At 40.5% G+C, this 230,686-nt stretch carries 139 protein-coding genes, 1 tRNA gene and 10 pseudogenes (2 of these 150 running past the window's edge); 31 read left to right on the top strand and 119 right to left on the bottom strand.

Features of this window, described 5'->3' with window-relative positions:
* The 17 genes and pseudogenes from NXV01_RS17055 to tsaD form a co-directional block, all read right to left on the bottom strand.
* Positions 1–706, bottom strand: the 5' portion of a protein-coding gene (locus NXV01_RS17055) for a tetratricopeptide repeat protein (protein WP_074559635.1). Its footprint begins 128 nt before the window's first position; 706 of the gene's 834 nt are visible here — the first part of the coding sequence; the start codon lies at positions 704–706; its stop codon lies off the left edge, out of view.
* 18 nt (positions 707–724) lie between these two features.
* Positions 725–2,554 carry a BatD family protein gene (locus tag NXV01_RS17050; protein WP_259022943.1) on the bottom strand — a complete coding sequence of 610 codons (1,830 nt, stop codon included), beginning with the start codon at positions 2,552–2,554 and terminating at the stop codon, positions 725–727.
* A gap of 31 nt (positions 2,555–2,585) precedes the next feature.
* The gene (locus NXV01_RS17045; protein WP_004295972.1) at positions 2,586–3,308 is read right to left on the bottom strand and encodes a tetratricopeptide repeat protein; all 723 of its coding nucleotides are present in this window, start codon (positions 3,306–3,308) and stop codon (positions 2,586–2,588) included.
* 8 nt (positions 3,309–3,316) lie between these two features.
* Positions 3,317–4,345 carry a VWA domain-containing protein gene (locus NXV01_RS17040; protein ID WP_195650131.1) on the bottom strand — a complete coding sequence of 343 codons (1,029 nt, stop codon included), beginning with the start codon at positions 4,343–4,345 and terminating at the stop codon, positions 3,317–3,319.
* A gap of 45 nt (positions 4,346–4,390) precedes the next feature.
* Positions 4,391–5,374, bottom strand: a complete 984-nt coding sequence (locus NXV01_RS17035; protein WP_148366691.1) for a VWA domain-containing protein — start codon at positions 5,372–5,374, stop codon at positions 4,391–4,393.
* Positions 5,375–5,423: 49 nt separating this feature from the next.
* Positions 5,424–6,512: a hypothetical protein gene (locus NXV01_RS17030; RefSeq protein WP_085930530.1), complete on the bottom strand. Its 1,089-nt coding sequence runs from the start codon at positions 6,510–6,512 to the stop codon at positions 5,424–5,426.
* Positions 6,512–7,380: pseudogene (locus NXV01_RS17025) on the bottom strand (DUF58 domain-containing protein). The gene NXV01_RS17030 and the pseudogene NXV01_RS17025 overlap by 1 nt, the downstream one beginning before the upstream one ends.
* 83 nt (positions 7,381–7,463) lie before the next feature.
* Positions 7,464–8,459: a MoxR family ATPase gene (locus tag NXV01_RS17020; protein WP_148366693.1), complete on the bottom strand. Its 996-nt coding sequence runs from the start codon at positions 8,457–8,459 to the stop codon at positions 7,464–7,466.
* Between the two features lie 237 nt (positions 8,460–8,696).
* Positions 8,697–10,103 carry an HU family DNA-binding protein gene (locus NXV01_RS17015; RefSeq protein ID WP_259022942.1) on the bottom strand — a complete coding sequence of 469 codons (1,407 nt, stop codon included), beginning with the start codon at positions 10,101–10,103 and terminating at the stop codon, positions 8,697–8,699.
* A 12-nt stretch (positions 10,104–10,115) separates the two neighbouring features.
* A complete protein-coding gene (locus NXV01_RS17010) occupies positions 10,116–10,388 on the bottom strand; it encodes an HU family DNA-binding protein (protein WP_004306073.1) in 273 nt (90 codons plus the stop codon).
* Positions 10,381–11,691 carry a 30S ribosomal protein S12 methylthiotransferase RimO gene (gene rimO, locus NXV01_RS17005; protein WP_148366695.1) on the bottom strand — a complete coding sequence of 437 codons (1,311 nt, stop codon included), beginning with the start codon at positions 11,689–11,691 and terminating at the stop codon, positions 10,381–10,383. Before rimO ends, NXV01_RS17010 begins: the two co-directional genes overlap by 8 nt.
* Positions 11,688–12,647, bottom strand: coding sequence for a signal recognition particle-docking protein FtsY (ftsY, locus tag NXV01_RS17000; protein WP_148366696.1), 960 nt, complete (start codon positions 12,645–12,647; stop codon positions 11,688–11,690). The genes rimO and ftsY overlap by 4 nt, the downstream gene beginning before the upstream one ends.
* A 138-nt stretch (positions 12,648–12,785) precedes the next feature.
* Positions 12,786–12,944, bottom strand: a complete 159-nt coding sequence (locus NXV01_RS16995; RefSeq protein ID WP_004295982.1) for a DUF4295 domain-containing protein — start codon at positions 12,942–12,944, stop codon at positions 12,786–12,788.
* Between the two features lie 16 nt (positions 12,945–12,960).
* Positions 12,961–13,149 (bottom strand): 50S ribosomal protein L33, encoded by a 189-nt coding sequence (gene rpmG, locus NXV01_RS16990; RefSeq protein ID WP_002560155.1) that lies wholly within the window; start codon positions 13,147–13,149, stop codon positions 12,961–12,963.
* 21 nt (positions 13,150–13,170) lie between these two features.
* Complete coding sequence (rpmB, locus tag NXV01_RS16985) at positions 13,171–13,431, bottom strand: 50S ribosomal protein L28 (protein WP_004295983.1); 261 nt, start codon at positions 13,429–13,431, stop codon at positions 13,171–13,173.
* A gap of 123 nt (positions 13,432–13,554) precedes the next feature.
* On the bottom strand, positions 13,555–14,787 hold the full coding sequence (locus tag NXV01_RS16980; protein ID WP_148366697.1) for a competence/damage-inducible protein A: 1,233 nt from the start codon (positions 14,785–14,787) through the stop codon (positions 13,555–13,557).
* 45 nt (positions 14,788–14,832) lie between these two features.
* Positions 14,833–15,852: a tRNA (adenosine(37)-N6)-threonylcarbamoyltransferase complex transferase subunit TsaD gene (gene tsaD, locus NXV01_RS16975; RefSeq protein WP_148366698.1), complete on the bottom strand. Its 1,020-nt coding sequence runs from the start codon at positions 15,850–15,852 to the stop codon at positions 14,833–14,835.
* A 200-nt stretch (positions 15,853–16,052) separates the two neighbouring features.
* On the opposite strand from tsaD, the gene NXV01_RS16970 reads away from it, so the two are divergent.
* Positions 16,053–20,507: a translocation/assembly module TamB gene (locus NXV01_RS16970; protein WP_195650129.1), complete on the top strand. Its 4,455-nt coding sequence runs from the start codon at positions 16,053–16,055 to the stop codon at positions 20,505–20,507.
* An 87-nt stretch (positions 20,508–20,594) separates the two neighbouring features.
* On the opposite strand, the gene NXV01_RS16965 is transcribed toward NXV01_RS16970, so the two are convergent.
* The gene (locus tag NXV01_RS16965) at positions 20,595–21,452 is read right to left on the bottom strand and encodes a PepSY-like domain-containing protein (protein WP_195650128.1); all 858 of its coding nucleotides are present in this window, start codon (positions 21,450–21,452) and stop codon (positions 20,595–20,597) included.
* 21 nt (positions 21,453–21,473) lie between these two features.
* Positions 21,474–21,911 (bottom strand): PepSY-like domain-containing protein, encoded by a 438-nt coding sequence (locus NXV01_RS16960; protein WP_148366701.1) that lies wholly within the window; start codon positions 21,909–21,911, stop codon positions 21,474–21,476.
* Positions 21,912–22,227: 316 nt separating this feature from the next.
* On the opposite strand from NXV01_RS16960, the gene NXV01_RS16955 reads away from it, so the two are divergent.
* The 3 genes from NXV01_RS16955 to NXV01_RS16945 are packed head-to-tail and all read left to right on the top strand — an operon-like array spanning position 22,228 to position 25,075.
* On the top strand, positions 22,228–23,379 hold the full coding sequence (locus NXV01_RS16955; RefSeq protein ID WP_148366702.1) for an NEW3 domain-containing protein: 1,152 nt from the start codon (positions 22,228–22,230) through the stop codon (positions 23,377–23,379).
* 3 nt (positions 23,380–23,382) lie between these two features.
* Positions 23,383–24,126, top strand: coding sequence for an ABC transporter ATP-binding protein (locus NXV01_RS16950; protein ID WP_195650127.1), 744 nt, complete (start codon positions 23,383–23,385; stop codon positions 24,124–24,126).
* Positions 24,119–25,075, top strand: a complete 957-nt coding sequence (locus NXV01_RS16945; RefSeq protein ID WP_004295992.1) for an ABC transporter permease — start codon at positions 24,119–24,121, stop codon at positions 25,073–25,075. The genes NXV01_RS16950 and NXV01_RS16945 overlap by 8 nt, the downstream gene beginning before the upstream one ends.
* A 130-nt stretch (positions 25,076–25,205) precedes the next feature.
* Here NXV01_RS16945 and NXV01_RS16940 read toward each other — a convergent pair whose 3' ends face one another.
* From NXV01_RS16940 to NXV01_RS16925, 4 genes are all read right to left on the bottom strand, one after another.
* The gene (locus tag NXV01_RS16940) at positions 25,206–26,477 is read right to left on the bottom strand and encodes a HAMP domain-containing sensor histidine kinase (RefSeq protein WP_259022941.1); all 1,272 of its coding nucleotides are present in this window, start codon (positions 26,475–26,477) and stop codon (positions 25,206–25,208) included.
* A gap of 22 nt (positions 26,478–26,499) precedes the next feature.
* Positions 26,500–27,177 carry a response regulator transcription factor gene (locus NXV01_RS16935; RefSeq protein ID WP_148366705.1) on the bottom strand — a complete coding sequence of 226 codons (678 nt, stop codon included), beginning with the start codon at positions 27,175–27,177 and terminating at the stop codon, positions 26,500–26,502.
* Positions 27,178–27,317: 140 nt separating this feature from the next.
* Positions 27,318–28,811 carry a proline--tRNA ligase gene (proS, locus tag NXV01_RS16930; protein ID WP_004306082.1) on the bottom strand — a complete coding sequence of 498 codons (1,494 nt, stop codon included), beginning with the start codon at positions 28,809–28,811 and terminating at the stop codon, positions 27,318–27,320.
* 170 nt (positions 28,812–28,981) lie between these two features.
* Complete coding sequence (locus NXV01_RS16925) at positions 28,982–29,410, bottom strand: DUF2867 domain-containing protein (protein WP_148366706.1); 429 nt, start codon at positions 29,408–29,410, stop codon at positions 28,982–28,984.
* A gap of 119 nt (positions 29,411–29,529) precedes the next feature.
* On the opposite strand from NXV01_RS16925, the gene NXV01_RS16920 reads away from it, so the two are divergent.
* Complete coding sequence (locus NXV01_RS16920; RefSeq protein WP_259021647.1) at positions 29,530–29,901, top strand: transposase; 372 nt, start codon at positions 29,530–29,532, stop codon at positions 29,899–29,901.
* A gap of 40 nt (positions 29,902–29,941) precedes the next feature.
* The gene (locus NXV01_RS16915; protein ID WP_259021648.1) at positions 29,942–30,877 is read left to right on the top strand and encodes a transposase; all 936 of its coding nucleotides are present in this window, start codon (positions 29,942–29,944) and stop codon (positions 30,875–30,877) included.
* Positions 30,878–31,001: 124 nt separating this feature from the next.
* Here the strand turns inward: NXV01_RS16915 and NXV01_RS16910 are convergent.
* A tRNA-Gly gene (locus tag NXV01_RS16910) sits at positions 31,002–31,074 on the bottom strand.
* Positions 31,075–31,851: 777 nt separating this feature from the next.
* Here NXV01_RS16910 and NXV01_RS16905 point away from each other — a divergent pair.
* From NXV01_RS16905 to NXV01_RS16885, 5 genes are all read left to right on the top strand, one after another.
* Positions 31,852–33,264 carry a TolC family protein gene (locus tag NXV01_RS16905; protein ID WP_148366707.1) on the top strand — a complete coding sequence of 471 codons (1,413 nt, stop codon included), beginning with the start codon at positions 31,852–31,854 and terminating at the stop codon, positions 33,262–33,264.
* A gap of 6 nt (positions 33,265–33,270) precedes the next feature.
* Positions 33,271–34,257 carry an HlyD family secretion protein gene (locus tag NXV01_RS16900; protein ID WP_148366708.1) on the top strand — a complete coding sequence of 329 codons (987 nt, stop codon included), beginning with the start codon at positions 33,271–33,273 and terminating at the stop codon, positions 34,255–34,257.
* Between the two features lie 22 nt (positions 34,258–34,279).
* The gene (locus NXV01_RS16895) at positions 34,280–35,464 is read left to right on the top strand and encodes an ABC transporter permease (protein ID WP_148366709.1); all 1,185 of its coding nucleotides are present in this window, start codon (positions 34,280–34,282) and stop codon (positions 35,462–35,464) included.
* Positions 35,448–36,632 (top strand): ABC transporter permease, encoded by a 1,185-nt coding sequence (locus tag NXV01_RS16890; RefSeq protein WP_259022940.1) that lies wholly within the window; start codon positions 35,448–35,450, stop codon positions 36,630–36,632. The genes NXV01_RS16895 and NXV01_RS16890 overlap by 17 nt, the downstream gene beginning before the upstream one ends.
* A gap of 229 nt (positions 36,633–36,861) precedes the next feature.
* Positions 36,862–40,854 (top strand): two-component regulator propeller domain-containing protein, encoded by a 3,993-nt coding sequence (locus NXV01_RS16885; protein ID WP_259022939.1) that lies wholly within the window; start codon positions 36,862–36,864, stop codon positions 40,852–40,854.
* Between the two features lie 131 nt (positions 40,855–40,985).
* On the opposite strand, the gene NXV01_RS16880 is transcribed toward NXV01_RS16885, so the two are convergent.
* From NXV01_RS16880 to NXV01_RS16815, 14 genes and pseudogenes are all read right to left on the bottom strand, one after another.
* On the bottom strand, positions 40,986–41,498 hold the full coding sequence (locus NXV01_RS16880; RefSeq protein ID WP_195650122.1) for an ECF transporter S component: 513 nt from the start codon (positions 41,496–41,498) through the stop codon (positions 40,986–40,988).
* A 13-nt stretch (positions 41,499–41,511) separates the two neighbouring features.
* On the bottom strand, positions 41,512–43,401 hold the full coding sequence (locus tag NXV01_RS16875; protein ID WP_259022938.1) for a TonB-dependent receptor: 1,890 nt from the start codon (positions 43,399–43,401) through the stop codon (positions 41,512–41,514).
* Between the two features lie 30 nt (positions 43,402–43,431).
* Entirely contained in the window at positions 43,432–43,851 is a 420-nt protein-coding gene (locus tag NXV01_RS16870) for a DUF1893 domain-containing protein (protein ID WP_148366713.1), read from the bottom strand.
* Positions 43,852–43,859: 8 nt separating this feature from the next.
* Positions 43,860–45,263: an aldo/keto reductase gene (locus NXV01_RS16865; protein ID WP_259022937.1), complete on the bottom strand. Its 1,404-nt coding sequence runs from the start codon at positions 45,261–45,263 to the stop codon at positions 43,860–43,862.
* Positions 45,264–45,282: 19 nt separating this feature from the next.
* Positions 45,283–46,791, bottom strand: coding sequence for a 4Fe-4S binding protein (locus tag NXV01_RS16860; protein WP_259022936.1), 1,509 nt, complete (start codon positions 46,789–46,791; stop codon positions 45,283–45,285).
* 259 nt (positions 46,792–47,050) lie between these two features.
* Positions 47,051–47,476 (bottom strand): hypothetical protein, encoded by a 426-nt coding sequence (locus tag NXV01_RS16855; protein ID WP_099147469.1) that lies wholly within the window; start codon positions 47,474–47,476, stop codon positions 47,051–47,053.
* The gene (locus tag NXV01_RS16850) at positions 47,476–48,210 is read right to left on the bottom strand and encodes a hypothetical protein (protein WP_259022935.1); all 735 of its coding nucleotides are present in this window, start codon (positions 48,208–48,210) and stop codon (positions 47,476–47,478) included. Before NXV01_RS16850 ends, NXV01_RS16855 begins: the two co-directional genes overlap by 1 nt.
* Positions 48,211–48,330: 120 nt before the next feature.
* Positions 48,331–49,431, bottom strand: coding sequence for an MBL fold metallo-hydrolase (locus NXV01_RS16845; RefSeq protein ID WP_258980650.1), 1,101 nt, complete (start codon positions 49,429–49,431; stop codon positions 48,331–48,333).
* Positions 49,432–49,579: 148 nt separating this feature from the next.
* Positions 49,580–52,200, bottom strand: a pseudogene (locus tag NXV01_RS16840) (carboxypeptidase-like regulatory domain-containing protein).
* Positions 52,201–52,324: 124 nt separating this feature from the next.
* Entirely contained in the window at positions 52,325–53,299 is a 975-nt protein-coding gene (locus NXV01_RS16835; protein WP_234133392.1) for a FecR family protein, read from the bottom strand.
* 97 nt (positions 53,300–53,396) lie between these two features.
* A complete protein-coding gene (locus tag NXV01_RS16830; protein WP_074559032.1) occupies positions 53,397–53,948 on the bottom strand; it encodes an RNA polymerase sigma-70 factor in 552 nt (183 codons plus the stop codon).
* 100 nt (positions 53,949–54,048) lie between these two features.
* Complete coding sequence (locus tag NXV01_RS16825; RefSeq protein ID WP_074559031.1) at positions 54,049–54,294, bottom strand: DUF3098 domain-containing protein; 246 nt, start codon at positions 54,292–54,294, stop codon at positions 54,049–54,051.
* 11 nt (positions 54,295–54,305) lie between these two features.
* Positions 54,306–57,443, bottom strand: a complete 3,138-nt coding sequence (locus NXV01_RS16820) for a DUF2723 domain-containing protein (protein ID WP_259022933.1) — start codon at positions 57,441–57,443, stop codon at positions 54,306–54,308.
* Between the two features lie 519 nt (positions 57,444–57,962).
* The gene (locus NXV01_RS16815) at positions 57,963–59,066 is read right to left on the bottom strand and encodes a tetratricopeptide repeat protein (RefSeq protein WP_234132134.1); all 1,104 of its coding nucleotides are present in this window, start codon (positions 59,064–59,066) and stop codon (positions 57,963–57,965) included.
* Positions 59,067–59,321: 255 nt separating this feature from the next.
* Between NXV01_RS16815 and NXV01_RS16810 the strand changes: the two genes are divergently transcribed.
* Positions 59,322–59,942 (top strand): HAD family phosphatase, encoded by a 621-nt coding sequence (locus tag NXV01_RS16810; RefSeq protein ID WP_195650115.1) that lies wholly within the window; start codon positions 59,322–59,324, stop codon positions 59,940–59,942.
* 62 nt (positions 59,943–60,004) lie between these two features.
* Positions 60,005–60,814, top strand: coding sequence for an SDR family oxidoreductase (locus tag NXV01_RS16805; protein WP_259022932.1), 810 nt, complete (start codon positions 60,005–60,007; stop codon positions 60,812–60,814).
* A gap of 83 nt (positions 60,815–60,897) precedes the next feature.
* Here NXV01_RS16805 and NXV01_RS16800 read toward each other — a convergent pair whose 3' ends face one another.
* Genes NXV01_RS16800 through NXV01_RS16790 form a run of 3 tightly spaced genes read right to left on the bottom strand, consistent with a single transcriptional unit; the run spans position 60,898 to position 62,892 of the window.
* Positions 60,898–61,626, bottom strand: a complete 729-nt coding sequence (locus NXV01_RS16800; protein WP_148366723.1) for a DUF6064 family protein — start codon at positions 61,624–61,626, stop codon at positions 60,898–60,900.
* 11 nt (positions 61,627–61,637) lie between these two features.
* A complete protein-coding gene (locus tag NXV01_RS16795) occupies positions 61,638–62,123 on the bottom strand; it encodes a threonine/serine exporter family protein (protein ID WP_004318282.1) in 486 nt (161 codons plus the stop codon).
* A gap of 1 nt (position 62,124) precedes the next feature.
* A complete protein-coding gene (locus NXV01_RS16790; protein WP_217723518.1) occupies positions 62,125–62,892 on the bottom strand; it encodes a threonine/serine exporter family protein in 768 nt (255 codons plus the stop codon).
* 77 nt (positions 62,893–62,969) lie between these two features.
* Here NXV01_RS16790 and NXV01_RS16785 point away from each other — a divergent pair, with 77 nt between their 5' ends.
* Positions 62,970–64,226 carry an MFS transporter gene (locus NXV01_RS16785; RefSeq protein ID WP_122137857.1) on the top strand — a complete coding sequence of 419 codons (1,257 nt, stop codon included), beginning with the start codon at positions 62,970–62,972 and terminating at the stop codon, positions 64,224–64,226.
* A gap of 106 nt (positions 64,227–64,332) precedes the next feature.
* Here NXV01_RS16785 and NXV01_RS16780 read toward each other — a convergent pair whose 3' ends face one another.
* The 9 genes and pseudogenes from NXV01_RS16780 to NXV01_RS16740 all read right to left on the bottom strand — a co-directional run bounded on the left by NXV01_RS16780 (position 64,333) and on the right by NXV01_RS16740 (position 84,973).
* Positions 64,333–64,584, bottom strand: coding sequence for a hypothetical protein (locus tag NXV01_RS16780; protein ID WP_148366726.1), 252 nt, complete (start codon positions 64,582–64,584; stop codon positions 64,333–64,335).
* Positions 64,585–64,666: 82 nt separating this feature from the next.
* Positions 64,667–65,218: an RNA polymerase sigma factor gene (locus tag NXV01_RS16775; protein WP_195650111.1), complete on the bottom strand. Its 552-nt coding sequence runs from the start codon at positions 65,216–65,218 to the stop codon at positions 64,667–64,669.
* A 176-nt stretch (positions 65,219–65,394) separates the two neighbouring features.
* Positions 65,395–68,511: a DUF6298 domain-containing protein gene (locus NXV01_RS16770; RefSeq protein WP_259023456.1), complete on the bottom strand. Its 3,117-nt coding sequence runs from the start codon at positions 68,509–68,511 to the stop codon at positions 65,395–65,397.
* A 30-nt stretch (positions 68,512–68,541) separates the two neighbouring features.
* Positions 68,542–70,225, bottom strand: a pseudogene (locus NXV01_RS16765) (polysaccharide lyase).
* A 57-nt stretch (positions 70,226–70,282) separates the two neighbouring features.
* Positions 70,283–74,713 carry a two-component regulator propeller domain-containing protein gene (locus NXV01_RS16760; RefSeq protein ID WP_347035070.1) on the bottom strand — a complete coding sequence of 1,477 codons (4,431 nt, stop codon included), beginning with the start codon at positions 74,711–74,713 and terminating at the stop codon, positions 70,283–70,285.
* A gap of 169 nt (positions 74,714–74,882) precedes the next feature.
* Positions 74,883–77,537 carry a glycoside hydrolase family 2 protein gene (locus NXV01_RS16755; RefSeq protein ID WP_259022931.1) on the bottom strand — a complete coding sequence of 885 codons (2,655 nt, stop codon included), beginning with the start codon at positions 77,535–77,537 and terminating at the stop codon, positions 74,883–74,885.
* Between the two features lie 180 nt (positions 77,538–77,717).
* Complete coding sequence (locus NXV01_RS16750; protein ID WP_409012934.1) at positions 77,718–80,078, bottom strand: DUF5703 domain-containing protein; 2,361 nt, start codon at positions 80,076–80,078, stop codon at positions 77,718–77,720.
* Between the two features lie 22 nt (positions 80,079–80,100).
* The gene (locus NXV01_RS16745) at positions 80,101–81,537 is read right to left on the bottom strand and encodes a sialate O-acetylesterase (RefSeq protein ID WP_234132139.1); all 1,437 of its coding nucleotides are present in this window, start codon (positions 81,535–81,537) and stop codon (positions 80,101–80,103) included.
* Between the two features lie 123 nt (positions 81,538–81,660).
* Positions 81,661–84,973, bottom strand: a pseudogene (locus tag NXV01_RS16740) (glycosyl hydrolase).
* Between the two features lie 551 nt (positions 84,974–85,524).
* On the opposite strand from NXV01_RS16740, the gene NXV01_RS16735 reads away from it, so the two are divergent.
* The 4 genes from NXV01_RS16735 (at position 85,525) to NXV01_RS16720 (ending at position 89,836) form a co-directional block, all read left to right on the top strand.
* Positions 85,525–86,226: a tyrosine-type recombinase/integrase gene (locus NXV01_RS16735; RefSeq protein ID WP_259022929.1), complete on the top strand. Its 702-nt coding sequence runs from the start codon at positions 85,525–85,527 to the stop codon at positions 86,224–86,226.
* Positions 86,223–87,371 (top strand): IS91 family transposase, encoded by a 1,149-nt coding sequence (locus NXV01_RS16730; protein ID WP_259022928.1) that lies wholly within the window; start codon positions 86,223–86,225, stop codon positions 87,369–87,371. Before NXV01_RS16735 ends, NXV01_RS16730 begins: the two co-directional genes overlap by 4 nt.
* A gap of 417 nt (positions 87,372–87,788) precedes the next feature.
* Positions 87,789–88,691, top strand: coding sequence for a tyrosine-type recombinase/integrase (locus NXV01_RS16725; RefSeq protein WP_195650756.1), 903 nt, complete (start codon positions 87,789–87,791; stop codon positions 88,689–88,691).
* Positions 88,688–89,836 (top strand): IS91 family transposase, encoded by a 1,149-nt coding sequence (locus NXV01_RS16720; RefSeq protein WP_259022927.1) that lies wholly within the window; start codon positions 88,688–88,690, stop codon positions 89,834–89,836. The genes NXV01_RS16725 and NXV01_RS16720 overlap by 4 nt, the downstream gene beginning before the upstream one ends.
* A gap of 552 nt (positions 89,837–90,388) precedes the next feature.
* Here the strand turns inward: NXV01_RS16720 and NXV01_RS16715 are convergent.
* From NXV01_RS16715 to NXV01_RS16690, 6 genes are all read right to left on the bottom strand, one after another.
* Positions 90,389–91,912 (bottom strand): TlpA disulfide reductase family protein, encoded by a 1,524-nt coding sequence (locus tag NXV01_RS16715; protein WP_259022926.1) that lies wholly within the window; start codon positions 91,910–91,912, stop codon positions 90,389–90,391.
* Between the two features lie 105 nt (positions 91,913–92,017).
* Positions 92,018–94,669, bottom strand: coding sequence for a magnesium-translocating P-type ATPase (mgtA, locus tag NXV01_RS16710; RefSeq protein ID WP_259022925.1), 2,652 nt, complete (start codon positions 94,667–94,669; stop codon positions 92,018–92,020).
* Between the two features lie 120 nt (positions 94,670–94,789).
* On the bottom strand, positions 94,790–96,157 hold the full coding sequence (locus tag NXV01_RS16705) for a HAMP domain-containing sensor histidine kinase (protein WP_259022924.1): 1,368 nt from the start codon (positions 96,155–96,157) through the stop codon (positions 94,790–94,792).
* Positions 96,154–96,840: a response regulator transcription factor gene (locus NXV01_RS16700; RefSeq protein WP_195650330.1), complete on the bottom strand. Its 687-nt coding sequence runs from the start codon at positions 96,838–96,840 to the stop codon at positions 96,154–96,156. The genes NXV01_RS16705 and NXV01_RS16700 overlap by 4 nt, the downstream gene beginning before the upstream one ends.
* A 94-nt stretch (positions 96,841–96,934) precedes the next feature.
* Positions 96,935–99,784 (bottom strand): glycoside hydrolase family 2 TIM barrel-domain containing protein, encoded by a 2,850-nt coding sequence (locus tag NXV01_RS16695; protein WP_259022923.1) that lies wholly within the window; start codon positions 99,782–99,784, stop codon positions 96,935–96,937.
* A gap of 36 nt (positions 99,785–99,820) precedes the next feature.
* Complete coding sequence (locus tag NXV01_RS16690) at positions 99,821–103,099, bottom strand: glycoside hydrolase family 2 TIM barrel-domain containing protein (RefSeq protein ID WP_259022922.1); 3,279 nt, start codon at positions 103,097–103,099, stop codon at positions 99,821–99,823.
* Between the two features lie 153 nt (positions 103,100–103,252).
* On the opposite strand from NXV01_RS16690, the gene NXV01_RS16685 reads away from it, so the two are divergent.
* Both NXV01_RS16685 and NXV01_RS16680 read left to right on the top strand, forming a co-directional pair.
* The gene (locus NXV01_RS16685; protein WP_259022921.1) at positions 103,253–104,776 is read left to right on the top strand and encodes a TlpA disulfide reductase family protein; all 1,524 of its coding nucleotides are present in this window, start codon (positions 103,253–103,255) and stop codon (positions 104,774–104,776) included.
* Positions 104,777–105,337: 561 nt separating this feature from the next.
* Positions 105,338–106,840 carry a PAS domain-containing sensor histidine kinase gene (locus tag NXV01_RS16680; protein ID WP_259022920.1) on the top strand — a complete coding sequence of 501 codons (1,503 nt, stop codon included), beginning with the start codon at positions 105,338–105,340 and terminating at the stop codon, positions 106,838–106,840.
* Here the strand turns inward: NXV01_RS16680 and NXV01_RS16675 are convergent.
* The 3 genes and pseudogenes from NXV01_RS16675 to NXV01_RS16665 all read right to left on the bottom strand — a co-directional run bounded on the left by NXV01_RS16675 (position 106,837) and on the right by NXV01_RS16665 (position 114,988).
* Positions 106,837–107,681: pseudogene (locus NXV01_RS16675) on the bottom strand (AraC family transcriptional regulator). The gene NXV01_RS16680 and the pseudogene NXV01_RS16675 sit on opposite strands and share 4 nt — an antisense overlap.
* Positions 107,682–107,913: 232 nt before the next feature.
* Positions 107,914–112,114, bottom strand: a pseudogene (locus tag NXV01_RS16670) (malectin domain-containing carbohydrate-binding protein).
* 174 nt (positions 112,115–112,288) lie between these two features.
* Positions 112,289–114,988, bottom strand: coding sequence for a glycoside hydrolase family 20 zincin-like fold domain-containing protein (locus NXV01_RS16665; protein ID WP_259022919.1), 2,700 nt, complete (start codon positions 114,986–114,988; stop codon positions 112,289–112,291).
* Between the two features lie 220 nt (positions 114,989–115,208).
* Between NXV01_RS16665 and NXV01_RS16660 the strand changes: the two genes are divergently transcribed.
* On the top strand, positions 115,209–117,641 hold the full coding sequence (locus NXV01_RS16660) for an ATP-binding protein (protein WP_259022918.1): 2,433 nt from the start codon (positions 115,209–115,211) through the stop codon (positions 117,639–117,641).
* Positions 117,642–118,042: 401 nt separating this feature from the next.
* On the opposite strand, the gene NXV01_RS16655 is transcribed toward NXV01_RS16660, so the two are convergent.
* The 35 genes from NXV01_RS16655 to NXV01_RS16480 all read right to left on the bottom strand — a co-directional run bounded on the left by NXV01_RS16655 (position 118,043) and on the right by NXV01_RS16480 (position 173,674).
* On the bottom strand, positions 118,043–119,278 hold the full coding sequence (locus tag NXV01_RS16655) for an MFS transporter (protein ID WP_217722603.1): 1,236 nt from the start codon (positions 119,276–119,278) through the stop codon (positions 118,043–118,045).
* A gap of 36 nt (positions 119,279–119,314) precedes the next feature.
* A complete protein-coding gene (locus tag NXV01_RS16650) occupies positions 119,315–119,761 on the bottom strand; it encodes a YhcH/YjgK/YiaL family protein (protein WP_007760210.1) in 447 nt (148 codons plus the stop codon).
* Entirely contained in the window at positions 119,758–120,960 is a 1,203-nt protein-coding gene (locus tag NXV01_RS16645) for an AGE family epimerase/isomerase (RefSeq protein WP_259022917.1), read from the bottom strand. The genes NXV01_RS16650 and NXV01_RS16645 overlap by 4 nt, the downstream gene beginning before the upstream one ends.
* A 12-nt stretch (positions 120,961–120,972) precedes the next feature.
* Entirely contained in the window at positions 120,973–121,890 is a 918-nt protein-coding gene (locus tag NXV01_RS16640) for a dihydrodipicolinate synthase family protein (RefSeq protein WP_259022916.1), read from the bottom strand.
* A 42-nt stretch (positions 121,891–121,932) separates the two neighbouring features.
* Entirely contained in the window at positions 121,933–123,471 is a 1,539-nt protein-coding gene (locus NXV01_RS16635; protein WP_259022915.1) for a hypothetical protein, read from the bottom strand.
* A gap of 22 nt (positions 123,472–123,493) precedes the next feature.
* On the bottom strand, positions 123,494–125,056 hold the full coding sequence (locus NXV01_RS16630) for a PQQ-binding-like beta-propeller repeat protein (protein WP_259022914.1): 1,563 nt from the start codon (positions 125,054–125,056) through the stop codon (positions 123,494–123,496).
* A 12-nt stretch (positions 125,057–125,068) separates the two neighbouring features.
* Positions 125,069–126,781, bottom strand: coding sequence for a hypothetical protein (locus NXV01_RS16625; RefSeq protein WP_259022913.1), 1,713 nt, complete (start codon positions 126,779–126,781; stop codon positions 125,069–125,071).
* A 13-nt stretch (positions 126,782–126,794) separates the two neighbouring features.
* Complete coding sequence (locus tag NXV01_RS16620; RefSeq protein ID WP_259022912.1) at positions 126,795–128,459, bottom strand: hypothetical protein; 1,665 nt, start codon at positions 128,457–128,459, stop codon at positions 126,795–126,797.
* Positions 128,460–128,493: 34 nt separating this feature from the next.
* Positions 128,494–130,242 (bottom strand): RagB/SusD family nutrient uptake outer membrane protein, encoded by a 1,749-nt coding sequence (locus tag NXV01_RS16615; RefSeq protein WP_259022911.1) that lies wholly within the window; start codon positions 130,240–130,242, stop codon positions 128,494–128,496.
* Positions 130,243–130,262: 20 nt separating this feature from the next.
* Entirely contained in the window at positions 130,263–133,511 is a 3,249-nt protein-coding gene (locus NXV01_RS16610) for a TonB-dependent receptor (RefSeq protein WP_259022910.1), read from the bottom strand.
* Between the two features lie 355 nt (positions 133,512–133,866).
* Positions 133,867–134,622 carry a creatininase family protein gene (locus NXV01_RS16605; protein WP_259022909.1) on the bottom strand — a complete coding sequence of 252 codons (756 nt, stop codon included), beginning with the start codon at positions 134,620–134,622 and terminating at the stop codon, positions 133,867–133,869.
* A 27-nt stretch (positions 134,623–134,649) separates the two neighbouring features.
* Positions 134,650–135,642, bottom strand: coding sequence for a FecR family protein (locus tag NXV01_RS16600; RefSeq protein WP_195650315.1), 993 nt, complete (start codon positions 135,640–135,642; stop codon positions 134,650–134,652).
* Positions 135,643–135,647: 5 nt separating this feature from the next.
* Entirely contained in the window at positions 135,648–136,268 is a 621-nt protein-coding gene (locus NXV01_RS16595; protein WP_195650314.1) for an RNA polymerase sigma factor, read from the bottom strand.
* A gap of 193 nt (positions 136,269–136,461) precedes the next feature.
* Positions 136,462–138,666, bottom strand: coding sequence for an alpha-L-rhamnosidase C-terminal domain-containing protein (locus NXV01_RS16590; RefSeq protein ID WP_259022908.1), 2,205 nt, complete (start codon positions 138,664–138,666; stop codon positions 136,462–136,464).
* A 162-nt stretch (positions 138,667–138,828) separates the two neighbouring features.
* A complete protein-coding gene (locus tag NXV01_RS16585; RefSeq protein ID WP_259022907.1) occupies positions 138,829–140,688 on the bottom strand; it encodes a right-handed parallel beta-helix repeat-containing protein in 1,860 nt (619 codons plus the stop codon).
* Between the two features lie 28 nt (positions 140,689–140,716).
* On the bottom strand, positions 140,717–142,813 hold the full coding sequence (locus tag NXV01_RS16580) for a glycoside hydrolase family 127 protein (protein WP_259022906.1): 2,097 nt from the start codon (positions 142,811–142,813) through the stop codon (positions 140,717–140,719).
* Between the two features lie 128 nt (positions 142,814–142,941).
* Complete coding sequence (locus tag NXV01_RS16575; RefSeq protein WP_259022905.1) at positions 142,942–143,691, bottom strand: phage Gp37/Gp68 family protein; 750 nt, start codon at positions 143,689–143,691, stop codon at positions 142,942–142,944.
* A gap of 728 nt (positions 143,692–144,419) precedes the next feature.
* Positions 144,420–145,358 (bottom strand): N-acetylmuramoyl-L-alanine amidase, encoded by a 939-nt coding sequence (locus NXV01_RS16565; RefSeq protein WP_259022904.1) that lies wholly within the window; start codon positions 145,356–145,358, stop codon positions 144,420–144,422.
* Positions 145,359–145,386: 28 nt separating this feature from the next.
* The gene (locus NXV01_RS16560; protein ID WP_195650309.1) at positions 145,387–145,737 is read right to left on the bottom strand and encodes a hypothetical protein; all 351 of its coding nucleotides are present in this window, start codon (positions 145,735–145,737) and stop codon (positions 145,387–145,389) included.
* 83 nt (positions 145,738–145,820) lie between these two features.
* The gene (locus tag NXV01_RS16555) at positions 145,821–146,339 is read right to left on the bottom strand and encodes an HU family DNA-binding protein (protein WP_258980584.1); all 519 of its coding nucleotides are present in this window, start codon (positions 146,337–146,339) and stop codon (positions 145,821–145,823) included.
* 311 nt (positions 146,340–146,650) lie between these two features.
* Complete coding sequence (locus NXV01_RS16550; RefSeq protein ID WP_234132188.1) at positions 146,651–148,600, bottom strand: cytochrome c biogenesis protein CcdA; 1,950 nt, start codon at positions 148,598–148,600, stop codon at positions 146,651–146,653.
* Between the two features lie 58 nt (positions 148,601–148,658).
* On the bottom strand, positions 148,659–149,150 hold the full coding sequence (locus tag NXV01_RS16545; protein ID WP_032848910.1) for a hypothetical protein: 492 nt from the start codon (positions 149,148–149,150) through the stop codon (positions 148,659–148,661).
* 2 nt (positions 149,151–149,152) lie between these two features.
* A complete protein-coding gene (locus NXV01_RS16540; RefSeq protein WP_259022903.1) occupies positions 149,153–155,182 on the bottom strand; it encodes an FG-GAP-like repeat-containing protein in 6,030 nt (2,009 codons plus the stop codon).
* Positions 155,183–155,284: 102 nt separating this feature from the next.
* Positions 155,285–155,818: a hypothetical protein gene (locus NXV01_RS16535; RefSeq protein ID WP_234132190.1), complete on the bottom strand. Its 534-nt coding sequence runs from the start codon at positions 155,816–155,818 to the stop codon at positions 155,285–155,287.
* A 122-nt stretch (positions 155,819–155,940) separates the two neighbouring features.
* On the bottom strand, positions 155,941–157,785 hold the full coding sequence (locus tag NXV01_RS16530) for a S41 family peptidase (RefSeq protein WP_259022902.1): 1,845 nt from the start codon (positions 157,783–157,785) through the stop codon (positions 155,941–155,943).
* Positions 157,786–157,817: 32 nt separating this feature from the next.
* On the bottom strand, positions 157,818–160,361 hold the full coding sequence (locus NXV01_RS16525) for a DUF4988 domain-containing protein (protein ID WP_259022901.1): 2,544 nt from the start codon (positions 160,359–160,361) through the stop codon (positions 157,818–157,820).
* Positions 160,362–160,439: 78 nt separating this feature from the next.
* Positions 160,440–162,656 (bottom strand): hypothetical protein, encoded by a 2,217-nt coding sequence (locus NXV01_RS16520; protein ID WP_259022900.1) that lies wholly within the window; start codon positions 162,654–162,656, stop codon positions 160,440–160,442.
* A 21-nt stretch (positions 162,657–162,677) separates the two neighbouring features.
* Complete coding sequence (locus NXV01_RS16515) at positions 162,678–163,742, bottom strand: Omp28-related outer membrane protein (RefSeq protein WP_234132194.1); 1,065 nt, start codon at positions 163,740–163,742, stop codon at positions 162,678–162,680.
* 9 nt (positions 163,743–163,751) lie between these two features.
* Positions 163,752–164,870 carry an Omp28-related outer membrane protein gene (locus NXV01_RS16510; RefSeq protein WP_234132195.1) on the bottom strand — a complete coding sequence of 373 codons (1,119 nt, stop codon included), beginning with the start codon at positions 164,868–164,870 and terminating at the stop codon, positions 163,752–163,754.
* Positions 164,871–164,875: 5 nt separating this feature from the next.
* Complete coding sequence (locus NXV01_RS16505) at positions 164,876–165,970, bottom strand: Omp28-related outer membrane protein (protein ID WP_234132196.1); 1,095 nt, start codon at positions 165,968–165,970, stop codon at positions 164,876–164,878.
* Positions 165,971–166,005: 35 nt separating this feature from the next.
* Positions 166,006–167,610: a DUF6029 family protein gene (locus NXV01_RS16500; RefSeq protein WP_234132197.1), complete on the bottom strand. Its 1,605-nt coding sequence runs from the start codon at positions 167,608–167,610 to the stop codon at positions 166,006–166,008.
* A gap of 32 nt (positions 167,611–167,642) precedes the next feature.
* Positions 167,643–168,131: a TlpA disulfide reductase family protein gene (locus NXV01_RS16495; RefSeq protein ID WP_143260131.1), complete on the bottom strand. Its 489-nt coding sequence runs from the start codon at positions 168,129–168,131 to the stop codon at positions 167,643–167,645.
* Positions 168,132–168,168: 37 nt separating this feature from the next.
* The gene (locus NXV01_RS16490; RefSeq protein WP_234132198.1) at positions 168,169–169,062 is read right to left on the bottom strand and encodes a Calx-beta domain-containing protein; all 894 of its coding nucleotides are present in this window, start codon (positions 169,060–169,062) and stop codon (positions 168,169–168,171) included.
* A gap of 38 nt (positions 169,063–169,100) precedes the next feature.
* Entirely contained in the window at positions 169,101–170,684 is a 1,584-nt protein-coding gene (locus NXV01_RS16485) for a RagB/SusD family nutrient uptake outer membrane protein (RefSeq protein ID WP_259022899.1), read from the bottom strand.
* 20 nt (positions 170,685–170,704) lie between these two features.
* The gene (locus NXV01_RS16480) at positions 170,705–173,674 is read right to left on the bottom strand and encodes a TonB-dependent receptor (protein WP_234132200.1); all 2,970 of its coding nucleotides are present in this window, start codon (positions 173,672–173,674) and stop codon (positions 170,705–170,707) included.
* 939 nt (positions 173,675–174,613) lie between these two features.
* Here NXV01_RS16480 and NXV01_RS16475 point away from each other — a divergent pair.
* From NXV01_RS16475 to NXV01_RS16460, 4 genes are all read left to right on the top strand, one after another.
* Positions 174,614–175,102: a hypothetical protein gene (locus NXV01_RS16475; RefSeq protein ID WP_234132201.1), complete on the top strand. Its 489-nt coding sequence runs from the start codon at positions 174,614–174,616 to the stop codon at positions 175,100–175,102.
* A 68-nt stretch (positions 175,103–175,170) separates the two neighbouring features.
* The gene (locus NXV01_RS16470; protein WP_259022898.1) at positions 175,171–176,169 is read left to right on the top strand and encodes a PD-(D/E)XK nuclease family protein; all 999 of its coding nucleotides are present in this window, start codon (positions 175,171–175,173) and stop codon (positions 176,167–176,169) included.
* A 92-nt stretch (positions 176,170–176,261) separates the two neighbouring features.
* Positions 176,262–177,884 carry a phospholipase D family protein gene (locus tag NXV01_RS16465; RefSeq protein WP_259022897.1) on the top strand — a complete coding sequence of 541 codons (1,623 nt, stop codon included), beginning with the start codon at positions 176,262–176,264 and terminating at the stop codon, positions 177,882–177,884.
* 7 nt (positions 177,885–177,891) lie between these two features.
* Positions 177,892–179,331, top strand: coding sequence for a hypothetical protein (locus tag NXV01_RS16460; RefSeq protein WP_234132203.1), 1,440 nt, complete (start codon positions 177,892–177,894; stop codon positions 179,329–179,331).
* A 121-nt stretch (positions 179,332–179,452) separates the two neighbouring features.
* Here the strand turns inward: NXV01_RS16460 and NXV01_RS16455 are convergent, their stop codons facing one another.
* From NXV01_RS16455 to NXV01_RS16435, 5 genes and pseudogenes are all read right to left on the bottom strand, one after another.
* Positions 179,453–180,667, bottom strand: a complete 1,215-nt coding sequence (locus tag NXV01_RS16455; RefSeq protein WP_259022896.1) for an IS256 family transposase — start codon at positions 180,665–180,667, stop codon at positions 179,453–179,455.
* A 112-nt stretch (positions 180,668–180,779) separates the two neighbouring features.
* Positions 180,780–181,574 (bottom strand): annotated as a pseudogene (locus NXV01_RS16450) (AAA family ATPase); the annotation flags it as partial.
* Between the two features lie 212 nt (positions 181,575–181,786).
* Positions 181,787–183,550 carry a helix-turn-helix domain-containing protein gene (locus NXV01_RS16445; protein WP_195650387.1) on the bottom strand — a complete coding sequence of 588 codons (1,764 nt, stop codon included), beginning with the start codon at positions 183,548–183,550 and terminating at the stop codon, positions 181,787–181,789.
* Positions 183,551–183,937: 387 nt separating this feature from the next.
* A complete protein-coding gene (locus tag NXV01_RS16440; protein ID WP_195650386.1) occupies positions 183,938–184,552 on the bottom strand; it encodes a DNA polymerase ligase N-terminal domain-containing protein in 615 nt (204 codons plus the stop codon).
* Between the two features lie 186 nt (positions 184,553–184,738).
* Positions 184,739–185,530 (bottom strand): head GIN domain-containing protein, encoded by a 792-nt coding sequence (locus NXV01_RS16435; protein ID WP_195650385.1) that lies wholly within the window; start codon positions 185,528–185,530, stop codon positions 184,739–184,741.
* Positions 185,531–185,695: 165 nt separating this feature from the next.
* On the opposite strand from NXV01_RS16435, the gene NXV01_RS16430 reads away from it, so the two are divergent.
* The 5 genes from NXV01_RS16430 (at position 185,696) to NXV01_RS16410 (ending at position 195,947) form a co-directional block, all read left to right on the top strand.
* The gene (locus tag NXV01_RS16430; protein WP_195650390.1) at positions 185,696–188,164 is read left to right on the top strand and encodes a glycosyl hydrolase family 95 catalytic domain-containing protein; all 2,469 of its coding nucleotides are present in this window, start codon (positions 185,696–185,698) and stop codon (positions 188,162–188,164) included.
* Between the two features lie 13 nt (positions 188,165–188,177).
* Positions 188,178–189,383: a glycoside hydrolase family 105 protein gene (locus NXV01_RS16425; RefSeq protein WP_259022895.1), complete on the top strand. Its 1,206-nt coding sequence runs from the start codon at positions 188,178–188,180 to the stop codon at positions 189,381–189,383.
* Positions 189,384–189,499: 116 nt separating this feature from the next.
* A complete protein-coding gene (locus tag NXV01_RS16420) occupies positions 189,500–190,966 on the top strand; it encodes a glycoside hydrolase family 140 protein (RefSeq protein WP_195650383.1) in 1,467 nt (488 codons plus the stop codon).
* 114 nt (positions 190,967–191,080) lie between these two features.
* Positions 191,081–194,947, top strand: coding sequence for a family 78 glycoside hydrolase catalytic domain (locus tag NXV01_RS16415; protein WP_259022894.1), 3,867 nt, complete (start codon positions 191,081–191,083; stop codon positions 194,945–194,947).
* Positions 194,948–195,059: 112 nt separating this feature from the next.
* A complete protein-coding gene (locus tag NXV01_RS16410; protein ID WP_259022893.1) occupies positions 195,060–195,947 on the top strand; it encodes an SDR family NAD(P)-dependent oxidoreductase in 888 nt (295 codons plus the stop codon).
* 98 nt (positions 195,948–196,045) lie between these two features.
* On the opposite strand, the gene NXV01_RS16405 is transcribed toward NXV01_RS16410, so the two are convergent.
* The 12 genes and pseudogenes from NXV01_RS16405 to NXV01_RS16350 all read right to left on the bottom strand — a co-directional run bounded on the left by NXV01_RS16405 (position 196,046) and on the right by NXV01_RS16350 (position 218,833).
* On the bottom strand, positions 196,046–196,825 hold the full coding sequence (locus NXV01_RS16405) for a patatin-like phospholipase family protein (protein WP_148366775.1): 780 nt from the start codon (positions 196,823–196,825) through the stop codon (positions 196,046–196,048).
* A gap of 233 nt (positions 196,826–197,058) precedes the next feature.
* Positions 197,059–199,020 (bottom strand): annotated as a pseudogene (locus tag NXV01_RS16400) (DUF3826 domain-containing protein); the annotation flags it as partial.
* Between the two features lie 56 nt (positions 199,021–199,076).
* A complete protein-coding gene (locus tag NXV01_RS16395; RefSeq protein WP_148366777.1) occupies positions 199,077–200,411 on the bottom strand; it encodes a glycoside hydrolase family 28 protein in 1,335 nt (444 codons plus the stop codon).
* A 94-nt stretch (positions 200,412–200,505) separates the two neighbouring features.
* Positions 200,506–203,327: pseudogene (locus tag NXV01_RS16390) on the bottom strand (glycoside hydrolase family 78 protein).
* A gap of 122 nt (positions 203,328–203,449) precedes the next feature.
* Positions 203,450–206,770 carry an MGH1-like glycoside hydrolase domain-containing protein gene (locus tag NXV01_RS16385; protein ID WP_259022892.1) on the bottom strand — a complete coding sequence of 1,107 codons (3,321 nt, stop codon included), beginning with the start codon at positions 206,768–206,770 and terminating at the stop codon, positions 203,450–203,452.
* 32 nt (positions 206,771–206,802) lie between these two features.
* Positions 206,803–207,726 carry a glycoside hydrolase family 43 protein gene (locus tag NXV01_RS16380; protein ID WP_167511862.1) on the bottom strand — a complete coding sequence of 308 codons (924 nt, stop codon included), beginning with the start codon at positions 207,724–207,726 and terminating at the stop codon, positions 206,803–206,805.
* A gap of 205 nt (positions 207,727–207,931) precedes the next feature.
* Positions 207,932–208,600, bottom strand: a complete 669-nt coding sequence (locus NXV01_RS16375; RefSeq protein WP_148366779.1) for a DUF3826 domain-containing protein — start codon at positions 208,598–208,600, stop codon at positions 207,932–207,934.
* Between the two features lie 60 nt (positions 208,601–208,660).
* Positions 208,661–210,400 carry a thrombospondin type 3 repeat-containing protein gene (locus tag NXV01_RS16370; protein ID WP_148366780.1) on the bottom strand — a complete coding sequence of 580 codons (1,740 nt, stop codon included), beginning with the start codon at positions 210,398–210,400 and terminating at the stop codon, positions 208,661–208,663.
* Positions 210,401–210,602: 202 nt separating this feature from the next.
* Positions 210,603–212,815 (bottom strand): annotated as a pseudogene (locus NXV01_RS16365) (RagB/SusD family nutrient uptake outer membrane protein).
* A 12-nt stretch (positions 212,816–212,827) separates the two neighbouring features.
* Complete coding sequence (locus NXV01_RS16360; RefSeq protein ID WP_195650373.1) at positions 212,828–216,214, bottom strand: TonB-dependent receptor; 3,387 nt, start codon at positions 216,212–216,214, stop codon at positions 212,828–212,830.
* 30 nt (positions 216,215–216,244) lie between these two features.
* Positions 216,245–217,768 (bottom strand): DUF4992 family lipoprotein, encoded by a 1,524-nt coding sequence (locus NXV01_RS16355; RefSeq protein ID WP_195650372.1) that lies wholly within the window; start codon positions 217,766–217,768, stop codon positions 216,245–216,247.
* A 177-nt stretch (positions 217,769–217,945) separates the two neighbouring features.
* Positions 217,946–218,833: a sugar phosphate isomerase/epimerase family protein gene (locus NXV01_RS16350; RefSeq protein ID WP_167511867.1), complete on the bottom strand. Its 888-nt coding sequence runs from the start codon at positions 218,831–218,833 to the stop codon at positions 217,946–217,948.
* Positions 218,834–218,869: 36 nt separating this feature from the next.
* On the opposite strand from NXV01_RS16350, the gene NXV01_RS16345 reads away from it, so the two are divergent.
* Positions 218,870–219,040 (top strand): hypothetical protein, encoded by a 171-nt coding sequence (locus NXV01_RS16345; protein WP_165860938.1) that lies wholly within the window; start codon positions 218,870–218,872, stop codon positions 219,038–219,040.
* 93 nt (positions 219,041–219,133) lie between these two features.
* Here the strand turns inward: NXV01_RS16345 and NXV01_RS16340 are convergent, their stop codons facing one another.
* The 8 genes from NXV01_RS16340 to NXV01_RS16305 all read right to left on the bottom strand — a co-directional run.
* Positions 219,134–221,407 carry a GH92 family glycosyl hydrolase gene (locus NXV01_RS16340; protein WP_148366784.1) on the bottom strand — a complete coding sequence of 758 codons (2,274 nt, stop codon included), beginning with the start codon at positions 221,405–221,407 and terminating at the stop codon, positions 219,134–219,136.
* Positions 221,408–221,414: 7 nt separating this feature from the next.
* Positions 221,415–222,383 (bottom strand): 1,4-beta-mannosyl-N-acetylglucosamine phosphorylase, encoded by a 969-nt coding sequence (locus tag NXV01_RS16335; RefSeq protein WP_117933585.1) that lies wholly within the window; start codon positions 222,381–222,383, stop codon positions 221,415–221,417.
* A 20-nt stretch (positions 222,384–222,403) separates the two neighbouring features.
* On the bottom strand, positions 222,404–223,729 hold the full coding sequence (locus tag NXV01_RS16330) for an MFS transporter (RefSeq protein WP_195650371.1): 1,326 nt from the start codon (positions 223,727–223,729) through the stop codon (positions 222,404–222,406).
* Positions 223,730–223,827: 98 nt separating this feature from the next.
* Complete coding sequence (locus tag NXV01_RS16325) at positions 223,828–226,011, bottom strand: DUF4838 domain-containing protein (protein WP_148366786.1); 2,184 nt, start codon at positions 226,009–226,011, stop codon at positions 223,828–223,830.
* A 158-nt stretch (positions 226,012–226,169) separates the two neighbouring features.
* Positions 226,170–227,303 (bottom strand): DUF1735 and LamG domain-containing protein, encoded by a 1,134-nt coding sequence (locus tag NXV01_RS16320; RefSeq protein WP_258980524.1) that lies wholly within the window; start codon positions 227,301–227,303, stop codon positions 226,170–226,172.
* 31 nt (positions 227,304–227,334) lie between these two features.
* Entirely contained in the window at positions 227,335–228,471 is a 1,137-nt protein-coding gene (locus NXV01_RS16315; protein ID WP_148366788.1) for a glycoside hydrolase family 18, read from the bottom strand.
* A gap of 25 nt (positions 228,472–228,496) precedes the next feature.
* Positions 228,497–230,068 carry a SusD/RagB family nutrient-binding outer membrane lipoprotein gene (locus tag NXV01_RS16310; protein ID WP_259022888.1) on the bottom strand — a complete coding sequence of 524 codons (1,572 nt, stop codon included), beginning with the start codon at positions 230,066–230,068 and terminating at the stop codon, positions 228,497–228,499.
* Positions 230,069–230,082: 14 nt separating this feature from the next.
* A protein-coding gene (locus tag NXV01_RS16305; RefSeq protein ID WP_217724532.1) for a TonB-dependent receptor crosses the window boundary here: on the bottom strand, positions 230,083–230,686 show its final stretch. Its footprint extends 2,708 nt past the window's final position; 604 of the gene's 3,312 nt are visible here — the last part of the coding sequence; its start codon lies beyond the right edge, outside the window; the stop codon is at positions 230,083–230,085.

Raw genomic sequence — 230,686 nt, 5'->3', positions numbered from 1 at the left:
TAGTCCCACTTTCGCTTGGAGTACTCCGTACTGTTACACTCGGATTCATTACTATCGCCTCACTTCGATTAACCAAATGTTCTTTTTGTTGCGAAGCAAAAAGATTAGAGCAAATGGTGACAATCAGCAAAATGAGTCCTGATATGAATCCTATTTTCTTTAACATAATCTGTTTGGAGAATATAAAGAAATAGAGAGCGATAATCAATAGAATAAAGGAGACAATCCCCCATGTGGCCCATGCATCTACACTCATACTATTTGTCAGAGACTTGATCCATGATACAAAGAACACTTCAGGAACAGGTTCAACCTTGTCTATTGTTTTTGCACGTGCCACTTCAAGATTAGCACGGATGTCACCATTTCCTGGTTGTAATAGCAGAGCACGCTCATAATTTAAAACAGCTTTCGCTATCTCCCCTATTTTATAATAACTATTTCCCAGATTGTAATAGACATCGGCAGCTTCTCCATTTTTCAGTAATGCTTCATATATCTGAATAGCTGCTGCATAATCTTCTTTTATATATGCGGAATCTCCTTCAGCTTTTGTTGCATCTTCCAGTGTATTACTGGAAAATGTGGTATGCGAAGCGTGGATAGAATCAACTCCATTCGTTTGTCTAGTATCAATGCTTAACGAATCTTGTCCGAAACAAGTAAGCGACATTGATAATAATATAAAAAATAATATCTTTTTCATGACATAATCTCTTCTGGGTTAATGTTTTATTGAATTCTCCATTTTGCTTATTACTTCTATTGAAGAAGAATAAACTTTATCCATAGCTTGATTCTCATCACCTGGAGCAAACCGGGCAAATTCACAATCATTCAATGCGTTCAGGAATTCTTTGATCAGTTCCTCATTTACTCCGTGATTTCTTAGTTTTTCTTCAATATTATCTTTAGATAAACGAGATACCGGAATATTCAGTTTGTCACTTATATATCCCCACAATGCCTTTAATACCTCATCGTAGAAAGCATCTTTTTTATTTTCGGAGAGTAATTTTCCTGCAAGCTTCATTCGCTTCGTTGCCACTTTATTTGCTTTTTTCGTACGCATTTTAGCAACATTTGCATTTTCAGCAGCTTGTTTACGATAAATAATGAAGAAAATAATAAAGGCAAGAGCCGGAATGATATAGAACAACCAATATGTCATTGAACCATAGAAGAAACTTCCTTTAGGTTGGAGAGTAACTTCATTCTGTTTGATATAACGGATGTCTTCACCTAATACTTTCAAGTCCTCTTTATTCGTGAAGTTAGCAATTACTTGATCCGCATTACCTGCACCTTTCTCAACATTTACTACATAATCTTCTGTTTTCAGTGTTTTGTAAGACTTGGAGCGAATATCAAAATAGCTGAAAGATACTCCCGGAATCTTATATGTTCCGGCATGTCTTGGAATTGCCAAATATTCAATAATTTTATTGCCTGTGAGTCCTTCCCGGGTTAATCTGACTTGATTGTCTACTTTGGGATCATATACTTCAAAATCATCCGGGAATTTAATTTCCGGATTAGAAATCAACTTCAGGTTACCTGTACCGGATATTACCAGTTTAATAGTAATAGCATCATTGGTTTTCAGTTCCTTACTGTTGATAGAAGAAGATATATTGAACTCTCCCACTCCACCTGAAAAATCTGCAGGTTTACCCGTAGGAAGCGGATTGACATTTATTGCTATCTTAGGAGTGGAAATATTTTTTTTAATTTCAATGACATTACTTCCTCCATTGAAGAAGGCATCAAAAGGATCATCTGATTGCACAGGTTTTCCGATAGTCATCTGGAACTGTGCCGGATCAATATATAGCTTTCCTGATTGTTGTGGGAAGAGAACAAACTGGCGATAAACCGTTGTATAGTAATTACGTCCCTGATAATGCTCCGGAGTCCATCTTGCATTAGTTGTCATTTCTATTTCTTGAGAATGGAAACCTTTAAAGTCGGGCAATTTCGCATTATTAAGTTGTAAGTTGGATTCTCTGGTGTATATTTTATAGGTCAGGACAAAAGCCTCCTGTTCATACACATTTGTTTTACTGGCACTTGCCATAATAAAAAGGTCCTGATTAGAGACACTTGTACTAGATGAGGAATGTATAGAACCACTACTACTATTATTTTGCCCGTTATTGCCACCTTGATCTTGTGGCAATACTTTAATCTTTACTGAGTTTGACACCATTTGGTCACCATCGGCAACAATGGAGGCACCGGGTATTGTGTATTCTCCGGCATTATTAGCCATTAATATGTATGTAAATGTAATACTACTAGTAGATGTAACATTACCATTCACTATTTGAGTACTACTTTGTTGTGAACGGCTTGGACCCATCAATACATCAAAACCTTTGATTGATGGTGCCCGAAAATCTTTCACTTTTTGTGTAGTTACAATATACGACAGCCTGAATTGTTCGCCTACTACCACTGCATCAGGAGCAGAAGCAGTAAAAGACACCTTATCAGCAAACGCATGAGTGCTATATGCTATCAATGCCATCAATATAATAATCAGTTTTTTCATTGCTTATGAAATTTATATCATCAACTTTATATTACCAATCTTTTTCCAAGCGACCGCCTTGCATAACTTTTTGTTGTTTCTTCACTTTATCCTGCACATCTTTCTCGTCCTGCATGACAGAATTCAGTAATTGTTCAGCATTCTCCTTCGACATCTGATTGTCTTGTTTCTTTTCAGATTTCGGTGGTTGCTGCTGATCTTTCTTTTCATCTTGTTTCTGATCCTTCTGTTTGTCTTTATTCTGGTCTTGTTTCTGATCTTGCTTTTGCTGATCTTTGTTTTGGTCCTGATTTTGATCTTGATTCTGCTGATTTTGTTGGTCTTTCAGCATTTTCTGTGCGAGAGCCAAATTGTACCGGGTTTCATGATCGGTAGGATTATTACGCAGTGACATTTTATATGCATCTACAGCTTTGGCATAGTCTTTACCAGCCTGGAAAATTACTCCCATATTGTGGTAAATATGGGCGAGTTTCATTTTATCTTTTTCTATTTTGCTGGCCGATACATATTGTTCCATGGCATCCTGAAACTTTTGCTGTTGCGAAAGGGTATTTCCTAGATTATACATGGATACCGTAGACTTGGGATTAGCTTCCAAGGCCTTTCGGTAGTTCACCTCTGCATCAACAAATACGCTATCATTAAACAGACGGTTTCCCTTACGGATATAGTCGCGTTCTGCTTTCTGAGCCGATACACCAGCTGCCGCTAACAGAAATACAGCGAATAGAATATATTTACTTTTTAACATACGTATAACTATTTCTTATTAGAAAACAGGTGAATGTTCTTAAATAAAGGATTTTTGCGATCCAGAATTAAGATTTCTGCCAATAACAATAGTAGAATAACCCATGCAATAGCCTGGAATTGTTCGTTAAACTCCGTATATACTTTCGACTCTACATCAGACTTCGCCATTTTATTTACTTCTTGATTGATGGCCTTTTGGGCTGAATTAGAATTATCTACTCGTACATATATACCTTTTCCTTCTTTTGCAATTTCCTGACACATAGCTTCATTCAAACGGGTAACGATCACATTACCTTCCCGGTCGCGGCGGTAATCATTCGTTCCTTCCACCGGTATTGGAGCGCCATCAGGCATACCTACTCCCAATACACTTACCTGAATACCCTTTTCTGCCGCAGCTTTGGCAGCTTCCACTGCACCACCTTCATGATTTTCACCATCAGTAATGACAATAATGGCGCGACCTACCCCTTCTTGCGGGGTGAAACTACGGGCTGCCAGATTGATTGCTTCCCCAATAGCTGTACCCTGTTTAGAAATCAACGAAGGACTAATGGATTCTAAGAACATCTTAGCAGAAATATAGTCACTTGTAATTGGCAGCTGTGTAAAAGCGTCACCGGCAAATACAATCATACCTACCTTATCATTATCAAGCTCATCTACTAATCTGGATATTAATCTTTTTGCTTTTTCTAAACGGCTAGGCTGTACATCCTGCGCTAACATGGAGTTTGAAATGTCCAAAGCAATAATTACCTCTACTCCCTTACGTTTAACCGTTTCCAGTTTTGAACCGAATTGAGGGCGTGCCAGTAATACGGAGAACAAACCAATAGCAACAAAAATAATCCAGAATTTTACATCCGGACGATATTTGGATACGTCAGGCATTAACTGAGCCAACAAAGTCGGATCTCCGAAACGTCGGATATTCTTTCTCCTCTTGTAATTGGAATACAAGTAGAAAGCTGCTAAAATAGGTAATAGCAGCAATAAATATAAATATGTAGGTTCTCCAAATCGAAACATCTTCTTACTATTTTATGATTGGCAAATAACGATTGACAAACATCCTTATGGAATTTTCTTGAGTACCGAATTACGTAATAGTACTTCCAACAAGACACAGAGGAAAGCTGCTAAAGCAAACCAATGATATTCTTCGTCCCGCTTACTATACTCTTTTACATTCAGTTTAGTCTTTTCCAGTTTATCAATTTCTTCATATACTTCTTTAAGCTTCGAGTTGCTCGTAGCCCGGAAATAGTTACCATCTGTCGTTCCGGCGATCTCTGTCAATGTCTTTTCATCAATTTCTACCGGCATACTTACATATTGCACCGTATTTCCGACTGGATAAGGATAAGGAGCCATTCCATTGGTACCTACTCCGATGGTATATACACGAATACCAAAGCTTTTTGCTATTTCTGCCGCTGTCATTGGCGAAATATCTCCCTTATTATTAGTACCATCCGTCAATAGGATAATAACTTTGGATTTTGCTTTGCTATCTTTTAAGCGGGTTACAGCATTTGCAATACCCATACCGACAGCAGTACCGTCAGTGATAAGACCACATTTGATATTATGTATCATATCCAACAATACAGCATGGTCTACAGTCAACGGACATTGGGTAAAAGTTTCTCCTGCAAATAATGTAATACCGATATTATCATTGGGACGTCCATTGATAAACTCTGCAGCTACGTCTTTAGCAGCTTCCAGTCTGTTTGGCTTCAAGTCTTCAGCCAGCATACTGGTAGAAACGTCGATAGCCAGCATAATATCAATTCCTTCTATCTCACTGTTCTGCCACTTATTAGTAGTTTGCGGGCGTGCAAGAACCAAAATAACCAGTACTAAAGCAAGGCAGCGTAATAGAAATGGAACATGCAACAAATAATTCTTATAACTTTTAGGTGTATGTGCATATACCCGGGCATCCGAAATTTGAAGAGTTGCTTCACTTTTCTTTCGCTTCAGGATATACCATACAATATACGGTATAAGCAATAATAGCAAAAACAGATATTCAATATTGGCAAAAACCATTTTATTTATGATTTAACAGTTTACTATTTAGTATTAAGCTATACATCCTTTATACAAAAAGATTGTATAACTGTAGACCTATATATATAAAGGTACCGATCAATGCTGCTGATAACAATGCAATTCCACAAATCAGCATAGCTTTAACACGTAAAGAACGTTTCTCAATAATAGTGATTTCCGTTGGTTGCGGTTTCTGATTTTCCTCTTCCGGTTGTTTGGTCTCATTGATAAAATCAATGGCATTGATCAAATTAGCATCGTTTTCATTCATCTGAGGATTATGCTTCGCGAACTTCACTAAATCAGCAGTCTGGAACAATAGTTTTAGGTCTGATATGGCTTCTTTATCATTCATTTCCAATAACTGATCGATTATTTCAGAAGAAGTCATTTCCAATGCATTAAATCCGAAACGGTCCTTAATATATGTACGAATAGCATCGGTTAGTTCGGTATAGTACTCCTTCGATTGCCCTTTCTGCCATACCTTCTCTGTCTTGATACGTTCTATCTCTTTCATTGCAGCCTGATGTGGCGGCAATTTGGGTTCAACTTTAATTTTACGGATAATCGGCTTATTATCACGTATACGAACAATCAGATAAATCAGTAAACCAAGCAAAGGTAAAGCCAGGAATGAGCAAGCGATCAATCCATACCAGTCTTCCCATGCGAAAGGCGCTTTCATCACAGGTTTTTGTCCGAAGAACTGGTCAGGATGTAAGGTGTCAACCGGCATTGAATATACTTTTAATGCCAAAGCTTTGGAGTTGTACACTTTCCCATCTACGGTAACCGGCATTGGCGGCAGATAATATAGAGCAGAGTCAAAAGAAGTGATAATGTACTCCTGCGTAATCACCATCCGCTGGCGATCGTTCAGGAATTGGGTATCGGGTTTGACTGTTTCTATAATTTCCACACCTCTTACCAACGTATCAGTGTAAGCAGGAAAAATAGCACGCTGTTTGGCATCCATGGCTACTTGCAATTGCACTTTCGCCTGTTCGCCGATCAGTATCTGCAATGAATCAATTTTTGCTTCTACTGTAACAGACTGTGCTACTGCTTTACTGACAAACAATAGACCTAATAATGCTATCAGAATAATATTTCTATTCATCTTTGATTCCATTAATTTCGTTTGGCAAATAAATTCAACAATGCCTTTACGTAATCCTGATCGGTTCTGACGGATACAGCATCTACGTTGCTTTTGGTAAAAGTATCGTTCAGTTCAGTCTGCTTTTGTATCCACCAGTCGCGATGTGCCCGGCGTACAGCTTTGGAAGAGGTGTCAATCCATTGTTCATGCCCAGTTTCTGCATCTTTGATTCGCATCAGTCCTACTGGAGGAAGATCACTAAGTCTCCTGTCGTATACTTGCAATGCTACTACATCATGTTTCCTGTTAGCAATGGTCAGCGCATTCTTAAAGCTTTCCTGGTCAATAAAATCTGATAAGATAAATGCAGTGCAACGTCTTTTCATTACGTTTGTCAAATATTCCAAGGCAAGACGAATATTTGTGCGACGGCTTTCCGGTTGGAAATCAATCAATTCTCGGATAATATATAAGATATGTTTACGTCCTTTCTTGGGAGGAATAAACTTCTCTATCCGGTCTGAAAAGAAAATCACACCTATTTTATCATTATTCTGGATGGCAGAGAAAGCAAGAGTAGCAGCGATTTCCGTCACCATATCTTTCTTTAGCTGCTTGATCGTACCAAATTCCAAACTTCCGGAAACATCAACCATTAACATAACTGTCAGTTCACGTTCTTCTTCAAACACTTTCACATAAGGTTTATTGAAGCGCGCAGTCACATTCCAGTCTATGTCACGTATATCATCACCGAATTGATATTCACGGACTTCCGAAAATGACATACCCCTACCCTTGAAAGCCGAATGATACTGGCCTGCAAAGATATTGTTAGACAATCCTCGTGTCTTTATTTCAATTTGGCGAACTTTTTTAGTATTTCACTTGTTTCCATTTATACAGTAGTTAATTAGTAGGTAGTTAAGTAGTCATGCATAGATACTTATGACTACTTATTGACTGTATTATAACTACAAATTAGGGCACTTCAACCTTATTCAGAATCTTACTGATAATTTCGTCCGAAGTCATGTTGTTAGCTTCAGCTTCGTAGGTCAATCCGATACGGTGGCGAAGAACATCATGTGCTACAGCACGTACATCTTCCGGAATAACGTAGCCGCGACGTTTGATGAATGCATACGTACGAGCAGCTAATGCCAGATTGATAGACGCACGAGGTGAACCTCCGAATCCGATCATATCTTTCAGTTCCTTGAGGTCATATTTATCAGGGAAACGAGTTGCAAATACAATATCTACAATATAACGCTCGATCTTCTCATCCAGATAAACTTGACGAACAACTTTACGTGCTTCAATAATTTCATCCGCTCTTAGAATAGGCTTCACATTAAACTTCTCACCATTGATATTCTGACGAATAATCAATTTTTCTTCTTCCAACTTCGGATAATCAATGACTACTTTCAGCATGAAACGGTCAACCTGTGCTTCAGGAAGCGGATAAGTACCTTCCTGTTCGATAGGATTCTGAGTTGCCAATACAAGGAAAGGTTCCGGTAACATGAATGTTTCTTTACCAATAGTAACCTGACGTTCCTGCATTGCTTCCAGCAAAGCACTTTGTACTTTTGCAGGAGCACGGTTAATTTCATCAGCTAATACAAAGTTTGCGAAAATAGGTCCGCGCTGCACTTTAAAAGATTCATCTTTCTGACTGTAAACCATTGTACCGATAACGTCTGCAGGCAATAAGTCCGGCGTAAACTGGATACGGCTATATTTCGCATCAATCAGAGAAGCGAGTGTCTTAATAGCCAAAGTTTTCGCCAAACCAGGCACACCTTCCAAGAGGACATGGCCATCGGAAAGTAATCCGATAAGCAGTGATTCAACCAAATGTTTCTGACCAACAATGATTTGGTCCATACCTGTCGTAAGATTGGTAACGAAAGCACTTTGTCTTTCAATCCGCTCATTTAGCTCGCGGATATCAATTGATTCAGCCATAAATACTTAATATTTTATTATTTAAATCCCATTAATTTTATGTAAGCCTTGCCTGTGTCATAAGGCTTTTTATTTTGCCCCAAAAGTACGCCATATAATTAACGATTGCAACTAATTTTTATTAAAAAACAATGCGAAATCTTTAGATTAAGGTACTTTCATACGCTTTTGTACATCCATAACACTTCACCCGACCAATACAGGATTTGCATGGTCGGGTGAATGGATTATAACTACTTATTCTTTTGTAAGTTCCGGTATTTCAATAGTTGTGCCATACGGTACATTGTTGGGGTTCTTAATAACCTTCGGATTGTGTTTCACAATGTATGGCCACATTGCCTTTGTACCATAAAAACGTAAGGAAACCCTAGTCAAAGTTTCTCCTTCTTTGATTGTATATTTCGTCTTAGTTCCTGTAATCTTATAAGATGCTGAATCCAGATAGACAGGAGTAGCAGGTTGTTGTGTGACCGTTTGAGGTTCTGCTTTAACAGGAACAGCTTCTTCTTTTTTTGGGGTAACCGGTTGTGTCGTGGTAGCGACTTTGGATACATCAGGCGTTATTGCCTTTGCAGTATCCTTATGTGCAATCGTATCAGAAAGCTGCGCTTCCGGTTGAACGGGTTGGGTGGTTACAGGCGGCATATCCATTGCATTCTTGTCAGATGAAGAAGAAAATAAATCTGGATAATAAATAAAAAGAATGACACCTCCGCATAATAGCAAAACGACTACAATAACAGCTATTAAATAAGGTACAGGAGATTTTTCCTTCACTGGGGCTGTCTTTTTAGAAACCGGTTGGGATACTTGTTCCGGTTGGACAGGTTTTATCATTTCTTTTTCAGCAGGAGGCACTATGGGAGTCACAGGTTGCAGATTTGCTTTTAGAAGCTCTTGCTCTATAATCTTTTCGGCAGTGATCTCTTCTTTTTCTTCTTCTATAGATGCTGCTTGCTGCTCATCGATTATCACTTCCTTTTCCGGAACCTCTTCATCTTCCAGCTGTTCTATCTTTTCTTCGATATCAGTCTCTGTAGACTCTTTAGGAGAGGTCTGTTCTGTCGATTCCTGTGCTATTGCAGATTCCTCAGTAATAGCAGGTTTTTCAATAGACTCTTCCACAGGTGGCTGACTGGCTATTTGCTCTTCCTGAATCGGCTCTTTTTCCGAAAGACCATCATCAGTACCTTCATTTTCTTCTATTATAGTAGTTTTAGAATCACCACCCACCTCATTCAAGACTGCCTGTGCTGATGCTTCCTCTCCTGTTTCTTCTTCCTCAGTCTCTTCTATCGGAGTATCTTCCAGAATTGTATTTTCATTCAACACAACAGTCTCAAAGTGTGCAAAAGGTTTATTTATCGTATCCCTTAGATTTGCATCCGGAGAAAATGAGACTTTTGTATGTCCTTTTATCTGGAAACGCTCTCCTGTGTTGACATTGACACTTTCCCGGCTATCTACATCAATAAGTTTGAAAGTTCCCAATCCTTTGATTTTTACAGTCTTTTCGTTTTCCAAGGCTTGCTCTATCAAGAGAAAAAACTCTTTAACAAACGCTTCGGCGTCTTTCTTGGTCATGCTATGTTTGGCTGCCAATAAGTCAGTAAGGTCTTGAATTGTTAGTCTTTCATTCATAACGGGAAATATTTATTTAAACTTATCTTTCAATGTATTGCTAGGTCTATACGATAATACCAATTTAGGTGGAACCAGCATGCGTTGTTTGCTTGCCGGGTTGATTGAGATCCGTTCCGCTTTCTTTTTCACTTCAAAAGAACCGAATCCTTGAATTGCAATCACATTACCTTCTTCCAATTCTTGTGTCATACTGGACAGCAAAGAATTCATCAATTCGGAAGTATCTTTGATTGTATATCCCAATCTTTCCGCTAGTTCGGATGTAAATTCCTTATTATTCATAGTCATTTATAATCTTTGCATATAAATCAAAATCGTCCGCATTCACCACTTCTACCTGATAAAACTGTCCGATCTTAAGCTCTCTCTCTGAACGATCAATCAATACTTCCGGATCTACTTCCGGTGAATCAAACTCTGTCCGTCCGATATAATAATCTCCTTCCAGACGATCGATTATAACTTTCATCTGTTTACCGATCTTTTCTGCACTTAACTCTGCCGAAATACCTTGTTGGATATCCATCAATTCATCAAGTCGGGCTTGTTTAACCTCTTGTGGGATAGAATCTTCGTATGTTTCTGCAGCATAAGTCCCTTCTTCTTCGGAATATGCGAAAGCGCCCATCCGATCAAAACGTACTTTACGTACAAATTCTTTGAGATCTTCGAAGTCCTCCTCTGTTTCTCCGGGATGTCCTACCATCAAAGTCGTCCTCAGGTGAATGCCCGGCACTTCTTTACGGAATTGTTCGATCAATTGGTAAGTATCCTCTTTGCTCACTTGTCGGCGCATTAACCTCAACATATTGTCACTGATGTGCTGAAGGGCAATGTCCATGTATTTGCATACATTGTCACGTTCGCGCATAACCCGGAATAAATCTGTTGGAAAATGTGCTGGATAGGCATAATGCAAGCGAATCCATTCCACCCCGGGTATATCAGAAATACGTTCAATCAATTCCGGAAGCATTTGTTTCTTATACCGGTCGATGCCATAATAAGTCAATTCCTGTGCGATCACTTGAAATTCTTTCACGCCTTGCGATACCAAGTATCGTACTTCGTCCAGAATTTCTTCCATTGGTTTGGAAATATGATGTCCTGTAATAATGGGGATAGCACAATAAGAACATTTACGGTCACATCCTTCTGAAATTTTCAGGTAAGCATAATGCTGGGGAGTTGTCAATGTCCGTTCGATATATAATTCATCGTGATAGACCTTTCCCAAGTCCTGTAAAAGCTCCTTCCAATTAAACTTCCCATAAAATTTATCTACCTGTGGTATCTCAACAGCTAGTTCCTTGAGATAGCGTTCGGAAAGACAACCCATCACGAAAAGTTTCTTTAAATCCCCTTCTTCCTTTCTTTCAGCGAACTCTAGAATCATATTTATGGATTCTTCTTTGGCATCACCAATGAACCCGCATGTATTGATTACCGCAATTTCCCCTTGCGGATTTTCAGTGTCATGAGTTACGCTGTATCCGACTTCCTCCAATTGACGCATCAGCTGCTCGGAGTCAACCAGATTTTTAGAACATCCTAAAGTAATAATATCTATCGTCTTTCTTTTCATGCATTTTCTCCAAACAAGGAATCAACGAATTCATTTTTACGGAATACCTGCAGGTCTTCCATGCCTTCGCCTAGTCCGATATACTTAACAGGAATCTTGAATTGATCGGAAATACCAATCACAACACCACCTTTGGCGGTTCCATCAAGCTTAGTGATGGCCATAGCGGTAACTTCCGTCGCCAAAGTAAATTGTTTGGCTTGCTCAAATGCATTTTGTCCGGTGGAACCGTCCAATACCAATAAAACTTCATCCGGTGCATCAGGCACCACCTTTTTCATTACATTCTTAATTTTGGTCAGCTCGTTCATTAAGCCTACCTTATTATGCAGACGACCTGCTGTATCAATAATAACCACGTCTGCGTTATTGGCAACGGCCGAACTAAGAGTGTCATAAGCCACAGATGCGGGATCCGCTCCCATTTTCTGTTTGACTACGGGAACTCCTACCCGTTCTCCCCAAATCATTAGCTGTTCCACAGCTGCAGCGCGGAAAGTGTCGGCGGCTCCCAGATAAACGGATTTACCTGCTTTCTTGAATTGATAAGCTAGTTTGCCAATAGTCGTAGTTTTACCTACCCCATTTACTCCCACAACCATAATGACATAAGGCTTTCTTGCGATGGGTATGTCGAAATCAGCTACATCATCCGAATTATTTTCAGTAAGCAGAGCTGCTATTTCGTCACGTAATATAAGATTCAGTTCCTGAGTGTTTACATACTTATCTGCAGCAGCACGTTTTTCGATGCGCTTGATAATATTTAAAGTTGTTTCTACACCGACGTCAGATGTAATCAGCACTTCTTCCAGATTATCTAATACTTCATCGTCTACTTTTGACTTGCCAGCCACAGCACGAGCTATTTTACTGAATACGCTCTCTTTGGTTTTAGATAATCCTTTATCTAAAGTTTCCTTCTTCTCCTTTGAAAAAAAACTAAAAAATCCCATATTTACACTTGTTTGTATAATACATTTGCTACAAAGATATAACAAAGGATTGGAAAAGTAAAAAAAGAAGCAATAAAAAATCCCCTCATTGTTTGCCAATGAGAGGATTTTGCAGTTATAGCGTATATGCTATTTCGATTATTTTTTGAAAAAGTCTTGTACTTTTTCGTTCGGAACCATTTGTTCATCAAAAACGTATGCTCCAGTTTTTGGAGATTTTACCATTTTGATAACCTTGGTATAAGCACGACCTTCTTTAGAACCTTCGTGCAAACTTGCTACTGTTTTCTTTGCCATGAGTTATACGACTTTATTATTTAATTTCCTTGTGTACTGTTACTCTCTTCAGAATCGGGTTGTATTTTTTCAACTCAAGTCTTTCTGTAGTATTCTTTCTGTTCTTAGTTGTGATATAACGAGATGTTCCCGGCATTCCACTGTCTTTGTGTTCTGTACATTCCAGAATCACTTGCACTCTGTTACCTTTTGCTTTCTTTGCCATTGTAAGTTTTCTCCTCTACGTTTAGCCGATTACTTTAATGCTTTTCCAATCACAATAACCTTTAGCCACTGCTTCAGTCAGCGCAGCATCCAGTCCTTTTTTGTTGATAATACGCAACCCGTTAGCACAAATGCTAAGGCTGATCCAACAATCTTGTTCTACATAATAGAACTTTTTGTTAAACAAGTTCAAATCAAAGGTTCTTTTAGTTCTTCTCTTTGAGTGTGAAACATTGTTGCCAATCATGGCTTTCTTTCCGGTAATTTGACAAATCTTCGACATTTCTATCTTATTTTTATAGTTTTATATCTATACTTCTTTCAAACAGGACGCAAAGTAAGCACTTTTATCCGTATAAAACAAGAATTTCCTAAAATAATTCACTTCCAGGCACCTATTTTTCTTTTATTTGAGTAAATCACGGAGCATTAATAGTGCATTATTGCCTGCTCTTTCGATATTCATGCTTCTTCCGCGGTTCGTTTCCTGTTTGTAAGTACAAATTTCGTTTTTATAACCAGCGGCTATCCAAACAGTTCCCACCGGCTTCTCGGGAGTACCACCTCCGGGGCCTGCTATCCCTGAGGTAGCAATGGCGCAATCGGTTTTTAGTGCTTTCATCGCACCTTTTACCATTTCAATCACAGTTTCTTCACTGACAGCCCCATGTTGCTCCAATGTTTCGGAGGAAACGTGTAAAAGTCTCATTTTTACTTCATTGGAATAGGCTACTACACTTCCGTTAAAATATTCAGAACTACCGGCAATGGAAGTCAAACGTGCGGCAATACTGCCTCCGGTACAACTTTCTGCGGTGGAAACGGTCAATTTCTTCTTTTTTAAAAGTTCACCGACTATAACTTCCAAAGGCGTATCTTCTTCACTGAAAATGTCCTCACCAAGTATTTCCTCTAATTTTACTTTTTCACGTTCAAGAAGAACTTTTACTTCCTCCCTGTTTTGTCCGCGTCCTGTCAGTCTAAGACGAATAATACCCAGCTTAGGCAAGTATGCCAATTTGATACATTCCGGCAAAGTGCTCTCCCACGGTTCCAGTTTTTCTGCCAATACGGATTCCGGATAGTTTTGTACGAGAAATGTTTGGTGCATAATCACATCCGTTTGAAACCTCTCGTGCAGCTTAGGCAATACACTTTCTGTCATTACGGCAGTCATCTCTTGCGGAACGCCCGGCATGGAAACAAGTACTTTTCCATCTCTTTCGAACCAGCTGACAGAGGCACTTCCTACAGGATTATTTATCACCGTACAATCTTTCGGAACCATTGCCTGGCTTTTGTTGAGTGCATTCATAGGTATTTTCCCTGCCAGTACCCGTTTTACGTTTTCGAATACTTCTTCGTTGAAAACCAGTTCCGTATGAAAGTATTTACATAAAGTTTGTTTGGTGATATCGTCTTTGGTAGGTCCGAGTCCTCCGGTTACTAAAACAATATTCACCCTTTCCATCGCATTATCAATCGCTTCCATGATTTCCTTTTCCCGGTCACGGATTGAAACAATACGAAGAACCTCAATGCCTATTTTATTTAATTCCTGCCCCATCCAGGCTGAATTAGTGTCGACAACCTGTCCTATCAACAGTTCATCGCCAATGGTTATTATTTCGGCAAACATACTTCTTAGTTTTTATCCTATTATATATAAATAAGGTATACCCAATTATAACGTCACACGAGAATAAGCCGGAAGATCAATAGAACAAAAGTCCTTATCCAGATATTTGAAATATCCGGTAATGGCGATCATGGCTGCATTATCAGTTGTATAACTGAATTTAGGGATAAAAATATTCCAGCCATATTTCTCGGCATGTTCCCGGAAAGCATTACGCAATCCATTATTTGCAGAAACTCCTCCGGCTACAGCTATTTCATTAATCTTATATTCTTTGGAGGCTTTTCGTAATTTATCCATCAGAATATCCACTACAGTAGCCTCCAATGATGCTGCAAGGTCTACTTTGTGATGTTCTATGAAATCGGGATCTTCCTTTAACCAGTCGCGTAATGAATATAAAAAGGAAGTTTTCAATCCGCTGAAACTGTAATCCAGACCAGGGATATGCGGTTTGCTGAATGTAAAAGCTTTCGGATTTCCCTGACGAGCCAGTTTGTCAATGATCGGTCCGCCGGGATAACCAAGTCCCATCACTTTAGAGCATTTATCAATAGCTTCACCTGCGGCATCGTCAATAGTCTGTCCGAGAATCTCCATATCATTATAGGCTTTGACCAGTATAATTTGTGAATTTCCTCCGGATACTAGTAAACAGAGAAATGGGAAAACAGGTTGTCTCTCCTCTTCTCCTTCTGCTTTAATAAAATGAGCTAAGACATGTCCTGTCAGATGATTAACGTCAATCATTGGAATATTTAAAGAACGAGCGAATCCTTTTGCAAAGGAGACCCCAACAAGCAAAGACCCCATCAATCCCGGTCCGCGAGTGAAAGCTACTGCGCTCAACTCTTCTTTGGTGACGCCGGCACGTTTTAATGCTTCATGTACTACCGGTACGATGTTTTGTTGGTGTGCCCGTGAAGCCAACTCGGGTACTACTCCGCCGTATGCTTCATGTACGGCTTGACTTGATACCACATTTGACAGCAAATAACCATCCTTGATTACGGCTGCCGACGTATCGTCACAGGAGGATTCAATTCCTAAAATTATTGCACTCATAAGTATTTAAACTATTAAACGGTGCAAAAGTAATCATAAAACTATGATTCGTAACGAACTATTTTATATTTTTGTTCGCAAAATAAAAGTAATCGCATATCAGAACGCTGAAAAAGACTGTACGCTGGGTAGTAGGTATTGTACTGGGAGTATATATCGGGACTATTGTTTTGCTGAATATACCAAACATTCAGCAAACAATGAGTGTATTTGTAGCTGAAGAACTTTCCGAAGTTTTAAATACAAAGGTAGTGATTGGTAGAATTAATATCGGTCTATTGAACCGTATTATTATTGATGATGTATTGCTTGACGATCAGAGTGGTCAGGAAATGCTTAAAGTCACACGTTTGTCCGCCAAATTCGATATTATGCCCTTTTTTAAAGGAAAGATATCCATTAGCAGTGTTCAGCTTTTCGGATTTAATATCAATCTCCTGAAAGAGACTCCGGATTCACCTCCTAATTTTAAGTTTGTTTTGGATGCTTTTGCTTCTAAAGATACGGTGAAGAAAGAAAACTCCCTTGATTTACGTATTAATTCCATCCTGATTCGTCGTGGAAGGATGTCTTATCATGTGTTGTCGGAAGAAGCAACACCGGGAAAATTTAATGCTAAGCATATTCAGCTTCAAAATATCATCGCTAATATATCGTTGAAGGCATTAAGTAAGGACTCTTTGAATTTAGGGATCAAGCGATTGAGCCTTGATGAAAAAGCATCCGGCTTCTCTTTGAAGAAAATGAGTTTGAAACTGGTTGCCAATAACAAGCAGACAAACATTGATAATTTTACAATAGAATTGCCCGAAACCTTCCTCAAACTCGATACCATTCATTTGGAGTATGATAGTTTGAAAGCTTTTGACCGTTTTACAGAACAAGTACATTTCTCTTTCCGTACTTTGCCGTCGCAAGTTACTTTAAAAGATATTTCTCCTTTTGTTCCTATCCTTTCGCATTTCAAGGAACCGGTGACATTGGATATGGAGGTGAAGGGGACTGTGGATCAGTTGACTTGTTCGCATCTGGAGATTACAGCCGATGGCCGTCAGTTTCGTCTGCGAGGAGATGTATCGCTTCAGGACTTATCGCGTCCACAAGATGCGTATGTATATGGAACTCTTTCCGAACTTTCGGCCAATGCTCGCGGAGTCGGTTTTTTAGTGCGTAATTTAAGCCATAATTATAATGGAGTTCCTCCTCTTCTCGAACGTTTGGGAAACGTGAGTTTTCAGGGAGAAATTTCGGGATACTTCACAGACTTAGTTACTTATGGGCAATTACAAACGAGTCTTGGAAATGTAAAGACCGACTTGAAATTGAGCTCTGATAAGACAAAAGGATTGTTTGCGTATTCCGGAGCTGTCAAAACAGAGGATTTTCAACTAGGTAAATTATTGGATAATGAGGAGTTGGGAGAAATTACTTTCAATCTGGATGTACATGGCCGGCATATTGCTGACCACTTGCCTGCCGTAGAATTGAAAGGACTGATTGCTTCGATAGATTATAGCAGATATAGATATGAAAATATCACACTGGACGGAGAATACAAACAAGGCGGATTTAATGGAAAGATAGCGTTGGATGATCCTAATGGCTCTATTTATTTGAATGGAGACGTAAATGTTGCATCCAAAGTTCCTACTTTCAATTTTCTTGCAGTAGTCAATAAAGTACGTCCACATGATTTGAATCTTACCACCAAATATCCCGATGCAGAGTTTAGTTTAAAACTGAAAGCCAATTTTACAGGTGGATCAGTGGATGAGATGATTGGAGAAATCAATGTGGATAGCTTGGAATTTACAGCTCCGGATAAAGCATATTTCATGCAGAATTTGAATATCCGGGCAACCAAACAAAATGGAGAAAATCAGCTTAGATTGACTTCTGAATTCCTGAAAGCAAGCATAGAGGGAAAATTCCAATATCACACATTACCTGCCAGTATTCTGAATATTATGCGGAAATATGTGCCGTCTTTGATATTACCTCCCAAGAAGCCGATTGAAACCCATAATAACTTTTTGTTTGATATACATATATATAATACGGACATTTTATCTACGATATTTGATATACCGTTAACGGTGTATACTCATTCTACGTTGAAGGGGTATTTTAATGATGCTTTACAACGCTTGCGTGTAGAGGGATATTTCCCCCGTCTGCAATATAAGAACAACTTTATTGAGTCAGGCATGATTCTGTGCGAGAATCCGGCAGATCATATCCGCGCACGGGTTCGTCTGACTAATTTGAAAAAGAAAGGAGCGGTCAATCTATCTCTGGATGCACAAGCTAAAGATGACGATGTCAGTACGACTTTGGATTGGGGAAATAATGCTGCAGCAACATATAGCGGGAAATTAGCAGCTGTTGCCAAATTTCTACGTACAAGCGGAGAAAAGTCCTTATTGAAAGCGATGGTGGATGTGAAACCTACTGATGTTATTTTAAATGATACTCTTTGGAAGATACATCCTTCGCAGGTGGTAGTCGATTCCGGACGAGTGGATGTGAACAACTTCTACTTTAGTCATCAGGATAGATATGTACGTATTAACGGCCGGCTTTCCGAGAATCCTAAAGATACTGTAAAGGTTGATCTAAAGGATATAAATATGGGATATGTATTTGATATTGCAAGTATATCCGACGATGTTAATTTTGAGGGTGATGCAACAGGAACGGCTTATGCAAGCGGAGTGCTTAAAAAGCCTATCATGAATACTCGTTTATTTATAAAGAATTTCTCACTCAACAACGGTCGTTTGGGTGAACTGGATATATATGGTGAGTGGGATAATGAAAACAGAGGTATCCGTTTGGATGCATCCATTCAGGATATATCCCCTTCTCCATCGCGTGTCACGGGTATTATTTATCCATTAAAACCCGAGAGCGGACTTGATTTAAATATTGAAGCAAATGAATTGAATTTGAAATTCCTCGAACATTATATGAAGTCTATTGCCAATGATATTAAAGGGCGGGGAACAGGAAAAGTACATTTCTATGGAAAATTTAAAGGATTGAACCTGGATGGTGCTGTAATGACAGACGCATCCATGAATTTTGATATTTTAAACACGCATTTTGCAGTAAAAGACACCATCCATCTGGCTCCTACCGGATTGACATTCAATAATATACATATTTCTGATATGGAAGGACATTCGGGAAGAATGAATGGATATTTGCATTTCCAGCATTTTAAGAACCTAAACTATCGTTTTGAGATACAGGCAAATAATATGCTTGTGATGAACACAAAAGAATCGACAGATATGCCTTTTTATGGTACGGTGTATGGTACCGGAAATGTATTGCTCTCTGGAAATGCCATACAGGGGCTCGACGTAAATGTGGCCATGACTACAAATCGAAATACTACCTTTACCTATATTAATGGTAGTGTAGCATCGGCTACTAGCAATCAGTTTATCAAATTTGTAGATAAAACACCTCGTCGTACTATCCAGGATTCTGTTCAAGTAATCTCATATTACGAACAAATACAGCAAAAACGTCAGGAGGAGGAAGAACAGAAAACAGATATCCGTTTGAATATTCTGGTGGATGCAACTCCCGATGCCACCATGCGAATCATCATGGACCCTATTGCCGGAGATTATATCAGCGGAAAAGGTACGGGAAATATCCGGACGGAATTTTATAATAAGGGTGATGTGAAGATGTTCGGTAATTACCGGATCAATCAAGGAGTATATAAATTTAGTTTGCAGGAAGTGATCCGTAAAGACTTTATTATCAAGGATGGAAGTACAATAACATTCAATGGTGCACCTTTGGATGCTAACATGGATATACAAGCTTCATATACAGTGAACTCTGCTTCTTTGAATGATTTGATACCGGATGCTTCGGCTATTATACAACAACCCAATGTGCGTGTAAATTGTATCATGAATCTAAGTGGTATGCTGGTACGGCCGACTATCAAACTGGGTATTGAGCTTCCGAATGAAAGAGATGAAATACAAACATTGGTGCGTAATTATATCAGTACGGAAGAGCAGATGAATATGCAGATTCTTTATTTGTTGGGTATTGGCAAGTTCTATACGGAAGATGCCCGTAATAACAATCAGAATTCGAATGTGATGTCATCGGTGCTCTCATCGACTCTTTCCGGCCAGTTGAATAATGCACTTTCACAGATCTTTGAAACGAATAACTGGAATATCGGTACGAATTTGAGTACGGGTGATAAGGGTTGGACAGATATGGAAGTAGAAGGTATTTTGTCGGGACAATTATTGAATAACCGTTTATTGATAAACGGAAACTTCGGTTATCGGGATAATCCGATGGCTAATACTAACTTTGTAGGAGACTTTGAAGCAGAATGGCTGATTACCCGTTCGGGAGATATCCGTTTGAAGGCTTATAATGAGACAAATGACCGTTATTACACAAAAACAAATTTGACTACACAAGGTGTAGGTATCATGTATAAGAAGGACTTCAATAAATGGAGTGATTTATATTTCTGGAATAAATGGCGGTTACGCAATAAGCGGAAACGGGAAGAAGCTGAAAAGGTGAAACCACAACAAACGGACAGCATCACTGATAAAACTGCTAAATCGGCAGTGAAAAGAAAACGTGCACAGGAACAGTAAAAAACAATAAACGATGACATATCCACCAGGAATAATGTCATCGTTTGTTGTTTGTGAGAATTAGGTTTCAGAATTATACACTTTGACCTATGAAAGGACAGTACCGTTCTCGCCTATGTTTACTACTTTATCTACATTCCCCTTCTCAAGTTCAATTCGATAATATATGCTACCATCTGCTTTTTCAACATACTCCGCTTCGTCAAAACGATATTCTCCATATTGATTATTAAGAGTACTTTTTACCGCTTCAGGCAATTCATTCTGACGTACTTCCCATGAAGTAGAATACCAATTTCCAGTCTGGTTGAACAATACATCTTTTGAGATTCCATTATGAATGATATCTACCTCTGTATATCCGAAATCCCAATCATTTCTATCATCTTCTACGTCTACTTCCAAGATTCTTGCATTCGGATACTTTTCATTGATGAAGTTTTTCATAGCTTCAGTCAATTGTACAGGAAGATGTTCGGTGTTATCATCATCAGTGTCTACAATACTTTTAATCAGAGTTCCATCGGCAGAATAATACAAATCTACCTCCTGATTCTGCTTTTCGACTTCAATCACGAAAACAGTTTCAACGCCTGTCCGTTCCAGTTTGTCTATATCATCCCGTTTCCATGAGGCATATTCGCTGCTCTCAAAAGACGTTTTTACGGCTTGTGGTAATGCATTATAAGGAATGTCCGTTTCTGTCATTTGCCATTTTCCATCCTGGGTGAACCATGCAGATGCTTCATATCCGTCATAGAAATCGGCTACATAATATCCGGACTTAGTTTCCCACTTCACATTTGCAGCATTAGGGAATTTGGATGAGAATGCACTTTGAAGTTCGGCAGGAACAGTTATTGAACCATCGTCATCGTTGTCACAACTTTGCAGACTCCATGTGACGCTTAGTGCCAGTAAAAGTGTATAAATCTTTAGTTTCATCTTTGTTCAATTTAAACAGGTTTAGAAATCAATATCAATCAAATTAAATTTCAGGTCAAACTTCAGTTCCGTACGGTTGGATAGTTTTACTTCATAATCTTTCTTATCTCTCTCAATTTTCAGAATTTTAGCATCAGGGTAATTGGTCGTTACATATTTCTGAATAGCTGCCGGAATAATTGCTGTAGGTACAGAACTATATTTGCAGTTTACTTCTTCCCAGTTACCTTTGTTATCAAACTCCACTTTATCACCATTCGTGAAAATCACTTCATAACTTTTATAGAAGAAATCACTTTCCATTTTGGCTAATGCTATTTTGCTATCGGCAAAATGCTGTTTAATGAACTGCTGTGCCGGTTGTGGCATTTGAGTTACCTGGATTGGTTTGTCGTCATCTGCACGAGCTACTGTTTGCAAAGTGAAAAGACATACTAATAAGAATACTAACTTTTTCATAATCGTTGTTTTTTAAATATTGGTTTTTACTATTATTAATTTTATAATGCAAAGATGAGAGGAGAATCTGAAAAGATTTGGGAATTTTGAGAATTTCCCCCAAAAAAATCGAAAAAATATAGTGACGCTATCCGATTAATATAGTGTCACTATATATAAAGGATACCGTCACCATCCTATAGGGATAGTGTCACTATAATTTCTTTCTGAAATTAGATTCTTTATGATTCTTTTAAAACTACTAATATACACATCGTTTATTTTTGCACACACAGATTTGACAATATTCATATTAAACAACCATAAGAACTTTTTTATGACTATGAGAACAAATTATTTTTTATTATTAGCTATTCTATTGGGGATGCTCCCTATGAGTTACACGCACGCCAATGATTCAATACCTAAGAGCGTGATTCTGTACACACCTTACACAAAAATCTCCGTATCTCCCGGAGCGTCAATTGACTACAGTATTGATCTTATCAACAACACAGACCAGTTGACGAATGCGAATCTTTCTGTCAGCGGATTGTCCGCCAGTTGGAAACACGAAATGAAATCCGGTGGCTGGAGCCTTAGCCAACTATCAGTACTTCCCAAAGAGAAAAAGACTTTCAATTTAAAAGTCGAAGTCCCATTAAAGGTGAATAAAGGTAATTATCACTTTGTGGTATATGCCGGAAACGCCAAACTTCCGTTGGATGTGGTGGTTGCTCAAAAAGGAACATACCAGACTGAATTTACTACCGACCAACCCAACATGCAGGGAAATTCCAAATCAACCTTCACTTTCAGTGCCACTTTAAAGAATCAGACTGCCGACCAGCAGCTATATGCTTTGATGGCTAATGCACCCAGAGGTTGGAATGTAGTTTTTAAACCTAACTATAAGCAAGCCACTTCTGCACAAGTGGAAGCCAACAGCACTCAAAATGTAAGTATAGATATTACTCCTCCTGCCAATGTAGAAGCCGGCAGTTACAAAATTCCGGTACGTGCCGCTACAGGTACCACTTCTGCCGAATTGGAACTGGAAGTGGTTGTTACCGGCTCTTATCAAATGGAACTGACTACTCCCCGTGGGCTATTGAGTACAGATGTCACAGCAGGTGATATAAAGAAAATAGAACTGGAAGTCAGAAACACAGGCTCTTCATTACTGAAAGATATTCAGCTATCTGCCAATAAACCTGCTGACTGGGAAGTAACTTTCGAACCTTCAAAAATCGATGCACTAAAAGCTGGAGAGACATCAACGGTTATGGCTACTTTGAAAGCTTCTAAAAAAGCATTGCCAGGCGACTATGTGACTACCATCATGGCAAAAACTCCTGAAGTAAATGCCGATGCGCAGTTCAGAGTTGCAGTAAAAACTCCGATGATATGGGGATGGGTAGGCGTTCTTATCATTATTGCCACCATCGGCGTGGTTTACTACCTGTTCCGTAAATATGGAAGGAGGTAAATTATGGGCGAACAAGTGATCGTACTTACCGATTTGACCAAACAATACGGTAATTTCACTGCTGTAGATCATATTCGCCTGAATATCCGGAAAGGAGAAATCTTCGGATTGCTGGGACCGAATGGTGCTGGAAAATCAACTACTATCTTAATGATGTTGGGATTGACAGAGCCTACTTCGGGAACAGTTGAAATTTGTGGAATCAATTCTACTACACACCCCATTGAAGTAAAAAGGAAAATTGGGTATTTGCCAGAAGATGTAGGATTCTATGATGATATGACTGGACCGGAGAATTTGATCTATACAGCGCGATTAAATGGTATTGCTGATAAAGAGGCAAAAACTAAGGCTATGGAACTGATGAAGCGGGTAGGCCTTGAAGATCAGTTAGCTAAAAAGACCGGGAAATATTCTCGTGGTATGAGACAGCGGTTGGGATTGGCTGATGTACTTATTAAAAATCCGGAGATTATAATTCTCGATGAGCCGACCTCAGGGATTGACCCTGCAGGTGTTCAGGAATTTATCGAACTGATTCGCTGGTTGAGTAAAGAAGAAGGACTGACTGTGCTTTTCTCTTCCCATCATCTGGATCAGGTACAGAAAGTGTGCGACCGGGTAGGTTTGTTCAGTAATGGCCAATTACTTGCTTTGATCGATATGGCAGAATTGAAAGATAAGAAGCAGGAATTATCTGATATTTATAACCATTATTTTGAGGAAGGAGGAGAAAGGCATGAATAAAGTCAATCATCCTTTTTGGGTTATCGTCAACAAGGAAATTTCCGATCATGTCAAAAGTTGGCGTTTTATTATATTAATAGGTATTATAGCACTTACCTGTATGGGGTCGCTATATACGGCACTCACCAATATTAGTGAAGCCATCAAACCTAATGATCCGGACGGTTCGTTTCTTTTCTTGAAGTTGTTTACGGTTTCAGATGGGACTCTCCCCTCTTTTGTGCTGTTTATTAACTTCTTAGGGCCTCTATTGGGAATCGCTTTGGGATTTGATGCAGTCAATTCCGAACAAAATAAAGGAACATTGAGCCGTATGCTGTCCCAGCCTATTCATCGCGATTGCATTATCAATGCGAAGTTTGTGGCTGCTCTGATTGTGATAGGTATCATGTTGTTTGTATTGGGCTTTCTGGTGATGGGATGTGGACTGATTGCTATTGGCATTCCTCCCACGGCAGAAGAGTTTTGGAGAATTGTTTTCTTCATCATTACCAGTATCTTTTATGTAGCATTCTGGTTGAATCTGGCTATTCTGTTTTCACTCCGTTTCCGTCAGGCAGCGACTTCCGCATTAGCATCTGTGGCTGTTTGGTTGTTTTTTAGCGTATTCTATACCATGATTGTTAATTTGGTGGCTAAAGGGTTGAGTCCGTCACAGATGGCATCACCTTATCAGATTATCAGTTATCAGAAGTTTATTCTAGGGTTGATGCGTTTGGCGCCAAGTGAACTGTTTAATGAAGCTACCACCACATTACTGATGCCTTCTGTCAGAAGTTTGGGACCATTGACTATGGAACAGGTACAGGGAGCTATCCCTAGTCCGCTCCCATTGGGACAAAGTCTTTTAGTTGTATGGCCGCAGCTGACCGGATTGATTGCGGCAACGGTTATTTGCTTCGCTATTTCTTATATCATGTTTATGAGGAGAGAAATACGCTCCAGATAACTGATTCATCATAAAAAGACAAAGGACACGGAGAAACAGGTGAATGGATATACCTGACAAATTGGTTTATGATAACCGACAGGTCGTTCACTTTAAATCCGTGTCCTTTGTGTTTTCCGGGTGAATCTTATCATTGGGAAATCTCGAAGCAATGTTCATTCTGCTCGAAGTAATAATTTATATTCAGATGTTGCAAACGACAGATGGAATCGGCTATAGCTAATCCCAGCCCTGTAGATCCTTCCTTTTTGCTACCCTGATAGAAACGTTCGAAGATATGTTCCTTGTCCAGCGGATGCTCCACCCCCGAATTTCGGAAAGTAATACCGTTCTTAGTAACGGTGATTCGGATATGTCCCCCGTCAATATTATGTACAAATGCATTTTTCAGGAGGTTAGTGAGTAAAGCAACAGCCAGAGATTCGTTCATTGTCACCTTGAAAACACCTTGTTCATCTATCGTGACTTCTATGTTGCGATAATCATAAACTTCTTCGTAATCTTGCAGATATTGTTTGAGAAGTACATTGAATTCCAATTCTTTGGTATCGGTAAACTGGCCATTATCAATTTTGGAAAGCAATAATAGAGACTTGTTTAATTTAGTGATGTATTCTAAAGTCTGATGCGTTTTCATCAGTTCTTCCAGTTGTTTTTCTGATAGCGAATCATCTTCCATCAACATTTCCAATCGGTTACGGCAAATAGCAAGTGGAGTTTGTATCTCGTGTGAAGCATTTCCGATAAACTGTTTTTGTTGTTCGAACATTTGCTCCGTACGTTCTACATAACGGATGGTAGCCTCATTTAATTTCCGGAATTCCGTGATTTGAGTATTGTTACTCAAAGGTTTATTCCTTTTCCCTGTTTGATAACCGTCCAGCCAGTGCAGAAGTACATAGAGCGGTCGCATATTCCGGTAAAATACCCATACGGAAATAATAATAATGCAGAATAATAAAGCTACATATAGAAATATTATCCACACCTGGATAGCATCTCTCAAATCATCTTTTTCAATACTGGGGGTCGATACTGTCAGTTCGTGGTATCGTCCTTCATCGTCTTTAAAGATAGTAGTAAGAATACGTGCCGGCTCGGTTTCTCCTTTCTCTTCAATATATACCATAGAGTCTTTATACTGAATATCGTCCTGACTTTCCGCATATTCTTTGCTCACTTCCATCATATAATATTGATTGTTGGAACCGTTAGTTTTAGACGGTAGCTCCTCTCCTGCCAATGCCCGGATAATGATGGTTTCCGAATAATCTTCCAAAGCGTCATCCACTTCATCGTTGACTTCATCGATCATCGTAACGTAAAAAAAGATAGCCCAGACCGTCAGTATAAGGGTCAGAGCAAGTGTAATACGAAGAATGATGTAATATATTAATTTCATGGACAATAATCTCTTTCCTTTTTTATTCTACCACCATTTTATATCCAAATCCATAGACCGCTTTAATTTCAATCGTTGCACCCGAATCTTTGAGCTTTTTGCGAAGATTCTTGATCTGTGCATATATGAAATCAAAATTATCAACCTGATCGATATGATCTCCCCATACAGATTCGGCTAAGGTATTTTTATTGATTAATCTTCCGGGGCGGTTGATGAAATATAATAGGATATCATACTCTTTTCTATTTAGTTCCACTTCCAGATCATTCACAAAGACACGATACTTATCCGGTTCTATCCGTACATTGCCCTGGCGGATATCAATCTCTCCATCGTGCTGATGACGGCGGATCACGCTTTTAATACGTGCATTTAATTCAACCAGATGAAAGGGTTTCGGCAAATAATCATCAGCTCCGAGTTCTAATCCCAAGACTTTGTCTTCCAGGGAGTCTTTGGCGGAAATAATAATCACATTTTCCCGTTTATGGAGTGCTTTCAATCGTTCGAGAAGATCAAGTCCGCTTCCGTCCGGCAGCATGATGTCCAATAAGATACAATCATAGTTGTAATCTTCAATTTTGCGTAGAGCAGAATTGAAGTCACCGGCTGTTTCTACCACGTAACGTTCTTTTTCAAGTGAACATTGAATCAGTTCTCTCAAAGAGGGTTCGTCTTCTACAATCAATATCTTCATAATTTTGTTCTCCTTTCTTTTTTTACATACTGCAAAGAAAAGGGATATTTCTGAAATAAAACTGAAATGGAAGGAAAAAAGAAAAGGATGAAAACGATTCAATCGCTTTCATCCTTTTTATAATGATATACAATTTCTATTTAATAAGAACGTGCAAATATGACGCGGCAAGCAGATGGTTTACCTGTAACCATACATTTACCCGGTTCTTTGTCGCCCGGAACAAATGAATCGAACGGAATACAACGAATAGTTGCTTTGGTTTCTTCCTTAATCTTTTCTTCTGTTTCAGTGGTTCCGTCCCAATGAGCCAGAATAAATCCGCCTTCTTCGATTTTTTCTTTAAATTCGTCGTAGGTATCTACTGTTGTTATCTTGGAATTACGGTAATCCAATGCTTTTTTGTAGATATTAGCCTGCATTTCTTCAAGCAGGTTCTGAACGTATGTTTCAATGCCTTCACAGGTAACTGTTTCTTTTTCCAGTGTATCACGGCGCATCACTTCCATCGTGTTGTTTTCAAGATCGCGACCACCCATAACCAAACGAACAGGTACACCCTTCAATTCATAATCAGCGAATTTGAAGCCCGGGCGTTTGTTATCCGCATTATCATATTTCACAGAGATACCCAGTGCTTTCAACTTAGCTACAATGCCTTCTACTTTAGCATCAATTTGTTTCAGTTGTTCGTCATTCTTATAGATAGGAACGATTACTACCTGAATCGGAGCCAAATGTGGAGGTAATACCAATCCGTTGTCATCCGAGTGAGTCATAATCAATGCACCCATCAAACGAGTAGAAACACCCCATGAAGTAGCCCAAACATACTCCATCTTGTTTTCCTTGTTAACGAACTGAACATCGAATGCCTTTGCAAAGTTTTGTCCCAGGAAGTGGGAAGTACCACTTTGCAATGCTTTTCCGTCCTGCATCATGGCTTCTATTGTGTAAGTGTCAAGTGCACCTGCGAAACGTTCATTGGCTGATTTCACTCCCTTTACAACAGGAACAGCCATATATTTTTCTGCAAATTCACCATATACATTCAACATTCTGATAGCTTCTTCCTCTGCTTCTTCACGGGTAGCATGAGCGGTATGTCCCTCTTGCCACAGGAATTCGGCAGTACGCAGGAAAAGACGGGTACGCATTTCCCAACGGAAAACGTTCGCCCATTGGTTGCAGAGAATAGGTAGGTCACGGTATGACTGAATCCAGTTCTTATAAGTATTCCAGATGATTGTTTCTGATGTTGGACGGATAATTAATTCCTCTTCCAATTTAGCTGCAGGATCTACTACAACTCCTGAACCGTCTTCTGCATTCTTCAAGCGATAATGTGTTACTACGGCACACTCTTTCGCAAACCCTTCTACGTGTTCTGCTTCGCGGCTTAAGAATGATTTCGGGATTAATAGCGGGAAGTATGCATTTACGTGTCCTGTTTCCTTGAACATGTCGTCCAATTGACGTTGCATTTTCTCCCAGATAGCGTATCCGTAAGGCTTGATCACCATACATCCGCGCACAGCAGACTGTTCTGCCAAATCAGCTTTTACCACCAAATCGTTATACCACTGTGAGTAGTTTTCACTACGTTTGGTAAGGTCTTTCAGTTCTTTTGCCATTATATTTTTCTATTTAAAGTTTTCTTGAGTGTTAAAACAGGGTGCAAAAATACGAAAAATGCATGAACTGCCCTATTCTTCATGCATTAATTTTCTAAAGTCATGTGCTTCCATATTACATATCTCATTTTTCATATTCGTTATATGGTTGCATCCCCGACTATGTTTGTTCAGCATAGTGCCTTTTTGAGAACTAAAGGCACTATGACCCGATGAAAAGGTTTTATACAAAAGAAATAAGCTTTTCCTACCCAATTATGGTATTTTACTAATGTGGTAACCTCAATCATTTGTTTTCCTGTTTCCAATGGTGTAATGAGAATATCGACATAAAACAATAAATGTTTATCGTCTTTTCTCATAATTGCTTCTTGCTTGTCTTCCTCTATAATAAGTTCTTCACTTTCAATAGCTTTAGTTTCTATACCGAAAGGTTTGACTAAACAGGCCCTTATTGCATACAACATTCGGAGCCAAGCGGGGTTATGAGCAAAGACTTTTAAAATAATATCTTTAGGTGACAGATGGTTTTCTGTAACTTCTATGGAAAAACTGTCACTGTAATCTACGGGGAGATATTTCTCTATTTTCTTAGCCATATTGGTTATTCAATTAGGGTTATTTTACAATATGTTCAGTTTAGGTTTACTCCGATAATAGGTAAAACGGCTCAGTTGTAATTCTTGGGGGATTTGGTTAAAATGCTTATTTTTGCATTATGAAAACGAACTCTAAAACTCCACTTCTTCCGGCTGATATTTTAAGCCTATTTCTGCCTTCCGGTATCCTTGAGTACTTCACCGTTGTTGATAGCCTTTCTCAAGAGACCTGCTTTATTCTCTTTTTAGAAGAAACCCCGGTTATTCCTTCTGAACTGTCCCATTTATCCCTTCATTCGAAAGGCTTTTTTCCTGAGATAGAAGTTCAGGATTTTCCTATTCGCGGCAAAGCCGTTTACTTGCGTATCAAACGTCGTCGTTGGGAAGATCCTTCAACCGGTCAGACTTATAGTCGTGACTGGAATTTAGTAGCCACCGGTACTCGCATCACAGCTGAGTTCGGTGCTTTTTTAAAAGAATTACTTAGATAATCATGCCGTTAGCTGTCAAAGTCTGGCCGAGCATTACTGCATGGACGGCAAACAGCTTCAAAATCAATATAAGGACCATTTGAGTGATTATCAGAGTTGGAATCAAAAAGAGCATGCCCAAGACCATATTCTTTACCCTAAAAATATAGGTTATAATCTATGTATCGATGAGACGGCGCTAAGTAAAGGTGAACTTTATACCATCTTACTCAACAGGGATAAACGAGGCCGTAAAGGTTCAATCATTGCCGTAGTCCAAGGAACAAAGGCCGAAGATATTATAGCTATCTTAATGAAGATTCCTAAAGAACAACGTAATCAGGTCAAAGAAATCACACTGGATATGGCAGGAAGTATGCAGAAGATTGCTAAAACTTGTTTTCCACGCGCCATGCAGGTTATCGATAGATTTCATGTCCAGAAACTCGTATACGAAGCCGTACAGGAGTTGCGTATTACTTATCGGTGGCAGGTAATGAAAGATGAGAACAAGGCAATAAAAGCTGCAAAGGAACAAGGAGTAGCTTATGAACCGGAGACTTTTAAAAATGGAGACACGCTTAGGCAGCTACTAGCAAGAAGTAGATATTTACTATTTAAAGCACCTGATAAATGGACTAAAAGCCAGAAGATTAGAGCTGAAATATTATTCAAACAATTTGATGATATCAAGCAGGTGTATTATTATTCTTTACACTTGGGAAAGATATTTTCCACAAACTATGATAAAGATGTAGCAAGAGCTAAATTAGCTTTATGGTATAGTAAAATAGAAGAGTATGGCTATGAAACGTTTGCAACCGTAGCAAACTCTATTGAGAATCATTATGAAAGGATATTAAACTTCTTTGTCAACAGAAGTACCAATGCGGCAGCTGAAGCTTTTAATGCGAAAATAAAAGCTTTCAGAGCCTCCTTCAGAGGAGTCGCAGATATGAGATTCTTCCTCTTTAGATTAGCTAAAGTATATGCATAGCAGAAATTAAGAATGGGTAATCCCCCAAGATTTCCAACTGAGCCGGTAAAACCATGGAAAAAGGAGGCTTGAAAAATAAAAAAATCAGGCAGTTTATTTAAGATAACCACCTGATTTTCAAAAGAGCGGTAAACGAGGCTCGAACTCGCGACCCCCAGCTTGGGAAGCTAGTGCTCTACCAACTGAGCTATTACCGCATGCTTACTGCATTTCTCGACTCAAAAGCCTTATGAAATGGTGATGCAAAGGTAAACATAATTTTTATATCTCAAATAAAATCGCAGAAATTTTAATGCAAGAAAAAAGTGAAATCAAAGTCTCTTCAACTCTTTTGTGTTGCTGAAAAAACAACCGGATATGAAAAAACGCATATTAGTGACCCGCATAATTAAAAATATACAGACTGACGATAGTCCCTATAGGAAAAACTCCAGGATTTCTGGTTAATAAGATTCAGACACAAACTAATTTAGTGGATAATCTATCAATAGGTTCTAACTAGAGAACAAATATTGAATATGTGAGACTAAAGTTGCTTATATTGTTTCAAATAGATAGTTTTAGTCTCTAGTAAAATAAATAAGATTTAGAAACCAACGGGTGCTTTATGAGCTGTTTGGGAGCTTGCTTTTAAAGGGAGAACACGCTTCTCACCGACCAACGACTGGTTCCATTTAAAGGAACGGAGCTTTTCATTTAAAGAAACGACTCCAATATGTATTTATATTTTGTATATTCAAGTAGTTTATATCCATTAATAACACGTATATTGTATATACTTGCATTATTTTATGCATCATTTTTTCTATCTGATCGAAATGACACAAGCGTGATTCAAAGAGAAGATGAAAAATAGAACATCTTATAAAAAAGCGTTGAAAACTCCTTTTGTTGTATCGCTATATTCTTTCTAATGAACAAACCTCTCTTTTCATCTGTTAGAATATCTCAAATTCAGATATAACCTAACCAGTATGAAAAAAAATAAGCGACTTTTTATACTATTGACTTTGTATTTTTCCATCGGTCAGATAGATGCACAGACACCATTGAGTTTCGAAGAATCACTGCATCTGTTGAATCAAGGAAATCAGAGTCTGAAAATAGCAGATAAGAGTATTGAGATTGCAAAGGCAGAACGTGATAAGCTGAATGCTTTCTGGTATCCCAGTCTTCAGTCTACAGGTGCGTTTGTACACATGTCGGAGAAGATCGAAGTCAAACAGCCTTTGTCGCAGTTTACCGATCCGGCTAAGGACTTTGTACATTCCATTATTCCGGATGACCAGATTATTTCATCTATATTGGATCAAATTGGGGCAAATACCCTTATATTTCCTTTGACTCCAAGAAATCTGACAACTGTCGATTTATCAGCCGAGTGGGTACTTTTTTCCGGCGGTAAGCGTTTTCGTGCCACCAACATCGGAAGAACGATGGTCGACTTGGCACGGGAAAGTCGGGCACAGGTATCGGCCAATCAGCAAAGTTTATTGGTTGAAAGTTATTATGGGCTTCGATTGGCACAACAAATTGTAACTGTCCGTGAAGAAACTTACAACGGATTGAAGAAACATTATGAAAATGCCTTGAAATTAGAGGCGGCAGGAATGATTGACAAGGCAGGCAGGCTTTTTGCCCAGGTAAATATGGATGAAGCCAAACGTGCCTTGGAAGCTGCGCGAAAAGAAGAAACAGTAGTGCAAAGTGCCTTAAAAGTCTTGCTGAATAAAAAGGATACAGATGCCAACATCACTCCTACCTCTCCCCTTTTTATGAATGATTCATTGCCACCTAAAATGCTATTCGATCTTTCTGTAAACAGCGGGAACTATACACTCAACCAATTACAGTTGCAGCAGCATATTGCCAAACAAGAAGTGCGGATTGCTCAGAGCGGCTATTTGCCGAATATAGCCCTTTTCGGAAAGCAGACCTTGTATTCGCATGGTATTCAGAGTAATTTATTACCGCGTACCATGGTAGGTATTGGTTTTACATGGAACCTCTTTGACGGGCTGGATCGTGAAAAAAGAGTGCGGCAATCGAAATTAACGGAACAAACTCTGGCTTTAGGACAGATGAAAGCCCGTGATGATCTGGCTGTTGGGGTAGATAAACTTTACACGCAGTTGGAAAAGGCACAGGATAATGTAAAAGCTTTAAATGCAACGATTGCTTTAAGTGAAGAATTGGTACGCATCCGAAAGAAATCATTTACAGAAGGAATGGCAACTTCTACCGAAGTTATTGATGCTGAAACCATGCTTGCCAGTGTAAAAGTGGCTCGTCTGGCAGCATATTATGAATATGATGTGGCACTTATGAATCTACTCTCGCTTTGTGGCACACCGGAACAATTTGCAAACTATCAACCTAAACCGTAACAAACAATGAAACCAACTAGTAGAACCCTATCATGGGCTTTTGTCATCATTCTTCTGGCTGTCGGTATTTTCACCGGCCTGGGAGTTATAATCATGCATAAACAGCCGCTGGTCTTGCAAGGACAAGCTGAAGCAACAGAAATCCGTATCAGTGGGAAACTTCCCGGCCGTATCGACACTTTCTTCGTTCAGGAGGGAGACTGGGTACATCAGGGAGATACTCTTGTTGTCATTAATAGCCCTGAAGTACATGCCAAGTATCAACAAGTGAATGCCTTGGAACAGGTAGCAGTGCAACAGAACAAGAAAATAGATGCCGGAACCCGTCGTCAGATTGTAGCTACTGCACTTCAATTATGGAACAAAACGAAGAGCGATCTTACTCTCGCCCAGACAACCTACAACCGTATTCTTACTTTATATAAGGACAGTGTCGTTACTTCTCAAAGAAAAGATGAAGTAGAAGCTATGTATAAAGCGGCTGTAGCAGCCGAACGCGCTGCCTATGAACAGTATCAGATGGCTGTAGATGGTGCACAAAAGGAAGATAAAGCGTCTGCTGCCAGCATGGTCGATGCTGCCCGAAGCACAGTGGATGAAGTCTCGGCTCTGCTGGTAGACGCCCGGTTGACCGCTCCGGAAAACGGACAGATAGCAACGATCTTCCCTAAACGTGGAGAGTTGGTTGCACCGGGAACTCCCATTATGAATTTGGTGGTGATGGATGATATACATGTTGTTCTTAACGTGCGGGAAGATCTGATGCCGCAATTTAAAATGGACGGAACATTCGTTGCGGACGTGCCTGCTATCGGTAAAGAAAATATTGAATTTAAAATCTATTATATTAGTCCGTTAGGCAGTTTTGCTACCTGGAAATCAACCAAGCAAACCGGAAGCTATGACTTACGTACCTTTGAGATTCATGCCCGTCCAACCCAAAAGGTGGATGACTTGCGTCCCGGTATGTCCGTGTTATTGACTTTAGATTAATAGACATCAAATAAACCAGAGAATGGATGAATCACAAACATATTCCCCTTTTCGTTCCGTACTGCTCAGAGAGTGGCGGCGAATGACTTCGCGGCGCCTTTATTTTGGTGTCTGCATTGTCTTGCCATTGTTCACCCTTTTCTTTATGGCTACGATCTTTGGCAACGGACAGATGGAAAACATTCCTATCGGTATTGTTGATCAGGACAATACTGCTACTTCCCGGACGATAGTCAGGAACATTTCTGCCGTACCAACTTTTAAAGTGACAAAGCATTTTGTAAATGAAGCAGCTGCCCGTGAATCTGTGCAAAAAAAAGAGATTTATGGATATCTTTCCATACCTCCCCAATTTGAACAGAATGCGATTACCGGAAAGAATGCAACACTCTCCTACTATTATCATTATGCATTAATGTCGGTAGGTGGTGAGTTGATGGCGGCATTCGAAACTTCCTTAGCTCCGGTGGCTCTTTCTCCTGTGGTGATGCAAGCGATGGCACTCGGAGTAGAGCAGGATCAGATTACCACCTTTTTATTACCCGTACAGGCTAATAATCATCCGATATATAATCCTAGTCTGGATTATTCGGTATATTTAAGTCAGCCCTTTTTCTTTGTTCTGTTTCAGGTTTTGATTCTGTTGATTACCGTGTATGCGGTTGGCATTGAAATCAAGTTCCGCACAGCAGACGATTGGCTGGCGACTGCCAAAGGCAACATAGTGACAGCTGTTTTAGGTAAATTATTACCTTATACCATTATATATATACTGATAGGATGGCTAGCTAATTACGTCATGTTCGGCATTTTGCATATTCCTTTTCAGGGGAGTTGGTGGCTAATGAATATCATGACTGTGCTTTTCATCATTGCAACACAGGCTTTAGGACTGTTTTTATTCTCGCTGTTTCCGGCAATATCGTTGGTTATAAGTGTAGTTTCTATGGTAGGTTCTCTGGGGGCTACTTTGTCCGGAGTGACCTTTCCGGTTCCCAATATGTATCCGTTGGTGAGGGATGCTTCCCATTTGTTCCCAGTCCGTCATTTTACGGAAATGATGCAAACCATGCTCTATGGAGGCGGTGGGTTTATCCATCTTTGGCCGTCGGCTGTGATACTCTGTATCTTCCCGTTGCTGGCCCTGTCGCTGCTTCCTCATTTAAAACGAGCTATAGAAAGTCATAAGTATGAAAACATTAAGTAAGTTACAACAGTTGTCATTCATCATTCGTCGTGAATTTCTAGCTATCAGTACCAGTTATGCGGTTTTGCTGGTGTTGATGGGAGGAATCTTCGTTTATGGGTTGCTCTACAATTATATGTATGCACCGAATATTGTAACCGATGTACCTGTTGCCGTAGTCGACAATTCGCACAGTGAATTGAGCCGTAATTTTATCCGTTGGCTGGATGCTACTCCCCAGGCAGAGATCTCCAGTCAGGCTATGGATTATCACGAAGCAAAAGAATGGATGAAAGAAGGCAAAGTACAGGGAATACTCTATCTGCCTCATGACTTTGAAGAGCGGGTGTTCCGGGGAGATGAAGCCGTATTTTCCCTTTATGCAACTACTGATGCCTTCCTGTATTTCGAAGCTTTGCAAGGTGCTTCTTCACGTGTCATGCTGGCTATTAATGATAAATACCGGCCAGATGAAGCGGTGTTTCTTCCGCCACAAGGATTGCTTGCCGTAGCTATGGCGAAACCGATCAATGTGGAAGGCACTGCACTCTATAATTATACCGAAGGATATGGTTCCTATCTTATTCCGGCAGTCATGATGATTATAATTTTCCAGACCTTGCTGATGGTTATTGGTATGGTGACCGGAGAAGAATACAGTAGTAAAGGAATCCGCGCATATACTCCTTTTGGGTATGGCTGGGGAGTTGCCATTCGTATAGTAGCAGGAAAAACGTCTGTGTACTGTGCTCTTTATGCCATCTTTGCCTTTTTTCTATTAGGCTTGCTCCCTCATTTTTTCAGCATACCTAATATTGGAAACGGATTATACATTGTGTTATTATTGATTCCATATTTGATGGCAACTTCTTTCCTGGGATTGGCTGCTTCCAGGTATTTTACGGATTCTGAAGCTCCCCTACTCATGATCGCCTTCTTCTCCGTAGGATTAATCTTTCTTTCCGGGGTTTCCTATCCAATGGAACTAATGCCCTGGTATTGGAAGGTGGCCCATTTCATTTTTCCAGCTGCACCAGGTACGCTTGCTTTTGTGAAACTGAATTCTATGGGAGCCAGTATGGCTGATATCAGACCGGAATATATAACTCTCTGGATACAGGCACTTATTTATTTTATAATAAGTATATGGGTCTATAAGAAGAAACTGGAATCACATTTGATTGGTTAAATTAACAAAAACAAAACATGCGCTAATTATAACATATAGCAAAAGAACACTTTCAGATAAATCAACTTCGCAAGGTGAATAATCAATTTTGGAAATAAAAATGTTTCTAAATAGATGTTTTCTAGTAGAATCTCTCTTATTTCTTTGTATTTGTCATTGCTTTTGTCTAGTTTCGTTAACTGTTATGTTTATATGATCGTTAGAAGTAGTTTAAAAAACAATTGTTTATATGAAATACATTGTATATATTCTTCTCTTTTTTCCTGTTTGGGTTACAGCACAGACATACAAATATATAGGAATAGAAGATGGCTTGAGCAATCGCCGGATATTCAATATTCAGAAAGATGCTCAGGGTTATATGTGGTTCCTTACAAATGAAGGGATGGACCGATACAACGGTAAAGATATAAAACACTATAAATTAAATAAGGAAGGTAATACTTTAGATGCTCCCATACGTCTGGGATGGTTGTATACAGAACCGCATATAGGTATCTGGGTGATTGGCAAGCAAGGGAGAATCTTTCAATATGACGCTAATAAAGATGATTTCCGAATGGTATATAGATTACCGGATACTTCTGAAACAATTAGCTGTGGTTATTTGGACCGGAATAATAATATTTGGTTATGTCGCAAGGATACTATATTGCTTTATAATATCAAAGATGCTCGCATATTCCAATTTTCCAATATATTCCATACTAGTATTACGGCAATAGAACAAGTAGATGAACATCATTTCTTTATAGCAACGGAAACAGGTGTACGGTATGTTAAATTGGAGAATGATATTTTAGAGATTATACCTGTTGAAACATTAGACTATTTCCATGCTCAGGTGAGTGAACTGTATTTTCACCAGCAATTAAAAAGACTGTTTATCGGTTCATTTGAAAGAGGAGTTTTTGTATATGATACGAATACGCAGGAAATTATACGGCCGGACGCTGACCTCAGTGACGTAAATATTGCTTGTATCAGTCCTTTGAATGAAATGGAACTGTTGATTGCAACCGAAGGGATGGGAGTATATAAAGTTGATGTGAACACTTGTAAACTGGAACATTACATTGTAGCCAACTATCAGAGTTATAATGAAATGAACGGAAATAACATTAATGATGTCTTTGTAGATGAAGAAAAGCGAATATGGCTCGCCAATTATCCCACCGGAATCACAATAATGGATAATCGCTATGAAAATTATCATTGGATGAAGCATTCCATAGGGAATGATCAGTCGCTAGTCAATGATCAGGTACATGCAGTCATTGAAGATGAGGATGGCGATTTATGGTTCGGAACCAGCAATGGCATTAGTCTTTATCATTCAAAAACAGGTAAATGGCATTCGTTCCTAAGTTCTTTTGACCAACAGATCAAAGATAAAAACCATATCTTTATTACTTTATGTGAAGTATCTCCCGGTATCATATGGGCAGGGGGATTCACTTCCGGCATTTATAAAATAAACAAGAATACATTGTCGGTTGAATACTTCTCTCCTTACCTGCTTTCCCACGTCAATATGCGCCCGGATAAGTATATTCGTGATATAGTTAAGGATTCGAGAGGATATATCTGGTCGGGAGGGTACTATAATCTAAAATGTTTTAATCTGGCAACCAACAGTGTCCGTTTATATCCGGGGTTGAATTCTATCACATCTATTGTTGAAAAAGACAAAGACAATATGTGGATCGGAACCGTTGGAGGATTGTATTTATTAAATCGAAATACCGGTGAATATCAGTTTATTGAAATGGAAATAGGAGCTGCTTATATCAATACGCTTTATCAGGCGGATGATGGATTGCTATATATCGGAACAAACGGTGTAGGAGTATTTGTGTACAATCATCAAAATAAAACATTCGAGCACTATTTTTCTGATAATTCCGCATTGGTTTCAAACAGGATATTTACAATACTGCCGGAAATGAACGGGCGTATAATGATGAGTACAGAGAATGGAATCACCAGTTTTCATACTAAAGAGAAGATATTTAATAATTGGACCAGAGGAGAAGGATTATTACCTGCCTATTTTAATGCATCTGCAGGAACAGTGCGTCAGAATAAAGGCTTTGTATTTGGAAGTACAGATGGAGTTATTGAACTTCCGGAGAATGTGACGTTTCCCAAATATGAATTCACGAGATTGATATTCAGTGACTTTTATCTTTCTTATCAACCTATTTACCCAGGTGACAAAGGTGCTCCCTTACAGAAAAATATTGATGAAACAGATGTACTGGAACTCGGATATGATGAGAATACTTTTTCGTTCGAGGTTTCTACAATCAATTATGATTCTCCCGAGAATGCATTATATTCTTGGAAGCTGGAAGGATTTTATGAGAAATGGACACTACCGGGAGCTAATAATTTGATTCGTTTCACCAATTTACCTCCGGGCAAATACACCCTTCATGTGCGTGCTGTATCCAAAGAAGAACATGATATTGTTTTTCAGGAACGTAGTATGAAAATTATCATCACACGACCTTTCTGGTCGAGTTGGTGGGCCATTTTATGTTATATCTTGTTTGTAATCGGAGGGTTTTATTTCATTCTACGTGTGATAAATCTAAGAAAACAAAAGAAGGTATCGGATGAAAAAACGCAATTCTTCATTAATACAGCTCATGATATACGTACTCCATTAACTTTGATAAAAGCACCTTTGGAGGAATTGCTGGAAGAAGAGAATCTTACCGACAACGGGATAACCCGTACGAACATTGCATTGAGGAATGTGGAAGTTCTTCTACGACTGGTCAGCAATCTGATTAATTTTGAACGAACGGATGTATATTCCTCTAAAATGAGTGTTTCCGAGTATGAGCTGAATACTTATATGAATGAAATATATGATACATTCTCTTCTTATGCAGCCATTAAGCGCATTGAGTATACATACGAGAGTACTTTCAGCTATATGAATGTATCGTTTGATAAGGAGAAGATGGATTCTATTTTGAAGAATATAATATCGAACTCGCTAAAATATACTCCGGAAAGTGGAAAGGTCAGTATTTCCGTATCTGATACGAATGATTCATGGAAAGTGATCATCAAGGATACAGGTATAGGTATTCCTACCAGTGAACAAAGTAAGTTGTTCAAGCTACATTTTCGCGCCAGCAATGCCATTAACTCCAAAGTGACAGGTAGTGGCATAGGATTAATGCTGGTAGGAAAACTGGTCAGCCTTCATGGTGGTAAGATTAGTGTGGAGAGTGTTGAACATCAAGGAACGACAATCAAAATTGTCTTTCCGAAAAGCAATAAAAACTTTCAAAATACCGGGGAGGAAACACACGCTAAGTTTGAAGCGTTGGCTCCTGTACTCCCCACTCCGAATGTACCTGCAAAGACAACTGTCGTTGTGGATAATCCTAATTCACAACGAATTCTGGTTGTAGAAGACAATGATGAGTTACGCTCTTATCTGGTCAGTTCATTATCTTCCATCTATAATGTGCAAGCTTGCGCCAATGGAAAGGAAGCATTGATTATTATAAAAGAATTTTGGCCGGAACTGGTACTTTCTGATATTATGATGCCGGAGATGAGAGGAGATGAATTGTGTGTCGCTATTAAAAGCGATATTGAGACTTCACATATTCCTGTATTGTTGCTCACAGCTTTAGGAGATGAAAACAATGTTCTTGACGGTCTGTCCATTGGTGCGGACGAATACCTCATCAAACCTTTCAGTGTGAAAATTTTGCGGGCGAATATTGCCAACTTACTGGCAAACCGGGAACTGTTGCGTATGAGATATGCCAATCTGGATATAGAAATGAAATCAATGGTTCCTTCAGCAAACGGTACTAACAGTCTTGATTGGAAGTTTATATCAAATGTAAAGAAAATCGTGGACGAGAATATAAATAACCCTGAATTTACTGTTGATGTGCTCTGTGAATCAAGTGGGATGAGCCGTACCAGTTTTTATTGTAAGTTGAAAGCTTTGACGGGACAGTCTCCGACAGAATTTATCCGGATGATGCGTTTGAAACGTGCTACCGAATTACTGAAAGAGGGTGTATATGCTATTAATGAGATTTCAGACATGGTTGGATTCTCTGAAACTAAGTATTTCCGGGAAGTATTCAAAAAACACTATAAGATGAGTCCGAGCAAATATGCTAAAGAAGGGGGTAATTCCACTACTGCTGATCCGGAAGATGACGATGAAGAAGATTGATAAATAAAAAGCAAATAGATACGTTGTATTTAAAAAAGTTCTCCTCTGTTATAGACACACATAACAGAGGAGAACTTTCTTTTTCAAAGCTTATAACTCTTTTCTGGGAAAAGCGGTTATTGATAAGGAAGTTATTTGCGAATCAAATATCTAATGAATAAATAACCTCCGAATACTTGCAGGCACATTCCGGGTATTGCAATACGGAAATCCTGAATGGCATTGTAGAAATTACCTATATACATCCACTCTCCCAATGTTCCTACAACTTGATAAGTAAGTACCACGCCAACCAATACCGGAATAGAAATACGTCCGAAGCGTTGTGCGGCCCAGCCGGCAGCAATGGCAAGCAACACGGACTTTAATAAAATAGCAGGTAGTACCGCCGGTATCGGCATGCCAAAAAGTAAGGAATTGATAATGGGGGAAAGAACAGCAGTCAGTAGACCGACTTTCCACCCGTACTTATAAGCTCCGATCAGTGTGAAGAAATAGATAGGCAGCCAGGTTATTCCTCCTTGCGGTATGAGATGAAAAAATTGGGGAAAAAGGATGTTTCCAACGATGAATAACGAGGCTGTCAGATAAGTTCTCACATTGCCGTAATTCAGCGAATAGAGTTTTACAGTAGTTGATTCCATATCATTTTATTATTTAAAAGTTCAAATTAATACCACCCATAAACGTAGCTTTGGGCATGGGATAACCTGCATTTATTTCATAACGCTGTGCCAGCAGGTTTTCTCCCTTTATGAATAGGTTAGCGAAACGGCAGATACGATAATTTCCACGAAGATTCCATAAAACAAAATGGTCTTGTTGCTCGTTACCCTTTACAACAGAAGTATAAAGTCCTTTCACATATTGTACTCCTGTCGATACACTCCAACGCCCGGAAGTATAATCCACCCCTGCATACAATTTATGTTCGGGGGCAGCAAGAACGGGATTCTCCATGTGCAACCAGCTATAATTGGCGTTCACATTCCAGTGTGAATTGATATGGTAGCCCATATTCGTTTCAATTCCCCAGTTCTCTATCTCTCCGGAATTGATATTCAATGGAGGCACGAGTCCATTTGACATAATCAGATTGTCGCCATTAATATAGTAAAGGCTGACTCCGTAGGACAATGCCCCTTCCAGCAGACGTTGTGAGTAGGAAAGTTCATAGTTGATTAGTTTTTCCGGTTTCAATTCTGGGTTGGCAGGAGGAAACATATACATCTCACGAATGGTCGGATTACGGTATCCTTTGCTGACCATTGCTTTAAGTTCTGCATTCTTGGGTAAATGAAAAGCCAGTCCGCCTTGTGGAATCCATTCTGTACCTACGTGTGAATGGTGGTCTACACGAATACCTGCGTCCAGTGAGAACCAATTGCTGATATCCTGACGGAAATCAATGTATCCGGCAAACTCATCCATTTGCTTGTCTACTCCCGGAGTATGTTCACCCGTAGCCAGTACTTTGTTCCATGATTCACCTCCGAAGTGCTGATAATCAAATCCTACGGTTAAACGATTACCGGTAAAGAAAGTAGCACTCTGATACCATGAAACACCCAGCATTTTGTCTTTAGAATTGAAATGTGATTTTTGCGGTTCTTTTCCTATCTGATAGCCATCGTTGATTTTATGCCGTCCCCAGTTATAGAAAAAGCTCAAACCTCCTGAAGTCTTTTCATAACGATTTTCCAAAGCAAATGATGTCATTCCACGGGTGATACGGGAATCGTTGTCGATCAATGGTACTTGGATAGTTCCCGGATTGGAAGCATTAAAATGAGTCACGTTTACATCTCCCCATACTTTCCAAAAAGAGTTGAGCTCATAGCCTAGCTTTGCATATCCACCATATTGCTCAAATCCCATATCGGGACGATGTCCATCTGTACGATTATATGATCCGGTTACGACGCTGCTGAAACGTCCCTTCTTGACACGGTTGGAAAATTCAGTCTGCAACGTGTTATATGAACCGTACCCAACTTGCACATTTGTTTTCACACCTTCTTCCTGTTGCCGACGGGTAACAATATTAATCACACCACCCATGGCATTCGAACCATAAAGTACAGATGCGGGACCTCGCAAAACTTCCACTTTCTCTGCCATCATAGATTGATAAGCGTCTGCTATCGGATGTCCCATCAAGCCCATATACTGTGGATGACCATCAATCAACACCAATAATCCCGCTGTCGGACTACCACCGATACCGCGCAAGCTCATGCCACCTGCAGCCCCGGTAGATACGCCATATCCCATGATGCCACGACTGGTAGTAAATAATCCCGGCACCTGCTCCGTCAATAACGGCAACAGCGAAGACTCATATCTTTTCTCAATCTGTTGCCTGCCGACTACGGAAATCGTCATTGGAAGATGTCGTACATCTGTTTCATTACGTGTTCCGGTAACTACAACTTCATCAATCATATAATTTCTTCCGGCCTGTATGCTATCCTTTTTAGTCTGTGCCATTCCCGAGATGGAAAGCAAGCTACCGAACAGGAATAAACAAGCTGTATTTCTTCTCATACTTTATTGCGTGTTTCAAGTTTCTTCTTTTTACTTTTTATTTCTGATCTTTTCCAGGAAATCGCGGATCAGTGGTAATATTTCTTCTGCTGATTCCGCTTCGCTACACATTGTTTCTACAGGACATCCTCCTGTATGGTTACGGTTCCAGATAAAAGGTACTTTCTCTGTAAAATCAACTTTTATATCTGATTTCTGAAGTAACTCCAAAGCTTTGGTACTGATAATATCGGTATATAACTCTTTGATACCTCCCAGAATCATCAGGGCGGCAGCTCCCTTTCCGACTACCTTATCAGCAATCGAAGCTCCTTTAAGAAACTCCGGTTCCAGGGTCAGTAAATCATAGATATCGGCCACACCACGTTGAGTGAAAGTGCGGATTTCTCCTTTGTTGGCAATAGTACAGGAATATCCTCCCGTATGTAGTAAATTGATTAATTCTTCCATCTTTTCTTTTATAAAGTACCTTGTTTCAATTGTTCTACAAACTGATCTATCCAGTGCAGCTCTTTCGGAATATCAATGTTCTGCGGACAGTGTGCCACACACTGGTTACAACCGATGCAGTGGCTTGCCTGACGAAGTTTGGGCACGCTACGGTCATATCCGACTAGAAAAGCACGCCGGGCTTTCGCATAATTCTCATCCTGTCCGTTCCTGGGGACATTCCCTTCATTGACACAACGGTTGTAATGCAACAACACAGCAGGTATATCCAACCCATACGGACATGGCATACAATATTTGCAGTCGTTGCAAGGGATGGTAGGATATTTCAGCATTAATTGTGCCGTTTCCTCAAGAAACTCTTTTTCTTCATCTGTCAACGGTTCCAAAGGAGAATAAGTGCGGAGATTATCTTGCAGATGCTCCATATAAGTCATGCCACTTAATACAGTCAGAATGTCCGGGAATGAACCGGCAAAACGGAAAGCCCAGGAAGCGACACTGCTTTCCGGACGGCGTTGTTTGAGCCGTGCCACCAGATTGTCGTTCAATTTAGACAAACGACCTCCTAAAAGCGGTTCCATGATGATAGATGGAATTCCTCGTTTATGCAATTCTCCATACAGATATTCAGCATCCGTATTCCGGGTATTGGTTTCTTTTGCATGTTTCCAGTCTACATAGTTCAACTGTATCTGCACAAAATCCCATTTGAATTCATCGTGCCGTGAAAGCAGGTAGTCATATACTTCGATATCCCCATGATAGGAGAATCCCAGATTGCGGATACGGCCTGCCTCCCGCTCTTTCACCAGAAAGTCAAGCATTCCGTTATCCAGGTAGCGTCCTTTAAGGGCTTCCATTCCTCCCATTCCGATGCCATGAAGCAGCATATAATCAATGTAATCTACCTGCAGGTCCGCAAATGATTTGTGGTACATCTTGAGCGATGCTTCACGAGACCATGTATCGGGAGAGAAATTGGATAACTTGGTGGCGATATAATATTTGTCACGGGGATGACGGCTCAATGCAATACCCGTTGCCTTTTCGGAAAAGCCCTGTACGTATGCCGGAGATGTATCGAAATAGTTTACTCCGTGAGCGATTGCATAATCAATCAGTCCATTCACGGCATCCTGGTCGATGACTTCACCATTACCGTTGGGAGCAGGTTTGAGAGGCCAACGCATACAACCATATCCCAAGAGTGAAACACGGTCACCGGTAGTCGGAGACGTGCGGTAAGTCATTTTATCGGTAGGCACCTCTCTTTCTCCTGTTGCGCTGCTTGAAGAGGAAGTACCTTTTGAAGAGCATCCGTATAATAGCCCTGTCGACGTGGCTGCACTAATACCTACAATCTTAATGAAATCTCTTCTATTTATATCTTTCTTATTTTTATCTTCCATACTCTTATACTGATTTAGATCAAATAATTCTATGCATCTGATGTCCGGTCACATAAATAGCGCTGAAAGGACGGGACGGACAAAGGTTCTCACACGCCCCACAACCGATACAATTTTCTACATTTACTACCGGAATCTTTGGAGAATCTGTTTTTTCAGGATCGGAAGCTACCATCTGTATGGCACCTGTCGGACAATGGCGGGCACAGTTGCCACATTCCATTCCATCTGTCAAAGGTACACAGTTCTCTTTAATCCATACGGCATGTCCGATCTGAATAGCTGATTTCTCGGCAAGACTGGTGAGATGAATAGCGCCGGCGGGACAAACTTCCGAACATTTAGTACATTCGGGACGGCAATACCCACGTTCGTATGACATTTCCGGTTGCATCAATGTCAATAGGTTGCCTGACGGACGCAATACCTGATTGGGACAAACAGAGACACATAATTGGCAGGCTGTGCAATGTTGAGTGAAATTGCGTGCGCTTAATGCACCGGGAGGATAGATAGGATTTTCTCTTTGGGGAATCTTTTTATCTTCGATAGTAGCCAATCCTCCGTCTACTTTCTTCTCTTGTGCTTTCAGTACAGAAGTTGTTGCAAAAATGGCCGATGCTGAAAGGAAGCTACGACGGGCGTTGTCTACCTGTTCAGTAGTGACAGACTTTGCTTTCGAATCTTCGCTCGTAGCTGTTTCGTTCTTAGGTTTCCGTCTTGTGTATGTAATGGCTCCATGCTTACACTTTCCGATACAATCCATACAAGTCACACAACGGCTATAATCTATTTCATGGGCTTTCGGATTAATACACGATGCTTTGCAATTGCGGGCACACAAACCGCAACTATTGCATTTGGAAGTATCAATTACCGGTTTGAATATCGCATATTTGGATATAAACCCTAATACAGTACCTACGGGGCAGATCGTATTACAATAGGTTCGTCCGTTGCGCCACGCCAGAATGAAAAGAACAACAAGGGTGGCAATGGCAATCAACATCGTCGAAAGACTCTTCATCCATACATCTACCTCATAAAAAGCATAACTATCCATTCGTTCGGCGAAATACGCCAACAGGTTGTTTCCCCATTGCCAGACTGGTGCAAAAAGACTGGAAGCTATCCGGCCATAAGCACTATATGGTGCCAGCAAGATAGCCAAAGAGTTCAATCCTGCAACCATCATGATAATGAATACTCCTAAAACGCCATACCGCAACCATTTCATTGCTGGTGAATAACGGAACCGGTTTTTCTTTTGTTTGCCGGACACCCACGAAACAATGTCCTGAAACACTCCCAACGGACAAATAACAGAGCAGTAGATACGTCCGAACAGGAATGTAAGTACAACTAAAAACAATACGACACCTATGTTCAAGGCTAATAAAGCCGGCAGAAATTGAATTTTCGCCAACCATCCGAACCATGTGTGCAATGTACCCGTGAAGTCGAGGAACAGAAGGGTAATAAGCGTAAAGCACACAATGGCAGTTGTAAGTCTGATAGTACGCAGCATAAATTTATTAATTTTCAAATTATAGTAGTTATATCTCAATATCCGAAACGTTCCGTCCTAATATACGATATTCCATCAGAATTGATTTTTGTACTTTTTATCGCTGCAAATTTAATCAGATAGATTCGGTTATCAAGTATATATATTACCGAATGTTATACCAAAATTACAGATTCGTGATATTTGATTATAACGCTGCCTGTCAATACAGCGAATTGATATTGGCAGGCAGCGTTATAATGATTATCTTATTGTAGAACTATTTTAAAGGAGTAAGTTCCAAATATTCTCTCGACATATGTATCTGACCATATTCTCCCCATCGGTCATAAACGGCAAACTTTTTTGTAGTAAGTTCTTCTATATCCCAATAGTGGTCATCGCCGAAGTATATCGTTTTGGAACTCGGATCATAGAAACTCCATCGTCCGGTGATACTGTTTTCATTCACTTTCCCATCAGTGTCAATACTTATAAACTTTCTTATATACGTGCCGTTTTTCTCCAATTTATATACGGTATAGTGTGTATTGCCTTCATCATCGACTATTTTCTCACTCGCCCATGTATTATCACATATCAAGGATATGGTATCTTCTTCTCCATTAGAATAATATCCCGTTTTCTCAACGCAACTGGATGCAAGAATCAGAGTTACAAAAACGATAAAAATAGATTTCTTCATTAGTGTAGGAAATTAAGGTTCGCGATATGAGCATCTCCATTTGTGTTTATCACTTCAAAATTCCAGTCTACATCATTTCCTTGATTGGCAGACCACTCAAAACTGGGATTGATATGAAAACCTACACCACAAAATAATACACTGGCTAATTCTTTATTACCATTATATCCCACTCTACAAGTGACAAGAAATGCCCACGCGGCATTTTTATAAGATTGGGGATATAATTCTATTACTGTTTCTATGTAATCGCTCGAATTGATATAAAACTGTTCCTTATAATCCGTTATGTTGCATGTTGCTATTAAAGAACGGCTCATACGGTCATCGGATAGTTTTCTCTTCAAGTGGACAGGTGAGTTACCTTTTGTCTGACTGATATAAATTTCACTTTCAGTAATCATAACAATGTAATCTACTCCATGAGAAGATGACAATTGACCGGACAGACTGTTTATCTGACTAATGCTCTGCTTGAAACTGTTAAGATTAACAGGATTTACAGCGTTAAATTCTTCCGCATCTGTATTCGTTAAATAAGAAAGTGCAGTACTTTTTTTGTTTGGGTTGACATAATACTCATGAGTAGTCTTGTTAATATCCACAAAATCATTTAAAACTGCAATATCCTGTTGATAATTCCGGCTGGCTGGTACTGGAAGGGTCAGATTGTTTTGGCAACTCTGTAGGAACAAGGTTATTAACACTACAAATAAAGAATAGATTTGTTTCATAATAAAAGGATTTAGTAAATTTATGTTGAGAAATATTTCTTCACAAAGTTATCATTTTCCTCTGGAAACAAACCGTTTACAGTGTGAATAATACGTAATGAGTTTAGATTTAACTTCCTTTCATTGCAAGATCACTATTTCACCAATTACAGGCATCAATACATCCAAAGAATCTTTATTCTTCATCTCTTCTGCATTTTTGAGAGGTTCATCCCAACGATGTTTGGCCAGTGCATATTTAGAATGATGTACGGTCAGAATTCTTTTCGCTTTTAAATCTCTGGCCGTCTGTGCCATATACTGGGGCATCAAATGGATCAAGCTCCATTCTTTGTCGTATTGTCCGTTTTCGAGGATCGCAAGGTCGATGTCCGGAAATCGATTGCCTATTTCTGCATAATGTGTATCATATCCTCCGTCTCCGCCGATGTATATCTTTTGTGAAGGAGCTTCTAACAGGAAGGAAGCCCAAAGCGACTGGTTGGCAGTAACTCCGCGACCGGAGAAATGACGGGCAGGCAAACAATGTATCATAAAGCCCGGAGCGAGGTTTGCCTCTTCATTCCAGTCAAGTTCTATCAGAAGCTCTTTATCAAATCCCCAATATTCGAAATGTTCGCCGACACCCAACGGACAAATCACTGCTCCAATCCGATCTTTCAGTTTTTTGACCGTGTTGTAATCCAAATGATCCCAATGATCGTGACTAATCACCAGATAATCAATGTCCGGCATATCATCCGGTGTATAAAGTTCCGTACCTTTGAATGGCTTGTTAATAAAAGATACGGGAGAAGCCATACAGAATACCGGGTCAACCAATATTCGCTTTCCTCCCGTTTGAATCAAGTAAGATGAATGTCCGAACCATACCAATATTTCTTCATTACGGTCAATCTTCCGTAAATCCGTTTTGATTGCTTTGACAGCCTGTTCGGGGCGCAAACCGTCTATCTTTTTGAAAATGAACTCCCAGATTCCGATAAAACGTCCCCTGTCGGAAGTCATCAATAGGGTTTCATGCTGATTTTTAAATTCTCCGTTTCTGTAATTAGGAGATTTCATGACTCTTTCCAGCCGTTCCCCACGGGGAGTTCTGCCGAAACTGGCTTGATTGATAAAAACAATGACTGACACCGCCAGCAATGCTATTACAGCTAATATACATCCTACAATCATACGTGCTTTGAATTTCTTGAATATGATACGCATATAATTCATCACTAAATTATTTCACGCAGCAAATATACAGGTATTCAGAGAGCTTGTTAGTATATATATTACAGATTGTTATACCATAATTACTGAAAGCAGTTGTCTGTTGGGTGTCAATCTATTGTGTGAACAAACCCTTTTCTTGTTCAGTTATTTAGAAATAAATTTTGTAACTGATGTTCGGAATCAGACCCGCTCCGTCTTTTTCTTCTACTACGCTCGTTCTTTCATTGTATTGATAGAAATGCATTCCGGTACGCATACCCACATTCAGTATCTTCAGAGAAAACTCGTGGGATACTCTTTTCTTATTGATCCGGAAGCTGATGGAAACATCACCGTTTATAGATGGATTGAATCGTTTAGTATATGCTTTGCTCTCGTCAAAGACAATGTCTTTTTCTTCCTGACTTTTTTCTTCATCCACAGGTGTATAGCGTCCTCCTCCCTGAAAGAACAGGCGACCGTTTATACTTAATACATTCTGTTTGAGTCTGCCAACCATCCATTCTTTTCCGGCGAGCAGGTTCACTAAAAAACTTTTATCCAGTCTCGTATTTCGCCAGATACGGTCTCCTCCCCTATATTTCGATTTGAATAATGAAGCTGTAAGCATATAGTAGAAGCCATTCTTCATGTATTGTTCCAGTGTTATATCTATTCCATAGTTTTTGGCTATTCCGGTGTTTGTCAATATGCGGTCTAAATAGAATTCTTCGTAATTGATAATCGAAAAGGAGGAGTTTTCCTCAACCGGTATGTGGAACAAGTATTGATAATAGGGTTCTATTTTCAGATGTAGGCTCTGATTGATATTCCAGTCATAAGTGAATCCGAAATGATGTGCCTTTGAGAAGTCCAGGTACCGATTTGATTTCTTTTTACCATTGATTATCTGTTCAACAAAGTAATAGTCGAGCCTTTCCCGGCGGCTATGCAAGCCGTAAGCTGCTGCTAAAGAATGTGCAGGATTTATTTTCCATTTAAGGGCAACTCTCGGTTCTATCGACCAGTTCTTGTTTAAAGTAAAATATTGTCCGGTAACCCCTAAACTGGTTGTCAGATTGTTGCTCAAGTTTATTACGGAATTACTATATGCCGAGAGGACTGTACTTTCTCCACTGCCTTTCGATATTTGTTCCATAGGTTTGTTTAATCCCAAATAAGGGCTGACTTTGTAATCAAGATCATATTTAAGTTCCGTAATGGTAATCCCTGTTCTGTTGGTATGCCTCGGACTGAATTTCTTATTCAGATATGAATTGAATACTAAATTCCATCTGCTATTCTGAATATCTGCCACATTAATAATAGCGTCGTCGGTATGTAAGTCCGCCAATGAACGGTCTTTGGAATAGGTAGTGGATAGAGAAGAACGGATATAAGTATTTTCATCCAGTACATATTTGTGCGCTAAGCCACCTGCCAGTTTATCCAGTTTATTATATCCCGACGACCGGTCTCCCATCGTTTCCCATTCGGAACGTTCCAAAACATCTGCTTTATTCCTGTCTATCAATCCTAATCCCCAAATCGAAAAGGTTCCGGCTTTACGTGTGGGAAAATTTAGTTTGAAGGCTAAATCCTGATATTTCAGGTTGATGTCATTACCCGATGCCAGTGAAGTAGTAGAAAAGCGATAATTCACCAGATAGGAACTTCCCCGTTTTTTACTGATAGGACCTTCCGAAGCTAAATCTATGCCCATGAGTCCGACCTGAAAGGCATGTTCGTACTTCTGATTATTACCATTGCGCAAATGCATATCGAAAACACCGGATAAGGCATTAGTGTATTCCGCTGGGAAAGCTCCATTGTAGAAATCGGAGTTTCCGATAACTTGTGTACTTAAAGCGGACAAGAATCCTCCTCCCAGCCCTGCTAAATCGGCAAAATGAGTCGGGTTAGGTATTTCAATTCCCTCCAGTCTCCATTGGGTAAATTGCGGAGCGTTTCCCCGGATGGCGACCGCATTGGTACCGACATCTCCTGCCACTCCAGCAAATGCAGAACTTAACCGTGCCGGATCATCAAACCCATTGGCAAATCGGGACGCTTCTTCAATACTAATCATACGTCCTCCCGTAATAGCCATCGGGTTGACTGTCCGGTCTTTTTTATTTCCGGTTTGACAAGCACTTCAGCCAAATCCTGCACATTTTCATCCATAGGGATTTCTACAAATACTTCTTTGGATGATGTGACAGACACTTCGCTAATGATACTTGGGCGATACCCCATAAAAGATGCCTGAATATTATAACGTCCTATCGGGACGTTATTAATCCGGAAATTTCCCCGGTTGTCAGTTGAGCCTCCCAGTGAAGGTTTCTCTGCTATACAGACGGAGGCATATTCTATTGGCGTATTGGTTTTGGAATCAACAACGATTCCTCTTATGGTTTGAGTCAGTTTTTGTGTATCGTCATTGGCAGGCTTTTGCCGGTTATCCTGCAAAGAAATAATAATATGATATCCTTTTATTTTATATACATATCCGGTTTCTTTTAATAGTTGAGTCATCGCTTTGTCGACAGCTACATTTTTAAGAGATAAAGAATGCTTCTTTTCTAAATCCAGATTCGATTGTTCGTAAGCGATGCTATATCCGGTTTGTGATTCAATTTGGGCAAAGGCCTCTTTTAATGATATCCTTTTATTTTGTATGGTAATCTTTTTTTCTTTATTCTGCGCGACTGTTGTAAGAGAGAGAAAAGCAAAAAATAAAAAAATGGCGAGCTTAGCTGCCCGTTTATTCGTATTAATTCGATTCATTATTCTATATTTGTATGTTGATACTTCATTTTACGTCACTTGTTGAATGAGGATAGACATTTCAGAACTGGGAAGAGGGTCTCAAGCTGCTTCCCGGTTCTTTTTGTTCATAGGCTGTTTCTTTTTATGGTTGGGTTAATACTATTTTATTTTCATGTTGTTGATAATCAAAGCCGATGATATCTTTCAAGATATTCAGTATTTCATCCAGATCTTCATCTTTCAGAAATTTGACAGTATATCGTTTGGACACAGGGATATTTGCCTCATTATCAATCGTGGTGTTATAGTGTCTTTCGAGGGTTCGGAATATTTCTCCGGCAGTAGCATTGGTAAAGATCAATTTTCCCACCACCCAACTGTTGGTATCATTAGTATCTATCACTGATATATGGATGTCTGACGACTTCTTATCGTATGTAAGCTGTTCATTGGGTTTAAGTATCCGGGGAGGTTGGGACTGGACGCTCACTTCTACCTTGCCGCTCGTCAGTGTAGTCGTTATTTTTTCATCATTAGGATAGGCTTTCACGTTGAATTTGGTTCCAAGAACCTTCACGGAAAGTTGGGAAGTTTCCACGATGAAAGGACTTGCAGTATCTTTTTGGACAGAGAAATAAGCTTCACCGTTAAGAATGACCAAACGTTTATCTTTAGCAAAAGTTTCCGGATATACAATGGTGCTTCCCGCATTCAACCAAACTTCTGAACTGTCCGGCAAGATTAGACGCTTCTGTTCTCCGTAAGCAACGGATACTTCTATCATCTCGTTTTGGGGAGAAAGATAGCAGAACATTCCTCCTGCCAATAAAAGCAATGGAACAACAACAGCGGCAACATGGGCAAACCTCTGATAAGAAGCGATACTCGCCAGATGTTCCTTGTTGTATCCGGTTCTTAAATTTACCCGTTCCAGTGAGGCATAAGTGCTCGAATCGGCTTCTACGTCCAATTCATTCCAATAATCTAACGAAGCTTTTGCTTTCGCCTGCTGGTTTTTATCTTTAATGATCCATTTCTGCACTTTCTCTTCCGTTTCAGATGGAAAGCGGGCGGAAAGGAACATTCTGATGATTTTGGTGATATTACTTTTCTTCATTTTTGCTGCACTTTACTATATATACAGTTTGGTGGCAAAAAGCTCAATAAGAAAATGAATATTTTTTATGAAAAAATAAGTAAAGAAGAAAATAAAGTTACAATAATGATAACAGAAAACATGAAATGACCTTCCGTATCTCTTTCAAAGCGAGGCTTAGCTGGCTTTCAACATTTCTTTTGGTAGTGTTCAGTCGTTCGGCAATCTCGGCATTGGATAATCCTTCATTGCGACTTAATGTATAGATCATTCTCCGTTGTTCGGGCATTCCTCCGACAAGTTTGTCAATCAACATTTCCAATTCCTTGGCAATAAGGTCTTCTTCGGAAGTAGAGCTATATCCTGTTTCTTGATTATGGTTCAGGTAGGCATCGGACACATATTTATGTTTCAGAAAGTTGATTGCTGCATTTCTTGCAATGGTGTGCAAATAAGAATTGAATGATTTAGACATATCAATCGAATGACGGTTGATCCAAAGATTGACAAATAAATCCTCTGTCAGCTCTTCTGCATCAGGCTCCGATTTTATATATCCGTCAATAAATGCTTTGGTTTTGTTGTAGTATGCAATAAAAATAGTCTCAAAGGCCTTGTGATTCCCATCCTGAAAGGCCTCCAACGTTTTTATATCAATATTGTTATTCATACTATTTCCCAACTTTCATTTCATTGGGACAAAAGAAGCAATAATTTATTTTATAAAGATGGTCTTTTTTGAAATATTAATGATATTAGAAAGATTTATTCTATTTTAATGACCGATAGAGAATACCAAATACATTCAGCAGATACCCCAATAAACACAATAACGGGGCAATGCGTATACGTGTTCCACTAAATATATCGGGATTATAGGCGGCAGAGGTACTCCCCTCGCCGCTCATTAATATATATCCTATGATAATCAATATCGAGCCGATAATTAAGATGACGTAATTTCTTTTGCCCAATACAGTTTTTATTTCTTCTTCTCTTATTCTTTTCGATTTCATATTCTTTGAATTTAGTTGTGATCATTCATTAGTTGAGTAAAGCGCATATATTTCTTTTCAAATTGCTGAATCCTCTGTTCATATCTCTCTTTATCCATATTCTTCAGTAATTCATTGCACTGATTCCATTGCCAGAACCTATACAAACAATCCCGTTGAACCATCCCTATCCGGTTATCTCCCAATGAGAAAGCCCAGTCGATATAATTTTCCGATTCTGCTATCAGATGATTCAATAGATCGGTCGCTCTCTGCGTTTCTCCTATGGAAGCATAAGCGGTGGCTATATCATACGAACCACTCTCGAATACTTCGGGAACATTATATGCCGGAATAGCTTGCCCAGCATATTCCAATACTTTTCTGGCACGGATGTCGTCTCCTTGTTTCACCAGTTCTTTAGCCAATTGTGCAAAGAGCCTTCGATGAGAATAACAGATGCGCAGGGTTGTTTCGTCCAGATAAAGTCCGGGAGTATCCAATCCTCCGTATTTATATCTGTTCATCACATTCTCGTAGAGTTTCTCCGTATCTATGGCATATCCATTGCCTTCTTCTACGTCTCCCCATTCTTTATAGTTGAAAGGAGTAAACCGGAATGCTAACCCTTCCTGAACAAAGTAGTCATCAAACTTCAGTTTACTGGAGTTGCCTACCGAGATAGCCATGTACAGGGGACGTTCCCAGTTACAGTTAGCCAAAATCTCGAGCATGAGTAAGTCTACTTTAGTCAGCAGACGTATATCTTTTAGAGAAATAGACAGTTTATCCGGTATTGCATCTCTTAGTTCTTCCCCTTTTAAATGACGAATGGCTTCAGGCAACATCATTCCCGAACGGAGTACTGCATCCTTATCAATATGGATATTTATTGTATCGGTAGGTATCACATGGAATTCCTGTTTCTCCGCAAACACCCAATATTTCAGGATATTCTTTATTTCATACGGATCATCTCCAAAACTATCACGGGCTTCTTCGGGATGTTTCTGATACAATGCTTCTATCTGTTTCTTCAATTCCGGACGAACAGCCACATATTCGTTCTTCCCTTCCTGGTATTGATTTTGATCCCAACTGATCGGTAGTCCGGGAGCATCGTATAGAGGACATTGTTGCTGATAAATGTACCAGTCGGTCTGCGCATAACTTAAATTGCAGATACGTACATCTCTGCGTACTTCTTCCGTATCCTGATTATACCACAAGGGGAACGTATCATTATCCCCGTTACAGAATATAATCGGATTTCCTTTGTCGGGAAGTGTCATCAGATAGTTAGCTCCAAAGTCACGACAGGTATACCGGTTGCTTCGATCGTGGTCATTCCATGTTTGACTTGCCATTTGTATGGGGACAAACAGGCAAAGCAGCATGAGTAAGTTGACCGGGAGGATTTTTGCCTGTTTTCTGCGAAACATGTCACAGCATCCGGCGGCTCCCATTCCAATCCAGATAGCGAACGCATAAAACGAACCTGCATACGCATAATCCCGTTCACGAGGTTGTCCGGGAGTCTGATTCAGATAGAGCACAATAGCCAATCCCGTCATGAAGAAAAGGAAAAATAAGACACTGAATTGCTGCTTGCCTTTTTTCCCGCGTGTCCATTGCCAATAGATACCGAGTAATCCTAATAATAATGGTAAGCCATAGAATACATTGTGACCTTTGTTCTCACGCAAAGATTCCGGCAAAAGTTTTTGATCCCCCAGCCGCAGATTATCGAGCCAGGAAATTCCTGTAATCCAGTTACCATGTTCCGGTTCACCGCTTCCTTGAATATCATTCTGTCGTCCGACAAAATTCCATAGAAAATAGCGCCAGTACATGTAGTTGAGTTGGTATGTGATAAAATAAGTCAGGTTCTCTTTTTGTGTGGGAGCCTCATTTGCACCTCCTCCGGACCATCCTTTGTAAGAAGCGGCCGAACGATCATTCCACATTCGTGGAAACAACATATTTTGAGTGTAGCACACGTCTTCTTTATAGCGGATAATTTTATACTTGCCTTCTTTCTTATCCGGTCGATAGATAGCAGTCCCTTTTTCGGTCTTTACCTTGTAATAGTCTCCTTCGGGCACATACTCCGGTTCGGATGCATAGGTTCTCCCATAAAGTAAAGGAGCACTTTCATACTGTTCGCGATTCAGGTAGCTTTTGAGCGTGAAAATATTATCCGGTGCATTCTCGTTGAGTGGCGTATTAGCATTGGCACGAATGAGTATGACCGCATAAGTGGTATATCCTATGGTGAGCATGAGTAAACACCACAAACCGGTATTCACGATGCGTTTTCTAAACCGATAAATGGCTCCTATCAGTAAAAACAGGACCAAACCCAGAAAGACGATCAATCCTGACTGGAAGGGTAATCCCATCACATTGACAAAGAATAATTCGAACCATCCTCCTACATCAGCCATTCCGGGTATATAAATAAAAAGAATCAATACAATAAGAATACCGGATAATGCAATGGCCCCAATAACTCCCTTGAGTGATAGAGTCTGATATTTTTGGTAGTAGAACACTAATACAATGGCAGGAATACAAAGCAGATTAAGCAAATGCACTCCGATTGAAAGACCTATAATATAGGCTATCAGGATAATCCAGCGGTCACCGGACACAGAATCTGCTTCATCCTGCCAGCGAAGAATCATCCAAAATACCAAGGCTGTAAGGAAAGAAGAGAAAGCATATACCTCCCCCTCTACCGCACTAAACCAGAATGTATCACTGAAAGTATAAGCTAAAGCTCCCACAAAACCTGCTCCCAGAATGATAATAACATCCATGACAGATAATTTCCGTTCATCGCCCACAAGCAAGGCTCTCACTAATCGGGTAATACTCCAGAAAAGAAACAAGATACAACCGGCACTCAATAGTGCATTTAAAAAGTTAACCATTCCCGATACTTGCGAAGCATCGGAAGCAAACTGGGTAAACAGGTTTCCAACAAGCATATAGAAAGGTGCTCCCGGTGGATGCCCTATCTGTAATTTTTCAGCACAAGAAATAAATTCGGGACAATCCCAAAAACTTGCGGTTGGTTCGATGGTCATTCCATACACAAACGCTGCTATCAGAAAGACCAGCCACCCACCGAAATCATTCCATCTTTTAAATAATAAGTTGCTCATTGTTCTGTACTTTTTTGTTTGCAAAGTTACAGGACATGTTGCCAAAACTGGTATTTTTTACCGGACGGTTACGGACGGGAGTTAACGATAAGATGTTGATAATCAACAATAACAAAGATGAAAGAATAGACGAAAACAGACAGAAGATAAATCAGGTACAAATAAAGCAATGGCATAGGATAGTAAATGGCATGAGAATGCCAAGGTGTCACATATGGATTCATTAGGATATTAGGAAAAACAAGTGTCACTCTTGCTTTTTACTATTTAATTTCGTATCTTTAGTGATTTCAATCTTTTTGAAAACAGATAATCATATTACAGAATGACAAATATCACCTTATAAAGTGACATTTGTCACCCTATAGGATGACCATCGTCCCGTTATAACGGGACAACTACCCGACTGCATAAAAGATGACTAATTTCTGTACTAAAAACCATTAATCTCTGCAACGAAAATCCTTAAATGTAGTAAGGAGATAATGAATCATTACCAGATAATAATTAATTGCTGTACTAAAATGAAGGAGCCCCCAATGATTTCACAATATCTTCCAGTGACTCTTTAGAATTTGCCAACATCAGTTTCTCCGTTTTTATTCTGGAGATTCTCCGGGTCAGCGTTTCTGTAGTCAGTTTCATTAAATCAGAAAAGCAAGCAGGTTGGACTCCCTCCCGCAGAAAAGCACATACCCTTAAATCCTCTTCCGTGAGCTTCGGACCTATTTCTTTTAATTTAGATACAAGTCCATAAACATTTTCCTGAAGTCGCAGTAACTCTGTCCAGTCTTTCTCGGAGAAAGAAGGGATCTTAGAAGACAAAACATTCCGTTCTTTAAACTGTCGTACTTTTGAGACAACGGGAGAACTTTCATAGATATGTAGTTGAAGAGACTGATACTTCTCTTCAAGGTGGTTACATTGCAACATCAGCTTATCCGATTCAACATCTTTCTTCAGTATTTCTTCTTTGAAAAGATCCAGTTGGGAAAGTACGTGCCGGTTTTTCTTCCAGAGTAGTCCAAGCAATAAAGACATCACACCAAACATTCCTAAAGCAGAAGAAAGAATCACTGAGGAATCGTTTTTACCGTCATTCAACATCAACTGACTGGCGTATGCCTTTCTTTCCATTTCCAGTGCTTCATCAAAGTTACCGTATTTCTGATAATAAAGACTACATCGTTTGCAGATTTTTGCCAGATGATCGTATTCCTCGGTTTCTTTGGCAAGTTGGATTGCCTCCTTAAAGTGGATTTCTGCCTCCTCTTTCTGTTCCAGATCACTTTCCACACAGGCAAGATAATAATATGCTTTTGATTTTTGATATTCATTGCCATTTTTCTCATAATAAGATGCCGCCTGCCTGATCTGCTTATCAGAAGAATGAGGAATGCTTTTGTCCTCGTTGAGCTGGGTACATAATAAATTATATTCTGCCAGTTGGGCTTCATTCATTTGACTTGTCTGAATAGTCTCAAGAATAATAGATGCCGTATCCGGGTCCTGCGCCATGAGCTGTGCGGCTTTGTCTAACCCTTGCTTCACACTCGTTCCTTCCGGATGGCATGCAGCCAATGAAAGGAGCATCATATACAATAAAATTCGAAGGTTATTCATAACTCTATTTCTGTCTTTACAAAGGATTGATTGGATTTGCAAATATAAAAAATAATCGGTATTTATCCTTCCCTAAGTCATACAAAAAGTATAGTGACGCTATCCGCTCCTTATAGCTACGCTATCCGGGTGTGATAGTGACACTATTTGGCAAGGATAGCGTCACTATGTTTTTTTGACAAATATCAAGCCATTGTGCACTGCTAATTAAGAAGATAAGCCGTATCTTTGTAGCAAACAAAAAAATTATATATCATGATTAAAAACATTGTATTTGATTTTGGAGGGGTGATTGTAGATATTGACCGCGACAAAGCTGTTCAGGCATTTATCAAACTGGGACTGGCAGATGCCGACACTCGTCTGGATAAATATCACCAGACCGGCATCTTTCAAGAACTGGAAGAAGGTAAGCTAAGTGCGGATGAGTTTCGGAAACAACTGGGGGATTTATGTGGTCGTCCATTGACGATGGAGGAAACCAAACAGGCATGGCTGGGCTTTTTCAATGAAGTGAATCTAAATAAACTCGATTATATATTGGAATTGAGAAAGTCATATCATGTGTATATTTTAAGTAATACCAATCCTTTCGTTATGTCATGGGCATGCAGCCCTGATTTCTCGTTAAGGAAAAAGCCGTTGAATGATTACTGTGACAAACTATATCTGTCTTATCAGGTCGGTCATACAAAACCTGCACCGGAAATATTCGATTATATGGTGAACGATTGCAATATCATTCCTTCTGAAACTTTATTTGTGGATGACGGCGCCTCGAATATCCAAATCGGCAAAGAACTGGGATTTGAAACTTTCCAGCCGAAAAATGGTGAAGATTGGCGGGAGAAAATGACTGCTATTTTAGAGAAATAACCTTATTGGTTAAAACAAAACATTCGGTTATTCTCTTTATATTTGTCGGAAATACAAGTTATATGCAACCACAAGTTATACTTATAACCGGAGCATCTTCCGGATTTGGAAAGATTACCGCTCAAATGTTATCAGAACAAGGGCACATTGTTTATGGAACAAGTCGGAAACTTTCCGAAGACATGAATGAGGTGAAAATGCTGGTTGTCGATGTTATCAATTCACTTTCTATCCGCCAAGCTGTTGATAGGATTCTATCGGAACAGGGACGGATTGACGTACTGATTAATAATGCCGGGATGGGTATTGGCGGTGCATTAGAACTTGCTACGGAAGAGGAAGTAAACATACAGATGAATACCAATTTCTTTGGTGTAGTGAATATGTGCCGGGAGGTATTGCCTGTCATGCGTAAAAACCGAAAAGGGAAGATCATCAATATCAGCTCTATTGGTGGTGTAATGGGCATCCCTTATCAGGGATTTTATTCTGCTTCCAAATTTGCGGTGGAAGGATATAGCGAAGCATTGGCTTTAGAGGTTCATCCGTTCAATATAAAGGTTTGCGTGGTAGAACCGGGAGACTTCAACACTGGATTTACTGATAACCGGAATATTTCCGAACAGACAAGACTGGATGCCGATTATGGAGAAAGCTTCCGGAAATCATTGGAGATCATAGAAAAAGAGGAACGTAATGGATGCCATCCACGGAAGTTGGCTGCTGCAATCTGTAAAATAGTGGAGCGTACAAATCCTTCTTTCCGAACGAAAGTAGGTCCCTGGATACAGGTGTTGTTTGCAAAGAGTAAAAAGTGGTTGCCTGATGCGGTGATGCAGTATGCTCTGCGGATATTCTACGCAATTAAGTAAATGTGATATAATGCAAAAAGTCTTTCATAGCCATTAAAGCTAGAAAGACTTTTTTGATTTGAATATCTTCTATGTGTTCCGGATCAATTCTTCGGAACTAATTCTAAAAACATGGTAGTAGTCAGCAACACAGCCAGTCCGACGCAAACGCTTATCAATAGCCAATTGATATATTTGGCTTTCGGCTTGGTGTCGGCATGCAGATTGTTCAGGAAATATTCTCTGAAGAAAAGATACAATCCGGGGATTGTGGCACTTGCCAACAGGAAATCTTCCGGAATCTGGAAGAAATAAGTTTTGGATAATCCGATCAATGACCAGTGGCAAAGGAACAATACCAGAAACATATTGACTTTTTGCGCAAACAGCAGTAATAATCCGATGGTAAACACAACTACCGAACAAGGCATTACCGGAGAAGTCATTTCCGGGAACGAGAGTCCGCGTGCCAGTGAAACCAGAGGATATATAAAAGGCATTGCCAACAGGACGTAAGACAATAGATCATATTTGTGGGTACGCTCGAAGGTCGTATATCCCGTGATTGCATCCCATACCCAAATGACAGCCATAACGCCCCAGAACATTGCCATCACCCCATTATAACTGCGCTCTTCACAATAGATATAATAGTAGACCACAGAAATCCATGTATAAAGACCTATCATATAGAACTTCATCGCCATTTTCACCCACGGGCGTGGTTTACCGATAAGCAATCCGGTCAATGCAATACCAATCAGGATAATAACTATCTGTAAAAGCCAGGTAGCTGAATTATAATATGCAATTGTTCTCCAAAAAATCTCCATAAAAGTAGTTTTTAATGTCTTGTTAATGAAAAGGCCCTATGTGGGAACAGGAACATCGGGAAAGTAGCTCCTACTGCCAACATGAAAATCACTGTACTTGCTATCAGAGTGTTAGAGAAGAACATTGACATGAACTTGTCCAGCTTATCCGGATCATTCACATTCTGCAGGCACATGATGAGTGAAAATACCATGTTGTAGGCAAACTTACCCGGAATCATGGGAAGCAATGCCGGAATGTAAAGTACTGTCATCGGGCAATATACTTTTTTCCCCAGCCACAAACTGCCGAAGCCGATAACTAATCCGGCAAACAAAGAACCTGTGGCAATATCCACACCTAAATAAGTCATTAAGCAAAAACGACAAGCGTGCCCCAATGCTGCCAGTATAGCAATCATCTTGAATGCACGCAAAGGAGGATCGGAAATCGCACCAAATCCTATACCTGCTACTGCTGCAAAAAATCCATCAGTAAGAATGTCAAGTGCTATCATATCAAATTAAACTGTTTTTTACCATTAATAATGTGAAGGAAAGTCCGATAGCGATGCTGACAATTAACAAAGAAGCTTCTGTCAGACGGGCAAATCCTGTTAACACGTATCCTTCTACTACATCAATCACGCCATTAATCAAAGGAACACCGGGCACAAGATAAAGTACGCTGGTTGCCATTGCGATCTCCGAGGTTGTATCGAAAATCAGCGCGGTGGAAGCACACAGGGAAGCAACAAAAGCCGAGACAATAAATACGACGTAATGGTTGATCTTCTTCATCTGCATTTGTTGTTTCAGGTAGAATCCTGTAATAGTAGCAGAAAATACAATTCCCATGGAAATTAAATCACCACCGAACAATTTACAGAAAGACGCATTGGCAAATCCTACTAATAATAAAACGAAAAGAGGGTGTATCCGCGGAGCAGAAATAATCTTTTTATATCTATCTTTCAATTCCTCCAATGACAAATGATGGTCTACTGCTTCCCAGCTCAAGGCACTTAACTCTGAATTATGCTCAAAACTGATCGGGTGTGCAGGAATGTCTATAACCTCATTACAAGCCTCGTTTGTGTCTTTGTCTATAATAGTCAGAATGATATTTCTATGAAATACGCTTAATTTTACATCTAACCCGAAAGCCTCTCCGATACGCTTTGTATTGCGTACTACCCGCGAGGTGTGTACTCCGGCTCCCATTAAATGGGCTGAATATTCTGCAATAAATTTACCTATGGATAATAAAGATTCGCCTGTCTTCATGAATTTGATATTTTTTAATCGGGCGCAAAAGTACAAAAAAAATAGATACCTTTGCCGCGATTAAAAATAAAAAATGCATGAATAACCAATTTACGCATCCCAAAGAGAGAATACGTTTTGCCATATTGACTTTTTTCTTTGCTCAAGGACTTTGTATGGCAAGTTGGGCTAGCCGGATTCCTGATTTCAAAGATGTTTTTGCTGCAAATTATGCCTTTTATTGGGGATTGATCTTGTTTATGATTCCTGTAGGAAAATTTGTGGCGATACCTTTGGCGGGCTATCTTGTTTCGAAGTTGGGAAGCCGGAGTATGGTACAGGTCAGTATTCTGGGATATGCTTCTTCCTTGCTTTGCATCGGACTGGCTCATGAAGTCTATCTGCTGGGCTTTTTACTATTTTGCTTCGGTGTGTTTTGGAATTTGTGCGATATATCATTCAATACACAAGGGATTGAAGTGGAACGCCTGTATGGTAAAACCATTATGGCAACTTTTCATGGAGGATGGAGCTTAGGAGCATGTGCCGGGGCACTTATCGGTTTTGTGATGATTCTGGCAGGAGTCTCCCCTATCTGGCACTATACACTTATATTCATTGTCATCTTTATAATAGTGCTTTCCGGACGAAACTATTTGCAGGAGAGCGCACCGCAGCAAGTGGAGGTTTTTGAAACGAAGGAAAGAAGTATGGCCAAAGCCCCCAATGGCTTCCGGTTATTGTTTCAAAAACCGGAAATGTTGCTTTTGCAGCTAGGACTTGTCGGGCTGTTTGCACTGATTGTAGAAAGTGCGATGTTCGATTGGAGTGCCGTTTATTTCGAATCAGTAGTTCACGTACCTAAATCGTTGCAGATCGGTTTTCTTGTGTTCATGATTATGATGGCAACAGGGCGTTTTTTGACTAACTACGCTTATCAGCTTTGGGGAAAGAAGAAAGTCTTGCAACTGGCGGGTAGCTTTATTTGTATCGGCTTTTTTATCTCTGCCTTGTTAGGAGGTGTTTTTGAATCTATGGCTATGAAAGTCATCATCAATTCATTGGGTTTTATGCTGGTCGGTTTGGGAATATCTTGCATTGTACCTACTTTGTATAGCTTCGTAGGAGCCAAATCGAAAACACCGGTCAGCATTGCACTTACCATTCTGTCAAGTATCAGTTTTATAGGTTCGCTGATTGCTCCTCTCCTTATCGGTGCCATTTCACAAGCATTCGATATTCGTATTGCTTATATGATTATTGGCATATTGGGTGGATGCATTGTATTAATTGTCAGCTTCAGCAGCGCTTTCGATATTCAGGAATCCACAGGAAAGCCTGAACAGGATAAATAAAAAACACAGTCTTTCACAGTGTTTAAAATTAAACTTCCTGTGAAAGACTGCGTCAATCTTTTAATGCCTTAACTAACCTAACACTTTATCTAACTATCTAACCTATCTACAAAATACCCGAAAAATCTTTTATACTACTAATAATCCTATCTTTTAATTCGTTATTTTCAACTATTGAGAAGTCGCAGACTACATTTGCCGGAGCCAATAACACGGCTTTAGCTTCTTCTGCATCTGCCATCTCTTCCGGGTGCTCTCTGAAATAAGTTTCCCATTGGGAAGCTGATTGTGGAGTTACACCCAGCACATAGTTGATAAAATCATCATCCGTCAAAAAATCTTTTACCTTTGAGCACATATCGCATCCTTTTTAAGCGTTTACATAAATAGGACGACGTTATCCTGTATATGTACTCAACCAGTTTATCTTTTTACTAAAATTAACTTGCCAGAGTACGCAACTTTGTCAGTCCGCGATGCATCAAGTTGCGTACAGACTGATAATTCATATTCATAATCTCACAAATATCCTCGTATTTCTTTTCTTCTATATAATATAAGGTAAGCGCTTCACGCTGGCGGGGAGATAATTGATCCAGCAGACGTCTAACCAATGAAAATTCATTCTTGCGCTGTTCTTCTTCCATATAATCATCTTCTACATCTGTAGGAGTAGCCACGCTAACTTCCTCTACTGCCGTATCAGACATATACATACGTTTGCGAAGTTCATCACAAAGTTTATTCTTTAATGAGATGAATAAGTATGATCTCAAATTATCAATGATGCCTAATTCATCTTTCTTTGTATAGAGTTTCACGAAAATGTCATGAATACAATCTTTCAGCAACTCTTTATCAGTGGTCAACTTCAATCCGTAATTAAAAAGGACATTGATGTGCAAATTATACAGCTGTGAAAAAGCTGCCATGTTTCCCGCTTGAAAAGAAGCGAGTAAAGTTTCGGTTGAATGATTAGTCTGTTCCATCATAGCATTAATTCGATTGATTTGATGTTGCAAAACTAAGCAGTATCGACCGCAACCTTAGGTAAAATCTGGTTTGTGGATTGAAAAAACAAGTATCATGTTTTATAACACTCTTTTACTAGAATTTACCTATAAAAACCAAAAATCCCGCTGAAGACTCTTCAACGGGATTTTCTGTTTTATAGCTTATGGAACCAATAAATACCTTCTTTTTTATCAGGTACCTTTAGATTGTATAATCCATTTGTTTTCAATGATTTATTTATTGTTTCAATCTTTCCGGAAGCAGGGTGTATGTACTTTAATGCATACTTTCCGGACGATAATTGAACAGGAATTTCTGTTCCGGACTTGGAATAAATGATACTTCCAATATCAGATTTTACCATTTTCTTGTACTCATCCGTATTCGTTTTTTCCACTTCCATGGCTGCTGCATCCTTCAGGAATGCCTTATCTGTGCATGGAATTACAGGACATGAACCACCAGCCATGAATACAGCCCATCCCATAGCCGGATAATTCTGTGCGTAGAATGTCACTGCCTTCTGAGGAAATTTCTGTCGATACTCATAGACAGCTTTATATGCTTCATTGAAAGTGACCTTTCCTACTTTCATCTTACGCATGTGCTGACGCGGTGCCATATTCTTTCCACCTTCCGGTGCAAAGATCCCATCCGTCTTATAATGCCAGTAACGGATATCAATGATATCTACTATGGCAGCGCGTTTGGGGTCTGCAAGGATAGCATCCTGCACATCTTTCGTGGTACTTAATGCCACTTTGGCTTTCTTTCCGGTTTCAGTCTCCCATTCGGCTATCACATCCAACCAGAACTGTACGAAGTGCAACGGTCCTGTAAATTCAGCACTTGTCAACTGAATTACATTCGAATTGTCTGCGAAGTTATTCAGGCATTGACGTATATATTGCCTGTGCAATTCACGACGAACAGGATGGCTGACGTCATAGAACATATCCGCTACAAAGATTCGTTTGTCACCGGCAAATGGAGCAGGTTCAGGAAATCCGGTCTGATTGATGTTATTGCTGCTTCTCCACGGAGAATCTACCCAATGTGCACCGGCTTCCAGAATGTTGTGCTGGAAATAGTTCTCATGAAACAAAAGCAGTCCGTCTTTATTTCCCTTCTCCGCAAACTCTTTTAAACGACTCCAGTACCATGTATTGGGACGTTTCAAATCATATTTGCTCAATCCTTCCCACGCTGTTTCCTGACCGCTGCGTCCGAATGGCTGCTCATAGAAAGGTCCCCATACATCACCATCCCGACGGCGAATCCGTTCGTGGTCATCGCGACGGCGGTCATACCAAAGACCATAGTTCTGATCGAAAACAAGTATGTTTTTCTGTTTCATAAAATTGATAACAGAATCAATGCGGTCTGTCAATCCCAGTCCCTCGCGTCCCGGAACAAAGCGGGTAATGGCCGGACTTGCCTTTTTTAGATAATTGGTTTTGAGCTTTCCATTCCACCAAGGGGTGGTATGACTGTTTCCAACCAATAAAATACCATCCATTTGGATACGTCCGTTAGTTATAGTTACTTCCGGTTGAGTGTGTGATTGGATAGTAGAAGAATTTGCAGCTAATGAGGCTCCCCTCTTCTCTTTAATGTCATCAACTGATTTTACTCCGGCTGACTCCACCGAAGGAGCAAACTTATGATCGTCTATCCAATGTTCCAACGTTAACCGTGGATGATAAGCCTCTTTAGCCAGTTCCATAGCCACTTCAACTGTAGGGCTACTGGTTGCACTTGTATTTCTAGGCAAGATACGTGCACGTTCTGCACATTCTTTATTCAATCGTTCTTCCAATTGGGCATAAAAGATACTGCGAGGTTGTACGTGATTGTTGGATTGTTCCCATTCACCGTCACCGGAGAACTGCGCCCAACAGCCGTATGCACGGTTCATCGCATCCTTTGCCGGAGCATAACATTCGATTTCTGCTGCGGTACATTGCCAGAACAAGCTATTTGCCGTATTCCAACCGGCTCCATTTTTATCTTGTCCCAAATTCTTGAAAGTCAGGTTATGACCGTCGATATTTACCACATCGAACAACAGTCCACATGCCCATGCATCGATAGAGCCGCTGAATCCTAAAGATTCGTATGAATCACATTGTACAAAAGCGTTGGGGCCGGCTGCACAATATCCGGCAGCAAAGTCATGAATACCTCGTTCCGAGTAACAACGTTGAAATAAAGTTTGTTGTCCCAGTGTGTGGAAAGTGCAACGACGCATTCCTCCGATTTCTGAAACAGGTTCTCTTGAGATACAGTCTTCGACAGTGATTTTGGAACCTGTACGCTGAACAATCACGGCACTTCCTGCAAAATGTTTGAAATTGAGTTGTCTTACCCAACAGTTTTCCGCATTCTCAATGGAAATACCTGTCCAGCAATGATCTTCATCTTTAGGATAACGCTTGTCATAATCAGAGATCAGTGTCATATTCTCTACTCCACAATCGTAGATACGTCCGTTCCATTGATAAGTCAATAGAGAAGAAGCACCATATTTAGCATCCAGAGCTACAGTCAGCGGAGCATCCAATGTTATCCGGTTGCCATTTACTTCACAGACCCTTCTGTCCCAGGTCAGATCCATATCCCCTTCTTTCCATCCCAAAGCACTGATTCCTCCTCCAAAAATGTCACAACCCAAAGAGGCAATCCACTCCTTGCCGGAGGGACGGGCAACCATTACACGATCTCCTTTTTTCAAAGAAATACCTGAAGCCACTTCCAATGTTCGTGTGTTTACCGGAACATAGTTGGAAAGTATCTGCAAAGTGTCTTGTACATTCAGGTCATCTATTCCTTCCATATAAATAAGGGCACCTCTGCCTACGCCTTTCTTCAGCAGTATTGTTTTTTCTTTATTCGTTCCCCGCAATACAATTCCGGAGGTGGAGATACGAATACTGCCGGACAGGGCAAACTCACCCTGATCGAGCAAAACAGCTCCACGAAAACCGGAAGCATCGGGAGACAGCGAGGCTACATAATCAATGGCACGTTGAATACGTGCAGTGTTATCTCCTGCTTTCCAGGGGACAAACACAACATTGCGGACAGAAGGAATATCCTGTTCGGAGGATTTATATCCGCATGTAGAGAAATCGAGAATACGGTTTCCCCGATCATCATTCAGGTAAGTGATTTGGTCATTCTTAACCTGTAAAGCAAAGGTTTGCGCATAACTTTGCACAAACCCAATGCTCAATAATCCCAGAAGGATCGTTCTTACTTGTATATTCAGTCCAATCATCTTTAATCTTTTTTCATCTGCTTATAACAGACTTTTCCGTTTAGACAATGTATCGTAATTGTTCTTCAAATCTGTCCAGTCCACTTTCTTTTTAGTGTCTATACCATTGATATATTTTTCAATATTGGTATATCCGTCACCATTGCAGTCCATAGTTGCGTCGGTCGGGTCATTCGGATTCAGACCGTTAGCTATTTCCCAGGCATCCGGCATGCCGTCACCGTCCGAGTCTACTACTGCTTCTCCTTTATATTCGGGAAGTCCGCCTACCTGACGAATGTCTGTAATGATACCCTGCTTATAAGAATCAGCCGGTAACCGTCTTTTCACATAAGGAGAGACAAACTCCGGTGCATCTTTCACATAAATGGCTTTTCCTGTTTGCACAGTCTTTATAACACGGGCATCCACAGCGTCCCGTTTGGGGAAAGTAGCTCCTACATTATCCAATACAAAGTTATAAGCTTTTTTTGGTATCCATCACAGTAACCGGAGGCATTTTGAAAGCTTCGTCCGATTTAATTAAGGGCAGGAACTTTGTGGCATCCACATCTTCTTTCAGTTGTACGCCTCCGTCCCAGTTATCTTTTGTGACCTTGGCATTGCCATGAATAATATTCCCGTTTACATAAGCTTTTCCGAATGAGAGAGGTCTGCTTTTGTCACGTCCCGCTTCCGGTTTGAGAATACGATAAGAGATCGGTTTACCTAGCGGAGTGATGGGGCCGGGTTTAAAATAATTGTTTATCATGTTGTAGAAGCTGTTGTGGTCACCTCCGTCTACAGAACGATTCCACCAGTTGAATACAACATTATTGACGAAGTTAAAATCACCGTCCATACCCACCGAACTGTTCCGGCTGATGTTGGAAGCAAAGAGATTCCGGCAGAACATACTGTTATGACCACCGATGGTTGCACCAAAAGCATGGTTGTATGTATCCAGTGCTTCAGAGAAAATAGAATTTTGAATGGTAATGTTTACTGTCGGAAGTTTCAGACCGTGTCCGTCTGCCCCTCTGTTATATACATGACGGTAGATAGACATATTTTCATCCAATCCCCAACTGGCGGAGCAATGGTCTACCATGATATTTCCTACCGCATTCCCTCCTACCGCATCATCGCGGAAAGCCACGTCCTGCGCACCGCGACGGAAGCGCATATGACGAATCACGACATCGTGTGTATCGATCAGGAAAGATTGTCCGGTGATACAGATACCATCTCCGGGAGCTGTTTGTCCGGCAATGGTTACATAAGGGGCGCGTACACTGATCGGGCTTTTCAGACGGATCACTCCCGAAACATTAAATACAATGATACGTGCACCTCCTGTTTCACAGGCTTCGCGGAATGTTCCGGGACCGGAGTCTTCCAGAGAAGTGACAACAATCACTTTTCCTCCACGTCCACCGGGAGTATACATACCTCCGCCTTCCGCACCGGGGAAGGCCGGGATATTGCTCTTTATCAAATCTTCGGGTTTGGAGGCCCATGGCTTATAAGGGCGTCCTTTCTTTGCTTCTTCTAAAACTGTCGGCAAAGCTTTTTCCCATGCCGCGTCGGATTTCCGTTCGAACTCCGCTTCTTGTTTTGCTCCTCTTTCTTTTACCGAGTCCGGAATTACAGGATACTGGGCTGCCACAGGTAGTACACAGGCAACCAGCATCCACGCTGATAATACTTTCTTCATGTTATTCATTCTTTCGAATCTTAATAGGTTTCTAAAAGGACGATTAAGAAAGCATTTTGTAATCGGTTATCTCTCTCCTTTCCGCCATTCATTCATGTATTCACGAGGGGTTTGATTATATTTCTTCCGGAAACACTTGCTGTAGTATCCCGAATCCTTGAATCCGACAGCAAAAGCAATCTCGGAAACACTTAAATCCGTGTTCTTAATCAGCTCGACTGATTTATTCAAGCGAATCTCTTTTACCAGATCTACAGGGGCCAGACCGGTAAGACTCTTTAGTTTCTTGAAGAATGCCGAACGACTCAATCCGATACCGGATGCTATGGTGTCAATATTAAAATCACTGTCGTCCATATTTTCTTCAATGACCTGATGTATCTTTTCTAGGAACTGTACGTCTTTCTTTACCAAATATTGTTCGTAGCTGTCTTCTTCGGTCGTTGTCTGGTTTTCCATTTGCTGGCGGATTCGTTCACGGAACAATTTCCGTTCGGCAAGCAGCTGGTCGATACGTGCCAACAGGTATTCCTTGCTGAAAGGTTTGGTGATATAGGCATTTGCTCCTAAAGTAATAGCTTTGGTCTTGGCGCCTTCATCATTTTTCGCGGTCAGGATAATAACAGGAATATGGCTGATCTGGAAATCTTTGCGGATAGATTGCAACATTTCAAGGCCGTCCATTTCAGGCATCATCTGATCGGTCACTACGATATCAGGATGATACAGGTGCACTTTCTTTAAACCTTCTACTCCGTTATTGGCAATATGGATATTGAACTTATCTTCCAACTGAAGTTTTATCAACTGGCAAAGGTCCTTATTATCCTCAACCAACAAAAGGGTCGGTAATGAAGCATCAATTTCCGGTTCTTCTTCTGTATCTTCTTCGGATATGGCATTGGCAACAGGTTCCTGTTCCACAGAAACGGGAACTGTTTCCGTACCTCCCACATAAAAGTCAACTTCCGACGGACGATAATGCTCCTTATCCATCAGGAGTTCCACAATAAACACTGCCCCCTGTCCTTCAGGACTTTCAGCACGAATCTGTCCGTGATGAAGATTAACGATTTCCCTTGAAAGTGCCAATCCGATACCTGTGCCCTGATAATAGGAGTTTTTCGCATTCTCTCCTTGTGAGAAGCGTTCAAAAATCTCGGTCAGTTTATTTTGTGGAATACCTACCCCGTTATCTTCCACCCGTACATAACAACATTTTCCGTCGTCTGTCAATCCGGTAGTTATATAAATGCTTCCACCGGAATGAGTGAATTTGAATGCATTGGATATGATATTACGGATCACAATGCTCAATTTCTCCTTGTCCGCCCATACCATAATCGGTTCATCCGGTAACTGGAAAGTGAAACTGATTTCATTTTCTTCGGAAAGCACGCGGAACTCTTTCTGGAAAGAGGCTATCATCTCATTAAAATCAATCAATGACACATGCAAACGCATTTTCCCGTTTTGAATCTTCCGGAAATCAAGTATCTGATTCACTAATTGCAGCATCTGATTGGTGTTCTTCTCCATCAAATCCACATATTGCAATCCTTTCGGAGACAGCTTTTCACGTTCCCTTAATTCTTGTATCGGACCTTTTATCAATGTCAAAGGAGTGCGCAATTCGTGGGATATATTGGTAAAGAACTTGATTTTCATCTCCGAAACTTTTTGTTCGATATAAATATCGTTCTTCATTTTAATCATGAAGAAAGCCAGACGCAAACTAAAATAGAGAGCTGCCAGACCCAAGATCACATAGATAAGAGTTGCCCACCAGCTTAACCACCAAGGGGGAAGAATGGTGACGGCCAGCGTGCAGTTGGAAACAAGTTCCGGATTGGCTTCATCCATTGTTTCTACACGGAATGTATAATCTCCGGGAGGCACATTGGTGTAGGAAGCGATGCGATTCTTCCCGTTATAATGCCACTCTTTTTCATAACCTTCAAGTATATAACGGTATGACACCCGGTTCTGATTATAGAAATTCAATGCCGCAAATTCAATCGTGAACATGGATTGATTGTAGTTCAGCCGGATTGCTTTGGCGTATGTGATGGATTCTTTTAAAATCGGACATTCGCGGAAACTACGCAAATCGCGATTGGATACTTTGAAATCAACGATACGTGTATCATAATTTGTATGCAGTGTTTCCAGTTTGTCAGGAGAGAATGTCAGGATTCCCTGACGAGTGCCAATCCACAAGTCTCCATTCAATGTCCGGAGTGCACTGCCCTCTTCCAACTCCACGTTCAGGAAACCGTCGTATTTGTCGTAATTGCGGAACTGCTCGGTAGCTTTGTTGAAGCAAGACAAACCTATTTCCGTTGTAAACCACAAGTTGCCGTTTTTATCTTCTACGATGGACTTGACTACGTCGTTATTCATTCCTTCACGGATACCATAAGATTTGAAAATAGGTTCCCTCTTTTCCTTGTCATAACGAACCAGTTTATTCAAACCGCCTCCGAACACACTCACCCAGATTTGAGAATCAGTATCTTTGTAGAGTACATAAATATCGTTATCCGCTACATTCGAGTTTTCACTGACTTGACGGTACGTTTCAAACTGAATCTGTTCGGGCGTGGAAAAATGCCCGTCGAAAGACATCAAACCATCCATAGTTCCTACCCAGATACGTCCGTCTTCATCTTCCGTCATGGTACGTACCTCCATATAAAGGCCGTATGCAGGATATTGTTTCAGTCCATTGTATTTATGGATGAAGGTGATGGCTCCATTTTCTTCGGAAATCAAATTCAGTCCTCCACCTAATAGTCCTACCCAGATGCGTCCCCGGCTGTCCTGATAAGTAAAGTATACATCGTTGTTACTGATAGAATTCGGGTTCTTGGGATCATTGATATAACGGGTAAAACGCAACCCGTGCGGAGAATTCATATCCGGTTCAGCTTTGACAAGCCCATTTCCTTTGGTGGAAAACCAAAGATTACCGTCCTTGTCTTCCATAATATGATATACAGTTCCCAATAGATAGTTCTTATCCGAGAAGATCTGTTTCACTTGTCCGTTACGATCCAGACGGTACAACGCCTGCCAACGGGTTCCTACCCAGATATCGCCATTTTGTGCCTGGAAGAGGGCACGTATCCCCTGATTCCAGGAGTTTGATCTCTCGGGTATTAGCGGAGAAGGAGAAACTTCCGTCAACAGTTGGAATTGCTTTTTGGGGAAATTAAGTCTGTATACTCCGCTGCTTGTAGATGCTAACCAGAGGATTCCATCTTTGTCCAACAGAAGATGGAAAAAAAGCTGGTTGGGAAGATCATCCGAGAAAGGTTTTAATTGGTTAATACGGGTCATTTCCAGTTTTTCTCTGTCGAATAGAAGAATTTCTCCTCCCGGGGTCATGAAGAACATACCTTGTTCACCGGCATCCTGCATTTCAAAATTGCCGATGGCATTCTGATTGGGGAATGTAAATCGGTGGTGGCTTCTATTCAGAGGATCATAATAGGTCAATGCCTGATTACCCTCCTGAAACCATACCTTATCATATTTATCATAAAATATGATTCCGCCGTCCTTTTCGGGGATGGTGAATGGAAGTTTGGTCAATTGTTTGTAACCGATATTATACTCGTACGTTCCTTCGTTAGTAGTGATGTACATCAGACCGGACTCTGTTATCAGCAGATTAGAAATCGGGCGTTTGATTTCCGGTATCTCATAACGGTTGACAACTCCATTTTGAGGATCAATACTATAAATGTGTCCTTTCTTATCTCCCAACCATAAGAATTTAGAATTATAGGAGGCACAAGTAAACTGATCCGGATTGGCAGATACCTTTTTCTGTATAAAGTCAGCGGGCTTGTCTTTCAGAGCCGCCCCTTTCCGGAGGGACAAAATCTGATAATCCATACCAATCCAATTGATAAATTCTGCAGTTTCGCAGAATACGTTATGTTTCAGACGCATATCATACACATTCACGTTGGGACGCGAATCGTGCAACTGCTTCATCGTTATTTTACCTTCCTTGTCGGTATATGCACGCAAAAGACTTTTATCTTTTGTCAACAACAATACATCCCCGTCTTCGGTTGTCTGAATCTTAATAATCTGGATGTTCTCCGAATATTCTTTTACATCATCATAGACAGCATGGAAACTCTCGTGTCTTTTATCGAACAGGTAGAGTTTGCGGTCGATGGTCTTAATCCACAGAAAACCATTTTTATCTTCCACGATACGCTGAATCTTACGTGGTGGAATGTCGGTGGAATAAAAACCGTCATGATTATCATAGGAGCGAAACTTGCTTCCATCGAAACTACATAATCCATACCATGTGCCAAACCAGATAAACCCATCCTGTCCCTTTAAAGTGCAGTTGACGATATTATTGGGCAACCCGCGTTCGGCTGTGTAGTGTTCTACAATCATATTCGGATAGGCAAAAGCATAAATGCCTATCATGGATAGTAATAGTATTAGAATATTTCGTTTTCTCATTGGTGGCTATAATTGGAATTAAAACGTACCCCAAAGGTAATCTTTTTTTTGATATAAGCTTATCATCATCATTCGTTTATACCATAAAGTTAGGCACAGATTACACGGATCTCACAGTTTTTGGAAATATTAATGTATAAAGCAACCATGAAATCCGTGTAATCCGTGCCTAATTCTCTGTCCCAAATTCAGTTTGCTGGCGTTCCACCTCATCCAATACCCGTTGACGTTCTTCTTCTGTCAGTTGTATTTTTCCTTCTGATGATTCTTTAAAAGAATTTACTTCCGGAACGGACGATGCAGTTCTGCGTTCTTCGTAAGTGGATTCCTCATAACAGAAAGGCAGTTCTGCCGGAATGCTTTCCAGTTCTATTTCAGTCGCTGTTGGAGCTTGGGTTCCCTCAAACTGTACACGGGCTTTCACTTTCATCTTTCCGGCTTTCCGGGTGGAACGGATCAACACGGGAGCAGAACCAAATTCCACTGTACGGGGATTGGCGCCGATAGTAGCATCTCCGATGATTTCTCCTTCACCTTCTATGGTGAAAACAATGTTCTCTTTTGCCAGACGGCGTACATTTCCACTATCATCGGTTACTTCGGCAACAACAACGATAAAGTCGGAGCCGTCAGCTATCAGGTTCACTTTTTGAGTATCTACATAGAGGCGTAGTTTCGTGGAACGCCGGGAAGGCATTTTCTTTTGCGTGCATACTACTTTTCCGTTGATGATCCCTTCGGCCACCATATTTACTTTTTGCCAGTTTTTTTGAGTATAGCTATATCCGCGTGCTTCCCAAAAATCCCAGACATTTTCGAATACAACCGGTGCATTCGGCATATGTCCTTTGGCATGGACTACCGGTTTCGTCCAGGTTTTCGTTCCATCATAAATAGAAAGACGCACAGAATCACAGTTGGTAAATATAACCACGTCTTTATCGGAAAACTGAGACATTTCATGAGCAATGAATATCATCGGACCACATTCTGCCAATGGATGCTGAAGACCGGCAAGCGACTGGCTACGGAACATTTCGTATGCATATTTCTTCTGACGGAAAGCATCGTAGATGCCACCCCAGTAAGGGTCAGGATGATAACCGCGCTGATGATCGAACGGATGCCATTGCGCACCACCGATAAATAAACCGGTAGTACGATACATCTCGTCATAACTCTTTGCCAGTGAAAGTGCCTGTACCAATAACGGGCGTTCTCCCCAACTGCGGCTGGCACGGTTGTTATTATTGTGAGCATACCAATCATCCACATTCTCTCCAAATTCACGGGTGAAAATACATTGTTCCGGCCTGTCTTCTTTTTCGTCATCACCCGGCCAGCCATAAACAACATCGTAATGTTCTTTCACTCCTGCAGAATGAACATCGGCAGCGGCTACCGGACGTCCCGGATAAGGATATTCCTCTTTGGTGATTTCAAGAGCCTTTAATGCAAAATCAAGTGGATAGCGAGTCTCATTCAATATGGGTTCCCACATTAGTACGGAAGGATGGTTACGGTCGCGACGAATCATTTCACGGGTATTCTGATGAACCAACTCACCGAATTTCGGATCTTTGTTCCAGTACTGCCATCCCGGAGTAGCGACAATCACAAACAGACCGAGTTCATCACAAGCATCCATAAAGGCAGGATCTTGCGGATAATGCGCCACACGAATAATGGTGCATCCGGCATCACGCAGACGTTTGGCATCACGCCATTGCTGTGAGTTCGGTAAAGCATTGCCTACATAGGCAAAATCCTGATGGCGATTTGCTCCTACCAGTTGACCGAAAGGTTTTCCATTCAGCCAGAAACCGTCTTTTCCACGAAATTCTGCCAAGCGAATACCGACACGGGTAATGCCGCCATCCATAGATTTATTTCCTTTTTTAATACGGGATTGTACTCTATATAAATAAGGTGTATCCGGTGACCAGAGTTTTGGATTCTTCACTTCCATCTGTTGCTGGATGGATTTCTTCTCTCCCGGTTTTAAAGACAGCTTTCCGGAACAGTGTTTGATTACTTTTCCGTCAGCATCTGTCAAAGTCGTTTCTACAGTGACCGATTCAGTACGTACATCCTCATTCTGAATTTCCGTATTTACATATACTTGTGCACTCTTTTCACTGATCTTATCAAAATGCACGAATACGCCTCCACCGCCAACGGCTTGTGAATCAATGGCATCGGTGATAGCTACCGGAGATTTGGCAATCATCCATACATCACGATAGATGCCGCCATGATAGGCGAAGTCTAGTGTATATTGGCGTTTTCCGGGGGGATAGGATTTGTCATCACTGTTGTCTGTGAAAACAGCAAGCAGGCAGGAGTCTCCGGCTTGTACGCCATTGGCTGTCAAATCCAGAGTGAAAGGTAGATAACCTCCCAAATGTTCCTGGATGCGTTTGCCATTCAGATAAAGAATCTGTTTACCCATGGCTGCTTCAAAATGAAGAACAACCCGTTGGCCTTTTGTTTCGGCAGGGAGAACAAAATGTTTACGATACCAGGCTGGTCCCTGATAATTACGGCATCCACTTCCTTCGGCAGGCATTAATTCTACCGTATGGGGAGTGGAAACTACTTTCCAAGAACGGTCATCAAAGTTTACTGCTTCTGCTCCCCGGACATCGCCTTTGAAAAAGAGCCATCCCGGATTGAAATTATAAACTTGTCGCCCACTACCGGGAAGCTGGATAAATCCGGCAACCGATGTTTCAGGACGGTAAGTTTCTGTCGCCTGTCCTTTTTCGATTCCTAAGAACAGTAACAGAAAAGATGATAAGATGATAAACGGTCTTTTATTCATAGTTCTTTATTTATATATTTCATTCGAGTTTTCACCACAGAGGACGCAGAGGACACAGAGTTTTTTTGTAATATATTGTTAGTTCTGTCATTCTGCTTGTCTAAGAATCTCCTCTCTATATGTACACAAAGGGAGTAAATTCTTAGACTATACGTTCCCTTAGACAGATAGATTTACTGTTTAAAAAGCCTCTGTGTCCTCTGCGTCCTCTGTGGTGAAAAAAATCTCATTTTCAATCATTATAATGATATCTTTCTTTCTACTTTCAGGTAGAACTTTCAAGTTTGTTACTTTCCCGTCTTTCAGAGTAGCTTCTACTGTTGTTTCACCAGGAGCATGCAGTTTGAAATGTACATTCCATTCTTTCGGCCATGCGGGGAAAAGAAGTATTTGTTCTCCGTTTGTTTGCAATAGCATTTCCTGAAGTCCTATCATGCCGCTACCTCCCCAATTATGGTCGGGTGTCCAGTCATAGCCCGGTCCCCAAAAAGCAGGAAAGCGGTGCGGCCCGTTGGAGAGTTTGGCAAGGGATAACCTTTTCGCTTCTTGGGTCAGTCCCAGGCAAGCCGCCCAAATGTTGTCCTGTTTCCATCCGATATGCGAACGGAATTTGATGGCATCCGAATCATAAAAATAGGTATTGCGTGCTATGTCCAGATTCTCCTTTCCTACTCCATAAATACGCCATGGAAATACCGGATAAAGTTGTGGCGTTTCGACATTGTTAATTCGTTCCCAACTTACAGCAGGCGAAATTGTTCGCTTCAAAACCGGAGCAAGAGTAGGATTCAACGTATCTTTTATTTCTATGTACCGCAATGGAATCGGAGGAATTGTCTTTAGCATCTCTTCTTTCTTTCCATAAGTTTCCAATACTGTTTTTAGAGCTGCGATGGTGCTGCTGGCATTATTGGTCATTTTATATGTCTCACAGGCAGAACCCGGAAAAAGAATCAGATGTCCGTTGCCATCCAGCGCCTTCCGTCCCCGACGGGAAGCAAGTTGCCGATAATGTTCGTCGAAGAATGTCAGTGAACTTTCAATCAAAGGCAAATAAGGGGTGATATCAGCATTCGCATAGTTCTTTGTTTCCAGTATCATCTGGCAGAATTCGAGAATCGTATCCCATTCATATTCCAGCCAGGCATTATATTCCAGCCCTTTGTCGAACCAGTCCGGCCGTTTGAAACCATACTCTGCGGGATTGGGCAGACCGAAATTTTCTATTTGTTCGCAGAAGCAAGCTCCGTCATGTTGCCAATATACACGACTCCTCCATTCAGCATTCTTCAACATACGGTTATAGAAATCAAACTGGGAAGGCATCATATCGAAGTCCCCGCTTTTCAGCATCGGCCAATAAACCAGGCGTTGATTCTGTGCTGTCATTGTACCACCTCCCCATTTCCGGTAGTCGGGAGTAAAGGATTGTTTTTCGTCGATGTAACAAGGATCAAAAGTGAACAGTCCGCCATTGAATTTAGTTGGTACGCTACCGTAGGCATTACAACCCAGCATGTAACGGAAAAGAGTGTAGTTTCTGGTTATTTCTTTTGCTTCTCCCTCCGCTTCAATGAAGCTGCGTTGCCAGAAAGCATTCCACCACGAACGGGTTTGCTTTTTATCCTGTATGAGAATCTTCGATGAGACTTTGCCTTGCGGGGCTATTCTTTGCAAAGCAGTTTGCAGTCCCTGCTCCCACTGTTCTATTGTTTCTGTTTGGGCTGTATGCAATACAATACAGAAATGTTCTTTTCTGGACGCTTTGGAAGAACGGAATTTCCAGGCGCGGTAGTCTGTTCCGGCATACACGCCATCCGTGGTGCCTATAAATTCAAGGTTTTCTCCGAACAGGATTCCTCCGAAAGTTAGATTTTTCAAAGGATTCATCATTTCAGACTTTACTTCGTCCATTCCCTGTTGGATCACAACAGCATCAAAAACAGTCTGTTCCGGATTGCGATGGTAGAACAGGAGTTGATTGGCAGAATGATTGGTTTTGCCTAAAGAAATAAAGTCAGCCGCTGTCACAGAACCTTTCGGAGGAGCCCATTTGTAAGAACATTGTTGTCCCTCTCCTTTCCTGACAGGTCGTTCCTGATAGCGCCAATTCTCATAAAAAACTTCAGTTTGTAACGCTTGTGTATTGGTTACCTCCACGTGTATAACCGGATGAAAAACATCTACCCAGAATTGTATCTGCGTGTTTCCTGCTGCAACTTCTACATATCCGTCCTTCAGTTTCAATTCTTGACGAAAATCTTTCGTATCTTTAAAAGGATTGGGGGACAGACGGAGACGTATGCGTCCTTGTTTTAGCAGACAGTTGTTTTCGTCGAATGTGCCGCTACGGCTCACATAGAACATAATGTCACCCTCTTCTACCCATATATTCATCCCGATATCTCCGCCACCACAGGGCATGGATTCTGAAGAATTGCGGCTAGGAGTATTCCAAATGACATTGGCATGTTGGCTCCATAGAGCCGACACGCCAACAAATATGAATAAGAGAACAAAAACTCTACGCAAATGATTCATAATTTATAATTTCATTAGCAGTTTACCAATCATCCGAACGAAAAGAACCTAAAGGCAATCCGTCACCATATACATCTCCCTCCACATAGTTTTCAAAACAATATCGAACAGCTACCGGGTGCGGCACTTTATCGCTTTTCACCAGCATCTTGCTACGTTCTATCCATGCTTTAGCCGGATAAAACACCTTGTCTTCGCCGGCTACCTGAAAGTTTTTCGACTCAAAACAGTTCTTGCCGCTAATCCACATATTTGCACGTTCAAAGCTAACGACTACTGTATCATTCTTTATTTCAATGCTTTTATAGTATGGACTTTCGCCATTCACGCCTTCCACTCCGTAAGTTTTAGTCAGGGCGAGAAGTGCCAAACGTTCTCCGGCAACTTGCTTTTTTGCCGGGTGGATTCCTTTTTCCATACCTGCATCCAGTAATACGGCCATGCCACTGTTGGGTACACGATGTTCTACTTTTGCCTGTGCCTCCCGAAGATAGGCGGAGTTTATCACTTCTTTACCTTTTTCTGTGATAATCCCATAATCATACGGAGCTATTTGGCAATAGTAAAAAGGAAAATCTCCCTGTTTCCATTCAGCGCGCCAGCCGTTTATCAATGCAGTAAACATATTCGCATACGTGTGCGCCCGATTCCAGTTATCTTCGCCCTGATACCAAATCACTCCTTTCATCGTCATGCCGATAAGGGGATGCAACATACCGTTGTACAGTACGGTCGGAGTACGGTTCTTTGATTTTATATCGGCTTCCGATTGAGGAATCTTTGCATCAGGAAAAGCTTTCAACCAGTCAGCGGTCATCCATGCTTCGCACGCCGATCCACCCCAGGCTGCAACTACCAATCCTACCGGAACCTCTACTATTTCATTGATTAACCTCCCGAAATAATAAGCCGTAGCACTGAAATCACGAACGTTGGCCGGAGTTGCTTCTTTCCATGAACCGATAACATCGGTCTGCGGAGTCAATGTAGAAGTACGTTTTACGGTAAACAAGCGAATTTTCGGATTCTTGCTGTGAAGAATATCCATATTGGCATTCTCCACTGGCTGATTCTTGAATCCTTTCATTGGCATTTCCATGTTACTCTGTCCGGAACATAGCCACAATTCACCTATCAATATGTTATTCAGTGTTTTTTTACTTCCATCATCAAAGGTGACAGTGTAAGGACCTCCTGCTTTGGGAGTAGAAACCGAAAGTTTCCATGCCCCGTTCTTATCGGCAGCTGCCACGTATTGCTTTCCATTCCAGCTGGTAGTTATGGTCACTTTCTTGTTGGGAGTGGCAGTTCCCCAAAGATTTGCATTTGTCTGTTGCTGCATCACCATGCCATCAGAAAAAATAGCCGGCAGTTTTACTTCTGCGTGTGTTGACAGGCAGGCGGCCGCAAGCAGAAAGCTAGCCAACATTGTACCTGTTTTAATAATTGAACTTTTCATTATAAGTATATCTTTATCATTTAAGTACTACATTATGATGAATTAGGCACGGATTACGCGGATTACACGGTTTATAAGAATCGTATTACATAAAGTAATAGCGTAATCCGTGCCTAAAAACTTTCACTCTATGGCAGAAAAACTCAAAGGGCCGAGTAATCCTGCCGGAAGCAGTTTATTTTCCTGTTTCCGGTATTTTGCATTGGTCCAAATGCCTTCAAATGGTGCTTTTCCTTCATCAGCTCCTTTCAAGGCATTCGCCCAAGTGTTCGTAACCTCTATTTCAAGTATATTGATTCCTTTTTTCAGAGTAGTTGTAATATCAGCACGATAAGGAGCTGTCCAAATGGTACCACAGTCTACGCCATTCACACGGACAGTTGCTAAATTACAAACCGTACCCAAATTCAGGTAAATCTGTTGGCCTTTTTTCAGTTTATTCTTCCAGCGGAAAGCCGTCTTATAAGTAGCTGTCCCCGAATAATAACGTATCTGTTCGTCCGGCTCTTTGCTCCAGTCGAAAAGTTCTTTCCGTGTGAGCGTTTTCTTGTTAGCTGCAAAAGTTATCATATATTCCTCTGCTTCCAGAGCTATATTTAAAGGCTCTTTGGCTACCTCCTTTTTCTCTTTCTGTAGTCTTGAGGAGTCCTCTCCATAACCTTCATGTGCTCCCTCCATAGGATATACGATGAATACGGACTCATAAGGAGCCAATGTGAGAGTAACTTCCGTCCGATTTCCATTGATACGATAAGAAGGACGGCTGTTCATTTCACCCGTCACCGGATTCCAACATTCCGGTTTCCTATCGTTGATACGCATACTTGCGGTAAATGTGCGTGTTTCTTCTCTTTGATTGGCGATAAAGTAAAGTTCGCCAAGTTCACCACGACGATGTGTCCAGGCAATATCTTCCGGTACAATCATGTCACGTTCCAACCCATATACGGAGAAATCATCCGCTGTATAAGGCAAAGAAGGTATCAATACACCCGCTTCTTTTAATTCATTGATCTTCTTCTGCACTTCCGAAGATAATACAGGTTCGGGATTCATCGGACGTGCAAGAGGAATTACCAATGCTTTATAGCTGGCTCCACCCGGCAGTGTCATTCTGCCGTCTTCCACTTTGGCCAGACGTAGTAACGCATCTTTATTAAAACTATCATAAGCGTATCCGCGAAGTGGATTCACCCATTTTTCGGGATCAGCCATATTGGCTGAATGTGTGACACCTACCGGACGCACACGCAAAGGTTGTCCCTCATTCGCCAAACGAATGCGTTCGCTTTCCACACGTTCCGCACCGAAAATTCCCGGAAGGGACGGAACCAATCGTTCCGGCAATATCGAACGTCTTGGCATTTCTTCACCTGTAAATACTGCAATATCTGTCACCGGATGTCCATATTGCAATAATGCCTGACAACGGGTAGCATATTCGGAAAATGCTTTTGCACCTTTATCCCACCAAGTCTGATCGCGTTGGAAGAAAAGTCCGATGCCATCCAATGTCATGCCGGGTTTGCAATCCAGCCAGGGATTATGTACATATACGTGATAGAAAAGACGATTGATTCCTAATGCGTAATTACGATCCAGCAAGGCTTTCAACATAGCAGGATATTTGTCCCACGTGCCGCGTACTTCGGTGAATCCTTCAGCCTGAATGATGTTCTTTCCGTAGATATGTGCCCCGCTAATAGCATCCAGCATATCATTCGGTTTATCATGGGTAGGGCTGTTCAGCCAAAATTCTCCCATAGGAAGATCTACCTTTTGGTAATGCAGCAAGCCATCGCTTACCATGGTCGGTGCTACACACTCCGCTGAAAACTGACAATCATATTCTTTGGCACAATCTGCCAATACCTGATAGAATACATCCACCACCAATTCGGCAATCGTTGTACGGACATCTCGCAGAATCTTTTCACTTCGTTCTGCACTTTCCATAGGAATACCTGCCAATAGTGGTAAATAAGGCATCAGGTCATAACCACGACGTTTCTGAAATTCTGCAGCGAAATTTGGATTCCAGTTCTGGCTTCCACATTCCCAACTATCTACATGCATATATTTCAATACACGACGTGCTACTTCTGGATTCGTCTTTACAAATGCTTGTGCAAACCAGTTATCAAATTGTTTTCGCACCGTTTTCGGATCGAACTTATCACATTCCAAGCCCTTTCCGCCACCGGCTGTTGCATTGGTATGTCCGGTAGCTGTATGTCCCATGCGGAGCAATTTCCATTTACCTTTAGGGAGAACAGCTGTGATTGTTTTTTCTTTAGAATGACTAGCCGGGGCATTCTTATATTGTTCCGTCAGATTAATAACCTGTGAAAGTGAATAGCAGTCCTCCTTTCCTATCTCCTCTTCTTTGGTAGATTCAGCAACACGCCATACCAGTCCGGTTTTTCCTTCCCACTGATTCAAACGGGCTTCCTGATGCAGGTGCAGTTGTTTGATCTTCAGATTAGGTTTCCATTTTGCGGCATCCATATCTTCACTTCCCGGTTCGCTCCCCTCGGGTGTCCAGTAGAAACGGAAATAACGGGCTGTAGTTGCAGGAATACTATGAGTAGAATTTTCATCTGTATTTTGCCATCCCTGACGGGCAGGGACTAGCTGTTTCACGAAACGATAATTTACGCCATCGTCACTTGCCATTACTTTCAAGCGATGTGCCTGATAATTATTGCCATTTAAAACGATTTCTATATTCCGGCAGGTAAAAGGCTGTTTATATTCATATTGAATATAGCATGGATACGAAGAACGGATAACGCCTGCCGCATCCATATTCACTGTTTGAGCAGATTTTACATTGTTCGCTGTTGCTAAGTTTACGCAAGTGATCTTTGCGGGCATTTCGTCTGCCGCATCCTCTACCGGCAAAGCAAATAGCGCAATATCTTCATAATAGTTTTCATAAGCTTCCGGCTGTGGCAGACGTAATGCATTGAGCTTTCCACCATCAATGATTGTATCGCTCCAAACAACTTTCTGCATTGATTCTTTCGGAGTAATCCAGGGGACCTCCTGCCAATGCAAAACCATCACAAATATGCATTCCCAGTTTCAACCCTAAACGGTCGGCTTCCTCCATGCTGAAACGCACCATTTCCCACCATTCAGGAGTCAACTGCTGTGCCTTGCCGTTATATTGTGTACCTTCACTAACCCCTTTGATCGGCATCAGATAAGTACCTCCGAGTCCTGCATGTTTCATCGCTTCCAAATCGGCAGTTATTCCTTCTTTGGACACAGCACCATACATCCAGTACCAAAAGGTCCAAGGCTTCGCTTCGTCAGACGGATTCTGAAATTGGTCGCGAAGTGAGCGTGTTTGTTGTGCATCGACAGGACATACAGCTGTCCATGCCAATAAAGAGAATGCAAATATTTGTTGCTTCAGTCGGCTTTTCATTCCAATACTATATTTTTTCTATAATGAAGACGAAAAAAGGACTGTTTTGTACTCACTATTTGTAGTTGAGATTAGAAAAGATGTAGAAAATGAAAGATGTAGAAGAATGGTTGTTTGTTTTTACATATATCATTCAGCACATCAACCATCAATATTGAAAGATCAGAATATTACTACCAGTTTTGTCTCTGGATTTTAGGGAATCATCCGTTTCTTTAAAAGAAACATGTTGTTGTACTAAATCCCGCATACGTAATAGCTAAAGTTTGCTATCTGTATGCGGGATTCTTTTTTTTTTGCTGATTTTAGTGGTGATATTTCTAATGTTCAACCAATAAACATTCTCCACTATGGCAAATTTTATTCAGCGTGCCAGTGACTCCATCTCGGGGTTTGGTCAAAGTTACGAAAAATTTTCCAAACAACTTCTTATTGAGCAGTATTCTCCTGGTAGTATAAAAAGTTATGGCCATAAGTTGGCTGCTATCAGCTTTCACTTCAAAAAACTTCCTGAACACTTAAGCGAAGATGATTGCCGCGATTATTTCAGCATGTTGCTCTCTCGCACTCCTTCACCGGGTTTGAGCTATTTCAAGCACACCGTTTACAGTCTTCGCTGTTATCGTAAGACGATGCATCTTAGTGAACTTAATTTTTCTCTTCCCCGTATCCGTAGCACGAAGAAACTTCCGGTTGTTCTTTCACAGTCGGAAGTGAGCAGCCTTTTGCGTCACTGCGGGAGTATCCGCAGTCAAGCCCTGCTGGCTCTGATTTATTCCTGCGGCCTGCGTTTACGTGAGCTGGTCAATATGCGAATTTGTGATATTGACAGTAAGCGCATGCAGGTTTTCATCCGCCAAGGCAAAGGTAGAAAAGACAGGTACGTCCCCCTTTCCGGCAACCTGTTGCTTCTTCTCAGGGAGTATTTCATCCAGTACAGACCCGCGGTATATCTTTTCAACAATTGTTTCGGCGGACAAATCGAAGATTCCGAGATCCGCTATCTTTTTAAACAAGCGGTTCATTCGTCCTGCATCCTTAAACCCTGCACGCTTCATACCCTTCGTCACAGTTACGCCACGCACCTGCTGGAGATGGGCGAAAATATACTTCGCATCCGTGACCTTCTGGGACATGCCGATATAAAGACAACACTGGTTTATCTTCACCTTGTCAATCTTCCTGCCGGAGGTTACGCCTTCAGTCCCCTGGACCGTCTTGAGGGGGTGGGAAGTAACAATAAGCGACCATGAGGACGGAGTTTGAGGTCGGTCAGATTATCTCCCGCTTCAAATCCTCCTTTATCAGCCAACATCATCCCTGCGGCAGGGTTCTTCAGGTCCTCTCACGCCTGGAACAGTGCCGTACCTCCGCCCTGGGAGGGCATGTGGATGCCTGTCCACAGTGTGGAGTCGTACGTGTAAGTTACAACAGCTGCCGGGACCGGCATTGTCCCAAATGCCAGGGAGCCGAACGTGAGGTATGGATACAGGCACGCAAAGAGGATATGTTGCCCGTGAAATACTTCCATGTGGTATTTACCTTGCCGGCCGACTTGCATTCACTGGCACTGGGTAATATGAGACACACCTATTCATGCCTGTTTGCCGCTGCCTGGAAGACACTCGCAGCCTTCGCTGCCAATAAAGGCGCCCAGGCGGGAATGGTAGCCATCCTGCATACATGGGGAAGTAACCTGCACTACCACCCCCACCTGCACTGTGTAGTGCCCGAAGGAGGGATAGATGACAAGGGGGAATGGAGGAAGATCTCAGGGGCAAATCAGGACAGTCCTTTTCTATTCCCGGTTAGGGCTATGGGCAGGGTGTTCAGAGCCAAGTTCATGCAAGAGTGGAGCAAACATGTGAAAGTACCGCAGGCAACAAGAAAGAAGCTGTTTGAAAAAGAATGGGTGGTATATAGCAAAGCACCGTTCAAGGGCGTGGAAAGAGTCATAGAATACTTAGGGCGTTACTCGCACAGGGCAGCCATCAGCAATGCCAGGATTAAGGGAATTACAGATACATCCGTCATGTTTGACTACAAGGATTACAGGGATGGGGGAAAACATAAGATGATGACACTCACGGGAGAAGAGTTCGTACACAGGTTCAGTAGGCATATATTGCCGGCAGGATTTGTACGTATCAGGCATTACGGATTCCTGGCAGCATGCAACAGAAGGAAGTTGACAAGCATACAGATAAGGATGAAAGTACCACCGGCACCACTTAAAAGGAAAAGAGCCAAGTGGAAAGAACTCTGCCAAGACAAATGGAGGGAGTATAACTTATGCAAGCATTGCGGAGGGGCGCAGATGATTACAATTGAAGTTTTCAGACCAGCCAGGTCGCCACCCGGAAGAGGAAGTTCCAAACCGCTGAACGGTACTTTTTGAAGAAGAAAATATGTTCACAGGAAGAATGAAGTCCTGGGAGAGAGGCTCTGTGGATATACATAACGGAAAACACGGTAAAAACACCGGATAGAAAGAAAAAGGAGGAAAAAGAGCGAGATTGGAATGAAGAAAGGGAGAAAAAGCAAGTATACAAGCAAGCACGGGACATAAGGAAACTGATGAAAAAATACAGATACAGAAGTAACCCCCATAATAAAGATAGAAAACGTACAACAAAGGCTCCATATGCCCTAAGGGGCACACGAAGCCCTATTTCGTTCCTCGGTGAGAAACGGGTCGTTGTACTAAATCCCGCATACGTAATAGCTAAAGTTTGCTATCTGTATGCGGGATTCCTTTTTTTTGCTGATTTTAGTGGTGATATTTCCAATGTTCAACCAATAAACATTCTCCACTATGGCAAATTTTATTCAGCGTGCCAGTGACTCCATCTCGGGGTTTGGTCAAAGTTACGAAAAATTTTCCAAACAACTTCTTATTGAGCAGTATTCTCCTGGTAGTATAAAAAGTTATGGCCATAAGTTGGCTGCTATCAGCTTTCACTTCAAAAAACTTCCTGAACACTTAAGCGAAGATGATTGCCGCGATTATTTCAGCATGTTGCTCTCTCGCACTCCTTCACCGGGTTTGAGCTATTTCAAGCACACGGTTTACAGTCTCCGCTGTTATCGTAAGACGATGCATCTTAGCGAACTTAATTTTTCTCTCCCCCGTATCCGTAGCACGAAGAAACTTCCGGTTGTTCTTTCCCAGTCCGAAGTGATCAGCCTTTTGCGGCACTGCGGGAATATCCGCAGCCAATCCCTGCTGTCTCTGATTTATTCTTGCGGGCTGCGTTTACGTGAACTGGTCAATATGCAAATTTGTGATATTGACAGCAAGCGCATGCAGGTTTTCATCCGTCAGGGCAAAGGTAGAAAAGACAGATACGTTCCCCTTTCGGGCAACCTATTGCTTCTTCTTAGGGAGTATTTCCTCCAATACAGGCCTGTGGTATATCTTTTCAACAATTGCTCCGGCGGACAAATAGAGGATTCCGAAATTCGCTATCTTTTTAAACAGGCGGTTCATTCGTCCTGCATCCTTAAAACCTGCACGCTTCATACCCTTCGTCACAGTTATGCCACGCACTTGCTGGAGATGGGTGAAAATATTCTTCGCATTCGTGATCTTCTGGGACATGCCGATATAAAGACAACCCTGGTTTATCTTCACCTTGTCAATCTTCCTGCCGGCGGTTACGCCTTCAGCCCACTGGACCGTCTTGAGGGAGTGGGATATAACAATACGCAGCCATGAGGACGGAGTTTGAGGTCGGTCAGATTATTTCCCGCTTCAAATCATCCTTTATCAGCCAACATCATCCCTGCGGCAGGGTTCTCCAGGTCCTCTCACGTCTGGAACAGTGCCGTACCTCCGCTTTGGGAGGGCATGTGGATGCCTGTCCCCAGTGTGGAGTCGTACGTGTTAGTTACAACAGCTGCCGTGACCGGCATTGTCCCAAATGCCAGGGGGCAGAGCGTGAGGTATGGATACAGGCACGCAAAGAGGATATGTTGCCCGTGAAATATTTCCATGTGGTATTTACCTTACCGGCCGACTTGCATTCACTGGCACTGGGGAATATGAGGCCCACCTATTCCTGCCTGTTCACCGCCGCCTGGAAGACTTTATCAGCCTTCGCGGCCAATAAAGGCGCACAGGCGGGAATGGTGGCCATCCTGCATACTTGGGGAAGTAACCTGCACTATCACCCACATCTACATTGTGTAGTGCCCGAAGGAGGGATAGATGAAAGGGGGGAATGGAGGAAGCTCTCTGGGGCAAATCAAGACAGTCCTTTTCTATTCCCGGTTAGGGCTATGGGCAGGGTGTTCAGAGCCAAGTTCATGCAAGAGTGGAGCAAACATGTGAAAGTACCCCAGGCAACAAGAAAGAAGCTGTTTGAAAAAGAATGGGTGGTATATAGCAAAGCACCGTTCAAAGGCGTGGAAAGGGTCATAGAATACTTAGGGCGTTACTCACACAGGGCAGCCATCAGTAATGCCAGGATTAAGGGAATTACAGATACAGCCGTCATGTTTGACTATAAGGATTACAGGGATGGGGGAAAACATAAGATGATGACACTCACGGGAGAAGAGTTCGTACACAGGTTCAGTAGGCATATATTGCCGGCAGGATTTGTACGTATCAGGCATTACGGATTCCTGGCAGCATGCAACAGAAGGAAGTTGACAAGCATACAGATAAGGATGAAAGTACCACCGGCACCACTTAAAAGGAAAAGAGCCAAGTGGAAAGAACTCTGCCAAGACAAATGGAGGGAGTATAACTTATGCAAGCATTGCGGAGGGGCGCAGATGATTACAATTGAAGTTTTCAGACCAGCCAGGTCGCCACCCGGAAGAGGAAGTTCCAAACCGCTGGACGGTACTTTTTGAAGAAGAAAATATGTTCACAGGAAGAATGAAGTCCTGGGAGAGAGGCTCTGTGGATATACATAACGGAAAACACGGTAAAAACACCGGATAGAAAGAAAAAGGAGGAAAAAAGGGAGATTGGAATCAAGAAAGGCTGAAAAAACAAGTATAAAAGCAAGCACAGGACATTAGGAAACTGCTGAAAAAAAATACAGATACAGAAGTAACCCCCCATAAAAAATAGAAAACGTACAACAAAGGCTCCATATGCCCTAAGGGGCACACGAAGCCCTATTTCGTTCCTTTTAAAGGAACGACCCGTTGGTTTTAAACCAAAAATAGTAAATATAGAGTGTTGTATATCAACCTATTACAAAAAAGAATTCCGCATCGATAACCTGGAAATTTTTCTCAACATTCAAAATAGAATTTAAAACTTAAAAGGACGATTTATGCAGAATTTTTTATTACAAAGATTAAAAAAACTATGGTTAAATTAAGCTGTATCTGGAGAAATACACGCATATCCGATATAGACAGCGTATTTAATTATACAAAAGGAATATTATCCTTCTACTGCTTAACAATTTCCTCAATTCTCAATAACAGGTTAGGATTACTTGGACGAGCAACAGTGCCATAATCAACTATTTGTCCTTTTCTGTTTATCAAGATATAATATGGCAACCTATTAATTTTGAACTGTTTGGTAATCTTCTGATAATTCTCCAGTCCAATATAATCAGCAGCATAGACACATTCTATATCATGATTCTTCATCGAGTATTTATCTAAACACAATTCCCATTGCTTTTTGGTATCATTACCGCCGGAACAAATGGAATAAATAATCAAATCCTTCGTAGAATATTGGCTACGCAACTTCTTCAAGGGTTCCATCTCTGCCAAGCAAGGCGGACAAGTTGTAGCCCAAAAATCGAGATAAATCACTTTTCCCCGGTTTTCTTCAAGGATCTTATATATGCTCTCCATATACGACATTGGAGTTAACGTATTTAAACTTTCATTGTATTTGCCATACAACAAATTATCAGAAACAGACTGTGGATTCTCCAAGAACGCTTTAGTTTGCCTGTACATCTGTGCTATTTGTCCCTGCAAATGAGGTATTTTTACGATTGAGTCAAATTGCGAACGCTTCCTTGAGAGGGAAATTGTATCATTAGCTTCAAGGCTATTAGCTGTAACTTTAGTATATAGATATTGATTCAATTCATTTTCTCCTATTTCGGACATAATATCATCTATCGTTGGGTATTCTTTGTTTTTAAGAACCATTCCTGTAGGAATATAATTTTCTATCCAATCGACTATATCAAACAAGCGGGCTGATAATATTCCTTTTTTATATAATTTATTGATTTCGGGCAACAGCGTGTGATATCGTGCGAACTCTTTTCTTGTCCGATATTGACATTGGCTCGCATAAACCAGGATCGTATAATAATAATCCTGTTTCAGTAATTCCTCCGTAAACATGACGACATCTTGCATAGGATTGTATTTCTGCAAATATTCGGCCCTGCGTTCTAAACGTGTATCATATTCTTTCTTTAACTCTGCTTCAAAATCCTCGACACTCAAATCATGCCTGATACCATAGTCACGCATATAATAATATCCGCTTTCTGTAAAAGCCAATATCTCCTGATTCAATTTTTCCGTATCACCTGTTACTTTAGGATGAAACATATCCTTGAAATCAATCTCTAAATGGATACTGTCACCCGGATGCACATATAAATGCTCTGCATAATTACGAATAGAAACCTCCCGTATTTTAGCATAAACAGGAAAAGTAAAATAGAAAGAACCATCCTCTTGAATGGGAGTACGGTACTGATTTTCCATATCTCTGAAAAATGGAATAATAAGTGTCAGTTCTTTTTCTTGTGGATAAAATTCACAGTTCAAAACTTTACCTGTGATAATAATCTCTTCAGCATATTCTTCCGGAAAATCATAAACGGTTTCTGTCTGACTGGAAATATCCGGCTGAAAGTTACTTTGTACTTTTTGCCGACAACTGATAAATAATATAAATATCGGCAAAAAAACGAATAGGCAATGCTTCATTCTCATAGGGCGTTATTTGTGTATCAATATAAATACTTACTTTGCGAATATAGTGATTAAATTCAGTATTTTATAGTGTTTCCTGTTAAAACTTCTTCCCCTATCTTATAGCCAACGCACAAACTTCCTGATATACCAGTTCTTTACTATTTGCGTCAAAATGCAATAAGAAAGCAAAATTCCAATCAGCCAGGGGAAATAGCTCAAAGGAAGAGCTGTCAACCCGATGGAACGTCCGAAAGCGGTGAAAGGAATAAGAATACCTATTGCCATGATTAAGAATGTCAGTCCCATTACAGGCCATGTGGCGCGGCTTTGTATGAACGGTATCTTACGGGTACGTATCATGTGGACAATCAATGTCTGTGATAACAAGCCTTCTACAAACCATCCGGTCTGAAACAGTGTTTGATGTTCGGGACTGTTACAGCTGAACACATACCACATGACCAGATAAGTAATAATATCGAAGATGGAACTGATAGGTCCTATATAAATCATAAAACGACTTAGATCGGACGCATCCCATTTACGGGGTTTCTTCAGGAACTCCGGGTCCATACGGTCAAATGGAATGGTTGTCTGCGATATGTCATACAGTAAGTTCTGAATCAACAGATGTATCGGCATCATAGGCAGAAACGGCAGGAATGCACTGGCGAACATCACACTGAACATATTACCAAAATTGGAACTGGCAGTCATCTTTATATATTTATTGATATTGCCAAATGTCTTTCTTCCTTCGAGCACTCCGTCTTCCAATACCATCAAATCTTTTTCCAACAGGATAATGTCTGCACTTTCTTTTGCTATATCCACTGCAGAATCGACAGATATACCAATGTCTGATTGACGTAAAGCACCTGCATCATTGATTCCATCTCCTAAAAATCCTACTGTATTGCCCTGTTCCTGTAATAGAGAGATGATTTGTGTCTTCTGCAATGGAGTTAGTTTTGAAAATAAAGTGGTATTCTTTACCGCTTCTTTCAATACCGTTTCATCCATATTCTCTATTTCTATCCCGGTAAGAAAATGACTGGTGTCAATTCCGACCTGCCGGGCAATGGCTTTTACCACGATATCATTATCTCCCGACAATATTTTAACAGCTACTCCATGTGCATATAATTGTTCGATGGCTTCAACAGCAGAAGGCTTCGGAGGATCAAGAAAGGCAAGATACCCGATCAGTACCATTTCTTTTTCATCTTCGATGGCAAAATTACAATCTTTCTCGATAAAACTTTTTTGGGAGACTGCCAACACTCTCATTCCCTGCTGATTCATTTCTTCACTAATCATCTTTGCTTTGATTTTCAAAGCATCAGTCAAGGGATGAATCTGCCCATTGAACTCGGCATAGGAACAGACATCGAGAATCTCTTCTACCGCTCCTTTAGTAATGATCTGCCGTTTTCCTTGCTTGTTTTCTATCACAACAGACATTCTTCTGCGTGTAAAGTCGAAAGGTATTTCATCCACTTTGGTGTAGTCATCTTTCAAATGTTCCAGATTCAGATCTCTTACATGAGAAAGAATCGCTTTATCCATCAGATTTCTTAAACCGGTCTGGAAATAACTGTTAAAGTAGGCATGACGAAGAATACGTTTACTGTTGTCGTCGCTACCATCTGCATTGATATATTTCTCCAGCACGATTTTATCGCAAGTCAATGTACCGGTTTTATCAGTACAGAGTATGTCCATTGCTCCAAAATTCTGAATAGCATTGAGATTCTTTACTATTGTTTTCTTTTTGGACATGGCTATCGCTCCTTTAGAAAGGTTGGCAGTCACAATCATTGGCAACATTTCCGGGGTAAGCCCCACTGCAACGGATATGGCAAAAATGAAAGCCTCGAACCAGTCTCCTTTCGTGAAACCATTCACGAAAAACACAAATGGAACCATTACCAGCATAAAGCGAATCAACAAGAAGCTGACTTTACTAATACCTTTATCAAAAGCTGTAGTGGCACGATGTCCAACCAGACTTTTTGCAATCGTACCCAGATATGTTTTATTCCCTGTTTCATAAACAATACCTTTTGCTGCGCCACTTATCACATTGGAACCCATATAACAAATATTGTCCAACTCTATGACGCTTCCTTTCCGAAACTGCTGGCTCTGTATCTCCGGAAACTTCTCTATCGGTTCGGACTCTCCTGTCAATGAAGCCTGACTGATAAACAAGTCTTTTGAATCGATGATCCGAATATCAGCGGGAACCATATCCCCAGCTGCCAGATACACAATATCCCCCGGAACGAGTTCCGTGATATCAATCTCTTCTTCCTGTTCACCGGCACGTTTGGCAAGACAGGTGTTCTTTACCATCTTCATTAAAGAATCCGTAGCTTCACTTGCTCGCCATTCCTGCCAGAAACGCAGGATAGCGCTGAATATCACCATGGATGAGATAATGATTACTCCTGTCCATTCCTGTTCTCCGGGTTCGGCCATCAGTACATCCAGAAACAAGGATATAATGGCAAGTCCGGTCAGAACACCAATGAAAGGATTGATAAACGTTTTGATAAACAGTATAAACGGGTTCTTTTTTTGTTCATGGACCACTTCGTTTCTTCCATAGATGGACTGCCGCTCTTGCACTTCTCCCAATGTCAATCCGAGCTTTGTTGTCTGCAAGTATGAATAGATTGACTTACCGGGTTGTGTGGCAACCAAAAATACTTTCTCTGAATTGAATGTGTACTGTGATGAACGCAGTTTTTTCTTCCATACCATACTCTCTAATTTTTTTAAGTTACTAACTGCATTTATTAATTCGATGCAAAAGTAAGAAGGACTTCACAAGGAAGCTGTTAGAGAATGATTAGAGTGGTATTAGAAAACGATTAGAATTTCTTAGATATGCGGGAGTTTTACCACAAAGGTAGTGCCCTCATCCTTATGGGAAGATACGGTAAGTTCTCCTTTGTGAAGGTGAATAATCTTTTGTGTCAGGTTCATGCCTATACCATTTCCAGGAGCTATATTCTTGTTTTCTCCACGATAAAACAGTTTAAACAGGTTTTCCTTATCTGCATCGGACATTCCTACACCATTATCGGATAAGCGGATGATTGCCCATTGCTCCCAATAGGCGATCAGGACTGATGAAGTCCGGTTGGAAGAATATTTGCAGTTATTCTCTACCAGATTTACAAAGGCGGTAGTCAGCAGATAGCTGTTTCCGATGACTGTCAGTACATTATCCTCTTCGGCTTCCTGTTCAAAGACTAATTCGATATGATAATCCGGATGCGCTTTCAATACCAGTTCTCTGGCATCCAGCAACAGCTCATCCAGACGGACTTCTTCCATTGTTATCTGTTCCGGCTGATAATCGGCTTTTGCCAAGTTCAATAGTCCGTCAATCAGGTTTACAATTCGGTGGGAGTCTTGAAGAGCATTGCCAATAGCCATCTGATATTGCTCGGAGGTACGTTCTTTCAATAAAGCTAAATCCAGTTCGGCTGTAAGGGCCGCCATGGGAGTACGCAATTCATGAGATACATTACTGACAAACATCTTCTGTGAGTTGAAAGACTTCTCCAGGCGTTCCAGTAGAGCATTGAATGTCGTACTTAATTCTCCCAGTTCATCCTGTTCATTTTTTACGGGTAATCTTTTATCGATACGCGATGCGGTGATTTTCTCCGCTTCTTTGACAATGCTGCGTATTGGTTTTAAAGTGCTTCGAGACAGGATATAACCCACAATCACCAATACACTTAATCCTCCGATAAATGACAGGATGAGTATATTTCTTAACGCATCCCGATTGGCGTATCCGTAACCATCATAGGCGGCAGCGGTAACAACATAATCTTTGCCTTCAAATGGATACACCAATCCTACTGCCTGATATTCGTCCACATAGAAATTGATATCCTTCTGTTTCAGAATTCGCTTTATCATCTCCGGTGTTTCCTTGACAATATCGTTCTGTAGTGCATCGTGATATAATATTTTAAAATCGGTTGTATAGACAGCAACTTCTACTTCATCAATAAACTTCTGATTATTTAGATAAATAGACTGCATAGTTTGTGTATCTACTTGATTTTTAAGGAATAAATGTGCTTTGGTTATAGCTTCACTTTGCAGATTACGAAAGAAAGCATTACTACGCGAATGTTCACTCACATAGTAGACGGCTATGACAAATATGAAGAATACCGCAGCTGTCAGCCCTGCATATTGTAGGGTCAGTGTTGTTCTGATTTTCATAACTTATCAGTCAGTATAAAACCCATTCCGGCTTTGGTATGAATAAGTTTTGGTTCAAAATCCCTGTCTATCTTCTTACGGAGATAGTTGATATATACATCTATGAAATTCGTTCCTGTATCAAAATGGGTGTTCCATACTTTTTCTGCTATCTCAACCCTGCTCAATACTCTTTCAGCATTTTCTACCATATATAGCAGCAAGTTATATTCCTTAGGAGAAAGTTTTATAGATATGCCGTTTCGTTCTACGTCCTTACGTTGAAGGTCAATACGTAAATCTGCATAAACAAGTTCCTGTGGCAATTCCTGTGTATTGCCTGCCACACGTTTCAGGAGTACTTTGATTCTGGCATTCAACTCTCTGAAATCAAAGGGTTTCACCATGTAATCGTCTGCACCGGCATCGAAACCGTCCAGTTTATCATTCGTTGATCCTAATGCTGTCAACATTAATATAGGGATATGGGGATTGGTCTTGCGAATTTCTTTCGCCAGTTCAAATCCGTCCATCTTGGGCAGAACAATGTCGGATATGACCAAATCGAATGTATGGGTCTGGAAAAGCCGTAACCCCATCAATCCGTCATAAGCCACCATTGCCTGATAACCATTTTCTTCCAGCCCGTTCATCAGCAAACTTGCAACTCTGGGTTCATCTTCTATAATTAGTATTGTGTACATAGGAAAGAATTCATTCATCTGGATGTATAAAACGAAACAAAAATAAAATAAAAAAAGGTACCCACATTATATTGAGTACCTTTTTATTATTTATTTATATAAACCGGAAAACGATCCGTCCGGTTTGTGGACCATTTACCCATTTCGGTTGTGAGGAAGGACCACACAAATCGGTAGAGTTTACTTTATTACGTACCGGAGGAATCACATTCAGAAGAGAAATTCCACTCTCGGGAAGAGTATAAAGCAAACGGTCGCGACCGTCACGAGGCTGATATACTCCGACATAAGCATCGGGAGTTTCGTTTGTTAGGCTGATAATGCCCTCTTTCGTCCGGATATTCATCCAGGAAACATCTCCAAAATATCCTTTGAATTCGGGATAAGTGAAAGTTTCACCAGGAATAGGGTCGTTATAGTCGTTTTCCCATACATCGTATTGTGTACCATGAATACGATTCTGCCATACACGATAGGGTCCGGCTCCCAACCAGCGTTTACTGATTACCTGATCTTCCGGATAATCGAAACAAACACCCATTAAATCCACCACACCGGAGAAATTGTAGGTATAATCCAATACCAAATCCCCACTCGGGCTGATTGTCCATTGAGCTTTATCTAAATTACCCAGTTTATAATTGGCGGTAACAATCAGATCACCTCCCTCTTGTTTTACGTCCAGTTTCGTAAATACGGCAGCATCGGGGAATTCGCTATATGTACGGTCTTTTTCTTTTGCTTTCTCATCATCATGGTTATAGAATTGATCCAATGAGCGGTCTGCACGACGGGCTCCAATGAAACGGGGACCATTGGCGAAACTAATTTTACGATTATCTACAGATACTCCTTTTAATTGTCCGTCTTTCTTTGAGAAGATGAACGTACGCTTGTTCGCCTTCACTGTGAGATCATTTTCAGTTTCCGTATAGGTAGGGCGGATGGATAAAAGAGAGAGAGGTTCAGTTTGCTGGTTCAGTTTATCAACCGGGAAAGTCCAGCGCCAAAGTTCATGACCGTATTTATCAATAGCTGTCAGGTAAAGAGCATCTGTATTGGCGAGGATATTTGTTTTTATATCCAAGACACCCGCCGAATGAGCAGCCACGTCACTACCCTGCACTTCTCCTTCTTTCAACACTTGAGCAGCAGTATTAGAAGCATCCGTTGCCTGTGGAAACTTCACTTGCTTCCAAAGGAAACGACAGGTATTCAGATTCAGATAATCATAACGGTTTTCTACGGAAAATTTGCCGTCAAATTGCCTGTCGATAGAAGTATTCATAATCTGTATTGGGCTCCATAACTGCTTGATAGTATAGTAGCTACCCTCCTTTTCGTGATGTGGTCCTACAATACCGTCGGCTCCAAAGTTTCCCTGATTATCAATGAAGCCATCCATATCCACACGCTTCACTCCTTCGTCTGCCAATACCCAAAGGAAACCACCGATACAACGGGGATGCTTGCGCATCATTTCCCAATAATCATATAATCCGGCACCATGACCTCCATCGTACAAACCATGCAGGAATTCTGTAGGCATAAAGATTTCTGGCAGACGCATATAGTTCTGGCTTTCTCCGTAAGAGCGGTAATGCATTGTTTCAAAACCGGAGAAATTGCCTTGCGGGTGAATAACCGGACGTTTCTGCGGGTCGTATTTATGAAACTCTCCGTCCAATTCAGTATTCCATCCTTTTTCATTACCATTGCTCCACCAGATAATAGACGGATGATTCACGTCACGTTCTATCATGCCTTCAATCAGACGTACTCCGGTGGGCGTATCATATTTGCCATGCCAGCCTCCCAATTCATCCATCACATAAAGCCCGAGAGAATCACAAGCTTCCAGAAATTCCGGGTCAGCCGGATAGTGGCTCAAACGGACAGAATTCATATTCATGTCTTTCATTAAAAGAACATCTTCGATATTCTTCGCTTTACTCAATGTACGGCCACTTTCAGGACGGAAGCTATGACGATTGACACCACGTACATTGATACGCACTCCGTTTATATAAAGTCCGTCGCTTTCACGTACTTCAATGGTACGGAAACCAAAGTTTTCCGTTTCACTATGCAGCACTTTACCGTCCTTATCCAATAGGGAGAATTGGGCTTTATAAAGATTCGGAGTTTCCGCAGTCCATAGTGCAGGGTTAGAGACATTCAGTTGCAGGGAAGTCCAGTCGCCACCCGCTTTTACAGGTACAGTGGTTTCCGCTAACTTCTTTCCTTTTTTATCCAGAATCTGTGTACGAATACTCATGCCGTCATTGGAGATATTGGTGTAGCAGTTGGCACGGAAAGATCCATCCATCTTTGCATCAATAGCAATATGTCGCAGGTTTACAGCAGGTTTCACCTCCAGGAATACCGGACGGAAGATACCTCCAAAATTCCAATAATCAGCACGACGTTCAGCCAGATTCACACTGGCATTTTCACTCTCTTTGGCAACAGTGACTTCCAACAGGTTTTTCTTACCATATTTCAGGAAATCCGTGACGTTATATGAAAAACGATAGAAAGCCCCCTGATGTTTGGAACCCACTTTGCGTCCATTCACTTTCACTTCCGTATCCGTCATTGAAGCTTCGAATACAAGATTCACCTGTTTGCCGCGGAATTTTTCCGGAACTTCAAACTCATACTTATACATACCTTTTTCATTGGCAACGCCTTCAGGGAATGGTTTGCCATAGAAAGTGATTCCATACTGATAGGTGCCGAATCCTTGCAACTCCCAGCAGGAAGGTACACCGATTTTCGTCCATTTCCCGGAATTGCGTCCGTCGGTACAAAAGAAGTCCCATTCAACCATGTCGTCGCATCCGTGACCGGAGAGATATTGCCTTTCCGTTTGTGGTAGGTTTTGAGCAGCCAAGGTAGTTGCCAACGCTAAAGTTGATAATAAAGTGGTTACTTTTTTCATTGTTACTTTTATAATTGTGTTAGTTATTTATTTCTATCATTGCTTACTGATACGTAGATGCAGCGTGTGTTCCTTTTTCTCTATGGCATATTTCTTCAATACACCCGGTCCGCAACTACTGTTTCCTAATCCAAGCACGGCAGCATCCATACTTAGAATGACTTCCGCACGTGGTTTTAAATTACAATCATGAGTTTCTTGATAGATATCCTGCACAGTATAGTGCAAAGCAGATGCGGAAAACACATTTTCTACCGCATCAACACGAATACCTTTATTCTGTTTGTCAGTCAGGGTAAGATAGTGTACTTCTTCTTTATTTCCACTATCCTGCGGACGGGGATAATGCACATATTGTTCCGCCACATTTTCTTTCCAAAGCCCTATAGCGGCAGATGTTTTACGGTCAGGATAATTGTCCTGTGGTCCTCTGCCATACCAGGTAAATGTATTGTAAGCAGGTGTCAGACAGAATGCGATTCCTAAACGGGGGATTTCGGGAAGAACTCCTTGTGGTAGGAAAGTCGTCTTTAAATCAATCGTTCCATCTGAAGAAACAGTATAAACAGAAGTTGTGGTCACTTTTCCTTCTTTATATAAATTGCTTGTTTGAATCCGTACAATTACCGCCCCGTCTGCACGTACTTCATGGTTGAAAGATTCTAAATTTATCTGCGGACTATCCATTGCATGCAATTTCCAGTCTTTAGCCAGCCAATTCCCGAAACTCTTGTCATTGTCTGTCGGAGCACGGAAAACTTGAGTGACGGGTTGAACTGGAAAATCATCTAAATGAGCCAATATTTCTTTGCCATTATATATAAGGGAAGTCATGCTTCCGTTCATTTTCTTTTCCCACTGAACGGAAAAACCGCGTCCGCTAATCAATAAGGACTGATTATCCTCTTTCACTTGAAGTGTTCCTTTATTGACTAGATCAGTAGAGATCAAATCTCCTTTCTGCAAGCAGAATTGCTCCCAAGTCACTTCATGCCCTGCTTTTGCCCAAAGGGCATCCGATTTCAAAACGATGCTTACTTTTAGCTGGCAATCAGACAGAGCTTTCCCTTGACCTCTCTTTGTTTGATTACTCAAAGAACCGGAGCCTTTCAATGAGTGGAAAGTCGGCAAATCTATCATCTGACTCCCTCCGGGAGCTATTTCCGGTAAGGTAATTTCTCCCTGTTCTTTCTGCTTTCCATCGATTGACACAGTCCATAGGCAACAATATTGAGACAAGCCGGTGTGGTGATTCCGGTTCGTCACTTTCAATTTCCCGTTTTCCATTTTTAGTTCGACGGGTGCATACACTTTCTTTACTTCCCAATATTTAGGCGTAGTTTCACGCTCGCTCATCAGCAATCCATTAAAGCAGAACGCTTTTAAATTCGGTTTATCACCAAAATCGCCACCATAAGCCACCATGGTACGGCCATCGGGTAAAGTTTTGTAGATTCCCTGATCTACCCAATCCCATATAAAACCACCCAGCATACGGGGATTGCCATATATCTCATCCCAATATTCCTTGAAATTTCCCAATGCATTTCCCATGGAATGTGCATATTCACTTGTCATTACCGGACGGTCGTCATTGGTGCGTTCCGCAATCTCCAGCAACCGTTCCCAACGTGCATTTTCAGCGCGTTCTTTATCCTCTCCTTCGGCAATACCGGGATTCAAGTATTCTTGTTTCACCCGGGTATAAAAGCGGCTGATAACATCGACAGTTTTCGGGTCAGGATCGCCATCCACTCCTTGTGCTCCTTCATAATGTACAGGACGAGTCGGGTCAAAATCATGCAGCCATGCAGAGATAACGGCGAAGTTCGGTCCATAACCACTCTCGTTTCCCATGCTCCACATGACGATGCTTGGATAATTCTTATCACGCTCCGCCATACGAGCTGCACGGTCCATAAATGCTGCATGCCAGTCGGGAGTGCTTGCCAATGTTCCGCGCAATCCATGTTCTTCTATATCCGCTTCGTCCATCACATACAATCCTAAACTATCACACAGTTCGTACCAACGACTTACGTTCGGATAATGACTCGTACGTACCGCATTTATATTAGCCTGCTTCATTAAAAGAATATCCTGAAGCATTCGTTCTTCACTCATGACGCGTGCCGTCCGAGGGTCATGTTCGTGGCGGTTCACCCCACGAAAACGTACCGGATTCCCATTAACCAACAACTGCCCCTTTTTTATTTCTACAAAGCGGAAGCCCACTGCCTGTTCTATCTGCTCTATCACTTTTCCGCCATCGCTCAACAATGTCAAATGTAGTTGATACAAATAGGGAGTTTCCGCCGTCCATCTCATCGGGGATTTTATCAGAGCGCTCATACGTCCCATCTTCCGGGGACCGCGTTGCGGATACCATTCGTTCATCCGGCTAGCCTTATGTTCCAAATCGAGAATATCTTCCACATCCCCTTTCAATGTAGCAACTTCCTTCCCTGAAGCATCCTTCAGCACTCCTTGCAAAGTATAACCTTTGCCACTCATTCCTTCATATACGCTGAATTGCGGGTCTATCTGTAAAATGAAGTCTTGATAATCATTTGTCGATGCAGGAAGAGTACGTACTGTATAATCACGGATACGAATATCCGGTGTATGTATCAAATGGATGCTGCGGTGAATTCCCCCAAAACGCCAAAAGTCCTGGTCTTCCAAATAAGAACCATCGCTATACCTGTACACTTCCAATGAGATCTGATTCTCACCGGGTTGTAGATACTTAGTAGCATTAAACTCACTAGGCTCCATACTACCCTGGCTATATCCTACCCGTTCACCATTTATCCAAACATAAAAAGCACTCATTACGCCCTCAAAGCGAAGAAATATTTGTCCGTCAGCTTCCCATCCGGCAGGTAGAATAAACGTGCGACGGTATTGTCCTACGGGATTTCTCTCTTTATACGTAGTATAGTCAGCTTTCGGCTCTCCCATCACTCTAGGCGGGTCTATCTTAAACGGATAACCTGCTGATACATAAATAGGTGTACCATACCCGTTCACTTCCCAGTTTGCAGGTACTTCAAAATCACTCCAACCTTTATCATCAAAATTCTTCTGATAGAAATCAACGATTCTTTGTTCGGGAACAGGAGTCCACCGGAATTTCCAAGTTCCATTCAAACTCATGGAACAATCGCCTTTTTGTACAGAGTAAGGAACGAAAGCAGCTCTCGCCGGCTCACGGTTAATTTGGAGTACATGATGATTTTCCCAGTCATGAACAGTTTGTGCTGATATTGAGCCGGGAAGTAGTATTCCAAGTAGTAAAGTATATATTTTCATTCTTCGTACTTTTTACTTCATATCAAGAAGACGGATAAAGCACGATTTTGTACCCTTTTCTTTTACGAAAATATTAAAGAATAATAAAGGTTAGTGCACCCCTTAAAGAAAAACTTTACCTTGCAAACCATTTCTAATTCTAAAAATAATATTATGGAAAAACGACTATTCAGCAACCTTCTCTTATTAAGCTGTTTCGCCATACAAGCACAACAGGAATATACTATTGAAGGTCACGTGGAAGGAGTAAAAGATGGAACTCTTGTTTCGTTATTTCTGCTTGATGGCAATGTGGGAAGTACAGTAGCCACAGATAGTATACGTAATGGCACATTCCATTTCAAAAGGAACGCAGGGGAAAGTGGTTTAGACCGATTATCTCTCATGTGTACTCGGGAACAAGATTTTCCCTCTATGTCGTTGTCTATTTATGTAGCCCCCAATGCTAATATAAAAGTGACTGGTACAAATACCTTAATATATACTTGGAAAGTAGACAGTCCGGTAAAAGAGCAGCAGGAGTATAATCGTTTCATAGATGTTTCACGTGATTTATGGGATGAATTTCAACGATTGAGCATTAAAGAAAAAGGAATGCGCTCAGCTCTGGAAACGGAACGAAAGGCAATTCGTGCAAAAAAAGACAGTATATCAGACCTCATCAGTAGTAGGGAATTAAAATTAATGCAAGAACTGCCTATTTCTACTATTTGGATGGAAAAGTTAGGAAGACTTAGTACATCTGCGAAATATAATCCGAAATTCTCTTATAAAGAAGAAACAATAGCTTTGTATAATAGATTGAACGATGAGCAGAAGTCCTCTATGCAAGGACAAGAAATAACGGTAAATCTCTTTCCGCCTACAGTAGTTAAAGAAGGAGATGATATGGCAGATACCGACCTTTTTGATTTGAACGGAAAACTTCATCATTTGACAGATTTCAAAGGAAATTATATATTACTTGATTTTTGGAGTAGTGGCTGTGGCCCCTGTATTATGGCTTTGCCTGAAATGAAGGAAATTCAGGAGCAATACAAAGAGCGTCTTACTATTGTCAGCCTTAGCTCGGATACTAAAAGCCGATGGACGACTGCTTCAGCACAGCTTGAAATGACTTGGCAGAATTTAAGCGATTTGAAACAAAGTGCCGGATTATATGCTAAATACGGTGTTCGTGGTATCCCCAATTATGTTCTTATTTCACCGGAAGGCAAAATTATGAAAATGTGGTCGGGATATGGTAAAGGCACCCTGAAACTAAAGATGCGGAGATACTTGGATGCCCCCAAACATGAAACAAGTATCATTCTGCAAGGCAATACGAAAATCGTGAATTATCCGGTGGTGGAGTTTACGAATACTGATATTGTCGAAATAAAGCAAGTGGAACTGACAGATACAGCTACGGTTCTTCGCTTGAAAGCTTTCTACATTCCAAAGTATTGGATACAAGTTAGTCCGAATATTAAATTAGTAGATGAAAAAGGGACATCATATACCTTAAAAAGAGCAAATGGAATTAAGCCCGGTGAGCACTTCTTTCTACCCGAGAGTGGAGAAGCCGAATTTTCTTTAATATTTGCCCCCTTATCTACTCTAACAAAGACATTTAGTATCACTGAAGGTCAAAATAAAAATGATTGGCAGATAAATGGGGTAAGACTCACAAAATAAAGCTAAATAGAAAAGTTAATAATAAGAACAAAACGACTTTCATATGTTTTGAATGGTAATAAACAAAACACTAAATTATGCGAGCAGTAGTCCATAAAAAAACAGGTTTTTAAGGAGTATTCCGTTTCTTTAAAAAGGAACGGCCTGTTGGTTTTAAACCAAAAACACGGTTTATATTCGTTTGAATATCAATATCTTGCGACAAAAAGTTTTGAACTGGGCAACCACATGTATTTTCTGTACAAATCGAATACAATTCATTTTCCAAGACGACATCAGTACGTAGTATATTTTCACATTTCAACTTCTAATTTTGATGATTACTACCACAGTTATCATCAAGCTATATCAATCTTGACATATGCATACCATCAATTAAAATCAAAATATTGAATATTAAATTCAGAATATCATATTAACATGATAGGTATTGTAAATTTAAATAAGTATTTTTGGGAAGAAAAAAGAGCTGATCGGTCGATACTACTTCTCGAAAAAATCACGTTATTTGTTATATATTCTTCGAATTGTCGAAGGTATGACTATAAAAACAAAATAAAGATGAATATTGATAAGAGAATAGAATACGACAAAGAGTTATTGAATATTCTGCCTGACGGAGTACTTGTATTAAACTCTGATGGAGAGGTGACTCAAATTAATCAGCAAGCACAAACAGAGTTGCATATAAAATCTTCGCTAGATAAATTCGCCCAACCTTTGCAGATAGAAAATATAATCAATTTGATATATCATAAAGAAAATATTCTTCCTGTCGTTATGGAAGGTCTACGCAAAGGTGAGCAAGGATACACATTGCCCGAACACATAGATATTCAGGAGAAAAACGATTATACTCAATTTCCTGTGAACGGACGATTCGTGACAGTCAGAGCTGACGGTAAACTGACAGATATTCTATTCTTTTTTCGTAATATAACAGTGGAACTCACGCAAGAATATATTCTAAACACAGCTTTACAGCGAACTAAAATATATCCTTGGTATTATGACATAGCCCGAAGTGAATTTACGCTCGATTATCGTTATTTTGAACATTTAGGAATCACTCCGGGTATAAATAATACACTGACGATGGATAAATATGTGGAAATGATTCACCCGGACGACCGTCAGGCTATGGCTGACGCTTTCATTATTCAACTTAGTGGTATCGAGACGTTTGAAAAAGTTATCCCTTTTCGCTTACATCGCGGAGATGGAACGTGGGAATGGTTCGAAGGACAATCCACGTATATTGCAAACGTATCGGGGCATCCATATCGCTTAGTAGGTATTTGTATGAGTATTCAGGAATATAAGGATATTGAGAATACATTGATAGAAGCCCGCAAAAAGGCGGAAGAGAGTGATAAACTCAAGACGGCTTTTCTAGCTAATATGAGTCACGAGATTCGTACTCCACTGAATGCAATAGTCGGTTTTTCTGATGTAATAGGTTCTACTTATTATGAATTAAGTGACGAAGAACGGGCAGATTTCGTAAGATTAATCAGCATTAACAGCGAACACTTGGTTAGGTTGATTGATGATATACTCGACTTGTCTAAAATCGAATCTAATACAATAAAATTCACTTTTGACAGTCGCTCTTTAAAATCCCTTCTCAATGATATAGAAAAAGAACAGGCTATGAAGCCTATTCCTGAAATAGAGATAAAAGCATTACTGCCGGATTATGATGTTTACATTATGACAGATACTACTCGTTTGAGACAAGTGATATGCAATTTTATAAATAATGCCCGGAAGTTTACAGAAAAAGGATACATTCATTTCGGGTTTATGATGGATGAAACAAAAACAGATGCTGTTCAGATATTCGTAGAAGATACCGGTGTAGGAATTCCGTATGAATGTCAAAAAGATATATTCGACCGTTTCTATAAAGTGAATACTTTCAAGCAAGGAACAGGATTGGGACTTTCCATTTGCAAAACTATCGTAGAACATCTACAAGGAGAAATTTCCGTTGTATCAGAACCGGGAACAGGTAGTCGTTTTACGGTTACACTACCACTAAGCGGACAAAGGGAATATTAATTTCCCCTGTACTCCTGGGGAGTGGTACCGGTGTGTTGCTTGAAAAACTTATTAAAAAAGAAATATTGCTGAATCCTAAGGATAAAGCAATATTCTTTACAGGTTCATTGGTCGATTTTAATTGGGACTTGGCATCCATCAGAATCACTGAAGCAATGATTTTCAACGGGGTATCTCCTGTTACCTTCTTGATTGTCGAGCAGAAATGAGGCAAACTGATTCCTAAAAGCTCGGCATAAAACGAAACTCCGTGATGAACCGTATAATGCTTCATTACTAATTGCAGAAACTCCTGATAAATTTCATATTTCCTGGACGAAGAGAATAGCTTCAAGTCACTCCGTGCTTTATAGACTTCTGTTGCTCCCTGAATAAATATGGTGAGAACTGCCTTTATTATTTCCTTATTTGATTTCGTCCACAACGATTTATAAGAGCAAATAAATGATTCATAAAACATTTTATAATTATTGGCATCTGCTTGGGATAATCTGACAACCGGATTTTCTTTGATAACAGGAAGAAGATGTTGCGTGGATTTCATCAGATTAATGCTCTCTATAAAACGGGATGAGAAACCAGCATAATAAATCTGAATATCCGGTGAACAGCCATGAATCTCCATCAAATAATCGGGAGGTAAAGTCATTAAATCATTACGCTCAATATTATAAGTATTAGTATTGATTGTTATCTGCAAAGTTCCTTTCATACAGAGAATAAAGAAACCGGATTCTATCTTGCAAGGAAAATTTATGTATCTGTTTAATAAGTGTCTTTCAAACCCTTCTCCTACAATATAATCAATCTGTAAATCATACTTGGGTATATCGCTTCCCATTGTTATTTTGTTTTTGATTTCAAATATAGAGATTATTTAAAACATACTCTCCGAATAATTAAAATCAGAATATCGAATCTTAAAAAAATAACATCTATATTTTATTTCTAAGAAAGCAATTTGAGAAAAAAGAGAGAAAATAAAGAAACGAAACATAGAAAGCAAAATCAACTTTCTTATGTTCCGTTTCTTTATTATCTATGAATAAGATAATTCAATTCATAGTGGGAATTTATTGAATATCCAACGCATCAAAACCAAGTCCTTCCATATTTTCTGCTGAAAGTTCAACTTTATAATGTCCGGCATTGATAAAGGTTCCGGTGGTGGTGCTCATCATCTTCCATTTATCCGGTGTCTCCGGGAAGGTCAATACATCCTCTTTCAATACCACCCCTTTCGAATCTATGAACTTCATTAGGACAGGCATTGGTTTTCCGGAAGTATTCATATACTTAAAGCGAAGAGCATACACTTGAGCCAATCCGGTAGAAACATTCCATTCAATGCTGTTCCCTTTTCCTTTGCCAAAGAACACTCCTGTCTGTTTACGATGTTCCTTCTTCTGATAGTTACCTTTCAATGTAGCAGCTTCCGCTTCCATAGGCTACACTGACACGGGCGTTCTTGTCTTCAGGAAGCAACTCTTTCGGAGTCTTTTCCATCACTTCTTTATCTGCCTTTTCCCAACTCCAATCGGATGCAGGGAATACCGTCGGTTTCAGTTCCATATTTGTGGAAGCAATAGCAATGCCCGAAATTAAGGCTTGACCTGCTTTCACTTCCGGAAAATTAATTCTTAACATTCCCCCTTTAACTGTGGCATATACCACCTTCTTGCAAACTCCGTCATGACCGCTTTCTGCCCAGATATCCAAGTCGTCTAATACGACAGAATCATTCACGGCAACATCGAATATACGCAGTCCTTCACAGTCGGTAGAAGCACTTCCACCTGTGCCATGCCAGGGTTCTGTGAAATACAGTTCAATACGATATGTTCCATCTGCCACAGGGAAACGAACTTCCAACTGATGACGTCCGAAACGGAAATGCTGGAATAACTTCCAGTCACGAGTGCCATGAATCGGATCATTGGTAGTACGTTGGCTGGCAAGATATGGATTCAGATCTTTGAAGTTTTCCGCCCATGAATGGGAATAGTTCGTATTGTCCTGCAACCACAACTGTCCGAAACTATCCGTATAATCATCTCCTCCGCAATTAAGACGATATAGATAATTATATCCTGCCTCTCCTTTCAATATTTTTTTATCGTCCTGATAAAGAAGTTCGAAATTCGGGGCCTGTTCCAAACCTTTAAACACAATCAGGTCTTCCGCTACCGGTTTACCTTTATAATATCCCACAGCACGAAGTACGTTATAACGAATATCCCGGTTTTCCCACATAAAATGAGTACCCGTTCCGTTGTTCTTTTTACGTCCGAGGAAGGTTGCCTTTTCATTTGTCATATCATTGTAAAGCAACACTGAATCACAATTACTGTAAGCCTCTATAGTAGCACGGCGACGTCCTTTCTCAAAACGGTCGGTCCATGTATGGGATACGAGATAGACCATCGGATCTTTGGCTGCGGAAACATAGTTGGCACGATACATATAATACACATCCAACGGTTCTTCCCATGGAGTAACCAATCCTTTGTAATTGAACGGACCGACTTTATCTATTTTGCGATATGCTTCATCCGGTTGGCGGCGTCCGGGATTGTCATGGCTGCTGTATATCCACTGAAACTGTCCGCAAACACTGTCTTTAACCTGCTCCGCCAAGCGGATTTTGGTTTCCATCAGCTGACACATACGGTCTTCACTCCACACTCCATTCACTTGGAAATCTTCCGGTTCCGTATGCAAACCGATGCTTCTCCATGCTCCATATTCCCCATTCAATAATTGGTTAACTTGAGAAAGTTCCCGACCATATTTAGTCACATCTCCCCCATACGTACCGCTCCAATTCTGAATCACATTCCAGTCTGTACCTTCGCCGCCATTACAAGTTGTAATGACACGCATTGTCTTTGCAGTCGGGTCCATCTCACGAATAATATCACTGCATTCCTGTGCAAATTCACGAGGTAAAGTACTTTCATTCTGTAATCCCCACATTACCACTGAAGGAGAATTGCGACGTTCTTTCACCCATTGACGAAGTAACTTCTTGAAGTTCTCGCGAAACTCCGGAGTATCATACCATACATGAGCAGATAATTGTGTCCAGAAGAGGACTCCCTCTTCATCCCAATACTTCTGATAGTCGAGATGATGGGGCTGGTGAGCATCCCGGAATGCATTAAACCCGGCCGCACGTATCTGTTTTACTCTTGCAGCCACCTGTTCATTGCTGAATGCATGGCTCTGTCCGAACTGATGTTCGTACTCGCATACCCCATTAATAAACACCGGTTTTCCGTTCAGGTAAAAACGTCCGTCTCCATCATTCCGTTTGACTGGCCAGCTAATGGTACGGATCCCAAACGGTGTTGAAATCTCATCCGTAGTTTTCGTATCACGCTTAATCATACTGGCTAGTTTATAGAGATATGGAGTTTCTGTATCCCACAAAACAGGTTTCTCGACAGGAGCTTGCTGGCGAACGACTTTCATTTCTCCCGGAGCCAAAGTTACTTTCTCAACCAAACGAAAAACTTGTTTTCCATCAGCGTTACTTAGTTTATTGACCAACTCTATCGTTTCTGTTGTCTTACCATAATTCTTAACCTCCGTTTCAACAAATACGTTAACAGCCTTTTCATCATTCCAGATGTGTACACCAAAAGGTTCTATACGAATTTCATCGGTCACCTCCAGCACCACAGGACGGAAAATACCGAAGGGCTGTGACCCCTCACTGAATCCCCATTCCGATGAACATCCACCACATACCCAAGGCATATCGGCAATCATTTCCGGATGCTCGGCTTTTACTTCCAGGCGATTTGTTCCCTGCTTCATTGCATCTGTAACATCCAAGGTTAATGTAGTACGTCCAACAGGATGACGTCCGAAGTCCGTTCCGTTTACTTTAATGGTAGCGTATGTACCCACTCCATCAAAACGAAGGAAATATCGTTTCCCGGATTTTATATCGGCGGTGAAGTCTTTCACATACATGGCAGTTCCATGCATATTTCCATGTGTCAACTGGCGATATCCATAATAATCATCCCAATTATGAGGGATATTCACCGTCTTTGCAGGCATCATAAAATTACCTTTCAAATGAGTCGCTTCTGTAATCCAAGTCTTCCAACCCTCATTCAATGTAGTGATTAACCGACGATTTTTAATTTCCGGTTTCGGAAAGCGAACCGCCGAACGTCCCATCGGCTTACTGGTAGCGATGGCAATGCCACGTTGCTCTGCGTTGTTTACCGCACAATAAAAATGATAAACCACCCCATCATGCTTTACCACATAACTCTTATGAGCAAACAATTCATCATAGTTTTTGGAAGGAATAATCAAGTCAGCCCCCTTCCAGTCCGTCCAGTGTACCAAGTCATAGCTGGCGGCAAACGTATTGAATGCCTTATATTTACGCGAAGGCTCAAAAGCAGAGAAATAGAACATCACATACACATCACCCATCTTCTGGATATGTGCATCTCCTGTAATTGTTCCATCCGCTTCATGCGCAAAGACTGGATTTCCCGGATAACGTTTCCAGGTCTTCATATCCTTGGAAAGAGCGATGCCGACACGTTCTCCTTTTAAATCCGTTTCCGGATGACGGCCACCTGCATTGTAATACATTACAAACGGAACGCCCAATGTTTTATCCTTATCCCAATAAACAGTACTCTTATATTGAGTCAGTTTCTCCCACCATTGGGCATCTTTATCATGGATGCTCAAGATCGGTTTGTCCAGAGATTCCCATTCGTGGGCAGTGGAAATATCTCCTTTTGTTGATGCCAGTCCGATGTAAAGCGGAGCTTTCACTGCTTCGTAGCCGGTGCCTTCGCCACCGATATACGTCATCCAATGGCGGCCTTTATAAGTTTGAAGTTCATAGCTTCCACCCCATTCCATATCCGGTAATGCAGGAAAGCCGCCACGCTGGTTACAGTCCCATTTTCCATCCCGGTAAGAAAGAATTCGTCCCAAAGTACGCCATTCAAGCAAATTGTCGCTTTCCGCTATCCATGTCTCGTATCCGCGTCCGTCCATTCCACTTTTACCGTTATAGACGACGTAGGTCATCAACCACTTGTCTCCCTGACGGAAAACGGTAGGGCAATCGATCTTATGATGATTGTCTGCCGGTGCGATGGCAAGACCGTACTTATACGGTGTCTTCACTTCCTCATAAATCTGCTCCATCCGTTCCTGCGGAACTTCGCGTTGCGCATACAGAGAGAAAGTAGTGGTTATACTAAAAACAGCCAGCAATAACTTCTTCATGATATTTTTCATCTATAATCATTCATATAATGATGTTCATAATTAGTTTATATGATAATTTAGGCACGGATTACACGGAATTCACTGTCTTTAGTGTTGTCATTATTGCAAAACAACCGCGTTAATCCGTGTAATCCGTGCCTAAAAAGATAGCAATTGATTAGTGGTAAGGACTTAGTAAAATAACCAATCCATTGTTTCTTCATCCCCGGCAAGTCCGGCATTACGCACCTTCATATCCGCAGCAGTAAATCCTAGTACTTGCAGATAACCTTTGGGTAACATCAGCGTATGCTTTCCGGCCGGAAAACTATATGCATGTACATTTGCCAAAGGCATTCCGTTGATACGGACAGCATTCGTCAACACAGGTTCCGCCTGACCGTAATCATTGGCTGATGCATCGATTTCCAGTTTCGGAGCCTTTGCATACTTTTTCTGGTCATCTTTGAAATAGGCTACTAATAATTTCACCGGAGCATCTGTTTCAAAAGTGATACTCGTACCTTTCTCTCTCTGCTCGTTTCCATTGAAACGAAGCGCTTTCATTCCCTTCAATTCAGGGGCTACTGCTTCTATCTTACCCGGAAGATCGACAAATAAAGAAGTGCCCTCCTCCACTTTCACTGCCGGATAATTAGAAATCAGTTTTACGTTTGCAGGAGCCCAGGCAGCAATCTCTACAGTTTCAGCCACCGCATTTCCATTCTGTTTTTCTTTCAACAGGACGAGATTAGCTTTGAAGTTCTCCAATTCTTTTTCGTAGTGTACCAGCAATTCTTTCCAAGTCTTATTCTTTCCATCATCTCCACCGATAGGAATACGACGTTGAGCTGTCTGCATACTGTTGGCATACAAATAATGTTCGTCTGTCAATTCCACCAATTTACGATAATGCTCCAGACTTTGTTCCATCAAAGGAATAGCTTCTTCAAGTTTTTTGATGTCTTTGCCCCATTGATAATCCAATACCAGCTTGGCGGCTTTCACTTTCAGGTTGAACGCATACGCAAATTCACGATAACAATGCATATCATTTTGTAAACGGGCAAATTCGTCCTTATTTGAAGATACGGAGGCGGCCGCCTTATCAATAGCCGCTACTGCCTTATCCCCGTGCTCTATTACTTGAGCAACAATATCCAAAGGCATTTCACCTACATGAGGTTGCTTTTTCCATTCTTTCTCTACATATTCTATCAGCTTCTCCCCTTCCGGTCCGCAACTTTCATAGAATCCCGGATAGATGGTATATTTATATGGATTGACAAGTTGACTCATAAACATACCCAGCAATAATGTCTGGCGATTTCCTTCTGTGATACCGAAACGACGCAATAGCTTCGGAGCAATCTCACCACTTTCTTCATAAGCTATGCGGATATTGCTTGCATTTTCGTCAGATGTTCCGTAGAATTTGCCTAACTGATGATTCCAGTACCCCATTTCATCTGTACGATCTCGGTGGCAGTTCCATGCATAACGTCCCCATGTCTGATACCAAATCCAGTCACGATCCAATTGGAACTCACGTTCGTTGTTCGGTAATTTATCAGCCGTATAGGGCCAATCCCAATAGGAAGCTTGCGGATAAAGATGTAGTGCATTGGCACCGTGTACATTGTGCATGGCAGTTACCGCTTTCTGTACGAAATCCGGAGAGCCCCAGCGGAACGGTTCCAGATTGGCCAGGATATGTACGTTACTGATATGGATGGAACCCAATGAACTCAAATCTGTATGTATTTTCGACCAGGGGCCACGAGGTTCGTAAGTTGTCAACGATTCACCATTATATTTATGCATCGTATAAAGATTCTTATAATGCGGCAATGCAGCATCCATCACCAGTTTACAGTCCGTGTCGTGTGCACGCAACAAAAGAGGCGGTTCATCCGTTCGTCCCAATGCCTGTAATCCGTCTTTCACTCCCGGAATAATTGTTTTTGTAAACCATTCCACATCATCCTCTACCGTACACATTGCTTCCCCCAGACAAACAAGTAGTCCTACATTGGGATATTTTTCTATGAAAGCAGCAATGCTCTTACGTGTATAATCGGCAATCAAAGGAGTAATAGGACGATTACGGTCCTGTGTTTTCAGCCCGTAATGTTCAGCAAAAGGTTTGGAAAGAATAATATTATAAAACATCTGTATCACAAAGATACCGCGCTTGTCCGCTTCTTCTGTGAGGAAAGAAAACATTTCTTCATTCATCTTGAATGTTTTTTCATCTACTTCCAGTGCAAACGGATAATCTTCCAGTTTCACCAATGATGCAAACGGATGTCCATTCCAGAGATACAATGAATTCATGCGGTTGGCAACCAGCATATCCAAATATTTAATCCACTGTTCTTTATCATAAAACCAGGGGAAACTTTCCGGAGTATACGGATATTCGTACACACCATGTCCCGGCAGGTAGGTCATCTTCTGTAATCCTACACAAGCCCCACGCAATACCATTTCAGGAGCGTCTTTCAATTCCTCCGGGAAATTCAACCGACCATCCGAGTCATTCACACGGTCTATCAGTTCGCGACATCCGTAAATGACGCCACTCCCATCCCTGCCGGACACTCTGGTCAGGTTACCGGTCGTCGAAATATGAAAACCTTCTTTCTTGAGTGTCGTGTCATTCACTTCCGTCAGCAAGATTGTTTTGATTTCGGCGTCGGAGAATGTTGTGTCTCCCTGTTGCATCATTACCTGATAACCGGCTTTATCCAAGGTAGCCTGTAACTGCTCCGCACCAAACAAAACACGATTTGACGCATCCGGCGGAGTCATAATCTTCACGGTTTGCCTGCCACACGCTGCTAAAAAAAGTGTGCATGCCGCAAACATGAATAATCTGGTATTTTTCATTCTTCTGATATATATTATAGATTATATAATTCACTTCCTAACTAAGAAGAAGACGAAATAATCCCCTGTTTGTACTCATTTGTCTCTTTTTCCACTTTTCGGCACCAGACTTCCATTTTCCTCCCGCGATGATACACAAACGCCTCATTATTTAAAAGTTATACTTATCTTTGCCAGCTAGTGTCTTAGAATATAAAAACAGAAAACAAGAGCAGACAATATGAAAGAACAAACAAATTATGACTATGAAAAATACGTTCAGATAGCACAAATGGCCAAAATGGGATGGTGGGAGTCAGATTTGAAGAATCAAGAATATATCTGCTCTGACTTTATTGTAGTCTTACTCGGTCTTAAAAGTAACCGTATCAGTTTCACCGAATTCCATCAAAGAATACGTGAAGACCATCGGCTACGTCTTAAAAACGAATACCTGTCCTTATCCAATTTACAGACTTACGAACAAATGTTTCCTATCCGGGCAAAAGACGGGGAAATTTGGGTGTACTCCAAAATCAGTTTCCAGAAGCCTGATAAAGAGGGATACAGGAATATGACCGGCTTTCTACAATATATTGACAGACCTATCGATAATTCAAATGGAAACATTGATTTCCTTCAAGTCAGCAGTTTGCTCTATCAGCAGAATAATATTTCATATTCATTGCTTGCGTTTCTGCAATGTGATGATGTGACTCAAGTGATTAACGAGACATTAGGAGATCTCCTCAAACAGTTTCAGGGTGATCGTATTTATATCTTCGAAATAAACAGAAAAAAACAACGCCAGGACTGTACTTATGAAGCCACAGCCGAAGGCATCTCCAAAGAACAGGATTTCTTAAGTAATATCCCTTGGGACCCGTCTACTTGGTGGAATCATCAGATAGCCGAAAGAAGGGCAATTATCCTGAACACTCTGGATGACATGCCAAAAGAAGCAGAAGAATATCGCCGTACATTAGAAATGCAGGATATTAAATCACTGATGGTAGTCCCTTTAATATCCAAAGAAGAAGTATGGGGCTACATGGGAATCGATATGGTAAGAACACAACGAAGCTGGAGCAATGTGGATTATCAATGCTTCTCCTCCCTCGCAAATATTATCAGTATTTGCATCGGATTACGGAAATCGGAGTTGCAGGCCAAAGAAGATCGTATTGCTTTGGACAACAGCGAAAAGATATTGAAAAACATCTACAAGAATCTTCCGGCAGGTGTCGAACTTTATGATAAAGATGGCTATCTGGTAGACATCAATGATAAAGAACTTGAAATATTTGGTTTATCTGACAAGAATGAGGCACTAGGAATTAATTTGTTCGACAATCCTAATATCCCCACAGAGGTGAAAGAAAAGTTGAAAGCCAAAGAAGATGTAAATTTCTCCATTAATTATGATTTCGCAAAAATAAATCAGTATGTAGACACTCATAGGGAAGGGATTATCAATCTTACTACTAAAGTTACCGCTCTCTATGATTCTCAAAACCGATTTATCAACTATCTATTTATCAATATAGATACGACAGAGACAACCAATGCATACACTAAGATACAGGAATTTGAAAATCTGTTTCTCCTGATCGGTGATTATGCCAAGGTAGGGTTTGCCCATTTCAATGTACTGACAAGAGACGGGTATGCCCAGGATACATGGTACAGGAATTTGGGAGAAAAGGAAGGTATTCCTATGCCGGAGGTTATCGGAGTATATGCTCATGTGGTTCCTGAAGATCAGGCGGTTCTGAAGAACTTTGTACGCGAAGTGAAAGAAGGAAAAGCAACCAGTTTGCGCAAAGAAGTTCGTGTCTGCAGAGAAAATGGTAAATATACATGGACCAGTATTAATGTAATGGTCAGAGATTACCGTCCGCAAGACGGCGTTATTGAGATGCTATGTATCAATTACGACATCACGCCTTTGAAAGAGACTGAACAGAAATTGATTATTGCCCGCGATAAAGCGGAAGAACTGGATCGCCTGAAGTCGGCTTTTCTGGCCAATATGAGTCATGAGATCCGTACTCCTCTCAATGCTATTGTTGGCTTTTCCAGCTTGTTGGCTGAAACGGACAGCAGAAGCGAACGGCAGGAATATATCAAAATCGTGCAAGAGAATAATGAACTTCTTTTGCAACTGATATCGGACATTCTCGATCTTTCGAAAATTGAAGCCGGAACATTTAATTTTGTATATACCAACGTAGATGTAAACGAGACTTGCTCTGAAATCATCAAATCAATGGGTATGAAAGTGGATAAAGGCGTTGAACTGATTTTTGAGGAGATACTGCCGGAATGTTATATCTACACAGATAAGAATAGATTCACCCAAGTAATCAGTAACTTTATAAATAATGCATTAAAGTTCACCCGGCAAGGCACTATCACCCTTGGCTACGAACAAATATCCCATCAGAAAATAAAATTCTATGTGCACGACACAGGAATGGGAATACCGGAAGAAAAGCAAAAGAGCGTATTTGAACGTTTTGTGAAACTGAATACTTTTGCCCAAGGTACAGGACTCGGACTTTCTATTTGTAAGAGCATTGTTTCCCAGATGGGAGGAGAAATTGGCGTGGATTCGACTGAAGGAGTAGGTTCCTGCTTCTGGTTTACACACCCGTACCACGCTGCTGACTAGACTGACTATATATGAAAGGGGGTATTCTATGAATGATGGTTAGTACTAATAATGAATGGCCTCCAACAAGAATCGGCTGCAGGATCCTGTAGCCGATTCTCTTTTACCACTTTCTTTTTTGGTATACCTAAAATTAAAACAAAAAGTGACAGGTGTGACAGAGGAATTGCAACTTATTACTTTTTTATTTTTCTATCTATATTTTCTAATAAAAAAAAATCGCGAATGTTATAAATCCTCTGTCACACCTGTCACTTCTTCATCGGTTCTTTTCAAAAGACAGCGAGAAATTTGAAAAACACAATCGTCTTTTTCAAATTTCCCGCCACGTTTTAAAGAAACCTAAAATCAGTTTAGCTCCTTATTAATCTGCAGTTTACAAAAGTAATACCCATAAATTTTCATTCCATATTATCTGTTTTAGGTCTTAAAAGGTACAATTGTAATCCTAGTGCAAGCGCAACTACAATACTTAGCATGGCAAATCCTTCACCTAAACTTCCTCCATCTGTCCATTTTCCCAGTAATTGAGTTACGGCTGCTCCTGCAAAGACTCCTGTCATATTCATAATTCCATACGCTGTTCCCCTATATTTAGCAGAAACAAACTGGCATAAAATAGGCATATTATTAGCATCAAAAATACCAAAACCAACGCCAAACAGCAATCCCGCACCTATGACACTGACAAACCCATGTCCGAAACCTAGCAACAATAAGGCGGGAATTGTCATCCCCAGTCCGATGGCTCCCGTATACACACGTCCACGAATATTCTTCAGCACCCATCTATCTGACAAAAATCCACCAAGTATCACTCCGACAAATGAAGACAAAGCAATGGTAATCGTTGATATAGGTCCTGCCTGCGACATCGGAATATCCAGGTTCTCGGCAAATAGAGTCGGCAACCAGTTCTTTGTGGCCCAGCCGGGTAAACTCGGAGCCGCAAAATAAAACAATATCACCCAAAAAGAAATATTAGAAAATAGCAGTAATAACCCTTTCCCTATCGAATCGCCTTTGCTAACACCACTTACAACCACTTTTTCTATTTTCATCCGAATAGGATTCTCATGCAAGAAGAAGATAAGGACTACAGAATAAGCAACACCGACGATTCCAAACCAATGGAAAGTGCTCTGCCAGGAAAAAGCAGCCGCAGCTGTAGCACCAAACCCGCCAATAGCCTGACCGACATATAGTCCGGTCATATGTACTCCAATAGCTAACGAGCGTGATTTATCCTGATGCCAATCGGCAATCAGCGATAAAGCGGAAGGAATATACAATGCTTCACTAACCCCCATCACAGCACGCAAACCATATAATTGTTCGAATGACGTTGCATATCCCATCAGGAAAGTCACGGCAGACCAAACAAATAAACTCCCGACGATTAGCCATTTACGACTGATCCTGTCTGCTATGATACCGGCAACCGGACTCATAAAGCCATATATCCAAAGAAATACAGCCATCAACGCGCCGAAAGCTTCTGCTTTTGTCAGTTCTACAATATCTATTTTCATTGCTTCCTGCATTGTAGAAAGCATTTGTCTATCCATGTAGTTGAGCAACGCTACTACCCAAAGCAACGCAACTACTACCCATGGATAAATATTTTTATTTTTCATGGTAGTTGTATTTAAAAGATTTTTGAGACTGTTTTTTTAAACTCTTACTTTGGCTATCAGTTTGCGTATCCAGCCTTTACCGATAGCCGGAGCGTGGGGGTCTTCCGGGTATACAATGACGAATTGTCCGGGTAAGAGATTGATGAAAGTAGTGGGAACATCACCATAGAGAGCACAATCGCTCTTTTTATCATAAGCTTGCCTTTCCACTTTTAATTCTTCAAGGGCTTTCCAACCAATGGTTTCTGTACCTTCAAGTAAGATGTGCACGTCTATATAATCATGATGCAGTTCTAACAAACGTTTCCCTTCAGCAATACATTCAGGATAGATGTTATTGACAATCAGGTTATCACCATCCAGTCTGATAGTTCCCAGTTCTTCGTGTAGCAGGTCATGTGATTTCACATAATCGAAAAGTTGCTTGAACAACGGGTGAAGTTTCTCCACCCGTTGGCTATGTTGTAAATTGGATACAATCATTTTATTTCTTTTTTTGTTTCAGACATTATTTCCTCACAAAGCATATATCCTTTTGTCATCATGCGGGGAATATGGAAAGGACCTTTAAATAAATTTCCCTTTGCCGGTTGGGCTACCGTACCATCCCGGTGAAGATAACCATACCACTCTCCATATTCTTTATCCGGGAAATGGGTATAGGTCCATTCACTGATTTGCTGATGCATTTCCAAGTACTTATCTTCTTTCGTTATCAGATAGGCATAGAGAGTAGCGATAATTGCTTCTGTTTGCGGCCACCAAAATTTCATGTCTTGAGCATAATCTTGCGAGGGAAGATTTTTGCAATCTTTGAAATTAATAATGCCACCAAATTCTTTATCCCAGCCCCACTCCCATGACCAGTCTAAAATCTGCAATCCCAGTTTTTCTATCTCTTTATCTTCACCTCGCAATTTTGCTTCCTCCAATAGGAACCAGGCTGTTTCAATACAATGTCCGGGATTGATGGTACGCCCCATATTAGTATCTATAAACTCACCGTTCGGTCCTACTGTTTCCAATAAGGCTTTAAATTCGGGATGCAAGAAATCATTTTTTAATTGAGCGATAGATTCATCAATCTGCAGTGTCAGACATTCGTCCTGAATAGCTTCCCGAATCCGGGAAGCTACATTTATCAGTATCATGGTGATGGAATGTCCTTTCATGGGAAGTGTATCCAGATATTTAGGTGCTAACAATCCGGGAGTTTGCAGAAAATACTGCATACGTTTGAACAGTTCGAGCGCTTTTACTGCATAAGTTCTATCTCCTGATGCAATGGAGTATTCGGACATCGCTATGGCTGCAAATGATTCGGAAAAGATGTAACGCCGCTTGCGTAAAGGTCGTCCGTCTGCTGTTACCTCAAAGTACATGTGCCCGTTCGTATCAAAGCAATGCTTCTCTATGAAGTCAAGCGTGCTTTTGGCTGCATGTAACCATGCCGGGTTCTTTTCGATATGATTATAGGCATAAGAACAAGTAAAAGCAAAACGTCCCTGAAACCAAACGGATTTTGTGGTATCCATCAATGTGCCGTTGCGGTCTACGCAAGTATATAAACCGCCATTCACTGTGTCCAATCCATGTTCCATCCAAAAGGACATGATATTATTCTGCATATCATTCTTGTAGGTATCCGCCCAATGCTGTATATATTCACTTATATTCTTCATACTTTCTTCCTATTAGAATTTATTACAACGATCGAAGAAATGTATTTCTTCCAGTTCCGCTTTCATCTGTTTTTCTTCCTCAACAGTCATATTTTGGAAAGGAGTACGGTTACCGCCCAAATCAAGGCCAATCAGCTTCATGATGCGTTTACCGCCAACAATATTTCCACGGAAATGACAGATAACGTTAATCACTTCCTGCGAGAAGTTTTGCAGTTCACGGGCCTTCTCCAGTTCGCCAGCTTTCCATGCATCAATAATTCCTACCAGGTTTATGCCATTATAATTGGTTGTCCCACCAATTCCCCCTTGTGCACCTCCCATTGCCAGGCAAGGAAGAATCGTTTCATCCTGTCCATGAAGCATATCAAACTTACCATCTTTATATAAGCGGCATTGATTGTATTCATACAGACTTTCGAAAGTATATTTAATGCCTGCAAAATTAGGAATACGGTTCTCAACTGCTTTCAGGAAAGCAAGCATCGGCAAAAATGCTCCGTTAAATGCAGGAATATGATAATAGTAGAATGGAAGTTCCGGTGCTCCGGCGGCAATTTCTTCGCAGTACTTTACCAGTTCTTCTATCCGTCCGATTTTAGGGAAAGGAGGTGCCATAGCACCAATTCCCCAAGCTCCGATTTTCTGTGCGTGTTCTGCCAACATCCGACTCGACTTTGCACAGCAACTACCCACGTGCACAATCACTTTAAAATCTTTCGGTGCAACTTCCATCCAGCGTTCCGCCAGTTTCATCCGTTCTTCATCGGTCAGCATATAGCCTTCTCCGGAGGAGCCATTGATAAAAACACCTTTCAAACCATTTTTTATAAGCAATTTTGCATATGCCTCGATAGGTTCATAATTTACTTCTCCATTTTCATAAAACGGAGTAAAAGGGGCATTGATTAATCCTATAATCTTTTCCATCATATAATTTTTTAAGTTCAATATATTTAGTTATTTCTCTATTTAATTCACGGGGACATCTATCCCCTTGTCCGATAAGCCCGGTCCGCCACCGCTTGTGTAACCACAACTTTCACCTGTTTGCCATGCGGAAATCCAAAATGAATATAAATCGGCTTTATTCAGATAAAACTTTAACCGAATCATTCTTTCCTTTAAAGATTCCAGTTCCGAATGCTTCTTCCATGAAATCATTAGTTTTGTCTTATCCGTATTTTTTATCTGTGTGCAATCCTTTTTTGTGAATCCTTCCAGAGGTTGCCCGTTTTCTTCTAAGACTTCCACCGCTAAAGTTCCTTTCACATCTGCATTGACAAACAGGTATTTTCCATCTTTCGGAATCAGAGTTCTTACTATCACATAGCCTTCTTTCTTTTCCGATCTCATAGAGACAAAGCCATCCCGACGGAGTGTTGCCAATCCGGTGGCAAAGTTCGAATCATGCTTGGGTTTGCTATTATAGCGTCCACTGACATAGAAATAAAGAGAGTCTCCCACAATGAGAGGATTGCCCGCAGTGGATTGCACATTACCAGCATTCCATGCATGAAAATCTTCACTTACCGGAAGGAAAGCAGTTTTGTTCTCCCGGTTCCAATGGAAACCGTCTTTGCTCCAGCCTATCAATACTTCATTTCTTTTTTGAATATTCAAACTGTCGCAAATATTATTCTCCGGTCCTTGCCAAACTGTAAAATATCCCAGCATATATCCTTCATAGGGCATTGCTTCATGGTTATATATCTGTGGACGCAATTCCGAAAATTGAGGATGACGCGGGTCATCGTCGTCGGCATGAAACCAATACCGGATAAATTTGTCACTTTGGTTATCATATACCCTGTGTGCCAGACTAACCAACATTTCCGGGTCTTCGTGTTCCAAATAATTACGTGAACGACGGTAAATGTCATTTATTGTTTTCAACGATAAAATATACTTGCCGCGGAACGGATCATAATAAGCCGCACAGCGGTCGTACAGTTCACCTGAAAGTGCTTGGGGAGCACTCCAGTGAATCCCATCGGAAGAATATTTGAGTTTCATACTGACAGTGGAGCGATTATTAAATTCTACAACAAACATTTTATAACGTTTGGCAGAATCTTTCTCAAATTTGTCTAGCAATACCGAAACGCAATCATGTTCCAGCGTATCCACTATATTTGTGCCCGGAACAATAGTAAGTTCCGGCTTTATCCAGTTCTTTCCGTCCGAAGACTCTGCGTAGCAGGTGACAAGTCCTAATAACTTGCCACCACCGGCAGAATACCACATCTTAAACTTCCGATCCGTTTCATCATACCATACCCCGCCGCTGAAAGGAGCGGCATAGGGGTCTCCGTTTATATTCAGTTCCCATTTCTTATCGGCTTTCAGAACAGGATTACCTGAATAATAAAGAGGAAGATGATGTATTCGTTGGAGATCTGTTTTCTCAATTTCTATCGTATCTACAAAAAGTATGCGGCCAGGTTGTCCTTTTATCAACCCTGCATATACGAAGGATAAGAGAATGACCAATGATAAATATCTCTTCATAATTTTCCAGTTAGCAGGATTGTCACTTTTGTAAACCGGTACGTTGGGGATTCTGTCCTTTCATAGGCCATGCAGAGTCAGCATAGGAAGTTGCTCCTGACGAGATACATACCATATCCGATGCACCTGCCACAGCTTCGATTCCCACATATAAATATCCTTTTGAGTCCATCACCGGGCTGGAGAAACATTTGACTCCCAATTCGGCGGAAGCTAGCAAGCTACCATCCTGCTTCACAATATAGTAAACGGCTTTATCCGAAATAATGTGGATATATCCTCTGTTATCAATCACCGGAACGCAGTTGTTTACATCATCTGTCGTAGCGTAATGCCATTTCAGAGAACCGTCTGTATTCAGAGCGACAACACCTGCCGAAACTTCATCGGCAACCGTTTTTCCGCCATTGGCATAAATTGTTCCGTCTGCACCGATTGCAACACCACCGTTGATTATAGCTCCCGGAGTTTTATATACCCATTTTTCTGTTCCATCAGGATTCAAAGCTACTATGGCACCACCTGTAGTCAGTTCGGCTACGGTATAGATTGTTCCGTCCGCTCCTACCGTATAGGAGTTTCCCTTTAATGCTGTACCGCCCAAATCTTTCTGGTACACAAACTGTTGAGCACCCGTAGCGAAGTCATAACCGAAATATCCGTTTTTACCGGAAGAACCGAAATAAATCGTTCCATTCTTAGATAAGGATACACCGGACAATACTTCCATATCCAAAGCTATTTCTTTGATAACATTACCTGCCGGGCTCAAGACAATCAATTTCTTACCTCTATGTCCGAAATAGATATTACCTGAAGCATCAATAGCCGGAGTCACTGCGTATAAGTTAGAATCTGCGGCTTTATATGCCCATTTCATACTACCATCACTTCCTACGGCAAACAGGAATAATGCGCGGGGATGTTCCGCACCCGCCGGTTTCAAGTCACGGACTGTTATGTATATATCTCCATTGGGTCCTACGGTCGGACTTGCATATACCATACTGGCTCCGCCGCCGGGATTCAGTTCGTTCATCTTGGCGGTCACATCGAATGCCCATCTTTGAGCCCCATTGGAAGTATCATAAGCGAACAGTTTCACATCAAAAGCTCCGGTAGAAGTCTGATCGGTTATCATGTAAACAGTCTTGCCATCTGCTGATAATGCAGGTGAAACGGTGTTTTCAATCGGGCCACCCATCTCCTTTTGCCACATCACATTAATTGCTTTTGCGGGGTCCAGAATCGTGAGATCTTTCTTTACACTGGCACGTAATCCGTTATTGTCAGTAACGGTCAGTTTGATGGTAAATGTGCCATCCGACTGATAGATAAAGGTAGGATTCTGTTCCATTGAAACAGACTTTGCCGCATCTCCGAATTCCCATAGCCAAGACACAATCTGATTTCCCTCATCGGGAATGGAAGCATCTTTAAAGACAGCAGTCTGTCCCAATTCGTACATATCTTCACCGATGGTGAAGTCTGCTTTTGCCGCAGTATTATAATAGACTTTATCTTCTTCGCATGAAGAAAACAGAAGGATACAAATCAGTGATACTAAACAAGTTACTTTATTCATAGCATTTACTTTTTAATTGGTTTTATCTATTCCGGAAATATTCAGTCCTAGACCTCCACCCGCAGTATAGCCCATACTTTCCCCATTCGTGGAAGGAGAAATCCAAAAAGCGAAAATTTCACCATTGTCAATATAGAATCTCACTTTTATTTGTTTGTCTTTAAGAGAGGCTAACGAAACATTGCCGGTCCATTCGATCCTGGCTTTTACATTATCACCCTTAAAGACTTTGCAGTCGTCTTTGGAGAAGCCTTCAATTATTTTGTTATCGGAGTCTAAAAGCTCAACTTTCATTTCTCCTGCAACGTTGGCATTCACAAAGAAGTAAGAACCATCAAATTTCAGTAAGGAGGTTTGCAACTCCCCTGTCCCCTTCATAGATGCAAATCCATCCCGGCGAAGCATAGCCAGTCCGGTGGTAGTGATTTCTTGTGTTCCTCTCAAACGTCGGCCACTCAAGTAGAAATAGAGCTTATCGCCCACAATCAACGGAGCTCCGGCCACAGATTGTAAGTTACCTTGATTCCAGGCATCCGATGCGGTCGTGTTCACTGCATGGAAAGGATTCATGTCTTCACGGAACCAACTATATCCATCCCGGCTATACCCTACCATTATCTGGTTTCTCTTAATCACATTATCAGATGCACAGACATCATTTTCCGGACCTTGCCAAACAGAGAAGAATCCCAGCATAATACTTTCATAAGGAGTGGCATCCTGATTGTATATTGCAGGGGCGATATCCGGATAGTCAGGATGACGTTGTTCATTGGCCCATGGACCGAACCAAAACGCACTCAATAAGGCTTCTGCTTTCTTTGTACCAGCCTGTGGATCGATATTTTCATAATAATCTCTGGCACGTACTAATTTGTTTGCATCTACCCGGACATTGTGCCGCATACTATATACCCATACGTTTCTGAACGGATTTTTATAGACTGTAGAACGGTCGGCAATCGGTTCCGATTGGGTTGCAGCACGCCATACTTTACCATCTGAAGAAGTTTTATAATTATATCTCCATTTTCCGGCTTCCCTCGCCACTAAAAACATTTTGTATCTTTTCGAAGCATTACTTTCCTGTTTGTCTACCCAGACAACAGATGCATCACGTTCCGAGTTATAGTCAACAATGTTGGTTCCGGGGACGACCGAAAGAATCGGTTTTGTCCAGTTAATACCATCCGTCGATTCTGCATAACAAGTCACTCCTGCTCCGCTGGTTGCATAAGAACCACCGCCTGCCATATACCACATCTTGTATTTTCCCTCCTTTTCGTCATACCACACTCCATCGCTGAATGGAGCGGCAAAGGCGGCACCTTTTGTTCCGGTTTTCTCCCACTCCTGATCCGGTGTCAATATCGGATTGCCCGAATAATATTCAGGATAATAGAAAGTACGTTTCAAATTGGTAGATTCTATCAGAAAATTATCTACGAACAACTGGCGTCCTATCGAAATATGGATGATAGAAGGTTTGTCCGACAGATAAAAAGGAGACATCCCTTTTTCTAATTCGGACGAAGAGGAACGTACCGGAGGCCATTGCTCGGGTAAACGAATCCCATTGTATAGTAACCGTGGGTCGGTCGGTTCTTCGTCAGGCGGAACTACTACCGGTGGATTGTCACCTCCACCCGGAGTATCATCGCTACCACCACAGGCTATCAGCATACAGGGTAGGCAAAAGAATAATGTATAAAATAAACGTTTCATAGTCATTTATCTTTTATTGATTCGCAGGGACATCTATCCCACTGGCAGACAGTCCGGGTCCGCCACCGCTTGTATATCCGCGACTTTCACCTGTTTGCCATGGAGAAATCCAAAATGCGTAAATATCAGCGTTATCCAAGTAGAATTTCAATCGGATGTTTTTCCCGATGAGCGATGCTATATCCTGGTGTTTCTTCCATGTAATCAGTTGTTTGGTTTTATCTGTCTTCTTCACGGGGACGCAGTCTTTCCGGGTAAATCCTTCCAATGGATTTCCATCTGCATCCAAGACTTCGACGAACATACTCCCTTTTACGTCTGCATTGACAAAGAGGTACTTGCCATCAAAACTAAGATTCTCGGTCAGCAGGTATCCGCCTTTGTCTCCATGCATGGAGACAAAACCATCCCTGCGCAAAGTTGCCAGTCCCGTAGAAGTATAGCTGTCCCACATAATCTCGTTTTTTTGTCGTCCACTGGAATAGAAATAGAGTGAATCCCCCACTACTAAAGGCACACCGTTGATAGACTGCATATTGCCCCAGTTCCACGCTCCATCCGTCTCATTCACTGCCATGAAAGGCTTGAAAGAGGGACGGTAGAAATGGAAACCGTCACGACTGTACCCCAGGAAGATTTCGTTCTTCTTCTGGATACCCAGTTTGGCACAAACTCCATTTTCCGGGCCTTGCCATACACTGTACAGTCCCAGCATAACGCTTTCATAAGCGATGGCATCGAAATTATAGATGCCCGGATCTACTTCCGGGAACTCCGGGTGGCGTGGCTCCTTATCACTTGGAGTAAACCAGTAGACTATATTTTTATCGGGTACTCCTTTTCGGATACGATGTGCAAAACTTACTGCTTCTTCAGGGTCTTTGTTTTCCAGATAGCTACGCGAGCGGGAAGAGACATTGGTTCCATAACGCATACTTAATGCCCAGACATCACGGAAAGGATTGTAGAATACGGATGAACGGTCGTATAAATCACCAGATTGCGCCACTCCTTCTCCCCAATGAATCCCATCGGACGAATATTTCAGGACAAACTGCCACCGACGGTCAGTGGGACGGCGTTCTACATTGAACATTTTATATCGTTTAGACGGATCTCTTTCCCGTTTATCCAACCAAATAGTGGCTGCATCACGATTACAGGTGTCTACGATATTGGTTTGGTCCCAAATATCCAGTGTTGGTTTTGTCCAGTGTTTACCGTCTTTAGATTCGGCATATCCTGTATAGAATGTCTGATTGTCTCCTTTATGAAGAACACCCGCACCTGCCAGATACCACATTTTGAACTTCTGGTCTTTTTCATCATACCATATCCCGTCACTGAAGGGAGCTGCATAGAGTCCGCCTTCGGTTGTCTTCTCCCATTCTTTGTCTGGTCCGAGTACCGGGTTTCCTTCGTAGAACCGGGGAGTATGGATAATCCTTTCCAGATTGGTTTCTGCAATCAGAAATGAGTCAACAAATAACTGTCTACCTACATTTACAGAGATAACTTCAGGTTTCTGCTTTAGATAAGGCACTGGCATATCTTGTGCCTTTTGTGGCTCCCCATAACGGGGAGGCCACTGTTCAGGCAAGTGTATACCATTGTAAAGTACTTCTGTTTGGGCAATAGTCAGGCCCGGTACTAACAAACTGAAGAGTAGTACCGCCATATTTTTTATATTTATCATGCTAGTTCTTTCTTATTTAATATCCCGGATTATTTTCTGTGATATAAGGGTTAGAATTCACTTCATTAATAGGAATCGGCAACCATTCATGTTTGTTGGTGACAAATCCTTTGAAATCATCTGCAGATACGAATTTCTTGAAGTTAGGATCGGATTCCTGCAACTCTGCAAAGCGGCGGGATAGTTTGCCCCAACGGAGTAAATCATAGAAGCGATGTCCTTCTAAAGCAAATTCAAGGATTCTTTCATTCTCAATATCAGTCATGGTTACAGAAGGCAAATCGCTAAGGTTGGCACGTCCGCGTACTTTATTCACTGCCTGCAAGGGAGTCATGTCCGACGCTTGTGCGCCACCGCTTACGACGGCTTCCGCATACATCATCAATACATCTGCATAACGGATATACCGCCAGTTCACACCGTGCGCGCGAGGCTGATTATAGACATATTCTTTGACACCCGCACCTACCCCTATCAGTTTGGGAGTACCATCCGCTTCTGTCTGTGTAGGCATGGAACAATCAATACCTTTCTTTATACCTGCTTTAAATGGATGTGCCAATGGATTGGATACGGTGGCAAACCCTTCTTTTCCGTTCTTTGCCGGGTAAAGTTCTTCCCATTTGTAGCCGCCGGGACCTTTCAGACGTACCGACTGTCCGCCGGCATCTTTTCTCAAATGTATATTCGCGTCCAAGTCATTGAATATCATTGTAGAGAACATACGGATATCAGTGTTACCGTCCTTATCTATGGAATTTACAAATGCATTGTAAAGCCAATTATGCACTACTCCTTCATAACCTACTCCTGCTCCCGGCAGCATCAAACCACGTGAATCGAATGCCAGACCGGAAGTGGCAAGTCCCGGATTGAATCCCGCATTGTCCACATCGCCCAGGAACTGGAATTCAAGAATGGATTCTTCGTTATTCTCGTGGGCGACATCGAAATTATCCGCATAATTATTGGTCAGGTCATAAGCTCCATACTTTCGATCTATAATGTCGGCAAATTCTTTGGCGGCTTCACTGTAAAATGTAGTCTTATCTTCACCATAATATGATTCGATTCCACTACGATAGAGGTAGGCTTTTCCCAATAAAGCGGCTGCAGAAGCTTTTGTTACACGACCTGCATTTTTGCTGTCCCAGTATCCTTTTGCGGGTAGCAATTCTTTGGCATGTGACAGGTCTTCCTGAATAAAATTCCATACAGCGGCAGGTTTCTCTAACGGACGTACATAGTCATCACCATTTCGCGGCATCTGTCTGATCGGAGATATATTCCGGAAATTAATCAATAAGTAATAGTGCGCAAATGCTCTCCAAAAATAGGCTTCCCCCATGTATGCATTCCGTAGTTCCTCATTACCACTGAAGTCAACAGACGGAGCTGTTTCAATGATATATGACGCTTGAGATGCAGTAGTGTACATCAATGTATAAGGCTGTTCGATAGTGTAGTAACTGGCATTGAGGTCTGCCCCGAACATACCCGGTTTCCCATAATCCGAGTTGGATGATGCTTCATCAGAACGGATAATCGTTGTTTTGGAGCCGGAAGCTCCCAGGCAACGCTGCGTAGACATATACCCGTACATAGTCATCACTGCGTCATTTACAGCAGACGGACTGGTGAAATAAGCTCCCATACTCGGCTGATTCGGATTAATTGCCAGTTCATCGAAGATGCCATTACATCCGTGTAATATCAAGCCGCCTGCCAAGATTAATGCGGCATATACTTTCTTATAGTTTTTCATATAAATCATATTTTTAGTTATCAGAATGATGCGTTAAAACCAAAGGTAAATGTTCGGGCATTGGGATATGAACTGATGTCAATACCACGTGAAAACAATACGTTCGAACTAACTTCGGGGTCGTAACCTGAATATTTGGTAAGCGTAAACAGATTCTGTACGCCTGCATACACGCGCAGTTTGTTGAATCGAATCGCTTCCAACCACTTTTTAGGTAATGAATAACCCAACTGAAGGTTCTTCAAGCGTAAATAGGAACCGTCTTCCACATAAAATTCACTGGGCAATGAATTTCCGCCACTTGTATTTTGAGTTTTCATAATAGGTATACCTGTATTCTTATTTGTCTTTGTCCATCCATTCAAGGCATCCTTGACTACGTTGTTAGAGTAGTCGAAGTAATAGGTATACTTTTTCTGATTGAATATATCATTTCCTTGTACTCCCTGGAAAAAGACAGTCAAGTCAAAGTCTTTGTACTCCATATTGATATTCAGACCGTATGTGAAATCAGGGATAGGACTACCCAAAATCACTTTGTCATTGGCATTGACTACTCCATTCTTGTCCGTATCCGCAAAGATGAAGTTTCCTTCCGCATCAAAGCCTTCTATCTTGTAGCCATAAAACGAACCGATAGCTTCTCCCGGCATGGTAATGGAAGGTGCATCGCTGAAGTAACTGGACATTGCACCGGAAGTAATCGGCTGTACGTTTTCTCCCAATGACAACACCTTATTTTTCAACGTTGCGATGTTGAATGTTGCGTCTATATGAAAGTCTTTCGTCAACTGTTTCCTGTAATTCATCATAAACTCCCAACCTGTATTCTTTACGGAAGCTGTGTTTACATACGGTTTCTCACGGGAACTGTTAATTTCAAAGATTTGTCCGGAAGACAGGTTCAAGTCGATTTGTGCCAGCAAATCCACATTTTTCTTCACGAAATAGTCCAGAGATAAAGTCAGGTCATTATTGAAGAAACCCAGTTCGATACCAATATCCGTAGTCTTTGCAGTTTCCCATTTCAGATCTTTCGATTTCAGATAGGCAGCGCGTCCTGTCACATAGCGTTCTCCGCCCACAGTGTAAGGAATAGGTCCATAAGCTATGGCATCGAAATTATAAGGGTTGAGAAAATTAGCTCCCAATTCACCATAACTGGCTCTAATCTTTAATTTACTCATTACGGGATTTTGGAACCACTTTTCCTGATGCACATTCCATCCGGCAGAAACAGAGGGGAAGTAACCTACTCTATTATCTTTGTGGAACTTAGAAGACTCATCGCGACGAACGCTTAGAGACAACAGATACTTATTGTCATAGTCATAGTTCACACGGGCGAAGAAAGAAAGCAATGCCGCATTACTGTCACCTGCCGAAATTTTACCATCCTCATTCTGGAATCCGGTAATATCCGTTCCTCCCAAATCGTTAATCGTGGAGTTAGTCATGTAGCGATAATATTCTCTCATCCAGCTTGTACCCAGTAAAGCGTCTATGGAGTGACGAGCTATTGTCTTATTGAAAGTCAGTAAGTTGTCAATCGTGTAAGTGAATTCTTCACCCCTTGTTTCGGATACGCTATTGCGTGTGTTTCCATAATCTTTATCAGGAGTTCCATCTGAATTCCATTTGGTGTAGTATTCAGGAGTATGCGTGTAATTATGCTTATTACTATAATTTCCACTTAATGATAATTTATATTTTAATCCTCCCCAAATATCCAGTTGGGCATTCAAAGAACCGATCAAATCCGTTACTTTATTAAATTGATCCGTATAATGCAATGGAGCTATTTTATTCTGCGCCTTGCCATCTTCAGGATTGATGTAATAATCGGGGCCACCGGAAGTAAATCGTCCCAGCTCGTCGTAAATAGGTAGCGTCGGCAATGCGATGTTGAAAGCCGTTGTAGGAGTCTTGTCCTTATGGGTTAATCCGAGAGTCTCGGTAAATGAGAACCGACCTTTTTTATAAGAGGTATTCAAGCGGAAGTTATAACGTTTGTAATCCGAATAGATTGTCATACCTGTTTGGTCAAGATATCCCAAGCTTGTGCTGAAAGTTGAATTATCACCACCGCCTGCAATACTGGCATTCAAGTTCCATACCGGAGCAAATTGAATCCATTCTTTTGACCAGTCAGTATTCAAGTTCGGATTCGTCGGATTGTCATTTTCCGGTGCATGGGGCAAACCGCTATTATCCGCTACCATATTCGCAAAATTTCTCCATTCTGCTGCATTCAGAAAATCCGGGATGTTGGTAGGCGTTTGGAATGCAAACGAGCCGTCTATCTGAATAACGGGTTTACCGGATTTTCCTTTCTTTGTAGTAATCAAAACTACACCATTGGCTGCACGTGAGCCGTAGATGGCAGCTGCCGCACCATCTTTCAGAACTTCGATGGATTCAATGTCATTGGGATTTAATGAGCTTAATCCGGCATTACTGAATGCACCGTCAATCACATACAACGGTTCGGTAGCACCAAAAGAAGCAGCACCACGAATCACTATATTTACATCTGCTCCTGCCACACCTGCCTGCTGTAAGATGTCCACGCCCGGAGTACGTCCTTGCAAGGTCGAAGCAACATTGGAAGATACTTGTTTGCTAATATCTTGAGAAGAGATGGAAGCGACAGCGCCTGTCAGGCTCGATTTCTTCTGCACACCGTAACCAACTACCACCACTTCATCCAGCACTTCCGTATCGTCTTGCAACTGAATAGAATATGAATTCTTACTTCCTACCCTTACTTCCTGTGTTTTATAACCAATATAACTAACAGCTAAAAGTGCATCTGCCGGGGCATCCAGTGTAAAGTTACCGTCCACATCTGTCACAGTACCTGTCCCCATTCCTTTTATCAAAACACTGGCACCAATCACCGGTTCTCCTTTGGCGTCTGTCACTGTTCCTGTTATCTTCTTATTTTTCTGATTTCCCACTGATGCAATGGAGGCTTCTTTTGCTTTCAGGTATATCTTCTTTTCCCCAATTTCATAAGCCACATTTGTACCCGCAAATAACTCATCTAAGACTTTAGAAAGGTCTTTGTCTTTTGCCTGGACGGAGACAATTCGTTCGGGGTTGACAATCGTACGACTGTAAGCCACCGTAAGTCCTGTTTGTTTGGTAATGAGCGAAAATACTTTCTCCAACTTGACTTGCTGAAGATTCATTGTTATTTTTTGAGCTGATGCCGCAAGGCTTACAGCAAAGCTCAATAACAATACAAGCAATACTCTGTTCTTCATACTTAGTTTGTTTAAAGTTATAAATTGATTCTTAATCTCTTTGTATTTAGTGGACACACGAGATTAAGAAGCGGGTGAGGCAATATACGTTTTTTTTCGAAGTTTTTTTGTTTATCAAAAAGTTAATCCAGCTAGTTTGCTTATTTCCAATGAGATACCATTCATTATTTATGGATAAGAAAAAAAGAAATAGAAACAAAAAAGTCCTTCCGGTTTTCATTCGGAAGGACTTTTTATAATTATTAATTATTATCACTTGGGATGATGTCACTATCCCGATGATATAGTGACGCTATCAGTTAGGGATACCGACACTATCACAACAGGATAGCGTCACTATGTTTTTTTCCAAAATCTAATAAAGTTCCTTGTGTACCAACTCGTCAAAGAGCTTTGCATACTTTTCTGCAACCGCTTCAGCAAATATCTTTCCTCTCTCTGCAGAAGCTCCTCTCGGGTCGCCTACACCAGTATCTTCAGATATCTTTTTCCAGTTTCTCGGAATCCATGCCACTTTCTCATTCAAAGACTCCACGGCAAATGTTTTATATTCACCTGGTCCGGCTTCTTCCAAATTCACCAATTCGGGATGATAATGCATCATTACCGACGTTTCTAGTTCGTCCGCATGGTCGCCCGGATTCTCAAAATAATCTTTTGCTTTCAATACAGTGTACCATTCACTCGATGCAATCAGGAAATCGGGATAGTCTACGGACAGGTCACGAATCATACTCTTGAATGTATTTCCGCCGTGGCCGTTGATAATCACTAATTTCCGAATACCTTGGGCGTAAAGAGAAGACACAATATCAGCCAGTATAGCCTTTTGCGTTTCATAACGGGTATGAATACAGAATGGCAGTTCCCGTTGTCCCGGATTCTGGGAACCCATCCCCACAGGTGGCATTACCATACAATTTACATTATATTTATTTTGAGCTATCAAGGCGGCATCTACTGCTACATCATGAGAAAGAATACAATCCGTCATATAAGGCAGATGTAAGTTATGAGGTTCAGTAGCTCCCCATGGCAATACCACGATGTCATATCTCCTATCTTTTACTTTTCCATAACAAGATACAGACAAATCAACTTCTTTATTCATATTATACTTTTTATTTAAGTGCTTATACTATTTCATTTTCACGATGACTTCTTTTTTATCTTCATTATAATCGAATTTCACCGGAGCAATCTTTTCCAGATCCATCAGTACTTTTTCCAGTAAAGTATTGTCGGATGTCAAAGTATACACATAGGTCAAGGCACGTTCATCTTCTATCTTAAAATCCACGTCATACCAGCGGTTCAACACTTTGATTACTTCCGGCAGCGGGGTGTCTTTAAATACGATCACATTCTGTTTCCACATTGACAAACGGCGCATATCATCCATTCTGGAAATAGTGCATTCATTGCTCTCCTTATTATAGATCAATCTTTCGCCGGGACGCACCGGATATTTCTTTTCAGTAGGAAGAGCCAGATTTATATTTCCTTCATCCAGACATACCACAATGTCTTTGTTTTCCGGATAATCCTGTACGTTGAAAGAGGTTCCCACTACCTGAATCGCAGGACCATTCAGATTGACAATGAAAGGACGGTTTTTATTCTTGGCTACCACAAAATAGGCTTCTCCTTCAAGAAAAACTTCGCGGGTGTTCAAAGCAAATTTCTTTGGATATTTCAGCTTCGAATCAGAATTGATATACACCCTTGTTCCATCCTGGAACATGATTTGTATCCGTTCTCCTTTGCCTACAACGACTTCTTCATATTCAGAAGTTCCGAACAGGTCAACTTTAGAGTTCAGTTGTATATAGAATCCGATAATAAATAGTACGGGTATCAACACTGCCGCCACTCTGAAGCAAATGCGTTTCAGTTTTTTCACCCGAATATTCTTTCGTATCTGTTCTAACATCTGCCTGGAAGGAATATCATGATTCACATACAAATCTGCTACTTCATTTTTTATCAATTCCGAATCCCGTGTCATTGCAGCTTCCAGATAGTCACTGCCTTCTTCGGTGGTAAACCATTCGGCTACTAACTTTGCATCTTCCGGGGTAGCAATTCCTGCCAGTACTTCTTCTATTTGTTTATCTGTAGGTCTATTCATCTTTATCACTTTATTAAATGGACACTCAAAACAGTCATCAGAGTGGTAAATACAACAATTATTAACATCTTACTTAAATGAATACGGAGAAGTTTCAAGGCTTCCGAATAATGCGTTTTGATGGTATTTATGGATAAGTTCATCCGTTCCGCTATCTCCTGATTCGTCAGTTCCTCCTGAACTTTCATTAAACAGATTTCCCGTTTCTGTGCAGGAAGCATATCTACTGCCTTATAAAAGCTGGACATCAATTCTTTCTTCTCTAAATTCTCTATCAGATTATCTTCGTAAGGTGAAGCAGCTTGTGCCATCTCATAGTTCTTTGCAATCGCACTGTTTTCATTACGAATCAAGTTTAAGACATAATTTTTTGTCATAGTGAATAGGTAATTCTTCAGGCTGATTCCAACACGCAGTTCTGAACGGAATTCCCACAAACGGGTGAAGACATGCTGTACTGCATCTTCTGCCATATCGGAACTCATTAAATAACGGTAAGCCAATACATACAATAGTTTATGGTATCTTTCATAAGCTTGGGTGAAAGCTCTTTTATCGCCTTGTTCGATCAAGGCAAAGAGTTTTTCATCATCTGTATTAGTATATGGAACAATCTTGTTTTGCATTCTTCGGATTTTGTTTATTTGTTTCCAAAAGAACAAAAAGTGTATTACTTGCTGCTATCTTTATAAAGAGCAAATGTAGCAAATAACTTAGAAAACCTAAATGTATTTACGAAAAAAGTCCCTGATTAACAATCTCCACTATAAAAGAGGATCCGTTAATCAAGGACTACTCCACTAACTAATTAACAATGAATTATAAATGATAGGTAACAATTCTTTCTTCGGGTGAATCAATCCAGAGACGCCACACTCCTTCCGATACTTTCTCCGGTGTTCCGATATTTGCTTTGGGCGGACGACGACTATTGATTGTCAGATAGCCTTTCCCTTCTGTTGCTTTCACTTTCATCATTTTGCCATTCATATAGATATGGATATCGCCATTCGGAGTGGGTACAGTACCCTCCATCCATTTCAGTCCTCCCAATACAGGAGCGATAGTAAACTCCTTATATCCTTCTTTCACTGGTTTCACACCCAAATAATATTTGCCGAGCAGATAGATAGGACTTGCTCCCCAGGCATGACACAGACTCTTGCCATAAGGACGGCCGTACATGGCAAGATGTTGCGTTCCAGTTTCTTCAGGGTTGTATTTTTCCCAGAAAGAGGTAGCACCCTCCTTCAACATACCGCCCCAATAAGCTTTCATTTCCTTCATGACAGCCTCCTGTTCACCCAGAGCACAAAGAGCTTCCAATTCATAAAAACGCATATAAGGCGTTGTGATTTTCAGAATGCTGTCATTCAGAAGAACAGAGTTCTTGATGGCTTGCTGCTTATCTGCGTTCAGATACTGGAAGAATACAGAAAACATATTGGCATAACGCGTCACAGCATCACTTTGCTGACCATTCACACGATTATGTACAAATGCCTGTTTTTGATTGTTCCAGAAAGTAGGTTCTAACTTTGCTTTCAGAGCAGCAGCCAGCTTCTCATACTTCTGCTTCCCAATCTCATCCCCGACTAAATCAGCACACAAAGCCATTGTTTCCAGACTTCTGCAAAATAAAACTTGCTCAAAAGAAAGTTCTCCTTTTTTATCCAGATAGCCGTCCGCCCAGTCCACAAATACCCAGTCACCGGTCATACCTTCCACCATGCCATTTTTATTTGTACGTCCCAATACATAATCCATCATCGTTTGCATACGTGGATACAGTTGGTTGACAAAGTGGCGGTCGCCACTATACATATAATAATCATATACGCTAAGGAACCAATAGAAAGTATAGTCCATGATCGTATTGCTGTGGCTGGTCACAGGATCTTTGCCACGAAGCAGCCAGATCGTACGTTTCACGGATTCACTATCGAAGAAAAGATAATAATTCATCAGATAACTTTGGATAGCATCACCACTCCATACCCAGCGGTCACGTTTGATACCGTCAATAAAGAACTCGCGCGTAGTGAGATGCATAGTATAAGCCCCCACTTCCCAGATACGGTTCAATTCTTCATCATTGCAACGGAAACTTCCACGATACTCTTCAGGAAGATATTCATATTGCATGGATACTTCTCCTATTTGTACACCCGGTTCGTGGGTAACATAGACATATCGAAAAGCTTTACTGTTCTCCAACGTATATTCGTTATCAGAACTATTTAAAGGAGAAGTGCTGCGGATGGCGAGGTCAGTCACTTGTCCCGGCTCTAACAACAGTTTGTCCAAAGTTTCACAATATGCTTTATCTTTTGCTTCTTCCGGACTTTCACCATAATAAATCTCTATTTTTCCTTTTCCGGAAAGATTCTTCAATGTGATGAATCCGAATGTCTCTTTTCCAAAATCATAAAGAATACCTCCTTCAGCCTGTACTGTCTTCGCAACAGGTTGCTTCGGTTCACGCATCAGACTGAATTGGGAAGGAAGTTGGGTAGCCCCGTCAAAGTTCCAGCATCCGGCATCCATATAGATCGTAGCAGATGTATCACTGGCTTTTCCGCTCTCGTCAATCCATTCTTTATCTTCGTATGTCACTCGCCAGGAGGAATCAGAATTCACCGTCTTCCCTTTCACATAAATAGTGGGAGGAGTAGCCTGATTCCAGACTTTGATGTTCAAGCTATGTTTACCGGCAGGAAGAGGCATCGTCTCCGGCATACCGAATTGAAGCTTTCCATCCAGCTTGACATTATACTTTCCTTCCGCAGCAATAAAGATCTCTTCCGGCTCGGAAAGATTCAGTTGCTTGCTGAACTCTACGACTACATAATGACTGTCCGTTTTCCAGAAAGGAGGGAAAAATGCCCCCCGTTCCGTACGACGGTTGTTCATTTGATTTCCCAGCCAGATTTCATAATCTCCCGGATACCAGATCCAGGTCTGGGCAAATGTGCTGCTTGCCAAAGACAAGACACTAAGCAATATCATATATTTCTTTTTCATTATTCTTACTATTATTAACTGACTGTGTTATAAGAAACAATTCGTTCTACAATAGTTGATGTTTAGTTCCACATCTGTTTCCCTTTAGTTCTACAAGTGTTTTCCTTTAGTTCCATATCTGTGGAACGAACCGCATATTGCAGTTAAATGATTTACCAATCACTATCGAATATTCAGCAAATCCTTGTATCCTGCTTCCAATCCTGCACGTTCACGAATAGCATCATCCACTTTCGGACCATTATTCTCCCATACATTTCCGGGACCATTGGCATTTTGCAGATACTTCTCTCCCTCCGTCCAATTGTCACGAACAGTGATGAAAGAAGAACCCTCATCCGTATAAAGATAGAACCAATGATTAGGATCGTGCACGTAACCCGGTTTATAGATACTATGCACACAATTCTCCGTTACATAGCTTTTGGGCTGTGAACCGAGCGTGTAAACACCCGCTACATCATACATGTGTTTCGCATAATGATGAATCAGATTTGCATGAACTCTGTTATTACGCATACAATTCACAGTTTGTGTCCATCCCCAACCAAGACTGATGCCACTATAAGGAACTTCACTGATTTCATTATGCTCGATATTAATATCACTCACATACCCCGCAGCAATGGCGAGACATCCCCAGTCCTCAATCCCAACTTCCGTGAAATAGCAATTATTGATTTGCTGGTGTGTGCATACTTCCCGGCGGTCAGCAGGATCATAAGGCAAATGCGTTTCGTGAGCAGCCGGAGAAAAACTACCGGTCAGCAAACCATTTCCTGCAATATCGCGAAAGAAACAACCACGAACAATACCGCCCTGCACCGCTTCCTCATAATCCAGTCCGGTAGAACCCAAATGTTCAAATCGGCAACGCTCAAAATCAATCTGCCTGGCAGCAGCTATCCGGACAGCAGCCGCAGGACGACCCAACCATCCTTGATTATCCAACGGATGATTCAGATAATCCCGTTGCATCTTCGGATCAATCCGATACCCATCCGTCAGATACATGCCTGCCTGAAGAGGCACATGTCCTTTCTCTGACGGACGCAGCCATGTAGTATAAGAAAAAGTAATTTTCTCAAAACGAATATGACACACAGGACGATCCAAAGTACCTTCTACCTGCACTAACGTCTCAACGGCGGGTACCATCACTTCCGCCTCCTGCATCTTCTCTCCTTCCCGTGGATAATAATACACTTTGCGGGCATCCATATCGTGATACCATTCGCCCGGTACATCCAATAGTTCACGGGCATTCGTCAGATAGAAAGCAGAATTATGTCCGTCTGTCGTCACCATTGGACGCGGCCAAGGGTGTTCAAACTGAATCCGGCTTTCCGGCTGGTGAAAACGTACCGCCGCACTATCTCCCTGCACCTCAATAGACCGAATCCGAAGATTGGCCACACACCACATCTGATGGATTACCATTTCGGCATATTCAGCCTTCATTTTTCCCTTATGATCCATAAGTCTGCGCACCGCAACCGCAGGAACATAAAGAATTTCATTCTTTTCATCCACGCTGCAAATACGGTTCATCTTTTCGAAATCCTCTACATCACGGGCACGGACAGCCTTTTCTCCATTCACCCACAACTGACGGAAATCCAATGGACGCCCATTAAATGCCGGCACATCTGCCACCCAGAGCTTTCCTTGTTTCTTCCAATTCTTAATACAGATTCCTCCACTCAATACCACCTTTTCATCGGCTGCCGAACGGATCACCGTTGGTGATTCCTTTGTCCCACTATCTTCCGGACGGATAAAAACCGGCTCATACAGAGCATACATTCCACCCTCCATATAAACAGTGATTCCTCCCTGCACACGGTCATCTTCCGTCCTCCGCCACTCACGCGCCTGCCGTAAAGCAGCAGTCAGCGTTGCTTTGGGAGACTGACGGGTTCCATCATTCAAGTCATTACCTTTGGGAGAAACCCATATCTCACCGGACCATAACCAATGACTGCACAAAATACATATAGCCGTTAAAAATAACTTTCTCATCCTCATTTCTTCATTTCTGTATCATGATTTATCTGGCAAGAGGCATCCATACGGTCATTTCTCCTTTTCCTCTATTTCCCCAGGCATAATAAGGAATCAAACGAATATCCACCGTCTTTTCAGCCTGAACTACCGGACGATAAAGTACTCCTTCCCAAGAAGTTGCAGATGCCAGACGCGCTTTACCTTCGAGCGCTACAACCGGACTGCCTTCAATCGTAATCTTCTTCGGAGTCAATTTTATATCAGCAGGGATCAATACATCATCAATCTTCTCTCCATTCGCTATGTCCATATTTTCCAGACAATAAACCAACGGTCCGCGCTTTACGACCACCTGATTACGAATCTCCTCTGCCAACGGATGAGCTTCAAGCAAGCACACAGGCATATCCATTGCCAGTTCCACTACATCTCCCTTCTTCCATGCACGATTTACTTCCGCATACGAATTTGCCCTCGCATTGATTTGCAGCGGCTGCCCATTCACCGTAAGCGTAGCCTTTTCGCACCATTCAGGGATACGTAAGAAAAGCGAGAAACTACCCGCCTTACGAGGAACTTTATTCAACGTTACACGTACATTTCCATCCCAGGGATAATCCGTCTCCTGCGTCAGAGCTACTTCTCCCTTCTCTTTCCAAGTCGTTGTCAATGTATTTGCTCCATACAGATTACAATAAATCCCTTCCGGACTCAATGTATATGCATAGTTTTGTGCCTGGTACAGTGTACGCAATGTGTTCGGAGGACAGCAGAAACAACTGATATATTCCGTCCGTTCCTTCGGCCAACGAAGCGTGTAAGGAAGATCGGCACTGATACGAAGCGGATTCGTGTAGAAATACTTCTTTCCATCCAGACTAATACCGCTCAATACACTATTATAAAGACAAGTCTCCACAAGATCGGCATATTTCGCATCCCCTGTCACCTCCAGCATCCGCCAGTTGAACAGCATATTACCGATATTGGCACACGTTTCATTGTGAGCAGTGCTATTCGGCAACTGATAGGGACGTCCATAACTCTGATGCACTTTCTGAATACTATCCGGCTCATAACACGTACCATCAGGCGATGTACCATCATAAAGAGCACCGCAAGCACCGGTCACATACATTTTCCGGGTCACGATATCATTCCAGATACTAGTCAGATTCTTCATTAATTGCTGCTCACCGGTTTCTGCATATACATCCGCTACTCCGGCATACAGATAGTTGGCGCGTACGGCATGTCCCATCGCACGATATTGATCGCGGAAAGGAATACGGTCCTGATTATCGTCTGTACCGTTCTCCACCATACCACGGATATCAATCAGATTCTTTGAAAGTTCCAGATAACGGGGATTTCCGGTAGCCCGGTACATTTCAACTACCCCCATATAATGAGAGGGACAAATAGCATTGCGAGCCAGTTCGGCAGAAGCCGTTTCATAAAAATGACAGAGGAAATCCGTCGCTTTCACAGCAGCATCGAAAAGAGTAGTCTTTCCAGTGGCACGACGATGCACAATACCCGCCATCATCAAGTGTCCCAGATTATAAGTCTCAAAGTTCAGCCGATTGGCAAAAGCTCCTTTTTCATTCTCGTCACCTACTTTCGTTCCAATGACCGTTTGTTTATGCTGATCTCCCAATGCATGAGAGTCAATCCCTTTATTCAGTTCTTCAATAACAACAGGCGTATGTATATAACCGTCTGCACGCTGGGCTTTTACAACACAAGTAATAAAGTTATCCATTAATTTGTCCAGCTCCGGATCTTTATTAACTGCATAGACAGAAGCCACACCTTCCATCCATTTATACATATCTCCGTCATGAAATGGAGGTCCCCAATGCTCTCCTTTGCACACCCCGGCAGCAATCTCAAAATTACGGAAACCGTGAGAGATTTCCGGCGTATTCCAAGTGTTCCACATACTTTGCAGGGAAGTCCGGCTAAATACCTGAAAGCGATCTCCCCAGAATCCATCCGTCCAATGTACTGCACCGATTCCGGTATTCGCCATCTTCGCAAAACGGCTCTGACTCATATCCGTCAATCCATTGCTTTGCGCAAGTGCTCCCGTAACGGAGGCGGAAGCTAAAAGAAGTAACAGTTTTATCTGTTTCATTAATATGGATAATTTAAAATTTACACAATATCTTTATAAAAAGACGTGATTATCCGTATTTTGTACTCAATAAAACAAAAAGCGAAGATTGCCAAGCAACCCTCGCTTTCAGTAAAAAAATATCTAAACTAACCTTTTATTTCTTGTTTATCAGGCATATAATTCAATCCTGCCTTCCTCGCCTGCGAATGTTGAAACTGTCGGGCAATCTTGTATTCATGTCCCTCTTTCAGCAAATAACTCCCAGTCTGCTTGAACCAAAAGCCGACATTCGCATCTATACATTGCTGCCGGATATCCAGCACCCACTCATAGTCACACATCCGGGCTTCCTTCCCCGACTCCCCTCCGGCAACCACCTGTTCCACCCAATCTCCCAACTCGCCTCTGAAATCAATCCGGCTAAGAAGCGGCTCGCAGATAATGATTTTATGTTTAATAGGACTTTCTTTATAAATAGGCAGACGATAATCCACCCTATCCTGATTCTCCATTGTACAGCAGATTGTTACGTTCTCATACCCATCACCCCAATCCAGAGGCAGACACTGTTGTAATCGATCGATTCGTTTGGTGATAAAAAGGAAATGCAAGTCCTGCCGTATCCGCATCATCTCCCATGCTTCGGCACGCCATTCGTCGGCATCTTCTATCAGAAAATCCGAAGTAAAACAAGTATATACCAGATTTCCCGAAGGTATCTTATACGTACCATTCTTTTTTCGAAGCAAAGGTAAATCAAACTTCTCCGTCTTTGTCACCACCGAACTGTCTTTTCCATATTTACCATCCGTCCGATATACATAACAATGGCGGCAGCCCTCACTCAATTTGTGACAGCCGTGCCAGAGATTCCACATTGAAGCTTTTTCACCCATCTTCTTTTTTCTTCAAAGATATATTTAATCTATTATATAACCATAAAAAGAGTGCACCTTATTCTTCAACAGAATAAAGGTGCACCAAAACACAAACAAAACAAACAATAGAGCGACCTTCACAGGCAGCCGATCCACGAGGGATCTTTATCTTAGTCAGCCCATCTTGACGATGGCAGCTTTCTTTTACAGCGATACTCCTACTGCCGGCACAAGTGTAGGCAAAAAGCATTCCGTGTATTGCCTTACATGAATCCGGTTTTCCATTTCCTCCCAAAATTCTAATTGCTTATAACGGGTAAAGTAGCACCCAAAAATCATAAAAGAATGTTTCTTTTTATCGAGAAGCCATTTTGCTAATCGACTATTATATATAATCATTAATCCCTAATATTGTTTGTTAGTTACCTTCTGCAAAAGTCCGCATAATCACGAATATGGCAAATTGTATTCATGTCTAAGAGAACAATATCTGTTTACAAACAAGACTAATAGCAAATATTTTAAATAGCCTGTTTCGATATATGCAAAATTCAAACTCAAAAGCTACCACTTTTACGTTATTCACACATTTAGGGCTACACAATCAATTATCACAATAAAAAATTTCGCCCTCATTCTCATTGTATATCCCGATGATGAATATGAATATTATTGAACAATCACTCCATTAAGCCCGATATACCTCTACAAAGATAGTATTATTCTATATATTTCTATGCAAATCCTCAAAAAAGAATTCTCCTCTTTTTATAAATAAAGTAAAGTAACATCAATGCCGATATACTAATTATTAGCATCCAACTTATATTTTTCCTATAATATAAGCTATTCTCTTCCTCCTCACCAACCACTTTATGACGATTCGTGTCGATAAAGGATGATATTTGAGTATCTTCTTTCTCATCTATCCTCTCTTTCTTTTCAAAAACCTTATTCACCGTCTTTCTGCTACCTGAAATAAAACAGGTGGAAGAGAAATCCCCTGTCGCAGTATCTTTCCCCAATACTACCAATATTTGTTCGGTAGACTCCTCCATCCGTTCCAGCATCTTCCTTTCCTGATTAACATCATACGAAGCCACATGGGAAGAATGCCCGGAAGAACTTGAATCCATCTGCACCTCACTGCTCCTACTGATAACTTCCTTCTTAGTCCTGCATCCCGAAAGTACCCCCGGAAGAACGAGACCCAATAATAAAGCAAACAGCAACTCCCTCCCACTCTTCATAAACTCTCTCATATCAAAACAAGGACACACTTTCACATATTCATAAGGTTCGATCACCCCGTCTCCATTCAAATCCGGCGAAGTATCCCGGTGTCCCAATACCTGAAGAATAGTATATTCCCGTTGCAAATCCATTATTACTTGATAAAGCACCCGTTTTTGCGCATTTGTCCGGGTATCTGCCGGATGTCCGTTCTCATCCAATCCCCCGATATAACAGATCCCGACACTTCGCTCATTCCAACCTTTGCAATGCGCTCCTGCCAAATCAATCTCCCTTCCTTTCTCCAGTCTTCCATCCAGGCGGATAACATAATGGTAACCGATACCGTTGAACCCACGTTCCCGGTGCCAACGGTCAATATCTGCGGCGGTAAAATCCTGTCCGGCTTTTGTAGCCGAACAATGTACTATAATAGAATCTATCTTTCTCATAACATTTTATTTTTATCAACTAACCTCATTAATATTCCGAAGGAGGAATGCGTTTCACACACCCTCTGATATCACACTTTTTCACCTCCGACTCTTTCTGTGCCAACTCCACCTCATGGCATTTATGTATCCAGTCGATCTTCTCTTCCTGCTCCTTGCGAAGCTCGATGTAAAGCCCGTCTATTTTCTCGTCCCGCTGTGTCAGGCGATCTTCCAGCCAATCCACTTTTTTACGACGATTTTCTTCTTCCAGACTACTCACGTCTGCCTCTTCTTTCCGTGCATCCGTTTTTCGGCAAGTGATATATCTCACCATCCATTTCACCGCTTCCAAACCGCCCATAGCAGTAATGAAAGCAAGGATTGTAGTTATTTGCATATTGATCTATTTATGTAGTTTAAAGAAAGAATGAGGCCGAAGCCCCATTCCATACAAAGTCGCTAATTTTCATTTCCCGCTTATCAAGCTGCCGGATCGGGTGCTTCACCATTATCTCCCGAACCACCGTCAGGATTCGGTGTTTCCTCTCCTTCACCTGCCCCACCATCAATGATACTTGAGTCGTTGATATGATCCAAATCCTTAAACTTCAATCCATCCGAACGCGTCGAAGTTCCCGTAAAGAGACGGATATCCGAATTAGCACGAAAACAAACCCGCAGGCCGCTGATGTCAGATACAGTAAAGTCTTCTGCCTTTTCTGTTCCTTTGCTTTGAGCCGCAAGAAAAAAGTAACCCAATCCCTTAATGTTCACTGAACGGCCCGAAAGTAATGTCTTACGTAGAAGTGTACGAAAATCTTTCAATACACTAATCGTTTCACCCTCACTGACACCGGAAGTAGAAGAGATTTCTTTCGCAAACTCATCCAGTGTAGCGCTCGTATCGTATTGATAAGAAATTACTGGATACACTTTCTTTCCTGCCTCTTTGTTTGTCGGATCACACAGACGTTGAACCCTTTTAAATCTAATTGCCATAATACTTTTCTTTTTTAAATGAATACTGTTTAATTATTACTTCGCTAACGTTAACGATGCAAAGATGCGGCATATTCAACGGACATGAAACGACAAGCGATTATCGGCACTACAAGGCCTACAAACAATATTTATAGCAAATAATCAACCCAATACCTTGAAAAAAGCGACAAGCAGGGAGACAAGGGAGCATAAAAAAGACCGGCAAACAAAGTTACGCTTTGTACGCCGGCCCCACTACCTAAAAACAAATTCCTTTTCTAATCCTATCGATCACGAGTCCAGGTTAAAAAGAGAATCAATGACTAAATTCATTTTACGTAATGTTCCAATCCTTTCTGTAAAAACTCAATATAAGAAGTAATATCTTCATTATATGCATACGACTTATTCAACGGATTCCCGTCATTATCCAGCAATACATAAAAAGGCTGTGCATTTGCTCCAAACTTCACACGTTGCAGATAGCTCCATTTATCCCCTACCGTGCGTAAGGTACGTTCCGTTCCATTTTCCGTTACTTTGAGCGGCTCATTCAATGGAGTCTTATCATCTACATACAACGAGATAAGCACATATTTATCATTGATGATACCGCCTACCTTACTATCTGTCCATACAGCCGCCTCCATCTTACGACAATTCACACAACCATATCCGGTAAAGTCGACCATCACAGGCATTCCCTGTTGCCGTGCATACTCCATCCCAATATCATAGTCCTTAAATTGGGGATGAACCTCATTCGAGTATAAATTGAAGTCCTGTGTCATCACAGGAGGAGCAAATGCACTGACAGCTTTCAAAGGTGCTCCCCAAAGTCCGGGGATCATATACACAGCAAACGCTAAAGAGACAAGTGCAAGAAAGAAGCGGGCTACGCCTACCCTACTTTCATCACCGTCATGCGGAAACTTGATCTTTCCTAACAGATATAACCCCATCAGTCCGAAAATCACAATCCATAATGCAAGGAAGGTTTCCCTATCCAGAATTCTCCAACCATAGGCTAAGTCCGCAACCGATAAGAATTTCAAGGCAAAAGCCAGTTCCAGAAAGCCCAATGTCACTTTAATTACATTCATCCACCCTCCTGACTTAGGCATTGATTTCAGCCACGAAGGAAAAAGAGCAAACAGTGTGAATGGTAAAGCCAAAGCGATGGCAAAGCCTAACATTCCGATAGCAGGAGCAATCACGCTACCAGTTGTAGAAACCTGTACGAGCAGAAAGCCGATAATCGGCCCTGTACAAGAGAAAGACACCAGAGATAACGTAAATGCCATCAGAAAAATACTTAGCAGCCCACTCGTCGCTTCCGCTTTGCTATCCACAGCATTACTCCATTTAGAAGGCAAAGTAAGTTCAAATGCCCCAAAGAAAGAAGCTGCAAAAACAACCAACATCAGGAAGAAAAGAATATTAAATACGGCATTTGTTGATAAAGCGTTCAATGCACTGGCACCAAATATTAAAGTAATTGCTAATCCCAGTGTTACATAAATCACGACAATTGAAGCACCATAAGTCCATGCATCCCGAATCCCTTTCTTCTTATCCTTGTTTCTTTTCAGGAAAAAACTCACAGTCATAGGAATAATCGGCCATACGCAGGGAGTGAACAAAGCCAATAATCCGCCAAGAAATCCAGTGACAAAGACATACAACCAAGATTTATCCTCTTGAGAATGTTCTTCACCTAACACTTGCAATTCATTGATTACCGGTTTCCAAAGATCACTTTCCGATTGCTTCTCTACCACATTTACCGGAGCCTCTTCCTCCCCTTTTGTAACTATTATATCTGCTTCTGCTTTTTTCCCATATTGAAAAGGAATTTGAGTCGGAGGTAAACAGCTCTCATCGTTACAAGCTCCAAACTCCAGAAACCCATCCATAAAGTAATCATTTCCTGTAAATCTCACTTTTTGGATAAACTGTACCGTATCTTCAAAATAACGCACGTTCATCTCGAACATCTTATCATAGATGCTGATTTCTTTTCCAACAGGTTGCAATTTACCCATTGTTTCTACATGATTACTCGCATTGATGTTGAAAGTAGCGGAAATAGGCCCATCATCCCCTAGCCCGGTCGAATACACATGCCATCCTTTCTCTATCGAAGCAGTAAACACGATTTCCGCTTCCGTTTCAGATGTCATTTTCAACTCATTTTTGAACTTTACAGGCTCTTTGATTTGTGCTTGTATATTTCCGATTGTGTACCAACCCAATAATAAAAATAAAATAATTCTCATTTTTCTAAGTTCTAAATTATAATCTATTATACAACAAATTTATTTCACTGTTTATATTCTATTGTGCTCGTCGGTCTCTTATATCTTTCAGCATCTCTATATATTCTGGAGAAGGATTCTTATTAGAGGTATCTGCATTTGATGGCGGGGGTATCACTTTGATGAATAAGAAGATGCAGAATATTACCCAAATAAGATTTATTGCTAAAAAAATCCAAACTTGCTTCATACGTTGTCGTTGTTTTTCTTTAGTTTCATTACGATATTTATCAGCAATAGACAAATATTGTCCATCGCTAATAAATAATCTATGAGCAACAAAAGTGAATATAACAGCCAAAAGTATACCTAACTCTTCATTGTTTGGTACTTCCAATGAATGTAATACTCCAACTATTGGGCCAACAAAAACAAAAGTAAACAATGAAGTCGGTAGTAATAACCCTGCCACTTCTGGCGACCGCTTTTCTCCCCACAATCTAAGCTGCCATATATATGTTCGATAAAACAGATATTCATATATCTCATATATTTGTTTAAGTATATTCATTCTCAATATATTTTTTTATATGGTTCAACATAAGTATTATCAGATGAACAGAAAGTCGGTTCTGTTATCGGACAAAATATAAATCCATGAGGAGCAAAAGTCATAGAATAATACATTGTTCCCACAATCATTCCAGGAGGTCCACCATAAGTAGAAATATATCCGAAAACAATATTTGCCGAAGATTGGAATATAAGTTCGTAATTATTTTCAGAAGCATTGTTCCAAATTATAACTCCATTAATTACAGCATCAAGACAGAACATATATTTACCAATTTTCTCTAAACGTAAAGCCTTTTTCATCACAGTGCTACGAGCCCCTGTATACTGATTACCTCCCCAAGATGTTTTGTACCATTTACCGTCCATTCCACGCCACATTCCATCATGTACATGCGAGTAAGCTTTTATTCCAGTATATGTCCCTACTGCATAATTTATCATAGAATAAGCATCACCTACACTAGGAAAGCCAGTTTCCTCTTTTTTCGGAAGCTTCCCATGAATTGTGATTTCCCCATCACTTACAGTCCCATAACTACTCAAGTCATAGCTACCATTGTAAGAAAATACAGCAACTCCATATACTGCATAGGCTCTAACAAACTCATCGTGAGTTAGATAAAACCAATCATTACTTACAGAATATGGTTTGCCAAACATATTCTGGCCATCCTTGTATAAATTAAACATCCGGTCTATCAAGTCAGGGTCAGACGTACTCCACATATCTTCTCCTGTTAAATCAATCCATTTTAATGGATTTCCATTACAATAAGTATAAGGATTAATTATATAATTCATGGCAGCGTGAGGATCAACACTAATAAAGCAACCAATTAAAGGATCATAGATTCTCGCATTCATATTAATCAGGTTCATTTCATCAATATGCTCATGAGTTGTAAATCCACGTCGCGTAATACGATAAGAATCTATCAATTCTATAGAAGTCAATTTCTCGCCAGTCAATGGATTGCGGCGTTGCCCCCATGCGTCATACCCCAACTGCTGTACTACATTCCCTTGAAAATCAGTCAAGCATCGAATAGAACCTAAATTATCAGAATAGACAAAATATATAGTCGCCTGATTTTCTGTAGTCTTTCTTAAAGCTACCAAATTTTCACCTGCATAAATATAATCAATATCAGTCGATTGGTTATCTGTACATTCTTTTTCATAATTAGAAAAATAATATTTAGTTAATCGTACAATGCCATTTTCTTCCAACACCGCTTTTGCACGCATCTCATTCACATCATAATCATAAGTCCATATCTTATCTTTTTCTTGTATTGTAGCAATACGATTATTTGTTGAAAATGTTAATATCTGTGAAGGATAATAATCTCTTTCTGACACTGTGGATATGCTATGAATTCGAGATTTATCGCTAGTATATAAATAAGTCCCCATGTCGGATTTTGATGCAATCCGATAACCGGAAGAATATGAAACCTCTTGGCCTGTTTTTCCTTTTCTTTCAGATGCAATAAGCCTTTCATAAGTATCATAGCTGAAATACTCATCAAATCCTTTCCATAAATCATCCGTATAAAACTTTTCTTTACGTGAAAGCATCAAATCACGATGATCATATTGATATAAAAAATCAATAACTCCCGGAGAATAAATATGTGTATATTCTCCACGATTATTATACGTATAATCTACTGTTCGATTATCTCCATTAATAACCTGTGAAATATATCCCAAAGAATCGACCTTCGTGCGTTTCCATAGAATTTTTGAATCGCCTGTAGTTATATCACGAATCTCAACCAATTCACAAAATCTATCATCATATACATTCTTTTGCTTGAAACCAGACGGAGAAGTATACACTGATAAACGTCCAAAGTTGTCATACTGATATTTCTTGACCATCGGTATCCCTAATGTCGTTTTCTTTTCTTCAATAACCCGTCCTATATTATCATATAAATATTCCAGTTTATGTGACAAAGATTCAATTCCTTTTAGCCAACCAGTAACTGCGTCATAAATATAATGAACAGTATTTTCCCCTGTCGTTTTTGTTATTATTCTTCCCTCTTTATCGTAAGCATATTTAATCTTATTTCCTTGACTATCAACCTCTTTAGCTAATTCATTGAAATTGTTATATTCACATGTCGATTTACCTGTAGAATTATTGAAATGAGAAATTCTCAATCCATAATCTGTATATTTATCCTCTGTCGGATATCCTACCGTTTGTACCTTTATTAAGTTATCAGCACTATCATATTGGTAAACTATTGAATCACTATTTTCGATTCTTAATACAGGTAAAGCAGTACGATTATATATCATTATTGTAACAATAGAATCAGTGGTAGATGCATTAGTTATTACAGTTTTTACCTTTTTCCCTCTCCTGACATTTGGATCATAATAAACATAGTCTATAGTTTTTCCATTTTTGCCCACATCTACTGGAGATGATATTTTCTCTTGTATAATGCGATTCTTATTATCATAATACATTTCTTTCGAATTTACTAAAACTTTCCCTCTATATGAATACAACTTTTCTGACAACCCTTTTTTGTTATAATAAATATCAACATGTTCGCATATTCCATTTAATAGAACTTTTTCTTTTCGAATTTCTCTCCCCAGACAATCGTAGTGTATGGCATTATTAAAAATAATACTTTTTTCTGTATTTCCATTCAATATAACATAATTCGCAACATAGAATCCTTGTTTATCACGTCCCCCTCTTATTGCTTTCCGGACTGAAACAGTACCATCGGGAGCCTTAATTTTATAAGGTCTGAATAAATCATCATAAGTATAATATGTTTTCAGATTTCCCGGTCCGGTATGAATAAGAATATTGCCATAGACATCAGTTGTATAAGTTGAGATTAAACCTGTCGGAGATATAGTCTTACTTCGATGTAGAAAGTTAGTATCATATTCATAAATAAACTGTTTTTTAGTGATAGAATCTTCTATACTCTCCGCAACCAAAAGCCCACAAACATTATATTGGTATCTTTTAAAATATGAATTAAATGATTCTAAAGAAATTTTTCCTTGTGGCGTATAATCGTATCTTTTCACCTGAGTGATACTATTAGCTTCATCTCTTGTGTAGACAGTTGTAATTTTTGAAGGTTTCTTCTTATAATATAGATTATCCGGACGTACATATTGATAATTGGTTAAAACTCTTTTTTCTGGTATATTATTTACCCTAGCAAATCCTTGATAACTAACATCAGAAATTATGATATTATCTACTTCATCATAAGTATATTGCTCCACTTTTTCACATTGCTTATCCAAGTCTGTTTCAAAAACGGATGTATGTCTCAAATAATAGCTCCCTGACAAATCATGTAATTCAGCTCCATAGTTAGTAGACGAAACGATTTCATGTCCAACACGATACTCGCTTTTGGCAAGATATAATATACAGGGAGATCCTAATACATTATAAGTATTAACCGTGATAGTATTTAAAAGAGAATCTGTTATTATTTGTTTTTCAAATCCAACAAAATTACCTTTATCCTTTCTATAAAAAGGAGTAGTATATGAATATGACTTCTTACCAATATGAATGTTTTTATGCAAATCGGATGTTAGTACATAATTTACATTTCGAATTAATGCATATTGCTTATTCCAATGAGTATATAATCCTTTTATTAGCGGATTCTTACTCACACGTGATTGTACATGACTATTATATTCAATAGAGCGCCTACCCGCATTACCATCTATGATATCAATCACCACATCAGAAGAACATTGTTCATCAAAAGTTACCAAACTGTATTTTACGTCACGAAAACGTGTAATCACCCCTGGCCCTGTTACTCTGGATTGAGAAATGGCTAATACATCAGCTCTACCATCCCCTGTAAAATCACCGGCAAAAAGATCGTGTTTTATAGGATAAACATAAGATTTTCCCTTATATGAATACACATCATCTAATCTTGTAGTTCCAGGAGAGATATCAGGAGATAGAAATAAATCCGTAACATCAATATTGTAGGTATTACTCGTAAAATGACATCCAGGATAACTAACAGTCGCAGCTTTGGTCTCTTTATCTTGGTCAATTGTATAATAACAAGACATTAACTCTGATATACCATCATTATTAAAATCTGCAACTAAGAAAGATAAATTAGGATGTGATTCCGTAATTTCTCCCTTAACAAATTCATTTCCGTTGTAATAATATATAAATTGTTTATATTGTTCCCCGGATTTACAATAAAAAAAGATATCCGCATATTGATCATTATTGAAATACCCGAATTTAATATCCTCGATTTCCCCCTCATTACAGGTAAAATGTGTCAATTTACGAAGATTCCCACTATAATCAATAATAGCATAAGCTGTAAATTCTTTCTTCTTTTTATCATATACAACAATATCATCGTATTTATCTCCATCAACATCTATGACTGCATAACTCCCATTATCTGGTAAAGTTTCTATATTTAGAGAAGTATATTTAACTAATTCATCATCAAAAGAGTAGTATTTATTTCCGATTAGAAGTTGATCTTTTCTATTTCCCTCAAAATGCCCAACTAATACAGGACTAGCAACTCCCCCCAACCTGGTCGTTGTTTTATAACCTAATTTTCCTTCCTCATTCAGATACGCTTTCATAATTGTGAAATGCGTATCATCCTTAGTTAACATAGCTAAATCCAATAAACCATCTCCATTAAAATCCCCAGGAATTACAGTAAAAGAATAGTTTTGGTCATAAATGGTTGTAGTCCATACTTTTTCACGATTTCCTTTTTTATCTATTGTTTGGACTTCTAATACAATATTTATAGAATCCATATATTCTGGAGGTCTCATTATATATTGTTTATCTATTGTCAGAAAATCCTCTATTCCATCACCGTTAAAGTCTCCTTGAATCACATCTGTCGGACGATGTTCAAACGCATATTTTTGCAAACATTTCTCACCTTGATGATTTCCCCAACCTATTATAATAGGATTATAAGCAACATTATTCTTTCCAAACTCTTGTATGCTATTAAGTTTTGGATATATATCTTTCTCATCTTTTATATACTTCATTTTATAGGTACGTACCTGTTCACTTCCTGCAAAAACGGAAATTTCTTTCAATATCTTATCACGTTTAATCCTGAAACCATTCAGGAAACCAGTTGGAACATCTTTCACACGATTATATAAAAAATCAATTCGATTGGTTTGTGTATAATTACATGAATTATTAAATGTATATTCAATTGACTTTAACCATATATCTGCATTTTCAATATCTTGTTGATAATTATACAATATATAATTTCCATAAGGATCTTCTTGACAAGCCAAATACCAGGAAATAATAGTAGTCTGGTCAGCATTAGATAATTGGTATGCTTTGGTATCTTTGTAATCACCATAATAATATTTCATTCCATCTTGAGTGGTCAATACAAAGTAACGTGTAGAGTTATCTCTGGTTATTAAGGAATAATCATTATTTTCTTTATAATAGACTATTTTTCCATCCACCCATTTCTCTATTAGAGGTATACCGTCCAGATAATATTTATTCCAAGAATGTAATTCATTAAATCTAGACTCTTCATTACTACGAGTAATTGAAGATAAACATGACAAATTTATTCCTGTACCTAAAACTCCATCTCCACTATAACTATTGTATACAATTTCCAAATTAGGTCCTATTCCACCATTGCCAACAGGCAACGAGAGAGGAATTGAAAAATTAGAAGCACCATTTGCTGCTATATCAAAAAAATAAGGAGTAGATCCTACTGCTAAAAGTGTATCAAGAGTATGATTATTTACATCAACAGCTACATCATATTCCAAATATGGAATATCAACAGAAGCAGCAATCATTATTCGACGATCTTTACTCTCAATATTATTTGTCCGTGAAATTCGATTTCCATTATTATCATAGTCATAAAACAATCGATTATTCTGTGATAAAACCGAATTGTTTCCTAATAATAGACTTACTAGTGCAATTTTCCAGAATCCCATAATATGTCATAATTATTATATGTGATTTGTATCATACCCATGAGCTGCTAATATTGCTTTATCAGCCTCAAGAATAGAAGAGTACCCATTCTTTTTAGTTAATTAATTATTTACCTGCGTAATAGAACGAAACCACTTATACTCCCCCTCTACTCCTTCTCTCCATACTTTCAATTGATATGGCTTGGTTACAAAATATTTGTTTAAAGTAGGATTGTAAATTCTTACAGCAAAATTATATGTTCCTTCACCACCATATAGTACTACAACAGTCGTATACCAATCAGAATTAAATATTTCCTTCATAGACCCATCGGCAGGTACAGGTCTATATATCCAATGTCCATATTCATAGTATTGATAGACCCCTCTCGGTATGACTATCGGATATTCAGAATCATAATTGACTATTGATATGTATGTATTAGATAAAGGACATTTATCACTCTCCCCAATACATAACAATTCGCTTGAAGGTACTGTTTTTTCGTAATGAGAGGGTGAATACCAACTAGTCACCACATTATCCACCACTTCATATTGTGATTTACTTTCAGAATCATCATCCGAACAACTGCTTATTAATCCTAACATTCCAATGAATATGATTAATTTATATAACGATTTATTCATCATAATATTCCATTTTATTTCTATTCATTTATAGAACAAAAATGGGGATGCCCTCACTAACACCTTACCGAGAAGCATCCCCTTAAACTTAAGAGAAAATTTATTTCACAAGAGATTTAGTCTTACTAATATAAGTTTTCCACTTCCGGCTTGTTATAAATGAGCGAGCCAAAAGTTCCCACAGGGCGTTTCAACGGTACAGACGGTACTCTAATGATTTCATCTTGTTGCGAACGGGTCATTCCTGATCTTCCGCTACGTTTCACCGGTTCACCTGTCGTCGGATCCACCCCTTGAACATCACATAGTGCCCAATATAATGGATAATTGAAATCAAAGTTATCCCAATCTCCGAAAGCATAAGGAAATACGTTATCAATATCATCCTCGTAATCTGAGTTTTGATTGTTCAGCATGACATCCGGATCCATGCCACTAGCATAATCTCCCCAATCTTTTGCATTGAAAGAACGGAAAGTAATCGGAGCAAATTCATAATATTTATTTCCATATTTATACTCTTGCACTTCCATTCCCACGTTCTTTCCCTCCGTGCGGCTACCAAATAATTTCACAGGAAAATCTATTCCTCTTAGTCCATTAATTATCAATTCACTGGCAGAAGCCGTTTCTTCCGAACAGATGATTCTTACAGAATTAAGATTTAGATCATCACCATCTCCAAAACGGATATACTCATCCGCACCGGAATTACGTTGCATTTTCATAAATACATCCGAACGATGTGATGTACCGGCGATAGAAGCGGCTAAATAACGAGCTAACTCAACTGAACCTCCATTGTTGAAACGTAAATCTAAAATCAAATCTGTAATACCTTCCGCCTTGAACTGCTGAATCACATATTTCAAGTCTTCTTCAAAATTCAAATCAAAACTTAGATAAACTAAATAACCGATATTGAATTTATTCTCTTTTTTATCTTTTATAAACATTGAATTCAAGATAGGGCTATTCTTATAACTACCGGTAGTTAATGTAGTAGCTCCATCCACTAAATCGTAGCCGCCCTGTTTTTCATCAAAGATTTTACGCCTATAGCCGATCTTAAAAGTTTCACCTCCACCTGCATAAAACAAAGTGCTCATGTATTGCTGATAATTATTCTTGTTCAAAGTAACCCCATCAACAGAAACAATCACGTCGCCCCGTCTCAATCCGGCTTTGGCAGCCGGAGATTCCAAATACACATAACCAATGGATAGTCCAATAGTTGTTCTATCCGGCATATAAGAAGAGAAAAACGTACCAAGTCCCGATCCTACAACACTTGTTGCACGAGTATTCGCACGGGTTCTACTGGAACCTGTTTCCATAATATAAGAATAGATATAGCGCTTGCCTGCATTGGCCGAAAATGCACGATAAGTTCCACCATCTTCCATATTGGTTTTCATCGGTAAAAGATAAGTCGGCAGGAAATTTTCATAAGATACTGATGCATAATCTATATCCAACGTATTATATTCCTCATTGAACAAATAATGTTCCTTCAAATATTTATCCATATACTCATTCAAAGCCAAGTCCACTGCCGTTCCGGAGCCTGCTCCTTGTGTGATAGTACATACTGTAACGGGAACCTTATATCCCTCCACTTGCACAGCTACAGTCAAGACCCGTTCTTTTCCGGATTCATTTTTATCAACCTTTACCTTTAATCCGCCTTTACCTGCTGTAGCATTACCACTGGTATTAGTGATGGAAGCCCAATCCGCTCCTGCAGAATATTGTAAAGAAGGAGACCATTTTCCTGCCGCAGTAAATGAAATCTCGACAGTTTCCCCATAAAGAGACACGGTCATTTCTGTTGCACTGGCAATCGCAGTGATTCCATTATCCGCACCACCTACTTCTCCGCCGTCATCACCATCCGAACAGTTACTGAAAGCAACCAGACACAAAGCAAGTAATACTACACTATAAAAACTATTAAATAAATTTTTCATCTATCATTTTATTAAATTAGAAAATTAAAAGATTATTGTGCAGGAACGTTTACCACAGTTTTAGAAAGCTCATAAAGCCGTCCCTCCGCATCTACCCAAGTTACATTGATATTAGTTGGCAACGGTCCGTAAATACTTCCAGAATAAGTGGTTGTTTGTTTGACTCCATATTTCATCACATACTTGATTTGTTCATCAAACATACCCGTCAGGTAGTCTGCAGATCCGGCAAATACATAAAACTGTTTGCAACCGGCTTTAGGCTTCACGGTGTACGTAACCGTATAGAACTTATCCTTTTCTATCTTGTCAATCGTTACCTCCGGCTCACCGGCTTTCCACAAATCCGCATCTTTCTCTATTCTGACGAAAGTCGGTTTTGCACTGGTATACTCCTTCTTTGTCATAGTTGTAGAAGGATTACCGTCTGCATCAACTGCTATCATGAATAATACATAGTCAGCTTTAAACTCTATGTCCTCAATAACCAGTTGATTCTTTTTCAAATCAGCAACGGTAACCTCTGTTACATCCTGATTCATTACCAAAGCCTGCTTTACCATTTCATCATCCCCCCAATATGGATAGTTTCTGAAATCATTCAATGGCATATGGACATAACGGTATTTTACCGGACTACCGGTCGGGGTCAACGTCAACGTCGTGGATAAAGCTCCCGGTTCTATCAATACATCGACCGAAATAGAAGAATTATAGGACATTTCCTTAGAATCAGCCTGCACTTTAACCAACGAACCGAGCTGCCCTTTTTTATCCAAAGCTACTGCAACAAGAAAACCTTTCGTGCCTGGTTCCAAAGAAGCCCTTTCAAAATTTTCAGCCTCTTTGGCAGACTTGCCGTTTTTGATAAGATAGGATATCACATCTCTGTCGGTAGCATAATTAGCCATAGCCGTTTCCTTCATGTAAGAATAATAATATTTATAGCAATCCGTTCCGGGAGTAAGAGGCGCACTTACACTTGTAACCGTAGCAACCACATTACCCACATTTACCGTTGCCGTTCCGTCATATGTCAGCGCAGGAACAGGAATTTCAAGCGATACCAGTTCTTCTGTCTTATACTTTCCTTCTTCATTATAAGGAATAGCCCAAAGCACATACGTTGTTCCCGGCACAACTGTCGGAAGGAAATCCAACACCTTACCCTCCAGCGGTCCGTTATAATCCGAATACTGTTTGGTTCCGCCATCATAAAAAGACACGTCTTCGATGACTGCATCAGGTGAATAATTAGACTTATCCGTGATTCCTGTATAATAAATGTCACACCCCTTTCTTGTTGCAGAAACCGTTGCACCTTCAAATGTAATATCCGAAACCTTCAATTCCACAGTCGCAGCAGTCTTAATTGCAGCAGCAATTACATCATCAGACTGATACTTGTCGCCTGTTTCAGATGGAGGTACCGCCCAAATCATATACGTCTTTCCGGGTTCTGGATCCTTGCCCAACAATTCCGCCAAGGGCATTTTTTCAAGAGCGGCTGTTTTCATGTACATACGGGCAGAATATCCATTTACTAATTCAGCTACCATTTCTGCGCTGTATTGATCTATTTCCATCACTCCCAAATAATACATTTCTATTCCATTTTTCAAAGTGGTAGAAACCATCTGCCCTTCAACGGATATAGCCACAGGAGCTTCCCCTATTACTACCGGAATCTCCGAAATAAGACTCTGCCCGTTAGATGCAACAGCTACTATAGCGACCTTACCACCTGCCTCTGCATACTGATTTTCTGCAACAGGAGCAATAATAGTCAACCCCTTTCCAGTCAATGAAACTTTCCAGCCGTCAGGTTTGGTCACGGTATATTTCGAAATACCACTCATTTCAACCGGAAGCAATTTCTCCTCACCGTTCGCAAAATACTGTTTTCCTGTCAATATCTCACATTTCAGTTCTTTGGATTTTACAACCTTCAATATCGTACCATCTTTCAGAGTAAAATAAGCATAATCATCATCCTGGCTTACTCCGCTGAAAAGTGAAGTGTCCCCCGTCCCTTCTCCGGAAGCGTAAACACCGGTCGGTTCCCAGTTTTTTCCATTATCGGTAGAGATTTCCCATTCTTTCGTGTTCGTATTAATACGAACCTTAGGAGCGGCAGCCGTCACAGGCATCATATTCCCTTCTCCATCTTTCAAGAGTGTTTTCTTACCGTCCGTACCGGTGATTCCCCAATAATAAATACCATCTTCTTCATTCTTTATAACGGTTATTTGTGGAGCATCCTCTCCATCTTCACCATTATGAATGGTCACTTCTGTCTGGTCTGAAAATTTGATAGTATAACTTCCATCTTCGTTCTCCAGCACAGAAGCGATCGATTTATTTTGAGACAGGGCATCGGTCAATGTCTTTAATGTAGAAATATCACTTTGTATACTCTGCAATGAAGCCTCCAATTTAGCCATACGATCTTCCAGACCGGAAATCGAATTCTTTAAATCATCGTCATTATAACATGACGAAAACATCACAACACATACTGCCATTAGGAAAAATGTACATTTTCCCATGCTACATAAAAATTGATTTCTTCTCATATCTAAAAAAATTAATGATTAGAGAAAACCGCACGATAGATAACACACTATCGTGCGGAAAAATAGTTCTGCCGATATTTATTTGGCGTGAGGATGTTTTCCTAATCTCTTCAAATCAAGATAAATAGTACTTTCACTTTTCATAGCTCCCGGAACATTCTTTTCCACCTGTTCATTAACAATCAGGTTTGCAGGTATCCGGCTATCTTTCTTCACTACTTGAGACTTAGTCATTCCCATTATTCTCTTCTGCGATTTCGGGGCATCCGGGAATAACACGGAAGGATCGGTAACAATACCCTTGTCTTTATCCCAGAATACAGCATAGAGGTCACCAATCACTTCATTGCCGTCAGCATCAGCACCAATAGGTACACATAAAGCAACCAGACGTTTGGCTTCACTTGTCTTATCATATGATTGAATTGTAGAATTAACAGTAGTCAAACCATACTCTAAACATTTTTCTTTCCATACTTTCATACAATCCTCATAGCTATAATCGCCACTTGCCGAATACTCATCCTCCACTATCATATGAAAGATCTTGGCTACATCCTTTACCATTGAGAACTGAACAGTAAAATTCCCCAACTCACTCATATAAGCACTCAGTTGCATAGTCGGGTCAGGACCTGCTATAATAGCTTCGGTTGAAGCTTTCACTATTTTCACATCAGTCAGTACACCGTCCCAGTCTTCTGCCATATAAGCAAATATATATTCAGTAGCAGGGTCCAAACCGGTAAACGTATAATCTTCAACCCCTCCGTTTGCATTTGCAGGCCACGTATTTGAATCCTCTGATAACAGATATTGAATCAATTCAGCTTTATTAGCCTCTTCCAGCAAATCAGGCGTCATGATATACTGATGATAAAATACTGCCGCTTCCTGATTATATTTATAATTCAACTTCAGACTTGTCCTTCCCGGATTGGAAATAGTAATATCTATTGTAGCCTTGGATGCTCCCGGATTATCAGTCACACGTTCCTGTGTTGAAAAACGGCTTGTTTTCACTTTTGACAACTCCCCATATTCATTACGACCAATATAAGCGACAACATAGGAACCATTCGGAGCAAGATCATATTGGAATTCGGACTTTGTATACGAACCTTCCTGACCGATATTTAGATTCTTAATACCCCATCCTTCCTGATCCAGTGCCTGTGCCAATGCTGTCATCGTAGCCTCGTCCGCATTTTCATAAGGGGCATAGTCTGACTCACTGAAGATACGATAGAACATGGCATAACAGGTTTTTTCCAGAGTTACATCCATATTAACAATAGAAGCACCCGTTTTAGTGATTGTCATTGCACATTCTGCTTCGGGCGCATTTTCAGGAATCTGTTTTAATTGAAAGTCCTGACGTACATAATCCCCTTTATTCTTGTTTGCATCCAAGCCGATAGTCGTAGCCGTAATTTTTCTTGTTGCATCGGCAGTATAACCAAAGTCTACGACATAGTACATTTCTTCTTCAGGCACCTGTGCATCTCCTGCCGTCTGCGTCCAATGTCTCATAAAGTCAATATACATATCCTTTCCGTAAGCTTCGATAAACGCATCGATAGGTTCAGCATCTCCGCAAAACTGATAGAAATACTTACAGTCCTCATTCGGAAGGTATTGTATGCCAACCGCCTGATAACTGGGATCAACATCAATATCCACACGAGGATGACCTACTACATCTCCGGAAGGAGTCTTGAGATGACAGATTTTCATATCGGCCGGATTTTGTCCGCCTTCATCATTACAGCCTACCGTTATAATCAGATATTCTGCTCCCGGCACAATCTCCGATTGGGAATACTTGGAATTCGCCCAGTCAAATTCCGCATTCGGATAACTATCCCCTAATGTACTCCTGCTGAAAGTGTAAGCACCGGCACCTTCCGAATTATAAAGAGCTTCCAGAATCAAATCTTCAATTTCTTCTTCGCTTGCACCTACACCTCCACTTTCAAATAAGTAGTTATACATACGGCATAAAGGATAAACATCCAAACGGTAAGATTGCACCTTATCCCCCGGAGTACATTCAAACACAAAATTGTTGGCAGTTCTGCTGGTCACCTTGATGCCCACTCCACGTTCACCGCCATCCACTTCGTTTTCCACCCATTTGATAGGGGTCGGTACAGGAGGAAGCGGAGTATCCGGCTCTTCAGGAGGCGCGGGATCAACTCCCTGTTCATCCTTATCCGAACATGAAATCATCATAGGGCTTATAACTAAAAACAGCCCTAGCAAAAGTAATAAACTAACTAATTTCTTCTTCATAATTAAAAGTGATAAATGTGATTAATCATTTACATATTCATAATCGGCATTGCCGTTTATAGCTTCGCAAACAGCCAGGTTATTCACATAGCCGTTTTCGTCCGTTACTAATGCATAGAAAGAAAGTTTTTCAGCTTTCCATGCATTATCCAATATCACTGTATACTCTTTCATTACTTCCTTATCCTCCGGAAGCTGCCCCAGCTTGTCACCATCAACCGAAGCAGAAAGTAATTTCCTCACTACATGATTGTGCGTATAGTCACGATAGTTGCCGCCATCATTCTGTTCATACTTCAAACCGTCTTCCACAGCATATACTATCAGACGATAGTCAGCCGTTTTCTCCGGAGTCACCCTCACCGTAACTTTAGCTTCGGAACCGGCTTCATTATAAAGAGAGCTGATAGCTACCCCACAATGGACAGGATATTTTTCCAAAGACTCATTGAATATTGACCGCATGACAGTATAGTTTTCGGATAATCCCATTTCCTTACGCATATCGACAACACATGAAGGGTAACCGGGGATAGCAAACTTTTTGGAAAGAATTGAGGACTGTTCGATTGCCATCGGATCAGCACTCGTTCCATTTACATGAAAGGACATCAGATAAACAATCCCTTCATAATCCGAATTTATCAGGTAATTCAGGCGAGTCATTCCTGCCGGACACATGGCACACCATGTTCCGGTAAACTCCATCGCACAAATACGCCTTACAAATCTGGATAGTGTGCCCGACGTACTTTTCGCAACCACTGTCATCAATTTGGATACGTACTTGTCGTAAGATGCTTCAAAAGCATAGGTTCCTGCTTTAGAAGTAGAAAAGGTGCTTCCATCCAAGGTTTGCCCGTCCATCACGGAACGGATGACTGCATCGGCAGTTACATCTATTCCTGCATACATGACCGTAAAAGTTATAACATCCTTTCCGTCGGCAATCAAGGAGTTTTTGCTAACGCTCAAAATCACTTCCGTCTGTTCCGAATCATCGGTATTGCCCGAACAGGAAATCCCGAAAATCCCAATGCCGCAAATGCAGACCAGCAATGCTATTTTATAAATATTTATATACATAAGCCCTCTTTATTCATTATACAGATAATCTACCGATTCTCCAAGCTTGCACTCATTTACGTTATTACACGTATAAGTCTTTCCGCCGTCCAATGTTGTCAGCATCGATACAATCACACGCATATTTTCCACATTCCATCCCGGTTCCAACTGATAAGAACGCTGCATGGTAGACTCTACTCCTGCATTTATTTCACCAGTGAAGCGGTCACCGTTCAACGATGTGGAAAGTACTGCGCGAACTACATTGTTATGGGTATAATCATTTCCACCGTTCGTCTGGAAATATTTGATTCCGTCCTCCACCAGATAGATCAGGCAACGGTAAGTGTTTGCTACATTAGAGGTTAATTTGCCTGTAACTGTCACCGTACGGTCAGAAGCATTATATACAGATTCAATGGCTACCCCACATGACGCAGGATAGTTCTTCAGTTCATTCTGAAGTTCCTCTTCAATCTGACTTTTTATACTGATCATATCTTTAGTACCTTTACGCAGATTGTAAAATAAACGGGGCAATCCCGTGAAATTACCAAGAATATTGGTCCGGTAGTTATTGGTGGCCGCGATAGTCATAGGGTCTGTCATTCCCCCGAAATCCATGTGAAAAGAAGCTACCGCCAATCGTCCCGGCTGTTCTGTCTGGATGGCCTTCAATGTAGTACTAAGTGCCGGACAAGCCTGACACCCGATAGAAGTGAACTGCATCCCCAGCAACTTATGATAATAACTTACCCCGCCTGATGTCGAATTAGCCTGAATAGTCACTTTATTTTCACTGACTATCGACTTACCCTCATAATAACGGGCTTTAAAAACATAAGTACCCGGCACCGAAGTACTGAAAGCACGGATACCATAATCCAGGTTTTCCTCCCCTGATTCTTTTACCAGAATCAGGTTCATCGTACTTTCTTCACTTACATCTTTAGCACCTAGTCTGACTGTAAAAGTCACCCTCTCCACACCGTCTGCCTGCATGACTGTCTTATCAGCAGTAATACGCAGAATACCGTCATCCGCCCCTCCGTTCTCTGTTTCGTCCGAACTTCCGGAACAGGATGACAGCATTGCTAAACAAAGGATCATTACAATTGGTAGAATTGTCAGGTATAATTTCTTCATAAGCCTTAGTCATTATAAATATAATCTACGCTTCCGTCGATAGAACATTGGGTTATATTATCCACCATATATGCGTCATCAACCTTACGTAATGCATAAACCACTACACGTGACGTTGAAGAGTTCAGGTTCGTTGCTCCGGAAATCATAAAAGTACCGGCAGTATGTTCTTCATTCGCTTTTACAGTAAATCTTCTATCGGTTGACATCGCCATGTAATTGTTGGAAATAGCTCTGACCGTATAATCATACGAGGTTTCATTTCCTCCGGATGCGGTCAAGCCATCAGTAACCAAGACATAAACCAGATCATATTCTCCTCCCTGGCTCGACTTTAACGCTGCATTTACCGTAATCTCACCACTTGAAGAATTATAAGACGTATTCACTTTGATACCGCAAGTGGCCGGATATTTTCTGATCTGGTCTTTCAAGGTTTGTTTGATGGCACTTACATTTCTGTCTATCGACATCACCTTCAAATCATAGATACAGGTAGGAAAACCGGTTGCTCCAAAACGGGTCATAATAGTGCTTGTCTGCGACAAATGGAACGGGTCGGTAGCAGAACTGCTGGAAGCATGAAAAGCCATTTTCACCATACGATCCGGCATTATCTCTTCTACTTTCTTCAATGCCGAAGTCATAGCAGGACAATAAGTACACCAAGTTCCGGTCATTTTGAAAACACCTACCTTACGATAAAAAAGTTCATAGTTTTTCCGATTCTGTACAGTCACGGAGACTTCTTCCGACTCCCAGTCCAGATAATAGGCCTTAAAACGATGTGATCCGTTTTCTACAGCCGAAAATGTGTTGGTTCGTCTATCTAAATAATCACCGGTATTAACATCTTCAAAATACACATTTTTAATATATTCAGAAGTTGTCAGCACTTTTCCATTCGCATCGGTCACCGTGAAAGTTGCCATATCAGTTCCATTGGCTTCAATCTTAGCTTTATCCACAGTCAAAGTAATAGGTCCCGTCACTTCACCGCTATCCGGCACCTCAGTTTCGTCAGAATTGCCGCTGCATGACACCAAACATCCGCACAGGCACATCAGGCCCGGCATAAAAAGCATTGCAAATTTTCTCATATTCTATATTCTAATTAATAAATGATTCACTGACCTCAAAACGAAGTGGTAATAGTCAGGTTAGCACCTGTGTATTTAGGAATCGTCCGGCAAACTCCCCCGGAACATACATATCCTTCCCTGTTACGACCATAACTCAACGCAATACGCGTACGTGATTTTGCATAGCTGGCCCCCACATTGTAATAATGGATTTTATCTTTGCCATGATTATACATATCACTTCCGTAAATGCTCCATGCCGGAGCAAAATTCAGTTCCAGCAGAGCTGCCATCCAGTCCTTTTGATCTTCTTTTGTATTAAGGTATTGTAACTCCATACGAGTGGAAAAAGAAGGAGTGAATTTATATTGCAAATCTGCTACAAAAATATTCGACAGCGAGGTCGTTTTTTTCGCTCCGTAAGAAGGACTATATTCCTGCATGGAATAAAGCAGGTTCATTTTGAATGACTTTGTCCACTGCTTTTCTACATCGAAACTAAAATCACGGAACGCCAAGTTACCCATCTGGGCTGTGCCTTCTTTTTCTAAAGCGTAATAGGTAGAGAAGTTAGCATGTAATTTCAGACCGCGCTTACCTCCAATCACCGTTCCTCTTTTGAAATGATAAAAGACATCCAGTTGTCCCCCCATCTCACCGCTGATTGTATTCGTCACATCTCCCACTTGTGGAGTATGAGGATGTAAATTGGTCAGCATATAGGTATATTGCGTACTCATCGCCGGGACGTAATTCAACAAATTCGAAGTAGAACCATTACCAGCAATAATTTCACTGTTCATCCATTCCAGACGACGTCCAGTCAGATTCACACCTAATCCGCTGCCACTATAGCCCAGTTCCAGCAATTGTGCATTGGCACGTTTCCTTACAAAAGCTTTGTCGTCGTGGATGAATCCATAATATTTATCACCGCCATCTACATATTCCCCCTTCATTGTAAACCCGGAACGTTCAAAATTCACCCGCCCCGAGAAGCCATTCGAATAAGGCTTTCCTCCTTCTTCTTCGAGGTCGATACTGATCTTCTCATACCGGTTCAATGCCCCTCCTTCGATACTCAAGGAGGTATTTTGCCATTTAAGCATTTCAGACAGGGAGAAACTTACATCTACACCACGTACTTGTGTATCAGAAAAATCCATACCAAAACGTGGAGTTCCCCAAATAGCCTTCAACCCTACAATATTCTTGTAATTGTAGGTAAAACGTGCTCCCATCACCGCATTATTTAAACCAAGCATACGGTCCTCCCAGCTACGGAATAGCAGTCCACTACCGAACTGCTCATAAAACGTACCCGCTGTTATGGAGAAATCCTTGTCGGCCCAAGATACGTAATAGTTGGTCAGCTTTGCCTTTTCCAATTCTTTCGGGTATCCCACCAGTACCGGTTCATAGGCTTCCAACTGTACGCCTACGGCAAACTTGCCCTGATAGTAATCCAATTTCAGATAATTATTCGAACCGAAATGATCTTCCGGAGATTCTGCTTCTGTTTTACTATCATCCTTATAGTAAGTCGTATTTGTTTCAAAGCTCCCCGTCAGATAACCCTTCTTGTTATCTTCCTGTGCATAGGTCAGAGTTGATGCTAACGCTAATAAAGCAAACATCCGAAATCTTATTCTAGTCATGTCATTGCGTTTATCTATGAATAATAACAGATTTACTTCTGTAATTTTTTAATCGCTTTCAATAGTTCCAGTTCACTTCCCGGAGCATAGCCGGTATGTGAATAGACAATTTTTCCCTCCGCATTTACCACATATACCTGCGGGGTCAGGCTCACATTCATAGCTCGCATGAACTCCTGATTCTTATCATACAACATGATAAAATCATCCCATCCATGCCCCTCCGCCAGCGCACGCGCTTTGGCTGTAGAACGGCTGTCATCTGTTGAGACAGCTACCACACGAAACTTGGCTTCTTCCAACCAGTCGGGCAACAGTTCATTAATAGCATCCAACTCACGAATACAGGGTTTGCACGTTGTTGCCCAAAAAGAAATAATCATAGGCGTCTTGTGATTAACCAGGGAAGCGGTGTTCACCTGCGTTCCTTTGGAATCTTCAACCTTGACTGACGGTATTTGTGCCATAGCACAAGTTAGAAAAGCAAACAACAGGGTAATGCAGACAATTAATGCTCTCATAAATTCTTTTATTAGTGATGTTTATAATTTTGTTTTTTTATCTGATAAGTTCCATCTTACAACCAAAAAGCCTGAATTTTTGTATCTGTATCTCACCTTCTTTATACATATCGCCTATCAGGTTAGCATTCTCGAAAGTGACCGTTTGTGTTTCAGCATCGTATTCTCCCCGGTAAACATCGGAAGAACTTCCATCCAGAGCAAGTCTCCTGAAACGAATGGTATATAAGCCATAGGAAGCAACATCTTCGTCCGTCACGATAGACAGATAGGTTTTCTGCTTAGCTGCATCATATTCATAGTGCAACCGCCAGTTAAATTCCCACTCAATATCATTATCCGGATCAAACCCATTCTTATTTGAACAAACCATATAGTGTCCGTAAGCCTCCGTACCTTCTTCCGCCGTATTTACTTTTACAGAGAAGCCTATCGGCACATTGGACACATTGGTGGCAGATGCCGTTCCGGTAAATACCCAAGTTCCTGAAAGAGTTTCATAAAGACTGGAATCATTGTCTTCAATAATCACCGTCAACCGCTTGTTTTCACCAATGGACGCCCCTTCCGCACTAGCTATTTCAATATCAAAGGAACGGTCATCATTGACTATTTTGTCATCTACAGTTTTAAACTCAAAATTTATAGTCTCCTGTCCGGCAGGAATAAGTAGTGTTTTGGTGGTGACGATGTAATTTTCATCTTCTTTTGCACTATGATCCTTTAACTCGAATGTCACACGGATAGTTCCGGTATGTTCACCTGTCACTACGACAGGTACAGTGCACAAACCTGCAGATTCTTTCACTGTCATCGCTGTCTCCTGCAAGTTTACCGTAGCCGCTCCGGAGTTAAGCTGTTCCTCGTCATCCGAACAGGCAGTTATTAGAACAGCACACAGAAGAAATGCATATATTTTCAGATAGTTCATTTTACTCAAGTGTTTGATAATTTACTTTATTCAATTTATTAATATCCCGGATTCTGCTGACCTGCCAGTTGAGGATTGGCGTCCATTTCAGCTTTAGGAATAGGCCAAAGCATCCGCTGGTCATCAGCAGGTTTATCCAGTCCGTCAGTGCTTGCCTGTCCCGGGAAAAGTATCAACCCTTTGCTTTGTGCTTTTCCGCGTTTCACACCTTTTCCCCAACGTTTCAGGTCCATCAGCCGGTAGCCCTCACCCACCAGTTCACGTTCGCGTTCGTTCATGACTTCATTAAGCAAAGCCTCCTGATCGTAGGTCGCATCAGCCAGTCCCTCGATTCGTGCTTTCTTTAGTGCATTCAGAGCATCATTCGCTTTTTGCACAGATGCCGCAGTTCCGATCCTTGCATTGGCTTCAGTGACAATCAGATACATTTCAGCAATGCGGAATGGTTTCGGCTGATTCAAATACCGTGTTTCACTTCCTAATGCATTGTAATACTCATTACCCGGATATTTATTAAAGAAATATATATCCGCTGCATTACCGGACGATACGGTTAAATGATACTTCCCGAAATAAGTGGCCAACCGGATATCTTTCTCATTATATAAGTCAATCAGTCTTTGTGTAGGAATATAATCCTTCTTTGTGGTCGGATAACCGATAAAAATAGTTCCTAAAGGGACACCGGCGTCATCAGCACTGGTCATGGCAATCTGCCAGATGGTTTCCGTTCCTTTGTCATCCTTCCATATACTTTCAAAGTCCTTCGCTGTATTCGACAATGGATATCTGTTTGAATTAACCAGGTCACCCGCATACTTCGCAGCATTTTCATAGTCATCCATCTGCAGGGCAACGCGTGCTTTCAGAGCCGCCACCACATCTATCGTAATATAATTTCCGCAATTCTTGGGAGCTGTATTCACGGTCACATATCCGCCGTTGATATATCTGTCATAATCAGCAATACCATTTTTGGCCGTTTCTATGCGCTCTTCAGCTTCTTCCAGATCATTTAATATCTGTTTATAAGTATCCTCCAGTGAAGAACGTCCCGGATATTGGGTAGCAGAAAGTTTGGGTTCATATTTCACTTGAAGCGGCAGTCCCTGAGTGCTGCTTGCAGTAGCCACATTGTAATCACGACAAAATAATGTTGCCAGATAAAAGTAGCAGTATGCTCTTGTGAAATAAGCTTCCCCCTCGTAGACATTAATCTGCTTTCTTTGGATTTCAGTCAACTCAATCTCCGGATTCTCATCTATCTTGTCTACTCCGTCGATAAAGAAATTGGCACGTCCGATAGCAGCGTAACAGTTTGCCCAAATTGTTTCTATAGCAGAGTTGGTACTCTCGAAGGTCCAACGGTGCAACTCACCATATTTATTAGAGAAATCCGCCACTGCATTAAAGGCATCCGCCTGAACTTCGGGCACCAGCACATAGCTGCCGCCAGTCAGTCCCAGATATACAGAATAGATACCGGCACGCGCTTCTTCAAAACCGACTATGGTTGTCAATGCTTCCTCTGTCGGAATAGCATCATATGGCATTTTATCCATATCACAGGAAGTCATTCCAAGTGTCAGTACAGTCAATGCTATTATAGATATTTTCTTCATATTCACCATTCTTTATGTTTTTAGAAAGTTAGTTCGACGCCAAAAGAGTATTGCTTGGTATTGGGGTAGTTACCCAACTGGATATTACTGTCCACTTCCGGATCATATCCTTTATATTTAGTCACAGTTAGCAAATTACGTCCTACAAAATAGATTCTGGCATTACTGATTACTCCGGTTTTCTGAATCAGCTTGGTAGGGAAAGTATATCCGACAGTCAGATTTTTCATACGCATAAATGAGGCATTTTCCAACAAATGCGTGTCAAACTGCATCGGAGAATCCGGAGTAGAGATTCTGGTTACGTCTCCCGGTTTCTGCCACATATTAAGCATTTCCACGGTTTGATTGTCCGAACCCGCGAAGGTCGGATTTTCTGTAAAGAAGCGTTCATTATTCAACATATACTGGCCAAGCATAAAGGAAAAGTCCGCGCTGACGGAAATCCCTTTCCATCCGAATTGGGTGCCAAAACCACCTGACCAAGGTGCGTAACGTTGCTTACCGATAAAAACGGCATCTTCTTCGGAATAACTTTTCGTCAGATTTCCATTTTTATCATACCACATATTATATCCGTCACGCGGATCGACTCCCGCCCACTTTACATAGTAATATTCTCCCCAAGGTTTACCGACTTTCATTTTCAAACCGGTATCGGGTAAGGTATATTCATCCAACCCGTTAAACAGTTTGGTTATTTCATTCTTATTATAATTCAAATTTCCGGAAACACTCCATGAAAAGTCTCTTGTTTTCAGAATATCCACTCCCAGTGTAATATCAAAGCCACGATTACGCATACTCGCCACATTTTCCACACTACTGCCATGTCCGGTAGTGTATGACAACGGATACGCCATCAGCATATCTTCTGTCTGACGGTTATAGAATTCCAAATCCACAGAAAAACGGTCAAACACCCTTGTGCTGATTCCTATATTCAGTGTTTTCATACTTTCCCATGTCAGGTTATCATTCCCAACGGTGGAAGGAGCAATACCTGCCTGCCCGTTATACAGCAAACCGGAGCCAACCAATGCCAAAGCGTTATAGGCACTGATACCGGAATTACCTGTTGTTCCATAGCTCGCTTTCAACTGCAAGCTGTTCAACCATGAGATATTCTGCATAAAATCTTCTTTTCTCATATCCCACATGGCTCCTAATGAATAGAAGTTTGCCCATTGGTTGTTTTTGGCAAACAAAGAAGAACCGTCACGTCGTGCTGCCAAATCAATATAGTATCGGTCAGCAAAGCTATAGCTGATTGTACCGAAATAGGAATTGAATACTTTATCATACATTGAGTGTATGGGTACTTCTGATTCGGCTCCTGCTGCCATCAGCATCATCCGGCTGTCTACCATTTTTTTAGAAGTCGCCGAGAAATTCTCATTTTTGGTTATGATGGATTCCTGTCCCGCCAATACCGTAAAATGATGTGCACCCGACAAACTGAACTTATATTCTGCCGTATTGGTAAAAGTAAATGAATAATAACGTTCAAAAGACTCGGATGCTACTCCTGCTCCCTCAAATGGTCCTTCCGGATATGCTTTATGAGAGTTGCGGTAATCAAAAGCATCTACTGCCTGTGAAGTACGGATATTCAATCCTTTTATCGGGTTTATATTAAAGAAGGTATTACCGTTGATACGTACCGTACTCCGGTCGTTAGGCTGAAGCTCTGACAGATAATACGGATTATAGTATCCCATATCGTCTAAATGATCCAGTCGCTTGCCATAACCTGTAAAATTACCTTCTTCATCGGTCAATATTTCATTCATCGTCTGATCGGGACGATAAATGCGGGCAGCATATGCTTTATTATAAACGCTATTGGCTTCCGTACCAAAAGTGGTTGTATTATATTTCTGATAGGAAAGGTTCACATTAATTCCTGCCTTCAGCCAATCGGTCACCTTCACTTCTACATTACTACGCAAAGTCTCACGACGCAGGGATGAATCATCCATAATTCCATCCGTATCATAGTGACCGAATGAGACATAATAGTTGATACCTTCAGAGCCACCGACCACATTTACATCATATTGCTGGGTAGGAGCTGCATCTCCGAAAAAGACGTCCGACCAGTCTGTCGATATACCATTATCTACATAGAACTTTTTCCGTTTTTGGAATGTCGTATCATATACTTTCCCCGGGTCCAACATTTCCTGCAGAGTGAGCCATTGTTCGCTGTTCATCATCTCGATATTGTCTCCCGTCATTTTAGACCAGCCATATTGCGCATTAACGGTTACACGGGCTTTCTGTCCCATTTTACCTTTCTTACTAGTCATTATTACCACTCCGTTAGCAGCACGGGATCCATAAATGGCTGTTGAGGACGCATCTTTCAATACAGTCATGCTTTCGATGTCATTCGGATTTAATGCAGTAAATGCACCGGAGGAGATAGGTGAACCGTCGAGAATAAAAAGAGGTTCTGTATTTGAGTTGATCGAACTTACTCCACGCAATCTCATTACGACAGTTCCGCTCGGTTCCCCACTAGGAGTAAAAACCTGCAAACCGGCAACCTGTCCTTGCAATGCATCCCCGGCATTGGCCACAGGTTTATTGGCTATCTTACTATTATTTACTGTTGTTACAGAACCTACTACCGAACCTAGTTTCTTTGCCGAACCGTAGCCCACCACCACAACTTCGTCCATCAGTTGTGCATCAGATTTCAAAATAACTTTAATAGTCGGCTGTACAGAAACCGACTCCGTTTTCATACCTATATAAGAGATTTGTATTATTTTTGCTGAATTTGGTACATTTAGCAAAGTAAAACGACCATCCACGTCTGTTATTGTACCTAAATTTGTGCCTTTTATGACAATCGAAGCCCCTACAACAGGCTGTTTGTCATCATCGGAAATCACAGTCCCCGTGACTTTCTGCGTTTGAGCTGTTATCAGCCCGATACCTATAAAAAGGTATCCAAATAGCAGCGCTAATTTTTTCTTCATAAATCTCTTTTTAAGTTATTAAATAGCCCTAAAACAATTAAACTCACTTTTCACACTTTATTAAGTTCTATCAGAACTTAATAAAGATTCATTGCTTTTGTTGTGTTTTTACATCAAATATGTTATCTAGGGAAGAAATGTTGCTTGATTTTACTTTTTCGATCAATCCATATAACGATTTCGCAAAAAAAATATGTCTTTTCGTTGTTTTTTGCAAAAAGAATATATACTTTTGTTCCATTAAACGATACCAAAAAGGAATTGTTAATAAATACAACTTGAGAAAGATTGATAATTTACATTTTAATAACTTATACACTTATTTTAATATAAATAGGGTATGAAAAATCACCAAGTTCTGATAGAACTTGGTGATTTTTCTTTTAATGAAGTACGCTATAGCCATTTTAGCTCAATTAACCTCCTATCAAACCTTTCATCAATATTATAATTAAATTTCAAATTGATCTTAAACATAAAATAAAATCAGAATTATAAAAGAGTCTCGTTTAAACTATGTTAAATAGGTACTATCTGAAAATTCTCCATATATGACACTCGGTATATTTCTTTATACAAATAAAAACACTCAAACACATAGCGATACAATTTCTTTACATTGAAATAGATTAGATTATTTCACGATTTCAATTTTTTGAGAGATTTACTATAGTTTTATCTCTTGATTTTAAGGAGCGCCTCGTTGCTTTAAAACCAACGGGGTATTCCTCGGTGTCGAACGGGTCGTTCCTTTTAAAGGAACGACCCGTTGGTTTTAAACCAAAAATCACTTATGTAACCACCTGAAATCCAAATCATTACACAAGCATTCTCTCGTACCTTCCTTTTATAAGAAAATTCTCAACACAATAATGCAAATGCCAATATTAAAAATGGTACTACTCTGATATATATTTTACAAATAAAATCTAAAAAACAATGATTACAGTTACTTTCCAAATCAAGCCCTATCTAGCGGCTTACATGTACGTGCGCTATAAAAATCACCTCGACGTACCTCCAGACCGCTTTTCCTCCTCGCCTTCCGCCATCCATCTTCTTGACACCCAGCCTCTTTACCACTTCCTCCACCAACTTTCCATCCCACACCCTCCCAATGCCTCATGGCACGAAACCGGAAATATCACCTTTACTCTCCCCCACCCAAGAAACGGAAAAAATCCAAATGTATATAATTATATAGGTCACGACAGTGCACTTATCATTGAAAAAGCAATGGAAGTAGAAATGAAGGCCGAACTTTATGAATTTCTTCTGGAAAATAAATACTGCCACGGCATCATGTTCAAAAAATCAATGGAAACTTTCGTCGCACATTATAATATGGTAGAGTTAGTGGAAGAAGAAAGTTTAATGAGGGCGTTTCAGAGGTGGAGAAAGATAGTGAAGGAGGAGAAAAACATGTGATAATTTATAGGTTCCATATAAAATGGACCGTTTTTTATTATTTTTGTGTGCAACAAAATGTCTAAAGTATGAAATTGAATAATTTTTTAATCGAAATAGGCAAAGTTTGTCTTGTCGAGCAAGAACGGATGAAACAGAAGCAACGAAATGGAGATTACTTCAACGTTTTCAACACGCTTGGACTATGGTCTGATGAGGTAAGATTACATTCCGCATTTCTTGCAGAATTGTTAAATCCTAACGGAAGTCATGGACTGAAAGATGCTCTACTTAAAGAATTCCTTGCAGTTATTGGCTTAAACAAAGATTATATTTCCAATTGTAAAAGCAATATAGTCGAACGATATATTGGTGAGCGAACAGAGTCCACTGGTGGGCGCATTGATATAATCTTAGAGGATGGCGAACATGCAGTTATCATTGAGAATAAAATATATGCTATTGATCAACACCATCAGTTATTGCGATACAACAACTATGGAAAACAACACTTTCCAAAAGGGTTCAAACTGATTTATCTTACACTTGACGGTCATGAGGCAAGTAAAGATTCATTGGGAAACGAAGAGATGGACTATCATTGTATCTCATACGATGAGCATATTCTCCATTGGCTGTCGCAGTGTGTAATGTTAGCATACGACAAACCGTTGGCAAGAGAGACTATTTCCCAGTACATAACACTTATTAAACAAATAACCGGACAAGATATGAATAAAGATAGTAGTGATAAAATAGTAAATTTAGCCATCAATAATATAGAGGCTGTTGTGGCCTTGATGGATAACAGAGCTGAAATTAGCAATAGATTAAGGAATGAATTCGTATTTAAACCGTTAGGTAAATTTGCGTCCCAAATGGGATTGTTTTTTGAAGTCAAAAAAGGGAATGAAGGTCCGGCTATATTATTCAAAAAGCCAAATTGGTCTCACTATATAACGATAACGAGAGATGATGGGAGAGATTCGGATTGGAAGAATCTTTATATTGGTGTCTCAAAATCTTATAACTCTGATGGTAAAGATCGGCCTTTGCCTCGTGTTCAGCTATCATGTTTTTCCGGATAGAATCCAGAGACTTATCCATGTAGTAATTCAAAAAATGGAAGATTGTATGAAAGCTCATGCAAAATAGACGATTATGAAAGTATACACTCAATATGATACGACGAACCATATTATACCTTAAAGACATAAAACAGAATAAGTATTACAATATACTTACTGTTATTGAGAATATTTTGGATGATATGCAGGATTACAATCCATCAATGTCAAGAAAAAGTTTCCTCGATCGTGGTAAAGATGATGCTCCATTCCGTACCGGACTACTAATTGAGGATATTGATACCGACATTCTACCTCAAGCTCCTATGGATGAAATTACTATATACGGAATGCCTCTTTATTTTTTGAATGATTCTTTTGGGCAATACCCCTCTGGTAATCCCCTAGGAAAGCTATTTATAGAATTGGAGAAAAAAGACTTGATTACTTTACCGGATATATTACCTAAACGCAAATGTTCTTTCAGACTGAAAGGTTTCTTTGATCCTAATTCTCAAATGCTGAAGGAACTTCAGTTGAAAGGTTTGCTCCCAAAACTCTCATATCTCACAAAGAAACATTTAGGATATGACATTATGGAATATACCAGCCATATCGGTAATGTATATATCCTACATAATAATGAGATATTTCGGAATATTGACTTTCGGGTATCTGAAAAACCAAATGGACTTTACATGCAAATGAAATTCAGGAAACCATATGTAGATTCTTTAAAGGTGAGAATAACGCAGTATGATAATGAAAGTAACATCATAACCGAAACGGATACAGTTATTGATTGCAGATCTGCGAATATATTTATTCCGCTACCATTCTTCTCACTGCAAGTTGGCATAAAGATATTCAATAACAATGGTGAACTGATTTGGATGAATAAACGTGTCATTTTTCTAGGAAAAGAATTCAGTTATGAAACTTTTTCATCTAAAGAAATAGAACTGGAGAAAAGTGAATCAGATGGCAGCAAAAGAACTGTAACTGTGACAAAAATCGTCTTGAATGGTAAGAAAAAAAGGAAGTCAAATAAAAAATTAAAGGATAATCTCGCTAATGATGAGTCACGTTGTTTAGCTGAATTGAATGAAAAACACATGGAGTTTGTATTTTTTAGTGCAGATACTAATCAGAATAAAGAAAATAAAGAAAAGGCAAGAGAATATGTCATGCAACTACTCAACTCTGCAGAAAACGAATGTCTCATTTGTGATCCTTATTTCAAGAAAGAAGATTTCGAAAAGTACATATTCTTTATGAAAAAACTTGACGTAAAAGTAAAAATTATCAATAGCGAGAAACAGCTAGGTAATATAAGTTCACCGGATTCCGAAGACTATCTATTGAAACTGAACGATTGCATCAACTATTACAATAGAAAAGTGGGAAGAGAGGTGGCAGAATGTCGTTCGCTTACTAAGAATCTGTCTATTCACGATCGTTTCATTATCATTGATGATTGTGGCTGGCTTATTGGTTCTTCATTAAATGAGTTCGGTAACAGAGCATCTTCTATTTGCAAGATACCACAAGGTAGTTTAGAATATATGCGTAAGAACTTCGAACGATGGTGGAATGACACAGAAAACTCGGAGTCACTTGACAGCTATATCCAACGCAAAGTTAAGCTCAATGCAAGCCCGAAAGGGAAACTATTAAAACATATTGCTCATTTGACCAGAGTTTTGAACTCACTGAAATCTCAATTAGCTAAATAAAAACATTATGAATCTGGATATTGAAATTCCGAATAGAAACTTCCATGAATTATGTAATGTCATAAAATGGAAGGAAGCCCCACATACATATAATAAAGAAGAGTTGCAAGCAAAATCAATAGCAGATGTACTTTACAATAACATGACATTCGATTCTGACGATGTACTCAAACATTCCTATTCTTGTGCTCATGGCAAAGAAGGAACGTTCAATTATCTATTATCAGGAAAAAGTGACGAAGAACTGCAAAATGATGTTTCACAAATATATCATTGTTACTCCTGCTATATACTTTTACCTAGTGAATATTATATACTTTCCAACAGGTTACTACGAGAAGGCAACTATTTGCAATGGCTCACTCTACTACAAAACTTAAAACATTTATTTCTGCAATCAGTACTTATTATGGAACTTAAAGCAGAGCAACATTTTCTTGCAATACTTCATAATCTTGAAAAATACCATTTCGAATATCCTAAAACGATGGCTGCCTTGATAAGAGAATATTGGTTCGAATGGAGTCAACAAGTGTCTATAAATCTCCATTCTTATACACTGAATGAAGACAATGATTATGATAAGAGATTTCTTCAAATTCAAAGACAAGGTGAGCTCAAATACAATGATTGGAAGGCTCATTTAAAAGATCATATAAAAGTGATGTTTGAAAAGTTACAAATATGTTTCACGGAACAGGAACTAACCAGATGGGCAGCAACACTGAAACTGAAACAAAGAGAAAGCAGGAAAGATGTGCATTATGAAGCATATAATAAGTTAACTGAATTAATAAAGGATTATATTATTAATAAGTATAATGCAACCTATTGGGATATAGATACGGGAGACTTTGACTACTTGGTACTCGTGATAGATATACTCCTCAATGATGAAGAGCCAAATGTATCTAAGTTAGAATCGGCTATAAAGACTATCATTAATAATATAAAGAATAATACATATAAATGGTATCCAACACTGGATTCTAACAGTATTGCTAATCTCAATACAATAATCAATGCAATAACACATATGGGAAATTCTGGCAAATTATTATTAGAAAAGGAATCGAAATTATGCCATATTGTGTATGAGGGATGGAATGCGACGTCAGAGAATAATCTTTATGACAAGTTACAATCAGAATGTTTCATCTTCTGCTGCCAACTACTGCTTGTTAGTGCTTCTGAAGCTTTCAATGATGAAATAGAACGAGAGTTATTTTGGAATAAAGTCACAGAAAGTCTATTTCGCCAAATACATGTCTGCGATAATAAACATTTTATAGAACGATATTACAAACATGTACTGATACTAGCTGCCCTTATCATCAATCAGAAACACAAGGAAGGAGAAATGGAATTCCTGAACAAAGTAAAAATGGAAATCATTGATGAGAATATACAAAAAGAAATCATATCGCAAGTTTTACATAAGAAATAGGATTTTCATTTTTCGGGAGCGTAAAATAAACTGTGTCAAGCCTTCTTTTCTCTAAAATCTCTTCGGTCGGGGAACGCCCAGCGGCAAGGGGCGGGACCACCCGTCCCGACGAGCGACAAAATTAGATTAAAATCAATCGTTCTCCAAATTTAATTGCTAATTGTTGTGCAATTATAGCCCAATTAGCAATAGGCATAGTCCACTTTTTACGTACGTTCCGGTAAGCAAGATAAACCAATTTTTCAAGGGCTGTATCCGTAGGGAATATGCCCTTGTTTTTGGTAACCTTACGAATCTGCCGATGATATCCTTCAACAGTATTAGTAGTGTAGATAAGTGTTCTAATACCTTGAGTAAATTGGAAATACGCAGATAGCCGTTCCCAATTATCCCTCCATGATTTTATCACAATAGGATAAAGTTTTCCCCATTTCTTATCCAAATTATCCAGTTCCATTTCAGCTGTTTCTTTGCTTACAGCTTTGTAAACAAGTTTAAGGTCTTTCATAAATTCCTTTTGATTCTTGCTGGCTACGTATTTGATGGAGTTGCGAATTTGGTGGACAATACAAAGTTGGACAGTAGTATCAGGATAAACACTCGCAATAGCATCAGGAAAACCTTTCAGGCCATCTACACAAGCTATCAGAATATCCTTCACACCACGATTCTGAAGATCCGTAAGGACGGACAACCAAAAATTAGCGCCTTCGCTATGAGCAATATACATCCCTAAAAGTTCTTTATGACCTTCCGAGTCTATTCCCAAAACATTATAGATAGCGCGGCTGACAGACTGACCGCGATCATCCATTACTTTATAATGAATAGCATCCATGAAAACAATGGGGTAAACAGAATCAAGACTGCGAGACTTCCAAGCCTTTATTTCCGGAAGTACACGATCGGTGATTGAACTAATTGTATCGGCAGATACACGATTACCTAAGTTTTCCTCCATCCAATCACTGATTTGACGCGTACTGTTACCCAAAGCATACAAACCGATAATACGATCAGAAACGCTCTCCGCAAGAACCGTTTCACGCTTCTTTATAAACTGAGGATCAAAGCTGGAATTACGATCACGGGGAGTGGAAACAGTGACCTCCCCTAAGGGAGTTTGAACCTGCTTATGCATCCTGCCATTACGGCGATTACCCTCTTTACGCTCTGTTGGACTAAGATGCGCATCCATCTCACCTTCCAAGGCGGCGTTAAGAATACTTTCTAAAAGAGGAGCAAAAGCACCATCTTTACCTAACAAGGATTTACCCGATTTAAGTTGTTCGAGAGCCTTGTTCTTAATACTTTCAAAATCAAATTCTTCGTTCATAAAAAAAACTGTGTTAGCAAAATTAATTCTTTTTTCTTTCCTGACACAGTTTAAATTACATTCTCCATTTTTCTGTTTAAAGTTCCTTCTTCTTTCCCATAGTTACAAAAGATTATTCAATAGTACTTAAATAAGGAACGGCACCATAACGTCCTTTTATATAATTACGTTCAAGATTACCATCTCCTCTCGGCTTCGTTCCGTCAGGTAACACTATATGCATCAAACTGTACAAATCTGTAGATTCAGCCTTATCTTTCTCTGTAAACCATAACAGTTTGATTATATGTTGAGAAAACAATGGGTGCATTTTAGCATCCAATTCATCCATCACCAACAACCGACCATGACGTAAAGCTTCAAACAACGGTCCTGCCAGTTCGAAAAGTTTCTGTGTACCTTGTGATTCACAATAATCAAAACGAAAAAGTTGTTTACCTGTTATTTCTCCATCTTTATTATATATATTATGCACAGTAAAAACATCTATCGCTTTTCTGCCTTTTTCTATCTCATGCTCATCGGTTTCTATATCGATGAAACCTAGCTGCAAATCTTTGAAGAATTGTAAAGCATCAACTGATTCTGCTTCTTTATTCAAAAATTGTCTTTCCGTCAAGCCCTCATAACCTTGGCTATTCAATCCAGATATAACATTGTATCCAGAATTAAAAAAATTTAAAACATTTTTGCTGATAGTTCCACCAAGCTGAGCTACCAATGACAGGAACAAACGATTATCATTTGTTCGTTCTTCCCAACCTATACCTTCTGCAAAAAGCATTTCATCAACGCCAATACCTTCTTCATCACGTACGAAATAAGGCAATTCTTTCTTATTCTTTTTACTGATAAACAACCACTCGCGCTCTATTTGTCGCAATGTATAATCAAAGCCATACCTTACACGAGTCTCATCTTATTGGATTTAGAAGCCAAATAATCTCTTAATAAGGCCAGACGTTCATGACACAAAAGCCTGTTGAATTGGGTAGATATCTAATCAGAAAACCCGGGGGATATCATTCTGTATAAAACAAGATTTGCAGTCAAAGAGAAAAAGCGTAAAAAGGTATAAAGAAAAGAGGGTGTACAAGCACCCTCTTTTTCTATACTCTTTTATCCTACAATACTCTTTATATAATCAGACGGACATACATGATAGAAGTCTTTGAACTTCTTTCCAAAGTATTTGGCATCGCAATAGCCCAGTATACCTGCAATATCCGAAATATTGTACTGCTGGGAGGCCAGCAATTTAAGTGCTTTGTCCATTTTGAATGAATTGATATAGTTTTCGGGAGGGTTGCCCGTAATCTCTCTTATCTTATTATAAAAAGCAGTGCGGCTCATGCCTATATCAACGCTTAATTTATCTATTGTATATTTATCAGTAGAGAGATTTTTCTCCAGGATTTCATTGACTTTATCCATAAATTTCCGGTCGGCATTTTCTGTTTCTATTTCGGCTTTTGTGGAAATCATCGGAGAAATGGCATCTGACAGAAACAGCCTGATCCGTTCGCGTAAGACCATGCGGTTTTCGACAAGCATACGTATGTCTGCCCTAAGTTTACAAATGCTTTCCGTACGCAATCCCAGACGGTCTGCCCCACTCCCTAAATGTGACAAATAGCTTTCGTTATCAAAGGCTCTTAATAGAAGAATGATTGGTATGTATCCTATCGTTTTATCTTCCTTAATTTGAGTGCTAAGTATATCTCCGCTTATTCCATTCACATTGTCGTCAATAATGATAGCATCAGGATTTTGACTGATAGCCGTATCCATTAACAGCTCCGGATTATCAAGAACTGAAACTTGAAAATAGCGTGATAAGGTTTTCTTTAAATAATCACTGAATAACTTATCTGCCATTACTAATAGGATATGGGAAGTTTCTCTCGCTTTAGTGTTTTGTTTATTGCTCTTAGGACTCTCGCAGGAGTCATTTGTTGGGGTCTTCGTTTTTGTAGAAGAATGTCTCAATACCGGGCATGACTGATTCTGACAACGGCAGTCTGTCGGAATGACGATTTGAAAAGTAGCTGCTTTACCATGTCTGCATCCGGTTATTTTTCCGCCATGCAGACGGATGATTTTTCTTACCGTCCATAAATCACTATATCCATACACGGGAAATATAATAGGAATAAAGGGAAACATTTTCTCTGTTCTTTGCCCGGCTATTTCGTTATTGCTAATCTGCAACTGCCAAGAATTTATTGTGTGGGTTACGTTGATTGATATGCAACAGCCTGGCTCGGAAATCAAAATCATCTTGTTGATAAGGTGTTGAAGTGCTGCAGTCATTATGTTTTCGTTTATCCTGCAACTGACGCAATCCGAACATTCACCAACAGTCAGCTGTATCTGGCGGGAGTTGGCATAAGCCCGGCATTGATTGACAATGGAAGTAACATAAGTGGAAAGTTCCAAATTTACCGTTGACGTTTTAGGAGGAATTCTCTTATTTACTTTATTTAGAGTTGCAATATTCTGGTTACAATATATGATACATTCGGCATATCCCAGTGCTTCTTCCACTTGTTGGGAAAGAGGTTCAGGGAGGTTGCCTGTTTTGAGTTCTTCCAATTGATTCCGCAGCAATATTAACGGTGTATGTGCTGTATGGAGCATGTTCATGGCAATCTTAAATTTTTCATGCGATAATAACTGCACATTGTATTCTATTATAAGATACGCAAATAGAATCACAAACAGTCCAATACCGAGACTTTCCACAGGGACCGCATATCCAAGCAACGACAAATCGGGTAAAATGATGCCAATAGTTTGTTTGCTGTTTACTAAATTGGCTCCAGGATCTGAAGAGGATAAAGCTCGGAAGCTTACTAATAAATTCAGGTAACAATCATTCATACTAATATCGGATTTGATTAATATTCTACACCTTTCGTAAAACACGCCTGATAATCTTTTAACGTGCTTAAAATCCGATGCAAGTATAAACTTTTCAACGTTCACACAGGAGGTGGTTTCCAACAAAAACAATGGGTGTTTTCTATCAAAAATGGTAACAATGTCTTTTGTTACCGAAATATTAAGAGGGGTATACTATCAAGTCTTCGTTTTACCCCAATAGCCTCTATTAGTTAATTATTTTCATCATAATAATACGCTCATAATATCATGAAAAAATTAATTGAATCATCAAAACAATAGATTCTATTGAGTCATAAAGCTACGTATATAATTAGAAAATTATATATGTAAGTGAGTATCATTTAACCATAAGGAACATATATATCACAGAAATACCTCATCATACAATGGAATATTCTTCGCATCGTAGACATGAGTGACTGCAAATATATCGTCTTTCTTGATTAGTAACCAGTCTCTGTCCTGATCGTCCATATTCGTATGGATAAGGGTAAACAGGCCTTTGAGCTTATGACCATGTAATTTGAATTCAAGTATTCCGTTTTTAATGGCAGCGGAAATGTTACGATTATTACCGACACAAGCATAGGTTCCGCTATCCCATATTTCCACTGTACCCGCTCCATAGTTGCCTTCGGGTATAACTCCCTCAAAGTGTGCGTAACTCAAAGGGTGATCTTCTACTTGTATAGCCAGTCTTTTATCTTTCGGATTCATGGAAGGGCCTTTAGGAACCACCCAGCTTTTCAACACTCCATCCACTTCCAGACGGAAATCGAAATGAAAATGACTGGCTTCATGCTTTTGGACAACAAAAACAGGTATCCGGCTTGGAGTTTCCACTGTATCCGCCGTCGGTTCGGGAGTCTCACTGAATAGTCTTTTTGCCTGGTACTCTTTGAGGTTGCTGAAAGAGGGATCTGCCTGCTTTTCCACCATTTTTGTACTTTTTCCTTCATCGGGAGAATTCTTTGCCATAATCTGTATTTTTTCAGGTGAATAAAAAACGAATGATTAATTGTCACAACAATCAGCATATCTGTTTGTTGCCGGAATTCATCTATTTTAATGGCTTTAAAACCGTATTTACGTTTGTTTATAGCAAAAAGCGGGTAAATATGTAACATTGCACATATTTACCCGCTTTCTGCAGGATCTAATTTCTTACTTGCCGGAAATTGAGTCTTTCTTACCTTGCTTATTTACAATAGAAGGACTTCCTTTGTATTCAATATCTCCGCTGCCACTGGCTTTTGCGTCCAACTGTTTGGAAGCGTAACAAGATATATCGCCGGAACCTGAAACTGTAGCAACGACATTAGTAGCCGTCAGCTTGTCGGCACTGATATCACCGGAACCATTCACAGTCAGCATAGCCATTTGAGTGGCACCTTTTATTTTCACGTCACCGGAACCGCTAACTATCGTTTTTACAGTAGTGGCCTTCACATTCTTCACGTCAATATCTCCACTACCTTTTACAAAAGCGGAAAGATTGGTATATTGCAGATTTTCAGCTTCAATATCTCCGGAACCTGTTATATTCAGATTTAAGTCAGCTCCTTTGATAGTACCTTTCAGATATACATCGGCCGAGCCTTTAATATCGACATTATCCAATGAAGGAGAAGAGGCAATCACTTTCAACCGGCGTTCTCCGCTAAGAATCTTAACGCCTTTCTTTATATTTACCTGTAGCACTCCATTTACCGTAGATACCTCCAACAGGTCAACCAGATTATCCGAGCCATATATAGAAACTGTTGTTTTAGAACCATTACTCTGACGATACTCAACGTCGGGACTACCCAGAACTCTGATTGAACTGAAATTGCTCACGTTATTCAGTTCTTTCGTGATATATTTCTTACTAGGAGTAACGGTTTGTGCCTGTATTCCTGTAAAGCACAAGAACATCAGCACTACTAACATAGATGTAACATTAAAACTTTTCATAATTTCTTCTTATTAAATATTCTACTGACAAATATAGGAAGTATATTTCAAAGTATGGCAACTGAAAGAATAATAAATCATTCCTACTTCTTAGTACCTGCATAGTGGGTACAAAATCCCCCATTAAACGTCCTTTTATAAAAGTATAAAAGCAGTTAGATGGAAATGAATAAAAAAAGATTAATCGGGTACCTGTTTGTACTGATGTCTGTGGGCTGCATTCATGCGCAGGAAACGAATGTGTCTGCACAAGAATATAAACTATGGTATGACTGCCCGGCACAGGTATGGACAGAAGCACTACCTTTGGGAAATGGACGCCTGGGAGCCATGGTTTATGGGACACCAGGGACAGAACAAATACAACTAAACGAAGAAACGATCTGGGCAGGACGCCCCAATAACAACGCCAATCCGGACGCGCTGGAGTATATTCCCAAAGTGCGTGAACTTGTTTTTGCCGGAAAATACCTGGAAGCACAGACTCTCGCTACAGAAAAGGTGATGGCAAAGACGAATTCCGGAATGCCATATCAAAGTTTCGGTGATTTGCGAATTGCCTTTCCCGGTCATACCCGTTATTCCAACTATTATCGGGAGTTAAGTCTGGATTCAGCCCGTGTGATGGTGCGTTATGAAGTAGACGGAGTGCAATATCAACGCGAAACGATTACTTCATTTACCGATCAGGTAGTAATGGTGCGCCTGACAGCCAATCGTCCCGGACAAATTACATTTAACGCTCAACTGACTTCGCCTCACCAGGACGTAATGATCGCTTCTGAAGCAGGAAACTGCGTAACTCTTTCAGGAGTATCCTCCTTGCATGAGGGGTTGAAAGGGAAAGTGGAATTTCAAGGCAGATTGACTGCTAAAAATAAAGGTGGAGAAATAGCTTGTGCCGATGGGATACTTTCTGTTGAGAAAGCCGACGAAGCAATCATCTATGTATCTATTGCGACTAATTTCAATAATTATCAAGACATTACCGGTAATCAAGTAGAACGGGCAAAAAACTATTTGGAGAAGGCAATGGTTCATCCATTCATCGAATCGAAAAAGAGCCACGTTGATTTCTACCGGCAATACCTGACACGCGTTTCTCTCGATTTAGGAAAAGACCAATATGCAAATGTGCCAACCGATAAGCGTGTGGAAAATTTCAAGAACACCAATGATGCTCATCTGGTTGCCACTTATTTCCAATTCGGACGTTATCTGTTGATCTGTTCTTCCCAACCGGGAGGACAGCCCGCCAACCTGCAAGGAATCTGGAATGATAAATTATTCCCTTCCTGGGACAGTAAATATACCTGTAACATCAATTTGGAAATGAATTACTGGCCTTCAGAAGTAACGAATCTAAGTGAGTTGAATGAACCGTTATTCCGCTTGATAAAAGAGGTTAGCAATACAGGAAAAGAGACGGCTAAGGTTATGTATGGAGCCAACGGATGGGTATTACATCATAACACGGATATATGGCGCATCACAGGGGCGGTTGATAAAGCTCCTTCAGGTATGTGGCCCAGTGGTGGTGCATGGCTTTGCCGGCATCTCTGGGAACGTTATCTATACACCGGAGATATTGAGTTCCTGCGTTCTGTTTACCCGATACTGAAAGAGTCCGGACGTTTCTTTGATGAAATCATGGTGAAAGAGCCGGTACACAACTGGTTGGTAGTCTGCCCCAGTAATTCACCGGAGAATGTACATTCGGGGAGTGACGGAAAAGCCACTACAGCTGCCGGATGCACCATGGACAACCAATTGGTCTTCGATCTTTGGACAGCAATTATATCTGCTTCTCAAATACTGGACACAGATCAGGAATTTGCCACTCACCTGGCCCAACGTCTCAAAGAAATGGCTCCTATGCAAGTAGGACATTGGGGACAATTACAGGAGTGGATGTTCGACTGGGATGACCCGAAAGATGTACACCGCCACATTTCTCATTTATACGGACTATTCCCCAGCAATCAGATTTCTCCTTATCGTACTCCTGAATTATTCGATGCAGCACGTACTTCTCTGATTCATCGCGGCGACCCGTCGACCGGATGGAGCATGGGATGGAAAGTTTGCCTCTGGGCTCGCTTGCTTGATGGTGACCACGCTTACAAACTGATTACAGATCAGTTGACTCTTGTGCGCAATGAGAAGAAAAAAGGAGGCACCTACCCTAACCTGTTCGACGCGCATCCACCATTCCAGATCGATGGAAACTTCGGTTGTGCCGCAGGTATTGCAGAAATGTTGATGCAAAGTTACGATGGTTTTATTTATCTGCTTCCTGCACTTCCTACCGTCTGGCAGGAAGGTTCTATCAAAGGAATTATTGCACGTGGAAGTTTCGAACTTGATTTGAGCTGGAAAAACGGGAAAGTAAGCCGTCTGGTTGTGAAATCTCATAAGGGAGGTAACTGTCGCTTACGTTCACTCAACCCATTAACAGGCAAGGGTCTGAAGCGTGCCAAAGGTGAAAACCCGAATCCTCTTTATGCCGTTCCCACTATTCCCGAACCATTGATTAACGAAAAGGCAAACCTGAATAAGGTGGAAATTGCAGAGACTTATGTCTATGATCTGCCTACCAAAGCAGGACAAGAATATGTATTGATTGGAAAATAATAACTCGACCGATATGAACAAAAACTTATTAAAACTGATGGTAGCTTGTGGAACGGTTTGTTTCCTGGCATGCACAGCACCTCAAAAAGTAGAAACAGAAAAATGGAGTGAACGCATGGCACGTTCCGAAATGAAACGTTTCCCCGAACCCTGGATGATTGAAAAAGCTAAGAAACCACGTTGGGGATATACCCACGGACTAGTAGTGAAATCCATGTTGGAAGAATGGAAACATACCGGAGACAGCACATATTATGATTATGCCAAGATCTATGCGGATAGCTTGATTGATGCCGACGGACGTATCAAAACCATGAAATATCTTTCATTCAATATTGATAACGTCAACGGCGGAAAGATTCTTTTCGATCTTTATGCACAGACCGGAGACGAACGTTATAAAATTGCCATGGATACTTTGCGCAAACAAATGGCAGAGCAGCCCCGTACCAGTGAAGGAGGGTTCTGGCATAAATTGAGATACCCTCATCAAATGTGGCTGGACGGAATCTTTATGGCTTCTCCTTATCTGGTTCAATATGGGGCCACTTTCAACGAACCGGCTTTATTTGACGAAGCAACGAAACAGATTCTTTTAATAAATAGTAAGACTTATGATCCTGCAACAGGATTGTATTATCACGGATGGGATGAAAGCCGGGAACAGAAATGGGCAAATCCCGAAACGGGTTGCTCTCCTAATTTCTGGAGTCGCAGCATCGGATGGTACGGAGCGGCTATCGTAGATGTACTGGACTTCCTGCCACAGGAAACTGCCGAACGCGACAGCATTATACAGATTTTGCAAGGATTGGCAAAAACGCTTGTGAAATATCAGGATCCTCAATCCGGAACCTGGTATCAGGTGATCGATCAGGGAGCACGGGAAGGTAATTATCTGGAGTCATCTGCTACTGCCTTGTTTATCTACACTCTCGCCAAAGCTATCAATAAAGGATATCTTGGCAACGAATATATCGAACCGACAAAGAAAGCCTTTGATGGAATGGTAAAGACATTCACCCGTCTTGAAGAAGATGGTAGCTATACAATCACTAACTGCTGTGCAGTGGCAGGATTGGGCGGAGACTCGAAAAGATACCGTGACGGCTCATTTGAATATTATATCAGTGAACCGATCATAGAGAATGATCCGAAATCGGTCGGTTCATTTATTCTGGCTGCCATTGAATATGAGAAAATGACAGAGAAAAAATAATTTTTAGACACGGATTACACGAATTTCACGGCTTTTGAAATATGACTAGCAACAGCGTAATTTGTGTAATCCGTGCCTAATATTCGAAAACAATAAACTAAAAACGATAAAATACAATGAGAAAATTCAAGATTCTTCCTCTCTTATTGCTGTTGCTAACTTTAGTTATCCCGGCAGCGGCACAGAAGAAAACGCAAAAGACGTACATTCCCTGGAACAACGGAAAGCTTGTAGTTTCCGAAGAGGGACGTTACCTGAAACATGAAAACGGTGCTCCTTTCTTTTGGTTAGGCGAAACGGGATGGTTATTACCCGAACGCTTGAACCGGGATGAAGCCGAATATTATCTGGAACAATGTAAACGCCGCGGATATAATGTGATTCAGGTTCAAACATTGAATAATGTTCCGTCTATGAATATCTACGGACAGTATTCGATGATTGACGGATACAACTTCAAAAACATCAATCAAAAAGGTGTATACGGTTACTGGGATCACATGGATTATATTATCCGTACAGCAGCAAAGAAGGGTTTGTATATTGGTATGGTCTGTATTTGGGGAAGTCCTGTGAACCGGGGTGAAATGACTGTTGACCAAGCAAAAGCATACGGTAAGTTTCTGGCAGAACGTTATAAGGACGAACCGAACATTATCTGGTTTATCGGCGGAGACATCCGTGGCGATGTAAAAACCGCCGAATGGGAAGCTCTGGCCACTTCTATCAAAGCTATCGACAAGAATCACCTGATGACATTCCATCCGCGTGGAAGAACAACTTCTGCTACTTGGTTTAACAATGCTCCCTGGTTGGATTTCAATATGTTTCAAAGCGGACACCGCCGCTACGGGCAACGTTTCGGAGACGGTGATTATCCTATTGAAGAAAATACGGAAGAAGATAACTGGCGTTTCGTAGAGCGTAGCTTGGCTATGAAGCCAATGAAACCCGTGATTGACGGTGAACCGATTTACGAAGAAATTCCTCATGGCCTGCATGATGAGAACGAATTGCTCTGGAAAGACTATGATGTACGCCGGTATGCTTACTGGTCGGTATTTGCCGGTTCTTTCGGACATACATACGGTCATAATTCTATCATGCAATTTATCAAACCGGGTGTAGGTGGTGCTTATGGCGCTAAAAAGCCTTGGTATGAAGCACTGGATGATCCGGGTTACAATCAAATGAAGTATCTGAAAAACCTGATGTTGACTTTCCCGTTCTTCGAACGTATACCCGATCAGTCTGTCATCGTAGGACAGAATGGAGAACGTTATGACCGAGCTATCGCTACACGTGGTAATGATTATCTGATGGTATACAACTACACCGGACGTCCGATGGAAGTTGATTTCAATAAGATCAGTGGTGCGAAGAAGAACGCTTGGTGGTTCACTACGAAAGATGGCAAGCTGGAATATATCGGTGAATTTGATAATGGAGTGCACAAATTTCAACATGACAGTGGTTACTGCAGTGGAAACGATCATATCCTGATTGTAGTGGACAGCTGTAAAAACTATATGGAGAAGGACTGGACAGAGTTACCGGATGCACAACAAAAATGGAATAAATAATTATATTATGAGGCACGGATTACACGGATTTCACGGTTGCTTTGCGCAATCATAATTCTAAAAGCCGTGTAATCCGTGTAATCCGTGCCTAAATTTATAGATGAAAACCTACTTATGAATAAAAGAATATTTATATTATTCCTATTTTCCCTTCTGCTCTTTACCGGGTCCATATACGCAGCCATAGGTATCACTGACCTGCGAACAGAACAGTTGAAAAATCCGGCAGGTATCGATGTGCGCCAACCTCGATTGAGTTGGCGCATCGAATCGGATGGACAGAATGTGATACAAACTGCGTATCACATTCTTGTTGCATCTTCCCCAGAGCTATTGGAACAAGGAAAAGGGGATATCTGGGATTCAGGAAAGATTGAATCTGACGCTTCCCAATGGATCGCTTATCAAGGAAAAACGCTAAAGCGTAATGCTCCCTACTATTGGAAAGTGAAAATCGACACCAACAAGGGGACAACAGATTGGAGTACTCCGGCTTTCTGGACTACAGGACTGTTTAATGAAGCGGATTGGCAAGGGCAATGGATTGGTTTGGATAAAGCTGCTCCCGGAGACAGCGAAACACAATGGAGCCGCTTGGCAGCCCGCTATCTCCGCAAAGAATTTGCATTGAAGAAAGAAGTGAAACGTGCCACAGTGCACATTGCCGGAATGGGATTGTATGAACTGTTTATCAACGGACAACGTATCGGCAATCAAGTTCTGGCTCCTGCTCCTACCGACTATCGGAAAACGCTTCTGTACAACACCTATGATGTCACATCGTTGCTTCAAACAGAGAATGCTATTGGAGTAACTCTCGGAAATGGTCGTTTCTATACGATGCGCCAAAACTATAAACCGTATAAGATACCGACTTTCGGCTATCCTAAACTTCGGTTGAATCTGATTGTGGAATATGCAGACGGCAGCAAAGAAACGATTGCTTCAAACACCACTTGGAAATTGACAACTGACGGTCCTATCCGTAGCAATAATGAATACGATGGTGAAGAGTACGACGCCCGTAAAGAGTTAGGAAACTGGACTCAAACCGGGTATGATGACAAAAACTGGATGCCGGCACAACGTGTGAGCATTCCTTCGGGAACATTGCGTGCGCAAATGATGCCCGGTATGAAAGTCACAGAAACGTTGAAACCTGTTTCCATTAAAAAGCTCGGCAATAAATATATCTTGGATATCGGTCAGAATATGGCAGGATGGGTACGTTTCCGAGTTAAAGGACAGGCTGGTGACAGTATCCGCCTCCGTTTCGCAGAAAGTCTGCAAAGCAATGGTGAACTTTACACCAGAAATTTTAGGGATGCCCGTTCTACAGATGTATATGTTGTCAGTGGACGCGAAACAAAAGATGCTACCTGGGCACCTCGTTTTATCTATCATGGATTTCGCTATGTAGAAGTTAGCGGTTATCCGAATGCGAAGGCTGAAGATTTCGTTGCTGAGGTAGTAGAAGATGAAATGGAGCATACCGGAACTTTCAGCTGTTCTGACGAGACTCTGAATAAGATTATCCGTAATGCATTCTGGGGAATCCGGAGTAATTATAAAGGTATGCCGGTAGACTGTCCACAACGGAATGAGCGCCAGCCATGGTTGGGCGACCGTACCATGGGGTGTTGGGGAGAGAGTATGCTTTTCGATAATTATGCCATGTACACCAAATGGACGCGTGACATTCGCGAAGCACAACGTGAAGATGGCTGTATTCCTGATGTGGCTCCGGCATACTGGAATTATTACTCGGATAATGTGACTTGGCCTGCCGCTTTACCTATGGCCTGCGACATGCTTTTCACTAACTTTGGAGACAAACGTCCGATCGAGGAGAATTATCCTGCTATCAAGAAATGGGTATCTCATATCCGCAAATACTACATGACAGAGGAATATATCATCACCAAAGATAAATATGGTGACTGGTGCGTTCCACCCGAATCACTGGAGTTGATTCACAGTAAAGACCCATCCCGCAAGACTGATGGAGATTTGATCGCAACCGCTTATTATCTAAAGGTACTGCAACTGATGCATCGCTTTGCTAGTCTGCAAGGACTGGAAGCTGACGCAAAAGAATGGGAAGATTTGGAACATCGCATGAAAGATGCATTCAACGCCCGTTTCCTACACGTAAAAGAAAGCACCTCACTCGTGCCGGGACATGCCTTATATCCGGATAGTATTTTCTATGGCAACAACACGGTTACTGCCAATATTTTGCCACTTGCCTTCGGACTGGTTCCTAAAAATCAGATCAATGCGGTAGCCCAAAATGCCGTGGCTTCTATTATTACGACCAACAAAGGACATATAAGTACCGGAGTAATCGGCGTACAATGGTTATTGCGTGAATTGAGCCGCCGTGGACATGCCGATGTAGCTTATTTACTGGCTACCAATAAAACATATCCTTCCTGGGGATATATGGTTGAAAAAGGTGCTACCACTATTTGGGAATTATGGAACGGTGATACAGCCAATCCTGAAATGAACAGTGGTAATCACGTGATGCTTTTAGGTGATTTATTACCTTGGTGTTTCAATAATCTGGCAGGTATTCGTGCAGACCGCTGGAAGTCCGGTTACAAACATATCGTTTTCCAACCGGCTTTTGAAATCCAGGAGTTAAGCAATGTGGATGCATCATACATGAGCATCTACGGGAAAATAACCAGTCGGTGGGCAAAGACTCCTATTCATCTGGAATGGGACATCGAGCTTCCTGCCAATACAACAGGTGAAGTGCACCTACCGGATGGACGGAAGGAAAAGATCGGATCGGGAAAATATCACTTCAGTGTAGACATCCCCACCCGGAATACGGCTATTCTAAGTGATGAATTCCTGTACGAGAAAGCTTCTTTCCCCGAATGTCACGGAGCTACGATTGTAGAATTGAAGAACGGTGATCTCGTAGCTTCTTTCTTCGGAGGAACCAAAGAACGCAATCCGGATTGTTGCATCTGGGTATGTCGTAAGCCGAAAGGTTCCAAAGAATGGACTGCCCCCAAACTTGCCGCTGACGGTGTGTTCTTGCTCAAAGATTCACAAGCTGCATTGGCTGGAATCGATTCAACTTGTACACCTGTGAAAGATGAGAAAGGAAAACTTATTGCCCGCAGAAAAGCTTGTTGGAATCCGGTTCTTTTCCAGATTCCCGGAGGTGACTTGATTCTGTTCTATAAAATAGGTCTGAAAGTGAGTGACTGGACAGGATGGCTGGTTCGTTCACGTGACGGAGGAAAGACTTGGAGCAAACGCGAACCGCTTCCGGAAGGTTTTCTTGGACCTATTAAGAATAAGCCGGAATATATCAATGGGCGTATCATCTGTCCTTCCAGTACGGAAGGAAGTAACGGATGGCGTATTCACTTCGAGATTTCCGATGATAAAGGCAAGACCTGGAAGATGGTAGGTCCACTGGATGCCGAGTTATCCGTCCCCACCCAAAACCGTAAAAAAGGTGGCATGAATGTGGACGATCAGGAAGGAGGAGAAGCGATCAGAGGAGAAGGAGCCAAACCTGTTTATGCGATACAACCTAGTATTCTGAAGCATAAAGACGGGAGATTACAGGTACTCTGCCGTACACGTAATGCACAAGTAGCAACTGCATGGAGCAGCGATAATGGTGATACGTGGAGTAAAGTAACGCTGCTGGATGTTCCGAATAATAATTCCGGAACGGATGCTGTGACAATGAAAGACGGCAGACATATACTTATCTACAATAATTTCTCTACATTACCCGGAACTCCGAAAGGTCCGCGTACCCCGCTTTGTGTAGCCGTATCAGAAGATGGCATCAACTGGAAGCCTGTTCTTACATTGGAAGACAGTCCGATCAGCCAATACTCTTATCCTAGTATTATCCAGGGAAAAGACGGAAAACTGCATGCTATTTACACTTGGCGTCGCCAACGAATTAAATATGCAGAGATAGATCCGACGAAGTTTTAAATTGAACCGTCATCTGAATAAAATCGACCGCTCCTTTGTCCGCAAAAGAGCGGTCGATTCTTTGTATTTATCCATTTTATATTTTACATTTGCCAATAAATAAAAAAGAACGATGGCAGATAATTATATAGAAAGACAACAGGAACAATATGAAGCCAGAAAGGCTGCTTGGAAACAAGCACAGAAATATGGTAAGAAGAAATCTACAACAGTTCATCCGGCTGAATCGGCTTCGTGTAGTCCAATGACCTCAAAGTCAGCCCCCTCCAAAAGAAGAGTATTTATAACAGGGGGAGCGGAAGGTATAGGCAAGGCAATAGTAGAAGCTTTTTGCCTGTCCGGCGATCAAGTCGCTTTTTGTGATATAAATGAAACAGCGGGACAAGAGACTGCAAAAGCAACCGGAGCTATATTCTATAAAGTCGATGTCAGCGATAAGGATGCACTTGAAAGTTGCATGCAACGTATTCTTTCCGAATGGAATGATATTGATATTATTATCAACAACGTCGGTATCAGTCAATTTTCGTCTATCACCGAAACGAGCGTAGAGGATTTCGACAAAATTCTTTCTATCAATCTACGCCCTGTATTTATCACCTCCCGCCTGCTTGCCATACATCGTAAAGAGCAGTCCTCTCCTAACCCATACGGCCGGATTATCAATATCTGCTCCACACGTTACCTGATGAGTGAACCGGGAAGTGAAGGTTATGCAGCCTCTAAAGGTGGTATCTATTCTTTAACTCATGCACTGGCCTTGTCGTTATCCGAATGGAATATCACCGTCAACTCTATTGCTCCGGGATGGATACAAACTCATGATTATGACCAACTCCGACCGGAAGATCATTCACAGCATCCTTCGCGACGGGTAGGCAAACCGGAAGATATTGCCCGTATGTGTTTGTTTCTCTGTGAAGAAAACAATGATTTCATCAATGGAGAAAATATCACGATTGACGGAGGAATGACGAAAAAGATGATTTATCCGGAGTAACTTGAGATGATATTATTACCTCTGTAACAGATATAATAATATCTATTATTGCCCAATATTATATTTATCAGATACAATGATATGTCTTTATCATATCATTAATCACCATGAGACTCTTGCAACACGCTTCGGGTAACTTCCACTCCTGTCTTCACTATCGAAGCTGCATGATGAAACTCCAACATATCATAGGTATCGCCGGACATCTGAATTAAGATATCCGGCTGACAACGCTCTATCTGGTAACGAGTGATTTGTTGCATCATCATTCTTGAAGATTCTGTCAATAGATTATAAGGAGATATTTTCTTTTTCTTTCCGGAATCGAGGGGTGCATTCACATCGACAGCTATCAGGATATCTCCTTCAATGCGTTTTACATGAGCCAATGGAAGAGGATTCAGAATGCCTCCGTCAATCAGAACCATACCGTCTTTTCTCAACGGACGGAAAAGCATGGGGATGGAAATAGATGCACGGATAGCTTCATGTAAGCTCCCCCTGTCAAACCTCACTTCCTGATCGCGGACAATATCCGTAGCCATTGCTACATAAGGGACAGGCAGGTCTTCAATATTCATGTCCGGAATAATCTGTTTCAGTTCTTTGATAAAACGGTCACCTTTCACCAATCCATCCCGGCTTAAGGTAATATCCGCCAATTCCCACATCTTACGTTTATCCCAACTATATAGCCATTCCTTACATTCTTCCATCTTTCCTGAAGCGTACATCGCCCCCACCATAGCTCCCATCGAGCTTCCTGCAATAGAAGTGATCTCAAAATTGTGACGGAGCAATTCTTCAATTACTCCTATATGTGCTATCCCACGTGCTCCTCCCATAGAAAGGACCAATGCTACTTTTTGCTTATCCATATCATCTACATTTCAAATAGTTATCTACAAAATAACACATTTTCAGCGAAAAAGATGTTTAGTAATCGCGAAGAAATAATTTATAGCAGCGTTTTATGAGAGCTAAAGCTATGCTTTAGAGATGATAAAGCTATGCTTTGTCTGTTGCAAAGCATAGCTCTATTATATTCTTCTTTATTGTCCCGGATTATACTCCGATATATAGGAAGGAAAAAGGTCTTACCCCTATTTATTTCTTTTCTTGGGCTTTTTTTTTCTGCGTTTCGCTTATTCACATAATCCTTGAACATCTGACGCCAGTTACGACCGTGCTCATTGAAATACTGTTCGCATTTGGTTTTATAAATTTCGAAGATAGCAGAGATCTGCTTCATATTCTTATAGTCAATAGCCTGTTCGCGAGCCAGCTTCAACTGTTCCAGGATGTAAGCAGTTTCCTCCTCTGTCATATTGGGCACAATGGCCTGATAACCTTTCAAGGTAAAAGCGACTTTACCTACCGTATATTTATCGAGGATTTGTTCTATCTGTTCTTCAGTCAATACTCTGCGTAACTCTTTCATTAGCCTTTCATGTACTTCTTTCGGCATAGCAGAATCTGCAATCATTTCACGGTCGAGCTTGGAAAGCGGTTTGCCTGTAAGAGGATTGATACCCTCGGGAATTGTTGTATAGGGATGCTCATTGTGCCAGTCGCGAACTTTACGAAGATGGTTATAAATAGCTGTTGCCGCAAAACCTGCCTTTTTCTCATCATCCAACTTTAAAGAAGCTACCCAGTCCATAGCTTTCTTTTCAAGAGAAGCATCTGATTTTAAATCAGCAAAGGCCTTCTTGTCAAAATAGGCGGCTACCTTGTCAAATGACCGGATGGCATCTTCGGGAAGCAAAGCTCCTTTTTCTCCAAAACTATACATCGCAGATTCCGGTTCAATGGTAACTTTGCTTTCGTCCAGCATCTTTTTGTCCAACTTGAACACGTCTGCGAAGAAATCATAAACAGCATTCCGTTTGTTCGATCCAAAGTCGTGTTTCTCCTTGAGGAGATGCACATTCGTTACTTTGTCTTTCGCGTTATAGAATCCATAAATTCGTTGCAAATAAGGAAATTCAAGAGTAGGAACACTAGCCGTCCAGTCGCCACCATCAGATACAACGAGTTGTGGACGAGGGGCAAAAGTAGCAGCTAGTTCCGCATTACAGGTTCCTCCCGCAGAAAGTTGAATGGGCATTCCGCTTTCACACGGACAGCCACCGTCAAAGTGAGAAGCAAGGCTCACCACGGGAGCAGAAGCAGTAAAACGGTCATCTAATACACTCAACAAAACAGTATGAGTGCCCCCGCCAGAACCACCATTCGTACCGATACGACTGGTATCAATATCCTTACGGGAAGCAAGCATAGACTCAAGAATCAACAAGCCATTCATTGCCTGAATAGTGTGCGCCGCACTACTACGATGTGCCGCACTGCCAACTTGTAAAGCCGACTCTCCCCATCCGAACAAATCATAATCCACACAAATAGCTCCCATACGTGCTAAAGTGCCCATACGTTGTTGCTGGTCCTCGCGATAACGTCCGCCACCAAAATGTCCGTTAGGACAAATAATCAAGGCATGTTTTCCTTTTGATTGAGGTGTGTAGATAGAACCGCAAACATATAAGCCGGGAAGTGTTTCAAGTGCAAAATTCTGCACTGTATAGCCATCAAATTTACGTATCTTCGAAAGAATAGGTTTGGATTTAACACATTGAGCTAGTAAAGTATCGATACCTAAACGCTGACGCACTTCTTTTTTCAAAGAATCAACACGAAGTTCAAAAGCCTGCCGATCTGCATAAAGAGTATTCAAATAAGCCAGCATCTTTTCTCCGTCTGCATCCGTACGACGTGGATATTCATACGCTTTTAGCTTATACATATTTCCTTTCTGTTTGACAAATTTATAATCGAAAGGTGCCAATACATTCGTCAGGGATTCTTCTACAGAATAAGGACGAATACGAAAGTCGGCATAAGGCAACACTTTTCCTACCGTATCAATATCATATTTCAGACGGACTCCGAAACGGTTTTGAATATCCGTCAGTACTTCATTCAAGGGACGGGCAAATTCCGTCTCGTATGTTTGTGTCTGCGCTTCAGCCGAAAGAGATGCGGCAAGAAGCATGGTAAAAAGGATTCGTTTCATTTTTAATTATTTGATTCTAAGTAAGTCATCATAAAGACATCAGATGTAGAGCAAGATTACATTTTAATCTCTTCACCATTGACGATCACATCATCCATCGTGATACGCTCACAATTTTCGAAGATACATTTCTGTTTTCCTCCCTGAATATGAATATCACGCAAAACAATGTCAGATATCGGTGCTTCTTCCAAACCCACCATTTTGATTGGAGTCTTTACATCTGTCACAGTCATTCCACTGATATGTACGTTACGGAAGATCGGAGTGCGTTCACTCTTTGGTTCTGCAGGCATTTTACTGTATTTCAAATTCAACACGACCGCCTCCTGTTTAATATTGCTCATAACAACGTTGCTAACGCGAATGTCTTCAACAACTCCTCCCCTTCCACGGGTTGATTTGATGCGGATTCCACGATCCGTTCCATCAAATACGCAATTGGAAATAGTCACTTTACGCACACTCCCACTCATCTCACTGCCGATAACAACGCCTCCATGGCCCGAAAGCATGGTACAGTTGGTTATGGTAATATTTTCGCAAGGTACTCCCAAACGACGGGCCTGCGCATCTCTTCCGGACTTGATGGTTATGCAATCGTCCCCCACTGATATATGGCAGTCACTGATATGCACATTGCGGCAGGATTCCGGATTAACCCCGTCTGTATTTGGTGAAGGGGCATTATCAATAGTTATACCCTTTATTGTTACATTATCGCAAAATTCAGGATTCACCGTCCAGAAAGGAGAATTGATAATTTTCACTCCTTCAATCTTTACTTTCTTACAACGGACGGGCTGGATAAACGGAGGACGGAAAAAGCGACGCTGCAACGTAGTTACATAATCCTTATTCGTTTCAGCATAAATCGCTGTCGTATCGTTTGCTGCATCCCACATCGGCTGATATTTATTTATATCACGCATGCCGTTATCTTTCAAATCAATCATGACACGAAAGAACTCCATCCACCATTTCTTTCCCTGTCCGTCCAAAGTTCCTTCTCCTTTGATGGTAATATTCTCGGCATCTACCGCATAGATCAAAGGCTGGAAACTTTTCATCATCACTCCTTCGTGACGAACCTCAACAAAAGGAAGGTAGTCATCGAAGTTGTCAGAAAAGAGCAAAGTAGCTCCGGCTTCCAACTCCAGTGTAATGTTGCTTTTCAGATGGATACTTCCTGTCAGGTAAGTCCCGGCAGGAAAGAAAAGAGTACCTCCGCCACCACGGTTCAAACGATCAATCGTCGAATTGATTAGCTTTGTATTAAGAGCCTTACCATTTGCTTTTGCACCGGCCTTCAACATATCCACACGCTCGGCACGAAGAACTGTGGTTGCACAGAAGCAAAGAAAGACGAGAAGAATTGTCCGTAAATTCATAATCGATATTATTAAATTATATTTCATCATTGCCTTCTAAAAAATCATGAATGCATTGTTTTTTTAATTCTACAAATATATGCAAAAGGTTCTTTCATTTTGCACAAACCAATTGATATGTTCCACTCTGTATCTCTTTGGGTTCTTTTTCTCCCGGAAGATAAACAACAGCCGTAGTATTCACCGGAACAGATATGTTTAAAGTGAAAGTTCCATTCTGGCTAGTCCAATCCACAACAATAGTACCATATAAAGTTTCATACGATGCTTTGACATATTTCAAATCTCCTACAGGCTGGGGAGCGATGATAAACTTTTGATAAGTAGTAGATGGACGAATACCGACCAGTGAATTAAAGAACCACTCATCAATCTGTCCCATCATAAAATGATTCCAGGAAGAACCTTGGCGGGGATCCCATTGCTCGGTTAAGGTTGTTGCACCGAATTTCAACTGGAAGCCATATCCGGGAGCTTCTTCGTGGTTGAACATCTTATAAATAAGTTCGTGCTGACCATTACGCGCCAATGTCTGAATCAGATAGCGGTTACCCACATCACCGGTCGTTAAGCGATTGCCATGTGCTTCCACATCTTTAATCAGATTCATAAGTACTTTCTCATCCAACTTTGCATCCGGTTGATAACTGCCTTGTTCATCTGAATCCTGCGTCATCTGGAGGAATAACGGAAGTGCATTACTACATTGGCTCCCTGTACCATACTGTGCTGTCTCTTTATTGAGAAAACATTTATTAAATGCGGCAAGTATTTCATGTGCCAAAGAAGTATAATAATGAATATCAAAGTCATTGCCAACCATTTTCGCAGCTTTTATTAGATACATTACTGTCATATAATAATGCGCGGTAGCCACCAGGGGAATCGGTGTGTTCCTAGAGAATCCGGCACGAAAATCTCCATAATCATACCAATCTCCCAAGCCGAAAGAAAGAATACCCATCTCTGCACGAGTCTTCAAATAATCCACATAACGGCGCATATTCGGATAATATCTCTTAATCAACGAGTCATCTCCATACGTCTCATAGTACATAAATGGGAAAATAACCAGAGAACCACCCCATTCCGGAGATTCGGCAAAAGCATCCATGCCCGGACCTTCAAAAACCACGTATTCCGGAGCAGTTGTCGGCATGGCACCGTTGGTATGTTGCGCATCTGCCATATTCTGCATAATCTGCGGAGCATAAGCTGTCAAATCATAGTTGTATAATAACCCAGGACCATTCAGATGCACCTGTTCCAGCCAGCCTAGTTTTTCACGATGCGGACAATCTGTAAACACAGACTGCATATTGCTACGCACTGCTTTTTCGATCAATCGATGGGCAGCATTAAATATCCGGTTGGATGATTCGAAAGTGGAAACTTTCTTAGCCGAATTAAATACGAAACAGGATTGAATATTCTTCAACACAGGCAACTTCTGCGGATTCTTTTGTCCTTTTAAGACAGCTCCTTCGACTTGAATATATCTAAAACCGTAATAAGAGAAACGAGGATGCCAGGTTTCGTCACCTTCACCTTTCAGTGTATATTCATAATAGTGTTGACGTCCCGTTTGTCGCTGATTACAGGCACCTTCATCCGTCAATGCTTCGGCTACGAGCAGAGTCACTTTCTGTCCACGTTTACCACGTACTGTTATTTCCGGAAAGCCAGCCAGATTTTGCCCCATATCCAACACGAAAGCAGAAGGATCGACAGTTCTTTTAGTCGATTTAGAAGCTGAAGCAACCTGTTCCGCATTTAGTTTGGTTACCTTTTGAATATCATATCGTTCCATGATTTTCACCGGAGGAGCCATCTGTGGACGTAGTATTCCTTTAGGAGCTTCCTGTATAACTACCGGACGCCAATGACTATCATCAAAGCCAACCTGATTCCATCCTTTTTGCTCACGACGTGCATCATAATCCTCACCTCCATATATGCAATTGAAGGTCACCGGACTAAAATCATATTTCCAGTCATTGTCAGAACGGAGTGTAGTAGATGTTCCGTCTTCGTAATTAATAACCAGTTCAAATAAAAGTGTAGGAGGCCCAAAACTTATCTGTAATTTGCGATAACGTCCTCCCTGCACATTATAGAATCCATTCCCCAATAAGATTCCCACAGCATTCTCACCATGCCGTAATTGTTCCGTTACATCATATGTGTTATAGTAAACAGTTTTATCATAATCACTCCACAGCGGAGCAAATTCACTGTTGCCCACTTTCTTGCCATTCAAAGAGAATTCATAGAATCCCAAGCCACAAACGTATGCGGTTGCCTCTACTATTTTCTTGCTTGATTGACGGTTTGTATTCCCTTCTGTTGTATCTCCCACTGGAATGTTCTTCGCAAACAAATACTTTTCTTTGCTAAAGTATCCACTGCTTCCCAAGCTGCCTTTACCTCCGGTTTCTTCAACTCTCCACCGTGAAACTTGCGTCCTTCCGGTAAATGAGCATTCTGGCGAGTGATAGCTCCAATCCATTTTCCTTCGGAAAGTCTTGAGGAAGCAGAGCGGAACTGTGCTTCACGGCTCCATTCAGAGGGTGCATCTGTCTCATCCCAAACACGAACACGCCAACTATAATTGAACGGATTATCAGGACGTATATCTGCTCCTTCTATAGAAACCAATTGGCTCTGTGAAGAATAGACTTTTCCACTATTCCAAATTTGACGTCCTGTAAAAGCTTCCCGAATGTCAATCTCATAAGCGGATTGTCGCGTTCCATTTTCCGGCGATTCCATCACCCATCCCAAACGAGGTGCCCCCTCAACTACAACCAAACCTTCCTGCATTTCACAAGTAAGACGGCTGATTGTTATATTCTTCGCCTGCATGAAACATGGCAGACAAAGCAGTATTAAAAGAAAATAATTTCTAAAATTCATCTTTCATATATCTTTATTTGATAAACGATAAATCAGGCACGGATTACACGGATTTCACGGTTTTTAGAAATATGATCGCGTAAAGCTACAGCGTAATCCGTGTAATCCGTGCCTAAAATTTATCATTCAAGAACATTTGCACAAACGATTCTTGTCAATGTATCTGAATGACCGACTTCTTTACCATCCACAAAAATGCGTAAGCCTTTTCCACAATGATAACGATCGCCGTTCTTATCCCAAAGAATCGTCAGATTATGACCGTGATATAGTACATTATCCAAGCAGAACCAATCCCATTTGTCGGCAGGGATCAATGGATTTACTTCAATTGTATTATCCAGACGCGGACGAAGTCCAATCAGCCCTGTAATCATCAGATCGTTGAAAGTAGAATGATTATAGTAACGGCTACGTTCCTGATCCCCTTTCAACCAATAACCGGTCACTTCATCCAGATATTCGCCAATGTAAGGACGACCACGATGGTACTGTGACTCCACATACAATTCCATCTGACGGAAATATACACTGTCAGACAATACGGTCTGCGGATAATTATTCATAAAGTTAGCCATTGCTGTCAATGTCTGTGCAGAAGCAAACGGCCAGATAGCTCCGTCCCACTCACACTTACCCACTCCACGTGTACGGAATTCCGGATGACGACGTTCTGCAGTAGTTAATCCGTAAGGAGCAGAGAAACCTTTTTCATCCAGAATCTCTTTCCAGGCAACTTCATATTTCTTTGTCGTATCCGGCAGGTTGAAATACCAGGGAATATATCCGATTGCTTCACGGACATTTGCTGAAGAGTCTGTACGCATCGTTTCAAAAAACTGGTGACGGGTATTCCACAACTCATTTTCTACCAGATTTCTTAACGTGTCTGCTCTCATACCATATTTCATAGCCATCCCCTCGTCACCGGAAAGAATTCCCATACATGAAAGTGCTTTGGCATTGCCATACATATAACTATTGATTGTCGGGCGGGCATATTTTTTCTTCCGTCCACCACTGATAGATTCCTCCATACCATCCTGTACATCCCCCTGCCAGTACAATCCATTCTTCAAACGGTTCGTACGTTCCCAACGTTGATATTCAGTTTCCAGATCTTTTTTCATATCCAGCATAAAATCTTTATCCCCATCTACCATATAACGGGCCAATACAGCATCCGCATTCCATGAGCTGAACTTATCCATTTTCTTCATCGGACCGCCGTCATTGCCACGATACCATGTATGAATAATCTGATCCAGATATTTCGGGTCACGTAACCAACGGCTCTCATAAATATGATGTCCGATCGCACAAGCGATCAGGTTATATTTATCAGAATAGGAACGCTGAACGAGGAACTCCGTCATACCATATCCCACAGGAGTTTCTTTGATATGCTTACGCAATGACCACCAACGATAATAATACATCTCTTCAAAGTTATGTTGCGGACATTCAAACAAAGGAATATTTTCCTCCATCCATTCCGAGGCTTTTGCATTAGGAATTGCCTGAACGATGTTCTCATCTTCCATACTGTTGAAATAGTCGGCATAATGACTGAAATCAGCATACTTTAAAAAAGCAGAAGATGCATCTTTATCCGTAGAAGATGTTTTCACATTGGCAATACCATATTCTGTCAATGAGTCTTGTGCACCTGCATTTGGCAGATCATAAGTCTGATCGGCAGGAGTATCTACAGTCGGGAATGTACGAGGCGTACCAGTACGGAATACGATCCGTTCAATAGCAGCCACAGGTGCGTAGAACATACGCAGCCCTACTCTTTTACCATCTACATATACTTGAATATTACGATCGGCAGTAGAAAGGACCGCTTCTACATGATAAACCTTTCCTGCTTCATATTTCATCATGTTGGCAAACCGCGAGCCACCTTTCATTCGGAAAATTCCATTATCAGTAAGTTCCATACGGGAACATGCTATTCCGTTCTCATCCAGGAATTCAATCTGAAGGATGCCTTTATCATTTTGCCCGGCTTGCAAATCGAATGAGACTTTCAACTCTTTAGAAGCCGGTATTTTACGTTCCACTTTAGCATAATCAAACGGGTCTTTATCTTGCAGTTTCAGCCATTGACCTTCCAGAGAAACCGGAGCCCAAACCGGAGAATAAATATTCCAGTCAGTCAGTTCTGCAATTGATTTATTGTTTGAGAAATCATCGTCCGCATGTGCTGAAGCATTTATCTCTACCGGAACAGGAATGCGGGAAATCCACATATCTTCCTTATTCACACTGTAAGAAACCCATAAATCACCATCTGCAGGTATTCCATTACCTTCCTGAATACCACGTGGATATTGGGGACCGTATGATTTATAATTTCCTCCATAGCGCATGGGAGTGATTTCACCATGTACCAAATTTAATGTCTTATATTCCAATCCATCTTTACTCAAAGAGATGGCTAGCGGCCAACGAAATTCCGACGGATTATATACGGTAGCATACGTTCCGTCACTTAGACGTTGTCCCCAGATTTTTGCATTGCTATTGACAAAACCTTTTGCACGAAGCACCGGTTCCGCCCAGGTATGTCCGCCATCCTCACTGATAGAAGTAAGTGCGTGTTTCCAAAGACTGGCAATACGTCCATCCGGCAATGTATAGCAATTGAATGCTTTATATCCTTTCTTCAGCGGAATGATAGGATCTTCACGGTCGGCTTCTTCCACCCACTGCATCATATACAGCGGATTATCAAGAATTTCCTGACAAGCTTTTACAAACTCACGATCCTTACTTTTTTTAAAATATGGATAATCGGTATTCTTTTCATTAAATCCATGATTATAATAAATGAAATAGATCGGTCCGAAAGAGCCGTCTTTCTTTATTTCACGAACTACGCGGCCAATACCGTTTCCATCATTGGGGTCATCCTTTTTATCCAAAGCAACTCCATAATTCCCCATTGTAATCAGTTTGCCGGATTTAGAGACATAAAATCCGACACGTTGGTGCATAATGGCAATCAGATCTTTGGCCTGCACACCCGGACGAGACTCTTTGGTATATCCATCGGGCACTTTATAAGGAGGAAATACAATTTCCGGATTCGTCCAGTGATATCCATCCTTCGAAGTCATCAGAAAAGTCTGTGAAGGCGGTACGTGCTCATCAGAAGGATCTGCCAGATATTGATAGAAAAATTGCCCATTCCAATAAGCGAGCATCGGTTGGTGATTATAAGTCCATCCATTACCGTTCGAAGCATCCGGATGTTCGCGATTAGCACGCACCAATTGAATATTATGTACTCCGACTACCGGAGACAGTTGCCCGTCGTGATAAGCAGGATTCGATAATTCTTTTCCTGTATAATGGATTCTATCTTGTGCAAAGGCTGTAGTAGTCAACCATCCGGCAGCCAGTACAAAAAGAATTTTAGCAGAGTTGTTCATGATTTATTTCTGATTTTAAATTAGTTCCGGATTTATTTCTTTTCTTCCAGCAATGCCTTTACTACTGATTCCGGAGCTTTGAATATTGTTCCATGCTTATGCCCCACAGGGATGCTTACTTCTTCTGTTACGTCTGTAAAGTTCCGGAAATCCTTTGTACGCATAGCACCATATATTTTTTTCTTATACACATCAAAATAGATTAAATAATCATCGCCCAACTTCTCTACAGACGGTCCTTCTACAAAGGATTCTGTAAAAGGCTGTGATGCCGGCGAATAAGGTCCGGTCATAGAATCGGAAAAAGCGATTTTCAGATTGCGCTCCGGACGGGTATTATCCTTAAGCACCATGACATAGTCATTCTTCGCCCGTTTCACGATGACAGCATCAATGGTGCTGAATCCCGGGTCGTACAGAAGTTTTGCTTTCGAAACTGTCTTAAAATCTTTTGTAGTGATATAGTATAAACGATGATTGTTATTCTCTTCCTCTATCCCCTTTTCAAAACGCCCGGGGACACAAGAGGCCCATACAACCATAAACTGTTCACTCTCGTCGTCATAGAAAATCTCCGGAGCCCATACATTAATGGTAGTCGGTTCGTCTGCCATTACAGGAATCATCTGTTGCTCCGACCAATGAATCAGGTCTTTGGAATGTGCGTAACCAAATCCCAAATCGCCTTTCCAACTGGTAGTCCAGACCAAATGGTAGGTTCCATCCGGAGTGCGCACCATTGAAGGATCCCTCATTAGTTGATGCTGCCCCAATTCCGGTTTCAACCAGATTCCCGGAATACTGTCCCAATGTATTCCATCCTCACTATATAAGTATCTCAATCCCTCATCAGCCGGTTCATGAAATGAAGTGAACATATAGTAGTCTTTGTTACCTCCACAAGAAGCCAAAAACAGAAGACTTATTGCAGCTAATGTATTTCTTAACTTTTTCATTTCTATATTCTATAATTGTATCCTTTATACAGAGGAGACGATAATAAGTCTAATTTGTACTCAAATATAACAGAAGAATCATTAGATTCAAAATTTATATATGATAAAAGGGCGACTCTCCGAGCCACCCTTTCCACCATCAAACAAACTAACCATTTACAATGGGAAAGAATTTCGCTTCTTTTTATAGTATCTTATTTTTTTATTATAGAGAACCTCCACGGGCTTTTACACGTTTATACCATTCCTCACGTTCTTTCTTCAGGTCATATCCACGTTTAGCCAGATAATTATTGATACGTCCTTTGTACTTTCCGAAAGCAGCATGTTTCTTGTTCGAATTTTCGGCATCCAATGCGAATTCACGTGCCTCTATCAGCCAAGCATATATCTGGGCTTTTTCTTCTTCTTTCAAAGTCGGAATCATGTCCAGATGTGAGTCATAAGTCACTTTCACCACTCCATAAGTCATGCCATCCTTCACTGCCTCTATTTGCTTTTCATCAAGAAAGAGGGATAAATCGGCAGGAAAAGCGAAATGTGAACGGTATAATGCCGCATCTTTTTCATTTTCGGCAGCTTTCAGTGCTTCATTTTTAGCATCACCAGTCAACCCTGAATCTTTTACCTTCTTGACTTTTGCATCCCGTACTTCATAAATATCATTTAATTCGAAGTAACGATTGGCTATGATATTCCGAACGTCTTCGGCTATTTTCGCATCTGTAAGCCCAAGTTTATCAACGATCTTCTGTGACCGACCGACAATAGACTTCACATATTCAGGATCACGATTCTCTTTATTCAAGTCGACTGTCTGTGCGGACATCCAACCGGAAATAAAAAGCAATGATAGTATCAGTATCTTTTTCATTGATATTGTTTTTAAAGCAAGATGCCGAAAGAAAACTTGACCCCGGCACCTTACCTGCGATTACATTAATTTTCCTTTTTCAGCCAATGTATCGTAGTTGTTCTTCATATCTCTCCAATCTACTTTGTGCTTTGTGCTGATACCGTTGATATATTTTTCAATATTAGTATATCCGTCACCTGTACAATCCTTATTAGCATCACTCGGATCATTCGGATTCAAGCCATTGGCAATTTCCCATTCATCCGGCATACCGTCACCGTCTGTATCTACATAAGGAGTACCTTTATATTCAGGGAATCCACCCATCTGACGGATATCAGTAATAATACCCTGCTTATAAGAATCTTTAGGCAAACGACGATATTTAAATTGTCCGTCTTCACCCATTGATTTAGGAGACAGACCGGTTAGATCGCCATAAGCATCTTTCGGAAGTTTCTTTTCATAATAAGGGATGCCCGTTTTCACTTCTTCAATCACACGTTCATCTACAATATCACGACAAGGGATAGTTGCACCTGCATGTTTCAATACATAATCATAGGCATCATTTGCACCCATAATATTAATATACGGCATTTCAAACGGTTGATAGCTCCGTATGTTTTCAGTATACCCGTCAGTATTTGATTGGTCTTCAATCTGAATACCACCTTTCCAATTGTCTGCTGTAATGGCAGGATAACCTTCCATGATGTTTCCATCAGCATAAACTCGTCCGTAGACGTGATGATCCAGTTTGCTGCGTCCTGATTCCGGCTTCAAAATACGATGTCCTACATTAGAGTCTTTCGGTGTAGCAGGTCCCGGTTTGTAGTAGTTATTAATCATATTGAACATAGCGGTATAATCACCACCATCAGAAGAACGGTGAACCCAGTTGAACACTACATTATTGACAAAGTTGAATATTCCATTCCAGCCAATAGAAGGGTTACGTCCTGCATTACTAGCCCATAGGTTACGGGCAAATGCACAGTTTTCACCTCCCAAAGTGCTACCAAATGCATGGTTGTATGTATCCAATGCTTTTGCAGAGATTGTATTCTGAATAGTCACATTTACAGTAGGAAGTTTTAAATCTTTGCTTTCATATTGACCTTCACTAGGATCATACATATGACGGTAGAAAGATATATTTTCATCCAAACCCCACGTACAAGAACAGTGATCAATCATAATATTACCAACCGGATTTCCTCCGAAAGAGTCATCACGATGCCAAACCTTTGTTTCTCCACGGCGGAAACGCATATGGCGTACAACAACATCATGCGTATCTACCCAAAATGATTCGCCGGCAATGCAAACGCCATCACCGGGAGCTGTCTGTCCTGCAATAGTAACATAGGGAGCACGAACTATAATCGGAGACTCCAAACGGATAATACCTGCCACATTGAACACGATAATACGAGCGCCCCCTGTTTCACAAGCTTCACGGAAAGAACCGGGTCCACGATCATTCAAATTAGTCACAGTAATAACTTTACCGCCGCGACCACCGAAACTATACATACCGCCACCTTCTGCTCCAGGAAATGCCGGAATATTCGCTTGTGGCAAATCACATGGACGGCTAGCCCAAGGAATATAAGGACGTCCCTCCTTTGCTTCTTTCTGCACTATTGGCAGTGCCTTCGCCCATGCTTCATCAGAGCGCTTCCGCTCTTCAGTCATCATCTTTTTATAGTTTTCTTTGGCTTCGTCGGTTATTTGTGGGTATTGAGCCCATGCAACAGTCGGAGTCAACATTGCAGCAGCAAAAGCTGCTAATAATACATGTTTCTTCTTCATTTTTATTTGGTTTAGTGAAGTTGTTAATTCAAAAATACAATAATAAGACGAAAGAGAAAAAGATTTGTAATCAGTAGAGCAGAAATTATTATTCAAAATATGTTTTTCTACATAACTCAAATCTTTATAAAAGAATAACGTCTCTAATCCTCCTATTCAAGAGGTATTAGAAACGTTATTATATAAATTGGAGATTATGAACTTATTCTGCTAATGGATCGAAAGTACCATTAGCACCACCATTGTTATAATCTGCCCAACCAATAGTTTGTGGCAATGTTTGATTAGCTTTTTGAGCTCCTTCTGCAAAACCCAGGAAATAATACCGAGGAAGGAAATTCATATATTTCGGTGTATGATCAGTAGTATATGCATCTCCCTTCTTCATTTTACGTGTTAGATAAGTATTATAAAACTCAACTAACTTATTCTGTTGACTTGAAATATCCGCCTGTCTCAAATCTAATGCATCCGGACGTGTTACATCTTTTAATGGATCTGGATTTACCCCATTTATTTCCCACGATGTACCACCAAGTCCTTTACTCTCATGAGCGCTGCTTACACGGAATTCAAGATTATCGCGACGCTGTCCATTTAGTTGTTTAAAACCTAAATAAGTACAAGTATTTCCATTCCAACCAGATGGGAGCCATGTGTCAGGTGCTCCTTCTGCTCTTTCCGCACCACCATCAAACAACATCCAACGACGTAAGTCATCAAAACGTTTACCTTCATAAGCCAACTCAATCTGACGTTCATACAAGATGGCGGCAAAACATGCAGACTGATCACTTGACAAATTGGTTTGCAGGCCAAAATTATTTGCTGATGTATATCCCACACGAGCACGTATCTTCTTCAACTGTTCAACAGCTACTCCCATTTCACCGGCACCACATGCTGCTTCCGCATAATTCAACAACACTTCAGCATAACGAATCTCCAAATATGGACTACCACTAAATTTAAAGCCGTTTGCTTGGCTAAATTTGTATCTGGCATTTGAATTTACATCTAAATCATCCGAACGTTTACGTATATAAAAACCTTTGGCATTCGTCAACAGGTTATCTGCACCATATGTATTGGAACTACTAGCTTCCTCATTATCTCTATCATTTTCATTAGCATACCAAACATAGTTCCACAAATTATACTTATCTCCTGTATAAGGATTATTATTGCTTGAGTTCTTTGGATCACCACTGAAAGCCCAACGTACTCCCGGAAAAGCAAATGTCCTATAAAAACGAGGATCACGATTAGCAAACGGAACATTTTTATCATAAACGATAGAAGATTGCTCTAATGTAGTATAAGTATTGCATGTAGAAGGTCTCTTACCATCAGCCATAGGGAACATATCAACCATCATGGCTGAAGGAGTTTTACCACCTCCTCCCATAGCATTTGATGGTCGAATACCATGTTCCCATGAATTATTTTTGCTAAAATCAGGTACTCCCCCGTCGCTATGTCATTATACAACGTTACAAATACCGCTTCTGTATTACCATCAACCATAGAAAATACATTCGCCCAGCCTGAAGCATTCGTTCCGACATTACTTTCATTAACTAAACCATAGCCACAAGCATTTATTCTAGGTAGATCAGTCGTAATTTCATTATAAGCTTTCCTCCAGCGTTCTACGTCATTTTTACGATTAAACAGTGGACTTGCATATAACAAAAGAGCCCGTCCTTTCAATGCAAGTGCTGTACCAGAAGTAACACGTCCAAAATCGCTAGAAGGCCATCCGCCATTTTCTGTAAATGAAGCAAGTAACTGTGCAGAACGTTCCAAGTCTCCACAAATAAAATCAATACAAGCTTTTGTCGTAGAACGAGGAACAATAGCTCCTGCCACTGGCTCCTGCACTTCCGTAATTATGGGCACTCCACCATACCACTTCACTAAATTATAGTAACACCATGCACGAAAGAAATAGACCTGTCCTAATAGTTCATTCTTTTCTTCTTCTGAAAGAGTACTATTCTCTATACCATAAATAACATCATTGCAATTACGAATACGCCCCCAAACACTTGCCTGAATATTATTACCACTATTATGGAAATAATCAGGAACCGTATTATTTCCACTTTGGCTAGTCATCGGAGCATCAGGATCTACAAATGATCCAAACCCACTGTACTCTTCTGTAGACTTAGATTGGAGATCAGCTGCTCCTGTACTGTTATATTTCCAGCTTGGTTCTGAACTCGTATTAGGCAAGCACCAAGCATATATATCATCCACACGTGCCTTTGCGCCACTAAATGTATTATATGTACTTGCATCAACATAATCGTAATTTTTTTTATCTTGTAGAAACTCATCACTACATGAAGTGAAAGTGCCTATTGCCATTAAAGCAACACTGAAAGCTATTATATTTTTTCTTTTCATCGCTATTTCTTTTTAGAATGTCACATTTACACCAATAGTAAACTTACGCAAAGTAGGATAACTACCATAAGAAGTCATTGGGTCTATAAAATTATCAGGATAAGGATTATAGAAACTAAATAAATTCTGCCCCGTCACATTGAAACGACAACTTTCAATACCTATTAATCTTGTAAACTTAGATGGTATACTATATGCAAGTGTCAAACGATTCATACTAACACGAGTTCCACTCACTCTCCAATATGTAGAATTCACACTATTAACACTACCCCATCTTAAGTTTGGATATTTTGCATTGCGATTAGCTTTTACAACCACATTCCCTGACGCATCAACTACATCATTATAAACGAACATATTATCTGTGTTCCAGAAAGATGGCATATTGGTATATTCCAAATCTGTATAAGAACTCGATCCAGAGCCGACCATATTGCCGATCTTAAGTGCTGATGTTGGAATAAAACTATATCCTCCCCAACTTGCGCTTATCTGTGCAGATAAAGAAATTCCTTTCCATTCCGCACTCAAATTGGTAGTGAAACCATAAGGGTTATTTCGGTTTGATAAACGAACTTGATCATTTTCATAACTTACAACTCCATCTGGTCCGGCATAGGTTCCATCAGTCTGTTCTGCACCACGAATATCTTTATAGATCAACATACCAGGCTTTACATTATCTTTGGTCATACCCATATATGATGTAATATTATATTTAGCAAAATATTCATCAATATCTTGATAACTGCGAAACATGCCAAGACACTGCATTCCCCATGTTCCCATATCCGTACGACTTCCCTCATGAATCTTCATATAACGTTGATTGGTTTCCCAGTCCATCATAAGCACTTTATTATCCGTATACCCTGTATTAACAGACACCTTATATTTAAAATCTTTCCCTATTCTATCTCTCCAAGTCACAGACAATTCCATACCATATGTATTTAACTCTCCGTAATTAAAATTCGCTGACTGTGTTCCTACCGTACCTGGAATAGAAGCAGAATATGGAAGTAACATTTCTCGATTCCACTCATAATAACCATCAATATTGAATGACAAACGATTATTCAAGACGTTGAAGTCCAAACCAAAATTTGCCTTATATGACTTATCCCAATGTGCATTACGGTTAACAGCAGAAATCTCCTTATTAATTGTTATATGATTACCAGCATTTGTTGATGTGTTGACACCAAATATAGGTCCTTTATCTTTATCAACTGCATAATTTTGCATCCATTGCCATGCTTTCGTATTATCTCGACCTGTCAAACCAAACGAAGCACGTACTTTCAAATAGTCGACCCACTTCACACTCTTCTTAAACCATTCCTCTTGTGATATTATCCAACCAGCAGAAACGGAAGGAAAAACACCCCAATAATTTTCAGGAGCAAACTTGGTTGATGCGTCTGAACGAAGCAAGAACTCTAACAAATACTTGTCAGCATATGCATAGTTCACACGACCAATATATGATAATGTTCCAGACTCCGCACGCTTGAATTCAGTAGTAGATGCACTATTATATTGAACAAGATTGGATTGTCCATTTGTAAATTCATAAGGATTAGTAACCTGTCCTACCAAATATTCACTTTCAGCCTCCGACTTTTCAATAGAGAATAAAGCACCTATATGATGATTACCAAAGTCACGGTTATAAGTTGCCGTAAAGTTCATCTGATAATTATCGGCACGACTCATCGTACGAGATAAATAGGGATCTCCACTGGCATTATTGATAGCAGAACCATTATTAGCAAGTAAGAAATTATTTTCTCCCAGTAACTCTTCATATAGAGATTCCTGTCCTTGAACAGGTGTATATAAATGATTTCCACTTCCTGCACGTTTGGACATATAATAAAGTTCATATGATGAACCATATTGATTATTTTTTGTTGAATTGATACTCTTTGAATAAGAGAATTTCAGTTTTAATCCTTTCAGCCATTTATTCCATCCAAAATCATATTCCAAACCGGCATTAATATTCATATTCGATGTTTCTGTCCTATTATAATCCCCTGCATTCTGAAGTAGAGAAAATGAATAATTCTGTGAAGAACTTATTTGCGAATTACTAATACCATAAGGCACAATTGGAATACCATTTACTTCTTCAGGAATATAATACGGACGAACTAATAAAAGATTATAGTCTTTCTCATCATTACTACCTCCTACCTTTACATTCGGTTTGTTTTTCTTTCCATAATCACCAGAAACCTGAAGACTTGCTTTTAACCATTTACTAATCTTCACATCAACACCAGCACGATAGTTCCAACGGTTATAATCCAAATTTCCTAGATTACCATCTTGATCAAAATAAGATATTCCCCCAAAATAATTAGCTCTTTCCGAACCACCGGTCATATTAATACTATGCTTTTGTGTCAATGCTGCTTTCCAATATTTATCCAACAGGTCGTAATTCAGCCCTCTCATTGCATTCAACTCATCTGCCTGAAATAAATCATTCTGCAAATTAATAGATACGTCAGTCGGATCAGCCGCACGCACGGCATTCCAAAGTTGACCATATTGATAAGCATTCAACATCTTAGCACGCGAAACTTCATCCACAACGCCAAAAGTTCCACTATATGAAATCTTAGGTGCACCTTGTTTACCCCTCTTTGTGGTTACCAATATAACACCATTAGCAGCACGGGCACCGTATACTGCAGCTGCAGCATCTTTCAAAACTGAAATACTCTCAATTACAGATGGGTCTAAATTATTAAATGCTGTTGCTCCCAAGTTTTCTGTCACATCACCAATCTTCACTTCTACCGGATAAATATACCCATCGATAACATATAATGGTTCTGAAGCTGTTCCACCAATATCTGATAAAACATCATTCTGACGAATGTTAATCCGTGCATTTTCACCAGGGCGTGCATCTCCACCACTAACACTTAGTCCATTTACCATACCACTCAATGTACTTGCCAAGTTACCAGAAGCAAGGTCCTGAATATCATCCATTGGCACAGTAGCAATGGCTCCTGTTAAATGCGCTTTTTTCTGTGTACCATAACCGACTACCACTACCTCATCCAACTGTTGAGTATCTTCTTTCAGTTCAATCTTAGTCTGCTTAAAATCTGATAATACCTGCGTTATATATCCTATATAAGATATTTCAACCTGTTTCCCTGATGGAACAACTACCATAAATTTACCATCCAAATCAGTTATTGTTCCAGTAGCTGTTCCTACCACTTTCACAGAAGCCCCAATGATAGGTTCTCCCGTCGTATCTACTACTACCCCCTTGAATGTCATGTTTTTCTGGGCCAAAGCAGGTAAAGCTATCACAAAAACCAGAAATATGCCAAGACACAATTTGATTATGTTATTATGTTTCATTATTATAGCATTATAATTTATACTTTATATTTATTTATACCAACGAGGATCACCACTTTTATTTTTTACAGCTTCTGCACCCTTAGGCTCAAAATTAACACCACCGTTAATTTGTGATAAGTCCAATTCCTGTAAGAAAGGACCTACGAACTCTGGGTCTTCAAGTGTAGCAAACGGATTTCCATTATCATCTTTTCGTCCTCCTGTATCATTACCGTTAGGAGTTCCACCATCAACTCCCCAAATAGTATTACCAACAGTTGATTTCTTATTATTACTTTGAAGATATTGATATAAACGATATACATCATAGAATATATTATATTCAACCTTCTGGGTTATTGAAGTCTTATCATTAGGTATATTATTACCAAAATCTTTATTTGAAAATGTTTTGCAAAATGTATTATTAATAATAATATGAGTTGAAGTATTATCGCTCTTTCCAAAATATTTCCAAGGTTGTGAGTTGTTTTGATAACGAATAAAATAAGCTGAACTATTTTTTACTAAATTATAGAATGTACAGTTCTTTATTGTCATATCTTTAATTGTACCTGTAGCACCATATAAATTAATAACCCCATTAGAACCAGAATTATTCATTTGTACGATACAATCCGTTATACGGAAATCACGTAAAGTCCATGGTTTCTTATTGCCATAAAGCAAGCTATTTTGTAGGTTTTTGATATTACATTCTTGAATAATTACAGGTTTATTGATGATATAACCATCTTGATTAGCTTCATCCTTATCATAACCTAAGCTCTTTATTGAGATCGTTTCACTTGGTTCCCCACTAAGAGTCAAAAAACCAGCTCCAGTCATTTCCGAGCAATCAAAATTGATAAATTTAATTTTCAATCCAGCTTGCGTTACCAATCCTCCATTAGCACCAATTTTTACTATTGGTCGATTCTCTTTATCAGTACTACGAAGCGTTATCACATTCAATCTAAAATCAACTACACCATTCAGGACATAAGCTTTACCAGCTTCTAAAGCAAAAGCTTGCTCTTTATCACTATCTTTCAATTGATTATTAATATACTCTGCTATATCTTCCCCTACAGGAATTGTTGTAGCAGGTACCAATGCTACATATTTAAAATCAGTGCTCTCTTGCGCTTCCTTATTATTCAGTTTTTCATTTCCAAGAGTCTTAATCTTTATTTTATAGGTGGCATCTTCCGTTTTCGTAAAAACGACAGACGAACCATCTACAATACTATCCTGCATCACAACTATAGGATTTTCTGCAGTTACTGTAGGATCTGCCGGATCTTCTATAAGAGATACATTAAGCAAATATCCTCCTGCTCCCATAACTACTGGCCATGTTATCTTTACACTTTCCGAGCCATCAGAGTTTGTCAAAGTTGAAAAGCTATTATCGTCGAGAATGGGCGATTCTAACTGTGTATTTGTCACACCTCCAGAAAAGGTTTCATTATCGTTAAAACCTTTAGCACAAGAAACAAATAAAAGAATTGCTGATAAGCCCCATAACTTCCCGGCAATCTTCATTTTAATCTTCATCTTACTCTTCATAGATTAAATTTTAATTTAAACAAAAATAATATATTATATCTTCAAAATCCAAAAGTTCTTTTTAAGGAAAGACGTACAATCAAAAAATATGTAATCACTTAAAAGGATAAAAAATAGATTTTGCACTTTTTTCTCTCTCCTTGTAATATTAACTATATCATAATCATCCTCCTATCTTTACTGAAACACTTCTTTCAAATACTTAATATTCGTGCCATAATTCTTCTTCACGTTTCGTACATCATCCTTATCACGTGAACGTTCTACTACTAGCCATCCACTCCATCCCATCTTGTCCAAAGTCTTTTTCACCTTATTCATGTCCAATCGTTCATTAAAAGGTAGAGTCACTCCATCTGTATCCGTACAGTGAATCTGGCAAATATTCTTTTTCCCCAGAATCTTCAATTCCTTACATAAATCCCTTCCATTCTCCAATGCATTTTGAAATTTAAAATAGATCTTGATTCCCGGAGAATTAATTTCTTTCAGCAGTTTCACATCTCCTTTAGCATCCAGTTGAGTTTCAATGCCGATAACTACTCCTTCAGAAGCAGCCATATCTCCCATCTCCTTCAAACGTTTTATAACTTCAGTTCGAAGTGCCGGATTCTTTTCCCATCCAGTTTCGATTCCCCCCAAAGGAAGAAAAGCTACCTTAGTATTCATTACTTTCATTGCATGAAAGCAGTCTTGAACCAACTCTTTATAATTAGCACGTTCCAGAAAAGACTGCCCGTAGAAACCGGACATAGCAATGGAAGAAACCTCTAATTGATATTTTTGAGCAGTTTCACGAAATAGCTGCTGAAAATGAGGTTCCCGCAATTTGTTATCAAACATTTCTCTCTTGCCAAGGCCACCCATATCCAACTCAACACCGTCACCATTCAATTCGTGTACCAATTGAAATGAACCGATTTTCTGACGCTTCAAAATCATCCAGTCACATACAGCTATTTTATAACGTTGTTCCTTTTGCTGCGATCCGGCAATCGCTAATAGAGGGAAACACTCTGCAAGTATTAATATCCAAAGGATATGTTTGAATAAATTTCTTCTTATTTTCATCTTATTGCCTACAATTTACATAGTAGACGTATGAAAGAGATTTTTGTAATCACCTATAAAACAGAGAATAACTATAAATGTGGCAGAATGTGGCCTAATGAAAATAAGATAATGACGGTATCCGGAAGAAATAGTGACGCTATCATAGCCGGATACCGTCACTATCCCGAGCATATGGCGTCGCTATTTTCCGAGAAGTAATAATAAAAGTAAATGTAAAAAAAATAGGCTGCCGGACCATAAAAGTCCGACAGCCCTGTCAACCCAAAAACGATACCTATGAAACACTGTGTGTTATTTCAATTCAAATTTTAAATATTTGCCGTGAACAAGTTCATCATGTGTGATATGATATTTATTGAACTTTTTGCCATTCAGCAGTACCTTATCAATATATAAAGTTCCTGGTTGAGTGCGATTAGCTTCAATAATTAACTCTTTCTCTTTATACCATTTCGGATCTAACCGAATCGTTACCTTATTAAAAACCGGAGTCGTCAATGTGTATTCAGGCAGTCCGGGACAATCAGGATAAAAACCAATCATATTGAAAATAGCCCAAGAAGACATCGTTCCCGTATCATCGTTTCCCGGGATACCATCAGGTTTGGTAGTAAAGTACTTGTCTATTAAACGTTGCGTCTCTTTCTGTGTGCGCCATTCTTCACCTTTAAAGTATGAGAATAAATGGGCATAAGCAATATCCGGTTCATTTGCCGGGTCATAAAGCCCTTCGTCAAAAACCATTTGTAGCTTATCAATAAAAGGTTTCTTCCCACCCATTAGTTTTGCCAGACCATACACATCATGTGGCACATAGAATGTATAATTCCAGGAATTACCTTCATGGAAACCGGGATTCGGTTCAAAGTTCTCTCCTTGTCTCGGATTGAACGGACTGTAAAATGTTCCATCAGGAAGAATCGGACGGAAAGTACCAAATTCTTTGCTATAATAATGTTTATATCCTAAAGAACGCTTGTAGAACATCTCTGCATCTTTCTTTTTGCCTAAAGCCTCTGCAAAACGGGATAGTGCAAAATCGGCAATATAATATTCCAATGCATGAGATACAGAATTGTCATACTGTTCGCGAAGGGGCACATATCCCTTGGACATATAATCATCATTATCGGGACGCATCAAGTTTTCCGCTCCCGGTAACGTAGCAGACTTGTACATTGCTTCATAAGCCAGATCAACATCAAAATCACGCAAACCTTTCATCCAGGTATCTACAATCACCGGAATACTCGGGTCACCTTCCATTGTCAATGTTTCCCTGCCATATAACTCCCACTTAGGCAACCATCCATGTTCGCGATACATATCAAGCATTGTACGTACCATTTCCATCTGACGTTCCGGATAAACCAAAGTCAACAATTGATGAACATTGCGGTAAGTATCCCAAAGAGAAAAGACAGTATAGCGATCTCCTTTTGTTGTCAGAATCTTATCACTTTCCATTGCCGGATATTCTCCGTTTACATCCTGCAAAATATTAGGATGAATCAGCAAATGGTAAAGTGCTGTATAAAATACAGTCTTTTGAGCATCCGTACCACCTTCTACAGTTATACGTGATAAGTCATCATTCCATTTGGAGCGTGCTTCAGCATGAATCTGCTCGAAATTCTTTCCAGCCTGTTCACGATTCAGATTCAACCGGGCATTTTCTATACTTACAAAAGAAACTCCCATTTGTACTTCTACCTGTTCACCTTCTTCTGTGTCGAAGGAGAAATAAGTACCGATGTCATCTCCTGCTATTTCTTTTCCGTAGCGAGTATAAAGTTTATATTTTCCCTGATCCGGATCCCATTCAGCCTCAACACCCGTCATCGCACGTTGTTTCTTCCAATACCCTGTTGCAGAAGGGCTCTTTTTAACTCGTAATACAAAGTAAATAGGAAATACAGCTTGAGGGTTATAACAGAATGTACCAAGCAATTTGACTCCTTCCACCTCACAATCGCTTACACGACGAAGCATGGCACCACTCTCATTCGTTAATCCTTCACCTAAATTCAACAATATATGACTTTTTCCTTTTGGAAAAGTAAAACGGGCAATGCCGGTACGCGGAGTAGCCGAGACTTCCGTTTTTACATTATATTTAGTCAGATAATTAGAATAATAACCCGGTGAGGCCTGTTCATCCTTATACTTACTACCATATTCTTTATAATCCACATTCAATTCTCCGGTAGTAGGCATCAGCAATAAAGAACCTAATTCCGGACAACCGACTCCACTCAAATTCACATGAGCATATCCGGTAAAGAAACAGTTTGTATATTCATAAGGCGTAGACCACCACCGGGCGTCTTTATCATAAGTATTTTCAGAAGATCCCATCACATTGAAAGGAACCACAGACATCATACCATTCGGACAAATCGCTCCGGGATTGGTAGTCCCGAAATTAGTAGTTCCGATAAAAGGATCTACATAATCTATCAAAAGACTTTTATCCGTATTTTTTAGGGGAGGGCTTCCCCCTTCCCCCGCATAAGCGGAAAGAAGGGAAAAAGCAAGTGTGTAAGTTAATATAATACGTTTCATATCTTAATTAAATGATACTCGTTCGTTTAGTAAAATCGATAATCTCTTTTATATATCCGAAAGCCATACCTACCACCGTATCTGCTGCACCATAATAAACAGCCACACGTTCACCATCCTGCAAAGCAGCACAAGGGAATACCACATTGGGAACATCTCCTTGAAGTTCATAAGGAGCAGCCGGACCGATCAGGTATTCACGTGTACGGTAAAGTACTTTTTCCGGATGATCTTTATCTAGTATAGCAGCTCCCATAGCATAACGGAAACCGTTGCAGGTAGTAATAACGCCATGATAAAACAGCAACCAGCCTTCGTCAGTGAGGAAAGGCACTGATCCTGCACCAATCTTCGTACACTGCCAAGCACTTTCCGGGAAAGGAGTCACTTTCATTACACAGCGATGTTCACCCCAATATTTCATATCCGGGCTATAACTTATATATATATCACCGAACGGAGTATGTCCATTGTCACTCGGGCGACTCAACATAGCATACTTGCCATCAATTTTCTGTGGGAAAAGTACGCCATTACGGTTGAAGGGCAGGAATGCATTCTCACATTGGAAAAATTCCTTAAAGTCAAAAGTGTATGCAATACCAATTGTAGGACCATGATAACCATTGCACCAAGTCACCCAATAGCGATCTTCAATCCATGTAACACGGGGATCATATTTATATTCCGACTCAATCATTTCTGTATTACCAGCCTTAAACTGGATAGGTTCATGATTGATATCCCAATGAATACCATCCTTACTGAAACCTGTGAAGATATTCATTTGCACCGCTTTGTTATCACAACGGAATACACCGGCAAAACCATCCTCAAAAGGAACAACAGCACTATTGAATATACTATTAGATGAAGGAATATGATAACGTCCGATAACCGGATTTTGTGAGTAACGCCACATAACGTCCGTACATCCGACAGGACGATCTTCCCAAGGAATTTGAATTTTATTCATAATCGTTATTTTTTATATTATTATTTTTTTGAATCATCATACGTGAAAGGGATGAAATAAGTAATCAGGAAAGCTGGAATAGTTGCAATTAATACATAAATAAAGAAATTTCGATACCCAAGCAAGTCGCTAAGATAACCGCTCACCATTCCCGGAAGCATCACTCCCAGGTTCATGATCCCTGAAGCAAATGCATAATGCGACATTTGATGTTTTCCTGGAGCAATCTGTTGCATCATAAACAACGTCAGTCCGACAAAGCCAAAACCATAACCAAAATATTCCATTGTTATACAAGTTCCGATTAGATATACATTAGTAGGCTGTGCAACTGCCAAAAAAGTATAGGCTACGAACGGAAGATTAAAAATACAACAGAGAGTGAATAATGTCTTTTTCAGTCCGAACTTAGAGACATAAATTCCTGCCAACAATGAACCTAGAACGAAAGCTGCAGAACCAAAGATACCATTCAACGTACCGATCTCGGTTAATGACAATCCTAAACCACCTACATCTCTTGAAGCACGCAAAAACAGCGGAGCTATTTTCATGATAAATCCTTCTGCCAGTCGATACAAGATAATAAAAGCGATGTAATAGAAAATATGTTTCTTAGTAAAGAAATTCCCTATTACTGCTATCAATTCTTTTTTTATTTCCGAAGTCGTCTTTTTAGTTGTTACGGGCACTTGTGTAGAAGGCAAGATTCTGATATGATAAATACCGATCAGTACCATTATTGCAGCAATCACGCCGAAAATAATCATCCATGCAGATGAATATGCCCCTTTATTAGCATCTATTGAAGCACCTTCTATCGCTCCAAAATGTTCTGCCAATGCTCCTGCCATAGCAACCAATCCTCCATTAGCGACCAATTTGGCTACATTATAAAAAGCACCTTGCACTCCGATATATTTTGCCTGATCTTCTTTGTTCAATTCAGCCATATATACACCATCACAAGCAATATCGTGTGTGGCTCCACTAAAAGCTATCACTGCCATCGTAGAGATACTTATAGCAAAAAAATAATCGAAGAACAAAGAAAAGGCTACTACTCCAAACAGTACACCGCTCAACAATTCTGTAATTAATACGAAGAATTTTTTCGTTTTATACATTTCAAGAAAAGGGCTCCACAAGAACTTCAATGTCCAAGGCATCATAATTAGAGAAGTCCAGAATGCAATTTGCGTATCCGAAATTCCCAGATCCTTAAACATGAAAACGGAAACCAAATTAATAGCAATAAAGGGAAGTCCCATTGCAAAATAAGCGGTAGGCACCCAGCAAGCCGGGCTAATAGTGTTTCGTTGAGAAGCAGTTTTATTCTGTTGCATAAATCATAGTATATAGATGAAAAAATCCATTTTTCTAACCCATCTATATATAATACAACTAAAAGGGGGAAACTACTAACGTCTCCCCCCTACTTTTTTTATTTTATTATCACTTCGTCTATAAAGAACCACGAAGGATGTCCTACACCGTAATGCCAAGTCGGGCATTCTTTCGTCCCGGTAACTTCTACTTTTACATAACGAGCTTTTACCGGTTCAACTGACTCTGCCTTGACTCCACGGAATTTCACCTCCCCCGTACGCTCTTCCGGCAAATCAATCGTTTTCCAATGTGTATAATGCTCACCGTCATCAGTATACGAATAAACCACCTTTAAAGGGAAAAGAATCCATGCCCCTATTTGATGAAGAAAATCCGTTTCCACACTATGTATTTCTTTCGTTTCACCTAAATCTATAACAAATGCACCATCCGTTCCTTCCCAACCAATCCAACTATCAACAAAGGTTGCTCCACCAAACAAACCGTCAACCAATGCAGTCTTTCCTAACGCTGCATATTTTCCGGTAGGGGGAGTTATATAAGTAACCTTTGCTCCCAAAGCCAGACTATTCTCCTTTTGTGGCATGTAACGTTCCCGATACAATTTACAGTAGTCTATCGGTGAATTGGAACGCTCATTCAAGGTAGGGACTTGAAACTCTTTCACACGTTCCTCAAAAAGATCCAACTTCTTATTTATATCTGCCAAGTCTTTTTCAGTCTCTGTCCGTGCGATCTCCAGTTCTGAATACTGAATTGGCAGACGCGCCCGTTGAACTCGCTTCAAGAAATCCGGCTCTGTTGCGACAGCCTTTTCGGCCAAATCAAATAAATGATTATAACGACGCATCAAAGCAGGCTTCAACATGCCATATTTATGTGATACAGGAGAATCATAAATCCATAATCTCTGTCCGCTACCTATTAATGCACCTTCCATAACCTTTATGTATTGATAAAGATGTGGCGCAGCTTCACCATAATATCCATGTAGGAAATGTTGCATCAAAGAATCTACATTAGCTTCGGGATTCCACATTAACTTTGAAACTAAATAGGCACGAAGTTCGGCAAAATCTCCTCCCCTGCTCCCTGCTATTTGAGAGAAATGCATAGTGGCATGATTCTTCTTGAAAAGACGGATATTATCCTGTAAAATATGGAAGTTAGGAAAAGGGGCCAGATAATTATCAAAGTTAATACCATAATCCCATACGAAAATATTATTGGTTATTTTAGACCATCCCTCCATGGCTTTCACAAATTCCTTTCCCGAAGCATTCTCTGTCAAGGTTACCTCACGATCGCAGTCAATATCACACAACATAATATTCACATTCGGCAAAGGCTTCACATGCTTCGGTGGATTCATCGTATACAGATAAGCCAATGTAGAAAACTCCTTATCCGGAAAACGAGCTGCCAACTTATTCAGAAAAGTAATCACACTTCCCGATAGTGCCCCTTCATAATCATCAATTGCCTTACAATCATCACAGGTGCAATTCGTATAATTACCATCATTCTGACTAACGGACATGATATGTTTATCGGGATTAGCTTTGAAAATAGAGTCAACACGTTGAGCTACAATCTCAAAAACTTCCGGATTACTCAAACACCACTGACTGGCTTTTCCCGGATGACGTTTTCCTTTAAAATAAGAATAATACTCCGGATGTTCTTTCCCATAAACAGATGAAGGCAGAAGCTTGTCAAAGGTATGTACCCAATAACCGGCAGCAAACACTTCATTGGGTTCCTCTAAACGATTCCACCACTTATAAATAGAATCTGTACGGATGGCATAACATTGTGTCTGACGATAACGAAAGGCCGGGTTTTCGACTTTATTAATCAAGGGCAAGGTCACCGTCTTTTGAGGAGTAAAAGAATATTCATTCTCTCCCCAATAATCGACTCCCAGATATTGTTCCAACAAAGTGACAACTCCATATACAACTCCTTTTTCTTTTCCTGATATCCTTAAAATACCATTTTGAGTAGAAATAGAGAAACCATCTTCCGTCACTGTTTGAGGAGTTTGACCGCCAATCAGTATATCTCCTTTTCGAGGCGTTTTATCATATTCAATAGGAAGCCTGCTTTTCGAAATATGATAGAGAAAATGTTGTAAGAGCTCCGCTGATGTCTTACTATTTGGCATTTTGTCCTGCACAATAATACGAGCATTACTCTTGCCATCTTTTACTAGTGTTATTTGTGCTGAAACAGTACTACATACCATCAGCAAAACAGATAATAACCAATGTTTCATGTTTGTTAGAAATTAAGTTTATACGAGTATTTATTATAAATACAGTTCAGAAGAATAAAGTTCTAATAATTTATGAATACTTTAACATATAAAAAAAAGGATATGCCCTAAACTGGACACATCCTTCTCTTTTATATAAATTATTTACCTAGTACATTCTATTTATCAAATCTGATATTATGTTCCCACTTTTGAAGAGCACCATTAGAAGTTGCATCATGTCCGTTGCCTGTTGCATCTCTAAAGGAAGTGCCATCTCCTTCATCCATTGGCCAAAGAGCTATCAAATTCGGATTCTTAGGATTTACCTCAAAATACATATTGTTCACGATCTCCGATTCTGTACGCGCTACTTTCCACAGACGAACCTGGCTCATAGCACAATTATTACGGAAATAGCTACCACTATCAACTATTTTCATAAAATCAAAACGAACGTTTCCACCTTTTGGTGCAGGAGGGTCAAAGAATGTATCTTGTTTTCCATTTCTATAAATAGTAAGTGTTGTTCCATTATAAACGAAAGCCCAATGATACCAAGTATTTACCTCCAAATCACTAGCTGTTTGTTTCTGTCCTCCCAAGGACTTTATCTGTAGATAATTGTATGGTCTATTAGCATCCCCAAAACGGATATAAATTTCATGATCATTACTGCCGGATGTGAAAATAGCTTGGTTATTTATACTATAACCATCCATACGTACCCAAGCTTCCAATGTCCATGCATCCACCGTAATACCCCAATCTGTTTCAGGCAATGTTGTTACATTTCCGGCATTACCACGTAATACTGGAACAGAAACATTCAAAGGTTTTGCCAATACATAAATGAATCTACTCTGAACTTTTGATTTTGGAATATCACCTTTTAGAACATTTCCTAATGTGAGAGGAATGGCATAAGTGATACCATTAGTCACAAAATCATCTACATGAAGTCGATAACTGGCACTAATTTCACCTGCCGGAATCGTCACTGTAGCATTCTTCGGAAGCATATTTTCGGGCAACACTTCATATTCTGTACCGCTGGTTTCATTGTACTCGGCCAATAATTCAGGAGAGAACTGAATTTCCACTTCTACGTCTTCCTCAACTTTTTGGGCCAAACGCACGACAACGTTAATGTCTGCACCGTCATCCATAGTAACAGTAGTGGCAATGTCTGTACCAGCTGCATCTGTTATGTAAAGACTATTTGCCTGTACCTTGTATTCTGCATTCTCACATCCTGTAAGAAAGAATGCTGACAATACAATCATAAGACTTGATAAATAGATATATTTCATAATTTTCATTCTTATAAAATTCATTTAATCATTATTCCTCACTAACCGCATTCATGCGATCATAGAAATTTCTGTATATATTCGTAATTCCCTGGCGTAAGAAGTAATATTCCGGTGAGCCATCATAATCACCCTTACCCTGTGCATAGTCAAATCCTACCCTATAAAGACCACATCCGCCAATCAATTGATCTATCTCATAAGGTTTTCCATTAACGGTATAAGTACTTTTATATACGTAATTTGACATACCGAGGAATCCTCCTCCAGAATTGGCATAGGATTCAAAATTTTCGGTTGCTATGGTTCTGCGGACAATTTCATCCGGAGTGATAATCCCTTGCTGTATCCAATCATCCATATCACGTAACACTCCCGTCATTCTGTAATCTGCCATTCCACCATAAGCCTGCAAAACAAAATAGTCTACATAATATGAAAGCCATTCTTTATCCATACCGGTTCGGATTCCGACCTCACCGTCAATTAAGAAAAGGAGACGTTTCTCTGGCATAGGACGGTCTCCACGATCGCGATTAGGATCCATAGCACCATGTCCAAACCAATAAGAGAGTTCCTCTACAAAGATGGTTCTCTGTACTTTATTTGACCAAAGCGGACCTACTCCCATTCCACCACCCGGTTCATAGTCCCAATCATAGCCATCATAGCCACATTCGAGACAAGCTCTGTAAAGATCTTCGGCATAGGCTTTAATTGCAGGTCTTACTTTTTCCGGATCACTGCTAGTTCCGGCTTCGTGATAAATTTCTTTATCCGGAAGGTCATCGCCAATGTTTTGAGAAAATAAAGTAACGACCACCTTTGTACCTTTCACTTTTTGCACATATTCCATATCAGCCTTTCGTTCCGGAGTCAATTCAAATTTCGGATGTCCCCCCCAGTTGGAAGCAATGGTTACGGAATCAGGCAAACCTCTCAAGCTATTTTCACCGGTAGGAGAAGTTCCCGTCCAATTGTCGAACCATACAAACACTTGTGGAAGGCCCGGTGTCTCTTTCCATTTACGCAAAGCAGCAAAATATTCATCAGTCTTGACGGTTTGATTCAAATCAACATCATTAATAGATTCCACATCCGTACATCCAACGAAGAATGTTGCGGCAAATGCAAATCCTAATGCATTCTTTATATGCTTTATATTCATATTCTATATTTTATCAGGTTAAAAATTAGTTCTTTTTTGCCCACCACAAATCCGTAGCTCCAGTGTCCGGACCACCTAACATCGTTGCAATAGCTGCCGATACATTAGCAGAATTACTGGATTTTTCTGTTGTAGGATATGGCAAACGGCGAACCATACGTTTACTATCAATGTCACCTATATAGCCAACAGAGCTTAGATTGTCACGTGCAGTGAACAGCTCAGGATAGCCGGTACGACGATAATCACACCAAGCTTCAATTCCCAATGGATAGTTGGCAATCCATTTTTGAGTAATAATCTTCTGGAGCTTATTACTTCCGTTTTCCCACGCAACAGTAGGTACATCAGTAAATGAAATATTGTTTTGAGAATTCCATCGATCTGTATACCCTTGAGGAACAACTGTGCTTGAAAGGTAATCACCAATCTCTACACCATGTTGATTCATTGAAACCTGAATGCCCTGTTCATAGTAATTCTTAGCCGCTGCTGCTCCACCTGCAATCCATCCCTGTAAAGCTGCTTCCGCTTTCAAGAAATATGTTTCTGCCGCATAGAAAACCGGCATAGGAGAAGCTTCTGTAACAGCTGGTTTGGAATACCTTGCGGCACTACCTTCAACACTTTTACTTGTATCTTTAATGCCCATACGTACACCACGATACTCTCTATATGAAGTCGAGGTATTCATATATTTGCTAATACGCGGATCATTATATCCATTCATGTATGCGGAAAGTGTCGCATTGATAGCTAAGTCACCCCAATCAGAAGCGATCCAGAACGGATTATATGGCATAGAGGGGAAAAAGGCATTATCCTCATTAGATTCTATTACTCCCCCGTTAATCGCTTCCGCCATCATTTGTTTAGCATATTCCGTATCTTCAGTATTAGAGGCAATACGCACAGCCATGCGAAGTTTCAAAGAATTAGCATATTTGATCCATTTGCTAAAATCACCATTATATATGATATCATATTCGGCAACAGGCACTTCTTTTCCTTCATTTTCTTGAACAAAAGCCGAAAGCACATTAATACTACGTGTCAAATCATCAAACATATTATGATAGAGTGTTTTCAAATCATCGTATGCCACCTGAAATTCTCCTTTTCCCATTTCAGAATAAGGAATAGGACCATAAATATCGGCAACACGAAGCATAACGCCTACCCGAAGAATAGATGCCCACGCATAAATATACCCGGTACCCCCGGTAGATTCTTTTATTGTCTGGAAATTTGGATAAAATTCCGTAAACATATCTTTGTAAGGAACATCTACCCAGTCGGCACTAGGATTGAATGTTCCGAAATTAGTGCCATTCCAAGGAGCAGTTGTCGCGAAATACCCGCCATACTGTCCCACCATTTGTTCGGTGTGCTGACTGTTATTTTCCTGGCAGGCATTCAATAAACGAGTCATAGACACAAACAACGTACCTACCCGCTCTGTCGGAGTCATATCCTCTGGATACACGTCCGTTGGATGTGTATTTAATTCATCAAAGTTTCCCGTACACGAAGCGAATAGCAGAGTAGTAGTAAAAGCTGCCACGCTTACAGTCTTGATTATCTTGATTTTTTTCATTATTCGTTGCTTTATTAGAATTGTACTTTTATACTAAATCCCATGTTTCTTAAGCTAGGCTGCATGAAATAATCCACACCAGTATAGAAAGTGCTGGTAGATGACGCAACCAATTCAGGATCGAACGGTGCCTTGCAATATATCATAGCGAGGTTGTTTCCAATTAAACCTAATGTCACATCAGCAATGTTATATAACCATTTTTTAGGAAGTGTATATTCAAGACTAACCTCCTGCAAACGGATATTGGTTGCTTCGTACACATAATGGTCACCTTCACCAGTACCAGCCGCTACTATACCCAAATAATCTTTAGCAGACACATTTCTGTTGTTGATCATTACACCTCCAGCCTGACGAAGTTGCGCGCTATATTCGGAAACGCCACAACGGTCAAGAAACGCTTGTGTATTAGACACAACCAAACCACCAAAACGTCCACTTAACAATACATTCAGACGTATACCTTTATAAGTAAATGAATTTCTCCATCCTAAATTAACTTTTGGAAGCAATGAACCAATTTTCCGATATTCAGTCTCCACCATACTCGGCAAACCAGTCTTGGCATCCAAATAAATATAACCATTATTATCGCGTTTGAAGTCACGGTTGATA

Source organism: Bacteroides sp. BFG-606 (assembly GCF_024788145.1).
Classification (GTDB): Bacteria; Bacteroidota; Bacteroidia; order Bacteroidales; family Bacteroidaceae; genus Bacteroides; species Bacteroides vicugnae.
Note: the sequence above shows the minus strand (reverse complement) of the source record. Positions and strands in the feature narration are given on the sequence as shown.

Excerpts from the sequence above, each read along its gene's own strand:
- NXV01_RS16790 (WP_217723518.1), bottom strand. The coding sequence starts at position 62,892 with ATGAAGACAGGCGAATCTTTATTATCCATAGGTAAATTTATTGCAGAA.
- NXV01_RS16470 (WP_259022898.1), top strand. The coding sequence starts at position 175,171 with ATGAAATTGAATAATTTTTTAATCGAAATAGGCAAAGTTTGTCTTGTC.
- NXV01_RS16580 (WP_259022906.1), bottom strand. The coding sequence starts at position 142,813 with ATGAAACAGATAAAACTGTTACTTCTTTTAGCTTCCGCCTCCGTTACG.
- NXV01_RS16980 (WP_148366697.1), bottom strand. The coding sequence starts at position 14,787 with ATGTTTGCCGAAATAATAACCATTGGCGATGAACTGTTGATAGGACAG.
- NXV01_RS16935 (WP_148366705.1), bottom strand. The coding sequence starts at position 27,177 with ATGAAGATATTGATTGTAGAAGACGAACCCTCTTTGAGAGAACTGATT.
- NXV01_RS16375 (WP_148366779.1), bottom strand. The coding sequence starts at position 208,600 with ATGAAAAAGATACTGATACTATCATTGCTTTTTATTTCCGGTTGGATG.
- NXV01_RS16335 (WP_117933585.1), bottom strand. The coding sequence starts at position 222,383 with ATGAATAAAATTCAAATTCCTTGGGAAGATCGTCCTGTCGGATGTACG.
- NXV01_RS16920 (WP_259021647.1), top strand. The coding sequence starts at position 29,530 with ATGAAAACGAACTCTAAAACTCCACTTCTTCCGGCTGATATTTTAAGC.
- proS (WP_004306082.1), bottom strand. The coding sequence starts at position 28,811 with ATGGCAAAAGAACTGAAAGACCTTACCAAACGTAGTGAAAACTACTCA.
- NXV01_RS16945 (WP_004295992.1), top strand. The coding sequence starts at position 24,119 with ATGAATAAAGTCAATCATCCTTTTTGGGTTATCGTCAACAAGGAAATT.
- NXV01_RS17040 (WP_195650131.1), bottom strand. The coding sequence starts at position 4,345 with ATGTTTCGATTTGGAGAACCTACATATTTATATTTATTGCTGCTATTA.
- NXV01_RS16480 (WP_234132200.1), bottom strand. The coding sequence starts at position 173,674 with ATGAAGAAAAAATTAGCGCTGCTATTTGGATACCTTTTTATAGGTATC.
- NXV01_RS16340 (WP_148366784.1), bottom strand. The coding sequence starts at position 221,407 with ATGAAACGTATTATATTAACTTACACACTTGCTTTTTCCCTTCTTTCC.
- NXV01_RS16585 (WP_259022907.1), bottom strand. The coding sequence starts at position 140,688 with ATGAGAAAGTTATTTTTAACGGCTATATGTATTTTGTGCAGTCATTGG.
- NXV01_RS16885 (WP_259022939.1), top strand. The coding sequence starts at position 36,862 with ATGAAATACATTGTATATATTCTTCTCTTTTTTCCTGTTTGGGTTACA.
- NXV01_RS16620 (WP_259022912.1), bottom strand. The coding sequence starts at position 128,459 with ATGGCGGTACTACTCTTCAGTTTGTTAGTACCGGGCCTGACTATTGCC.
- NXV01_RS16330 (WP_195650371.1), bottom strand. The coding sequence starts at position 223,729 with ATGCAACAGAATAAAACTGCTTCTCAACGAAACACTATTAGCCCGGCT.
- NXV01_RS16630 (WP_259022914.1), bottom strand. The coding sequence starts at position 125,056 with ATGAATAAAGTAACTTGTTTAGTATCACTGATTTGTATCCTTCTGTTT.
- NXV01_RS16550 (WP_234132188.1), bottom strand. The coding sequence starts at position 148,600 with ATGAGAATTATTTTATTTTTATTATTGGGTTGGTACACAATCGGAAAT.
- NXV01_RS16385 (WP_259022892.1), bottom strand. The coding sequence starts at position 206,770 with ATGAACAACTCTGCTAAAATTCTTTTTGTACTGGCTGCCGGATGGTTG.
- NXV01_RS16965 (WP_195650128.1), bottom strand. The coding sequence starts at position 21,452 with ATGAAACTAAAGATTTATACACTTTTACTGGCACTAAGCGTCACATGG.
- NXV01_RS16370 (WP_148366780.1), bottom strand. The coding sequence starts at position 210,400 with ATGAAGAAGAAACATGTATTATTAGCAGCTTTTGCTGCTGCAATGTTG.
- NXV01_RS16750 (WP_409012934.1), bottom strand. The coding sequence starts at position 80,078 with ATGAATCATTTGCGTAGAGTTTTTGTTCTCTTATTCATATTTGTTGGC.
- NXV01_RS16820 (WP_259022933.1), bottom strand. The coding sequence starts at position 57,443 with ATGAGCAACTTATTATTTAAAAGATGGAATGATTTCGGTGGGTGGCTG.
- NXV01_RS16960 (WP_148366701.1), bottom strand. The coding sequence starts at position 21,911 with ATGAAAAAGTTAGTATTCTTATTAGTATGTCTTTTCACTTTGCAAACA.
- NXV01_RS16500 (WP_234132197.1), bottom strand. The coding sequence starts at position 167,610 with ATGACTAGAATAAGATTTCGGATGTTTGCTTTATTAGCGTTAGCATCA.
- NXV01_RS16950 (WP_195650127.1), top strand. The coding sequence starts at position 23,383 with ATGGGCGAACAAGTGATCGTACTTACCGATTTGACCAAACAATACGGT.
- NXV01_RS16925 (WP_148366706.1), bottom strand. The coding sequence starts at position 29,410 with ATGGCTAAGAAAATAGAGAAATATCTCCCCGTAGATTACAGTGACAGT.
- NXV01_RS16695 (WP_259022923.1), bottom strand. The coding sequence starts at position 99,784 with ATGAAAAAAGTAACCACTTTATTATCAACTTTAGCGTTGGCAACTACC.
- NXV01_RS16635 (WP_259022915.1), bottom strand. The coding sequence starts at position 123,471 with ATGAAGAGATATTTATCATTGGTCATTCTCTTATCCTTCGTATATGCA.
- NXV01_RS16730 (WP_259022928.1), top strand. The coding sequence starts at position 86,223 with ATGAGGACGGAGTTTGAGGTCGGTCAGATTATCTCCCGCTTCAAATCC.
- NXV01_RS16685 (WP_259022921.1), top strand. The coding sequence starts at position 103,253 with ATGGAAAAACGACTATTCAGCAACCTTCTCTTATTAAGCTGTTTCGCC.
- NXV01_RS16905 (WP_148366707.1), top strand. The coding sequence starts at position 31,852 with ATGAAAAAAAATAAGCGACTTTTTATACTATTGACTTTGTATTTTTCC.
- NXV01_RS16510 (WP_234132195.1), bottom strand. The coding sequence starts at position 164,870 with ATGAAGAAATTATACCTGACAATTCTACCAATTGTAATGATCCTTTGT.
- rimO (WP_148366695.1), bottom strand. The coding sequence starts at position 11,691 with ATGAAAAGAAAGACGATAGATATTATTACTTTAGGATGTTCTAAAAAT.
- NXV01_RS16485 (WP_259022899.1), bottom strand. The coding sequence starts at position 170,684 with ATGAAGAAAATATCTATAATAGCATTGACTGTACTGACACTTGGAATG.
- NXV01_RS16850 (WP_259022935.1), bottom strand. The coding sequence starts at position 48,210 with ATGAAACAAATCTATTCTTTATTTGTAGTGTTAATAACCTTGTTCCTA.
- NXV01_RS16425 (WP_259022895.1), top strand. The coding sequence starts at position 188,178 with ATGAACAAAAACTTATTAAAACTGATGGTAGCTTGTGGAACGGTTTGT.
- NXV01_RS16650 (WP_007760210.1), bottom strand. The coding sequence starts at position 119,761 with ATGATTGTATCCAATTTACAACATAGCCAACGGGTGGAGAAACTTCAC.
- NXV01_RS16360 (WP_195650373.1), bottom strand. The coding sequence starts at position 216,214 with ATGAAACATAATAACATAATCAAATTGTGTCTTGGCATATTTCTGGTT.
- NXV01_RS16605 (WP_259022909.1), bottom strand. The coding sequence starts at position 134,622 with ATGAATAAAGAAGTTGATTTGTCTGTATCTTGTTATGGAAAAGTAAAA.
- NXV01_RS16895 (WP_148366709.1), top strand. The coding sequence starts at position 34,280 with ATGGATGAATCACAAACATATTCCCCTTTTCGTTCCGTACTGCTCAGA.
- NXV01_RS16435 (WP_195650385.1), bottom strand. The coding sequence starts at position 185,530 with ATGAAAAGTTTTAATGTTACATCTATGTTAGTAGTGCTGATGTTCTTG.
- NXV01_RS16880 (WP_195650122.1), bottom strand. The coding sequence starts at position 41,498 with ATGGAATCAACTACTGTAAAACTCTATTCGCTGAATTACGGCAATGTG.
- NXV01_RS16560 (WP_195650309.1), bottom strand. The coding sequence starts at position 145,737 with ATGCAAATAACTACAATCCTTGCTTTCATTACTGCTATGGGCGGTTTG.
- NXV01_RS16755 (WP_259022931.1), bottom strand. The coding sequence starts at position 77,537 with ATGAATAAAAGACCGTTTATCATCTTATCATCTTTTCTGTTACTGTTC.
- NXV01_RS16395 (WP_148366777.1), bottom strand. The coding sequence starts at position 200,411 with ATGAATTTACGGACAATTCTTCTCGTCTTTCTTTGCTTCTGTGCAACC.
- NXV01_RS16615 (WP_259022911.1), bottom strand. The coding sequence starts at position 130,242 with ATGAAAAACTATAAGAAAGTATATGCCGCATTAATCTTGGCAGGCGGC.
- NXV01_RS16865 (WP_259022937.1), bottom strand. The coding sequence starts at position 45,263 with ATGGAAGATAAAAATAAGAAAGATATAAATAGAAGAGATTTCATTAAG.
- NXV01_RS16575 (WP_259022905.1), bottom strand. The coding sequence starts at position 143,691 with ATGGGTGAAAAAGCTTCAATGTGGAATCTCTGGCACGGCTGTCACAAA.
- mgtA (WP_259022925.1), bottom strand. The coding sequence starts at position 94,669 with ATGGTATGGAAGAAAAAACTGCGTTCATCACAGTACACATTCAATTCA.
- NXV01_RS16870 (WP_148366713.1), bottom strand. The coding sequence starts at position 43,851 with ATGGAAGAATTAATCAATTTACTACATACGGGAGGATATTCCTGTACT.
- NXV01_RS16995 (WP_004295982.1), bottom strand. The coding sequence starts at position 12,944 with ATGGCAAAGAAAACAGTAGCAAGTTTGCACGAAGGTTCTAAAGAAGGT.
- NXV01_RS16345 (WP_165860938.1), top strand. The coding sequence starts at position 218,870 with ATGAAAGAGATTTTTGTAATCACCTATAAAACAGAGAATAACTATAAA.
- NXV01_RS16720 (WP_259022927.1), top strand. The coding sequence starts at position 88,688 with ATGAGGACGGAGTTTGAGGTCGGTCAGATTATTTCCCGCTTCAAATCA.
- NXV01_RS16475 (WP_234132201.1), top strand. The coding sequence starts at position 174,614 with ATGATTACAGTTACTTTCCAAATCAAGCCCTATCTAGCGGCTTACATG.
- NXV01_RS17010 (WP_004306073.1), bottom strand. The coding sequence starts at position 10,388 with ATGAATAATAAGGAATTTACATCCGAACTAGCGGAAAGATTGGGATAT.
- rpmB (WP_004295983.1), bottom strand. The coding sequence starts at position 13,431 with ATGTCGAAGATTTGTCAAATTACCGGAAAGAAAGCCATGATTGGCAAC.
- NXV01_RS16855 (WP_099147469.1), bottom strand. The coding sequence starts at position 47,476 with ATGAAGAAATCTATTTTTATCGTTTTTGTAACTCTGATTCTTGCATCC.
- NXV01_RS16830 (WP_074559032.1), bottom strand. The coding sequence starts at position 53,948 with ATGAATAACAATATTGATATAAAAACGTTGGAGGCCTTTCAGGATGGG.
- NXV01_RS16900 (WP_148366708.1), top strand. The coding sequence starts at position 33,271 with ATGAAACCAACTAGTAGAACCCTATCATGGGCTTTTGTCATCATTCTT.
- NXV01_RS17030 (WP_085930530.1), bottom strand. The coding sequence starts at position 6,512 with ATGGAATCAAAGATGAATAGAAATATTATTCTGATAGCATTATTAGGT.
- NXV01_RS17050 (WP_259022943.1), bottom strand. The coding sequence starts at position 2,554 with ATGAAAAAACTGATTATTATATTGATGGCATTGATAGCATATAGCACT.
- NXV01_RS16735 (WP_259022929.1), top strand. The coding sequence starts at position 85,525 with ATGTTGCTCTCTCGCACTCCTTCACCGGGTTTGAGCTATTTCAAGCAC.
- NXV01_RS16320 (WP_258980524.1), bottom strand. The coding sequence starts at position 227,303 with ATGAAATATATCTATTTATCAAGTCTTATGATTGTATTGTCAGCATTC.
- NXV01_RS16495 (WP_143260131.1), bottom strand. The coding sequence starts at position 168,131 with ATGAGAGCATTAATTGTCTGCATTACCCTGTTGTTTGCTTTTCTAACT.
- NXV01_RS17015 (WP_259022942.1), bottom strand. The coding sequence starts at position 10,103 with ATGAATGAAAGACTAACAATTCAAGACCTTACTGACTTATTGGCAGCC.
- NXV01_RS16915 (WP_259021648.1), top strand. The coding sequence starts at position 29,942 with ATGGACGGCAAACAGCTTCAAAATCAATATAAGGACCATTTGAGTGAT.
- NXV01_RS16645 (WP_259022917.1), bottom strand. The coding sequence starts at position 120,960 with ATGAAGAATATAAGTGAATATATACAGCATTGGGCGGATACCTACAAG.
- NXV01_RS16515 (WP_234132194.1), bottom strand. The coding sequence starts at position 163,742 with ATGTATATAAATATTTATAAAATAGCATTGCTGGTCTGCATTTGCGGC.
- NXV01_RS16590 (WP_259022908.1), bottom strand. The coding sequence starts at position 138,666 with ATGAAAAAGAAATATATGATATTGCTTAGTGTCTTGTCTTTGGCAAGC.
- NXV01_RS16440 (WP_195650386.1), bottom strand. The coding sequence starts at position 184,552 with ATGGCAAAGAATTCTCCCGATGAAGGAAAAAGTACAAAAATGGTGGAA.
- NXV01_RS16610 (WP_259022910.1), bottom strand. The coding sequence starts at position 133,511 with ATGAAGAACAGAGTATTGCTTGTATTGTTATTGAGCTTTGCTGTAAGC.
- NXV01_RS16875 (WP_259022938.1), bottom strand. The coding sequence starts at position 43,401 with ATGAGAAGAAATACAGCTTGTTTATTCCTGTTCGGTAGCTTGCTTTCC.
- NXV01_RS16465 (WP_259022897.1), top strand. The coding sequence starts at position 176,262 with ATGATACGACGAACCATATTATACCTTAAAGACATAAAACAGAATAAG.
- NXV01_RS16785 (WP_122137857.1), top strand. The coding sequence starts at position 62,970 with ATGAATAACCAATTTACGCATCCCAAAGAGAGAATACGTTTTGCCATA.
- NXV01_RS16800 (WP_148366723.1), bottom strand. The coding sequence starts at position 61,626 with ATGGAGATTTTTTGGAGAACAATTGCATATTATAATTCAGCTACCTGG.
- NXV01_RS17035 (WP_148366691.1), bottom strand. The coding sequence starts at position 5,374 with ATGGTTTTTGCCAATATTGAATATCTGTTTTTGCTATTATTGCTTATA.
- NXV01_RS16745 (WP_234132139.1), bottom strand. The coding sequence starts at position 81,537 with ATGAAAAGTTCAATTATTAAAACAGGTACAATGTTGGCTAGCTTTCTG.
- NXV01_RS16835 (WP_234133392.1), bottom strand. The coding sequence starts at position 53,299 with ATGAAGAAAAGTAATATCACCAAAATCATCAGAATGTTCCTTTCCGCC.
- NXV01_RS16530 (WP_259022902.1), bottom strand. The coding sequence starts at position 157,785 with ATGAAAAATTTATTTAATAGTTTTTATAGTGTAGTATTACTTGCTTTG.
- NXV01_RS16860 (WP_259022936.1), bottom strand. The coding sequence starts at position 46,791 with ATGCTGCGTACTATCAGACTTACAACTGCCATTGTGTGCTTTACGCTT.
- NXV01_RS16525 (WP_259022901.1), bottom strand. The coding sequence starts at position 160,361 with ATGAGAAGAAATCAATTTTTATGTAGCATGGGAAAATGTACATTTTTC.
- NXV01_RS16540 (WP_259022903.1), bottom strand. The coding sequence starts at position 155,182 with ATGGGATTCTGGAAAATTGCACTAGTAAGTCTATTATTAGGAAACAAT.
- NXV01_RS16455 (WP_259022896.1), bottom strand. The coding sequence starts at position 180,667 with ATGAACGAAGAATTTGATTTTGAAAGTATTAAGAACAAGGCTCTCGAA.
- rpmG (WP_002560155.1), bottom strand. The coding sequence starts at position 13,149 with ATGGCAAAGAAAGCAAAAGGTAACAGAGTGCAAGTGATTCTGGAATGT.
- NXV01_RS16775 (WP_195650111.1), bottom strand. The coding sequence starts at position 65,218 with ATGATGGAACAGACTAATCATTCAACCGAAACTTTACTCGCTTCTTTT.
- NXV01_RS16505 (WP_234132196.1), bottom strand. The coding sequence starts at position 165,970 with ATGAGAAAATTTGCAATGCTTTTTATGCCGGGCCTGATGTGCCTGTGC.
- NXV01_RS16355 (WP_195650372.1), bottom strand. The coding sequence starts at position 217,768 with ATGAAGAGTAAGATGAAGATTAAAATGAAGATTGCCGGGAAGTTATGG.
- NXV01_RS16460 (WP_234132203.1), top strand. The coding sequence starts at position 177,892 with ATGAATCTGGATATTGAAATTCCGAATAGAAACTTCCATGAATTATGT.
- NXV01_RS16845 (WP_258980650.1), bottom strand. The coding sequence starts at position 49,431 with ATGAATTATATGCGTATCATATTCAAGAAATTCAAAGCACGTATGATT.
- NXV01_RS16825 (WP_074559031.1), bottom strand. The coding sequence starts at position 54,294 with ATGAAATCGAAAAGAATAAGAGAAGAAGAAATAAAAACTGTATTGGGC.
- NXV01_RS16430 (WP_195650390.1), top strand. The coding sequence starts at position 185,696 with ATGAATAAAAAAAGATTAATCGGGTACCTGTTTGTACTGATGTCTGTG.
- NXV01_RS16760 (WP_347035070.1), bottom strand. The coding sequence starts at position 74,713 with ATGAGAAAACGAAATATTCTAATACTATTACTATCCATGATAGGCATT.
- tsaD (WP_148366698.1), bottom strand. The coding sequence starts at position 15,852 with ATGAGTGCAATAATTTTAGGAATTGAATCCTCCTGTGACGATACGTCG.
- NXV01_RS16555 (WP_258980584.1), bottom strand. The coding sequence starts at position 146,339 with ATGGCAATTAGATTTAAAAGGGTTCAACGTCTGTGTGATCCGACAAAC.
- NXV01_RS16520 (WP_259022900.1), bottom strand. The coding sequence starts at position 162,656 with ATGAAGAAGAAATTAGTTAGTTTATTACTTTTGCTAGGGCTGTTTTTA.
- NXV01_RS16315 (WP_148366788.1), bottom strand. The coding sequence starts at position 228,471 with ATGAATATAAAGCATATAAAGAATGCATTAGGATTTGCATTTGCCGCA.
- NXV01_RS17045 (WP_004295972.1), bottom strand. The coding sequence starts at position 3,308 with ATGTTAAAAAGTAAATATATTCTATTCGCTGTATTTCTGTTAGCGGCA.
- NXV01_RS16805 (WP_259022932.1), top strand. The coding sequence starts at position 60,005 with ATGCAACCACAAGTTATACTTATAACCGGAGCATCTTCCGGATTTGGA.
- NXV01_RS16815 (WP_234132134.1), bottom strand. The coding sequence starts at position 59,066 with ATGAATAACCTTCGAATTTTATTGTATATGATGCTCCTTTCATTGGCT.
- NXV01_RS16415 (WP_259022894.1), top strand. The coding sequence starts at position 191,081 with ATGAATAAAAGAATATTTATATTATTCCTATTTTCCCTTCTGCTCTTT.
- NXV01_RS16795 (WP_004318282.1), bottom strand. The coding sequence starts at position 62,123 with ATGATAGCACTTGACATTCTTACTGATGGATTTTTTGCAGCAGTAGCA.
- NXV01_RS16625 (WP_259022913.1), bottom strand. The coding sequence starts at position 126,781 with ATGAAACGTTTATTTTATACATTATTCTTTTGCCTACCCTGTATGCTG.
- NXV01_RS16705 (WP_259022924.1), bottom strand. The coding sequence starts at position 96,157 with ATGAAAATCAGAACAACACTGACCCTACAATATGCAGGGCTGACAGCT.
- NXV01_RS16970 (WP_195650129.1), top strand. The coding sequence starts at position 16,053 with ATGAGTGTATTTGTAGCTGAAGAACTTTCCGAAGTTTTAAATACAAAG.
- NXV01_RS16680 (WP_259022920.1), top strand. The coding sequence starts at position 105,338 with ATGAATATTGATAAGAGAATAGAATACGACAAAGAGTTATTGAATATT.
- NXV01_RS16660 (WP_259022918.1), top strand. The coding sequence starts at position 115,209 with ATGAAAGAACAAACAAATTATGACTATGAAAAATACGTTCAGATAGCA.
- NXV01_RS16420 (WP_195650383.1), top strand. The coding sequence starts at position 189,500 with ATGAGAAAATTCAAGATTCTTCCTCTCTTATTGCTGTTGCTAACTTTA.
- NXV01_RS16490 (WP_234132198.1), bottom strand. The coding sequence starts at position 169,062 with ATGAACTATCTGAAAATATATGCATTTCTTCTGTGTGCTGTTCTAATA.
- NXV01_RS16715 (WP_259022926.1), bottom strand. The coding sequence starts at position 91,912 with ATGAAGCATTGCCTATTCGTTTTTTTGCCGATATTTATATTATTTATC.
- NXV01_RS16310 (WP_259022888.1), bottom strand. The coding sequence starts at position 230,068 with ATGAAAAAAATCAAGATAATCAAGACTGTAAGCGTGGCAGCTTTTACT.
- NXV01_RS16410 (WP_259022893.1), top strand. The coding sequence starts at position 195,060 with ATGGCAGATAATTATATAGAAAGACAACAGGAACAATATGAAGCCAGA.
- NXV01_RS16445 (WP_195650387.1), bottom strand. The coding sequence starts at position 183,550 with ATGAATGATTGTTACCTGAATTTATTAGTAAGCTTCCGAGCTTTATCC.
- NXV01_RS16545 (WP_032848910.1), bottom strand. The coding sequence starts at position 149,150 with ATGAATATACTTAAACAAATATATGAGATATATGAATATCTGTTTTAT.
- NXV01_RS16325 (WP_148366786.1), bottom strand. The coding sequence starts at position 226,011 with ATGAAACATTGGTTATTATCTGTTTTGCTGATGGTATGTAGTACTGTT.
- NXV01_RS16595 (WP_195650314.1), bottom strand. The coding sequence starts at position 136,268 with ATGCAAAACAAGATTGTTCCATATACTAATACAGATGATGAAAAACTC.
- NXV01_RS17020 (WP_148366693.1), bottom strand. The coding sequence starts at position 8,459 with ATGGCTGAATCAATTGATATCCGCGAGCTAAATGAGCGGATTGAAAGA.
- NXV01_RS16380 (WP_167511862.1), bottom strand. The coding sequence starts at position 207,726 with ATGAAAAAGTTAAGAAATACATTAGCTGCAATAAGTCTTCTGTTTTTG.
- NXV01_RS16600 (WP_195650315.1), bottom strand. The coding sequence starts at position 135,642 with ATGAATAGACCTACAGATAAACAAATAGAAGAAGTACTGGCAGGAATT.
- NXV01_RS16700 (WP_195650330.1), bottom strand. The coding sequence starts at position 96,840 with ATGTACACAATACTAATTATAGAAGATGAACCCAGAGTTGCAAGTTTG.
- NXV01_RS16690 (WP_259022922.1), bottom strand. The coding sequence starts at position 103,099 with ATGAAAATATATACTTTACTACTTGGAATACTACTTCCCGGCTCAATA.
- NXV01_RS16810 (WP_195650115.1), top strand. The coding sequence starts at position 59,322 with ATGATTAAAAACATTGTATTTGATTTTGGAGGGGTGATTGTAGATATT.
- NXV01_RS16535 (WP_234132190.1), bottom strand. The coding sequence starts at position 155,818 with ATGATGAATAAATCGTTATATAAATTAATCATATTCATTGGAATGTTA.
- NXV01_RS16665 (WP_259022919.1), bottom strand. The coding sequence starts at position 114,988 with ATGAAAAATACCAGATTATTCATGTTTGCGGCATGCACACTTTTTTTA.
- NXV01_RS16725 (WP_195650756.1), top strand. The coding sequence starts at position 87,789 with ATGGCAAATTTTATTCAGCGTGCCAGTGACTCCATCTCGGGGTTTGGT.
- NXV01_RS16940 (WP_259022941.1), bottom strand. The coding sequence starts at position 26,477 with ATGAAATTAATATATTACATCATTCTTCGTATTACACTTGCTCTGACC.
- NXV01_RS16565 (WP_259022904.1), bottom strand. The coding sequence starts at position 145,358 with ATGAGAAAGATAGATTCTATTATAGTACATTGTTCGGCTACAAAAGCC.
- NXV01_RS16405 (WP_148366775.1), bottom strand. The coding sequence starts at position 196,825 with ATGGATAAGCAAAAAGTAGCATTGGTCCTTTCTATGGGAGGAGCACGT.
- NXV01_RS16780 (WP_148366726.1), bottom strand. The coding sequence starts at position 64,584 with ATGTGCTCAAAGGTAAAAGATTTTTTGACGGATGATGATTTTATCAAC.
- NXV01_RS16655 (WP_217722603.1), bottom strand. The coding sequence starts at position 119,278 with ATGAAAAATAAAAATATTTATCCATGGGTAGTAGTTGCGTTGCTTTGG.
- NXV01_RS16640 (WP_259022916.1), bottom strand. The coding sequence starts at position 121,890 with ATGGAAAAGATTATAGGATTAATCAATGCCCCTTTTACTCCGTTTTAT.
- NXV01_RS16955 (WP_148366702.1), top strand. The coding sequence starts at position 22,228 with ATGACTATGAGAACAAATTATTTTTTATTATTAGCTATTCTATTGGGG.
- NXV01_RS16890 (WP_259022940.1), top strand. The coding sequence starts at position 35,448 with ATGAAAACATTAAGTAAGTTACAACAGTTGTCATTCATCATTCGTCGT.
- ftsY (WP_148366696.1), bottom strand. The coding sequence starts at position 12,647 with ATGGGATTTTTTAGTTTTTTTTCAAAGGAGAAGAAGGAAACTTTAGAT.